186 protein-coding genes, 2 tRNA genes, 2 pseudogenes and 1 riboswitch (1 of these 191 running past the window's edge) are annotated in these 194155 nt (G+C 59.5%); of the genes and pseudogenes, 85 read left to right on the top strand and 105 right to left on the bottom strand.

Annotation, left to right across the window (positions count from 1 at the left end):
* A pseudogene (locus Q4481_RS02835) lies at window positions 1–2556 on the bottom strand (hypothetical protein); the annotation flags it as partial.
* A 258-nt stretch (window positions 2557–2814) separates the two neighbouring features.
* On the opposite strand from Q4481_RS02835, the gene pdxR reads away from it, so the two are divergent.
* The 5 genes from pdxR (at window position 2815) to sigJ (ending at window position 7929) form a co-directional block, all read left to right on the top strand.
* Entirely contained in the window at window positions 2815–4323 is a 1509-nt protein-coding gene (gene pdxR / locus Q4481_RS02830) for a MocR-like pyridoxine biosynthesis transcription factor PdxR (protein ID WP_304374742.1), read from the top strand.
* 159 nt (window positions 4324–4482) lie between these two features.
* Window positions 4483–5865, top strand: coding sequence for an aminotransferase family protein (locus Q4481_RS02825; RefSeq protein ID WP_304374741.1), 1383 nt, complete (start codon window positions 4483–4485; stop codon window positions 5863–5865).
* A gap of 311 nt (window positions 5866–6176) precedes the next feature.
* Window positions 6177–6554, top strand: a complete 378-nt coding sequence (locus tag Q4481_RS02820; protein ID WP_304374740.1) for a hypothetical protein — start codon at window positions 6177–6179, stop codon at window positions 6552–6554.
* Window positions 6551–7069 (top strand): carboxymuconolactone decarboxylase family protein, encoded by a 519-nt coding sequence (locus tag Q4481_RS02815; RefSeq protein ID WP_304374739.1) that lies wholly within the window; start codon window positions 6551–6553, stop codon window positions 7067–7069. Before Q4481_RS02820 ends, Q4481_RS02815 begins: the two co-directional genes overlap by 4 nt.
* On the top strand, window positions 7066–7929 hold the full coding sequence (gene sigJ / locus Q4481_RS02810) for an RNA polymerase sigma factor SigJ (protein ID WP_304374738.1): 864 nt from the start codon (window positions 7066–7068) through the stop codon (window positions 7927–7929). Before Q4481_RS02815 ends, sigJ begins: the two co-directional genes overlap by 4 nt.
* Before the next feature lie 73 nt (window positions 7930–8002).
* Here sigJ and Q4481_RS02805 read toward each other — a convergent pair whose 3' ends face one another.
* Complete coding sequence (locus Q4481_RS02805) at window positions 8003–8755, bottom strand: SDR family oxidoreductase (RefSeq protein ID WP_304374737.1); 753 nt, start codon at window positions 8753–8755, stop codon at window positions 8003–8005.
* Window positions 8756–8792: 37 nt separating this feature from the next.
* Window positions 8793–9533, bottom strand: a complete 741-nt coding sequence (locus tag Q4481_RS02800; protein WP_304374736.1) for a sulfite exporter TauE/SafE family protein — start codon at window positions 9531–9533, stop codon at window positions 8793–8795.
* Between the two features lie 422 nt (window positions 9534–9955).
* Here Q4481_RS02800 and Q4481_RS02795 point away from each other — a divergent pair, with 422 nt between their 5' ends.
* From Q4481_RS02795 to Q4481_RS02775, 5 genes are all read left to right on the top strand, one after another.
* Window positions 9956–10930 carry an agmatinase gene (locus Q4481_RS02795; protein WP_304374735.1) on the top strand — a complete coding sequence of 325 codons (975 nt, stop codon included), beginning with the start codon at window positions 9956–9958 and terminating at the stop codon, window positions 10928–10930.
* Window positions 10931–10993: 63 nt separating this feature from the next.
* Window positions 10994–12124 (top strand): extracellular solute-binding protein, encoded by a 1131-nt coding sequence (locus tag Q4481_RS02790; RefSeq protein ID WP_304374734.1) that lies wholly within the window; start codon window positions 10994–10996, stop codon window positions 12122–12124.
* Window positions 12125–12241: 117 nt separating this feature from the next.
* Window positions 12242–13333, top strand: coding sequence for an ABC transporter ATP-binding protein (locus Q4481_RS02785; protein WP_304374733.1), 1092 nt, complete (start codon window positions 12242–12244; stop codon window positions 13331–13333).
* Window positions 13330–14214, top strand: coding sequence for an ABC transporter permease (locus Q4481_RS02780; protein WP_304374732.1), 885 nt, complete (start codon window positions 13330–13332; stop codon window positions 14212–14214). Before Q4481_RS02785 ends, Q4481_RS02780 begins: the two co-directional genes overlap by 4 nt.
* A gap of 7 nt (window positions 14215–14221) precedes the next feature.
* Entirely contained in the window at window positions 14222–15022 is an 801-nt protein-coding gene (locus tag Q4481_RS02775; protein ID WP_304374731.1) for an ABC transporter permease, read from the top strand.
* Between the two features lie 187 nt (window positions 15023–15209).
* Here the strand turns inward: Q4481_RS02775 and Q4481_RS02770 are convergent.
* A tRNA-Gln gene (locus tag Q4481_RS02770) sits at window positions 15210–15284 on the bottom strand.
* Window positions 15285–15475: 191 nt separating this feature from the next.
* Here Q4481_RS02770 and Q4481_RS02765 point away from each other — a divergent pair.
* Window positions 15476–15772 carry a cupin domain-containing protein gene (locus Q4481_RS02765; protein WP_304374730.1) on the top strand — a complete coding sequence of 99 codons (297 nt, stop codon included), beginning with the start codon at window positions 15476–15478 and terminating at the stop codon, window positions 15770–15772.
* A complete protein-coding gene (locus tag Q4481_RS02760; RefSeq protein WP_304374729.1) occupies window positions 15769–16680 on the top strand; it encodes an MBL fold metallo-hydrolase in 912 nt (303 codons plus the stop codon). Before Q4481_RS02765 ends, Q4481_RS02760 begins: the two co-directional genes overlap by 4 nt.
* Window positions 16681–16703: 23 nt before the next feature.
* Here Q4481_RS02760 and Q4481_RS02755 read toward each other — a convergent pair whose 3' ends face one another.
* Window positions 16704–17606 (bottom strand): DUF1499 domain-containing protein, encoded by a 903-nt coding sequence (locus Q4481_RS02755; RefSeq protein WP_304374728.1) that lies wholly within the window; start codon window positions 17604–17606, stop codon window positions 16704–16706.
* 17 nt (window positions 17607–17623) lie between these two features.
* A complete protein-coding gene (locus tag Q4481_RS02750; protein WP_304374727.1) occupies window positions 17624–19903 on the bottom strand; it encodes a tetratricopeptide repeat protein in 2280 nt (759 codons plus the stop codon).
* A 161-nt stretch (window positions 19904–20064) separates the two neighbouring features.
* Between Q4481_RS02750 and Q4481_RS02745 the strand changes: the two genes are divergently transcribed.
* The 6 genes from Q4481_RS02745 to Q4481_RS02720 all read left to right on the top strand — a co-directional run bounded on the left by Q4481_RS02745 (window position 20065) and on the right by Q4481_RS02720 (window position 27552).
* Window positions 20065–20481, top strand: coding sequence for a hypothetical protein (locus Q4481_RS02745; RefSeq protein ID WP_304374726.1), 417 nt, complete (start codon window positions 20065–20067; stop codon window positions 20479–20481).
* 127 nt (window positions 20482–20608) lie between these two features.
* A complete protein-coding gene (locus Q4481_RS02740; protein WP_304374725.1) occupies window positions 20609–21499 on the top strand; it encodes a DMT family transporter in 891 nt (296 codons plus the stop codon).
* A 189-nt stretch (window positions 21500–21688) separates the two neighbouring features.
* Window positions 21689–23578, top strand: a complete 1890-nt coding sequence (locus Q4481_RS02735; RefSeq protein WP_304374724.1) for a calcium-binding protein — start codon at window positions 21689–21691, stop codon at window positions 23576–23578.
* Window positions 23579–24039: 461 nt separating this feature from the next.
* Window positions 24040–25926: a calcium-binding protein gene (locus Q4481_RS02730; protein WP_304374723.1), complete on the top strand. Its 1887-nt coding sequence runs from the start codon at window positions 24040–24042 to the stop codon at window positions 25924–25926.
* Between the two features lie 172 nt (window positions 25927–26098).
* Window positions 26099–26776 (top strand): alpha/beta fold hydrolase, encoded by a 678-nt coding sequence (locus Q4481_RS02725; RefSeq protein ID WP_304374722.1) that lies wholly within the window; start codon window positions 26099–26101, stop codon window positions 26774–26776.
* A gap of 230 nt (window positions 26777–27006) precedes the next feature.
* The gene (locus Q4481_RS02720; protein ID WP_304374721.1) at window positions 27007–27552 is read left to right on the top strand and encodes a tetratricopeptide repeat protein; all 546 of its coding nucleotides are present in this window, start codon (window positions 27007–27009) and stop codon (window positions 27550–27552) included.
* A 163-nt stretch (window positions 27553–27715) separates the two neighbouring features.
* Here the strand turns inward: Q4481_RS02720 and Q4481_RS02715 are convergent, their stop codons facing one another.
* The 7 genes from Q4481_RS02715 to mutY form a co-directional block, all read right to left on the bottom strand.
* Entirely contained in the window at window positions 27716–27955 is a 240-nt protein-coding gene (locus Q4481_RS02715; protein WP_304374720.1) for a hypothetical protein, read from the bottom strand.
* Window positions 27955–30627 (bottom strand): pyruvate, phosphate dikinase, encoded by a 2673-nt coding sequence (gene ppdK / locus Q4481_RS02710; RefSeq protein WP_304374767.1) that lies wholly within the window; start codon window positions 30625–30627, stop codon window positions 27955–27957. The genes Q4481_RS02715 and ppdK overlap by 1 nt, the downstream gene beginning before the upstream one ends.
* Window positions 30628–30824: 197 nt before the next feature.
* Window positions 30825–31019 (bottom strand): type II toxin-antitoxin system HicA family toxin, encoded by a 195-nt coding sequence (locus Q4481_RS02705; RefSeq protein WP_304374719.1) that lies wholly within the window; start codon window positions 31017–31019, stop codon window positions 30825–30827.
* A 6-nt stretch (window positions 31020–31025) separates the two neighbouring features.
* Window positions 31026–31268 carry a DUF1902 domain-containing protein gene (locus tag Q4481_RS02700; protein WP_304374718.1) on the bottom strand — a complete coding sequence of 81 codons (243 nt, stop codon included), beginning with the start codon at window positions 31266–31268 and terminating at the stop codon, window positions 31026–31028.
* Window positions 31269–31444: 176 nt separating this feature from the next.
* The gene (locus Q4481_RS02695) at window positions 31445–31807 is read right to left on the bottom strand and encodes a nuclear transport factor 2 family protein (RefSeq protein ID WP_304374717.1); all 363 of its coding nucleotides are present in this window, start codon (window positions 31805–31807) and stop codon (window positions 31445–31447) included.
* Between the two features lie 8 nt (window positions 31808–31815).
* Entirely contained in the window at window positions 31816–32427 is a 612-nt protein-coding gene (locus Q4481_RS02690; RefSeq protein WP_304374716.1) for an HAD family hydrolase, read from the bottom strand.
* 11 nt (window positions 32428–32438) lie between these two features.
* Window positions 32439–33527: an A/G-specific adenine glycosylase gene (gene mutY, locus Q4481_RS02685; protein ID WP_304374715.1), complete on the bottom strand. Its 1089-nt coding sequence runs from the start codon at window positions 33525–33527 to the stop codon at window positions 32439–32441.
* A 69-nt stretch (window positions 33528–33596) separates the two neighbouring features.
* On the opposite strand from mutY, the gene Q4481_RS02680 reads away from it, so the two are divergent.
* The 3 genes from Q4481_RS02680 to Q4481_RS02670 all read left to right on the top strand — a co-directional run bounded on the left by Q4481_RS02680 (window position 33597) and on the right by Q4481_RS02670 (window position 38761).
* The gene (locus tag Q4481_RS02680) at window positions 33597–34100 is read left to right on the top strand and encodes a DUF721 domain-containing protein (protein ID WP_304374714.1); all 504 of its coding nucleotides are present in this window, start codon (window positions 33597–33599) and stop codon (window positions 34098–34100) included.
* Between the two features lie 134 nt (window positions 34101–34234).
* Window positions 34235–34987: a DsbA family protein gene (locus Q4481_RS02675; RefSeq protein ID WP_304374713.1), complete on the top strand. Its 753-nt coding sequence runs from the start codon at window positions 34235–34237 to the stop codon at window positions 34985–34987.
* A 315-nt stretch (window positions 34988–35302) separates the two neighbouring features.
* Entirely contained in the window at window positions 35303–38761 is a 3459-nt protein-coding gene (locus Q4481_RS02670) for a chromosome segregation SMC family protein (RefSeq protein ID WP_304374712.1), read from the top strand.
* A gap of 24 nt (window positions 38762–38785) precedes the next feature.
* On the opposite strand, the gene Q4481_RS02665 is transcribed toward Q4481_RS02670, so the two are convergent.
* The gene (locus Q4481_RS02665; RefSeq protein WP_304374711.1) at window positions 38786–39685 is read right to left on the bottom strand and encodes a LysR substrate-binding domain-containing protein; all 900 of its coding nucleotides are present in this window, start codon (window positions 39683–39685) and stop codon (window positions 38786–38788) included.
* Between the two features lie 130 nt (window positions 39686–39815).
* Here Q4481_RS02665 and Q4481_RS02660 point away from each other — a divergent pair, with 130 nt between their 5' ends.
* Genes Q4481_RS02660 through Q4481_RS02650 form a run of 3 tightly spaced genes read left to right on the top strand, consistent with a single transcriptional unit; the run spans window position 39816 to window position 41883 of the window.
* On the top strand, window positions 39816–40952 hold the full coding sequence (locus Q4481_RS02660) for a TauD/TfdA family dioxygenase (RefSeq protein WP_304374710.1): 1137 nt from the start codon (window positions 39816–39818) through the stop codon (window positions 40950–40952).
* Window positions 40949–41695 (top strand): class II aldolase and adducin N-terminal domain-containing protein, encoded by a 747-nt coding sequence (locus Q4481_RS02655; protein WP_304374709.1) that lies wholly within the window; start codon window positions 40949–40951, stop codon window positions 41693–41695. The genes Q4481_RS02660 and Q4481_RS02655 overlap by 4 nt, the downstream gene beginning before the upstream one ends.
* A 5-nt stretch (window positions 41696–41700) precedes the next feature.
* The gene (locus tag Q4481_RS02650) at window positions 41701–41883 is read left to right on the top strand and encodes a hypothetical protein (protein WP_304374708.1); all 183 of its coding nucleotides are present in this window, start codon (window positions 41701–41703) and stop codon (window positions 41881–41883) included.
* A gap of 360 nt (window positions 41884–42243) precedes the next feature.
* Here Q4481_RS02650 and Q4481_RS02645 read toward each other — a convergent pair whose 3' ends face one another.
* The gene (locus Q4481_RS02645) at window positions 42244–43377 is read right to left on the bottom strand and encodes a site-specific DNA-methyltransferase (protein WP_304374707.1); all 1134 of its coding nucleotides are present in this window, start codon (window positions 43375–43377) and stop codon (window positions 42244–42246) included.
* A gap of 310 nt (window positions 43378–43687) precedes the next feature.
* On the opposite strand from Q4481_RS02645, the gene Q4481_RS02640 reads away from it, so the two are divergent.
* Entirely contained in the window at window positions 43688–45643 is a 1956-nt protein-coding gene (locus Q4481_RS02640) for a putative bifunctional diguanylate cyclase/phosphodiesterase (RefSeq protein WP_304374706.1), read from the top strand.
* 11 nt (window positions 45644–45654) lie between these two features.
* Here the strand turns inward: Q4481_RS02640 and Q4481_RS02635 are convergent, their stop codons facing one another.
* Window positions 45655–47622, bottom strand: coding sequence for a calcium-binding protein (locus Q4481_RS02635; RefSeq protein WP_304374705.1), 1968 nt, complete (start codon window positions 47620–47622; stop codon window positions 45655–45657).
* Window positions 47623–47847: 225 nt separating this feature from the next.
* Here Q4481_RS02635 and Q4481_RS02630 point away from each other — a divergent pair, with 225 nt between their 5' ends.
* Complete coding sequence (locus Q4481_RS02630; protein WP_304374704.1) at window positions 47848–48504, top strand: glutathione S-transferase family protein; 657 nt, start codon at window positions 47848–47850, stop codon at window positions 48502–48504.
* A gap of 278 nt (window positions 48505–48782) precedes the next feature.
* Window positions 48783–50825 (top strand): Ig-like domain-containing protein, encoded by a 2043-nt coding sequence (locus tag Q4481_RS02625; protein ID WP_304374703.1) that lies wholly within the window; start codon window positions 48783–48785, stop codon window positions 50823–50825.
* A 132-nt stretch (window positions 50826–50957) separates the two neighbouring features.
* Here the strand turns inward: Q4481_RS02625 and Q4481_RS02620 are convergent, their stop codons facing one another.
* On the bottom strand, window positions 50958–51317 hold the full coding sequence (locus tag Q4481_RS02620; protein ID WP_304374702.1) for a DUF4406 domain-containing protein: 360 nt from the start codon (window positions 51315–51317) through the stop codon (window positions 50958–50960).
* A gap of 203 nt (window positions 51318–51520) precedes the next feature.
* Here Q4481_RS02620 and Q4481_RS02615 point away from each other — a divergent pair, with 203 nt between their 5' ends.
* The gene (locus Q4481_RS02615; RefSeq protein WP_304374701.1) at window positions 51521–52609 is read left to right on the top strand and encodes a hypothetical protein; all 1089 of its coding nucleotides are present in this window, start codon (window positions 51521–51523) and stop codon (window positions 52607–52609) included.
* Between the two features lie 21 nt (window positions 52610–52630).
* Here Q4481_RS02615 and Q4481_RS02610 read toward each other — a convergent pair whose 3' ends face one another.
* A complete protein-coding gene (locus tag Q4481_RS02610; RefSeq protein WP_304374700.1) occupies window positions 52631–53185 on the bottom strand; it encodes a PIN domain-containing protein in 555 nt (184 codons plus the stop codon).
* Between the two features lie 7 nt (window positions 53186–53192).
* Window positions 53193–54842, bottom strand: coding sequence for a choline dehydrogenase (betA, locus tag Q4481_RS02605; RefSeq protein WP_304374766.1), 1650 nt, complete (start codon window positions 54840–54842; stop codon window positions 53193–53195).
* Window positions 54843–54935: 93 nt separating this feature from the next.
* On the opposite strand from betA, the gene Q4481_RS02600 reads away from it, so the two are divergent.
* From Q4481_RS02600 to Q4481_RS02590, 3 genes are read left to right on the top strand one after another with little or no spacing between them, the layout of a single operon-like run.
* Complete coding sequence (locus Q4481_RS02600) at window positions 54936–55181, top strand: type II toxin-antitoxin system RelE family toxin (RefSeq protein ID WP_304374699.1); 246 nt, start codon at window positions 54936–54938, stop codon at window positions 55179–55181.
* A 6-nt stretch (window positions 55182–55187) separates the two neighbouring features.
* A complete protein-coding gene (locus Q4481_RS02595) occupies window positions 55188–55559 on the top strand; it encodes a helix-turn-helix domain-containing protein (RefSeq protein ID WP_304374698.1) in 372 nt (123 codons plus the stop codon).
* The gene (locus Q4481_RS02590; protein WP_304374697.1) at window positions 55556–55879 is read left to right on the top strand and encodes a hypothetical protein; all 324 of its coding nucleotides are present in this window, start codon (window positions 55556–55558) and stop codon (window positions 55877–55879) included. The genes Q4481_RS02595 and Q4481_RS02590 overlap by 4 nt, the downstream gene beginning before the upstream one ends.
* 405 nt (window positions 55880–56284) lie before the next feature.
* On the opposite strand, the gene betB is transcribed toward Q4481_RS02590, so the two are convergent.
* Window positions 56285–57748 carry a betaine-aldehyde dehydrogenase gene (gene betB, locus Q4481_RS02585; protein ID WP_304374696.1) on the bottom strand — a complete coding sequence of 488 codons (1464 nt, stop codon included), beginning with the start codon at window positions 57746–57748 and terminating at the stop codon, window positions 56285–56287.
* Window positions 57749–57958: 210 nt separating this feature from the next.
* Between betB and Q4481_RS02580 the strand changes: the two genes are divergently transcribed.
* Window positions 57959–58435 carry a group III truncated hemoglobin gene (locus tag Q4481_RS02580; protein WP_304374695.1) on the top strand — a complete coding sequence of 159 codons (477 nt, stop codon included), beginning with the start codon at window positions 57959–57961 and terminating at the stop codon, window positions 58433–58435.
* 10 nt (window positions 58436–58445) lie between these two features.
* Here the strand turns inward: Q4481_RS02580 and Q4481_RS02575 are convergent, their stop codons facing one another.
* The 4 genes from Q4481_RS02575 to betC all read right to left on the bottom strand — a co-directional run bounded on the left by Q4481_RS02575 (window position 58446) and on the right by betC (window position 63037).
* Window positions 58446–59672: a calcium-binding protein gene (locus Q4481_RS02575; RefSeq protein ID WP_304374694.1), complete on the bottom strand. Its 1227-nt coding sequence runs from the start codon at window positions 59670–59672 to the stop codon at window positions 58446–58448.
* Window positions 59673–59732: 60 nt separating this feature from the next.
* Window positions 59733–60728 carry a helix-turn-helix transcriptional regulator gene (locus Q4481_RS02570; protein ID WP_304374693.1) on the bottom strand — a complete coding sequence of 332 codons (996 nt, stop codon included), beginning with the start codon at window positions 60726–60728 and terminating at the stop codon, window positions 59733–59735.
* A gap of 244 nt (window positions 60729–60972) precedes the next feature.
* Window positions 60973–61230, bottom strand: a complete 258-nt coding sequence (locus Q4481_RS02565; RefSeq protein ID WP_304374692.1) for a DUF1344 domain-containing protein — start codon at window positions 61228–61230, stop codon at window positions 60973–60975.
* A 289-nt stretch (window positions 61231–61519) separates the two neighbouring features.
* Window positions 61520–63037, bottom strand: a complete 1518-nt coding sequence (betC, locus tag Q4481_RS02560; protein ID WP_304374691.1) for a choline-sulfatase — start codon at window positions 63035–63037, stop codon at window positions 61520–61522.
* Window positions 63038–63210: 173 nt separating this feature from the next.
* Between betC and Q4481_RS02555 the strand changes: the two genes are divergently transcribed.
* The 4 genes from Q4481_RS02555 to Q4481_RS02540 all read left to right on the top strand — a co-directional run bounded on the left by Q4481_RS02555 (window position 63211) and on the right by Q4481_RS02540 (window position 67683).
* Entirely contained in the window at window positions 63211–64107 is an 897-nt protein-coding gene (locus Q4481_RS02555; protein WP_304374690.1) for a choline sulfate utilization transcriptional regulator, read from the top strand.
* Between the two features lie 118 nt (window positions 64108–64225).
* Window positions 64226–66040: a bifunctional diguanylate cyclase/phosphodiesterase gene (locus Q4481_RS02550; protein WP_304374689.1), complete on the top strand. Its 1815-nt coding sequence runs from the start codon at window positions 64226–64228 to the stop codon at window positions 66038–66040.
* An 82-nt stretch (window positions 66041–66122) separates the two neighbouring features.
* Window positions 66123–67124, top strand: a complete 1002-nt coding sequence (locus tag Q4481_RS02545; protein WP_304374688.1) for an NAD(P)H-quinone oxidoreductase — start codon at window positions 66123–66125, stop codon at window positions 67122–67124.
* A 52-nt stretch (window positions 67125–67176) separates the two neighbouring features.
* Window positions 67177–67683, top strand: coding sequence for an SRPBCC domain-containing protein (locus tag Q4481_RS02540; protein WP_304374687.1), 507 nt, complete (start codon window positions 67177–67179; stop codon window positions 67681–67683).
* A gap of 21 nt (window positions 67684–67704) precedes the next feature.
* Here Q4481_RS02540 and Q4481_RS02535 read toward each other — a convergent pair whose 3' ends face one another.
* From Q4481_RS02535 to Q4481_RS02515, 5 genes are all read right to left on the bottom strand, one after another.
* The gene (locus Q4481_RS02535; RefSeq protein WP_304374686.1) at window positions 67705–68394 is read right to left on the bottom strand and encodes a response regulator; all 690 of its coding nucleotides are present in this window, start codon (window positions 68392–68394) and stop codon (window positions 67705–67707) included.
* Window positions 68382–69875: an ATP-binding protein gene (locus Q4481_RS02530; protein WP_304374685.1), complete on the bottom strand. Its 1494-nt coding sequence runs from the start codon at window positions 69873–69875 to the stop codon at window positions 68382–68384. The genes Q4481_RS02535 and Q4481_RS02530 overlap by 13 nt, the downstream gene beginning before the upstream one ends.
* 39 nt (window positions 69876–69914) lie before the next feature.
* On the bottom strand, window positions 69915–71816 hold the full coding sequence (locus tag Q4481_RS02525) for a potassium transporter Kup (protein WP_304374684.1): 1902 nt from the start codon (window positions 71814–71816) through the stop codon (window positions 69915–69917).
* Between the two features lie 134 nt (window positions 71817–71950).
* Window positions 71951–72718 carry an enoyl-CoA hydratase gene (locus Q4481_RS02520; protein ID WP_304374683.1) on the bottom strand — a complete coding sequence of 256 codons (768 nt, stop codon included), beginning with the start codon at window positions 72716–72718 and terminating at the stop codon, window positions 71951–71953.
* Between the two features lies 1 nt (window position 72719).
* Window positions 72720–74348, bottom strand: a complete 1629-nt coding sequence (locus Q4481_RS02515; RefSeq protein WP_304374682.1) for an acyl-CoA synthetase — start codon at window positions 74346–74348, stop codon at window positions 72720–72722.
* Between the two features lie 236 nt (window positions 74349–74584).
* On the opposite strand from Q4481_RS02515, the gene Q4481_RS02510 reads away from it, so the two are divergent.
* Window positions 74585–75274: an HAD family hydrolase gene (locus Q4481_RS02510; RefSeq protein ID WP_304374681.1), complete on the top strand. Its 690-nt coding sequence runs from the start codon at window positions 74585–74587 to the stop codon at window positions 75272–75274.
* On the opposite strand, the gene Q4481_RS02505 is transcribed toward Q4481_RS02510, so the two are convergent.
* The 3 genes from Q4481_RS02505 to Q4481_RS02495 all read right to left on the bottom strand — a co-directional run bounded on the left by Q4481_RS02505 (window position 75258) and on the right by Q4481_RS02495 (window position 77793).
* Window positions 75258–76154 (bottom strand): YiiX/YebB-like N1pC/P60 family cysteine hydrolase, encoded by an 897-nt coding sequence (locus tag Q4481_RS02505; protein WP_304374680.1) that lies wholly within the window; start codon window positions 76152–76154, stop codon window positions 75258–75260. The genes Q4481_RS02510 and Q4481_RS02505 overlap by 17 nt on opposite strands.
* Window positions 76155–76267: 113 nt before the next feature.
* Window positions 76268–77191 (bottom strand): diacylglycerol/lipid kinase family protein, encoded by a 924-nt coding sequence (locus tag Q4481_RS02500; RefSeq protein ID WP_304374679.1) that lies wholly within the window; start codon window positions 77189–77191, stop codon window positions 76268–76270.
* Window positions 77192–77214: 23 nt separating this feature from the next.
* Window positions 77215–77793 carry a hypothetical protein gene (locus tag Q4481_RS02495; RefSeq protein WP_377352343.1) on the bottom strand — a complete coding sequence of 193 codons (579 nt, stop codon included), beginning with the start codon at window positions 77791–77793 and terminating at the stop codon, window positions 77215–77217.
* Between the two features lie 343 nt (window positions 77794–78136).
* Here Q4481_RS02495 and thrC point away from each other — a divergent pair, with 343 nt between their 5' ends.
* From thrC to Q4481_RS02475, 4 genes are read left to right on the top strand one after another with little or no spacing between them, the layout of a single operon-like run.
* Window positions 78137–79534: a threonine synthase gene (gene thrC / locus Q4481_RS02490; RefSeq protein ID WP_304374678.1), complete on the top strand. Its 1398-nt coding sequence runs from the start codon at window positions 78137–78139 to the stop codon at window positions 79532–79534.
* A gap of 20 nt (window positions 79535–79554) precedes the next feature.
* Entirely contained in the window at window positions 79555–80856 is a 1302-nt protein-coding gene (locus tag Q4481_RS02485) for a M16 family metallopeptidase (protein ID WP_304374677.1), read from the top strand.
* A 30-nt stretch (window positions 80857–80886) separates the two neighbouring features.
* Window positions 80887–81501 carry a GNAT family N-acetyltransferase gene (locus Q4481_RS02480; RefSeq protein ID WP_304374676.1) on the top strand — a complete coding sequence of 205 codons (615 nt, stop codon included), beginning with the start codon at window positions 80887–80889 and terminating at the stop codon, window positions 81499–81501.
* A 35-nt stretch (window positions 81502–81536) separates the two neighbouring features.
* On the top strand, window positions 81537–84413 hold the full coding sequence (locus Q4481_RS02475) for an EAL domain-containing protein (RefSeq protein ID WP_304374764.1): 2877 nt from the start codon (window positions 81537–81539) through the stop codon (window positions 84411–84413).
* Window positions 84414–84441: 28 nt separating this feature from the next.
* Here Q4481_RS02475 and Q4481_RS02470 read toward each other — a convergent pair whose 3' ends face one another.
* Window positions 84442–85050 (bottom strand): YqgE/AlgH family protein, encoded by a 609-nt coding sequence (locus tag Q4481_RS02470; RefSeq protein ID WP_304374675.1) that lies wholly within the window; start codon window positions 85048–85050, stop codon window positions 84442–84444.
* Window positions 85051–85170: 120 nt separating this feature from the next.
* On the opposite strand from Q4481_RS02470, the gene Q4481_RS02465 reads away from it, so the two are divergent.
* From Q4481_RS02465 to Q4481_RS02455, 3 genes are all read left to right on the top strand, one after another.
* A complete protein-coding gene (locus Q4481_RS02465) occupies window positions 85171–85971 on the top strand; it encodes a protein-disulfide reductase DsbD domain-containing protein (protein ID WP_304374674.1) in 801 nt (266 codons plus the stop codon).
* Between the two features lie 117 nt (window positions 85972–86088).
* The gene (locus Q4481_RS02460; protein ID WP_304374673.1) at window positions 86089–86574 is read left to right on the top strand and encodes a peroxiredoxin; all 486 of its coding nucleotides are present in this window, start codon (window positions 86089–86091) and stop codon (window positions 86572–86574) included.
* Window positions 86575–86643: 69 nt separating this feature from the next.
* Window positions 86644–87696 (top strand): hypothetical protein, encoded by a 1053-nt coding sequence (locus Q4481_RS02455; protein WP_304374672.1) that lies wholly within the window; start codon window positions 86644–86646, stop codon window positions 87694–87696.
* On the opposite strand, the gene Q4481_RS02450 is transcribed toward Q4481_RS02455, so the two are convergent.
* From Q4481_RS02450 to Q4481_RS02430, 5 genes are all read right to left on the bottom strand, one after another.
* A complete protein-coding gene (locus Q4481_RS02450) occupies window positions 87680–87898 on the bottom strand; it encodes a hypothetical protein (RefSeq protein ID WP_304374671.1) in 219 nt (72 codons plus the stop codon). The genes Q4481_RS02455 and Q4481_RS02450 overlap by 17 nt on opposite strands.
* A gap of 114 nt (window positions 87899–88012) precedes the next feature.
* Window positions 88013–88513, bottom strand: a complete 501-nt coding sequence (locus tag Q4481_RS02445) for a copper chaperone PCu(A)C (RefSeq protein ID WP_304374670.1) — start codon at window positions 88511–88513, stop codon at window positions 88013–88015.
* A gap of 52 nt (window positions 88514–88565) precedes the next feature.
* Entirely contained in the window at window positions 88566–89975 is a 1410-nt protein-coding gene (locus Q4481_RS02440; RefSeq protein WP_304374669.1) for a PepSY-associated TM helix domain-containing protein, read from the bottom strand.
* Window positions 89976–90003: 28 nt separating this feature from the next.
* The gene (locus Q4481_RS02435; RefSeq protein ID WP_304374668.1) at window positions 90004–90669 is read right to left on the bottom strand and encodes a helix-turn-helix domain-containing protein; all 666 of its coding nucleotides are present in this window, start codon (window positions 90667–90669) and stop codon (window positions 90004–90006) included.
* A gap of 92 nt (window positions 90670–90761) precedes the next feature.
* Window positions 90762–91148 (bottom strand): hypothetical protein, encoded by a 387-nt coding sequence (locus Q4481_RS02430; protein WP_304374667.1) that lies wholly within the window; start codon window positions 91146–91148, stop codon window positions 90762–90764.
* Window positions 91149–91446: 298 nt separating this feature from the next.
* Between Q4481_RS02430 and nadA the strand changes: the two genes are divergently transcribed.
* From nadA to Q4481_RS02410, 4 genes are all read left to right on the top strand, one after another.
* A complete protein-coding gene (gene nadA, locus Q4481_RS02425; protein ID WP_377352351.1) occupies window positions 91447–92520 on the top strand; it encodes a quinolinate synthase NadA in 1074 nt (357 codons plus the stop codon).
* A gap of 32 nt (window positions 92521–92552) precedes the next feature.
* Entirely contained in the window at window positions 92553–94148 is a 1596-nt protein-coding gene (locus Q4481_RS02420) for an L-aspartate oxidase (protein WP_304374666.1), read from the top strand.
* Between the two features lie 15 nt (window positions 94149–94163).
* Window positions 94164–95069 (top strand): carboxylating nicotinate-nucleotide diphosphorylase, encoded by a 906-nt coding sequence (nadC, locus tag Q4481_RS02415; RefSeq protein ID WP_304374665.1) that lies wholly within the window; start codon window positions 94164–94166, stop codon window positions 95067–95069.
* Window positions 95070–95287: 218 nt separating this feature from the next.
* Entirely contained in the window at window positions 95288–97402 is a 2115-nt protein-coding gene (locus tag Q4481_RS02410) for a putative bifunctional diguanylate cyclase/phosphodiesterase (RefSeq protein ID WP_304374664.1), read from the top strand.
* Here Q4481_RS02410 and Q4481_RS02405 read toward each other — a convergent pair.
* From Q4481_RS02405 to Q4481_RS02395, 3 genes are all read right to left on the bottom strand, one after another.
* On the bottom strand, window positions 97369–98319 hold the full coding sequence (locus Q4481_RS02405) for an endonuclease/exonuclease/phosphatase family protein (protein ID WP_304374663.1): 951 nt from the start codon (window positions 98317–98319) through the stop codon (window positions 97369–97371). The genes Q4481_RS02410 and Q4481_RS02405 overlap by 34 nt on opposite strands.
* An 87-nt stretch (window positions 98320–98406) precedes the next feature.
* The gene (gene rnhA, locus Q4481_RS02400; RefSeq protein ID WP_304374662.1) at window positions 98407–98847 is read right to left on the bottom strand and encodes a ribonuclease HI; all 441 of its coding nucleotides are present in this window, start codon (window positions 98845–98847) and stop codon (window positions 98407–98409) included.
* Window positions 98844–99821, bottom strand: a complete 978-nt coding sequence (locus Q4481_RS02395) for a homoserine kinase (protein ID WP_304374661.1) — start codon at window positions 99819–99821, stop codon at window positions 98844–98846. The genes rnhA and Q4481_RS02395 overlap by 4 nt, the downstream gene beginning before the upstream one ends.
* A 168-nt stretch (window positions 99822–99989) precedes the next feature.
* On the opposite strand from Q4481_RS02395, the gene Q4481_RS02390 reads away from it, so the two are divergent.
* Window positions 99990–100298, top strand: coding sequence for a type II toxin-antitoxin system TacA family antitoxin (locus Q4481_RS02390; protein WP_304374660.1), 309 nt, complete (start codon window positions 99990–99992; stop codon window positions 100296–100298).
* A complete protein-coding gene (locus tag Q4481_RS02385; protein ID WP_304374659.1) occupies window positions 100298–100852 on the top strand; it encodes a GNAT family N-acetyltransferase in 555 nt (184 codons plus the stop codon). Before Q4481_RS02390 ends, Q4481_RS02385 begins: the two co-directional genes overlap by 1 nt.
* 9 nt (window positions 100853–100861) lie before the next feature.
* Here Q4481_RS02385 and ispH read toward each other — a convergent pair whose 3' ends face one another.
* From ispH to coxB, 11 genes and pseudogenes are all read right to left on the bottom strand, one after another.
* Entirely contained in the window at window positions 100862–101854 is a 993-nt protein-coding gene (gene ispH / locus Q4481_RS02380; RefSeq protein WP_304374658.1) for a 4-hydroxy-3-methylbut-2-enyl diphosphate reductase, read from the bottom strand.
* 88 nt (window positions 101855–101942) lie between these two features.
* A pseudogene (locus tag Q4481_RS02375) lies at window positions 101943–102290 on the bottom strand (DUF1304 domain-containing protein); the annotation flags it as partial.
* A 43-nt stretch (window positions 102291–102333) separates the two neighbouring features.
* Window positions 102334–103092, bottom strand: coding sequence for an SURF1 family protein (locus Q4481_RS02370; protein ID WP_377352358.1), 759 nt, complete (start codon window positions 103090–103092; stop codon window positions 102334–102336).
* Window positions 103061–103444, bottom strand: a complete 384-nt coding sequence (locus Q4481_RS02365) for a DUF983 domain-containing protein (protein WP_304374656.1) — start codon at window positions 103442–103444, stop codon at window positions 103061–103063. Before Q4481_RS02365 ends, Q4481_RS02370 begins: the two co-directional genes overlap by 32 nt.
* 113 nt (window positions 103445–103557) lie before the next feature.
* A complete protein-coding gene (locus Q4481_RS02360; protein ID WP_304374655.1) occupies window positions 103558–103839 on the bottom strand; it encodes a GNAT family N-acetyltransferase in 282 nt (93 codons plus the stop codon).
* Between the two features lie 70 nt (window positions 103840–103909).
* Window positions 103910–104788 (bottom strand): cytochrome c oxidase subunit 3, encoded by an 879-nt coding sequence (locus Q4481_RS02355; RefSeq protein ID WP_304374654.1) that lies wholly within the window; start codon window positions 104786–104788, stop codon window positions 103910–103912.
* A 55-nt stretch (window positions 104789–104843) separates the two neighbouring features.
* Window positions 104844–105464, bottom strand: a complete 621-nt coding sequence (locus Q4481_RS02350; RefSeq protein ID WP_304374653.1) for a cytochrome c oxidase assembly protein — start codon at window positions 105462–105464, stop codon at window positions 104844–104846.
* Window positions 105461–105601: a cytochrome c oxidase system small membrane protein gene (locus Q4481_RS02345; RefSeq protein ID WP_304374652.1), complete on the bottom strand. Its 141-nt coding sequence runs from the start codon at window positions 105599–105601 to the stop codon at window positions 105461–105463. Before Q4481_RS02345 ends, Q4481_RS02350 begins: the two co-directional genes overlap by 4 nt.
* 2 nt (window positions 105602–105603) lie before the next feature.
* Window positions 105604–106560 carry a heme o synthase gene (locus Q4481_RS02340; RefSeq protein ID WP_304374651.1) on the bottom strand — a complete coding sequence of 319 codons (957 nt, stop codon included), beginning with the start codon at window positions 106558–106560 and terminating at the stop codon, window positions 105604–105606.
* Between the two features lie 62 nt (window positions 106561–106622).
* On the bottom strand, window positions 106623–108302 hold the full coding sequence (gene ctaD / locus Q4481_RS02335; RefSeq protein WP_304374650.1) for a cytochrome c oxidase subunit I: 1680 nt from the start codon (window positions 108300–108302) through the stop codon (window positions 106623–106625).
* Window positions 108303–108328: 26 nt separating this feature from the next.
* On the bottom strand, window positions 108329–109210 hold the full coding sequence (gene coxB, locus Q4481_RS02330) for a cytochrome c oxidase subunit II (RefSeq protein ID WP_304374649.1): 882 nt from the start codon (window positions 109208–109210) through the stop codon (window positions 108329–108331).
* A 308-nt stretch (window positions 109211–109518) separates the two neighbouring features.
* On the opposite strand from coxB, the gene Q4481_RS02325 reads away from it, so the two are divergent.
* Together Q4481_RS02325 and tldD are read left to right on the top strand one after the other, a co-directional pair.
* Complete coding sequence (locus tag Q4481_RS02325) at window positions 109519–110037, top strand: invasion associated locus B family protein (protein WP_304374648.1); 519 nt, start codon at window positions 109519–109521, stop codon at window positions 110035–110037.
* An 89-nt stretch (window positions 110038–110126) separates the two neighbouring features.
* Window positions 110127–111542: a metalloprotease TldD gene (tldD, locus tag Q4481_RS02320; protein ID WP_304374647.1), complete on the top strand. Its 1416-nt coding sequence runs from the start codon at window positions 110127–110129 to the stop codon at window positions 111540–111542.
* Window positions 111543–111840: 298 nt separating this feature from the next.
* Here tldD and Q4481_RS02315 read toward each other — a convergent pair whose 3' ends face one another.
* Genes Q4481_RS02315 through aroC form a run of 5 tightly spaced genes read right to left on the bottom strand, consistent with a single transcriptional unit; the run spans window position 111841 to window position 117215 of the window.
* Entirely contained in the window at window positions 111841–112785 is a 945-nt protein-coding gene (locus tag Q4481_RS02315) for a hypothetical protein (protein ID WP_304374646.1), read from the bottom strand.
* Window positions 112786–112811: 26 nt separating this feature from the next.
* On the bottom strand, window positions 112812–113891 hold the full coding sequence (locus Q4481_RS02310) for a hypothetical protein (RefSeq protein WP_304374645.1): 1080 nt from the start codon (window positions 113889–113891) through the stop codon (window positions 112812–112814).
* 22 nt (window positions 113892–113913) lie between these two features.
* Entirely contained in the window at window positions 113914–114999 is a 1086-nt protein-coding gene (locus Q4481_RS02305) for a sulfotransferase domain-containing protein (RefSeq protein ID WP_304374644.1), read from the bottom strand.
* Window positions 114999–116099 carry a 3,4-dihydroxy-2-butanone-4-phosphate synthase gene (ribB, locus tag Q4481_RS02300; RefSeq protein WP_304374643.1) on the bottom strand — a complete coding sequence of 367 codons (1101 nt, stop codon included), beginning with the start codon at window positions 116097–116099 and terminating at the stop codon, window positions 114999–115001. The genes Q4481_RS02305 and ribB overlap by 1 nt, the downstream gene beginning before the upstream one ends.
* Before the next feature lie 18 nt (window positions 116100–116117).
* The gene (gene aroC, locus Q4481_RS02295; RefSeq protein WP_304374642.1) at window positions 116118–117215 is read right to left on the bottom strand and encodes a chorismate synthase; all 1098 of its coding nucleotides are present in this window, start codon (window positions 117213–117215) and stop codon (window positions 116118–116120) included.
* Between the two features lie 317 nt (window positions 117216–117532).
* Here aroC and Q4481_RS02290 point away from each other — a divergent pair, with 317 nt between their 5' ends.
* On the top strand, window positions 117533–117793 hold the full coding sequence (locus tag Q4481_RS02290) for a DUF1344 domain-containing protein (RefSeq protein ID WP_304374762.1): 261 nt from the start codon (window positions 117533–117535) through the stop codon (window positions 117791–117793).
* Window positions 117794–117863: 70 nt separating this feature from the next.
* A complete protein-coding gene (locus Q4481_RS02285; protein WP_304374641.1) occupies window positions 117864–118916 on the top strand; it encodes a polysaccharide deacetylase family protein in 1053 nt (350 codons plus the stop codon).
* Here the strand turns inward: Q4481_RS02285 and pdxH are convergent, their stop codons facing one another.
* On the bottom strand, window positions 118917–119531 hold the full coding sequence (pdxH, locus tag Q4481_RS02280) for a pyridoxamine 5'-phosphate oxidase (RefSeq protein ID WP_304374640.1): 615 nt from the start codon (window positions 119529–119531) through the stop codon (window positions 118917–118919).
* Window positions 119532–119642: 111 nt separating this feature from the next.
* On the opposite strand from pdxH, the gene Q4481_RS02275 reads away from it, so the two are divergent.
* The 4 genes from Q4481_RS02275 (at window position 119643) to Q4481_RS02260 (ending at window position 122897) form a co-directional block, all read left to right on the top strand.
* Window positions 119643–120041, top strand: coding sequence for an RT0821/Lpp0805 family surface protein (locus Q4481_RS02275; RefSeq protein ID WP_304374639.1), 399 nt, complete (start codon window positions 119643–119645; stop codon window positions 120039–120041).
* 82 nt (window positions 120042–120123) lie between these two features.
* A complete protein-coding gene (locus Q4481_RS02270; RefSeq protein ID WP_304374638.1) occupies window positions 120124–121314 on the top strand; it encodes a DnaJ C-terminal domain-containing protein in 1191 nt (396 codons plus the stop codon).
* A gap of 166 nt (window positions 121315–121480) precedes the next feature.
* Window positions 121481–122299: an enoyl-ACP reductase FabI gene (gene fabI, locus Q4481_RS02265; protein WP_304374637.1), complete on the top strand. Its 819-nt coding sequence runs from the start codon at window positions 121481–121483 to the stop codon at window positions 122297–122299.
* A gap of 16 nt (window positions 122300–122315) precedes the next feature.
* A complete protein-coding gene (locus tag Q4481_RS02260; protein ID WP_304374761.1) occupies window positions 122316–122897 on the top strand; it encodes a histidine phosphatase family protein in 582 nt (193 codons plus the stop codon).
* 6 nt (window positions 122898–122903) lie between these two features.
* On the opposite strand, the gene Q4481_RS02255 is transcribed toward Q4481_RS02260, so the two are convergent.
* Window positions 122904–123311 (bottom strand): DUF1284 domain-containing protein, encoded by a 408-nt coding sequence (locus tag Q4481_RS02255; protein WP_304374636.1) that lies wholly within the window; start codon window positions 123309–123311, stop codon window positions 122904–122906.
* A 58-nt stretch (window positions 123312–123369) separates the two neighbouring features.
* Window positions 123370–123966, bottom strand: coding sequence for a biotin transporter BioY (locus Q4481_RS02250; RefSeq protein WP_304374635.1), 597 nt, complete (start codon window positions 123964–123966; stop codon window positions 123370–123372).
* A 150-nt stretch (window positions 123967–124116) separates the two neighbouring features.
* Here Q4481_RS02250 and Q4481_RS02245 point away from each other — a divergent pair, with 150 nt between their 5' ends.
* A complete protein-coding gene (locus Q4481_RS02245; protein ID WP_304374760.1) occupies window positions 124117–125043 on the top strand; it encodes a histone deacetylase family protein in 927 nt (308 codons plus the stop codon).
* 2 nt (window positions 125044–125045) lie between these two features.
* Window positions 125046–125300, top strand: a complete 255-nt coding sequence (locus Q4481_RS02240) for an exodeoxyribonuclease VII small subunit (RefSeq protein ID WP_304374634.1) — start codon at window positions 125046–125048, stop codon at window positions 125298–125300.
* 103 nt (window positions 125301–125403) lie between these two features.
* Here the strand turns inward: Q4481_RS02240 and Q4481_RS02235 are convergent, their stop codons facing one another.
* The 9 genes from Q4481_RS02235 to Q4481_RS02195 all read right to left on the bottom strand — a co-directional run bounded on the left by Q4481_RS02235 (window position 125404) and on the right by Q4481_RS02195 (window position 132946).
* Window positions 125404–125535 (bottom strand): hypothetical protein, encoded by a 132-nt coding sequence (locus tag Q4481_RS02235; protein WP_304374633.1) that lies wholly within the window; start codon window positions 125533–125535, stop codon window positions 125404–125406.
* Between the two features lie 525 nt (window positions 125536–126060).
* Window positions 126061–127248: a hypothetical protein gene (locus Q4481_RS02230; protein ID WP_304374632.1), complete on the bottom strand. Its 1188-nt coding sequence runs from the start codon at window positions 127246–127248 to the stop codon at window positions 126061–126063.
* A 258-nt stretch (window positions 127249–127506) separates the two neighbouring features.
* The gene (locus Q4481_RS02225; RefSeq protein ID WP_304374631.1) at window positions 127507–128679 is read right to left on the bottom strand and encodes a calcium-binding protein; all 1173 of its coding nucleotides are present in this window, start codon (window positions 128677–128679) and stop codon (window positions 127507–127509) included.
* 40 nt (window positions 128680–128719) lie between these two features.
* Window positions 128720–129157, bottom strand: a complete 438-nt coding sequence (locus Q4481_RS02220) for a hypothetical protein (protein ID WP_304374630.1) — start codon at window positions 129155–129157, stop codon at window positions 128720–128722.
* Between the two features lie 437 nt (window positions 129158–129594).
* Window positions 129595–130761, bottom strand: coding sequence for a calcium-binding protein (locus tag Q4481_RS02215; RefSeq protein WP_304374629.1), 1167 nt, complete (start codon window positions 130759–130761; stop codon window positions 129595–129597).
* 145 nt (window positions 130762–130906) lie between these two features.
* On the bottom strand, window positions 130907–131641 hold the full coding sequence (locus Q4481_RS02210) for a metallophosphoesterase family protein (RefSeq protein WP_304374759.1): 735 nt from the start codon (window positions 131639–131641) through the stop codon (window positions 130907–130909).
* A 14-nt stretch (window positions 131642–131655) separates the two neighbouring features.
* A complete protein-coding gene (gene uraH, locus Q4481_RS02205) occupies window positions 131656–132012 on the bottom strand; it encodes a hydroxyisourate hydrolase (protein WP_304374628.1) in 357 nt (118 codons plus the stop codon).
* Entirely contained in the window at window positions 132009–132509 is a 501-nt protein-coding gene (locus Q4481_RS02200; protein ID WP_304374627.1) for an ureidoglycolate lyase, read from the bottom strand. The genes uraH and Q4481_RS02200 overlap by 4 nt, the downstream gene beginning before the upstream one ends.
* Before the next feature lie 29 nt (window positions 132510–132538).
* The gene (locus tag Q4481_RS02195; protein WP_304374626.1) at window positions 132539–132946 is read right to left on the bottom strand and encodes a winged helix-turn-helix transcriptional regulator; all 408 of its coding nucleotides are present in this window, start codon (window positions 132944–132946) and stop codon (window positions 132539–132541) included.
* A gap of 119 nt (window positions 132947–133065) precedes the next feature.
* On the opposite strand from Q4481_RS02195, the gene Q4481_RS02190 reads away from it, so the two are divergent.
* On the top strand, window positions 133066–133629 hold the full coding sequence (locus Q4481_RS02190) for an NADPH-dependent FMN reductase (protein WP_304374625.1): 564 nt from the start codon (window positions 133066–133068) through the stop codon (window positions 133627–133629).
* A gap of 53 nt (window positions 133630–133682) precedes the next feature.
* On the opposite strand, the gene Q4481_RS02185 is transcribed toward Q4481_RS02190, so the two are convergent.
* Both Q4481_RS02185 and Q4481_RS02180 read right to left on the bottom strand, forming a co-directional pair.
* Complete coding sequence (locus tag Q4481_RS02185; RefSeq protein ID WP_304374624.1) at window positions 133683–134168, bottom strand: EF-hand domain-containing protein; 486 nt, start codon at window positions 134166–134168, stop codon at window positions 133683–133685.
* A gap of 127 nt (window positions 134169–134295) precedes the next feature.
* Window positions 134296–135330 (bottom strand): glutamine synthetase beta-grasp domain-containing protein, encoded by a 1035-nt coding sequence (locus tag Q4481_RS02180; RefSeq protein WP_304374623.1) that lies wholly within the window; start codon window positions 135328–135330, stop codon window positions 134296–134298.
* Between the two features lie 420 nt (window positions 135331–135750).
* Between Q4481_RS02180 and Q4481_RS02175 the strand changes: the two genes are divergently transcribed.
* The 4 genes from Q4481_RS02175 to Q4481_RS02160 all read left to right on the top strand — a co-directional run bounded on the left by Q4481_RS02175 (window position 135751) and on the right by Q4481_RS02160 (window position 140058).
* Window positions 135751–135948: a DUF2735 domain-containing protein gene (locus Q4481_RS02175; RefSeq protein ID WP_304374622.1), complete on the top strand. Its 198-nt coding sequence runs from the start codon at window positions 135751–135753 to the stop codon at window positions 135946–135948.
* Between the two features lie 385 nt (window positions 135949–136333).
* Window positions 136334–138169 carry a methyl-accepting chemotaxis protein gene (locus Q4481_RS02170; protein WP_304374621.1) on the top strand — a complete coding sequence of 612 codons (1836 nt, stop codon included), beginning with the start codon at window positions 136334–136336 and terminating at the stop codon, window positions 138167–138169.
* 306 nt (window positions 138170–138475) lie between these two features.
* Window positions 138476–139609 carry a serine hydrolase domain-containing protein gene (locus tag Q4481_RS02165; RefSeq protein ID WP_304374620.1) on the top strand — a complete coding sequence of 378 codons (1134 nt, stop codon included), beginning with the start codon at window positions 138476–138478 and terminating at the stop codon, window positions 139607–139609.
* A 218-nt stretch (window positions 139610–139827) separates the two neighbouring features.
* Window positions 139828–140058 (top strand): DUF2798 domain-containing protein, encoded by a 231-nt coding sequence (locus Q4481_RS02160; protein ID WP_304374619.1) that lies wholly within the window; start codon window positions 139828–139830, stop codon window positions 140056–140058.
* Window positions 140059–140098: 40 nt separating this feature from the next.
* On the opposite strand, the gene Q4481_RS02155 is transcribed toward Q4481_RS02160, so the two are convergent.
* Window positions 140099–140791, bottom strand: a complete 693-nt coding sequence (locus Q4481_RS02155; protein WP_304374618.1) for a helix-turn-helix transcriptional regulator — start codon at window positions 140789–140791, stop codon at window positions 140099–140101.
* A gap of 125 nt (window positions 140792–140916) precedes the next feature.
* Between Q4481_RS02155 and Q4481_RS02150 the strand changes: the two genes are divergently transcribed.
* Window positions 140917–141369 carry a YqfO family protein gene (locus Q4481_RS02150; protein WP_304374617.1) on the top strand — a complete coding sequence of 151 codons (453 nt, stop codon included), beginning with the start codon at window positions 140917–140919 and terminating at the stop codon, window positions 141367–141369.
* Window positions 141366–142247: a DMT family transporter gene (locus tag Q4481_RS02145; protein WP_304374616.1), complete on the top strand. Its 882-nt coding sequence runs from the start codon at window positions 141366–141368 to the stop codon at window positions 142245–142247. Before Q4481_RS02150 ends, Q4481_RS02145 begins: the two co-directional genes overlap by 4 nt.
* A gap of 75 nt (window positions 142248–142322) precedes the next feature.
* On the opposite strand, the gene alc is transcribed toward Q4481_RS02145, so the two are convergent.
* On the bottom strand, window positions 142323–143354 hold the full coding sequence (gene alc / locus Q4481_RS02140; protein WP_304374615.1) for an allantoicase: 1032 nt from the start codon (window positions 143352–143354) through the stop codon (window positions 142323–142325).
* A gap of 2 nt (window positions 143355–143356) precedes the next feature.
* A complete protein-coding gene (gene uraD / locus Q4481_RS02135) occupies window positions 143357–143845 on the bottom strand; it encodes a 2-oxo-4-hydroxy-4-carboxy-5-ureidoimidazoline decarboxylase (protein ID WP_304374614.1) in 489 nt (162 codons plus the stop codon).
* A 384-nt stretch (window positions 143846–144229) separates the two neighbouring features.
* Here uraD and Q4481_RS02130 point away from each other — a divergent pair, with 384 nt between their 5' ends.
* Window positions 144230–146044 carry a methyl-accepting chemotaxis protein gene (locus Q4481_RS02130; RefSeq protein WP_304374613.1) on the top strand — a complete coding sequence of 605 codons (1815 nt, stop codon included), beginning with the start codon at window positions 144230–144232 and terminating at the stop codon, window positions 146042–146044.
* 77 nt (window positions 146045–146121) lie between these two features.
* On the opposite strand, the gene Q4481_RS02125 is transcribed toward Q4481_RS02130, so the two are convergent.
* The 3 genes from Q4481_RS02125 to Q4481_RS02115 form a co-directional block, all read right to left on the bottom strand.
* Window positions 146122–146820 (bottom strand): calcium-binding protein, encoded by a 699-nt coding sequence (locus Q4481_RS02125; protein WP_304374612.1) that lies wholly within the window; start codon window positions 146818–146820, stop codon window positions 146122–146124.
* A gap of 257 nt (window positions 146821–147077) precedes the next feature.
* A complete protein-coding gene (gene puuE, locus Q4481_RS02120; protein WP_304374758.1) occupies window positions 147078–147995 on the bottom strand; it encodes an allantoinase PuuE in 918 nt (305 codons plus the stop codon).
* Between the two features lie 82 nt (window positions 147996–148077).
* Window positions 148078–149274, bottom strand: coding sequence for an NAD(P)/FAD-dependent oxidoreductase (locus tag Q4481_RS02115; RefSeq protein ID WP_377352602.1), 1197 nt, complete (start codon window positions 149272–149274; stop codon window positions 148078–148080).
* Here Q4481_RS02115 and mnmC2 point away from each other — a divergent pair.
* Window positions 149273–149977, top strand: a complete 705-nt coding sequence (gene mnmC2 / locus Q4481_RS02110) for a tRNA (5-methylaminomethyl-2-thiouridine)(34)-methyltransferase MnmC2 (protein ID WP_304374610.1) — start codon at window positions 149273–149275, stop codon at window positions 149975–149977. The genes Q4481_RS02115 and mnmC2 overlap by 2 nt on opposite strands.
* Before the next feature lie 23 nt (window positions 149978–150000).
* Here mnmC2 and Q4481_RS02105 read toward each other — a convergent pair whose 3' ends face one another.
* A complete protein-coding gene (locus Q4481_RS02105) occupies window positions 150001–151194 on the bottom strand; it encodes a calcium-binding protein (RefSeq protein WP_304374609.1) in 1194 nt (397 codons plus the stop codon).
* 221 nt (window positions 151195–151415) lie between these two features.
* On the bottom strand, window positions 151416–152684 hold the full coding sequence (locus Q4481_RS02100; RefSeq protein WP_304374608.1) for a calcium-binding protein: 1269 nt from the start codon (window positions 152682–152684) through the stop codon (window positions 151416–151418).
* Window positions 152685–153076: 392 nt separating this feature from the next.
* Between Q4481_RS02100 and Q4481_RS02095 the strand changes: the two genes are divergently transcribed.
* The 3 genes from Q4481_RS02095 (at window position 153077) to Q4481_RS02085 (ending at window position 156456) form a co-directional block, all read left to right on the top strand.
* Window positions 153077–153847, top strand: a complete 771-nt coding sequence (locus Q4481_RS02095) for a response regulator (RefSeq protein WP_354542192.1) — start codon at window positions 153077–153079, stop codon at window positions 153845–153847.
* Window positions 153847–155865: a PAS domain S-box protein gene (locus Q4481_RS02090; protein ID WP_304374607.1), complete on the top strand. Its 2019-nt coding sequence runs from the start codon at window positions 153847–153849 to the stop codon at window positions 155863–155865. Before Q4481_RS02095 ends, Q4481_RS02090 begins: the two co-directional genes overlap by 1 nt.
* 153 nt (window positions 155866–156018) lie before the next feature.
* Complete coding sequence (locus tag Q4481_RS02085) at window positions 156019–156456, top strand: globin domain-containing protein (protein WP_304374606.1); 438 nt, start codon at window positions 156019–156021, stop codon at window positions 156454–156456.
* A gap of 65 nt (window positions 156457–156521) precedes the next feature.
* Here Q4481_RS02085 and Q4481_RS02080 read toward each other — a convergent pair whose 3' ends face one another.
* From Q4481_RS02080 to Q4481_RS02065, 4 genes are all read right to left on the bottom strand, one after another.
* Window positions 156522–158135 carry a hypothetical protein gene (locus tag Q4481_RS02080; protein ID WP_304374605.1) on the bottom strand — a complete coding sequence of 538 codons (1614 nt, stop codon included), beginning with the start codon at window positions 158133–158135 and terminating at the stop codon, window positions 156522–156524.
* Window positions 158136–158207: 72 nt separating this feature from the next.
* Entirely contained in the window at window positions 158208–158555 is a 348-nt protein-coding gene (locus tag Q4481_RS02075) for a DUF1491 family protein (protein WP_304374604.1), read from the bottom strand.
* 56 nt (window positions 158556–158611) lie between these two features.
* Complete coding sequence (locus Q4481_RS02070) at window positions 158612–159511, bottom strand: peptidoglycan-binding domain-containing protein (RefSeq protein ID WP_304374603.1); 900 nt, start codon at window positions 159509–159511, stop codon at window positions 158612–158614.
* Window positions 159483–160979: a sensor histidine kinase gene (locus Q4481_RS02065; RefSeq protein ID WP_304374602.1), complete on the bottom strand. Its 1497-nt coding sequence runs from the start codon at window positions 160977–160979 to the stop codon at window positions 159483–159485. The genes Q4481_RS02070 and Q4481_RS02065 overlap by 29 nt, the downstream gene beginning before the upstream one ends.
* 473 nt (window positions 160980–161452) lie before the next feature.
* On the opposite strand from Q4481_RS02065, the gene Q4481_RS02060 reads away from it, so the two are divergent.
* The gene (locus Q4481_RS02060; protein ID WP_304374601.1) at window positions 161453–161833 is read left to right on the top strand and encodes a DUF5330 domain-containing protein; all 381 of its coding nucleotides are present in this window, start codon (window positions 161453–161455) and stop codon (window positions 161831–161833) included.
* Between the two features lie 165 nt (window positions 161834–161998).
* Window positions 161999–162412, top strand: coding sequence for a SufE family protein (locus tag Q4481_RS02055; RefSeq protein ID WP_304374600.1), 414 nt, complete (start codon window positions 161999–162001; stop codon window positions 162410–162412).
* Between the two features lie 25 nt (window positions 162413–162437).
* On the opposite strand, the gene Q4481_RS02050 is transcribed toward Q4481_RS02055, so the two are convergent.
* From Q4481_RS02050 to Q4481_RS02005, 10 genes are all read right to left on the bottom strand, one after another.
* Entirely contained in the window at window positions 162438–163247 is an 810-nt protein-coding gene (locus Q4481_RS02050) for a DUF6456 domain-containing protein (protein WP_304374599.1), read from the bottom strand.
* Complete coding sequence (locus Q4481_RS02045) at window positions 163244–163552, bottom strand: helix-turn-helix domain-containing protein (protein ID WP_304374598.1); 309 nt, start codon at window positions 163550–163552, stop codon at window positions 163244–163246. Before Q4481_RS02045 ends, Q4481_RS02050 begins: the two co-directional genes overlap by 4 nt.
* Before the next feature lie 398 nt (window positions 163553–163950).
* Window positions 163951–164379: a Ros/MucR family transcriptional regulator gene (locus Q4481_RS02040; protein WP_304374597.1), complete on the bottom strand. Its 429-nt coding sequence runs from the start codon at window positions 164377–164379 to the stop codon at window positions 163951–163953.
* Window positions 164380–164884: 505 nt separating this feature from the next.
* Window positions 164885–165208, bottom strand: a complete 324-nt coding sequence (mnhG, locus tag Q4481_RS02035) for a monovalent cation/H(+) antiporter subunit G (protein WP_304374596.1) — start codon at window positions 165206–165208, stop codon at window positions 164885–164887.
* A gap of 3 nt (window positions 165209–165211) precedes the next feature.
* Window positions 165212–165541, bottom strand: coding sequence for a cation:proton antiporter (locus Q4481_RS02030; RefSeq protein ID WP_304374595.1), 330 nt, complete (start codon window positions 165539–165541; stop codon window positions 165212–165214).
* Window positions 165538–166011: a Na+/H+ antiporter subunit E gene (locus Q4481_RS02025; protein WP_304374594.1), complete on the bottom strand. Its 474-nt coding sequence runs from the start codon at window positions 166009–166011 to the stop codon at window positions 165538–165540. Before Q4481_RS02025 ends, Q4481_RS02030 begins: the two co-directional genes overlap by 4 nt.
* A complete protein-coding gene (locus Q4481_RS02020) occupies window positions 166008–167579 on the bottom strand; it encodes a Na+/H+ antiporter subunit D (RefSeq protein WP_304374593.1) in 1572 nt (523 codons plus the stop codon). Before Q4481_RS02020 ends, Q4481_RS02025 begins: the two co-directional genes overlap by 4 nt.
* Window position 167580: 1 nt before the next feature.
* Window positions 167581–167955 carry a Na+/H+ antiporter subunit C gene (locus Q4481_RS02015; protein ID WP_304374592.1) on the bottom strand — a complete coding sequence of 125 codons (375 nt, stop codon included), beginning with the start codon at window positions 167953–167955 and terminating at the stop codon, window positions 167581–167583.
* Entirely contained in the window at window positions 167955–168374 is a 420-nt protein-coding gene (locus Q4481_RS02010; protein WP_304374591.1) for a Na+/H+ antiporter subunit B, read from the bottom strand. Before Q4481_RS02010 ends, Q4481_RS02015 begins: the two co-directional genes overlap by 1 nt.
* On the bottom strand, window positions 168371–170725 hold the full coding sequence (locus tag Q4481_RS02005; protein WP_377352604.1) for a putative monovalent cation/H+ antiporter subunit A: 2355 nt from the start codon (window positions 170723–170725) through the stop codon (window positions 168371–168373). The genes Q4481_RS02010 and Q4481_RS02005 overlap by 4 nt, the downstream gene beginning before the upstream one ends.
* A 218-nt stretch (window positions 170726–170943) precedes the next feature.
* Between Q4481_RS02005 and msrB the strand changes: the two genes are divergently transcribed.
* Complete coding sequence (gene msrB, locus Q4481_RS02000) at window positions 170944–171333, top strand: peptide-methionine (R)-S-oxide reductase MsrB (protein ID WP_304374590.1); 390 nt, start codon at window positions 170944–170946, stop codon at window positions 171331–171333.
* 14 nt (window positions 171334–171347) lie between these two features.
* On the opposite strand, the gene trhA is transcribed toward msrB, so the two are convergent.
* The 5 genes from trhA to Q4481_RS01975 all read right to left on the bottom strand — a co-directional run bounded on the left by trhA (window position 171348) and on the right by Q4481_RS01975 (window position 174223).
* Window positions 171348–172010 (bottom strand): PAQR family membrane homeostasis protein TrhA, encoded by a 663-nt coding sequence (gene trhA / locus Q4481_RS01995; protein WP_304374589.1) that lies wholly within the window; start codon window positions 172008–172010, stop codon window positions 171348–171350.
* A 112-nt stretch (window positions 172011–172122) separates the two neighbouring features.
* Entirely contained in the window at window positions 172123–172446 is a 324-nt protein-coding gene (locus tag Q4481_RS01990) for a TraR/DksA family transcriptional regulator (RefSeq protein WP_304374588.1), read from the bottom strand.
* Between the two features lie 53 nt (window positions 172447–172499).
* On the bottom strand, window positions 172500–172910 hold the full coding sequence (locus tag Q4481_RS01985; RefSeq protein WP_304374587.1) for a universal stress protein: 411 nt from the start codon (window positions 172908–172910) through the stop codon (window positions 172500–172502).
* 112 nt (window positions 172911–173022) lie between these two features.
* Entirely contained in the window at window positions 173023–173904 is an 882-nt protein-coding gene (locus tag Q4481_RS01980; protein WP_304374586.1) for a hypothetical protein, read from the bottom strand.
* A 151-nt stretch (window positions 173905–174055) separates the two neighbouring features.
* A complete protein-coding gene (locus Q4481_RS01975; RefSeq protein WP_304374585.1) occupies window positions 174056–174223 on the bottom strand; it encodes a hypothetical protein in 168 nt (55 codons plus the stop codon).
* A gap of 368 nt (window positions 174224–174591) precedes the next feature.
* On the opposite strand from Q4481_RS01975, the gene Q4481_RS01970 reads away from it, so the two are divergent.
* From Q4481_RS01970 to Q4481_RS01960, 3 genes are all read left to right on the top strand, one after another.
* Complete coding sequence (locus tag Q4481_RS01970; RefSeq protein ID WP_304374584.1) at window positions 174592–176379, top strand: beta-1,6-N-acetylglucosaminyltransferase; 1788 nt, start codon at window positions 174592–174594, stop codon at window positions 176377–176379.
* Window positions 176380–176424: 45 nt separating this feature from the next.
* Window positions 176425–177417 (top strand): glycosyltransferase family 2 protein, encoded by a 993-nt coding sequence (locus Q4481_RS01965; RefSeq protein ID WP_304374583.1) that lies wholly within the window; start codon window positions 176425–176427, stop codon window positions 177415–177417.
* A gap of 151 nt (window positions 177418–177568) precedes the next feature.
* Window positions 177569–178252: a hypothetical protein gene (locus Q4481_RS01960; RefSeq protein ID WP_304374582.1), complete on the top strand. Its 684-nt coding sequence runs from the start codon at window positions 177569–177571 to the stop codon at window positions 178250–178252.
* A 131-nt stretch (window positions 178253–178383) separates the two neighbouring features.
* On the opposite strand, the gene Q4481_RS01955 is transcribed toward Q4481_RS01960, so the two are convergent.
* The gene (locus Q4481_RS01955) at window positions 178384–178617 is read right to left on the bottom strand and encodes a hypothetical protein (RefSeq protein ID WP_304374769.1); all 234 of its coding nucleotides are present in this window, start codon (window positions 178615–178617) and stop codon (window positions 178384–178386) included.
* Here Q4481_RS01955 and Q4481_RS01950 point away from each other — a divergent pair.
* Complete coding sequence (locus tag Q4481_RS01950; protein ID WP_304374755.1) at window positions 178516–179325, top strand: sulfotransferase family protein; 810 nt, start codon at window positions 178516–178518, stop codon at window positions 179323–179325. The genes Q4481_RS01955 and Q4481_RS01950 overlap by 102 nt on opposite strands.
* A 61-nt stretch (window positions 179326–179386) precedes the next feature.
* On the opposite strand, the gene Q4481_RS01945 is transcribed toward Q4481_RS01950, so the two are convergent.
* Together Q4481_RS01945 and Q4481_RS01940 are read right to left on the bottom strand one after the other, a co-directional pair.
* Window positions 179387–180238, bottom strand: a complete 852-nt coding sequence (locus Q4481_RS01945; protein WP_304374581.1) for a hypothetical protein — start codon at window positions 180236–180238, stop codon at window positions 179387–179389.
* A gap of 92 nt (window positions 180239–180330) precedes the next feature.
* Complete coding sequence (locus Q4481_RS01940) at window positions 180331–181908, bottom strand: galactosyltransferase-related protein (RefSeq protein ID WP_304374580.1); 1578 nt, start codon at window positions 181906–181908, stop codon at window positions 180331–180333.
* Window positions 181909–182088: 180 nt separating this feature from the next.
* Here Q4481_RS01940 and Q4481_RS01935 point away from each other — a divergent pair, with 180 nt between their 5' ends.
* The 4 genes from Q4481_RS01935 to Q4481_RS01920 all read left to right on the top strand — a co-directional run bounded on the left by Q4481_RS01935 (window position 182089) and on the right by Q4481_RS01920 (window position 185221).
* Window positions 182089–183441 (top strand): KpsE/RkpR family capsule polysaccharide export protein, encoded by a 1353-nt coding sequence (locus Q4481_RS01935; protein WP_304374579.1) that lies wholly within the window; start codon window positions 182089–182091, stop codon window positions 183439–183441.
* A gap of 32 nt (window positions 183442–183473) precedes the next feature.
* The gene (locus tag Q4481_RS01930) at window positions 183474–184310 is read left to right on the top strand and encodes an ABC transporter permease (RefSeq protein WP_304374578.1); all 837 of its coding nucleotides are present in this window, start codon (window positions 183474–183476) and stop codon (window positions 184308–184310) included.
* On the top strand, window positions 184307–184972 hold the full coding sequence (locus tag Q4481_RS01925; protein WP_304374577.1) for an ATP-binding cassette domain-containing protein: 666 nt from the start codon (window positions 184307–184309) through the stop codon (window positions 184970–184972). The genes Q4481_RS01930 and Q4481_RS01925 overlap by 4 nt, the downstream gene beginning before the upstream one ends.
* A gap of 172 nt (window positions 184973–185144) precedes the next feature.
* Window positions 185145–185221: transfer RNA gene (locus tag Q4481_RS01920), tRNA-Pro, on the top strand.
* A gap of 200 nt (window positions 185222–185421) precedes the next feature.
* Here the strand turns inward: Q4481_RS01920 and Q4481_RS01915 are convergent.
* On the bottom strand, window positions 185422–186102 hold the full coding sequence (locus Q4481_RS01915) for an energy-coupling factor ABC transporter permease (protein WP_304374576.1): 681 nt from the start codon (window positions 186100–186102) through the stop codon (window positions 185422–185424).
* A 46-nt stretch (window positions 186103–186148) separates the two neighbouring features.
* Window positions 186149–186343: riboswitch (cobalamin riboswitch) on the bottom strand.
* 75 nt (window positions 186344–186418) lie between these two features.
* Window positions 186419–188041, bottom strand: a complete 1623-nt coding sequence (locus Q4481_RS01910) for an ABC-F family ATP-binding cassette domain-containing protein (RefSeq protein WP_304374575.1) — start codon at window positions 188039–188041, stop codon at window positions 186419–186421.
* A gap of 399 nt (window positions 188042–188440) precedes the next feature.
* On the opposite strand from Q4481_RS01910, the gene Q4481_RS01905 reads away from it, so the two are divergent.
* Both Q4481_RS01905 and Q4481_RS01900 read left to right on the top strand, forming a co-directional pair.
* Entirely contained in the window at window positions 188441–190387 is a 1947-nt protein-coding gene (locus Q4481_RS01905) for a HAMP domain-containing methyl-accepting chemotaxis protein (protein WP_304374574.1), read from the top strand.
* Window positions 190388–190508: 121 nt separating this feature from the next.
* Complete coding sequence (locus Q4481_RS01900; protein ID WP_304374573.1) at window positions 190509–191516, top strand: DUF4424 domain-containing protein; 1008 nt, start codon at window positions 190509–190511, stop codon at window positions 191514–191516.
* Window positions 191517–191551: 35 nt separating this feature from the next.
* Here Q4481_RS01900 and dxs read toward each other — a convergent pair whose 3' ends face one another.
* Together dxs and Q4481_RS01890 are read right to left on the bottom strand one after the other, a co-directional pair.
* Window positions 191552–193471: a 1-deoxy-D-xylulose-5-phosphate synthase gene (gene dxs / locus Q4481_RS01895; RefSeq protein ID WP_304374572.1), complete on the bottom strand. Its 1920-nt coding sequence runs from the start codon at window positions 193469–193471 to the stop codon at window positions 191552–191554.
* A gap of 160 nt (window positions 193472–193631) precedes the next feature.
* Window positions 193632–194155 carry the end of a serine hydrolase domain-containing protein gene (locus Q4481_RS01890; protein WP_304374571.1) on the bottom strand. The gene runs 664 nt beyond the window's last position, so 524 of the gene's 1188 nt are visible here — the last part of the coding sequence; its start codon lies beyond the right edge, outside the window; its stop codon occupies window positions 193632–193634.

Below are 194155 nucleotides of genomic sequence, written 5' to 3'. Positions count from 1 at the left end.
ATCGCCGGTCGTATAGCTGTTGACCAGTGTCTCGGCGCCGTTCTTCGAACCACTGGCATTGTAGCGCTGCTGATAGATGCCGAGGCCCGAACCATCCTGCCCCTTGCTTTGCCAGGTCACCAGCCAGCCGCCATCGTCGAGCGCTGTCACGCGCGCATTTGACTGATCGCCGGTCGTATAGCTGTTGACCAGTGTCTCGGCGCCGTTCTTCGAACCACTGGCATTGTAGCGCTGCTGATAGACGCCGAGGCCCGAACCATCCTGCCCCTTGCTTTGCCAGGTCACCAGCCAGCCGCCATCCTCGAGCGCGGCGATGGATGCATTTCGCTGATCGCCGGACGTATAGCTATTGACTTGCGTCTCGGCGCCACTTTTCGAGCCGTTGGCACGGTAGCGTTGCTGATAAATGCCATAGCCCGAACTATCCTGCCCGTAGCTTTGCCAGGTCACCAGCCAGCCGCCATCGTCGAGCGCTGTCACAGATGCATTTTGCTGCTCGCTGGTCGTGTAGCTGTTGACCTGCATTTCGGCGCCACTCTTCGAACCACTGGCACTGTAACGCTGCTGATAGATTCCATAGTCCTCACCATCCTGCCCGTAGCTTTGCCAGGTCACCACCCAGCCGCCATCCTCGAGCGCGGTAACGGATGCATAATGCTGATCGCTGGTCGTGTAGCTGTTGACCTGCATTTCGGCGCCACTCTTCGAGCCGTTGGCACTGTAGCGCTGCTGATAGATGCTAAAGTCCGAACCATCCTGCCCATAGCTTTGCCAGGTCACCACCCAGCCTCCGTCCGAGAGGGCGGTAACGGATGCATCAAACTGATCGCTGTTCGTGTAGCTATTGACCAGAGTCTCGGCGCCGCTTTTCGAACCATCGGCACTGTAACGTTGCTGGTAGATGCCATAGCTCGAACCGTCCTGCTCAAAACTCTGCCAGGTCACCACCCAGCCGCCATCGGCAAGTGCGGCGACGGGTGAACCACTCTGGTCGCTAGTCGTATAGCTGTTCACCCGCGTTTCGACATAATTGACATGGTTGCCGGGATCATCGACCGCAGTGACATCGAAAGTGATCGTGTTGGGCGATGTGGAATAGCTGCCGTAACTGTCCACGACATGGAATTCGAGACTGTCGAGCCCGGCGCCATTGTCATCGGCCTCCGGCGTCCAGACCAGTTTGGAAAGATCGCCGACCGCAATCGTGGCATCGGCTTCGACAGTCTCACCATCAAGCTTGAGGGTGCCGGTCTCCGGCAGGCGGGTGATGATGACCGAGGCGAGCGTATCGCCATCGCTGTCAGAAAAGCCGAAATCATCCGCCTCGAATGTGTAGCTCGTGTCCTCATCGAGCGTGACTGTGAGATCCTGAGCCGTCGGATCAATCATCGAACGGCGCTCGCCCTTGGCATTGAACCGCTGCTGGTAGATGCCGGAATCGCTGCCATCCTGGCCCAGGCTGGTCCAGCTCACCACCCAGCCGCCATCGGCAAGTGCAGTGATCGAAGGCGAGGTCTGGTGGGATGTCACCTGGGTCGTGACCAGCGTTTCCGGCCCGTAGGCCGTGCCGTCGTAATGATAGTGCTGCTGGTAGATGCCGTAACCATCGCCATCCTGATTGGCGCTGACCCAGACGACAATATACCCGTGAACACCGGTAAGCGAAGCAATGGCGGCGGCGCTCTGGTTGCCGGTTGTGGTGGTGTTGACCAATGTCTCCGCCCAGGCGACGCCGCCGTTGGCGTCAAACACGCTCCGGTAGATGCCGGTGCCGTCGCCATCCTGATTGGCGCTTTCCCATGTGACAGCCCAGCCGCCGCCATAGGATGTGACGGTCGGCGCGGACTGGAGATCGTCCGTCGTGCTGTTGACCTGCAATGGCGAGGTAAGAGCGGAGCCATCGGCCTTGTAGATCTGCAGATAGATGCCGCTTCCGTCGCCATCTTCGCCATAACTGGTCCAGGCGATCGCGAACTTTCCGTCCGCCATGGTTGTAACACTGGGCTGGTACTGGTCGCTGGCGGTGGTGCTGTTCACAAGCGTTTCATTGCCGACTTTGGCGCCATTCTCGTCATAGCGCTGCATATAGATGCCGGCGCCATCGCCATCCTGGCCGTCGCTGACCCAGGTGACGACCCAGCCGCCATCATCGAAGGCGGCAACCGAAACATCATGCTGGTTGTCCGCAGTCGCACTGTTGACACGCACTTCGCCATCCACCGCGACACCCAGAGAATTGTAGCGCTGCTGATAGATACCGGTCAGGTCGCCGTCCTGGCCCTCGCTCTCCCAGGTGACCAGCCAGCCGCCATCGGCAAGTGCCGTCGTCGATGGCAGATCCTGGAAACTGGCGGTAGTGCTGTTCACAAGCGTTTCGGAGCCGACGGTGGCGCCGAACTTGTCGTAACGCTGCTGGTAGATGCCGGTGCTCGAACCATCCTGATTGTCACTTGCCCAGGTCACTACCCAGCCGCCATCGGCAAGTGCGGTGACTGAGGATGCAGACTGGTTTGAGGCCGTATGCGTATTGACCAGCGTTTCGACAAAGGTTGCCATGAAGTTCCCCGGAATTTGCCAATGGTTAATCAGTCATGAAAATCGCATCGTTCGTTAGCCGAGCGTTCAAAATCCATCAACCAACCCTGATGTGCCAAAGATCATATTTTCTGCAACTCGGTCATCACCAAAACTGGGTATGCGGAGAGCGGGATCGCAAGGCGAAGTCAGGGTGCAGACCGGCCAATCGTCTCTCGCGCACGGTGAAGGCATTTCGCCTCGACGTCTAAATGGCCTGTTTTTTGCTTCATGTGACGCATGAAAATATCGCAACTGAACACACGGATCGAGCAGACCTGGGACCGGATTTTCGGCACCCTCGATCGCGACGGCCAGCCGCTCAACATCCAGATCCGCCGCATGATCGTCGAAGCCATCGAAACGGGTCTGCTGGCGCCAGATACGCGGCTTCCCTCGTCGCGGGAACTCGCCGTGCGCCTTGGCATCGGTCGCAACACGGTCACGGCTGCCTATCAGCAACTCATCGACGAGGGCTTCCTCGCAGCGCGCCAGCGTAGCGGCATTTTCGTCCAGAAGATCACCAGGCCGGCTCTGACACCACCGTCGCCGAAGCGGGCTGCAGACTGGTCCGGCCGGTTTGCAATCAAGCCATCCCGGCTCGCGCAGATCACAAAGCCGCGTGACTGGCGCAGCTATCCCTACCCGTTTCTGTCCGGCCAATACGATCCGGGCCTGTTTCCCACCAACAACTGGCGGGAGGCGGTGCGCGTCACATCGAGCGTCCAGGAAATCCAGGTCTGGGCGGCGGACATGATCGACGACGACGATCCCGATCTGATCGAGCAACTGCGGATGAAGGTGCTGCCGCGTCGAGGAATCCTCGCCCATCCCGGTGAAATCATCATCACCCTTGGCTCGCAGCAGGCTCTTTCGATGATCGTCCATCTGTTCATCGGGAGGGATACGACGGTCGGTCTCGAGGATCCCGGTTATCCCGATCTGCGCAACATGGTAAAACTGAGCACACGCAAGTCTGTCTTTCTTACCAGCGATGCCGACGGGCTGGTTCCGGACGAGGCCTTCGCACGCTGTGACATCGCCTTCCTGACCGCGGGCCATCAGTGCCCGACCACCACAGTCATGCCGCTCGAAAGACGGCGCGATCTCGTGGAAGCCGCCCGGCGGGACGACGTTCTGCTCGTTGAGGACGACTACGACGCCGATCTCTCGATCGAAGCGGACAGCGATATTCCCTCACTTCGGAGCCTTGGTGGCGGCGGCCACATTATCTACGTTGGCAGTTTCTCGAAGGTCCTCGCGCCCGGCCTCAGGATCGGCTACGTCGTCGCGCCAAAGCCTGTCATCGACGAATTGCGGGTGCTGCGCCGATTGATGCTCCGCCATCCGCCGACCAATAACCAGCGGTCGCTGGCGGCCTTCATCGCGCTTGGGCACTATCGCCAGCACCTGGCCCGCGCTGGAGAGGCGATCCGCGAACGCGCCACACTGATCGCGCGGCTCCTGCCTGTCGTTATGCCTTCTTGCGTTTTCCACCGCGGCGATGGTGCGACGAGTTTCTGGATTGAAGGACCGCCGCTGTTCGATGCACGTCCGGTTGTCGAGGCCGCCCGCGCGCAAGGAATCCTGATCGAGGCGGGCGACATCTTCTTTTCCGATCCCGCCCGAGGCCGGAACATGTTCCGGATCGGCTTCAGCTCCATCGCAACCAACCGCATCGAGAGCGGCATCGTCCGGCTGGGGGCGATCGTCGAGGATCATTGTCGCCGCGCCGCCGCTTCATATTGAGCGCAGCGGGGAACCAGAACACAGTATTGATAGGACCAGCCGGGATAACCGCTTCCTGGCGAACTAGGTCGTGTTACAACATCTGATCAGCCCCCGCGCAATCGGACATCAGACGACCCTTCCGTGCGGCGAACATTTCTCAAGGAAAGGCGAGGCCGAATGAACGTTGTTACACAGCCCAACGACATCCGCGACGTGATCGAGGCTGATCGCGCCCATGTCTGGCACCATCTCGTGCAGCACAAGCCGTTTGAAACCAACGATCCGCGCATCTTTGTCGAAGGCAAGGGCATGCGGCTCTGGGATGCGATGGGGCGCGAATATCTCGATGCCCTGTCGGGCGGCGTCTGGACAGTCAATGTCGGCTTCGGCCGGACGAGCATTGCGGATGCGGTGCGCGACCAGCTGGTGCAGCTCAATTATTTCGCCAACTCCGCGGGCTCGATCGCCGGAGCAAAATTCGCCGAACGGCTGATCTCGAAAATGCCGGGCCTCAGTCGCGTCTATTATTCCAATTCCGGCTCGGAGGCCAACGAGAAGGTCTTCAAGATGGTGCGGCAGATGTCGCATCGTCACCATGGCGGACGCAAGTCCAAGATCCTCTATCGCGAACGCGATTATCACGGCACCACGATCGGAACGCTGGCCGCCGCCGGCCAGCCGCAGCGGCGAGAGCAATATGGCCCGATGCCGCCCGGCTTCGTCGAAGTGCCGCATTGTCTCGAATATCGCGGCCAATATGGCGATATCGACAATTACGGCGAGCGGGCAGCACTTGCGATCGAGGAGGTGATCCTGCGGGAAGGTCCCGACACGATTGGGCTTCTGTGCCTTGAGCCGGTGACGGCCGGGGGCGGCGTCATCGTTCCTCCGGCGGGCTACTGGCCGAAGGTGCAGGAGATCTGCCGCAAGTACGACATCCTGCTGCATATCGACGAGGTGGTTTGCGGGGTCGGCCGCACCGGTCTCTGGTTCGGTTACCAGAATTTCGGCATCGAGCCGGATTTCGTTACCATGGCCAAGGGCGTGGCCTCCGGCTATGCCGCGATTTCCTGCACGGTGACCACCGAGAAGGTTTTCGAGATGTTCAAGGACGATCCCGAGGATCCGATGTCCTATTTCCGCGACATCTCCACCTTCGGCGGCTGCGTGGCAGGCCCGGCGGCGGCACTCGAGAACATGCGCATCATCGAGGAGGAAGGCCTGCTCGACAACACGATCGCGATGGGCGAACGGCTCAGGGCCAACCTCCGCACACTGATGGAAAAACATGCCGTCATCGGGGATGTGCGCGGCGCCGGCCTCTTCTGCGGCGCCGAACTGGTGGCAGACCGCAAGACCAAGGAGCCGGCGCCCGAAAAGATGGTGCAGGCGGTGATTGCCGATTGCGCCACGCAGGGCGTCATCATCGGCGCCACCAACCGCTCGCTGCCGGGATACAACAACACGCTCTGCCTCGCGCCGGCGCTGATTGCCAAAGAAGCCGAGATCGACACGATCACCGATGCGATCGGCAAGGCGCTGACGCGGGTGTTCGGCTAGGAACCACACCGCGACACCGGCCCCGTTCGGGGCCGGTGGCTTATGTTGGCAAGATGCCGCTCTGAATATGACGTCCTTTCCGATCGCGCACCAATCGCACGGAGAGCGGATCCTGCACAGACGGGCCCCAACGCGTTTCTTCCGTCAGAGCCCTGCCCTGCTTCAATGTCTTTGCGCATCCGACCTTCCGCGCATCCAACCTTCCGCGCGCGCTCTTTCATGCGCTCGCCTTTCGGCCAATCTTCAAAAAAAATCGTCCCTGCCTGTCACAAAGGCGCCGCCCGCTCGTCCTCATGTCAGGAGGTACGAACATGAAACCCATCTTGATTGCGCTTGCGGCTTTCAACGCTTTAAACGGTACCGCGATGCTATTGGCTCCCGATCTCTGGTACAGGCTCGTGCCGGGCGCAAGCGATACCGGGCCGTTTAACTACCATTTCATCGCTGATATCGGCATCGCATTTCTTGCGTCCGCTCTTGGTCTGGGCATGGCGGCCGTGCTGCAGGCGCCGGCGCGCAGAGCCGCATTGGCCCCGGCTGCTCTGTTCCTGGGTGGTCATGCCACCCTCCACCTGTCGGAATTCGCTCACCATCCAGATTCCATCCTGCGCGACATGCTGCTCGTGGTCATCCCGGGTCTGCTTCCGATACTGATACTGGCTCTCGACATGAAAGAGAAATCGCAATGATAAAGTGGCTTGTTGGACGCAATCTGCGCGCATTTTCAAACAGGTATGACTATGACACCGGCTACATGCATGAGGTGCTCGAAGTCGATGCCGGCGCCATTTTAAAATTGGCCCTTGCGCGAAGTTTTCTCGGCCACGCGGGTACCCTGCCAGCCGCGGTCTGGCACGCAGCCAGGCTCCGCGCTACACTCGCTGCTGATTGTGGCCCCTGTCTTGCCCTAGCAGTGAAGATGGCCGAGGAAGATGGCATGACCAAAAATACGATCGCCGCAATCTTGAAGGGCAATGTCGTCGACCCCGACCTGCAATTGGCCATAGTCTATGCGGATGCGGTTGTGGCCAACCGGCCCGAATATCTCGCTTCGATTCAAGAGGTCCGGGAGAGGTTCGGCATGGCAGGACTCAACGGCCTGTCCATCGCGGTTGTCGCCGGCATGTTCTATCCGCTTTACAAGCGCGGGCTTGGTCACGCGACCACCTGCCTGCCGGTCTTGATGGCGCTCGAGGCCCCATGATCGACAAGACGCAAATTGAAACCTTTGTTGCCCAGAGGCCACGGCTCATCCGGCTCGCCTACCGCTATCTCGGCTCCGTGACGGATGCCGAGGACGTGGTGCAGGATGCCTGGTTGCGCTTTACTGAGGCTAAGGACGTGCGGTCGCCGCCAGCCTTCCTGTCGACCATCGTTACACGGCTATGCCTCGACCGCCTGAAATCGGCCGCCTACAATCGCGAGGAATATTGGGGACCCTGGCTGCCTGAGCCGCTGGTTGACCCGTTCAGTCCCGGCGAGGAAGCCGCTCTCGACATCTCCTTTGCGGTCATGCGATCGCTCGAAACGCTGACGCCGGAAGAACGGGCGGCGTTCTTCTTGCACGACCTATTCGATATGCCATTCGTGGATATTGCCAAGGCTCTCGACAAGACTCCACAGGCCTGTCGCAAACTCGCACAGCGTGCCCGCGAGCGTGTTCAGGCCGGCCGGAGGCGCTTCCTGCCAGATGCTGCACGACTTCAGACCTTTCTGGACGCCTTCCAGACTGCCATGGAAACGAGCGACCACTCGCATCTTCGAGCCCTGCTGGCCAAGGATGCTGAATGCATATCCGATGGCGGCGGCAAAGTGCTTGCGGCGCGCAACATCGTGCGGGGCGCGGACCATGTCACGCAGTTGTTGGTCGGTCTCGGGCGCAAGGTTGCAGGCAGCAATCAGGCAGTGGATTTGCGGCCTGCGGTGATCAATGGCGGACCGGGAATGCTACTCATGCTCGACGGCAGGCTCGACATGTCTTTCAGCTTCGACCTGGATGAAACTGGCGCGATTGCGACCTTTTACATGGTCAGAAATCCCGAAAAACTCACCCATCTCCAGTAGCACGTTCGTCTAGTCACGTTGCGCTGCGGTCACTCGACTACAGGCGGCCTCATCGGAATTAACGTGTGTTGCCTCATGCTCGATGGATCTGGAACGGTGCCCAGGACTGGCTGACCGGCATCACTTCGAGACTGTTGATGTTGACATGGGGTGGCAGTGAAGCAACCCAATAGATCGTTTCGGCGATATCTTCGGGCTGCAGCGGATTGGCGCCGGCATAGATCCGATCATAGGCGGCCTGGTCGCCACCGGTCCGTACCAGTGAAAATTCGCTTTCCGACAGGCCGGGTTCGATCGAGGTCACGCGCACGCCCTTGCTCGACAGGTCGCTGCGCAGCCCGAGCGAAAACTGGCGTACGAAAGCCTTGGTACCGCCATAGACATTGCCGCCGGGATAGGGCCAGCTCGATGCAATGGAGGCGAGGTTCACCACCAGGCCGCGACGGGCGATCAGGCCGTCGAGCATCAGCCGGGTGATGGTTACGAGCCCGGTGATATTGGTATCGATCATCGTCTTCCACTCGTCGAGATCGCAGTCCTGGGCCGGGCCGGTGCCGAGCGCCAGTCCGGCATTGTTGACGAGAACATCGATTTCGGCAAAGGAGCCGGTCAGTCCGGCAATCGCAGCGGCTGTTTCGGCCCGGTCGCGAATATCGAAGCAGAGCGCTAACGCCCGTTCCGGTCCGCCCAGGTCGCTTGCCAACCGCTCGAGCCGGTCCCGGCGGCGGCCGGTCAGAACGACGTTCCAGCCTTCCCGCACGAACCGTTCGGCGGTTGCCTTGCCGAAGCCCGATGTGGCACCGGTGATGAGAGCGGTCTTCGGCATAAACTGTCCTTTCGTGGTCCAAAAAATTTGAAATCGGTCAGGCGGTCGCGATCGCGACGATGGTCTGGATGAAGCCGATCGCCGCGATCAGGACAAGCCCGATCGATGCAACCCGGTCCCAGACAGCGGGCGGCAGGCGGTGCGACAGAAAATAGCCGATCGCAAAGCCCGCCAGCGTCATCGGGCAATAGATCGCCAGCAACCGCAACAGTTCGGCATCCACTGCGCCCATATAGGCGCGGCTGCCGAGGGTGAAGATGTCGATGAGGCCAAAGAAGACGGCGAGCGTGCCACGAACCTCCTCGCGGCGAACGCCGCCTGCCAGCAGCCAGGCCGCGATCAGCGGCCCTCCGACGGCAAAGGCCGACAGAAGTCCGCCGGTGAGAAAACCGATCATCACGCCAAGGACCCGATGCGCCAGCCAGCCCGGCGGCTGCCGGACAAGCGCCGTGCAGGCCGCCAGCATGATGGTCGCCGAGACCAGGATGCGCGCCACATCGCCATCGAGATGGGAAATGAGCAGGCTGCCGCACAGCGCGCCGACAAGGCCGGAGATGATCAGGATCCGCGTCACCGGCCAGTTGATGGGACTGCGCCCCCGGTCGACGATGGTGAAGGCTGTCAGCATGATGTCATTAACGAGAATGAACGGCACCATGCCGGTGGGCGAGAAGAGGCTTGCAAGCCCGAGTGCGGCGACCAGCGCATAGCCGAACCCTGTGACGCCACGGAACATCGCCGCAACGATCGTGACCCCGCCGATGACGAATGCGTCCATCCCCGTCTCCTGTCACTGCCGGGGACGATGTCGCAACCCGTCTCAGTCACCAAGACATAACTTTGGCCGCTCCGGGTCGACAGGTCCAGAATCAGACTCTGATGGTGCCAGCCCGGTTTTGACCGCCGCCATGCTTCCGGATGTCGGAAAATCTCTGGAAAATCAGGAAATTCTTGGCCCGCGCCTCCTCTTGCGAGGAACGGACCGCTCTTTTCGACATCAATTCTGATCAATTGAAGATCAGTCTGCCGATTTTCAGATCGGGATAATGATGAAAAAATAGTCATTCGCAAAAGTAATATTGAATTTCTTTCCGGACACTTCCGATGAGGCAAGCATCCACGAAAATAGTCCGTTGTCAGACTTTGCCATCATGCTAGCCTCACTTCAGAAAAGTGGCGCCAAAGCCACAAGGGGAATAAATGGATCTTAAGAGTTTTCGCCCAGTTTCTGGTCTTGATCTTCCGCGTTTTGCCGGTATCGCCACCTTCATGCGCCTGCCCCATATCGGGCTTGACGATCCCAGACTTGTCGATGTCGACATCGGCCTTATCGGCGTTCCATGGGATGGCGGCACCACCAACCGGCCCGGCCCGCGCCATGCGCCACGCCAGTTGCGCGATCAATCGAGCATGATCCGGTTCGAAAATGCCGTAACCCGCATCGTTCCCTATGATCTGGCACGCTGCGCCGATCTTGGCGATGTTGGCCCCAATCCCGCCGATGTCGCCGATACCCTCGCCCGCATCACCGCTTTTTACGATCAGGTTCGCGACAGGGGCATCACGCCCTTGAGTGCGGGCGGCGATCATCTCTGCACACTGCCGATCCTGCGGGCGCTGGCCCGTCACAGGCCCCTCGGCATGGTCCATTTCGACAGCCATACCGATCTCTACAAGTCCTATTTCGGCGGCTTTCTCTTCACGCACGGCACGCCGTTCCGCCGCGCGGTGGAAGAAGGTCTTCTCGATCCGGCCCGCGTCTGCATGATCGGCATCCGAGGTTCGGCCTATGATTTCGAGGATCGCGATTTCGCGACTGCGGTTGGCATCCGGGTCATCCCGATCGACGAATTCCATGCACGCGGGGTGGAAGATGTGATGGCCGAGGCACGGTCGATCGCCGGAACCGGCGAGACCTATGTCAGCTACGATATCGATTTCATCGATCCGGCTTTCGCACCGGGAACCGGCACGCCGGAAGTCGGCGGCCCCAACAGCTACCAGGCCCTTCAGGTGGTGCGTGGGCTGCGTGGCCTCGATATCGTCGGCGCCGATCTCATGGAAGTGTCGCCGCCTTTCGATCCGACCGGTGCCACCGCTTATCTCGGCGCCAATGTCCTTTTTGAGCTGCTTTGTGTCCTTGCCGAATGCAGGGCACGGAAAACCGCGTCGTAGAGGCCGGCAACAAGGCCTCACGTACGAAAGACCAACCCCGACCAACGAACTGGGAGCATGACGATGACTATTTTCAAGGCGCCTCTGTCGAGACGCAGCCTTCTCAAGTCCACTGCCGCCGGTGCCGCCGTTCTGGCCGCGCCCGGGATCATTTCATCCTCCGCGCTGGCCTCCTCCGGCGAAGTGAACTTCACCGGCTGGGCCGGCTATCCCGGCATGGCCGAGAAGGTGTTCCCGGCCTTTGAAAAGGCCACCGGCATCAAGGTGAATTTCACCGAGCAGCCCGATCAGGACACGATGTTCGCGCAGGCGAAAATTTCGCTCGAGACCGGAACCACAGACGTGATCGAGCCGACGCTCGACCGCGTGTCGGCATGGGCTTCCAACGGGTTGCTGCAGGGCTGGGATGTCGGCAAGCTGGCGCTCGACAACTATGCGCCGGGCCTGGCCGACGGCTCTGCCGGCGAGCGCGCCACCATCGACGGAGCAAAGCTGTTCGTTCCCTCCGTCTGGGGTACCGAAGCACTCGTCTACAGCAAGGAAAGCTACAAGGGCGAATACGGAACCGCAAGCCTGGGCGACCTCTTCAGTGCCGGCAACCAGGTAACCGTGCGCGGCCATTCGGCAATCGCGGCCATGGGCCGCTGGCTCGACAGCCAGGGCAAGCTGCCGAAGCCGTGGATCGACGGCTACAAGGACGAGAAGACCATGGTCGAACTGTGGGACATCGCACTTGCCGAAGCCATCAAGGCGAAGGGCAATGTCGTGCAGTTCTGGAGCGGCGAGAACGAAGCCCAGGCCGCCTTCCGCACCAATGGGGCGGTGCTCGGCCTTTGCTGGGATTCCACCGGCTTCAACCTGGTGAAGGAAGGCTACGGCTATATCGCGCCGAAGGAAGGCGCTTTTGCCTGGAACCAGGGTCTCGTGCTGATGAAGAGCGCCAAGAACATCGAGCAGGCGCACGAATTTGCCAAGTGGGTTTCGACCGCAGAAGGATCGGCTCTCTGGGCGACCGCCTTCTCGTCCAACCCGGTCGGCAAGGGCGGCATCGATCTCATGGATAAGGCTGTCTCGGACTTCTACAAGGCCAGCTTCCCGGGCGACGCACTCTCCAAGCTCTACTGGTGGCCCGATCAGGCAGCATGGTTCCTCTCCAAGCGCGGCGAATATGCCGACAAGTACAAGGCAGCCTGAGCCACGCCCCCATCGCGCCGGACGCCTTCCGCGTCCGGCAAGCTGGTGGCCGGACCGGCCGCCGGCATCACCGGCCCGCATGGGCTCCGATGGGCGACAAGCAGACGAGTTTCTTGCATGAGTGCCAGTATCGAACTTCAGAATGTTTGTGCGGATTTCGGCAGTTTCCGCGCCGTCGACAATGTCTCCCTGTCGATTGGGGCGGGCGAGTTCTTTTCCTTCCTCGGCCCTTCCGGATGCGGCAAGACCACCATATTGCGAATGGTCTCGGGTTTCATTTCTCCAACCTCGGGCACGATCGCGATCGGCGGCAAGGACATGCGCGACCAGCGGCCGAACCAGCGGCCGACCGCACTCATTTTCCAGAATCTTGCGCTCTTTCCCCTGATGCCCGTCTGGGAAAACATTGCCTTCGGATTGGAAGCGCGCGGCGTCGACAAGGCAACACGCCGTAAGCGTGCCGAGGAACTTCTGGCGCTGGTGGACCTTCCTGGCGCTGCCGACAAGGCGGTGAGCAGCCTGTCCGGCGGGCAGAAGCAGCGCGTGGCGATTGCCCGCGCGCTTGCCGTCGAACCCTCGGTCATGCTGCTTGACGAACCGCTGTCGGCGCTCGATCTCAAGCTGCGCCAGCATATGCGCGCCGAACTGCGCGCGATCCAGAAGCGCACCAACGTCACCTTCATCTACATTACCCACGACCAGGGCGAAGCGCTCGCCATGTCCGACCGCATTGCGGTGATGTCGCATGGCAAATTGCAGCAGGTGGCGCCGCCTCGGGAGATCTACAATCATCCGGCGAACGGTTTCGTCGCTTCCTTTGTCGGCGAAAGCAACATTCTGCTCGGCAAGACAGTTGCGAGCGGAGATGGCGTTGGCGAATTCTCGACCGCAGTCGGCACGTTCCGGGCCCGGCTCGGATCCGAGGTCAGCGCGGATTCAAAGCTCTATGTCCGGCCCGAAAATCTGAGGCTGGAAGCGATATCAAAAGATCATAACTCAATTCCGGTGGAAGTGACCGATATCGCGTTTGAAGGCAATTTCATCTCGGTTCGCACGGTCGATGCGACCGGTCACATCCTTGTGTCGGAAATCCGCAACGATGGCGCCGATGCCGTGCCGGAGAAAGGCGCCAGACTGTTTGCGAATTTCGATCTCGACAAGGCCTTCATTCTCGTTGACGAGGCAAAAACCAGCGCGGTGGCCTCATGAAGGATCTCCTCGCCCGCTATGGCGCCGGCCTGACCTTCCTGATGTGCGCATTGGTGCTGTTCTGGCTTCTGGTGCTGGTGATCTTTCCCAATCTCTATCTGTTCGAGAATTCCTTCCGACCCTATCTGCCGGTGCAGGAGATCGGTGGCCCGAAGGATATCTACACGCTCAAGAACTACATGACCTTCTTTGAGAGCCCGATCCATATTTCGGTGTTCCTCTGGACGGTCCTCTATTCCTCCTTCACCACCGCCATCTGTTTTGCGATTGCCTATCCCCTCGCCTTTTACCTGTCGAAAAGAGCTTCGCCGCGCAGCGTGCCGACGATTTTCCTGCTGCTGACGATTCCGCTCTGGGTCAGCGAAATCATGCGCTCCTTTGCCTGGTTCATCATCCTGTCGCTCAAGGGTCCGCTCAACTTCACGCTCCTCAGCCTCGACCTGATCGAAAAACCGATCCGCTGGATGACCGGCTTCCGCTCGGTCATGATCGGCCTTGTCTATACCTACGTTCTCTTCATGCTGTTTCCGATCTACAATTCGATCCAGTCGCTCGACAGCAGCCAGATCGAGGCTGCGGAAGATCTCGGCGCGCCGGGCTGGCGCATTCATTGGCGCGTGATCCTGCCGCATGCCAAACCCGGCATTGCCTCGGGCTCGGTGATGGTCTTCATGCTCTGTGCCGGCTCCATTCTGGTGCCGACCCTGCTCGCCTCGACCAACTCGCGCTGGTTCACCGAGATCATCCAGCAATGGATGTTCGAGTCACTCGACTGGAACACAGGTGCGGCCTACGCCTTCCTGCTGCTCATTCTCTGCACTCTGTTCGTCACCCTCGTCATGCGGCTTTTCCGCGTCAAACTCTCCGATATCGCGAAGTGAGGCGGCCATGAAACATCGTTCCGACTGGCTCTTCCGTCTCTATCTGGGGGTCTTCCTCGCCTATCTTCTGTTGCCGCTGGTGGTAATGGGTGGCGCTGCCTTCAATGACACCCGGTTTCCCTCCGTGTTTCCCTGGGCAGGCTTTACCTCCCACTGGTTCGTCGAACTCTGGCAAGACACGCGGCTTCTGAACGCATTCAAGAATACGCTGCTGGTCGCGCTTGCCGTCGTCGCCATTTCGGTGCCGATCGGCACCGCAGCGGCGATCCTGGTCAACAGCATCGGCGGGACCCTGCGCTCGGCACTTTACGGGTTGATGGTGGCACCGATCCTGACACCCGGCGCCGTAATCGGCATTTCGACGCTTCTGTTCTGGAACCGGCTGTCGGTCCCACCCGGTCTGCATCTGTCGGTGTTTGGCCAGGTGTCCTATATCGCCGCCTTCGTGATGCTGCTTGTGCTGGCGCGGTTGCAGAGTTTTGACCGATCACTCGAAGAGGCCGCCCTCGATCTCGGCGCCAGCCACGCGATGGTGCTGCGCCGGGTGCTGTTGCCGCATCTCTATCCGGCACTCGGTGCCGGCGCGGTCATCGCCTTTTTCCAGTCGATCGAGAATTTCAACGTCACGCTTTTCACCCGCGGGCCCTATGACACATTGACGGTCTATGTGTTCTCGAAGGTGCGCAGCGGGATTACGCCGACCATCAATGCGCTGGCAGTCATCCTGATCGCCGCCACCTTAGCCGGCGCGCTTGCCGTCGAATGGCGTCGTCGCCTCGCCGCACGCAGCACCAAACGACTTGCCTGATTGCGCTCGTTTTCTATCGGTGTGTCAGGCTGTTCGGAGTTGTTCACCTCTCGCCTGTCTCATTGAGCGCGTTAAAGCCTGACCTGAAGCAAAGCTTCAAAGCGCCTCTCAACGATTCCGCCAAGAATAGCCATCGCCAGGAAATCAATCCCGCGTAACAAGTCTGTTTTATTTGATTTTAAAGCAATGGCTGGGGCGCCTGGATTCGAACCAGGGGATGGCGGTACCAAAAACCGCTGCCTTACCGCTTGGCTACGCCCCAACAGCTCAATCGGCGCAAGGGCCGGAGCAAATCGTGCGCCTGATTAGCAAAGCCGGGCCTAAGCTGCAATCGCCTCAAGGGATTTTTTTCCACAGGGCCAAACAGTCCGCGCCGTCTTTGCCGGCTCGATCGTTTTTCCTTTGCCTGCCGTGCTCTTGGGCGGTACGAAGTTGATGACAAGGGAGAAAAGCATGCCAGGATTTGCCGCCAGACCACCCGCCACCCCAACGCTCCTTCTCGATGATGCGGTCGTTCGCATCACGCGCTGGGATTTTCCGCCCGGTGCCGATACCGGTGTGCACACTCATGGCATGGGTTATGTGGTGGTGCCGATGACCGATTGCGCCATGCTGATCGAGGAAGACCAGGGCAACCGCGAGGTCGATATCGCCAAGGGTGCCGCCTATCGCCGCGAAGCCGGCGCCACCCACAATGTCGTCAATCGCGGCGATGCGCCGATGAGCTTCATCGAGATCGAATACAAGTGAGCGAAGAACCGGAATTCCGGCGCGATTTCGATCCCGCCCATGGCCGCGCCGTGCCGGTGGCGCCGGGGGTCGAACGGGTGACCGTCAACAACCCCTCGCCCTTCACCTTCCATGGCACCAACAGCTATATCGTCGGTGACCGGTCCGTCTGCGTCATCGATCCCGGCCCCGACAACGAGGCCCATCTTGATGCACTGATGACGGCACTCAAGGGCCGCGAGGTGACCCATATCGCCGTCTCGCACACCCACCGCGATCATTCCCCGCTTTCCCGCCGGCTGAAGGAACTGACTGGCGCGACAATCGTCGCCGAGGGGCCGCATCGGTCTGCCCGGCCGCTGCACAATGGCGAGGTTAACCCCTTTGCCGAAAGCGGCGACAGCGATTTCGTGCCCGATCTGGCACTCGGACACGGCGACCGGATCGAAGGCGACGGCTGGGTGCTCGAAACATTGCTGACGCCCGGCCACTGCGCCAACCACGCCGCCTTTGCGCTGGTCGGCCAGGATATCGTCTTTTCCGCCGATCATGTGATGGCCTGGGCTACCTCGATCGTCGCACCGCCGGATGGTGCCATGGCTGATTACATGGCGTCGCTCGACATGCTGCTCGAACGCGACGACCGGCTCTATCTGCCGGGCCATGGCGGGCCGGTGGAGGACCCGCGCAGCTTCTGCCGCGGCCTGCGCACCCATCGCCGCATGCGCGAACGCGCCGTGCTCGACCGGATCCAGAAGGGCGACCGCTTCATTGCCGACATAGTGAAGGTGATCTATCGCGACACCGATCCGCGCCTGCATGGCGCCGCCGCCCTTTCGGTGCTCGCGCATCTTGAGGATCTCGTGGGCCGCGGTGCCGTGCTCTGCGACGGACCGCCCGCGTTAGCAAGCCTCTACCTGCCAGGCTGACAAAGCGAACCGGGATCTCCCGGTCAATCGCCGGCAATGCCGAGCAGTTCGGCATCGAGCGCGCGCAGATAATCGCGGATGAAATCGGCACCGGTGCCGAGATCGTGGTGGCCGTAACGGGCCTCCACCCGGATATCGACCAAAGTTGTTTCGGCCTCCTCGCGCAGGCGGATGACGATATCCTGCCGGAAACCGAACAGAAACGTCCGCCGCTCGCCCTGGATATAGGCATCCCCCGGCGGCAGCGCATTGACCTCCGGTCCGACATCGTCCGGACGCGGCATCGGAATGGGGATCTTGTCGATCAGATCGGGCACGGCGCCGTCATCCGGCTTGGCGGCGGGTTGCTCAGGTTCGGCGGTCAATTCAGGTGCGCCCGCCTCTTCGGTGATCGTCATGCCATTGTCGATCGCCACCTTGCGCGCCGCCGTATAGACGCGATCGAGCGCGCCATCATAGCGGCGACCGGTGAGATCGCGATAGGCGCTCGCCTGGGCGGTGCGTTCGGCCGTGGTCACCGGCAGGCGCGCACCCATCCAGGACTGGTCGGCGCTCACGGGCTTCAGCCATTGCGGCGGATCGGCGATATCGCTCGTCACATCGTAAAGCGGCGGCAGCTTGAGGAACAGGCCCGCAGCGACCGCCGCCGGCACGAGCGCCACGAGCGATAGCGTGAGCGCCTTGATGGAGGCCATGCCGCCGCGCGCGCCACGGCGCCAGAGCGCGGCAATGCCGACAAGGGCGAGATAGGCGCCAACAGAGGCCAGCAGTGCGGCTACGGCAGCGATGGCGATATAATAGGGCGTGGACAGAAAGCCGAACCGGTGCGCACCCCAACTGAGAAGCGCGACGAAGAAGGATAGAAGCGCCATCTTCTGGCCGCGATAGGCGGCATGCGAGACGGGACGCTCGTAACGGACTGTCATGCCATGCTCTCCGGCGCTTAGCGATTCAGGCTCTCCGCGACCATTCCTGCATAGGCCGCTTCGAGATTGGCCGCAATGGCAGCGGTGGAGAAGAGCGCACAGCTCGGCAGGCCCTCGACCAGGCGGGTTCGGATGGCGGACAGGGCCTCACGATCTCCGGCGAGCGCGACGGCACGATCGATATAGTCCGTCATACTGTCGGTCACCATATCGGCAAGGCCTGCGGCCGTGACGATGGAGGCGCCGACGCGCCGCGCGAATGTGTCGCCTTTCAGCGTGAGAACCGGAAGGCCGGCCCAGAGCGCATCGCTGGCCGTCGTATGGGCGCCATAGGCGAAACTGTCGAGGAAGAGATCGGCCAGCCGATGGCGGGCGAGATGCTTCGGCTTTGCCAACCGGTCGGCGAAGATCACCCGCTCGCGTGCAATGCCGTTGCGAACGAAGGCATCGGCGATGTTCTCGGCGGCGGCGGCATCGGTGCGGAAGAGCCAGAGAACCGAACCCGGAACGCGGGCAAGAATGGCGCTCCAGGCATCGACGAGTGCTGCATCGATCTTGTAGTTCATCGAGAAGCAGCAGAAAACAAAGGCGTCGTCGGGCAGGCCGAAATCGGCGCGGCGCACAGGATCGGCGTCGATCGTCTGGCGATCGTCATTGGCCTGGTAGCAGCCCGGCAGACGATAGATCTTCTCCGAGAACAGCGGCTCGCTGCCCTTTGGCGCGATGATATCGTCAACGATGATCCAGTCCATGAATTCCGCCCCCATCGAGCCGGGGAAGCCGAGGTAATTCACCTGCACGGGGGCAACGCGCGCGGCCAGCAGTTCGCTGCGGGCATGGGCCGTGTAACCGGCGAGATCGATGACGATGTCGAGATTTGCCGCTCGCATGCGGCGGGCGGTCTCGGCAAGATCGAGCGTGCGCACATCCTCAAAGCGTTCGACGGCATCGATGATGCGGCTGCGGTAGGAACTCGCATCGTCGGGTCCGGTCGACCATGCGGAAATCTCGAACCGCTCGCGATCATGCGCCTCGAAGACGCCGGCCATCAGTTGCCCGATCGGATGTTCGCGCAGGTCCGGCGATAGATAGCCAATGCGCAGGCGGCGGCCTTCGATCGGCTGCCGCTCCGCATCGAACGGTCCAAGGGCACTTGCCCATCTCAGCGTTCTCTGCGCAATCGAGGCCGAATAGGTTCTGGCAACCCGCAACTGCCGTGCCGGATCGACTGTCATGCTGAGGAGCGAAAAGGGCGACGGCGCATCATTCGGGCGCTTCGGGAAATCGGGCGCGTCGATCATCGCTTCGAGCCTTGCCTGATCGGCTTCGAGGCCGGCCCAGTCGCAAAGCTTCCGGCGCAATGTAATCAGCGCGGCGAGCGTCCGGGCACTCTGCGGCCGCAGCGCGACGGAACGGCGAAACGCCAGGCGTGCTTTCAAAAGATCGCCGGACTTTTCCAGGCTGTTGCCGTAATTGAACCAGGCATCGCCATGATCGGGGCGCGCGTCGGTCGCCTGCTGGAAGAGCGCTCTTGCCTCCGCAAGTTGCCTACGCTCCTCGAGCAGGGTGCCGAGATTGTTGGCGGCATCGGCCTGGCGCGGGTCGAGCGAAAGCGCACGGCGAAACTCCGCTTCCGCCTCGGTTATCCGGTTGAGATCGAGCAGCACCCGGCCGCGGCTGGACACGAAACCCGCGTGATCGGGAAACGAACCGAGGGCAGCGTCGAGGGTCGCAAGCGCGCGCTCCGGCTGTCCGGTCTTGGAATAGGCCGATGCCAGTCCCTGCCAGGCCGGCTGCAGGGTCGGAGCGGCGCTGACGAGTGCTTCATAGAGGGTCAGCGCGTCGGCAAAACGGCCGGCTTCGTTATAGGCATGGGCGAGATTGTTGCGCGCCTCGATGGACCCGGGTGCCAGACGAACGGCCTTTTCCAGTGCCGATATGCCCTCGCCGGCCCGGCCGGACTGGCAGAGTGCCACGCCGAGATGATTGAGGATCATGCCGTTGGTCGGCGCCAGCATGACGGCCCGGTTGAAGGCTTCGATGCCCTTGGCGATATTTCCGACCTGCAGATGGCAGACCCCGAGCAAGTGGGCCGCTTCCGGGCTGGTGCGGCCCAGCCGGGCGGCTTCTTCGGCAATCGGCAGCGCCTCGGCGCCTCGGCCCTGAGAGAGCATCTGGCCGGCTTTTTCGAGCAGCGCGCGAAGATCGGGACCCGGCGCTGGCCGCATGTCCCTGTTCTGGGACCCCTTGCTCTGGGGAATGAACTTGCCGCCGTTTCCCCTGCCGTTCCCTGCCATCGTCTTCGCCTCGCAATGCCTGTCCTAATTGGCGGGAGGCAACATGGAACCGGTGGCCTTGTCAACGCGGTTGCTCCCCTCGCCTCAAAATCGCCCAGCTTATGCAGGACTTTGACGGATGGGTGGGGCGATCAGATCAGGATCTCAATGGAGTGTTGAGAATGCAAATCGACAAAGCCGTCGCCAAGGCACCAACCGAGGCAACACCCAAGGTCGCCGCCCAATCCGGCGCAGAGAACGTGCTGGATGTTGCGGAACTGGCGCTGGCGCTCGATCTGAGCCTCGAAACCCATCCGATCTTCGTTGAAGCCGTCAAGGCTGCCATTCGCCCTGCGCGCGGTGAATTTCTGTTTGAACTTCCACATGGCAAACCCGGCGCCAAGGGTCGCATTGCCGCCATGCGGTTTTCCCTCGCCAACAGCCACGAACCGCTGATCCTCTTTGCGACGCTGGGCGATGACGGGCTCGAAACAGCGCTTACGCGTTTCGAGGAGCAGCCGGAACATTTGCAGAGTTTCGCGCAATCCTTCGTCTCGGTGTTCGAGACGTTCGGAGCCGGCAAGACGCTGACCCACTGAGGACGCGAATTTCCGCCGGCACCCGCTTGCCTAGTGCCGACCCGCAGCGTAATGCGTCGTCATTTCCAACCAAGCCGCCCGGCTGAGAGACGACGCCCTTCCCATGACCGCTCCTTCGCAAGACAAGATGGCCGCAGCCCAATCCGCGCGGCCCGCTTCCGATATGACGCTCGGCATCATCGCCATGCTGGGGGCGGCGGCGGCCATGAGCATTTCGCCGATCCTGGTGCGGTTTGCCGATGTGGGACCTTTGGCGAGCGCCTTCTGGCGCGTGGCGCTGGCGATGCCGGTTCTCTATCTCTGGATGCGGGCAGAGGAAAGCCAGCCCGGCAAGGCGAAGGGCAAGAGCTGGTCACTGCCGATCATCCTCTCGGGCCTTTCTTTCGCGGGCGATCTCTTGCTCTGGCATCTGTCGATCATGAAGACGACAATTGCCAATGCCACCTTCTTCGCCACCATGGCGCCGCTCTGGGTGGTGATTTTCGGCTGGCTGCTGTTTCGGCACGGGGTGAACCGTCCAACCATGATCGGTCTGGCCCTCTGCCTTATCGGCGGCGGCGCGCTCGTCTCGCAGAGCCTGTCGATCAACCCGGCCCAGGCGCTTGGCGATGCGCTCGGCATTGGCACCGGTATCTTCTTCGGCCTCTATTTCCTCGCCGTGGGGGCTGCTCGCCGCGACACGGGGGCTGCGCGCGTGACCTTCGAGATGAGCGTCATCACCATCCTCATTCTGGGAGCCGCCGCTCTTGTGGTGGAAGGCGATATCCTGCCGAAGGGAATGGCGGGCTGGGCCGTGCTCCTGGCACTTGCCCTTATCAGCCATGCCGGCGGCCAGGGTCTTCTTTCGGTGGCGCTCGGCCGGCTTCCGGCAACCTTCTCCTCGCTCGTCATCTTCCTCGAAGCGGTGGGAGCTGCCATTCTCGCCTGGATCCTGCTCGACGAACCGATCTCACTCCTGCAGGCGATCGGCGGCGTGATCATTCTTTCCGGCATCTGGATTGCACGTCCAAGAAATTGAGCCAAATATAAAGTTACAACTGCTCTTGGCAGTAAGTCGCGCAAATCGCCCGGTCTCCGGCAATATTTGCGTCCTCTTGGTTTGACTTATGTTAATAATGTATTTACCAAAATAAAGCGGTCAGTTTGGCGCCCATTTCATGGAACGCCCCGAACAATCGCGTGGTTGAACACGGATTGGGAGGGGCAGATGGCGCTCTACGTCGGCAATGAAACTCAAGACAATACTGTCAGCACTTTCACGAATTTCACCCCATTGGTAGTCGGGCTCAAGGGCGGCGGGTTTGCGCTTACCTGGAACGTAAATGACTCAACCATTTACACCCGCACATTCGCCGCCGACGGAACAGCGAACAGCACAGACGAGACGATCGTTGTCACCAACGGTGGCAACTACTATGAGATGCTCAGTGGCGTGACGGCGCTGTCGAACGGCGGCTACCAGCTGGCCTGGACATCGCTGGGTGGCGATGGCCAATATTACGGTGTCCGCCAGCAGTCGTTGACCGACGAGGGAGATTTGTCCGGTTCGCTGAGCGTCGTCAACTCCTACGCGCCGGGTGGACAGACCGATGCAGATCTGGCTGGATTTTCGGGCGGCGGGTGGATCGCGGCCTACACTTGCTGGGGATATGGCGCCAACGGCAGTTATGCTATCACCTGGCGTGCATTCGACGCGGATGGCAATGCAAGAACGCTCAACGGCAGCAGTGAAGACACACCTGTCAACCAGACAGGCCTTGGCGGGGAGTCCGACGCGCATATTGCGGTGCTCGAATCTGGTGGCTGGGTCGTCACATGGACCACGGCTGCGGTATACAACGATCAGCGGCCGGGTGAACTCAATGCCGTCTGCCAGCGCGTCTACAATGACGACGGAACACCGCTGACCGACGAACTCCGCGTCAATGTCACTACCGAAAACCGGCAGGCAGGTTCGGATGTCGCAGCCCTTTCCGGTGGCGGTTATGTGGTGACCTGGCAGTCCGAAGGCGGGCAGGATGGCTCGGGTGCTGGTGTCTACCAGCAAATCTACAATGCCGCTGGCACCGCGCTGTTCGATCACGACCTTCTGGTCAATTCGACGGTGACGGGCGAGCAATGGGAAGCCTCGGTGGCAGCGCTGAACGATGGCGGCTGGGTGGTTGTCTGGAAATCCAATCACAACGGAACCTATGACATTTTCCAGAAGGTCTTCGCGGCCGATGGCACAGTTTTGGAAGACGAAATGCTCGTCAGTTCCACAACTGGCACACAACGCGAGGCCGCAGTGGCTGCACTCGAAGATGGCGGCTGGGTCGTGACCTGGCGCGGCGAAGGACAGGTCGAGGGAGAAACCAACTCAATCTTTCACCGCCAGTATGGTTTCACCTATGAAGCCCCCTCCGGTTTCGACAAGACACTGAAGATCAAGGAAGATGTGACCCAGACCCTCTCGGCCAACTATTTCGGCTTCTCCGACGATGACGGCAATGCGATGAAGGGCGTCATCATCTCCAGCCTGCCCACCAAGGGCGTCCTCAAGCTCAATGGCGTTGCCGTGACGACCGACCAGATGATCGATGCCGCCGATCTCGGCAACCTCACCTATACGCCGCCCGCCAACGCGTTCGGAACCGGACTGGCAAAGATCGGCTTCAAGGTGGTCGATGATGGCGGCACTGCCTATGACAGCGTCGATACCGATGCGAGCGAGAATTTCGTCACCTTCAACATCACCGATGTCGTCGATGTCTTTAACGGCACCAATGGCAACAATACGCTGACGGGCACGCAAGGTGCCGACCGTTTTCTCGGCATGGGCGGCAATGACACGCTCAAGGGCCTTGGCGGCATCGACACATTCACCTTCCGGACCGGTGATGACAAGGACAGGATCATCGGCTTCGACGCCGTCGGCTCTGACCATGACATCATCAATCTCGCCGGCTTGAACTCGGTCACCTCCTGGAACGACCTCAAGAACAACCACATGACCAGGTCCGGCGCCGATGTGGTGATCAATGGCCTCAATGGCGATACGATCACGCTTTCAGGCGTCAAGCTCACCGATCTCGACAAGGGCGATTTCGTGCTTTGAGTTGGGGTGGGCATTAGCGTTATCGCGTTGGCTCGCCCATCCCCGGCAGATTGCATGCGTCTTTCGCAACGAAGCCGCTTTGTGCCAGGAGCGGTCATGATCCAAGTCCTTCTGTCTTGACGGTGAATTTTGCAAATTTCACAATCAAGAATGCCATAGGGTAGCGGGATTGAACGATATTCTGCCGAAGGGAATGGCGGGCTGGGCCGTGCTTCTGGCACTTGCCCTCATCATTCTTTCCGGCATCTGGATCGCGCTTCCGAGAAATTGAGCCAAATATAAAATTACAACTGCTCTTGACGGAAAATCACGTGATTTGTCCGGTCTCGGGAAATATTTGCACTTGGCTACATTTGACATCTTTTAATATTGTATTTACCTAATTCTTGCGGTCAGTTTGGCGTCCATTTCATGGATCGTCCCGAACAATCGCGTGGTTGAACACGGATTGGGAGGGGCAGATGACGCTCTATGTCGGCAACGAAATTCATGACAACTCTCTCTACACATCCTACAATTCAAGCCCAAAGGTCATCGGGCTAGCCGATGGCGGTTATGCGCTTGCCTGGAGTCATTCGAGTAGGACAATCTACACCCGCGCCTACGACGAGAACGGTGTCGCCTATGGGGATAGTGAAGGTGTTGCGGTTGTGACGGCTGGCGGCAATGCCTTTGGTCTTCCGATCACCATTGCCGCCGTTTCCGGTGGCGGATACCAGCTCGGTTGGTCCACCTGGCTCGGTGACGGCGATCACTATGGCGTCAACCAGATATCGCTCGATAGCGAGGGAACGGTGACCGGCAGCAGCAGCGTGGTCAACAGCACCACCGCCAGCGCGCAGGACTATCCGGCCATGGTGGGCACGTCCAATGGCGGCTGGCTCGCAGCCTATACCAGCTGGGGCGCTGGCCCGAGCGGAGGCTATGCGCTGGCTGTGCGCGGCTTCGATGCGAATGGCGACGCCATAACGCTTGCCGGCAGCACGAACGAATTTCTTGCCAACGAGGATAGGACGATCTCGCCGTCGAACGCCAATATCGACGTTCTCGCCAGCGGCAGATTCGTGGTGACGTGGGACTCTTACTACAACGGTCCGGGCAGCGACGATCATTATGAGGTTCGCCAAAGGGTTTTTGAGGCAAACGGCGACGCGGTTACCGACGACTTGCAGGTCAATGTCTACACGACCGGCGTCCAGAGCAATTCCGATGTCACGGGCCTGAAAGGCGGCGGCTATGTTGTTTCGTGGCACGGGCCCGGCTCCGCGGATTCGGACTTTGGCGTCTACCAGCAGGTCTTTGATGCCGATGGCGTAGCCTTGTTCGAGACGGACCAGCTTATCAGCACGAGTACCGGTGGCCAGCAAAGCGAGACATCGATCGCGGCGCTCGATAACGGCGGCTGGGTTGCGGTATGGACCTCCAACCATGGCGGCGACTACGAGATCTACCAGAAGGTCTTTGCTTCAGATGGTTCAGTGCTCGTCGATGAAACCGTGATTGCATCGACAACGTCAGGGGAAAAGTCTCAGCCGAATGTCGCCGCCCTTGAAGATGGCGGATGGGTTGTCACCTGGAGCGCCTACCAGCAGTTCGGCGCCGAGAGTACGTCCATCGTCCACCGACGCTTCGGCCTGACCAACGAGGCACCGGAAGGTTTCGACAAGACGCTGAAGATCAAGGAAGATGTGCCCCAGACACTGTCGGCCAACTATTTCGGCTTCTCCGACGATGACGGCAATGCGATGAAGGGCGTCATCATCTCCAGCCTGCCCACCAAGGGCGTTCTCAAGCTGAATGGCGTTGCCGTGACGACCGACCAGATGATCGATGCCGCCGATCTCGGCAACCTCACCTATACGCCGCCCGCCAACGCGTTCGGAACCGGACTGGCAAAGATCGGCTTCAAGGTGGTCGATGATGGCGGCACTGCCTATGACAGCGTCGATACCGACGCGAGCGAGAATTACGTCACCTTCAACATCACCGATGTCGTCGATGTCTTTAACGGCACCAATGCCAACAATACGCTGACGGGCACGCAAGGTGCCGACCGTTTTCTCGGCATGGGCGGCAATGACACGCTCAAGGGCCTTGGCGGCATCGACACATTCACCTTCCGGACCGGCGATGACAAGGACAAGATCATCGGCTTCGACGCCGTCGGCGCTGACCATGACATTATCAATCTCGCCGGCTTGAACTCGGTCACCTCCTGGAACGATCTCAGGGCCAACCACATGAGCAGGTCCGGCGCCGATGTGGTGATCAATGGCCTCAATGGCGATACGATCACGCTTTCAGGCGTCAAGCTCACCGATCTCGACAAGGGCGATTTCGTGTTTTGAGTGGGGTGGTGCGCACGGCTATCGCGGCGCGATGGCGCAGCACTGTGCATGCGCTTTGCCGGATGTGATTGGTGTACGGCGACAAGAAGTCGCTGTTTCGTCCGGTATAGGGATCAGGTTGATCTTATGGTAGATGCTGGCCATAGGGAGTGATCCGGGGTCCTCAGCCGCAATGAACATTGTTATCCTGCCAGGACTGGATGGAACCGGCAAACTCTTGTCAGAGGCAGGAGAACTGCTCTCCCCGGCACATATGGTCTCGATCGTACGTTATCCGGCCGACCTGAGCCGATATGAAGACCTGCTGCCGTGGGTCGAAAACACTCTGCCCGAGGATGACTTCCTCATCGTTGCGGAGTCCTTTTCCGGCCCACTCGCAATCATGCTGGCCTCGAGAAAACCAATCGGCTTGAAAGGATTGGTATTTGTTGCGACGTTTGCGAGAACGCCCGTGGCATTGCCTGCATTCCTGACCTACGCGGTTGAAAGGATGCCCATCAAATCTCGGGCGTTGACGTGGTTGGCGCAGCCGTTTCTGATGGGAAGATGGTCCGGAAAGGAATTCACAGCGACGTTCCGACAGGCAATGACCTTCGTCCCGGCCGCGACAATTGCGCGACGGCTGAGGGAAGTTCTGAAGGTCGATACCCTCGAGAAACTGCACCAACTGGATGTTCCTTTCATTTATCTCCTGGCGACAAACGATCGGTTGGTGCCATCACGAATGTCGCTTGATTTTGACCGCGCCCCCGGCGCGATAATCGCGATTGAAGGCCCCCACTTTTTGTTGCAGGCGAACGCCCCGGACTGCGCGCGGCATATTTTGAGTTTCGCGGCTCGTTTCAACTAGATCGTGCAGCGCCGTATCAACCGTCCGGGCTTTGAGCTTTCATACGACCAGTTTGCTGGGGGGCTGAACACCGACCTCCCCATTCCTGATTGTGCCTGTGCGGCAGCGCGCTTTGTGACAGGGGTCAGCAACTCCACATAGAAATTGAAAATCGCCGCGTGACTTCCAAGGCCGAACGCCGCTAAGAATAGGCGATTACGGAAGAAATAAGTATTGAAGAGGAGTTTTCCATGGATTTGGATGAGGATTTGCAGCGTGCGAACGACTATCTGAAAAAAGGTCTTGTCGAGCAAGCCGTTGAAATTCTTCACCCCATTTTAGCAGAAGAGGGACGCAAAGCGATTGCCGCCTACTGTCTTGGTGTCTCCTATGCGCTCAACACCGAATACAAAAATCTCGAACTGGCGAAACACTACTACGCAATTGCGGAGAGTGAAGGCCATCGGATGGCCGGGTACAAAATTGCAGGTATCCTGCACAGAGAAGGAAGCCTGAAAGAGGCATTTCTGGCGTACAAGAGGATATATACTCTCAATCCTTCTGCGGCCTACTGGTGCTATCGATTGGCAAAGGAAAACAAATTTGAAGACTATCGCCTTTACCTCAAAGCGGTCGTCGATAGCGGTCATGTGCTCGCTATCAGGGACGACATCCTTGAGCAAATCAAAGGAAGAGATGGTTTGGGAGCTGTGTTTCGGGCGTTTCTGCGGATCTTTCCGATGTTGCGCTATGCGAAAGCTGCGGTTTCGAATGAGGCGGAAAGTCTCTATCGATAACAGGCACCGGTGGGATGATACCGGTCCAAGACCGTCCTTTCCCATCGCGAAAGCCATCGCCCAGCCAGCTTTTGCCTTGGCCTACCGTCGCCCACTCCTGATCGTTGCCTGCTCCAGCACGCTTGGCGTCGACAACAGCGCAGCGCGATGCGGCTGTCCCGCGTCAAATCCCGTCTGGAAACCAGATTCCCCGAGCGAGGATGTTGCCCATATTCGGGCGAACATGATTTTTCTCGATTTCATCAAAGGAAATCGCGCGGATACTGGCTATAGCACAGGGCTCCCTCGCCCATTCCGGAGAACCCATGACAATCACGCGCGCATCTGCTTCATCGATTGCCGTTACGCCCCAGCCCATCCTGCATAGCGGCGTCGGGTTTTCGAAATTGACCCAATAGGTCATCACGGATTTCTGCCACTCCTGATCGTCGCCTGCGCCGCCGCGAGTTTCGCGATCGGCACGCGGAAGGGCGAGCAGGAGACATAGTCCAGTCCCCACTGTTCGCAGAAATTGATCGAGACCGGGTCGCCGCCATGTTCGCCGCAGATGCCGAGTTTCAGGCCCGGACGGGTGCGGCGGCCGCGTTCGGCGGCGATCTGGATCAGTTCGCCGACGCCGTCGAAATCGAGATTGACGAAGGGATCGCGCTCGATGATGCCCTTCTGCATATAGGTCGGCAGGAAGCTCGACGCATCGTCGCGCGACATGCCGAAGGTGGTCTGGGTCAGGTCGTTGGTGCCGTAGGAGAAGAATTCCGCCACTTCGGCGATCACATGGGCGCGAAGCGCCGCACGCGGCAGTTCGATCATCGTGCCGACGAGATATTCGATCTTCATGCCGCTTTCATCCATCACAGACTTGGCAACGGCATCGATACGGGCCTTGACGTAGTCGAGCTCGGCCTTGAGGCCGACCACGGGCACCATGATTTCCGGCACCACGGCCGCACCGGTCCGGCGCGCCGCCTCGACGGCGGCCTCGAAGATGGCGCGCGCCTGCATCTCGACGATCTCCGGATGCGAGATATGCAGACGGCAACCGCGATGGCCGAGCATGGGATTGAATTCGTGCAGCGCATCGATGCGTTCTCTGAGATGCACGGCCTCCATGCCGATGCGGGCGGCGACCTCGTCGATCTCCTCTTCCGATTTCGGCAGGAATTCATGCAGCGGCGGATCGAGAAGGCGGATCGTGACCGGCGTGCCATGCATGATCTCGAACAGTTCGACGAAATCGGCGCGCTGCATCGGCAGAAGGACGTTGAGCGCCTCGCGGCGCTCCTCGATCGTCTCGGCGAGGATCATTTCGCGCATCTGGTTGATGCGGTCGCCTTCGAAGAACATATGTTCGGTGCGGCAAAGGCCGATGCCTTCCGCGCCGAAGGAGCGGGCGGCGCGCGCATCCGACGGGGTTTCGGCATTGGTGCGCACCCGCATGCGGCGGATCTTGTCGGCCCAGCCCATGATCTTCTCGAAATCCGGCGACAGTTCCGGCTGCAGCATCGGCTGCAGGCCCTTGAGCACCTGGCCAGACGAGCCATCGATGGAGATGATGTCGCCTTCGCTGAGCTTGAAGCCGTGGCCCACGAGTTCGTGATTGCGCATGTCGACACGCAGGTTGCCGGCGCCGCAGACGCAAGGAATGCCCATGCCGCGCGCAACCACCGCCGCATGGCTGGTCATGCCGCCGCGTGTGGTGAGAATGCCTTCTGCCGCATGCATGCCGTGGATATCTTCCGGGCTGGTTTCGGTGCGCACGAGGATGACCTTGCGGCCTTCCTTCTCGGCAATCAGGGCCGCCTCGGAGGTAAAGACGATCTCGCCTGCTGCCGCACCCGGCGAAGCCGGCAGGCCCGAACCGATGATTTCGCCGCGGGCATTGGGATCGATGGTCGGATGCAGCAGCTGGTCGAGGCTCGACGGATCGATGCGATCAACCGCTTCGGCCTCGCTGATCAGCCCTTCCGACACCATGTCGACGGCAATCCGCATGGCGGCGCGCGCCGTGCGCTTGCCGGGACGGACCTGCAGCATCCACAACTTGCCACGCTCGATGGTGAATTCGAGATCGAGCATATCCTTGTAATGCGCCTCGAGCCTGTCGCAGACGGCGGTGAATTCGGCGAATGCCTCCGGCATCAGCTTTTCGAGCGAGGGCTTTTCGGAACCGGTCTCGATGCGGGCCTGATCGGTGATCGATTGCGGCGTGCGGATGCCGGCCACCACATCTTCGCCCTGTGCATTGACGAGGAATTCGCCATAGAGCGCGCGGGCACCTGTGGAGGGATTGCGGGTAAAGGCGACGCCGGTGGCCGACGAATTGCCGAGATTGCCAAACACCATGGCCTGGACATTGACGGCCGTGCCCCAATCGTCCGGGATGTTGTGCAGCATGCGGTAGGTGATGGCGCGGTTGTTGGTCCAGCTCGAAAAGACCGCGCCGATGGCGCCCCAGAGCTGGGCCATCGGATCCATCGGGAAGGACTGGCCGAGTTCCTCGTCCAGCATATCCTTGTAGCGGGCCACGACACCCTGCCATTCGGCCGCCAGCATTTCGGTGTCGAGCGCGCGGCCAAGACGCGCCTTCTCGTCATCGAGGATCTCTTCGAAAATGTCATGGCCGAGCCCCATGACGACGCCGCCATACATTTCGATGAAGCGACGGTAGCTGTCCCAGGCAAAACGCTCGTCGCCGGTGTCGCGGGCGAGTGCCACGACCGTATCGTCGTTGAGGCCGAGATTGAGGACGGTATCCATCATGCCGGGCATGGAGACGCGGCTGCCCGAGCGAACGGAGAGCAACAGGGGCTGGTTGGCGGAACCGAACTTGCGGCCGGTCTGGATCTCGATCTTCTGCAGGCCTTCGACGACCGAGGCTTTCAGCCCATCGGGAAAATGGCGGCCTTCGACGAGAAAGTGATTGCAGGCATCGGCAACGATGGTCAGTCCCGGCGGAACCGGCAGGCCCATCAGGCACATTTCCGCGAGGTTTGCCCCCTTGCCGCCCAGCCTCTCGGCGAGATCGGCCCGCCCCTCGGCCTTGCCGGCACCAAAATTATAGACCCATTTCATGATTCCGGCCCTCACCCCGCGCGGAACAGCATTTCTCGTTGAGATCACTGCTATCTCATTCGCAGCATTTTGAAAACAGCATCGAACAAGAAAATGCTGCAATGCACAAAGGGCGTCGCATAGGCTAAGCAAGTCCCGAGGCATCCGGTTCGTGCAGTGCCGGTTGCGCAGCCAGCGCCAAGCAAAAATGTCCGATGAGATCAGAAGGCCTTTGGAAGCCCAGCCTGCTTCAGAGTCTCATTGGCCGTATGCCGTGACTTCACGCCATGATCGACGGTGAAATAGCGCTTGGTGATCGGACTATACCAGATGTCGTGGTCACCCTTCCCATGCCGATGGAAGGTGCAGCCTGCCTTGGACAGAAGCTCGAGCAGTTCCCTGAGATAGCCCGCCATGGGATTTCAAAAACAGGGGTTGGGGATCTTTGCCAGATGCTCTGCCATGAAATGAACGGGGATTTCCGGCAGATCGGATGTGACGCCGTTCAACTCGAGAAGGTCGGAAATCGCCGCCAGAGACTTCTGCTCTAGCAACTCCAGGGTCTCCGCCTCGACGGCCAACCCGTCAATATCTGCGCTCGAGGCGACCCACACGCGCGCATCCTCATCCCAGTAGGCACGAACCAGGATCGAATGATGCTTCATTTCCGTTTCTCCCGCTCATAGCAGATTGCAAAAGCCGACCGCCTGCCCGCGACCCAATACGGTTGGATTATGCACCGAATATAGGCGCTTTCAAACCGGAATTCATGATCCTGCGGCTCAAAGGTCTCTCCGCATCGAAAGGGCGCCTTCGTGGCCATGCCGCGACGGCAGGAAAGCTACCCCCGATCAAACACCGTCACCCGCACGATCCGGCCGGCATCGTCGAAGTCGGTCACTTCCTCGCCATTTCGGCGGATGACCTCTCCCGTTGTCCGGTCGGTGGCTTCAAGCCGCCAGACCGAGCGCACCGAACGATCGCCAAGCTGTTCGACGAGATCATCTTTGGCATGCTGATCGGGAAAGCGGGCGAAATAGTCGCGGAAGGCCTTGAGGATCGCCGCACGACCACGCGTCTCGCCGCCGAAGCCCGGCGAGACATAGAGCGCATCCTCGGCAAACATCGTCTCGATCGCCTCGAAATCCAGCCGGTTGATGGCGTCGTGATAGGCAATCAGGGCTGCAACAGGATCGAAACGCATGGCCTGCCTCACAGCAGGCCGTGGGCGGCCAGATCGGCCCTGAGCTTTTCGGCTCCGCTATAGTGGATTGCCTGCCAGCCAAAGGCGCGCGCAGCCTCGATATTGGGCAGGCTGTCATCGATGAAGAGCGTGCGCTCGGGCACCAGGCCGAAACGTTCGGTGTGAACGCGGTAGATTTCCGGATCCGGCTTGATCAGGCCGACGCGGGCCGAGACAGTGACACCCCGCGGCAGGGTCAGGAACGGAAAGATCTCCTGCGCCTGATCGAACGTATCGTCAGCGAAGTTGGTCAGCATCGTCACATCGCGGCCTTCATCGATGAAGCGCTTCAGGAGCGTAACACTGTCGTCATAGGCGTGACTGACCATCTCGTGCCAATGTTTGCGGAAGGCGCGAATGCGCTCGGCCTGGTCGGGATGGCTTGCAATGAGAAGCGCTTCGGCCTCGGCCCAGGTCCGGCCGCGATCCTGCTCGATGTTCCAGTCATGGGTGCAAACATTATCGAAGAACCATTTCCGATCGACCGGATCGGGAATGATCCGCGAGAACGGGATATCGGGATCATAGTGGATCAGCACGCGTCCGATATCGAAGACGATATGGTCGACCGGGAGGGGCATGGAAGGTCCTTTCATTTCTGTCTTTTCTCGCCGATAGCGACCGCAATTGCCTTTTTCATGACAGTTGGAAGCGCCTGGCCTTCAAGATTTGCGACCGGCTCCCACCAGCCGTGATCGTCTGAGGCCTCCATAACCTTGGCGAAATAGATGGTGAGGCGCAGTTGGAAATGGGTGAAGACATGCGTGACCATTCCCTTCTCCTGCCAGTCGGCCGCAAAGGGAGCGGCCTCCGGATCGGTGGCGCCATCCTGCCTTGCTGTCCAGTCCGTCGTCGGCACTTCGGTCATGCCGCCGAGCAGACCCTTTTCGCCCCGCTTTCGCAGAAGCACCCTGCCCGCGTCGTCAAGCGCCACGAAAGCGGCCCCCAGCCGGACGGGCTTCTCCTTCTTCGGAGCCTTGAACGGAAAGGGTTCTGGATCGCCCTGCGCAAAAGCGCGGCAATCGTTCCGCCAGGGACAGAAGACACAGGCCGGACGGCGCGGAGAACAGACGGTGGCGCCGAGATCCATCATCGCCTGGGCAAAATCGCCGGGCCGATCCTGCGGCGTGATCGCATCGAGACAGGCGCGCATCAACGGTTTGGCGGCAGGCAACGGCATCTCGATGGCAAAGACCCGCGAGATCACGCGCTCGACATTGCCATCCATGACGAGCGCCCGTCGATTGAAGGCGATGGCAGCGATGGCAGCTGAGGTATAGTCGCCGATGCCCGGCAGGCTCGCCAGTTCTTCGACCGTATCGGGGAACTTGCCGCCGAAACGGTCCACCACCTCTTCGGCGCATTTGATGAGATTGCGGGCGCGGGCATAGTAACCGAGCCCGGCCCAGGCTTTGAGGACTTCCTCCCTGTCGGCGGCGGCAAGATCGACCACTGTCGGCCAGACGCTGATGAATTTGAGGAAATAGGCCTTCACGGCCTGGACGGTGGTCTGCTGCAGCATGACCTCCGACAACCAGACGAAATAGGGATCGGGCCGGATACCGGCCGCATGCATCTTGGGATCGACGCGCCAGGGCAGTTCGCGGTGATGGCGATCATACCAGGCGAGCAGCAGCGAGGCTTCGGGGCGGGTCAATTGCGACCGAGGTGTCAGTGTCATGGTTGCCGTTTCGAGGGAACGCGATTATCTAGGGCGTAACAAGCTTGGCCTCGGTCCGGAAGTCCCTAAATGACATTTCACAGGAATGGAGCGATTCAGATCTCGGAAGCAGCCAACCGGCTGATGGATCCTGTGCTGGCGCGTAAGGCAGGCATCAACACGGCGCTGATCGGCTCGTGGGATGAAATCGTCGGCACCGACTTCGCCGATTGCACCCGCCCGGAAAAGATCACCTGGCCGCGACGCAATTCGGAAATGGCAGGGGAAGAAGCTCGCGTTGAACCCGGCGTGCTGACGATTGCCTGTGAAGGGGCCCGAGCGCTCTTTCTGGCCCATGCCCAGGGGGAACTCATCCAAAGGATCAATGGGTTCTTCGGCTATCCCGCGATCCGGCAGGTGCGGATCGTCCAGAAGCCCGTGGCAGTGCAGCAGAAGTATCGGCGCAAGCCAAAACCGCTCAATGCCGCCGAAAATGCCAAGCTCTCCTCGATGACAGGCGAGATCGAACATGAAGCCCTGAAGCAGGCGCTCGACCGGCTCGGCCGCGCGATCATCGGGCGCACCAAACGCTGAAGCGGTTCACGACAGCGACAGTGGAAGCCTTTGGCTCGTCACAATTGTTTGAACAGATGACCGGGCTGGGCGCTTGCAGCGCGACCGGGCAACGTATATCCAGAGGCGAAATTTCGCCCATTCGAGGACTTTCCATGTTGCTTACCCGTAAAGATCTTCTCAAGCGCCTCGGCGCCGGCGCCGCTGCCGTTGCATTCGCCTCCACGCTGGCCGCCTGCAGCGATTCCTCGGAAAAGGAAGCCAAGAAGGAACCGGCAGCCGAAACCAAGACGGAGGCTCCGGCCACAACGCCGGCTGAGACCAAGCCGGCATCCAAGGTCGAGCTGCCCAAAGCGGAAGGTTCGGTCGATGTCGCCAAGCTGATGGCGCCCGGCGCCCTGCCGGACGTTTCGATCGGCAAGGCCGACGCACCGGTGACGATCGTCGAATATATGTCGATGACCTGCCCGCATTGCGCCCGCTTCCATACCGGCACGTTCGAGGCGATCAAGACCAAATATGTCGATAGCGGCAAGGTCCGTTTCGTGCTCCGCGAATTCCCGCTCGACACCCGCGCGGCTGCGGCGATCATGCTGGCGCGCTGCGCGCCGGAAGGCCAGTATTTCCCGATGGTTTCGGCGCTCTTTGCCAGCCAGATGACCTGGGCGACCGCCGAAGACGGCAAGGCCGCCCTTCTGCAGATGTCCAAGCTCGCCGGTTTTACACAGGAGAGCTTCGAAGCCTGCTTGACGAACCAGAAGCTTCTGGATGATGTGAACAAGGTGCGGGATGCGGCGTCCAAGGAATTCGGCGTCAACTCCACACCCACCTTCTTCATCAACGGACAGCGTTATACTGGGGAAATGAGCGTTGAAGAAATGTCGGGTCTCATCGACGCCGCTCTTTGATCCACCGTTTGATTGCATGACGGGCGGCGCCTTCGGGCTGCCGCCTGTTTTGTTTTGCGGAAAGCTGATCACGCCCTCTTTCAACGTTCGTGGCGCAAACCCCTCCCCAACCCCTCCCCACAAGGGGGAGGGGCTTAGCTGGCTGCTCCAGCGCCACCCGAAATCATCCTTTCGCCTTGCTCAAAGGTCTGTTTGGGCCTGCGAGGGCAAAGCCGGGTTAGCCCCTCCCCCTTGTGGGGAGGGGTTGGGGAGGGGCATTGAACGCCGAAAGCATTTGGTGAATGGTCTAGCTATCACCAGCGATATGGTGGCCGCATGAAATTCACCAAACTGCGCCTGACCGGCTTCAAATCCTTCGTCGAACCTTCGGAGTTCCTGATCGAGCCCGGCCTGACCGGCGTCGTCGGGCCGAACGGTTGCGGCAAGTCGAACCTGGTCGAAGCGCTGCGCTGGGTGATGGGCGAGAATTCCTACAAGAACATGCGCGCCTCGGGCATGGATGACGTGATCTTCTCGGGCTCGGGTCAGCGTCCCGCCCGCAACACGGCGGAAGTGGGCCTCTTCATCGACAATGGCGAGCGCCGCGCACCGGCCGCCTTCAACGATGCCGACGAATTGCAGGTGAGCCGTCGCATCGAACGCGAACAGGGATCGGTCTATCGCATCAACGGCAAGGAAGCGCGTGCGCGTGACGTGCAGCTTCTGTTTGCCGATGCCTCCACGGGTGCTCGCTCGCCTGCCATGGTCGGCCAGGGCCGCATCGGCGAACTGATCCAGGCCAAGCCGCAGGCGCGCCGGCAGTTGCTCGAAGAGGCCGCCGGCATTTCCGGCCTGCATTCGCGCCGTCATGAAGCGGAACTCAGGATGCGGGCGGCCGAGACCAATCTCGAGCGGCTGGAAGATGTGACCGCGACGCTTTCGAGCCAGATCGAAAGCCTCAAGCGCCAGGCGCGCCAGGCCAACCGGTTCAAGCAGCTTTCGGCCTCCATCCGGGCCGAAGAAGCCAAGCTCCTGCATATCCGCTGGGCGCAGGCCAAGCAGGCCGAAGGCGAGGCCGAGAGCGCGCTCAACCAGGCGACCAACGATGTGGCCGAAAAGGCGCAGGAGCAGATGCAGGCCGCCAAGGACCAGGCGATCGAAGGCCTGCGCCTGCCGGACCTGCGCGATGCCGAAGCACGAGCCGCCGCCGCCCTGCAGCGCCTGACGATCGCCCGCACCCAGCTTGACGAGGATGCCAAGCGTCTCGACAGCCGCCGGCAGGATCTCGAACGCCGCATCGCCCAGCTTTCCGCCGATATTTCGCGCGAGCGCCAGCTGATCGCCGGCAACAGCCGCATGCTTTCTGCGCTTGACGAGGAAGAGGCAGAGCTGCGCCAGATGCTGGAAGATGCAGCCGAACGCGCCGAGACGTTGGCCGAAACATTGCGCGACGCCACCGCCGATGTTTCGGCGGAAGAGGCAGCGATGGAAGCGCTGACGGCCGAACGTGCCGAGGCTGCCGCCAGCCGCCAGCAGCTTGAACGGTTCCTCGCCGATCTCTCGCAACGCAAGCTCAGGCTCGAACGCCAGCGCGAGGAGGTTCGCGCCGAGCTCGACCAGATCGACATCAAACTCGCCGCCCTGCCCGATCCCGAAGAGAGGCGCAGCGATCTCGAAGGAGCGGAAATCGCCTATGAGGATGGCGAAGGGCGCCAGGCCGAGGCCGAACAGGCACTCGCCGATGCTCGGACACGCGAACTCGAAGCACGCAAGCCGGTCGAGCAGGCTCGCGCCCGGCTGCAGATGCTGGAAACCGAAGCCCGCACGATCGAAAAGATGTTGGCCGCCACCGGCAGCTCAGCCTTTGCCGCTGTCGCCGAACGGATCACTGCCGCCCGTGGCCTCGAAGCCGCCCTTGGCGCCGTGCTCGGCGAAGATCTCGATTCGGCGCTTGATCCGGAAGCGCCGGCCTTCTGGTCGATGCCGGGACCGGCCGATGCCGATCCTGCGCTGCCCTCCGGCGCCGAACCGTTCGGCAACCATGTGAAGGCACCGCCGGAACTCGCGCGCCGACTGGCGCAGATCGGTCTGGTCGACGATTCAACCGGCGAACGGCTGAAACCGTTTCTTTCGACAGGCCAGCGGCTGGTGACGCGCGAGGGCCGCGTCTTCCGCTGGGACGGACACGAGACCAAGGCGGGTGCCCCGAGTGCGGCAGCCCTTCGCCTGCAGCAACGCAACCGGCTCGCGGCTCTCGAGGCCGAGAGCGAAGAGGCACGCTATGTGCTCGAAGAGGCGAGCGAGCGGCAGGAAGCGGCTGCCCTAGCAACGCGCGATCGCGAGATGGCGCTCACCCATGCCCGCGACGGTCTGAGGCTGCTCTCCCGCAAACTTGCCGAAGCCCGCGAGGCGCTGGCGGAGGCGGAGAAGGCGAGTGCCGATCTCACCCGCCGCAAGGACGTGATCGTGCAACAGGCCGACACGATCGAAACCTCCCTCGAGGAACTGACCATTGCCGAGGAGGATGCGCGCATAGCCCTTGCCGAGGCGCCCGACCTGACCGGCCTCGAGTTCCGGCTGCGGCAGCAGGGTCTGCTGGTGGCGGAAAAGCGCATGGCACTGGCCGAAGCACGCGCCGCCCACGAGGCCGAAACGCGCGAGAACGAGGCGCGGCGCCGGCGGCTGACGGCAATCGCCTCGGAACGCCAGCTGTGGCATGAGCGCGAAGCCTCTGCCGCGCATCAGATCGAGACGCTGGTCGGCCGAGAGGAAGAAGCACGCATCGAGCTTGAGGATCTCATGGCCGCGCCGGAAGAGTTCGAGGAGCGCAGGCGCGCCCTCGTGGCCGAAATCGGCAAGGCGGACGCCGCCCGCAAGGCCGCTGCCGACCAGCTGGCGCTGCAGGAAAACAAGGAACGCGAAGCCGATCGCCGCGCATCCTCAGCGCTTGCTGCCCTTGCCGAAGCGCGCGAAAAGCGCGGCCGCATCGAGGAACGGCTGGTTTCGGCCCGCGAATGGCGGATTGCCCAGGAGGTCCGCATCCGCGAAGTGCTGAGTTGCGCGCCGCACGAAGTGTTGCGGCTGACGGGATTGGCGCCGGATGCTCCCCTGCCTGACATTCGCGGCATCGAGATCGATCTCGAACGGCTGAAGATGGAGCGCGAAAGGCTGGGTGCCGTCAACCTGCGCGCCGAAGAAGAACAGGCTGAACTCAGCGAACGGCTCGAGGCGCTGATCAAGGAACGCGATGATGTGATCGATGCGATCAAGAAGCTGCGTTCGGCGATCCAGAATCTCAATCGCGAGGGCCGTGAACGGTTGATGGCCGCCTTCGATGAGGTCAACAGCCAGTTCAAGCGGCTCTTCACCCACCTGTTCAACGGTGGAGAGGCGGAGTTGCAGCTGATCGAGAGCGACGATCCCTTGGAAGCGGGGCTTGAAATTCTCGCTCGCCCGCCCGGCAAGAAGCCGCAGACGATGACGCTGCTTTCCGGCGGCGAACAGGCGCTGACCGCCATGGCGCTGATCTTTGCCGTGTTTCTCACCAATCCGGCGCCGATCTGCGTCCTGGACGAAGTCGATGCGCCGCTCGACGACCATAATGTCGAACGCTATTGCAACCTGCTCGACGAGATGGCCTCCACCACCGAAACGCGCTTTCTGGTGATTACCCACAATCCGATCACCATGGCGCGCATGAACCGCCTCTATGGCGTGACCATGGCCGAACAGGGCGTTTCCACCCTCGTGAGCGTCGATCTGCAAACTGCTGAACGACTGATTGACGCGGCTTGAGGTGCTGTTTTCTTTTGCCTGACCCTATCCATGCCCGGCAGCGATCCGCCTGATCCAGGCTTCGAGGAGATCGCTTGCCGGTTTGCGGTCGCGCCGGTCCGGCACCACGAGATAGAACGCTTCCTTCGGCACCATGGGCGTGCCGCCCAGGGTCACCAGCCGGCCTTCGCGCACGAGATCGCCGGTGTTGGATTCCCAGCCCAGCATTACCCCCTGGCCCGAAAGGGCGGCCTGCGTGGCCTGGATATAGTTGGTGAAATAGCGGCCGAGCGTGCGGTTTTCCGGCAGGTTGTTGAGGTCGAAATAGTCCTTCCAGGTCAACCAGCTGCGGTCGCTGCTGCGGACATGGAGAAGTGTCGCCCGTAAGAGGCCGGCTTCGCCACCGATTTCGGCGGCGAGATCGGGACTGCAGACCGGCACCACCCGCTCGTCGAACAGCTTGACGATGCGGCCATCCTTCCAGTTGCCGGTGCCGTAGCGGATGGCGAGATCCATGCCCGGCTGGAATTCGGGCGAGCCGGGCGTGGTCATAACGTTGACGGCGATATCGGGCTGTTCGGTGTAAAAACCGGCCAGACGCGGCATCAGCCAATAGGTGGCGGTGCCGACCGAACAGGCGATGGTGACCGATTGCCCAGCCGCCCGGTCGAGATTGCGGACTTGTTCGACAGCTTCGGCGATGCGATCAAGCCCCTCTGTCACGCCGATCTGCAGGATGCGTCCCGCCTCGGTGAGTGTCGCCGGTCGCGTGCTGCGATCGAGTAGCCTGAGCCCGACATAATCCTCCAGCGCCTTCAGCGCCTGACTGACAGCCGGCTGGGTGACATTGAGCTCGGCTGCCGCCCGCTGGATGTTGCCGGCACGCAGCACCGTCTCGAACACGGTCAACAGCCGCAAGGGGGGCAACAGGCGATCTGGCATCATAACACCATGCTTATATTAAATTTAACATTTCCCATATTCTCCCTAACCGAAATCGGAATTATCGTCCAGATATCAGCAGGCGATTGGTAAGTGCGCCGCAACATTACATAAGTTGAAAAGGAATGAATTCATGGACGCTCGCGTCACCAACCCCTCGGCTCTCACGTTGAAGGAAAACGGCCTTGAGGTTGCCCTGCCCAACGGCAAGACCGGCTATTTCAATTATTACTGGCTGCGCGACAATTGCGCGAGTTCGTTCGACAGCCAGACGCGCGAACGCGTGTTCGACATTTTCCATCTCGATGCGGCGCCCAAGCCCGCGGAAGCAGCAATCGAAGACGGCGCGCTCGCGATCACCTGGGCCGGCGATGGCCACAAGAGCCGCTATGATCTCGCCTGGCTCGGCCAGTATAGCGAAGGCAAGGTGCGCCACGACCCGGCCGACCTGCCGCGCCGCGCCTGGTATTCAGACCATTATCCGGATATCGCCCGTTTCGACCATGCGACGCTGATGGCAGACAAGAAGGCGGTGGCCGCCTGGCTCGAGGCAATGATCGTCGAAGGTGTTGCGATCGTTACCGCGATGCCGGACAGCCATGAGGGCCTGACCGATCTCGTGCGCCTGATGGGCCATGTACGACCGACCTTCTTCGGCGAATATTTCGACGTCAAGACGCATATCAAGCCGACCAACCTCGCCTACACTGCCAAGGCGCTCGAAATGCATACCGATACGCCGGCGGAAGACGTGGCGCCGGGCGTGCAGTTCCTGCATGTGCGCGCCAACAGTGTCGAGGGCGGCCAGAACCTGTTCCTCGATGGCGTTGCTGTGGCCAATGATCTGCGCGAACAGTTCCCGGACGATTTCAAGCTGCTGTCGGAAACCGAGATCCCTTATTACTGCGAGCATGACACCTATGACATGCGCTCGCGCCAGCGGGTGATCGAACTCGACCAGCATGGCGAAGTCTCGGGCGTCACGATCAGCCAGCACATGGCCGACATTTTCGATCTCGACCAGGCCTTCCTCGACAAGTATTACCCGGCCTTCTGCCGCTTCGGCCGCATGCTGCAGTCCGACAAATATCTGATGCGCTTCCGGCTCGAAGCCACCGAATGCATCGTGTTCGACAATCACCGCATCGTGCATGGCCGTTCGGCCTACTCGGCCACCAGCGGCGACCGCTACCTGCGCGGCTGCTATGCCGACCGCGGCGAAATGCGCTCGACCTACCGCGCGCTGGTCTCGGAAGGCCGTTTCAAATGACGGGCGATCTTTCGGGCGACGACCTGATTCAGCTGCGCATCGATCTCGCCGCCGCCTTCCGGCTGGCGGTCGAGTTCGGCTGGCATGAATCGGTCGGAAACCATTTCAGCGCTGCTGTCTCAGCCGATGGCAAGACCTTCCTGATGAACCCGAAATGGAAACATTTCGGGTCGATCCGGGCCAGCGACCTGCTGCTCCTGAATGCCGACGATCCGGACGTGATGACGGGTCCCAATGCGCCGGATGCGTCGGCCTGGACCGTACATGGCACGATCCACCGAAAACGGCCTTCGGTGCGGGTGCTCCTTCATTGCCACCCGCCCTATTCGACGGCTTTGTCGACGCTGAAGGATCCGACGCTCAAGCCGCTCGACAACAACACGGCGCGTTTCTTCAACCGCACCGGTGTCGATCTCGGCTTCGGCGGCATTGCCGACGAGGATGCGGAAGGCATGCGGCTCGTGCAATCGCTCGGCAATCACAAGACGCTGATGATGGGCAATCACGGTGTGGCCTGCGCCGGCCAGACCGTCGCCGAAGCCTTCGAGGATCTCTATTTCTTCGAACGGGCGGCGCAGACCCAGATCCTGGCCTATTCGACCGGTCAGCCGCTCAATGTGCTCTCCGACGAGGTCGCCGAAAAGACCGCCGCCGGCTGGGACGATTATCGCGGCATGGCATTCGAGCATTTCGCCTATCTCAAATCGCGTCTCGACGCGACCGATCCCTCCTACAAGGATTGAATGCCATGACCCTCTTCGTTCGCGACTTGCCCCATTCGGATACTGTCAACGGTTCGGTTGTTTCGAGCTGCAGCGATTGCAACGCCTGTTCGGAGGGGGCCGGATGCCTCGATTGGAAAGCGCTCGCGGAAATCGAAGGCGTCACGCTTAAACGCCCGCAGGCGGAACGGCCCGGCGAACGCCGGTAACGGGCAGATAGATTTTGTCCGGCTTCGGGGACGCAATACGAGTTGAAGCGTGGTGAACTCTTCTCCCCAGCGGGGAGAAGGTGGCGCGATAGCGCCGGATGAGGGGGATTGCGGCGAAGTGACAGGTGTCTGGAGGGCTCCCCCCCTCATCTGTCCTTCGGACATCTTCTCCCCGAGGGGAGAAGAGCCATCCAACCGAATGCTTCTGCTAAACCAGTCCACCGCCCCGGTTTTGCGGCTTCCTGACAGATAGAAAACACGGCCCGGAGCGCTTTGGCGCGGTCCGGGCCGAGTGCCTTTCCGGGACTGGAGTACGAAACCGGATACGGCAGAATTGAGGATGGGGAGACGGCCTGGAGGTCAGCCGCCCGCCTCGCCCATGCCCTTACGGATGATGGCTCTGAGATCATCGATCGGGCGCAGGGAAGAGCCCTCCTCGAAATGCCAGAACGTCCATCCGTTGCAAGCGTCAAGTCCCTGGACCTTTGCCCCGAGACGATGAATGGAACCGGCCTCGCCGTTCGCCGTCAGCGTGCCATCGGCGCGCACGATTGCGGAATAGCGGCGACGGGCATCGGTCAGAACCTGACCCGGCTTGATGAGCCCGCCCTCGACCAGGGAATTGAAAGCAACACGCGGTTCGGCCTTCTTGCCGGTCATGACCGTCAGTTCGGCCTGGGCCAGCGGCTCGACCGCCTCGATACGGGCGCGTGCCGCATCGATGTAATCCTGTTCGCGCTCGATGCCGACAAAGTTGCGGCCAAGGCGTTTGGCCACCGCTCCGGTGGTGCCGGAGCCGAAGAACGGGTCGAGCACGACATCACCCGGCTTGGACGAGGCCAGCAGCACGCGGGCGATCAATGCTTCCGGCTTCTGTGTCGGATGCACCTTCTTGCCGTCACCGCCCTTCAAGCGTTCGCCACCCGAGCAGATCGGAAACAGCCAGTCCGAGCGCATCTGCACATCGTCGTTGGCCGCCTTCATGGCATCGTAGTTGAAGGTGTAGCTCTTGGCCTTGGAATCGCGGCTCGCCCAGATCATCGTCTCATGGGCGTTCTGGAACCGGCGACCCTTGAAATTCGGCATCGGATTGGTCTTGCGCCAGACGATATCGTTGAGGATCCAGAAATCGAGATCCTGCAGCGTCGCACCGACGCGGAAGATATTGTGATAGGAGCCGATGACCCAGATGGTGCCATGCGGCTTCAGCACCCGGCGGCAGGCGAGCAGCCAGGCACGGGTGAAGGCATCGTAGGCCTCAAAACTTGCAAACTGATCCCACTCGTCGTCGCAGGCATCAACCAGGCTCTGGTCCGGACGATGCAGCGCGCCACCGAGCTGTAGATTGTAAGGCGGGTCGGCAAAGATCACATCGACGCTCTTGTCGGGCAGCGCTTCGAGCGCTGCGACACAATCGCCCTTGATGATGGAGTTAAGCCAGGATTGGGCCGGAAGACCGGACAAGGCCTCGCGGAGCGATAGGACAGCCGCCATGTTCATACTCACCGTTACACTGGACGCATTTACTGGCTGTTATGGTTACCGATGTTGGTTACCAAAGGCTGAAGGATTTTCCCGGTTCGGGAAAAAAATCAAAATATGCAAGCGTAAGCGGTCTTCGATCCTTGCCTGGGTGACGTTCACGTTGGCGCTAGAAATGTTTCCTTAACCCTGATGACAGGTGTTGCGTTTCAGAACGATGCAAATTCATCGATTTCATCGTTATTTAACAACGACTTTGTTAGGTGGATTGAAATAACGACCGACATTTTTCGGCAAGAGACTGGCAATCAACGGCAGATCGATGAGCAAGTTGGCACCCCCGCTCCTGAACCCGCAGACCGGAGGAATTCCGGTCAAGCGTGCGCCTATCGACAGCTGGCTATCCATGCATGTTGTCGTCGGCGTGGCCCTGATCCTTTTGATCTCGTCAACGATCGCCAATTACTTTGTTTCCCGCGCAGTTCAACGCACGACAATGGAGACATTGATCTCCAGCACCACCATCATCGCGCGCAATATCGGCCTGCATCTCAACTCGGATCTTACAAAACCGCATCAGCCCAATCACCGCCGTTCACGGTCTCAGTTCGATATCGAGCTCTATGACATGTCGACCGCCCGCGATGCCTTCGCGCGATCGGCTGCCGAACAATTGCGGCAGGATCCGACCAGGGTCATCCACCGGGTCCTGAATGGTGAAAACGGGCGTCTCCTGCGCCTGATCATCTCCGTTCCATCCGCAACTGGCCATTCGCGCGCCATGCTCGAAATACGCCGTGATGTCGATCGTGACCTCGCGGCTGTCGACAAGATGCTGTCGCGCCTGATGTGGTTCCGCAACCTCTTTTCGCTGGTGATCGTGGCCGCGCTGGCCTGGTTGAGTTTTCAGACCCGAAAGCGCCAGAAAGACCAGAGGCGACTGTTCGACCATGTGACCACCATGGCCTATACGGACAGCATGACCGGGCTTCTCAACCGTGGTCGCTTCATGGAACTGGGCCACCGGCTGGCGGCGGGAAACGGTCGCTACTTCGTTCTCGTGATCGATGTCGACCATTTCAAGGAAATCAATGACGAGTTCGGCCATGGCGCCGGCGACGCCGTCATTTTCGAAGTCGGTCGACGTCTCTCCGGCCTCGTCGATGGCGCCCATCTTGTCGCACGTCTCGGCGGCGACGAGTTCATCATGGCCGGCCGTTTGCACATGCCAAATAGCAACCCGGTCGCACTGGGACGTTCCGTTGTCGAAACACTCGCGCAACCACTGCCCTATGGCAACCATAACCTCTCTTTCAGCGCCAGCGTCGGCTGCGCCATATCCGAAACAGGCGAAGATCTCGATTCCGTCATCCTGAAGGCGGATGAGGCGCTCTATCACGCCAAACAGCAGGGCCGGAACCGCTGCGAACTGTTCAGCGCCGAGTTGCAGCAATGCCGGCTCGAACGGCGCCGCATCGAGAAGGTGCTGCGGCAGGCGCTGGCGAACCGCAGTTTCGAACTGCATTATCAACCGGTTGTCGATGGAGTATCGGGAGAAATCCGTTCGTTCGAGGCACTTCTGCGGCTGAAGGATGGTGAAGGCAACCTGATTTCGCCGTCTCTCTTCATCCCGATGGCCGAAGACCAGAAGCTGATCTGCGCGATCGGCGAACAGGTGCTCCATGAGGCGATGCGCTTTGCCGCAACCTGGCCGGAACATGTTTCCGTCAACATCAACCTGTCGCCGCGCCAATTTGCGCCTCAGGAAAACAATGGCAGCCCGCTTTTGGCGATCCTCGAACAGGCTTTGAGGGAAACCGGCATCTCCCCGCGGCGGGTTGTGCTTGAGGTGACCGAAAATGTGCTTCTATCGGAAAGTCCCGACATCATGAGCCAGCTCGAGGCGATCCGCGCACTCGGCTTTCGCACCGCGCTCGATGATTTCGGCTCCGGCTATTCCAGCCTTTCCTATCTCTGGAAATTCAAGTTCGACAGTCTCAAGATCGACCAGTCCTTTGCCAAGGCGTTCAGCTCGCATTCCTGCAATCTGGGCGAGATCGTTCGCTCGATCACGACGCTCGCGCAATCGCTGCAGCTCGATGTCGTGGCAGAAGGCGTGGAGACGGAAGAGGCCGCCGAATTCTTCTGCCAGAATGGCTGCAATGCGCTGCAGGGCTACCTGATCAGCCGGCCGCTGCCAGCCACCGACGTCGCTGCCTTCATCCTCAGGAACGCCGAAAGGGCGCATGATGCGCCCCTCCTTGCCTTTGCCGGTTGAGTAGACCCCGTTCAGAGCAGGAAATCCGATCCCAGAAGCTCGGAGACACCATCAAGCTGGATGCGTGAATCCGCCTGGCGATCTCCATCGAGATCGATCGCCACCAGCATATTGCCGCCATTGTTGGCGGTTGCCCGGATCTCGCCGCCCGAACCGGTGAAGCGGCCCTCGCCGAGGAAGACGAAGATCTGATCGCCATCGATTTCCGGAACCGTATCGATCGCAGTCAGGTCGAGCCGGTCGCCTGCGGTAAAATCGGTGATGACATCACGTTCGCCGCGTTCCAGGCCGCTGTCGGTGATGGACGTGAAAACGAACGTATCATTGCCGGCCAGACCGGACATGATATCGACGCCACCGCCCGCCTCGATCCGGTTGTCGGTGAAGGAGCCCGTAATCGTGTCGTTGAAGCTGCCGGTCAAGATGTTCTCGATGTCGCGCACAAAGCCCTGGTCAAGCGTGATGGCGGTGGTGAAGGAGCCGCCGAGTGTTGCCGTGACGCCGACTTTCAGGCCTGACATATCGAGCGTATCGATACCGCCGTCCCCATCGATCGTATCACCGCCGATGCTGTAATGGAACGTATCGGCACCTTCGCCGCCATTGAATGTGTTGCGTTCGCTGTTGCCAAAGAATTCGTCGTCAAAAGCGGTGCCGATGACTTTTTCGATCGAGCGGAGCGTATCAGTGACCGCAACCCGAAACGGCGTCCCAGGTTCGGTGGAGATCGCCCGGCCATCGCTGCCACGCTCCTTGAGTTCGACGAAAAGCCGGGCGCTGAGATCAGCAAAGCTCGCGGTGTCGATCCCTTCGCCGCCATCCAAGAGATCGGAGCCGGTGCCGCCAATCAGAAAGTCGTCATTATCGCCGCCCGAGAGCGTATCGTTGCCTTCCCAGCCTTCCAGATGATCGCGCCCCGCTTCGCCGCGCAATTCGTCATTGCCGGAAAATCCCAAAAAGCGATTGTCGCTGCTGTTGCCGACCAGGCGATCGCCAAAGCTGGTGCCGGAGAGGTTCTCGATCGAAATCAGCACATCGCCCTGCGCATCACCGCCGCGACCGATCGCGCCGGTTGACGATGTCGAGGATGCGAGAGCGACATCGACACCGGCACGCGAACCGAAATAGGCAACGGTATCGGTTCCTGCACTGCCATCGAGGATATCGGCGCCGGCCGCGCCAAGCAAAACATCGTTGCCAAGGCCGCCCCAGAGATCGTTGACGCCGCTCGTTCCGCTGATCACATCATCAAAGCGCGATCCGTCGACATTTTCGATGCTTTCGAGACTGTCGCCGATCACATCGGAAAACCGCGGCGTATCGAGGGCGTAAGTGCCGTACTGCAGATTGACATGGACGCCGGCGAGCGAATTGTCATAGGCGGCCGTATCGATGCCATCGCCGCCGATCAGCCGGTCGCCACCCTTGCCACCTTCCAGCCGGTCATTTCCGAAACCGCCATTCAGCAAATCGTTGCCGTCGCCGCCCTGTAGCGTATCGTTGCCGATGTTGCCGGCAAGAATGTCATCGCCTTCGCCGCCGGCGAGAAAATCCTGACCGGTTCCGCCGAGCAGCACATCGAGATCGTCGCCGCCATCGAGCCGGTCGTCACCGCCGAAGCCAAGCAGGTAATCATCGCCATCGCCGCCGAAGAAGCGATCGTTGCCACCGTGAAAAAGCTGGGTTCCGAAGGACGGGAAGCTGACTTCGAGATTGTCGGGAACGGAATTGCTGATCAACAGGCGACCACTGTCCGTGAAGCGCGACGCCGTGAAGATCGCGCCGAAATTCGGTTTGAAGCCGACCCAGGTCACATCCATGATGACGTCATCGCCAGCATTGCCCTCGATCGTGTCGTTGCCCTGCGCGCCCTTGAGCTCATCACCAAACCGCGAACCCAAAATCCTGTCGTTGCCCTCATGGCCCCATTCGTCGACGGGACCGCTTGCATTGCGCTTGTCTATGAAAAGATTGGCCATTTCGATCTCCATCCGATTGGTGCGACACATATGCGTGTCCGATGAAGTGACCATAGCTTCGGTCTGCCGGCACGCCTGTTCCGCGGGAAACAGGGCGATCGAATAAATTGGCCGGCTCATACGTCCGCGCGAATTCGATCAATTCGGCTGATTTCAGATCAGGCGTTTATTGATTGGACGATCGAAAATGAGCGCGGCATCCTGCAACCGAACAGGAGACGGAATATGCTGAAAATCTATGGCGTCTATCAATCGCGTGCATCGCGGAACTACTGGATGGCACTTGAGCTCGGGCTCGCATTCGAGAGCATCCCGGTCATCCAGGCGCGTCGGCTGGATGAGCCTTTGGCCGAAGATGCGCCGATCAATACGCGCTCACCGGATTTCCTCGCCATCAATCCCAACGGCCATATCCCGACCATCGACGATGACGGGCTGGTTCTGTGGGAATCGATTGCCATCAACCTCTATCTCGCCCGCAAACATGGTGGGCCGGTCGGCGCGCAATCGATCGCCGAAGAGGGGCAGATGCTCAATTGGTCCTTCTGGGCTGTCAACGAAATCGAGCCGCATTCGGTCGAGATCGTGCTCACATTCGACAACGGCCTCCAAGAGACGCCGGGCGGCCGCGAAAAGATTGCAGTCGCCAGCCGCCTGCTCAGAAAACCGCTCGCCATTCTCGAACAGCATCTCGGAAACCGGGACTGGCTGGTCGGCGACCGCTTCACCGTTGCCGATCTCAACGTCGCGGAAATCATCCGCTATGCCTGGGAAGTACCAACGTTGTTCGAGCCCTGCCCGCGTGTTCGCGACTGGTACCTGCGCTGCCATGAACGTCCGGCCTTCAAGGCCATGTGGGAGACGCGCAGCCGCGAGGGGTGAGGTGCAGGTCAAGCTTCACTGAAGTCTGTGGACCCTCTCTACGAGACACAAGACATCGATCATAGCTACCTAGCAAATGAACATAAGTCAAAAGCAAGACTAAAACGATTTTCCCTACCATCAGGGATTGAAGATTGCTTTTCTCTGCAATATGACTCCGCATTAGATAGGGATTCTGATGCGATCAGCTGATCGACCGGCAAGCAATGCCAGTTGGCTGTAGTCTTTTGAATCTGGTCTCATTTCAGTATATCTCAATTGCCTTAAGAGCGATCTTCATGACGGCACCAACTGCAAACAACATTATTGTGACACTCAATCCCGACGACGGAGATCCCAATAACCTTCCGGAATATGCAAGCTTTACCTTGTCGGAGGAGTTGATTGGCTTTGCCGACGCGGATGGCGATTATCTCAAATGGGTTTTCTTTGGCGACAACATCCTCACCCCCTTCGAAAGGCTGCTCGTCTCCGGGGACCAGTTGAAGAGCGCCGGCTACATCCGGGTGGTTTTCTACGACTCTTCTAACGAGGCCGGTTTCTTTGACATCATTACGGACTATCTGAACATCGCTCCAGAAGGTATCGACGGCAACGTTAGCCTGTTTGAAGATCAAGGCTACACGTTCAGCGTCTCCGATTTCGGCTTTTCCGACGCCAACGGTGAGGATCTGAAGGAAATCATCATCACGTCGCTGCCAACTGGCGGCCTGACGCTCGACGGAGGTGCGGTATCTGCCGGACAACATATCGCCGCCGATAATATCTCCAAGCTGGTCTGGACTCCCAACACCAACGAAAACGGCGATGAACTTGCCTCCTTCACTTTCCAGGTTGTCGATGACGGCGGCACCTGGAATGGCGGCGTCGATACCGATCAGACCGCCAACAGGTTGGTGCTGAATGTTACGGCCGTCAACGATGCGCCGACCGGCTATGATCAGACTTTTTCGATTGCGGAATCCGGCACTTATACGTTCAGTGTGGCCGATTTTCCGATCGACGATCTGGAAGGTAATGCGCTCCTCGGCATCAGCATCACCGGCATCAGCGACAAGGGCTATCTGACACTCGACGGGAATGCGGTTTCGGCCGGTCAGTTTGTCGATGTCGACCAGCTTGATCTGCTTGTCTGGCATGGCGACGCAAATACTTTCGGCGACAATATCGCGGCTTTCGATTTCAAGGTCATCGATGACGGCAGCACCGACAACAATGGCTCCAACACATCTGCCAACCTATATTCTGTCAACTTCGATGTCGCGGGCACTCCCGACAAGCCGTTGACTTCTGACAGGAGCATTGACCTCGTCGAAGACCAGACCTTTCGTCTTTATCAAGGTCTCTTTCCTTTTGGCGATCGAGATGGAGACAGTCTCTCAGCCGTCATCTTCACCGACATTCCGACCGGCGCGCGTATGTTCCTTGATGGGGTTCGCGTTGAGGAAGGCGAAACTGTCGACATCGATGACATACGCGCCGGCAAGGTGACCTTCGTCGGTCCGGCCAATTTCAGCGGCTCGGATCCGGCTGTTCTGAAGTTCCGGGTGGTCGATAATTCTGCTTCCGAGCTTCAGTCCGACGAAGCATCGATCTCCATCACCTATGCCCCGATGGAAGACCGGCCCATCGCCGCCAGTGACAAGTTCGCGATCAACGAGGGCGCCGCAGCACTGCTCGACGTGCTCGCCAATGACGGCGACCCTGACGGCGACACGCTGTCGATCGACAGTGCCGAGGTCTTTGCGGGCGATGCAGCGGTATCCATCGTCGATGGAAAACTGCAGGTGAATTGGACCGGCCGCGACCTCAAGGCTGGCGAAAAGGAAACGGTGATCGTCAATTACAGCGCTTCGGACGGCAGCAACCTCGACGAGGCGCTGGCTGTGATCACCGTCCAGGGCGTGACCACCATGGGCGCGGAGATCAAGGGCAATGCCAAGGGCAATACGCTCAATGGCACTGCGCTCGGTGAACAGATCCTGGGGCTTGGCGGCGCCGACAAGCTATCGGCCGGCGGCGGCGATGATTTTCTGTTCGGCGGCACCGGCGGAGACCGGCTGACGGGCGGCACTGGCATCGATACCTTCGTGTTCGAGGCGAAGTGCAGCAAGGACCTCATCACGGATTTCGGCTCTACAGGCGAGGCCGACGTCATCGACCTGAGCGCCATCGACGAAATCGCCAACTACCGGGACCTGATCCGCAACCATCTCACCTACAAGGATGGCGATGCGATCATCACGATCAGCAAGACCGATGTGATCACGCTCGATGATGTGCAGAAGGGCGAGCTTTTCGCCGCCAACTTCCTGCTCTGACGGGCATCTCCATCCTGCCACTGCCTGCACGCGGCCCGAAAATTCCGGGCCGCGCAAACGGGTCCCTGCCCGCTCCATCCATGCCAGGGTCAAGACAGCGACGGTTGACGATCGCTGCACGAACCTGCACGTTCAGGCGGCGACGCCCGGAACATCCTTGAGATCATACCAGACCGGGATGCCACGTTCGTTGGCGATCTTCACGTCATTGTCGGCGCCTTTCGAGGCACCTGGCAGGCGCAGCACGCCCTCGCAGAGCTGCAGCAGGCGATGCGCCGTCGGGTGGAAGATTTCCTCATAAAGCGCATCGCCAATGGTCTTGCCGCCCGCTGCATGCCAGACCGGCAGCGCCACCCATTCCCCGATCATCGGCACATGACCGGCCTTGAAGAGCGCGTGCGAAGGCGCTTCGAGCCGTCTGAGATTGTCCGCCATTTTCTCCGGATCATCCCCGGTGCCGGAACGGTAGGGTCCTGCAATCAAAATCAGCATGCTTTTCTCCTGTCAGTGTTGCACGATACTGCATGAATTGCACGTTAATTCACGTATTGCAATACTGATTTAAATTTTCGTGTATTTTCGTGCAGAAACGGATGACTTGATTTCAGATCGGGATCGCCGCCTAATGCAGCGGACGCGAATAAACCGGTGCTTACGACCGTGATGCTGTCGACAGATTTTTTGAGGAAAGACACGTGAACGAGACCGATCTGAGCCGCCTGCGTGATGCCGGGATCATCGATGACGCCAAGCTCGCCGAAATCCGCGCCTTTCTTTCAGGCGCAGCCGGGGCCTCTACTCCTGCCAAGGCTCAGGCTTCGCCGCCGGTGCGGTTCGATCTCACCCATGTCCTCTGGTATGCCGGTGCGCTCATCATCATGGGGGCGATGGGGCTCTTCACCACCGCCGCCTTCGGTGCCATGGGCGGCTGGGCGCTCTTTGCCTGCGGGCTCGCCTACGGCATCGTGTTCGGCTTCGCCGGCGACCGCATGTGGAAGAAGCCGGGCATGCGGACGCCCGCCGGCCTGATGATCGCGATTGCTGTGTCGATGGTGCCGCTTGCGATCTATGGATTGCAGGATGCGTTGGGGCTCTGGGCGACGGAATTCGGCGATCCCGGCCAATATCGCGATTTCTTCAATTGGGTGAATGGCAGCTGGCTTTATATGGAGATCGCCACGATCATCGTGGCGGCGCTGGCCGTGTGGCGCTATCCGTTCTCCTTCATTTTGCTGGTCGCGGGCATTGCGCTCTGGTTCATGTCGATGGACCTCGCCATGTGGTTCACAGCCAAGCCGGACGGTTTCGATGAATTCGAGATGCGCCGGCAGATTTCGCTGTTCTTCGGCATTGCGATGATCTTCGCTGCCTGGGCAATCGACATCATGTCACGCCGCGACGGGCCGGATCTCGCCTTCTGGATCCATATTTTCGGCGCCATGGCCTTCTGGGGTGGCCTGTCGATGACATCGGGCGGCACCGCCTTCACCAAGTTCCTCTATCTGCTCATCAATGTCGGGCTCGTCGGCCTGTCGGTCTTCCTCGGTCGCCGTGTCTATGCCGTGTTCGGTGCGCTCGGCATTTCCTTCTATCTCGGCGACCTCGCCTACAATGTCTTCAACGATGTGATTCTTTTCTCTTTCGCGCTTTCGGCGATCGGGCTCGGCATCATCGGCATCGGCCTGTTGGTTCACCGCCATAGCGCCTCCATTGCACGGACCATGGACGGGCTGGTGCCCGAAGCCCTGCGCTGGGCACGGCCCGAGCGCGCGCGGACGAGTTGAGTTAGGCTGGTGTGAAAGTACCTACGGGTCGTTGATGATCTGCAGACAGCGTTTCACGGTCCGGGGAATGCCGGCGCGGCGCAGCATGGCGAAATGTTCCTCCTGCGGCAGGTCCGGCGCAATCGTCGCCCTTGCCTTCTCCACGGCATCAAGGAAACTATCCGACCGATCACCGAGGAGCCCGAGGAAGAAGCTATCCGGCATTTCCGCCCTCACCCCAAGCGGTTTGAGGCGACGGACGGGGAAATCCTTCAGATTGAAACTGAGGATAAGGCCCGCACCCGCATGAACGGCTGCGGCCAGCACATGCTCGTCATCGGGATCCGGAAGCCCGAACGTTCCCTCAAGCGCCTCGTGGCCCGAGGCGATATAGGCCGGAGCAGACAGGCTTGTGATAAACCCCTCCCGCGCCGCGCCATCGAGCGCACCGTTGCGCACGAGACCGGACGCGCATTCCTCGATGATCCGCACACTCCAGAGCGGACGGACAAGCCCGGTTGAGGCTTGCGCCAGCAGCAGTTCGCGCAGGCGGGTGCGGTAAAGCACATTGGCATCGATGAGGATGCGCGGCGGCACGGAAACCTCAGCGATCGGAGGTTTCCCAGCGCGGATTGATCCACGGCACCTGGTTGGAGCGCGGCAGGCGCGGCTTGCCGAGAATATGGTCGGCCGCCTTCTCGCCGGTCATGATCGAGGGGCCGTTGAGATTGCCATAGGTGAGGCGCGGGAAGATCGAACTGTCGGCGACGCGCAGCCCGTCGATGCCGATGACCCTGGTATCGGGATCGACAACCGCCATCGGATCGTCCTTCGACCCCATCTTGCAGGTGCCACAGGGATGATAGGCGCTTTCGAGATGCTCGCGGAGGAAAGCATCGATCTCGGCGTCGGTCTGCACCTTTTCGCCCGGCTGGATTTCCGGCCCACGGAAATCATCAAACGCCTTCTGCGAGAAGATTTCGCGGGTCAGGCGCACGCAATGGCGGAACTTGATCCAGTCTTCCTCATGGCTCATGTAGTTGAAGCGGATGACCGGATCATCCATCGGATTGGGCGAACGCAGCGTAACGCTGCCGCGCGATTTCGAATGGTTGTAGCCGACATGGACCTGGAAGCCATGGCTCTTGGCGGCCGCCTTGCCATCATAGGAAATCGCCACCGGCAGGAAGTGGAACTGGATATCCGGCTGCTTGACGCCGGGAGCCGAGCGCACGAAGGCGCAGCTTTCGAACTGGTTCGACGTGCCGAGGCCCGTCTTGGTGAAGAGCCACTGCGCGCCGGCCACCCCCTGCCAGAACCAGGGCAGCCAGGAATAGAGCGAGACCGGCTTGGTGGAGACCTGCTGGAAATAGAATTCCATATGATCCATCAGGTTGGCGCCGACGCCCGGACGGTCGAGCTTGACCTCGATGCCCATTTCCTTGAGATGCGCCGCCGGGCCGATGCCGGACAGCAGGAGAAGCTTGGGCGAATTGAAGGACGATGCCGAGACGATGACCTCGCGGTTGGCCTTGACCACCTCGATCTTGCCGCCGCGTTCGATCTCGACGCCGATGGCGCGGCCATTCTCAATCACCACCCGGCGGGCAAAGCAGCGCAGAAGCTCGACGTTCGGACGCTTCAAGGCTGGCTTCAGATAGGCGGAGGCAGCCGACCAGCGATGACCCTTGTGGATCGTCTGCTCCATCAGGCCGAAGCCTTCCTGCTTTTCGCCGTTATAATCTTCGGTGGTTTCGAAACCCGCCTGGCGACCGGCTTCGACGAAGGCGCGCACGAGCGGATTTTTCGCCGGGCCACGCTGGACATGCAGCGGACCATCGGTGCCGCGCCAGCCATCCTGTCCGCCCTTGGAATTCTCCTGCCGCTTGAAATAGGGCAGCACATCGGCATAGGACCAGCCGGTAGCGCCCGCCTCCGACCAACTGTCGAAATCCTCGGCCGAACCGCGGACATAGACCATGCCGTTGATCGAGGACGAACCGCCGATGACCTTACCGCGTGGTGCCGTGATGCGGCGGTTGTTGAGGTTCGGCTCGGGCTCGGAGAGATAGCCCCAATTATACATCTTCATGCTCATCGGCCAGGCAAGCGCGGCCGGCATCTGGATGAAGGGCCCGACATCCGAACCGCCATATTCGAGCACCAGAACGGTATTCTTGCCATCCTCCGACAGTCTCGACGCCAGCGCGGAGCCGGCGGAGCCTGAGCCTACGATGATGAAATCAGCTTGCATGGTCATGTACGGTTCCTTGTCGCCCTGTCAGTGGAGGGTATCGCTAACAGTTATATCATTGCGTGAATTATTGCCCGGAGCTATACTCCGGTCATGAAACGCGTCACCTACTCCAAGGCCGCCGAACGAAGTCTCAGCCGGATGCAGCCAAAACGGCGACAAGCGATCCGAGACAAGGTCGATGCCTATGCGAGGGGAGAGGCGGTCGATATCAAGAAGTTGGTTGGTTCCGATAACTACAGAATCCGGGTTGGACAGGACCGTGTCATCATTAACGACCAAGGGCTTGTCGTCATGGTCATCGATGCCGGTCCACGCGGCGGAATCTACAAGGAGTGACACAGAATGGGTAATATTCAGCGCCTCACGCTCGACGGTAAAAACTATGTTCTTTTGAGCGAGGATGATTTCGAGGACCTGATCGATGGTCTGAAGGCGGATGCAATCAAAGCCCGTATCGCTGCTGGCGAAGAGACTTGGCCGGCAGAACTTGTCTATGAACTGTTTGAAACCGACAGCCGCATCAGGACTTTCCGCAAATATCGCGGTATGACCGCGAGCCAACTGGCCACCGCTGCCGGTATTTCCCAACCCTATCTGTCGGACATCGAAACCGGCAAGAAGACTGGCTCTGTCGATGTGCTCAAGCGTATTGCGATAGCGCTCAAGGTCGATCTCGTTGATCTGGTGGCTTCGGAGCAGGACGATCAAGCATGAGCGATCCGAAGACGCGCGAGCGCCGGTCGCCACCGGGCGATAAACAGCTCTCTCTGGAGAGAGACTGCCGCAATGGCTATGGCGAGAACAGCAAGGCATCCCGGAAAAACATTCCTCTTTTCAAAGCTCAGTCGAACCGGCGCGGAAGACATGGCGCCAGGATTGCTGTGAATGCGATGCTGGACGACGATGCTTTGCAGGCCGAACGAATGCTTCTGCTTGCCGATCACAAGGCGTTGAAACCGGCCAAACGCAAAGATCCTGACCGCCCACTTGGTGAAACGCTCGCCCGGAAAGAAAAGGCCTTGCGGCGTGAATGAGCCAAGCTGCCGACGGTCTCGACGCCAGCGCGGAGCCTGAGCCTACGATGATGAAATCAGCTTGCATGTTCATACCCTGCCTGCCTTTTGTGTGGCCGCCTAATGTGGGGTTTTACCCCTCACCAACTTCGGCCAAAGGTTCGCTGCGCTTCACCTGGCCTTTTTGCCCTCGCACGGTTCGCGCTCCGGCCTTGTTCGCTCAAAACAACATTGTTGTTTTGTCCGGCTTCGCCGGCCTCTGCCAAGCCTCTCCCGCAAGGGGAGAGGTAAATCCGCGGTACCGCCTCAACCAACTCGAAGCCGCACTTGCGGCACCCTACCTCTCCCCTTGCGGGAGAGGATAGCAAGTCCGCAAGAGGCAAAGCCGATTGCATGGACGCGCTTGGTGAGGGGTGCTCTACCTAATCAATACGGCGCCTCGCACTTGCCCATGGCGACATAGACCGTCTTCAGTTCCGAATAATGTTCGATGGCAGCGAGCGAATTTTCGCGACCGAAACCGGACTGCTTGACGCCGCCGAAGGGAATTTCGACCGGGCAGAGATTGTAGGTGTTGATCCAGAAGGTACCGGCCTCGATCTGGTCGGCCATGCGGTGGGCGCGGGCCAGATCGGCGGTAAAGACGCCGCCAGCGAGACCGAATTCCGACGCATTGGCGCGTTCGACGACTTCCGCTTCATTCGCGAAATCCAGGACGCACATGACCGGCCCGAAGATTTCCTCGCGCGCAATCGTCATGTCGTCCGTGACATCGGCAAACACGGTTGGCTGGACATAGCAGCCTTCAGCCGAAACCGAATTGGGAATCGAGCCACCGGTGACGAGTGTGGCGCCTTCGGCCTTGCCCTTTTCGATATAGGCGAGGATCTTTTCCTGCTGGGCGCGGTTGATGACCGGACCCATCTGGGTCGCCTCATCTTCCGGATCGCCGATCAGGATCGCTTCGGTGCGGGCTTTGAGCCGGGTCAGGAACTTGTCCTTGATGCCCTTCTGAACGAAGACGCGGGTGCCGTTGGAGCAAACCTGGCCGGTCGAATAGAAATTGCCCAGCATGGCGCCGGAAATCGCGCTTTCGACATCGGCATCGTCAAAAACGATCATCGGCGACTTGCCGCCGAGTTCCATCGTCACATGCTTGAGATGGCCTGCAGCGGCTTCCGCCACCTTGCGGCCGGTCGGCACCGAGCCCGTGAGCGACACTTTATTGACATCGGGATGATTGACCAGCTGCGGGCCGGTGGAGCGATCTCCCTGGATGACGTTGTATAGCCCCTTAGGCAGACCGGCCTCGATGAGGATCTCGGCGATCTTGAGCGCACCGAGCGGCGTGTTTTCCGAAGGCTTGAACACCATGGCATTGCCGCAGATCAGCGCCGGCGCGCCCTTCCAGCAGGCGATCTGCTGGGGATAGTTCCAGGCGCCGATGCCGACGCAGACGCCGAGCGGAATACGTTTTGTGTAGGCCCAGTCGCCGCCGAGCGGAATATGCTCGCCATTGAGGGCGGAGGCCGCGACGCCACCGAAATATTCGAACGCATCGGCACCCGAGGTCGGATCGGCGACGATCGTTTCCTGGATCGGCTTGCCGGTATCGAGCGTCTCGAGTTCGGAGAGCTCACGGTTGCGTTCGCGCATGATCTGGGCAGCGCGCTTGAGGATGCGACCGCGCGCCGTCGGGCTCATCGCCGCCCATTCCACCTGCGCACGCTTGGCAGAGGCGATGGCGCGTTCAATGATCGCCGGCGTGGCGGCATGGAGACGCGCGATCACCTCACCGGTTGCGGGATAGACGCTGTCGAAAGGGGTGCCGGCAGTATCCTCGACATACTCCCCATCGATGAAATGGCTGGCTTTGGGCTGTGCGCGCATCGTCTACCTCGGTCTGGAATGGTTTCGGGATGGTCCCCTCAGCCTAGCATATAGCCGTGACATTGCGACGATACCGTTTTTGCCGGGGCCAGATTCCGTTCCGTTTGCGACACGAAGGCTTCGCTAGCGAAACGATGTCGCTTTGCCGCATCGAAATCCGGGCGAGAAGGGTCTAAAATCCGCGCCGGATCAGAACGGATTGGATTCGACATGCAGATTGCCGAGAGCCGCACAGGCAAGACGATCGTGATCGATGGCGTCGCGCTGCCCGACATGCTGGACGAGGCGATGATCCGGGCGGTTGTGCATGGTTTCTACGATGCCATCCGCAAGGATGACCTTATCGGGCCGATCTTCGCCGCCCATATTCCGGATGCGGACTGGCCGCGCCATCTCGACAAGATGAGCGATTTCTGGTCGGCAACGCTGCTTCGCACCGATCGCTACGATGGAAGGCCGCTGCCGCCGCATCTTAGCCTTGATGGTCTGGGGGAAGCGCATTTCCGTCGCTGGCTCCTCCTGTTCCGACAGGCCGTGCGCCGGCTTTGCCCGCCGGAAGTGGCGCAGCTGTTCGTCAACCGCGCCCTCAGGATCGCCCACAGTTTCCGGCTCGCGATCGCCTTCCATCATGGCGAGGATACGATTTCGATCGCACCGATTTCGGAAGAAGAGATCCGGGTCGATTGACCCGGTTCAGTCAGAACAGAAAATCGCTTCTGTCGAGTTCGTTGCGGTCGACATCGACCAGGCGCAGGCTATCGGAGCCGGCGCGGATGACGAGATCGTCGCCATCGACGGTGAGATGCGCCTTTACGTCGAAGAGATTGGAGGTGTTGGCCCAGCCCGAGAGATCGATACGGTCCCTGCCATTCTCGAAATCCAGGATCTGGTCACGCCCATCGCCATCGCCGAAAATGAAGATGTCGGCATTAGCGCCGCCGCGCATCTTGTCGGCACCGGCATGGCCCCAGAGATGATCGTTGCCATCGCCGCCCCTGAGAATGTTGTTGGCGACATTGCCTTCGAGGCGGTTGTCGAGCCCATTACCGTTGCCATCGATATTCTTGTTTCCGATCAGGAAAAGCTGTTCGACATTGGCGTTCAGATCATAGCTGACGGTTGAGAAGACACTGTCGCGCCCGGCCCCGAACCCTTCGATCAGCTGCAGGCCGGCTTTCGAGGTGAGAAGCGTATCACCACCGCCACCGCCATAGATATTGCCGAACATCTTGCCGCCGCGGCCATCAAAGCTGTCGCTGCCAAGGCCAAGCCTTACATCGCCCTGGATCTCGCCGGAATTGACGAGAACATCCGAGCCATCACCACCGGTATAGGCCATATCGTCACCATCGAGCAGGCCGCGATTGACGATACGGATATACTCATTGTCGGCGGTCGAGGCGTTTATGGCATCGCCCGTCGACGAGATCACGCCGCCATCCCGATTGACAAGGGCTGTGACACCCGATGGACCCGAGAGCAGATTGCCGCCAAAAATGAAGACGGCCGTATCGCCGCCGATCGAGCCGAAATTGGAGATGGTGGAACCGACATTGCCATCCATATAGACGCCATAGCCATTGGCGATGGCGCCAAAAATGGCGCCGTGATTGACCAGCGACTGCGACGTGCCGAACAGTTCCACGCCGTAAAACCCTTCAACGACACCAGACGTAGCGATGCCGATATCGGTGTTCGAGCCTTCCGCCAGGATGCCGGCGGCCTGATCATCCATCGCACTGCTGGCTTTGACGAAACCGGCAATGTCGATCAGGTTGGAGGCCGCGCCGCTCGTTTCGTGTATCCCATCGGCTGCGCCGGAATTGATCACGCCGCTGGAGCGGACCATCCAGGTGTCGGCCGTCGTCGAAATAGTCCAAGTGGTGGTGATGGTGGTGGTGAGCTGATGCAACTGAAGGGTCATGTCGTCTCTCCTCTTGGGGTGACGGCATGTTCATCGCGGGGCTCTGGTTCCGCAATTACCCTAAAAGGGTCCTGTTCCCCGGGGAACAGCACGATCGGCAATCGGACGCAACTCCTGCGGATGCTGTTTGAGATAGCTGATCAGGTGGCGGCGTTTCTCGGTGCCGCGTCCCGGAGAGGATCCGTGCCCGAGCGCGCGACCCATCATGACCTGAGGCGCGCGATCGGCGACGCGGTCATAGATCAGCTTCCAGGTGCGCTTGACGGTATTGATCGAGAGGCCGAGCGTTTCGGCAATGTCATCATCGGTCATGGCATCGCAGGCGAGTTCGAGCAGCGCGCGTTGTGCGGCGGAGAAACGGATGATCGGCGGGCTGTGGGCCATCAGTTGGGCGGTGATCGAATCGGGAAACAGCGGTAGATCGTCATCGCGGCGGCGGTGCGTCACCACAAATTCGACACCCGGCAACGGATAACGCGCCACTTCCCGCATGCCGGAACTGATGAGAACACTGGCGACCGGCTCGGGATCCTCCCGGACGATCTGTCGAAGATTGAAGCCGGAATGGGCCTCGACGAAATGCGCGATGGCCCGCGCAAGCAGCGCGCGGCAGTTGGGATCATCCGGATTTTCATAGCGATGGGCGAAGCCGAGAACCATGAGGTTCAATCCCTCGCCCCCATTGGCGGCGGCGATCTCGGCTTCCTTGAGCAGAAGTCCGTCTTCACCGGAGCAGACGCGGCCAAGCATGTCGAGCGCGCCCTCGGGCCGACCGGCCTCCATCAGCGCGGCGACGGCACGATCCGTGACAAAGGCACTGAAGCCGACAGCCGACAGCAAGATAGAGCCGTTATCCTGGCCGTGAATTTCCTCGATCATGCCACCGCGCAATGAACCCGCGCGGAGGTGACGGGCAACCGGTTCCGCCCATAAAGTGGCCCCCACATCGCGACGCCAGAGGAAACATTCGAGAAAGCCCAGAAGCGCCAGGGCATCTTCGGGTCGCGCCATTCGCCCGCGGATGGCAACCGGGCCCTGCATCCGCTCAAACGCCAATCGACACCTCCAGAGCCGCCGGAAAACCAACGCAAGCAAGACCTTTCGCCGCTCTATTGTCAACTCATACCAAGCGTCAAGAAAGCAGTCGGGAAGAAAAACTAAAGTCGAAAGGGATTTAACTGTGCATACGCATGAAAAGTGAGAGGAAATTCGAAACAGACCTATCGTTTTTTCTGTTTATACAAGGTGGCGATGGCGCCACACATGGTGAGAACCACGTGTGGCGCCCCGGGATCAGAACTCAGTGGACGATGGTCACCATCTCGGCCTGGAGCTTCTTTCCTGCCTTCTCATAGGCCACCTTGACCTTCTCGCCGGTCTTGATGCCCGGATCCTTGAAGTTCACCGGCAGGACGAACTGGTCGCCGTTCTTGAGCGTGAGCGACTTGCCCGCGACATAGGACTTGACGGTACCGGTCATCGACTGCGTCGCAGCATAGGCGGCAGGAATGGCAGCAACGGTGGAGAGAACAACAACAGATGCAAAAAGAGCGCGCATGGCACTATCCTCTTTGATATCTACCGCACGAAAGGTTTCGATGGCCGTGCGGGGTCGACTGGAAACGTCTGAAACTGTCGCGTCGCACGTTCTGTTTTTCGTGCCGGCTGCTTCCGTTTCCGAGGATGATTTCTATTCGGTTTCTCTATTTTCTCAACTTAATTATTTTTAACATGTTCTTATTTTGTATTCATCTATATTTAATATTTACTATTCCTATCCTTGCCGCAATTGACCAAATTCGCCGCGATTGCGGCGAATTATTGACAGATGGCAGATTGCGACAAATTCACTCGCCGCGCGGATAACGCTTCTCGCCCTCGAGATTGTCGAGATTCATGTGGTTGCGCATGTAGCGCTCGGAAGCCTTCTGCAGCGGCTGGTAATCCCAGGGGAAATAAGCGCCGTTGCGCAGCGCTTCATAGACGATCCAGCGGCGCGCCTGGCTTTCGCGCACCTCGGCATCGAAACGGGCCATGTCCCAGCGGGCCGCGCGTTTGGCCCGGAAGGTGGCCAGAATGTCGGCGTGGGCCGGATCGTTGGCGAGATTGTTGAGCTCGTGCGGATCGTTGGCGAGATCGTAAAGCTGCTCGGGGTCGAGTGCGCAATAGACATATTTCCATTTGCCTTCGCGAATGCCGACCAGCGGCGCGTAGGAGGCTTCGGCGGCATATTCCATAAGCACCGGCTCGGTGCGTCCCCTGCCCTCGAGCATGCCCTTGAGGCTGACACCATCGGTCCAGGGCATGATATCGGCAATGTCGATGCCGGCGAGATCGCAGAGCGTGGGGGCGACATCGAGATTGGAGGTCGGGGTTTCATGCCGGCCGGCGGTGACACCGGGACCGGCGATCATCAGCGGTACGCGCGCCGAGCCCTCGAAGAAGTTCATCTTGAACCAGAGACCACGCTCGCCCAGCATATCGCCATGGTCGGAGCAGAAGAAGATCAGCGTCTCATCGAGCATGCGGGTGCGCGTGAGCGTATCGACAAGTTCGCCGACCTTGTCGTCGAGATAGCTGATATTGGCGAAATAGGCGCGGCGTGAGCGGCGGATATCTTCCTCGGTGATGTCGAAGCTCGCATAGTCGCAGGATTTCAGGATCCGTTCGGAATGGGGATCCTGAAAATCGAGCATGCCGACCTCCGGCAGCAGATGCGGGCAATCCTCGTAGAGATCCCAGTATTTGCGGCGCGCGACATAGGGATCATGCGGATGGGTGAAGGAAACGGTGAGGCACCAGGGACGGCGGTCGGCGTCATCGTTTTCACGCGAAAGCTGGTAGATCTTCTGGTTGGCGAAAAAGGCGACCTCGTCGTCATATTCCATCTGGTTGGTGATTTCGGCCACGCCGGCGCCGGTGACAGAGCCCATATTGTGATACCACCAGTCGATCCGCTCGCCGGGCTTGCGATAGTCCGGCGTCCAGCCGAAATCGGCCGGATAGATATCGGTGGTCAGCCGTTCCTCGAAACCGTGCAGCTGGTCGGGACCGACGAAATGCATCTTGCCGGAAAGGGCGGTGTAATAGCCGGCGCGGCGGAGATGATGGGCGAAGGTGGGAATGGCCGAAACATATTCGGCGGCATTATCATAGACCCGGGTGCGCGAGGGCAGCTGGCCAGCCATGAAGGAGGCACGCGCCGGCGCGCACAGCGGCGAAGATGTGTAATTGTTGGCAAAACGCGCAGACCGGGCCGCAAGCACCTTCATGTGCGGCGCATGGAGAAACTCGGCCGGCCCATCGGGAAAGAAGGTGCCGTTCAGCTGATCGACCATGATGATGAGAATGTTGGGACGAGCCATTGGAGACCTCCTGCCGCTTTTGCATTTCCGTTTCGGTTCAAAGACTGGCTTTCGTTGGGTCGGAAACCGATCCTTCGATCTTGCCATTCGAAACCACCTCAAGCAACCTATTGACTATGCATCCGCCCGGCTGTGAAGCGGCAGATTTTCAATGGCGGACCAAAGGATTTCTTATGGCTGAACATCCACTCGATCTTGGCTGGCTGCGCATCTTCGCCGAAGTGGGCAAAAGTGGAAACCTGACGGTTGCCGCGGAACGGCTGAAGCTGACGCAACCGGGCGTGAGCTATCAGATCCGGCGGATCGAGGAACAGCTCGGCGTTCCGCTTCTCATCCGCCATCATCGCGGCATCGATCTCACGCAGGAGGGCAAGCGGCTGCATGCCCTGGCACTCCGACAGGTCGAGGAAATCGACGCGCTCGCCCGCGAGATCCGCGGCACCCGGAACCGTCCGACGGTCAGGCTTCACACCGATTATGCCTTCGCGTCCCTGTGGATGATGCCGCGCATGCAGTCCTTCCGCGATCGCCATCCCGAAATCAACCTGCAGATCATCGCCACCCAGAACCCGGCCGTGCAGGTGAAGGAGACCGATGATGTCTCCGTCACCTTCGGAAGCCGGGCGGAAGCGGGTCCCGGTGCGATCCTGCTTCTCAGCGAACAGGTGACGCCGGTCTGCGCACCGGGATTTGCGGCCCGGCTCACGGAAAATCCCACTATGGCGGATCTCGCACGCACGCGGCTGATCCATCTCGACAATGCCGCCGCCTCCTGGTTCGACTGGAGCCATTATTTCCTGCAACTCGGACACCAGCGGGCGGGAAATCGTGACGAGGGAGACCTGAGCTTCAATACCTATTCGCTGGTGATCCAGGCGGCGATCGGCGAACAGGGTGTGGCGCTCGGCTGGGCGGGTCTCGTCGATCCGCTGATCGAAAGCGGCGTTCTCGTGACTGCCGGACCGACGATTTCGGCAGAGGATCGCGGCTATTGGCTCGTCGCTTCGCCCCGCAAACAGGCTTCGGCCGAAAAGCTTGTCACCTGGCTTCTCGATCACCAATCGCATTGATTGCAGGCTTGAAAACGACACACTCCGTCACAAAAGTTTCATATGCGAGAAACGTTTTATTGAAGATTATCAAACAGTTTTGGCGGCAAACGCTTTATGAATTTTCTTTGGAGCATTCATGCAGACCGCTTCCGAACGCATTGCCTTCCCGATCCGCTATGCCGGTGAGAAGATCCTCACCCTCGGAAAGGCGGTACTCGATTGCGCTTTCCAGCCGATCGTCGAGGTCAATACCGGCGCGGTTTTCGGTTATGAATCGCTGTTGCGCGGCCATGACCGGCTCGATTTTTCCTCGCCGCTCGAGCTGATCGACCGGGTGGCGGAAGGCGGTTTTCTGCTGCAGCTCGACCAGATGATGCTGTCGCGGGCGCTCGCCAAGTTCGCCTCGCTGCCGCATCACCGCTCCACGACCCTGTTCATCAATCTCGATGCGCGGCTGATCCCGGACGGGCTGCAGATGGTCGAGACCCTGCTCAAGCATCTGCGCAACCACGCAATCCCGCCCTCCTCCATCTGTTTCGAACTGTCCGAACGGTTCGACAATACCGCCATCCCGCAGTTCGAAGCGCTGATGCTTCGCCTGCGCCAGTCCGGCTTCAAGATCGCCATCGATGATTTCGGCGTCGGGCGTGCCGAGTTCAAGCTGCTGTGCGATTTCCCCATCGACTATCTGAAGATCGACCGCCATTTCATCGCCGCCATCGATGAATCGCCGAAACGGCAGCATCTCGTCCGCAACATCGTCTCGATCGCGCACACGCTCGGCATCAAGGTCATTGCCGAAGGGGTGGAGACCGAGGGCGAGTTTCTTGCGGCCCGCGAATTCGGCATCGACATGGTGCAGGGCTATTACATCGCCCGCCCCTCGGTGAATATCGACGACCAGAAGCCCTGCTATCCGCATCTCAAGGACCAGTCGAAGCGACGCGTTTCCGGTCGCTCGCTCGACGAACTGCTGATCCTCAAGCAGATCGAAAACCTGCCGACCGTCTTTGAGAACGATCCGGTCGAGAATGTCTTCGAGATGTTTCGCCAGAATCCGGGCCTGAGCTATTTCCCGGTGCTGAATGTCAATGGCGAGCCGCGGGGCATTATCCAGGAAAACCAGCTCAAGGAATATATCTACCACCCGTTTGGCCGCGATCTATTAAAGAACCGCGACTATCTCAGGCCAGTCTCCTATTTCGCGAAGGCAGCACCGATCATTTCGGTCGATTCCGATACCGACGACCTGATCACCGCCTTTGCCAACATGGAAGGCTGCCACTGCGTGATCCTGACCGAGAACATGCGCTACAAGGGCATCATCTCGGCGGCATCGCTGATCAAGGTGCTGAACGAAAAGCAGCTCAAGACGGCGCTCGACCAGAACCCGCTGACCGGCCTGCCCGGCAATCTCGCCATTCTCGATTTCCTGCGTAATGCCTGCAAGGATGGCGACCAGCCGCGCTATCTCTGCTATTGCGATTTCGACAGTTTCAAGCCGTTCAACGATCTTTACGGCTTCCATGCCGGCGACCATGCCATTTCACTGTTTGCCGCCCTGCTGCGTCGCTATTTCTTCCATGACAGCGAGTTCATTGGCCATGTCGGCGGCGACGATTTCTTCATCGGGCTCGATGGCCATTCAGAGGAAGAGATGCTGCATCCGCTCGGCCGGCTGCTCAACGATTTTGCGACCGATGTGCGGGAACTCTATTCGGACGAAGACCGGGCCAACGGTTATGTTCTCGGCCATGACCGCGAAGGCAACGAACGGCGGCTGCCGCTGATGCGCTGCTCGATCGGCGTGCTCGAAATTCCCGAAGGCGTGGTGATCTCCGATCTCGACCGGATCAGTGCCGAGATCGCGCAAGTGAAGGCAGGCGCGAAATCGAGCCCGTCGGGCCTGTGCATTTCCCGCTTCGGCGGACCGGTCTGCATCAACTGCTGAGGTCCGGCGCGACAGATCGATTGGCAAGGCAGCAAGCAGGCTCTATACCGGTCGAACCGAAAGCCGACCGCACGGAGTTTTCATGATGCTGCCCGCCGACATGCGCTTTGTCGATCTTCCCCAACCCGGCCCAGCCGAAAACATGCGGATCGCACGCGGACCGCTGCCGGTGCCGAAAGCCGGGGAATTGCTGCTGCGGGTGGAGGCCGCCGGCGTCAACCGTCCCGATATTGCCCAGCGCCTGGGCACCTACCCGCCACCGGCCGATGCGAGCCCGATCATGGGGCTGGAAGTGGCCGGTGAAGTGGTGGCGATGGGCGCGGATGTGACCGGCTTCAAGCTTGGCGACAAGGTCTGCGCGCTCGCCAATGGCGGTGGCTATGCCGACTATTGCACGGTGCCGGCCGGACAGGCCTTGTTCTGGCCAAAAGGCTATGACGCGATCCGCGCCGCCGCCCTGCCCGAGACCTTCTTCACCGTCTGGGCCAATCTCTTCATGATGGCGGGGCTGAAAGACGGCGAAAGCGTGCTTATCCATGGCGGTTCAAGCGGCATCGGCACGACGGCGATCCAGCTCGCCCATGCGATCGGGGCCAAGGTGTTCACCACCGTCGGCAACGAGGAGAAGGCCGAAGCCTGCCGTGCGCTCGGCGCCGATCGCGCCATCAATTACAAAACTGAGGATTTTGCCGCCATCATCCGCGAGGAAACCCAGAAGCGCGGCGTCGATGTGGTGCTCGACATGATCGGTGCTGCCTATTTCGACCGCAACCTCGCCTCGCTCACCCGCGACGGGCGGCTGTCGATCATCGCATTTCTCGGCGGTGCCGTGGCGGACAAGGCCAACCTCACCCCGATCATGGTCAAACGGCTGAGGGTGATGGGCTCCACCATGCGACCGCGCACCGCAGACGAGAAACGCGAGATCCGCGACGAACTTCTTGCAAAGGTCTGGCCGCTGATCGAAGCCGGTACTGTGGCGCCGGTGATCAACCAGGTGTTCGATTTCACCGAGATCGTCAAAGCCCACCAGCTGATGGAATCCTCCGCCCATGTCGGCAAGATCGTGCTCAAGGTGGGGTGACGAGGCGGCATAAGCAATGCCAGTCGCAAGTTCGATCGAATGGGAGAGGACGATGAACGAGCAACTTGATGGCATGCCGAACCCGATCAGCGTCGAACGCATCGGTGATCGGGAACTCGCGATCACACAGATATTCGATGCGGTTCCAGAGATTGTCTATGAAGCCTGGAGCCAGGCGGAATTGTTTCGGCGCTGGTGGTTTCCGCGATCGGCTACCGGCATTTCCCTGGAAAGTTGCGAATTGGATGTTCGCTCAGGGGGAACCTATCGGCTTGAGTTCCGGTTCGGCCCTTCAGACACCATGGCCTTCCATGGCAGATATCTCGAAGTGGTTCCAAATGAACGGATCGTCTGGACCAATGACGAGGAAGAAGGCGGTGCGGTAACGACGGTGACCTTCGCGGCACAGGACACGAAGACGCGTCTGAACTTCCATGAGATCTATCCTTCCCTGCAGGCGCGAGAAGAGGCAATGGAGGGCTCGGCAGCGGCCTTGCCGGAGCAGCTCATGCAACTGAACGAACTGCTTGCAGGCCTCGGAAGCCAACCCCGGACCTGAATTCGTTGCGGACAGCCTCCCTCACCCTCCCGACCGGAACCGGTAGCCGATGCCGGGTTCGGTGATGATGAAGCGCGGGGCGAGCGGATCATCCTTGAGCTTTTCGCGCAGATGCTGGGTATGGATACGCAGGCTCTGATGACTTTCGACAGCGCGGCGGCCCCAGACATCCTTCATCAGCTGGCCATGGGTGAGCACCTTGCCGGCATGGCGGGTAAGCGCGATCAGCAGCTTGTATTCGATCGGCGTCAGCCGAACTTCCTCGCCGGCCAATGTCACGCGGCGGGCGGCATAATCGATGGAGAGATCGTCCAGAACGAAGCTAGAAACCGGGGGTGAACCGGTATCCGGCCTGCGCCTGAGCGCCACCTTGATGCGGGCGGCCAGTTCGGCGACTGAAAATGGCTTGGTCAGGTAATCGTCGGCGCCGTTTTCCAGTGCCTCGACTTTCTGCGCCTCGGCGTCGCGGGCCGACAGCACGATCACCGGCACCTCGCTCCATTCCCTGAGATCGCGGATGAAATCCTGGCCGTCCTGGTCCGGCAGGCCGAGATCGAGAATGACGAGATCGGGCTTGCGATCGACGATGAGCCGGCGGCCGCTGGCCGCATCGGCTGCCTGCAGCACCGTATGGCCATGATCGCCAAGGGAGATCTCGAGAAAGCGGCGGATCTCCTTCTCGTCCTCGATGACCAGGATCAACTGTCCCATGAGGCTTCCTCCTTCCAGACCGGCAGCGTGAAGAGGAAGGTCGCACCCGGCAGTTCGCCGCCATTGCGGGCCCTTATCGTGCCGCCATGCGCCTCGACAATGCCGCGGCAGATCGCAAGGCCAAGGCCGGTGCCCTTGCGGCTATGGCGATCGCCGGTGCCGGAGCCGATGCGGAAACGTTCGAACACGGTCTCGATCTCGCCTTCCGGCACGCCCGGACCATCATCGCTGACACCAACTTCGACCATCTCGCCCACCCGTTTCAACGACACCACGATGCGCCCCTCGTTTGCCGTATGGGCAATCGCATTTTCGATCAGGTTGACGACCACCTGCTCGACCAGCGCGCCATCGATATCGACGAGCGGAATGGTGCCGACCACCACGGTGCCGATATGGCGGTCGCCGCGGGTTTCGGCAAGCCGACCGATGGCGGCGCCGAGAATTTCCTGCAGCATATAGGCGTCGCGGTTGAGTTTCAGGCCACCTGAGGCAATGGCCGCCACCTTGAGAAGATTGGCAGTGAATGTCTGGAGCTGGCTCACCTGCAGCGACAGGCTGGTGACCTCGTCGAGCGCTTCGCGCGGCAATTTCCGTCGCATGCGCATGAGATTGGACACTGTGCCGCCAAGCACGGTCAGCGGGGTTCTCAGATCATGCGAAAGCGAACTGATGAGCACATTGCGCAGCTTCTCGTTTTCGCTTTCGGCCCGGCTCTTAGCCGCCTCGTCGGCCTGTTTCACCCGGATGACGGCGCCAGCGACGAGCGTGGCGGCCATATCGAGCCAGAGCGGATCGAGTGCGGCAAAGGCAGGGGCTGCAACCCGGTCGGCTGCCAGAAAGCCATGATTATCACCATCGACCTCAAGCCTCTGCAGAAGAATTCCGTCCGAGACAGCGCCTTCGATCGCCATCGTCGCCGCGATGATGGCATCGCGATGGCGTTCGCCGCCCTGCCAGAACCGCTCCCATCCCCCCTCCTTCGGCAGATGCAGGCTGATGTCGCAGCCGAGCGGACCGGAGAGATGGCGCACCATCGACTGGTGGATTTCGGCGAGCGTCCGGGTCGCGGTGAGGTCACGCGAGAGCGCAAGCAGCCTGCGCGTTTCGGCTTGTTCGCGACGCGCGAGCGCGATCGAACTGACCACCGGCCGGGCGATGCCGGCGGCGGCAAGCGAGGTGAGGAAGAGGAAACTCAAGGTGAAATAGCCCGAAGGCCGGAACACTTCGAGCGTGTAATAGGGTTCGACGAACAGGAGATTGTAGGCAAGCGTGCCGACAAGCGTCGAGAAGAGCCCCGGCCCGAGGCCGAGGCGCAATGTCGAGAATACGGTCGCCGTCAGATAAAACAGCGCCACATTGTCGGGATCGACATGATCGCGGAATGGCAGGCCGACGAGCGAGGCGACGAGCGTCGCCAGTCCCGCATAGAGATAGTTGCCGAACCGGTGGCTGCCGCCATCGCGCATGCGATCTGTCATTCCCAGGCTTCCCGTGGCGGAGAGGTCCGCCGCTTCGGACTAAATTGCCACATGCGCCCCCAGTTCCACAACCCGGTTGGAGGGCAGCCGGAAGTAGTCCGACGGATCGGAGGCAATGCCGGACAGCGCGATGAAGAGCTTGTCCTGCCAGGCAGGCATTTCCGAACGCGCGCTCGGAACCAGCTTGCGATGGCCGAGATAGAAGGAGGTGGTCATGATGTCGAACTTCAGGTTCGCGCGCCGGACATGCCCGAGCGCCTGCGAGACGTTCGGCGTATCCATGAAGCCGAAGAACAGGGTGACGACGCTGAAACGATCCGTCAGCCGTTCCACCTCGACCCGCTCTGCGACCGGTACGGTCGGCCGGTTTTCGGTGCGGATGGTGAGGATGATGTTGCGCTCATGCAGAACATGGTTGTGCTTGATGTTGTGCAGCATGGCGCTCGGCACGATCGTGGGATCGGCGGTCAGGAAGACGGCAGTGCCGGCGGCATCGTTGGGCGCGTGGCCGCTGGTTTCCAGCGCGGCGATGAAATCCTTGAGCGGAATGGCATTCGCCCGCACCTTTTCGGTGAGCATGGCCGAACCGCGCCGCCAGGTCCACATGATGACCACGGCGAGGCCGGCAATCAGCACCGGCACATAGCCGCCATCGTGGATCTTCAGGAGATTGGCGGCAAGGAAGGTGAGTTCGAAGGCGGCCAGCGGTACGATGAGGGCAAGTGCTGCCGGCAACGACCAGCGCCAGCCGACACGCAGGAAATCGAAGAACATCAGGGTCGTGACGACCATCGCACCGGTGACCGAGATCCCGTAGGCCGTGGCGAGCGCATCTGACGACTGGAAGATCAGCACCAGAAGCATGACGCCGAACAGCAGCACGCCATTGACCATCGGCAGATAGATCTGGCCGGTATCGGAAGCCGACGTATGGGTGATTTCGAGCCGCGGCAGGAAGCCGAGATGGATGGCCTGAGAGACCAGCGAGAAGGCACCGGTAATCACGGCCTGGCTGGCAATGATGGTGGCGGCGGTGGCAAGCACGATGGCCGGAACCAGCGCCCATTCAGGGAACATCAGGTAGAAGGGGTTTTCGATCGTCGCCGCATCCTGCATGACGAGCGCGCCCTGGCCGAGATAATTGAGGATGAGGGCCGGATAGACGATCGCCAGCCAGGCGAGCTGGATCGGCTTGCGGCCGAAATGGCCAAGATCGGCATAGAGCGCTTCCGCACCGGTCACGGTCAGGAACACCGCACCCAGCACGACGAAACCGGCATAACCGCTATGGGCGAAGAAGATCACGGCTTCAATCGGGTTCAGCGCCTTGAGGATGGCGGGCGCCTCGATGATATGGGAGAGGCCCGCCACCGCCAGCACGAGGAACCAGACGAGCGTGATGGGCCCGAAAGCCTTTGAGACCGCCCCGGTGCCACGCGATTGAACCGCAAAGAGCGCAACAAGAATGACGATCGACAGTGGCAGCACATAGGGCGACAGCGCCGGGGTTACGAGCTTCAAACCTTCGACGGCCGAAAGCACCGAGAGTGCCGGCGTGATCATTGCATCGCCGAGAAAGAGGGCGGCGCCGATGAGGCCCATCAGGAACAGAAACCTCGCCCTTCCAGCCGACAGGCGATGCGCCAGAAGCGCCAGCAGAGACAGGGTTCCGCCCTCGCCATTGTTGTCGGCCTTGAGCAGGAAGAAGACATATTTGAGCGTGACGATGATCGTCAGCGTCCAGATCATCAGTGAGATGATGCCGGTGATTTCCTGCATGGAAACGCCATCGCCGGCGACAGGCCGGATGGCCTCGCGGAAAGCATAGAGCGGACTGGTGCCGATATCGCCGTAGACAACGCCGATGGAACCGAGGGAGAGAACGAGCAGGCGCTTGACCGGAAGATCGGCCGTTGCTGCCGTTGGTGTCGAACTGGACATGATGAACCCATGCTGAAAACGGACTGGCAGTTTACTGCCAGCCTCATTGCCATAGGCTCATCCGCATCTCGGCGGCATAAAGGTTCGCGGCGGGCGTATAAAGATTCCGTAAAGAGACGGATCGCCCTGCCCGTTCAGTGCTTGTCGACGAAGCCCCTGATGCCGGCCCGGGTTTCTGCAAAATCCATATTGTCGGCCATGCGGCCAGCTGCCAGCTGATAGGCGCTGTCGATATCGAGTTCGGCCTGGCGATAGAACAGATCCTTGCCGAGACCGATGGCCTGCGGCTCCTTGGCAGCAATGGCGCGGGCGGCATCCATGACCGCCTGGTCGAGATCTTCCGAGGCGAGTGCCGCATTGATGAGGCCGATTTCCTCGGCGCGTGGCGCCAGGATGAGCCGACCGGTGAGCGCCATGTCGAGCGCCTGCTTGGGGTGGATGGCGCGCGATAGCGCCACCGAAGGGGTGGAGCAGAACAGGCCGAGATTGATGCCGTTGATGCCGAATTTGGCAGAGCGGACGGCATAGGCGAGATCGCAGGTGGCGACGAGCTGGCAGCCGGCGGCAACCGCCGCCCCCTGAACGCGGGCGATCACCGGTTTCGGCAGATGGCGAACCGTTGCCATCAGGCGGGCGCAGCGCTCGAAATGCGCCTTTTGCCAGGCATGTTCCTCATGGCCGAGCATTTCCTCGAGATCATGGCCGCCCGAAAAGATCTTGCCGTTGGCGGTGAGGATGACGACGCGGACCGCATCGTCGTCGGCCGCCGAACGGAGTGCGGCTTCCAGCGCATCCATCATCGCGGCCGAGAGCGCATTGCCCTTGTCGGGCCGGTTCAGCGTGATGGTAGCGATGTGATCGGCCACCGAATAGAGGACGATGTCCTGATTGGTCTCTGTCATGTCAGCCTGCCTTGAACTGGTCGCGCAGCTTGAATTTCTGGATCTTGCCGGTCGAGGTGCGCGGCAATTCGGAGAAGACGAAGGCGCGCGGCACCTTGTAATGCGCCAGATGCTGGCGGCACCAGTCTTTTAGCTCCTCTTCGGTCACCGTCATGCCGGGCCGGAGCTCGATAAAGGCGCACGGTGTTTCGCCCCACTTCTCATCCGGCTTGGCGACGACGGCAGCATTGGCAACCGCGGGATGCTTGTAGAGCGCATCCTCGACCTCGATCGAGGAAATGTTTTCGCCACCGGAGATGATGATATCCTTGGAACGGTCCTTGAGCTGGATATAACCGTCGGGATGCATGACACCGAGATCGCCGGAATGGAACCAGCCGCCGGCAAAGGCCTCATCGGTGGCCTTCTTGTTCTTGAGATAGCCTTTCATCACCACATTGCCGGCAAACATCACCTCGCCGATCGTCTTGCCGTCGCGCGGCACCGGCTGCATGGTTTCCGGATCGATGACATCGAGCCGGTCGAGCGCCGAATAGCGCACGCCCTGGCGCGACTTCTTCTGCGCCCAGGCCGACTGGTCGAGCGCATCCCACTCGCCCTGCCATTCGTTGACGACGGCGGGACCGTAGGTCTCGGTGAGGCCGTAGAGATGGATGACATCGAAACCGGCCTGTTTCATGGCGGCAAGCACGGCTTCCGGCGGCGGGGCGGCCGCTGTCATGAAGGTGATCTGGCGGTCGATCGCACGCTTCTCCTCGGACGAGGCATTGAGGATGATCGACATGACGATCGGCGCACCGCACATATGGGTCACGCCATGCTTTTCGATCGCTTCATAGATGGCGCTCGCGCGCACCTGCCTCAGGCAGACATGGGTGCCGCCAACCACCGAAAGCGACCAGGGGAAACACCAGCCATTGCAATGGAACATCGGCAGCGTCCAGAGATAGACCGCACCGTTCGGCATACCGGATGTCAGGATGTTGCCCTGGGCGAGCAGATGGGCGCCGCGATGGTGATAGACCACGCCCTTGGGGTTGGAGGTGGTGCCTGACGTGTAATTGAGCGAGATCGCATCCCATTCGTCATCGGGTCCGCGATAGGGATGGTCTTCCCGGCCTTCGGCGAGTAACGCCTCGTAATCGAGCGTTCCCAACCGTTCTCCGGTCTGCGGATAGACCGGATCGTCATAATCGATCACCAGCGGCTTGACCGTGCAAAGCGACAGCGCCTCGCGGATGGCCGGCGCAAACTCGCGATCGGTGATCAGCACCTTCGCCTCGCCGTGATCGAGGATGAAGGCGAGCGTCGCCGCATCAAGACGGGTATTGAGCGTGTTGAGCACGCCGCCGGTCAGCGGAACGCCATAGTGACATTCGATCATCGCCGGTGTGTTAGCGAGCATGACGGCAACCGTATCGCCGCGCGCCACGCCACGGGCCGCAAGCGCAGAAGCAAGCCTGCGAGACCGCAGCCTCAGTTCGCGATAGGTTTCGCGGTAGCTGCCATGGACGATCGCCACACGATCGGGGAAGACATCGGCGGCACGCTCGAGAAAGGTGAGCGGCGTCAGTTGGGCAAAATTGGCTTCATTGCGATCGAGATCGCGATCATAGATCGTGCTTGGCATGCTGGCTCCTCCCAGTTCGCGCCGTTTATACAACCGTGAACCGCTTTCTGGAAAGGGAACTAAGGTCGAAAGAGCCAGATCCCTGCAGAGGACCTATGCGGGTTTGACGATTGCGAAAAGCGGGCCGATCGTGTAGGCAGCCCGCAAGTTCAAGAGGCGGCGTGGTCGCATGGCGAGGTATTCGTCCAGCCACACGGCCCAAAGCGCTCTCGGCAGTCCGATTTCCAGGAAAACAAATGTCCGGCTTTGACCTCATTCTTTTTGATTGCGACGGCGTGCTCGTCGATTCCGAAATCATCGCGGCAGAAGTGGAATCCAAGCTGTTGCGGGAAGCCGGCTTCGAGATTTCGGCCGAAGACATGTGCATCCGTTTCGCCGGCATGGACTGGAAGAACATTCTGCTGACAGTCGAGCAGGAAGCGGAACTGCCGCTGTCGGCAACCTTGATCGACAAGTCGGAAAAGCTGCTCGACCGCACGCTCGGCCAGCGCGTGAAGATGATTGATGGCGTGCGCTATGCGCTCTCGAAGATCACCGAACAGCGCTGCATCTGCTCGAACTCCTCCAGCCACCGGCTGGACCTGATGCTGACCAAGGTCGGTCTCAAGCCCTATTTCGAGGGCCATATCTATTCGGCCAAGGATCTCGGCCCGGACCGCACCAAGCCGAAGCCGGATATCTATCTGCATGGCGCCAAAGCGTTCGGGGCAGAGCCGTCACGTTGCCTGGTGATCGAGGATTCCGTCCATGGCGTCACTGCAGCGCGTGCGGCCGGAATGCGGGTGATCGGCTTCACCGGCGGATCGCACACCTATCCCACCCATGCCGACCGGCTCACTGATGCCGGCGCCGAAACGGTGATTTCCCGCATGGTAGAACTGCCGCAGATGGTGGAAGCGCTCAAAAGCTTTACCGAGCTCGCCTAACCTTCTTGCGTCTCATCCAATAGTCATCGATGTCGGTCCGAAGGCTGCGGGCGTCAGCCTTTTCCCACCCATGCGGTCCGGCGCGATAATAGGCGATCACATCGAGTGGCAAGATCCGGTTGCTGACGCCAATCATGATATCATCCGGGACGATGGTCTGGCGGCGATAGATTTCGCGCTGGGGGAACTGGATCGCGCCGAGCACATGATCGATCAGCTCGACGCAGTAGAGCTTGCGGTCATCGTCCGAGTTGAAATGGAAGTCGAACTTGGTTCCGAGATGTTCGAAGAAGGCGCGCCCCACCTTCTGGCGGGCAGCCCGGCAGCTGTAGCGCGGCCTTAAGATGACGACCCGGTCAGAGCCGAGCACATCGATGGGTCTCGACAGATGCACGCCCTTCTGGTCGGACTCGATCATCGTCTTGCCGTCACGGATCGCCTGGTGGAAGGGCACGACGGCCTTGTCGTTCCAGATGCCGAGGCGCTTGAGATCGGCCTCGCCGCCGAGATAGGCGGCACCATGACTGAAAAGCCCGGGAATCGTATAGCCGCTCAGCCGTCCCTTGTTGGCAACGACGATGATGTCGAGGGGCCTCAGCCTCGACTGCATCTCAGCAAGCGCCTGCGGTTCTTTCTCCATGTAGCCCTTGCGCCATTCGACGAGGGCGACCGTGCGCCCGACCAGAGGCGCTGCGGGCTCCAGCACCCGGACCAGCCATTTCGGATAGGGTTCGAGCTTGCGGCAGCAGGGTGGCTCGGTCTTGACGATTTCCGGTCTGGCGGCGGACTGCCTGGAAGCGGTCTGGCTGCAGGCAGACAGAAGCGCAGGCAAGAGGATCGCGATCGCCAGGATATGCAAAATCAACAGGAAACGTCGCATTCGCCCCACATCCTCCGGCCCTGTCCGGGCCCGATCCCCCACCGTATCGCCATCATAACACCGAGGCGGAAAATTCCCATTGCGCCAAGGTTGTATTGACCACTCACCTTTGCCTACATCGCTAGCGTCAGAGCGGCCGGCTGCAGGTTCAAGGCGACCGAACGGATCTCGATCGCTTCGCCATCGATTTCCGCCGAAAGGCTCATCATACCGTCAGCACATTCGATCGTCATGCTGCGGCCCCTGACATGGATGACATCCGGATTGCGGAAATGGGTGCCGCGATAGATCCGCCCGAACTGCAAAAGGATCTTCCAGCGCGCCATGGCCGGAATGATGACGATATCGAAGAGCCCGTCGTCGGTCATTGCCATCGGCGCAATCTTCATGCCGCCGCCGAAACGCGGACCGTTGGCAACCACCGCAAGCGTGACCTCGTAGAGGCTTGCCTCGCGCCCTTCGACCGAAAGCCGCATGGCAACGGGCTTGTAGGTCGCAAGACCGATCAGCGAATGGACGAAGAACAGGGCCCGCGCCGGCAGGAAAGGAATGCGGCGGGCGCGATTGACGCGGCGGGCGATATGGCCGGATACGCCGAAAGAAGCGATGTTGTTGAAATAGCGCGGTGGTTCGTTGCCTATTTCACCATCGAACCGGATTTCCCCGGCATCGATTTTGCGCGTTTGCGGCCATTTTATCCGTTCGACCCAGGCTTCGGGCGAGCCGGCGGAACCGAACTGGCTGGCAAAATCGCAACCGCGACCGGTGGAAACGAAAGCCAGAGGCATATCCGGCCGAGCCGACGACAGAATTCCGCTCACGCATTCGCTGATGGTGCCGTCACCGCCCATGGCGACCACAAGTTCGTAACCCTCGCCGGCCGCAGCGCGAGCGCGATCGGACGCGTCGCCCGGCGCCCGCGTCCGATAGAGATCGACGGTCCCGAAGCGGCGCCTTAGCGCATCAACAACACGATTTTCGCTGCGTGCACCCCGTCCCCCTCCAGACACGGGATTCACGATCAAGATCACTGCCACTCGCCCTCCCCCCGAGGTGAGCCTTACTTTGTATTGTAGGGACCCTCGTCAATGCCGGCGAACAGACGCGTGAGACCGGTGGCCGGTCCGCTCAGCACGACATTTTCCTTGGTGAAGATGAACTGCGTCGCCGCATTCTGGCTTGGCGGAATGGTGACTTCGAACTTGCTCAGCTCCGAGTAGAGCGTGGCGCTGCCATCGGTGGCGGCAACGCGAATCGGCAGCGTGTAGGTTCCCGGTCCGCCGGCGGGTCCCGGAACGATGCGACCATGAACGACGACGGTGACGACGAGACCTTGATCGGTCTGGCGGCATTGACGGGTGGTCTGGTCGAGCGTCGCCTGGACGACGAGCTTTTCCGGATCGGCAAGACCATCCGGGCCTTTCTTGGTGCCCTTGGCATATTGACGGTAGATCGCGGTGCCTTCGCGAAGATAGACGAACGGGCAGGCGCCCTGAACGATCACCGGCTTGTTGGGATCTTCCTCAACCTTCTTCTTGCCGCCGAGACCGAGATTCATGCCATCGGTGGCACTGCAACCGGCAATCAGCGACACAGCCGCCATGGAAGAGAGAAACCGGATAAAATTTCGCGACACCATAACGCTCCACTCTTGAATACGGCACTGCACGGAACCGTCGAAAGACCCTTCCGAGACGACAATTCGGGCCTTTTCACGACCGCTGAAATCGGTCTATACCAGCGACCGGATAAAAAATCGATTGGAAAGCGGAAAGTTTGCGCCGAAATCCTCCGGCTTTGACAATGGCCGCAGAGACCGGGCGGGCGAAGCGGACCCGATGGCGCGATGAAGATCGGCAAGGGAGAATGAAATGCCCCGGGCGACACCGGCCACCGCTGCCCGGACGCTTTCTGAACACCCTTTCACACCATTGAATGCTAGAGGTTTTTGAAGAGAAAACCTGAAGAACTGAGGTTTGCAAGTGCAGTATGTTTCTACGCGGGGCGAGGCTCCGAACCTGGGTTTCATCGATACGCTGCTGACGGGTCTGGCGCGCGACGGTGGGCTTTATGTGCCGAAATCCTGGCCGCATTTCAGCAAGAAGGAAATCCGGGCGCTGCGGGGCAAATCCTATGAGGAGATCGCCTTTGCCGTGCTTTCGCCTTTCGTGGATGGCGAAATCGACGATGCCGATCTCAAGCGCATGATCGGCGAGGCCTATGCGACCTTCCGGCATCCGGCGGTGGCACCGCTTGTGCAGACCGGGGCCAATGCCTTCATTCTCGAACTGTTCCATGGCACCACGCTCGCCTTCAAGGACGTGGCGATGCAATTGCTCGCCCGCCTGATGGACCATGCACTGGAAGTGCGCGGCGAACGCTCGACCATCGTCGGTGCGACCTCGGGCGATACGGGCGGCGCTGCCATCGACGCTTTCGGCGGTCGCGACCGGACCGACATCTTCATCCTCTTCCCGCATGGCAAGGTTTCGCCGGTGCAGCAGCGCCAGATGACCACCTCGGCGCATGCCAATGTGCATGCGATTGCCGTGCGCGGCACGTTCGACGACTGCCAGGACCTCGTGAAAGCGATGTTCAACGATGTGAAGTTCCGCGACCGGATGCAGCTTGCCGGCGTCAACTCGATCAACTGGGCCCGCATCATGGCCCAGATCGTCTATTATTTCACCGCCGCGATCTCGCTCGGCGGACCCGACCGCAAGATCTCCTTCACCGTTCCGACCGGCAATTTCGGCGATATTTTCGCCGGTTACGTGGCCAAGCGCATGGGCCTGCCGATCGGAAAGCTGGTGATTGCCACCAACGACAACGACATTCTCGCCCGCACGCTGAAGACCGGCCGGTACGAGATGCGCGGCGTTGCCGCCACCACCTCGCCTTCGATGGATATCCAGATCTCCTCGAATTTCGAGCGGCTCCTGTTTGAGGTCCATGACCGCGACGCCGGCAAGGTGCGGCGGCTGATGGAAAGCCTCAAGCAATCGCAGGCCTTCGAGATCGAGAAGGATGCGCTTGCCGCCATCACGCGTGATTTCAAGGCCGGCAAGGTCACCGAAAAGCAGGTCGCCAAGACCATCAAGGAAACGCTCGAAGCAACCGGCTATCTCCTTGATCCGCATACGGCTGTCGGTGTTCACGTCGCGGCAAAACATGAAAAGCCGAATGCGCCGATGGTAACGCTTGCCACCGCGCATCCGGCCAAGTTCCCCGCTGCGGTAAAAAGCGCTTGCGGTATTGATCCGGCGCTGCCATCGTGGTTAGCTGATCTGATGCAAAGGGAGGAACGCTACGAAGTGCTGGATGCGGACATCGAGACGGTGGAATCCTTCATCGCCCGGCATGCCCGGATTTCAAGCTGATGCGGGCGTCTTGATTGGTGATGAAAGTTGAGTTGACGAAGCTGCCCTCCGGGCTGACGGTCGTAACCGAGAATATGCCGCATCTCGAAAGCGTTGCACTCGGTGCCTGGGTCAAATCCGGATCGCGCAATGAAGCCGCCGATGAGCATGGGATCGCCCATCTGCTCGAACATATGGCCTTCAAAGGCACGGCGCGGCGCACAGCCCGCCAGATTGCCGAGGAAATCGAAAATGTCGGCGGCGAAGTCAACGCCGCCACATCGACCGAGTCGACCTCCTACTATGCACGCGTCCTGAAGGACGACATGCCGCTGGCTGTCGATATCCTCGCTGACATTCTCACCGAGAGCGCCTTCGACGAGGAAGAGCTTGAGCGCGAGAAGAATGTCATCCTACAGGAAATCGGTGCCGCCAACGATACGCCCGACGATATCGTCTTCGACCGTTTCTCTGCCGTCGCCTTTGCCGATCAGACGATCGGGCGCCCGATTCTCGGCTCGCCGGAATCGGTCCTGTCCTTCACGCCGGAACAGATCCGCGGCTATCTCGATCGCAACTACCTGACCGACCGCATGTTCGTGGTCGCGGCCGGAGCCGTCAAGCATGACGAATTCGTCCGTGAGGTCGAGCGCCGTTTCTCCGGCCTGCCGACGAGCGCCTCCAACTCGATCATTTCCGAGACGGCCCGCTATACCGGCGGCGATGTGCGCGAGACCCGCGACCTCATGGATGCCCAGGTGCTGCTCGGCTTCGAGGGCAAGGCCTATCATGCCCGCGATTTCTACTGTTCGCAGATCCTTGCCAACATTCTCGGTGGTGGCATGTCCTCGCGCCTCTTCCAGGAGGTGCGCGAATTCCGCGGCCTCTGCTATTCGGTCTATGCATTCCATTGGGGCTTTTCCGACACCGGCGTCTTCGGCGTTCATGCGGCAACCGGCGGTGAGAACCTGCCGGAACTGATGCCGGTGATCATCGAGGAACTGCGCAAATCCTCCGAGAACATCCGCCAGGAAGAGATCGACCGCGCCCGCGCCCAGATCCGTGCCCAGCTCTTGATGGGCCAGGAAAGCCCCGGTGCCCGCGCTGGCCAGATCGCCCGCCAGATGATGCTCTACGGTCGCCCGATACCGAACGGCGAGCTGATGGAGCGTCTGGCCGGCATTACGGTGGAGCGTCTGACGGATCTCGCCGGACGCCTGTTCTTCAATACGGTGCCGACGGTCTCGGCCATTGGGCCGGTCGATGGACTGGCTTCTATGGACGAGGTGGTGAAATCTCTCTCCAGCACAACGCCGCCGGTCCACCGGACGGCAGCCGAGTAAATCGGCCCGTAAAGGCGCGGAACGAACGGAATGGCAAGATCGGTGTTCGGTTTCCTGTCCGCCAGGAACAGTCCGGCAGAAGTGATTGCCGGGCCCGATCATTATTTCCGGCTGCCGCGCAATACCGATTACCGCGCCTGGTATCGCCAGCGCAGCGAAAGCCGTGCTTTCCTTGAGCCATGGGAACCGGCCTGGAGCAGCGATGCCCTGACCGAAAGCCATTTTCGCACGCGCGTCATCCGTGCCCGCCAGGAGTTTGAATCCGGCCTTGCGATGCCGCTTCTCCTGTTTGCCAAGGACAGCGACGAGTTGCTGGGCGGCCTGACGATCGGCCATATTCGCCGAGGTGCGGCCCAAAGCTGCATGATCGGCTACTGGATGGGAATCCGTCATGCCGGCAAGGGCCACATGTCGCAGGCGATCGGCATCGCGATCCAACATATCTTTTCCGGGCTTGGCTTGCACCGGATCGAAGCTGCCTGTATTCCGGACAACGTGCGATCGATCCGGGTACTTGAAAAAGCCGGATTCCGCCGCGAAGGTTATATGACCGACTATCTGAAAATCCGGGGCGAATGGCGTGACCATCTGCTCTACGCCCGGATCGACAAGAAGAACGACAACGCCGGGGCCGGAAGCACTTGACCTTTTGCCTATCAGACCATGGCTTTCGCCGGACGATGTTGCTCGGCGCCCGCCACGTCCTGTTGATCCTGCTTGCTCTTTTCTGCCTGTTCGGCGTTGGACATGCGCTCGAACCCGTGAAGATTTCGCGGGACGACAAGGCGCTCGACCTGACGGCCATTGCCGATATCTACGCCAACCAGGGACCCGCCATGCAGGTGTCCACAGCGGCCGGTGCCGATGGTATCGTGCGCCGGATCGAGGTGCGCGCCCAGAGCGAGGGGCATAGCGGCGACTGGGCCGTCTTCGCGCTCGCCAACGTTTCGGACGAGCAGCTGGAACGGCTGATCGTGGCGCCGCACTACCGGCTGGTGAAATCCGGCCTGTTCTGGCCCGATCTCGGTTCCGAACGCATTCTGTCGATCACGCCATCGGAAGGCTTTGCGCTCGACCGCGTCGAGAGCAACGATGCCGATGTGTTCTCGATCACGCTCAATCCGGGCACCGTGATCACCTTCGTCGCCGAGATCACCTCGCCGAACCTGCCGCAGCTCTATCTCTGGGAGCCGGAGGCCTACAAGGATACGGTCAACGCCTTTACGCTCTATCGCGGCATCGTTCTCGGCATTGCCGGCCTGCTGGCGGTGTTTCTGACCAATCTCTTCGTCATCAAGGGTACCTCGATGCTGCCGGCGACGGCGGCTCTGGCCTGGGCCGTGCTCGGCTATGTCTGCGTCGATTTCGGCTTTCTCGAGCAGCTGTTCGGCGACAATACGCTCGACGAGCGAATATGGCGCGCGGGTGCGGAAGTGGCGCTCGCCGCAGGCCTGGTGATCTTTCTTTTCACCTATCTCAATCTCAGCCGATGGCACGCCAACCTCGCCTATGCGACGCTGGCCTGGGTGCTGGGACTGGTAACGCTTTTCGGCGTTGCAATCTACGATCCATCGATCGCCTCGGGCATTGCGCGGCTTTCCTTCGCGCTGACGGCGGTGGCCGGTATCTTCCTGATCGTCTTTCTCGGCTTCAACCGCTATGACCGGGCAATCCTGCTGATCCCGTCCTGGCTGGTCATTCTCGCCTGGCTGTTTGCTGCCTGGCTGACTGTCACCGGTCAGCTCGACAATGACATCGTGCAGCCGGCGCTCGCTTTCGGGCTGGTGCTGATCGTGCTGCTGATCGGCTTTACGGTGATGCAACACGCCTTTGCCGGCGGCGCCTACCAGCAGGGCCTGTTCTCCGATCTCGAACGGCAATCGCTGGCACTTACCGGCGCCGGCGACACGATCTGGGACTGGGACGTCTCGCGCGATCGCGTGACGACGATCCCCGATATCTCGCTCAAGCTCGGCACCGTTCCCGGCGCCCTGCACGGGCCGGCGCGCAACTGGCTGCCGCGCCTGCATCCCGACGATCGTGACCGTTTCCGGGCCACGCTCGACATTCTGCTCGCGCAGAAGAAGGGCCGCCTCTGCCATGATTTCCGTCTGCGCGCCGAAGACGGCCAGTACCACTGGCTGGCCATCCGGGCACGGCCGGTGCTGGGCGGCAATGGCGAGATCACCCGCTGCGTCGGCATTGTCGAAGACGTGACCGAACAGAAGAACATGATCAACCGGTTGATGAACGATGCGTTGAGCGACAACTTGACCGGATTGCCGAACCGGCAGCTGTTTCTCGATCGTCTTCAGTCGCTTCTGTCACTTGCTTCGACCGATGATGACCTGCGGCCGACTGTGCTGGCGATCGATATCGACCGATACAAACAGGTCAACGATTCGCTCGGCATCGCGGCCGGCGACAATATCCTGATCGCGCTGACGCGACGGCTTCGCCGCCTTCTCAAGCCGCAGGATACGCTCGGTCGTCTCGCGGGCGACGAGTTCGGCATCATCCTCGTCTCCGAAACGGCGCCGCATCGCGTGGCGGATTTTGCCGATGCGGTTGCCAAGGCGATTTCGGTGCCGCTGAATTTCGCCAATCACGAAATCATTCTCACCGCATCCGTCGGGGTCGCCACCTGGAGCGAACAGGCCACGAACGGCGAAGGCCTGCTCAACGATGCGGAACTGGCGATGTACCGGGCCAAGAAATCCGGCGGCAACCGCGTGGAACCGTTCCAGCCTGCCTTCCGCATGGCCGTTTCCGACCGGCTGCAGCTCGAAAGCGATCTGCGCCGCGCCATCGAGCGCAGGGAACTGTCAATGGTCTATCAGCCGATCGTGCGGCTGGACGATGCCGAAATCGCAGGATTCGAGGCGCTCATGCGCTGGGACCACCCCAAGCGCGGTAACGTCCCGCCATCGGAATTCATCCAGCTGGCAGAGAACTCCAATTTCATCAGCGAGCTTGGACTGTTTGCCCTGGAGCGCGCGACCTCGGACCTGTCGAACTGGCTGATCCAGACCGGCGACATTCCCTTCTTCGTGTCCATCAATGTCTCGAGCGCCCAGCTGGTGAATTCCAACCTTGCCGACGATGTGCGGCGGGTGCTGAACCAGGCCGGGTGCCCGGCAAGCCGGATCAAGCTGGAACTGACCGAAACGGTGGTGATGGACAATCCGGAACAGTCGCGCCTCGTGCTCGACAAGTTGCACGATATCGGCGTCAGCCTGGCGCTCGACGATTTCGGCGCCGGCTATTCCTCGCTCGGCTACCTGACCCGCTATCCGTTCGATACGATCAAGATCGACAAGATGCTGGTCAACGACCAGTCCGACAAGCGCGACGTGCTGCTGCGCTCGGTCATTTCCATGGCCGCTGAAATGGGCATGACGCTGGTGGCGGAAGGGATCGAAACCGAAGACGATGCCGAAATGCTCGGCCAGATGGGCTGCCATTACGGGCAGAGCTACCATTTCGGCCCGCCGATCGGCACCGATGCGGTGCTGAAAATCCTCAAGGAACGTTTCCCGCTCACCCGAACCGGCTGATTCCGGATAGGGTGCAGCAGCTGAGGCTTCAGCTGTGGCCGACTTCCATCGACAGCATGGCAGGGTGAATGCCCATGAGGGCCAGTGCCCGATTGTATTTGCCGTCGAGATCGCGATCGAATATCAGGCTCTCGTCCGCCGGGCAGGATAGCCAGCCATTGGCGGCGATTTCGCTTTCCAGCTGACCGGCCGACCAGCCGGCATAGCCGAGCAACAATGTCGCCCGGCTCGGTCCGCGTCCGCGCGAAATGGCACGGATGATATCGACGGTCGCCGTCAGGCAAAGCTCGTCGCTGACCGGGATTGAGGATTGCGTGAGATAATCGTCCGAATGGAGCACGAAGCCGCGACCGGTTTCGACCGGCCCCCCCTTCTGGATCGGGAAGGAGCGCGTCGTCTCTGGCACCATGATCGCATCATCCTCGCCGATCAGCTTCAGATGCAAAAGGATATCGACGAAGGAGAGCCGTTGCGGCTGGTTGATGATGAAGCCCATGGCGCCATCGGTCGAATGGGCACAGATATAGACCACCGCACGGGCAAAATTGCTATCGGCCATCCCCGGCATGGCGATCAGGAACTGACCGTCAAGGAAGCCTCGCTCGCCTTTGCTTTTCAACGACTGAAGATCCACCATGGTTCACAGCCTATCAATTCATGGTGAAATGAAAAGAGCCAGATGCGGATTGCCCGGTTTTTTCATAGAAGAGCCGTAATCTCTGCGCGCTCTGCAGATCCCGTTTGAATGGAAAGTCCGATGAAGTCCAGTTTGATCCGCCTGCTCGCGCTGCTGCCCCTTGCCACCGCCCCTTCCGTTCCGGCGCTTGCTGCCGACAGTGATTGGGTGGTCTCGGACGGCGGCCGCATGCGCATCGCCGCCTTGAGCCAGAGCAACGAGGGGCAGGTTCAGGCCCTTCTCGATATCGAGCCGGCACCGGGCTGGAAGACCTACTGGCGCAATCCCGGTGACGCCGGCATGCCGCCGGAAATCGATGGCGCGGCATCCAAGAACCTCAAGATCCGGTCGCTAGCCTTCCCGGTGCCGGAATTTGCCGAGGACGCCGATGGTCGTTTCATCGGCTATCATGGTCCGGTGCGTATCCTGATCGATTTCGATCAACCCGCGTCGGCACCCTCGACCCTCGATGCCAAGATCCTGATCGGCCTCTGCAAGGATATCTGCCTGCCGGTTCAGGGCGAATTCCGTCTGCCGGTGACGTCGCGAACCGAGACCGAACAGGAGAGCCTGACTGCGGCAGCCGCCCTGCTGCCGGCTGCACCGGCAGCGGATTTTTTAGTGACCGCAACCACGCCGTCCGCCGATCGCACATCGGTGACGTTCGACATCGCGCTACCATCCGAGGCCAAGCCCGAATTTGCGCTGGTGCCGGAACCGGGCCTCAGGTTCAGCCACAAGGTTGCCGTGCAGCAAACCGGGACTGCGTTGCAACTCACGGTACCGGTGAAGAAATGGCCGAAGGACGGCAAACCGGCGGAGCTGACGCTGCTGGTGAAATCCGGCGAGCGCGCCATCGAGACGAAGATCGCCCTGCCCTGATCCGAACATCCGGCGGCAACGTAAAAATTCGCGGCGAGATAGAAGTGGATGACTGCAAATGTCGCAAAGCCGCACTATATTGACCTTCGTCAAGACATTTCGAGGAAAGGACATCACGTGACGATTGCCATTGGAGACAAGATCCCGGCCGCCAAGCTCAAGGAAAAGACCGCCGACGGCGCGGTCGATCTCGAGATCGGCGATCTGCTCAAGGGCCGCAAGGTCGTTCTTTTTGCCGTTCCCGGTGCATTCACGCCCACCTGCTCGCTCAATCATTTGCCCGGTTATCTCGACAATCTCGATACCTTCAAGGCGAAGGGTGTCGAAGAAATCATGGTCGTGTCGGTCAATGACGTGCATGTGATGGGCGCCTGGGCGAAGGCAAGCGGTGGCGAAGGCAAGATCCGCTTCCTCGCCGACGGCAACGCCGAATTCGCCAAGGCTCTCGGTCTCGAAATGGACCTGTCAGCCGGCGGGCTCGGCCTGCGTTCCAAGCGCTATTCGATGCTGATCGAGGATGGCGTGGTCAAGCAGCTCAATATCGAGGATCAGCCCGGCAAGGCCGTGACCTCTGGCGCCGAAACGCTGCTCGGCCAGCTCTAATCGCCAAAGCCCCGCCAAACAACCTTGCCCGGAAGTGTACTTCCGGGCATTTTGCATTGCGGAGGCCCCATGGTGATCGAAGACCATCCGGAGCGACGGATCAGTGCCGAGTTCCAGCAGCTTGCGCTGGAGTTCATCCGGGCTGATTCCGAACAATCCGCACCGAAGGCACTCGTCGACAGATTGGTCGGGCTGATCGCAGACTGTCGCGCCGACGATGTGACTTCGATCCAGTATGGCTTTCGACGGCATTATTGGCCGGCCCCGCGGCCAAAGCGTTTCGGAATGGCCCTGAGACAGCTCCTGCGCCATGCAACCGCACAAGCAGGTGACGAGAGCGATGTTCAGAACCTCGCCTGGCTCCGCATCTTTTCCGGCAATGGCTATCGGCGGGAAGAGGCGCTCAAGCAGATCGACAGCGCGCCACCGGGCGCGGCCTTTCTCGCCGGTCTTTTTCTCCGATTGCATGATCATGTCGGAGAGGTGCGGTTGGCGGCAGAGGCCTGTTTCGAGCGGGTCGAGCCAGTCATTTCCGACCAAATGGTGCTTGCGAGCCTGCCCTTCTATCTGAGGCGCCGGGCCCAGTGGCAAAGTCAGCCGAGCGTGGCTCTGCCTTCGTGGCTCAAGGCTCGGAAGGCCGTTCGAGCGGAGCTTGTGACGTGGCTCAAGCAAGGCCGGGAGGGGTTCCTGCCGCGCTTCTTCCGTTCGATCCTCGCGACCGATCTGGTCGATGATCACCTGGAAGAGATTGCACTTGAAGCCTTTCATCCGGCATTGCGGGCGCGTGCGGCCGGGGTGCTGATGACCGGCCGCGTCGACAATATCTGGGGCTGGGAGACCTATTCCATCAGCGATAGGCTCGGGGCGACCCGGACTCGCTTTTCGACGAACCTGACCCGCCCCTATGAGCATCCGGTCGATCGCGAGGCGCTCATCCGGCAACTGTCGCGGGATCGGTCCCTCACCGTTCGCAAGGTGGCGCTTGACGGGTTCATCCAGAATATCGACCGGATCGTGGAGCCGGCCGGAATTTTGGCTCTCTATTCCGGCGAGACGAAAGGCGCGCTCATCGAGCGGCTCGACTATATCCGGCGTAGGCTTGGCCCTACTTGCCCGCCGTGATCAGGATCAGGACCGTGAACATGGACGGGACGGCAATGAGTGCCGGAATGATGATGGCCGGATAGCCGAAGGTGGCGATGGCGAGCAGCCAGACGAGCACCATGTTGATGAGGAAAAGCACCTTCGTATTGGCGCTGCCGAGCGCGGCTTCCTTGATCATCCAGCCGAGCACGGGAATTCTGTAAACGACAGCGGCGACCATTTTCTCTCCTTTATCAGTGTTTTAATGGTCGATTGAAAATCATCAAATATGACGGGCGTCAAAATGACAGAAGCGCGCAGGGCGAAAATGTCGCAGCCCTGCGCGCCGCCGTGATCAGTTCTGGTGATGCTTGTGGGCGTCGTGTTCGCTCTTGGCGGCTTCGCCATTGGCTGGACCGACAGCGAATTCGACGGCAATGTCGCCGGCCTTTTCGAAGGTGAGCACAGCCTTGATCTTGTCGCCTTCCTTGAAGGGAGTGGAGACGCCCATGAACATGACATGCAGGCCGCCACGCTTGAGTTCGACGGTGCCGCCGGCCGGAATGACGATACCGCCGGGCACTTCGCCCATTTTCATGACGTCGTTTTCGACCTTCATTTCATGAAGCTGGATCATCTTGGCCGCGTCGGAACTGACCTTGATCAACCGGTCATCCGTCTTGCTGTGGTTGGTGATGGTCATGAAGCCACCCGCCACTTCGGCCCCTTCGATCATGGCGCGCGACGCCGGATGATGGATGTCGAGATCGCCGAGCTTGTAGTCATGGGCAAAAGCGGCAACGGCGCTGAAGGCAACGAGGAGCGAGGCGAACAGGGTCTGCGTGAGTTTCATCATGGATGTTTCCTTTCAAGTCTATGATTTTGCCCCATAAGGGAGTTTGCGGAGATCAGTTGAGTACGCGGCGAACGAAACCGACGCGGGTGAAGAGGATGAGATCGAGCGCGAAGATGGCCAGGAGCGTCAGACCAACGAGCGGAAAGGCCAGCGACAGGAACAGCATCAGGAACACCGCCCCCTTCCATTGCGGCATGTCAGCCGGCATCGGCGGCGGTGCGAGACGGAAGGCACCGGCCGGACGCCGCATCCACCACATGACGACGCCACTGACGGCAATGAACAGAATGGCGGCACAGAAGACCGTGTTCAGCACCAGGTTCCACAATCCCATGCGGCCCATATGCAGCGGAATGCCGACGGCCATCGCCTTTGCGGCCACCGAATAGTCCGGATAGCCGACTTCGGCAAGGATCTTGCCGGTGTAGCGGTCGACATGGGTGGTGCGGTCTGCGGTCGGGCTCACGGTATCGCCATCCATGGAATCGGCGGAGATCGTATAGACCCCATCCTCGCCCGACGGGAGATTGATCCGATATTGTTCGTTGAAGCCGATTTCGCGGGCGAGTGCGGCGACCGTATCGAGATTGACCGGCAACCCGTCGGCAATGCCCTTCTTGCCAGCGTCGCTACCCGAGACCGGCATCTTCGTCTGCTCGAGGCCCCACGGCACTTCTTCGAGCGCACCATGGTTCATCGAGGCATGGGTCTTGTCCGACAGCGGAACATTGTCCCACTTCTCGGCTGGAAAAGTGCTCCAGGCCTGGACGAACTTGCCGCCCCAGATGCCGGCCCAGGACAGGCCCGACACGAGAAACAGCATCAGGATGATCGAGGAATAGAAGCTGACCGAACCGTGCATTTCCTTCCACCACTGGCGGCGGCGGGCAAAGATGTTCGGCACCAGCATGGCGCGGAGCGACTTGCCGTTGCGCGGCCACCAGAGATAGAGGCCGCTGGCGAGCAGGATGAAGCCGAGACCGGCGGCAATCTCGATCAGCCGGTCGCCCAGATCGCCGAGAAGCAGGGTGCCATGGACATCGTCCGCCCAATAATACCAGGTATCATCCTTGACAACGGAGGCGAGAACCTTGCCGCTATAGGGATCGACGGCGACAAGATGCGCCTTGCCATCGACATTGACCTGGAACATTGCCGCGGCTTCCGGCGTGCGTGGCGCGACATACATCTTCACCTCGCCGCCGGGCAGCGTTTCCTGCGCGGCCTTGGCCTGGGCGATGACGCTGATCGGGCTGTCGGTCGCCACGACCGGGTGGGCCATGCCGAGACGGCTCTCGATGTTGTTGTCATAGAGCATGATGATGCCGGTGATCGCCAGCACGATGACGAACGGAATGACATAGAGGCCGGCATAGAAATGCCAGCGCCATGCGGCGAAATAGAATTTCTGGGAAGCGCCGCGATCTGCTGCCGCTGCCCTGTTTTCTTCGATCGTGACCAAGCTAGTCCCTCCTTGCTGGTCTGGTTGTTCAGGCTGTCTTGGCGACAGCTGTGGCGCCGGACGCCTCGAGAAGGCGCGGCATGTCGCGGATGGTCACCAGTTCTGGCCGCGTGAAGTCGATCAGACGATCGCGCTTCATCGCGTTCAGGCAGCGGCTGACCGTTTCCACCGTCAGGCCCAGCCAGTCGGCGAGGTCTGCGCGGGTGGGATAGAGTGTGAACGCCATCTGCAGGCGGGCGCGGCCGGGCCGGGCAAATTGCCGCGACAGATCGAGCATCGCGGATGCGACGCGCTCCATTGCCGTCTTGCGACCCAAGAGCAGCGCATGGTTCTGCATGCGCCAGAGCATGGTCGACAGCTCGTCCTGCAGGTTCTCGCTGCTATCGGCCGCGATGCGTTCGAAGGTCGAGATCGTCAGCGATTCGGCGATGGTGCCGTTCGGGCCAAAGGCGCAGAAACCGAACAGGCGGCCCGGACCGACAAAATCAACAATCTGTCGGCGGCCATCGGGGAGATACTGGCTGAGCGCCAGACAACCGCTCGTCAGGCGGTAAAAGCCGCCCGCTTCCTGCTTGTCGAAGCAGAAACTCTGCCGTGCGGAGAGCGTCTGCTGGAAGCGGGCGCGGGGTGCCGGGGCGGCCGGCAAGGGAAGTGCGGGCGCTACAAAGGCCTCATTGTGGGCAAGTAACAACATGGATCTGTCCCGGTAGCGGGTACCGGAGGACGGACATGCCGTTCACGGTCCCGAAATCGATGTCAGGTCTGGCCGAGAGGGCACAGGCCGGTTCAAGCGATTGCGGGAGCGACAGGTGGTGCGCGCGGGGCGGCGCTGGGCGGGAAAATCAGGCGGTGGAACTGTTCCGGCGCAACGATCGCCAGCCGGCCGAGCTCGATCCGGACGATCTCGCCATCCGTTTCCGACGGAAGCGGCATGGCGATGGAGGAGGAAAGCCGACAGGCTTCGCAGCCGTGATCGACCATCTTCTTGGCCGCTCCGTCTTCCTCGGCACCGTAACAGATGACCGGCGCAGTGCCATCCGGCAGCGTATAGGCTGCCACATCCGTGGGTTCGACCACGGCGGCGTAAGGCGCATGGGAGAATCCGAGCGACAGCAGAAGTGCCACGCACATCATGCGCAGCCAGAAATGCCATGTTTTGGCTTTTCTCATCATGCCGGACGGAATTCCCCTTGGTCGATCCGCAATCCCTAGCGCCGCGCGCGATAAAAAACAATGCGACATTTCGCAGGTTGTCAGCCTTTCAACGGCGCTTCCGCGGACAAGGCTGGAAGGATTCTTCCAAACCATGTGGAGAACCTATCAGTGTTTGAACGATTTTTATCAATATTATCAATTGCTTTGCAAACGGCTTTTGTTGATTGCCACCTTGTATTCGGCGGCCAATCTTCATACATAGTCGCTTCGTTGATGACGGCCCGCGAGGTTGGCCGTCGCCCCCGTCCCGAGGAGGATGCGCGTGGACATGTCCTTGAACCTTTCCCCAAAACACCAGGGTCACAGCGCTGCCGAGCGGTTCGGCATCATCGAGCGACCGGACCTGACCTGCACGCCGGCCCTGCTCAAGGAGACCGCGCATCTTTACGAACGGGTGAAGGATGTGATCCCGGCGATCGAATGGCCGGTGCATGCGCCTTACGTGTTCCACATCAACCGGCTCAAGAAAGAGCGCAATGCGGTGATCCTGGCGCACAATTACCAGACGGCGCAGATCTATAATTGCGTGGCCGATATTGTCGGCGACAGCCTGCAGCTTGCGCGTGACGCGACGCGCGTCGATGCCGAGGTGATCATCCAGGGTGGCGTGCATTTCATGGCCGAGACCTCAAAGCTGCTCAATCCCGAAAAGACGGTGCTGATTCCTGATTCGAAGGCCGGCTGTTCGCTGTCGGAATCGATCACGGGTGCCGATGTGCGGCTTCTCAAGCAGCGCTATCCGGGCGTACCGGTCGTCACCTACGTCAACACCTCTGCCGAAGTGAAGGCGGAAACCGACATCTGCTGCACCTCCGCCAACGCGGTGAAGGTGGTAGAGAGCGTCGATAGCGATACCGTTCTCTGCATTCCGGACGAATATCTGGCGATGAATGTCGCCAACCAGACGAAGAAGAAGATCCTGACCTGGAAGGGCCGCTGCGAGGTGCATGAGCGCTTCACGGCGGAGGAACTGCTGGCCGTGAAGGCCGCCGACCCATCCGTGGAAATCATCGCTCATCCGGAATGCCATCCGGATGTGATCGCGGTCTCGGACTTTGCCGGTTCGACATCCGGCATGATCGACTATGTGAAGAGCCATCATCCGGCCAGGGTGCTTCTGGTCACCGAATGTTCGATGGCGTCGAATATCCAGGCGTCACTGCCGGATGTCGAATTCATGAAGCCCTGCAATCTCTGTCCGCACATGCAGCGGATCACGCTCCCGACGATCCTCGACAGCCTTCTCATGATGACTGAAGAGGTTCTGGTGGATCCGGCGATCGCCGATCGTGCCCGGCTCGCCGTGGAGCTGATGATCAACCTGAAATAGGGCCCTGCCCTTCCCGCCGGAGGCGGGCCGACATGACGAGATCGCAATCGGTACCGGAAACCGCAACCGGAATCCTGATCGTGGGCGGCGGGCTGGCCGGGTTGTTTGCAGCGCTCAAGCTTGCGCCGCTCCCCGTGACGGTTCTGACCACCGCTCCCCTGGGCGAAGGTGCCTCTTCGGCCTGGGCGCAGGGCGGCATTGCCGCGGCCATGAGCGTCGACGACACGTTCGACAAGCATGTCGCCGACACGATCGAGGCCGGCGCCGGCATCGTCGACGAGGACGTGGCGCGTGCCGTCGTCAGCCAGGGGCCGGACCGTATCCACGATCTCCTGGCGCTCGGCGTTCCGTTCGATCGCGATCTCGCCGGCAAGCTGATGCTGTCGCGCGAGGCTGCCCATTCCGAGCATCGCGTCGTGCGCGTAAAGGGCGACATGGCCGGCCGCGCGATCATGGCCGCTCTCGTTGCCGCCGTGCGCCGCACGCCATCCATCACGCTGATGGAAGAGTTCGAGGCAGAAGAACTGATCGTGACCGACGGCAAGGTGCGCGGCGTCGTGGCCCGCCCGGCAATAGGATCTGGCCGCGAGCGCATCGCCTTGCATGCCGCAGCCACCGTGCTCTGTACCGGCGGTATCGGCCATCTCTATGCCGTCACCACCAATCCGGAACAGGCCTGCGGCGAAGGGATCGGCATGGCGGCGCGGGCCGGCGCCCTGATCGCCGATCCGGAATTCGTGCAATATCACCCGACCGCGATCGATATCGGCCGCGATCCGGCACCGCTCGCGACCGAAGCCCTGCGCGGCGAAGGCGCCCATCTCGTCAATCGCGCCGGCGAGCGGTTCATGCTGGCGCTGCATCCGGATGGCGAACTGGCGCCGCGCGATATTGTCGCCCGCGGCGTCTTTGCCGAAGTGATGAGCAATCGCGGCGCCTTTCTCGATTGCCGGACGGCGATCGGTAGCCATTTCGCCGAAGAGTTTCCCTCGGTCTATGCTTCCTGCATGTCGGCCGGCATCGATCCCGTGACGGCGCCGATCCCGGTCGTGCCGGCGGTTCACTACCATATGGGCGGCATCGCGGTGGATCTGAATGGCCGCACCAGCCTGCCCGGCCTCTGGGCTGCCGGCGAGGTGACCGCCACCGGCATTCACGGCGCCAACCGGCTCGCCTCCAATTCGCTGCTCGAAGCCGCCGTCTTCGCCGCCCAGATCGCCAGCGACATTGCCGCTTCCCTCTCCGACAAGGCCGGACCGATCGCGACCAGCGCCCTGCCGGACAATGTAGCGGACCCCACGATCACCGGTGAAGCGGATCGCATTGCGCTTTTGCGCCAGACCATGAGCGCCGATGTCGGCGTCATCCGCAATGCGGAAGGGCTGAAACATGCGCTGAGCGTGGTCGCCGCACTGGAAAAGGAACCGGCAAGCGCGAGCTTTGCCAATATGCTGGTGGCGGCAAAGCTGATTACCGCGGCAGCCTGGCTGCGACGGGAAAGCCGCGGCGGCCATTTCCGTTCCGATTTTCCCAAACCGCTCGGCGAGTGGAAGCACCGGACCTTTCTGACGCTTGCCGAAGCGGATGCCGCGCGCGAGAAGGCGCTTGCGCCGCGCAACGCTGCCTGAACCAAGGAGACGATGATGAGCGACCTGCTGCTGCCGAGCCTTCCCGATATTCTGGTCGAAGGCATGGTTCGCAATGCCCTGCTGGAAGATTTCGGTCGTGCCGGCGACATTACCAGCCAGGCGACGCTTTCGCCTGCCATGCGCGCGAGCGCCGAAATGAACAGCCGCGAGGATGGCTATCTTTCGGGCATGGGATTTGCGGCAATGGCGTTCCGGCTGGCCGGCAGTGATATAGCCTTTACACCGCTTGCTGCAGATGGCGAACGGGTGTCAAAAGGCCAGGCCATTGCGCGCATCGAAGGCCCGGCGCGTGCCGTTCTGGGCGGCGAACGGGTGGCCCTGAATTTTCTTATGCACATGTCGGGCATCGCCACCTATACGGCCCGCTTCGCACGGGAACTCGAGGGCACGCATGCGAAGGTGACCTGCACACGCAAGACGCTGCCGGGGCTCCGGATCGCCGCCAAATATGCCGTGCGCTGCGGTGGCGGTTCCTCGCACCGACTCGGGCTCGACGATGCGATCCTGATCAAGGACAACCATATCGCCGTCAATGGTTCGGTCAGCGAAACCATTCGCAGGGCGCGCGCCTTTGCCGGCCATCTCGTCAAGGTCGAGGTCGAAGTGGATGGGCTCGAGCAGATGCGCGAGGCCCTGACCGCTGGACCAGACGTGATCCTGCTCGACAATATGGGGCCGGACCTTTTGGCCGAAGCCGTCGAGATCAATCGCCTGCATGCCGGACTTTCGGAGAAGGACTATCGGGGTTCGCAAAGCCGCATCAAGCTCGAGGCATCCGGCAACGTCAATCTGCAGACGATTCGCGCGATCGGTCTTTCGGGCGTCGATTATATCTCGACCTCGAAAATCACCATGGCCGCTCCGACGCTCGATATCGGCCTCGATATCGGAATCGGGTGACCAATCGAACGGCGCGGTATCCGGTTGCAGCGAAGTAAAACTTCGCTGAATAAATGATTGCGGAACAATAAGATCTCTAGACCATTGAAGTTTTAATACTTCAGGTTGAATATGCACATATTCGATTCATCAAATGATTGGGTAAAGTCTGCTAATTAAGAATTTGGCAATAGTCAGAATTCTAGGTCTGTCGCATATCGAATTGCCGCGGCTGACCCATGTCTTATATCATCTCCTGCATTACGACCTCTCACAATCCCTGGCTCGTGCTTGTGGCGGCGCTGATCTGCTTTGCCGGCAGTTGGGCAACGGTGGGGCTTTTCAGGCGGGGGCGGCTGGCGCGTGGCAGTGAAGCGATCGGCTGGCATTTTCTGACGGCGACAGCCGCGGGTGCTGCGGTCTGGTGCACGCATTTCATCGCCATGCTAGCTTACCAGCCGAGCGTGAATGTCACTTTCGATCCGGTTTTGACGATCGTGTCCCTGCTGGTCGTCATGCCGGGTGGATTTGCCGGCTTCATGATTGGCGGCGCCCTGCCCTATCGCTGGGCCCCCTCCCTCGGCGGTGTCGTCGTGGGCCTCTCTGTGGCCGCCATGCATTACACCGGCATGGAAGCTTATAAGATCAACGGCATCGTCGAATGGGACAGCCGCGTCGTCATCGCTTCGGTGGTGCTCGCTGTCATACTCGGCGGGATTGCGCTGCATGTCGCCTCGCTTGACCACCATCTAAAGACCAAGCTTGCGGCGACCGTTATCTTCCTTCTCTCCGTTGTTGGCCTGCATTTCACCGGCATGGCCGCGCTCCGGATTACCCCGATGGCCGTGGGGCTGCATTTCGTTGATCCCGATGCCATGCGGGCCATGGCGATTGCTGTGGCACTCGCCGGCTTCATCATCGTCGGCGCCGCAATTTCGAGCTATCTGATCGACGGAAAGACGCGGGCGAAATCGATTACCGATCTCAGGAAGATGGCGCTCAGCGATGGTTTGACCGGCCTCTCCAACCGCGCGCATTTCCACGAAATTCTCGACCATTCGATCGACGAGACAGCCAGAACCGGACGAAAGTTCGTCCTTGCCGCGATCGATCTCGACCGCTTCAAGGAAATCAACGACGTTCGCGGCCATTCGATCGGCGACCTGACATTGGTGCTGCTTGCCGAAAGAATGCGTGAATTTGCCGGACCCGGTGTTCTCGTCGCCCGGGTCGGCGGCGACGAGTTCATGCTGCTTTTGCCGTCTGGCAATCGCGCCGACGCCATGAAGCGCCTTTCCAGTCTTCGATCCGAACTCGTTAAGCCCTTTGACATCGACGATTTCGAACTCTCCGTCGGTGCCAGTATCGGTGCCTGCCTCTATCCGGACGATGCCTCCACCAAAGACCTCCTGATCAACAATACCGACCTTGCGCTCTATCGCGCCAAGGCAGAACCGACAGAGAAGATCTGTTTCTTCGACCAGGAGATGGATGAGGCCGTCCGCAAACGGCGGGCGCTGGCAAACGATCTCAGACAGGCCATCGCCAACGACGAACTCGAACTCCACTATCAGGTCCAGAGTTCGGTGCTGACCGGTGAAATCACCGGCTACGAAGCGCTGCTGCGCTGGCGCCACCCGCAGCGCGGCCTTGTGCCGCCGATGGAATTCATCCCGCTTGCCGAGGAAAACGGCCTCATCCTCAAGCTCGGCGAATGGGCGCTACGCGAAGCCTGCCAGCAGTTCGCCCGCCGCGACCCGCCGGTCAAGGTTGCCGTCAACCTGTCGCCGATCCAGTTCCTGCATCCGAACCTTGCCAAACTGGTGAGCGATATTCTCGATGAAACCGGGATGCCGCCGCACTATCTCGAACTGGAACTCACGGAATCGGCCATCATCGCCGACAAGGCGCGAACGCTTGCCATTCTCGAGCAGATCCGCAAACTCGGCGTGACCTTTGCGCTGGATGATTTCGGCACCGGCTATTCGTCGCTGGAAACGCTGCGTGCCTTCCCCTTCGACAAGATCAAGCTGGACAAATCCTTCATGGATGAGGCTGCCGAAAGCCTGCAGGCGCGCTCGATCATCCGGGCCGTGCTTGCGCTCGGCAAGAGCCTGGGCATTCCGGTTCTGGCCGAAGGGATCGAAACCTACGATCAGATGAACATCCTGCGGGAAGAGGGTTGCGACAATGCCCAGGGCTACCTGCTCGGCAAGCCGGCACCCTATTCGGTAATTTCTGATGATCCGGCCAATTATGCGACCAGGCTGCGGGCCATCGCCCGTCAGTCCGCAGCCTCAGAAGCGGGACGGACGAGGGATCAGAAAGACACCTTCGCCATCGTCGCCCGGTGATCGGCCGGCCAGGGCGTAACGACGATATCGGCCTCGGGTTTCTTTTCGCCGACGATGCCGGCGGAGAGAACCTTGAGGTTCTTCGCGCGACCGAAGGTGAAATCGATCCGGTCGTGATGGTCATCCTTGGCGGTCGGTTCTGACGTCGGTGTCCAGGTCAAGGCCGGCTTGGCGGCGACATCCGGCCAGGCCGTGCGGAAAAGATCGTGAAATCCCCAGCTCTCGATCCGCAGTGTGGACGGATAGGCAACGACCATCGGCTGCAGCCCGGCCTTGACGGCAGCTTCCGTCCAGTCGAGATGCGATGGCTCGTTGAAATCGCCGAAAATGAAGGCGGCATCCGAACCCGAAACAGCCTTGAGATCTGCCTCAAGGAGGTCGAGCGCCGGGCCACGCGCCTTTTTCGCCGCCTCGACGGCCTCCGCCGCCGTTTTCAGGAACGGGGCCGGGCCGTACTCGATGTTGAGCAGCTGATAGGGCTGATAGGGAAAATCCGTCAGATGGATATTACAGGCTGCGACCCTACGCCCATCCACTGCGATTTCGACACAGAGATCGTTTTTGGTAGCCTTGCCGATCGGATAGCGGCTCAGAATGGCATTCGCCCAGACGGCTGGGTTGGACGCCGACTGGTCGTAATAATGATAGCCGAGCGCCTTGGCGATATCGGCGGCGACCGATTTTCCGGTCGGCACGCAATTGTCGGCGTCGCAGGGATCGGGTTCCGGCTTGGTTTCCTGAATGCCGATGATATCCGGATTGACCGCCTTGATGACAGCGACGGTTTCATCGACCGGTTTGTCGGCATTGGCACCGCCGCCCCAGATATTGAAACTCATGACCGTGAGATCGGTCGCTGCCGCCGGAAGTGCGACTGATGCGAGAAAAAGCGAAAGAAGAATGGACTTGCTGTTCATGGACCTGCCCCCAAATGCACGCCTATGAAGGCACAGGTCCATGACAGTCGCAAGACGCCGCTTGTGCAAAGCTATACGCTCGCCCAATTATTTCCGCTTGTAGGGTTCCATCGCCAGGCGCGCGAGTTCGTCGCAGCGTTCGTTTTCCGGATGTCCGGCATGGCCCTTGACCCAGTGCAGCGTCACCTTGTGCACCTGGCGGGCCTCATCCAGCGCCTGCCAGAGTTCGGCATTCTTGACCGGCTTCTTGTCGGCGGTCTTCCAGCCGTTTTTCTTCCAGCCGAAGATCCATTTCGACAGACCATCCTTCACATAGGCGCTGTCGGTATAAAGATCGATCTCGCACGGGCTCTTGAGCGCCCTCAGCGCCTCGATCGCCGCCATCAGTTCCATGCGGTTGTTGGTCGTGTCCGGCTCGCCGCCCGACAGTTCCTTCTCTATCTCGCCATAACGGAGAATAGCGCCCCATCCGCCCGGCCCGGGATTGCCAGAACAGGCGCCATCGGTGAAGATATCTATATGCTTCATGCGCCCTCTCCAGCCATCAGGCCATATTCGGCCGGAGACACCACCGCCTGATGGAAGCGGAGCTTGCGCAGATATTCGAGCGGATCCTTCTTCGTCACCATGGCACCCGGCGGCGTCATCAGCCAGTCATAGAGGCGGGTGAGGAAGAAGCGCATTGCAGAACCGCGGCAGAGCAGCGGCAGCGCCTGTGTTTCAGCGGCCGAAAGCGGACGCACCGACTGATAGCCCTCGATCATCGCCATGCCCTTGGTGATGTTATAGGACCAGTCCTTCTCGAAGCACCAGGCGTTGAGGCAGATCGACAGGTCGTAGGCGAGGAAATCGTTGCAGGCGAAATAGAAGTCGATCAGGCCAGACAGCTTGTCATCGAGGAAGAAGACATTGTCCGGGAACAGATCGGCATGGATCACACCCGCCGGCAGATCCTGCGGCCAATGAGCTTCGAGATGGGCAAGCTCAGTGGCAATTTCCGCCTTCAGGCCCGTCTCGACCTCATCGGCACGATCTTCCGACCGGTCCCAGAGTGGCCGCCAGCCGGAAACCGACAGGGCATTGCGCCGTTTGAGCGCAAAACCTTCGCCGGCCAGGTGCATGCGCGCCAGGGCCTCGCCGACATCACGGCAATGGCGGGCTTCCGGCTTGCGCAGCCACATGCCTTCCAGAAAGGAAATCAGCGCGGCAGGGCGGCCGGCAAGCTCGCCCAGCTGGGCACCATCCTTGCGGGCAACCGGCAGAGGGCAGGACAGGCCGCGGTCGGCCAGATGCTGCATCAGGCCGAGAAAGAACGGCAGATCATTGCGATCCACCCGCTTCTCATAAAGCGTCAGGATATAGGGCGCCTTGTCAGTATGGAGCAGGAAATTGGAATTCTCGACGCCCTCGGCGATGCCCTTGTAGGACATCAGGTTGCCGGCATCATACTCGGCCAGGAACGCCTTGAGTTCGTCTTCTGTAATATCGGTATAGACTGCCACGAGGAGAATCCCTGTTATTCCGGTTGCGGCAACGACTAGCGCGACCAGCGACGAAGTGCCAGTCCCTCCACGACACGAAGCCCGGATTTCATGCGCACGTGGATATTCCTGCTCGCGTTTTGTTTCGTACGGCAATTGAGCGTACATATGAAAAAAGAGGTGACGACCATGCGAAGCTTCGATGACATTTGTGCTGCGATTGACGAGCCCAATGATGCGCGCATGAATTTCAGGACAAAGGCCCGGATCAAGGCAACGATACAACGCGCGGCGGCCCTGTCCGGCGTCGATGACACGGCCTTTACGATCAATGCCGCCTATCGGTCTGCGCTTGAGACCATTGCCGCCCATGAACGGACTTTTCTCGAAACATCGGACCATGAGGCCTTCTTCAGCGCGCTAGACAATCCGCCAGTGCCATCCGACAGATTGAAGGCCGGGTTCGCGCGGCACACCAAGACCATCGTTTCGCGCTGATGTCGAACGAAGGCGAGAGGCGCTACACGGTTGAGGCGCTGGACCCCTCTCGGCATGACAGGACCGGTTTTGCCTCCGGGGTCGACAAGGTCGACAATTTCCTCCAGAAGACGGCCAACAAGCTGACGCGGGCGGACAATCTGCGGGTCTATGTGATGACCGATGATAGCCGGACCATCATGGGCTTCGACGCCATCAACAGCCATTCGGTGGATTATCGCGACCTGCCGGCGAAATTCGCCCGCACCCGGCCCGGGCATGGGCTCATTCCAGCTGCTTTCATTTCCATGATAGGAAGGGACGTGCGCTACCGCGGCCAAGGCTTTGGCGGCGACCTTCTGATCGATTGCCTGCAGCGCATCGCGCGGATCGCAGATCAGATCGGGATCGCGGTTGTGATGCTCGATGTGCTGGATTGTGGGGATGAGGCCCGAACGGCGCGGCGTAAGGCGCTTTGCGCCAGCTACGGGTTCATGCCGCTGCCATCAAACCCGTTGCGAATGTTCCTGCCGGTGGCGACGATCAGGGCTGCGATGGATGGCAACAGCCCATAGGGCGCACTTTCACCCGTTCACCCAGGCCATGTCCTCGTGGGTGAGTTCGATATGGCGGAGTTCGCGGTTGACCGGGAAATGCTCGTTTTCCTCGGCCATTTCGGCGAGCTCGACGGTCGCATCATAGCGGTCGCGGAAGGCATCGATGATCTCGTTGACGATCACTTCCGGTGCCGATGCTCCGGCAGACAGGCCAACGGTCCGGAGCGGGCCTACGGCATCCCAGTCGATCTCGGCGGCGCGCTGGACAAGCACAGCCTGTCGGGCACCGGATTTGAGCGCCACTTCGACCAGACGTTTGGAATTGGAGGAGTTGGGCGCGCCGACGATCAGGAAGAGATCGCAACCGGGGGCTGCCAGTTTGACCGCCTCCTGGCGATTGGTCGTCGCATAGCAGATCGATTCGGCTGCCGGATCCTGCAAGTTGGGAAAACGCTCCTTGAGCTTGGCGATCACCCCTTCGCTATCCTCGACCGACAGCGTCGTCTGGGTGACATAACCGAGCTTGTCCGGGTCGGGCGGCATGTAGCGAGCCGCATCCTCGACCGTGTCGACAAGCGAGACGGCGCCTTCGGGCAGCTGGCCCATGGTGCCGATGACCTCGGGATGGCCTTCGTGGCCGATGAGGATGACATGGCGACCCAGCCGCTGGTGACGGAGCGCCTGCTTATGCACCTTGGACACCAGCGGGCAAGTGGCATCGAGATAGAAGAGATTGCGCGCAATCGCATCGGCGGGAACCGATTTCGGCACGCCATGCGCGGAAAAGACGACCGGCTGGGCGCGATGTTCTTCCGGAATCTCGTCGAGCTCCTCGACAAAGATCGCGCCCTTGGCCTCAAGCCCCTCGACCACATAGCGGTTATGCACGATCTCGTGGCGAACATAGACCGGCGCGCCATAGGCCTTGAGCGCCAGAACGACGATCTGGATGGCGCGATCAACCCCGGCGCAGAAGCCGCGCGGAGCGCAAAGACGGATGGCGAGCGGCGATTTGGTCATCATATCCTCATGAATTCGTCGTCACCTGCGGCGAAGGTGCTGTGCCGCAGCAATCGAGATCCAGATAGGGATTGGCGAAGGCGACAGTAAGGCCGAGCGCGATGATTGCCGGCAGACCCTGGATCATCAGGATGCGTCGGGAGACGCTGTAGGCGCCATAAAGTGCGGCAACGATGACGCAGGAGAGGAAGAACAGCTTGAGATCGAAGGCGAAGAAACTGCGGCTTTCGATGAGCGCCCAGACGAGGCCGGCGACGAGAAAACCGTTATAGAGCCCCTGATTGGCAGCGAGGACCTTGGTCAGTTCCGCCTTCTCCGGCGTGTTGCGGAACGCCTTGAGCCCTGCCGGCTTGGTCCAGGCGAACATTTCGAGATAGAGGAAATAGGCATGCAGGAGAGCGACCAGTGCGATCAACACTGACGAGACGATATACATGCGAATTTCCTCCTGCGGGTCGAATTGATTTTCGACAATTGCTCTATCGCGCTTTGCGGCGGATTGCCAGCACCGAGACGACCAGAAGGGTTGCAGCCAACCCGTACCAGGTGACGGCATAGCTCAGATGATTGTTCGGCAGCTCGACCTGGGTGACGCCGCCCTTCGGCCAGCCACCCGGGTTGGGCGTCGCATCGGCATCAAGAAAGAAATGCTCGAGACGCCCTTCCGGAACATTGGCCGCCTTGGCCATGGCGGCAAGATCCTTCCAGAAATAGAGCCGCTTCTGCGGTTCGTTCTCCGGCACCAGCCAGGACGGTTTTTCCGCGAGTTCGCGTCGATAAAGCCCCTTCACATCCACCTCGCCCGCAATCTGACCTTCGGCACGCTTGGCGGGATCTTTCCGATCTTCAGGCACGAAGCCGCGATTGACGAAGAGAACGCGGCCTTCCGCCATGATCAGCGGCGTATAGACATGGTAGCCCACCTGCCCGTCATGGGTGGCATAGAAATATTGCTCGCCGGCATGATCGAACCGCCCTCTGACCGTCAGCGGGCGATATTCGGCTTCCAGATCCGGCTTCGGCATCTGCGAGAGGGCATGGAGCGAGATCGGCGCGGCATGCCGCATCGCCTCCATCTTAGTAATCAACGCCTCCTTCCACTGCAGGCGCTCGACCTGCCAGGTGCCAAGCGAGACAAGGATGAGGAAGGCGATGGCCAGCACGAGATAGGTGCCGATGCCGACCTTGCGTTTTGTCGAACCGGAATCAGCCACGATCGATCTCGCCCTGCCGGGCATTGTTTCTATACTGGAGGGCGATCAGCAGCGCCTTGAGCACACGCAGCAGCCAGAGGCTGAGACCGACCGCAAGCGGAATCCACAGAATGAGATGGAGCCAGAGCGGCGGATTGAGGTTGATCTCGGTCCAGAGCGCCAGACCAACGACGATGAAGCCGATGATCATGATGACGAAGACGGCGGGACCATCGCCCGAATCGGCGAAGGAATAATCGAGCCCGCAGGCGGAACAGCGCGGCTTGATCGTCAACAACCCGTCGAACAGTTTGCCCTGGCCGCAGCGCGGGCAGCAACCGGTAATGCCGGCCTTGACCGGGTCGACGGGCGGATAAAGCGCCTTGTCATCTGTCATGTCATTCCTCGCATCCGACCTCTTCCTGTCGTTCGGCCGGTTTCCTTGTCACCCTCGCATGACAGGCCGGGCGATCGCAACCCGGCGGACTGTCGCACAAGTCAACTCAGCATTCAGCCGCTGATGACCTCGCGCCATTCGGGGTGACGACCCACTTGCGCCTTGAAAAAAGGGCAGAGCGGAATGATCTTCCAGCCACCCGCGCGCGCCGCCTCGACAGCATGCTGAGCAAGCGCCTGACCGACGCCCTGGCCGCGATAGATATCGGGAACGGCTGTATGATCGATGATGATCAGCTTGGCAGACGCACGCGAAAAGGTCATCTCCGCTTCCTGACCGGGATTGCCGGTGAAATAGCGCCCGCCCGTCGGGCCGTCTTCGCTCTGAATATCCATTGCTCTCCCTTCCGGAAACGAAAAAGGGCGATCGCTGGCGATCGCCCCCTCTATAGTCATGCCACGGAAATCAGCCGTGGGCCAGCGGCGCGCCCCAGCCACCCCAGATATAGATGGAGAAGAACAGGAACAGCCAGACGACGTCGACAAAGTGCCAGTACCAGGCGGCAGCTTCGAAGCCGAAATGGGCCTTCGGCGAGAAATCGCCCGCGGCAGCCCGGATCAGGCAGACCAGCAGGAAGATGGTGCCGACTAGCACGTGGAAGCCGTGGAAGCCGGTGGCCATGAAGAAGGTGGCGCCGTAGATCGATTCCGAGAAGGCGAACGGTGCATGCATATATTCGTAGGCCTGAACGAAGGAGAACAGGACGCCGAGCAGCACGGTCAGAACCAGACCCTGGATCATGCCCTTGCGGTCATTGTGCAGAAGCGCATGGTGCGCCCAGGTGACCGTGGTGCCAGAGAGCAGCAGGATCACGGTGTTGTAAAGCGGCAGATGCCAGGGATCGAGAACCTCGAGGCCCTTCGGCGGCCACTGGCCACCGGTGAACTCGACGCGGCTGGCCTGGATGGCTTCGGCCGAGAAAAGCGAAGCGTCGAAGAAGGCCCAGAACCAGGCAACGAAGAACATCACTTCCGAAGCGATGAACATGATCATGCCATAACGCAGGTGCAGCGACACCACGCGGGTATGATGGCCCTCATGCCCTTCCTTGATCGTATCGGCCCACCAGGCGCCCATTGCGTAGAGCGTGACAACCAGGCCGACCACGAAGATCCACGGGGTTGAAAAATTGGCGCCGAACAACATGAATTCCGCACCGTGGACCCAACGGAACAGGCTGACAAGCCCGAACATCAGCACGAAGGCGCCGAGCGAGGTCAGGACCGGCCATGGGCTGGGATCGATGATGTGATAATCGTGTTGCTTTCCGTGTGCACTCGCCATGTCTAATTCCCCGGCTATTGACCCCTGCGGGACCGCCTCCCCGGCGGTCCGGATGTTAAAGTTGATTGCCCTTGTCCTTGCGGATTGCGGCATTTTCCGCGACCGGCTTCTGCTTGTCGCGGCTATAGAATGTGTAGGACAGCGTCATGACCTTGATGTCCTTCGTTTCCGGCGTATTGACGATTTCCGGATCGACGAAGAAGGTCACGGGCATATCCCGCGTTTCGCCCGGCTTCAGCGTCACATCGGTGAAGCAGAAACATTCGAGCTTGTTGAAATAGGCGCCAGCCGACATCGGCGTCACATTGAACACGGCCTGGCCGGTTTCCTCGGTCGCCGAATTGTTGGTGACGCGGAAATTCACCTGGATCGTCTCGCCGATGCGCGGCTCGACCGCACGCTCGACCGAGCGGAATGTCCAGTTGAGATCGCCTGCGGTGTTGGAATCGAATTCGACGCGGATCGTCTCATTGAGGATCGTATTCGATGCCTGTTCGACACGCTGCGTGGTGCCGTTGTAACCGGTAACCTTGCAATAGAGTTCATAGAGCGGCACGGCGGCATAGCTCATGCCCACCATTGCGGCAACGAATGCCACGCAGGAAGCCACGATGACGCCATTGCTGCGCGCCTTGCCCTGTTCGACCTTGCCGCTCTCGATGTTGCTATCGCTCAATGCAAAGCTCCCGGAGCCATCTTGATGATGGTAATCGCATAGAAGATCACCACCAGAACGCCGAGCGTCACACCAATGGCAATGTTGCGGTTGCGGCGCGAGCGCCGCTGCAATTCGTTCAACTGCACTCTATCCATACTCATACCTCCCAGAGAATATTGGACCAAAGGCTCGCTGCGAAATGATCAATCATCAGCAGCGAGAAGATCGCGAACAGGTACAGGATGGAGTAGCCGAAAAGCTTCTTGGCCGGAATCATGGCCTTGTCCCCCTCCGGCATGCGGCGACAGAGCAGCGCAAACCAGACAAGGCCGAGACCGAGAAGCGTTGCGACGACGCCATAGACCGGCGACGCGAAACCGAGAATAGTCGGTGCTGCGCCGCAAAGGGCGGTCAGCACGGCATAGATGAGGATCTGGTCCTTGGTCACCTTCTCGCCGGCGAAATTCGGCAGCATCGGCACGCCGACGGAACCGTAATCGCGCATCTTGAAGAGGGCGAGCGCCCAGAAATGGGCCGGCGTCCAGAGGAAGATGATCAGGAAGAGAACGATGCTCTCAACCGAAACGCCACCGGTTACGGCTGCCCAGCCGACCATGGGCGGGAAGGCACCGGCCGCACCACCGATAACGATGTTCTGCGGCGTCCAGCGCTTGAGCCACATCGTATAGACGACGGCGTAGAAGAAGATCGTGAATGCGAGCAGACCGGCGGCGACCGCATTGGCGACGATACCGAGGATGCCGACCGAAAAGCCCGACAGCGTGATGCCGAAGGCTAGCGCTTCGCCCGGCAGGATACGGCCGGCCGGAATCGGACGTGACGCCGTGCGGGTCATGACCGCATCGATATCGGCATCGTACCACATGTTGAGCGCACCGGACGCACCGGCGCCGACAGCGATACAGAGGATCGATACGAAGGCGATGAAGGGATGGATATCGCCGGGCGCCAACACGACACCGGCAACCGCGGTGAAGACGACGAGCGACATGACGCGGGGCTTGAGAAGCGCAAAATAGTCCCTGAACGTCGCCTCGGAAATCCGCGGGGCGTCGTTTGCCGTTCCTACCTGTTCGCTTTCGATCAATGCCATGTTGCTGGTACTCTTCAACGTCCGGAATGGAAGCCGCCCGGTGGGCGGCTTCCGAATTCAAATCACTTGATGCGCGGGAGCTGTTCCCACTGGTGGAACGGCGGCGGCGAAGACAGCTGCCATTCCAGCGTGTCGGCACCTTCGCCCCACGGGTTGTTGCCAGCCACGCGCTTCTTGATGAAGGCTTCGATGATGCAGATGAAGAAGATCGCAACGCCGACGACCGAGATGTAGGAGCCGATGGAGGAAACATAGTTCCAGCCGGCGTAAGCATCCGGATAGTCGATATAGCGGCGCGGCATGCCGGCGAGGCCGAGGAAGTGCTGCGGGAAGAACACGAGGTTCACGCCGATGAACATAACCCAGAAATGCAGCTTGCCGAGGAATTCGGAATACATGTAGCCGAACATCTTCGGGAACCAGTAGTACCAGGCCGCGAAGATGGCGAACACGGCACCGAGCGACAGAACGTAGTGGAAGTGGGCAACCACATAGTAGGTGTCATGGATGACGCGGTCGAGACCGGCATTGGCCAGCTGCACGCCCGTCACACCGCCAACGGTGAACAGGAAGATGAAGCCGATGGCCCAGACCATGGGCGTGCGGAACTCGATGGAGCCGCCCCACATGGTGGCGATCCAGGAGAAGATCTTCACGCCGGTCGGAACCGCGATGACCATGGTGGCGAACACGAAGTAGCGCTGGGCGCCGAGCGACAGGCCGACCGTGTACATGTGGTGGGCCCAGACGATAAAGCCGACGGCACCGATGGCAGCCATGGCATAAGCCATGCCGAGGTAACCGAACACCGGCTTCTTCGAGAAGGTCGACACGATGTGGCTGATGATGCCGAAGCCCGGCAGGATCAGAATGTAGACTTCCGGGTGACCGAAGAACCAGAACAGATGCTGGAACAGGATCGGGTCGCCGCCGCCTTCCGGAGCGAAGAAGGTGGTGCCGAAGTTACGGTCGGTCAGAAGCATGGTGATGCCGCCAGCGAGAACCGGGAGCGACAGCAGAAGAAGGAAGGCGGTGATCAGCACGGCCCAGGCGAACAGCGGCATCTTGTGGATGGTCATGCCGGGTGCGCGCATGTTGAGGATCGTGGTGATGAAGTTGATCGCACCAAGGATCGAGGAGACACCGGCGATATGAAGCGCGAAGATCGCCAGATCAACGGCCGGTCCCGGCGTGCCCGAGGTGGAGAAAGGCGGATAGAGCGTCCAGCCACCGCCGACGCCATGGCCGCCGGGCGAACCTTCGGCAAACATCGACAGGACCAGCAGCAGGAAAGCCGGCGGGACGAGCCAGAAGGAGATGTTGTTCATGCGCGGGAACGCCATGTCCGGCGCACCGATCATGATCGGGATCATCCAGTTGGCGAAACCGCCGATCAGCGCCGGCATGACCATGAAGAAGATCATGATGAGCGCATGCGCGGTGGTGAACATGTTGAACATCTGCTTGCCGGCATCGAGCGCATTGCCCTCGGAAACGCCGTACACCATCTGGGCGAAGCCGTGGAAATACTGGATGCCCGGATCCTGAAGCTCAAGACGCATCATCACCGACAAGAAGCCGCCGATGACGCCCGCGAAGATCGCGAAGATCAGATAGAGAGTGCCGATATCCTTGTGGTTGGTCGAGAAGAACCAGCGCGCAAAGAAACCGGGCTTGTGGTCATGATGCGCATCGTGCGCGTGATCATGACCGGCTGCGGTATGTTCGGAATGTCCAGCCATTGTGGTCACTTTCCTTGAATGTAATTTCAGTTCGCGCTGTCGGCGACGTCCACCGTGCGCGGCGCGTCGACTTCAGCCATCAGGCCCTTGTTGGCCGCATCGAGATCGGTCCCAGCGGCAGCGAGCCACTTGGCATACTGCTCGTCGGACACGACACGGATGGCGATCGGCATGAACGCATGGTCCTTGCCGCACAATTCCGAACACTGGCCGTAGTAGATGCCTTCGCGCTCAGCCTTGAACCAGGTTTCGTTCATGCGACCGGGAACAGCATCGACCTTGATGCCGAAAGCCTGCAGGGCGAACGAATGGATCACGTCGGTCGGATCGGCGGTAACGATCATGCGCACGGTCTTGCCGACAGGAACGACCATGTCGTTGTCGACCGCGAGAAGACGCGGATACTTCGCCATGTCTTCCTTGCCGTACTTTGCCCGCTCGGTTTCGGCCAGCATGACCGAATCAAAGCTGACCGGCGTCTCGGTCGGATATTCGTAGGACCACTTCCACTGGGTCGCGATCGCCTTGATCGTGACATCCGGCTTTTCCGGAATGGTCAACTGCGCCGTCAGAAGCTGGAAGGACGGAATTGCGAAGAACAGCAGGATGATGACCGGCCCAACCGTCCAGATCACTTCGATCAGGGTGTTGTGGCTCGTCTTGGACGGAACCGGATTGGCACCGGCGCGGAACCGCACCATCACGATGACGAGCAGCGCCAGAACGAGCAGAGTGATCGGGATGATGAACCACAATGTATAGTGGTTAAACCAACGAATCTGCTCCATGATCGGCGATGCCGCAGCCTGCAAATCGACCTGCCATTCTCTCGGCTGGTCGGCAAGAGCGCCCGAGGCGGTCAAGATCCCGACCGATGCCGCGAGCGCTGCAAGAACTTTGTTCTTCACGAATGAATCTCCCCAAGTGTTTGATCAGGATCAAACGAAACCGCAGAATCCCTGCTATGGTCTTCACTTAAAACCACAGTTTCGACCATGCCGCAACAGCCTCAGGGGCCGTTTCATGCGGCATTTTTGCGCATTGTCAAACTGCGCCACAAAAAAATCACAAGCATTTATAACGCACTGCACAATGATTCCGGTCGTGCTTTCGCCGCACTCGCGCTCTAGAAACATCAACAGATTGCGTTCCCGCGGTTCCATTTCCGGCCCCGGTGATGATATCTCTAGGCCAACGATTCGATCCCGAGGTATTTATGGGCACATGTGTCCCCCTGCGCTGGCTCGCACTTCCCGTTCTTGCCGGACTTCTCCTTTCCACTCCGGCCGGAGCGCAGGAGAAGCCGGGCACAGTCAAATCCAACCATGGCGCATGGTCGATTGTCTGTGACAAGCCGGTCGGTTCTTCGACGGACCAATGCGCGCTGATGCAGAATGTGATCGCCGACGACCGTCCGGAAGTCGGCCTTTCGGTGGTTATTCTGAAGACGGCGGATCGCAAGGCGCGCATCCTGCGCGTTCTGGCACCCCTCGGCACTTTGCTCTTTAACGGGCTGGGCCTGAATGTCGACGGCAACAATCTCGGCCGCATCTATTTCATCCGCTGCTTCTCGGACGGCTGCTATGCCGAAGTCGAAATCGACGACAATCTGATGAAGGTTCTGCGGGCCGGCAAGATCGCGACCTTCATCATCTATGTCTCGCGCGACGAGGACGGGATCGGCATCCCGATCGACCTCACAGGTTTCGGTGAAGGCTACGACGCCCTGCCCTAAGCGTCTGGCCTTGCCTTGTGGTGACCGCCCGCCTAAATGAAACAAACCGAGTTTCACCAGCGGGCGCCTGGCGCCCTGAAAGCGCATCCATGAAGACCGATCTCCTCTCCAAATTCGACATCAGCGCCGCGAATGTCGAAACGCTCGTATCGGAAACGCTGCGGGGCGCCGAGGATGGAGAGCTTTATCTCGAATATTCCGAGTCCGAATCCCTGACCTTCGACAATGGTCGGTTGAAGGGTGGCAGCTTCGGCACCGACCAGGGTTTCGGCCTGCGGGCCGTGTCAGGCGAAACGGTTGGTTACGCCCATTCGGGCGAGATGAGCGAAGCGGCACTGAAACGCGCCGCCGATGCGGTTTCGGTTGTGGTGTCCGGTCGCGGCGGCACCTATGCGGCAGCCCCTTCCGGCACCAACCGGCAGCGCTACGGCTCCGACAATCCGATCGGCGCCCCGACATTCGAGGAGAAGGCGGCGCTGCTCGCCGATATCGATTCCTATCTGCGGGCCAAGGACAGCAAGGTCCGTCAAGTCACGGCCTCGATCACCGCTGCCTGGAAGGTTGTTGAAATCCTGCGTGCCGATGGCCAGCGCTATCGCGATGTGCGGCCGATGACGCGCTTCAACATTTCGGTGGTTGCCGGCGATGGCGATCGCCAGGAAAGCGGCAGCTATGGCATTGGCGGCCGCAAGCCCTTCGCCGATTTCCTGATTGGCGACAGCTGGAAGACGGGCGCCGATGAAGCGCTCCGACAGGCGCTCGTCAATCTCGAAGCCATCGATGCGCCGGCGGGCACCATGGATGTCGTTCTCGGTTCCGGCTGGCCGGGCGTCATGCTACATGAGGCGGTCGGCCACGGTCTCGAGGGCGATTTCAACCGCAAGAAGACGTCGGCCTTCGCCGGCCTGATGGGGGAAATGGTCGCCGCGCCCGGCGTGACGGTGGTCGATGACGGAACGATCGATCTCGCGCGCGGCTCGCTGACCATCGACGACGAAGGCACGCCATCGGCCTATAATGTGCTGATCGAAAACGGCAGGCTTGTCGGTTATATGCAGGATCGCCAGAATGCCCGGCTAATGGGCATGAAGCCGACCGGCAACGGTCGCCGCGAATCCTATGAGCATCAACCGATGCCGCGCATGACCAACACCTACATGCTTTCCGGTAGCCAGACGCCGGAGGAAATCATCGCCTCGGTGAAGCGCGGCCTCTATGCCGTTGCCTTCGGCGGTGGCCAGGTCGACATTACCTCCGGCAAGTTCGTGTTCGGCTGCACGGAAGCCTATATGATCGAGGATGGCAAGATCACCGTACCGGTGAAGGGCGCCATGCTGATCGGCAACGGTCCGGAAGCCATGCGGCGCATCACGATGGTCGGCAACGATTCCCGTCTCGATACCGGCGTCGGCAATTGCGGCAAGGCCGGCCAATGGGTGCCGGTCGGCGTCGGCCAGCCGCATCTGCGCATGAACGAAGTGACCGTTGGCGGCACCAAGGCGTAAGGGTTCCAACGGCCCTTCATCTTCCCAGCTCACCTCCCCACCCTCATTTCTGGCTGTTCCCCTCCCCAACCTCATTTCTGACTGTTCCCCTCCCCAACCCCTCCCCACAAGGGGGAGGGGCTTAACCTCGCCGACCCGTTTCGAACCAACCGATCTGTCCGGTCAATGGCTTCATGAAACAGACGGTCCAGCATCCAGAACGCGAGGAGTTGGGCAGGGGCGTCGCGGCTTCTTAGCCCCTCCCCCTTGTGGGGAGGGGAAAGCTCTGAACTCGAAAAGAATGACGGAGACGCCGGCCTCAGGCTGGCTGAGTGCCCAATGCCTTGTCCTTGATCTCGCGGAATTTTGCCGAGGCTTCGGCGAGCTTGCGATCCCAATCCGGGTTCGGCACCTGGCCTTCGATGGTCTTGAAATAGACATCCATTAGCGCAGCAATCGCGAAAGGCTCGAGAACCGCCGCCTTGAAAGCCCAGGCAAAGAGGATGGCGCCGATGAAGGACCAGCCCGCCATGTCGCCGGGCATGACGTAGAAGAGGGCCGCTGCCGGACCGAGGAACAGGATAAAGACGGCAATCGCCAGCACCCAGAGCATGATCGCCAGCCAGATGGCATTCTTGATCATGACCTTGCCGTTCTGGGCATAGAGGACGAGCCCCTGTCGGGCGCTTTCCCACGGATTGCCGCCGCGGCGAATGTTATAGGCAAGAATGATTTCATCGACATAGGTCAGCGACAGGCGGATGACGGTGTTGATGAAGCGCACAAGACCATCAAGGCCGGGGATTGGCAGGATCATGGCAATGCCGCCCAGCAATCCGGTGATCGCGCCGATGACACCCTTGATCAGCTGGTCGAGCGCGAAAAGCAGATTGGCTTCGCCGAAGCGCGCCGTCACAACTTCGCGGGCATGGGCGATCTGGCCCTTGCCGTCCGGCAGGTCGCGACCGTCTAGCAGTTCCACCATCACGGCGATATGGCCGGCCTTGAGGATGTAGAGCAGGTATTCGCGGATCCAGTAGACCCCGAAGGAGACAAAGCCGAAGCCGATGATCCCGCCCCAGACCGAAAAGGCTGCCGGATCATCCGAAATATGACCGACACCATAGCCGATCCCCGCGCCCGCACCGGTGGCGATCAGATAGGCCAGTGTGATGCCGAAATAGACCACCATTCGCATGAGGATGAAAGGCAGGGTACGGACCATCAGCCCGATGGTGTTGCCGATCGAAAAGTCCCAACCCATGCGCGCAGTCTCCGGTTGTTCGGTTGTCAGATCCAGAATCGTCGCTTGATGTGGCGCCAGGCGCGCATGATGCCGCTTTTCTTCCAAGGCGTCGAGGCGTTGCGCATGCGTTCCGCAGACCGATCGCGCCAGGTTGCTATTGCGGCGATATCTTCGAGACGATCGATGTCATAACAGGCATAGAAGGTCACCCCCTGCGGAAAAAGCCTGCCCTCGGGGTGGGTTGGCCGGAGATACGATCGCAGGGCACGGCTAGCCGCTCTTTCAAGCGCCAGGAACCAGGGTTCCGACCGGTCGAGTGCCACCTGCCCGCGCGCGTCTGCGCCGCTGTCGCGAACCAGCGCCTCGATCTCGGCGATTTCGGCCGGGCTGTGGCAATGTTCGAAACGGCGGGCGAACATCAGTGACTTGTCCTCGGTATAGTCACCGAGATGACGCGCCAGGAGACGGATATATTCGGTCAGTTCGACCGAATAGCTGCTGTTGGCCGGACGGGTCCGCTGCGGCTGCATGCCATCCAGACCGAGAGCATGAAGACAGAAGCTCGTGTAGAGATCGGCACCGCTTGAACGGAGCGCCTCATAATCCAGCACAATGAGATCGAGCTCGGGACGATCGATGATAGGCTTGAGCTGCACCATCGCATTGAGGTTGGCGGAACGCAGAGCCTTGTCGCAATTGGCGGCGACGAATTCCGGCAGCGAATGGGTTCGACCTGTCTTGACGGTTTCACCCCAGACCGAATGCAGCAGGCTCACCGGATCCCGCAAAGTATAGACGATCATGGCACGGCTTTCTCCGAAAGTGCGGGCCAGGAAGCCGTAATCTTCGGCCTCCCAGGTACGGAAGGCTTCCGACGAGAGAAAGATGTTCGTGCCAAGCTTTGCGGCCTTGCGGGCAGCCCGCCTTAGCCGATCCACCATAGGCCCCTGCCCTTTTCGGATCTCGTCGCGTGACGCCGCAACATCGTGATGGGCGCTCTGCACGCCGAGCGATACCTGCGGATAGAACCAGCCACGCCGGATCAGTTCGGCACGGTTACGGTGGAAGTTGTTCTGCAGATAGGTGGTTCCGGTTTTGCGCGGACCGACATGGATCACGAGCATCTCTTCTCCCCCAAGAAAGCGTTCAGCGGAAAAGCTTGAGGAAACGGCGCCAGACGATGAGCCAGAAACGGGTCATCGCAGCTGTCATCACATGCAGACCGCTTGGCCTGAACTTCCAGGCAATCGTGCCGACGAGGCGACTGACCTCCGACGTTTTTAAGAGCTCTTCCTCATCGTAATAAGCGAATTCGACCTTGCCATGCAGGAACAGGCCCTCGTCTCCCGGCGCCGGATGGATCTTTGCACGATAGCGCCTGAGAAGCTGCTCTTCGATGCGCTGCAGCTTTGGCGAATCGCGATCGATGACGAGTGTCCGCCGCGCAGCTGGAACGGCAGCGATGGTCGAGATGATCTTCTGCTTCATCTCCGTACCCAGCATATACTTGAACAGCTGGCCGATCTTGACGGATGAAGTTTTGCCTTTTCCGTCCATGCGCTTGAGGACAAGCCGCATGAATTCGGTCAGTTCGAGCGGTTCGCGCTCGTTGACTGCAGCACGATCGACCATCTCGAGCGACGGCACGCCAAGAACATCCTGCGCAAAAACGTCGAAGATATCGCGTTCGCCCTTTCGGATCCGATCATAGGCGAGCAGAGTCAGTCGCGCCTTGCGCATTCGGGCGAAGCGGGCGATTTCCTTTCGCGGATCGAGAAGGCGCACACGCCCCGGACGCTTCCGCTGGCGCTGGACAAACTGCGGGAATGTGAGGGTCGTCCCCGACTTCACCTGTTGCGCCCAGAAGGAATAGAGCAGCGAAACGGGATCGCGCAGACCATAGACGATGTGCAGATCAGGTTGTTGCAGGTGTTTCTGCAGCAACCTGATCTGGCTGGGCGTCCAATGACGAAACCCCTCGGACGACAGGAGGATGTTGAGGTTCCTCGCCTTGGCCCGTTTGCCGATGCGGATCAATTCCTGCACCTTGCGACTGTCCGGCTGTTCGATCTCGCGCGGATTGTCCGACAGGTCATGATGGGCGATGCGGACACGCTCGCCGGTCAGCGGATAGAGCCAGCCGGCGCCTTCGAGCGCCGTGACATTATGGTGGAAATTGGTCTGCAACCAGGTCGTCGCCGTCTTGTGCGGACCGACATGCAGAAGAAGCATCAGAAGAGCTCCGTCTTGGCAATCCTGATCCCAAAACCTTCCAGACCGACATAGTGGCGTTCACGCGACGACAAGAGCCGGATCGAGGCGATACCGAGATCCTTGAGGATCTGTGCACCGAGGCCGATTTCCAGCCATTCGTTTTCGCGCGCCTGCGCCTGCTCGTGGTTTTCGCGACCATGGCCGATCTTGCGATTGTGCTCGACCGAACCGACGCCGACCGAACCTTCGCGCAGATAGACGATCACACCGCGCCCCTCTTCGGCAATCCGGGCGAGGAAACGATCGACCGGACGGGTGCCGCCGAACACATCGTCGGCAACATTTTCCATATGCAGGCGGACCATGACGTCCTCGCCGTCACGGATGTCGCCGAAGACGACCGCCATATGCTGCATCGGATCCCAGGGCAGCGAGTAGCTGATCGCCTGCGCCTTGCCATGCGCCGTCGTGATGGCAAATTCGCTCTGCCGCACGATCAGGGTTTCCTTGCGCTGGCGGTAAGCGATGAGATCGGCGACGGATACCTGCTTCAGACCATGCTTTTCAGCGAAAGCCGTCACCTGCGGACCGCGGGTCACGGTGCCGTCGTCATTGACGAGTTCGCAGATCACGCCGACCGGCGGCAGACCGGCAAGCCGGCAGAGATCGACAGCGGCTTCGGTATGGCCCGAGCGCATGAGTACGCCGCCTTCGCGGGCGACGAGCGGGAAGATATGGCCGGGGCGAACGAAATCGCCGGCCGAGACATTCGGATTGGCGAGGTTTCGCACCGTCAGGGTACGATCATCGGCCGAAATGCCAGTGGTGGTTCCGTGCTTGAAGTCAACCGACACGGTGAAGGCGGTGGTGTGCGCCGAATCGTTTTCCGCCACCATGGCGGTGAGGTTGAGGCGCTTGGCCTCCTCGCGCGGCATCGGGGTGCAGACGATGCCGGACGTATGGCGAACGATGAAGGCCATCTTTTCCGGCGTGCAATGGACGGCAGCGACGATCAGGTCGCCTTCGTTCTCGCGGTCATCGTCGTCGGTGACGACGACGATTTCGCCTTTCTCGAAGGCACGGATCGCGTCTACGACGCGCTTCTGATCATAGGCCATGTAATCGTCTCCCAGATTTCAATCGAGACGGCCGGTCTGGCCGCGGTCTCGCAGATAATGATCGGCAATGGTGCAGGCAACCATGGCCTCACCGACAGGAACCGCCCGAATTCCGACACAGGGATCGTGCCGACCCTTGGTCCGCAGCATGACCTCGTGCATGTCGGCGTCGATCGAGCGCCGCTCGGTCAGGATCGAGGAGGTCGGCTTGACGGCAAAGCGGGCGACGATCGGCTGGCCGGTGGAAATGCCACCGAGGATGCCGCCGGCATGGTTGGAGAGGAAGACCGGCTTACCATCAGCGCCGATCCGCATTTCGTCGGCATTTTCCTCGCCGGTAATTTCAGCAGCAGCAAAGCCGTTGCCGATCTCGACGCCCTTTACGGCGTTGATCGACATCAGGTTGGAAGCGATATCCTGGTCGAGCTTGGCATAGATCGGCGCACCGATGCCGGCCGGCACGCCCTCGGCGACGACCTCGATCACGGCGCCGATGGAAGAGCCCTTCTTGCGGATGTCCGAAAGATACTCTTCCCAGACCGGAACGATTTCCGGATCGGGCGCGAAGAACGGATTGCGGGTGGTTTCGGCCCAGTCCCAGTTGGCGCGGTTGATCTTGTGAATGCCGATCTGCACGAGGGCGGCGCGGACGGTCACGCCCGGAACAACCTTGCGGGCAAGACCGCCGGCGGCCACACGCGCAGCGGTTTCGCGCGCCGAAGAACGGCCGCCACCGCGATAGTCGCGAATGCCGTATTTGACGTCATAGGTATAATCGGCATGGCCCGGACGATACTGGCGGGCGATTTCGCCGTAATCCTTCGAGCGCTGGTCGGTATTCTCGATCAGCATCGAGATCGGCGTTCCGGTCGTCACATAGGTCTCGCCATCCGCCTCGGGCATGACGCCCGACAGAATCTTCACCTGATCATCCTCGCGGCGCTGGGTCACGAAGCTCGACTGGCCCGGCTTGCGCAGGTCCAGCCAATGCTGGATCTCCGATCGCGTAAAGCGAATGCCGGGAGGGCAACCATCCACCACGCAGCCGAGAGCCGGGCCGTGGCTTTCTCCCCAGGTGGTCACGCGAAACAGATGGCCGAATGTATTGTGCGACATAGGTGGCTTCCAGCGGGCCGGCTTGGTTTCCCGGCAATGACGGTTGGCGGCACTCATAGTGCCTGTCGTCATAAAAATGAAGCGAGAATTGTGTTTTTGGCTGGCATCGAAGGGACAGCCGCCCACCGGAGGTTCGGCGCACCGCGTCGGAACCCGATCAAGGGCAACCGGCGATCGCAATGCGACCTTGCCAACGGATCTGTTCCTGTTAACACTTTGGGACTGCAAAATCTCTTTTCGAGAAAAATTTCGCCACATTCGGGGATGACAAGGTGACCAACAAGAAAATTACGAAACGTCAGGTCAAGGGAACAAAAATGCGCTTTCTGGTCGCTCTATTTCTGGGTGCCGCATTCCTGATGCAGCCATTCAATTCCTTCGCCGAGAGCGGAGATACCGAAGGTGTGATCCAGGGTGTCGACGAGGACAGCCTCAGCCTCGTGCTCGATGATGGCAAGAAGTACCAGGCGCCGGAGGAATTCAACTTCGACGGACTGAAGAAGGGCGTGAAAGTCGTGGTTTTCTACACGGAAACCGACGGCAAGCGCGTGATCAACGACCTCCAGATCGTGGAATAAAATTTCAACCAAGGCTTAACGCGCACGCCATAGGATTATCTCCTCACGATGCGATCGCGGAAAGTGACCCATGTTGAAATCCATCAAGGCGCTCGCGCGTCCGCTCGTCAAACGCAGCATCATCACGGCAGGGCTGGAAGCCGCGAGCCTTCTCAATCTCGCAGGCCTCTTCGAAGGGATGCGTGGCCGCGGCGTGATTTTCACGCTGCATCAGGTCAGGCCGGCGCCATCGGGTGATTTTCAGCCGAATGACATTCTGAGCGTAACGCCGGAATTTCTCGATACCGCCATCCGGACGCTTGCCGCACAGGGCTACGAATTCATCGCGCTGTCCGATTTGCGCACGCGGCTGGCCTCGGACAATATGCGCCCCTTTGCCTGTTTCACGCTCGATGATGGCTACTGCAACAATCGCGACCATGCGGCACCGGTCTTCCGGCGACATGGCGTGCCCTATACGATCTTCATCACCCGCGGCTTTGTGGAAGCAACGCATTCCATGTGGTGGGAAACGCTCGAAGCGCTCCTGAGACAGAGCGACAAGCTCGCCATCGACTTCAGCGACGGTCCGGTGCGATTGCCAACGGTGAGCACTGCCGACAAGCGGCTGGCCTTCGAGCAGGTCGCCGGCATCGTCAATCGTTCGAATGAAGCAGAGGCGGTTGCGGCACTTGATCGCGCGGCCCTCGCCACCGGTCTTGATCCGTTGCAATTGACCCGCGACCTGACGATGCGGGCCGATGCGCTTCAGTCGCTGCTTGCCGACGGGCTTTGCAGCTATGGAGCCCATACGATCAGCCATCGCGGCCTTGCCCGGCTCGATGCCGACGAAGCCAAGGAAGAAATCCGCAGCTCGGCAGCGCTGGTGCGTGAGATCAGCGGCAGGGAGGCGATCGCATTTGCCTATCCCTACGGTGACCAGCGTTCGGTATCGCCACGCGAACGGGCGATGATTTCAGCCTCCGGGCTGGCGATGGCCGTGACGACAAGGCCGGGCGTCCTGACACCTGACATGATGGCGGACATGACGGCCCTGCCCCGGATTTCGCTTAACGGACTTTACCAGAAGGCGCGCTATGTGCGCGCGCTTGCCTCCGGCATTCCCTTCCGCCTGATGGGCTGATCAGGGATATTTGCGCACCTTTTCCCAGCCTTCGCCGGCGCGGATGAATTCGATCCGGTCATGCAGGCGGAAAGGCCGGTCATGCCAGAATTCGATCGAAACCGGATCGAGCCGGAAGCCAGACCAGTGTGGCGGGCGCGGAATGGAGCCGATGCCGAATTTCATCGTATATTCAGCCACCGCCTTTTCAAGCGCAAAGCGGCTTTCGAGCGGGCGCGACTGTTTGGAAGCCCAGGCGCCGATGCGGCTGCCGCGCGCCCGGCTATCGAAATACTCATCGGCTTCGGCATCGCTGACCGGTGCGATGGCGCCGCGGATGCGCACCTGACGTCGCAGCGATTTCCAGTGAAACACCATGGCGGCCTTGCCCTGGCCCAGAATCTCCTGCCCCTTGGTGCTTTCGTAATTGGTGTAGAACACGAAGCCCTGCATATCGAAGCCCTTCAGCAGCACCATGCGGACATTGGGCATGCCATGCTCGTCCACCGTTGCCAGCGCCAACGCATTGGGATCGTTGATTTCCGAGGTTTCCGCGTCCTTGAGCCATGTGCCAAAAAGAGAAAATGGTTCGTTCTCGTCGGTAAAGTCACCGGTTCTTAACTCATTTTCGCTCATGATCTGCCAAATGCCCTTTTCTGTTCGAGTATCGTCAGGCGTTAACCGTTGCGAGACATAGCAAAGCAAAGACCCGGCCAAAAGCGATTTGTTGCCCCTGCATGCGGTTGGATGCTGGTGGTGGCCGGCGGGGTTGCGCTTTCTGGATGCATGGGCGGCGGCATGGATATTGCCGGCATGGATTCGACGGACAAGAATCTCGTCACCAATGCGATCGCGACGAATCCGGCAACCGCATCCGACAGCACGTCGGATGAGAATACGATCCGCAATGCGGTGAGTTCGGCAGATCTTTCGAAGAATGCCGGAACGCCCATTCCCTGGGCCAATCGCTCGACCGGCAGTGCCGGCGTGATCAATTCGATCCGGGAAGAGAATAACGGCAGCTATGTCTGCAGACTGTTTGAAACCACGCGCCATTCCTACCGTGGCATTTCCAAATTCTCCGGTCGGGCCTGCCTGGTCGGAAGCGGCGAATGGCAGATCGTGGAATTTCGTGAAATTGGCTGAAGCCGGGATGATCCCGCACCGCTTTTTGAGCGGTCACTTGATTGAAACCTGTTGGACTATTTGACGTGTTCCGGTGAGTTTGATGCGGGATCCCTATTACATTCTTGGTGTGAGCCGGTCTGCCGACCAGCAGGAGATCAAGGCTGCCTGGCGTTCGGCTGCCAAGGAACTGCATCCTGACCAGAATCCCGACGACCCGCTGGCGGCCCAAAAATTCGCTGAAATCGGCCAGGCCTATGATCTTTTGAAAGATCCGGACAAGCGCCGGCGTTACGACGAGGCCCATGCCAAGGCACAAGCCGCTGCCGCCTCCGGCAAGCCCCAGCGTGAACAGACCTTCATGGAACGTCGCGCCGAAAAGGCGCGGGAGGAAGCCGAAGCCCGCGCAGCCGAGGCGCGCGCCGCTGCCGCTGCCGCTGCTGCGGCGGCTGCCATGCATCCCGATGCCGGCGAAGCCGAACTGCAACAGGCAGAAGATGTCGTCGCCCGCATTTTCGGCACCCGTAAAAGCAGCTGGCAATCGGCACAATCCTCCTATGGCCAGGCGCAATATGCCCAGGCGCAAGCGGGCCGGGCACAGGCTGGCGCCCAGTCGCAAGCCCAGGCCAGCGCAGCCCGTCAGGAGACGTACCAGAGCCAGCGCGACCATGCGCACGGATTTAACGACCGCGGCCCGGATGATTCCGGCGAGCCGCGTCCCTCGCCTGCCCGCGATCTTCTTTCCTATCTCGTCAAGCGCCTGACGCGTCAGGTGCCGCCGCCGGACAAGGCGCCGGACATGCATGTCGACGCCTGGGTGTCGATCGAGGACCTGATCAACCGCATCAATCCGAGCGTCACGCTACCCGATGGCAAGATGGTATCGGTTCCGCTGCCGGAGGATGCGACCGAAGGATCGATCGTCCGTATCGAAGGCTATGGCCACAAGCTTCCCAACATGAAGCGTGGCGATGTGGTCGCGCGGCTTCGTGTGAAGAGCCACAGCTGGTATCGGGTGGATGGAAACGACCTGCGCACGGTGCAACGGGTCGATATCGAAAATGCCGTGCTCGGTTGCCAGACCGTAGTCGAGACGCCGAAAGGCGAGGTCAAGGTCGATGTGCCGCCCTGGACCGGTTCCGACCATACGATCCGCATTGCAGGCCATGGATTGCCGCGCGGCGGCGGCGGATTCGGCGATATGATCGTGGAAATCCGCGTCATGCTGTGGGATCATCCGGATCAGAAAGTCATCGATCTGATGCGCTCGCTTCGCGAAGGTCTCTTTCTGTGACAGAGCGGTTAAAGTGCCTGTGAATAATCGCTCAGGGCACCCTATTCTGCATCTCCACGAAACACCAAATCTTGCTTTTGCTAACATTTGATGATGTGAGCGGCGCTTGAACCGCCGCGCGCCCTGTGCCATAGGCGGACGTTGTTCTAGTTCCAGGAGGGTTTCCATGGTGCAATCTGGCGGATTGATGGCTGGCAAGCGCGGCGTCATCATGGGCGTGGCCAACAACCGGTCCATCGCCTGGGGAATCGCGAAAGCCATTCATGCCCAGGGCGGCGAAATCGCCTTCACATACCAGGGTGAAGCTCTGAAAAAGCGCGTCGAGCCGCTGGCGGCCGAGATTGGCGCCATCGTGGCCGGCGACTGCGACGTCTCCGACGAAGCCTCGATCGATGCGGCTTTCGCCGAGATCGAAAAGATCTGGGGCAAGATCGATTTTCTCGTTCATGCGATCGGCTTTTCCGACAAGGACGAGCTGACGGGTCGTTATGTCGATACGACGCCCGACAATTTCGACAAGACCATGCGCATTTCGGTCTATTCCTTCACCTCCGTTGCCCGTCGCGCCGAAAAGCTGATGACCGATGGCGGTTCGATGCTGACGCTGACCTATTACGGCGCCGAAAAGGTGATGCCGAACTATAACGTCATGGGCGTAGCCAAGGCCGCGCTTGAAGCGAGCGTGAAATATCTCGCCGTTGATCTCGGCCCGAAGAACATCCGCGTCAATGCGATTTCGGCCGGCCCGATCAAGACGCTTGCCGCCTCGGGTATCGGCGATTTCCGCTATATCCTGAAGTGGAACGAGTATAATGCGCCGCTGCGTCGCACCGTCAGCATCGAGGAAGTCGGCGATGTCGGCCTCTACATGCTGTCGGACCTGTCGCGTTCGGTGACCGGTGAGGTCCACCACGCCGATTCCGGCTACCATGTGGTCGGCATGAAGGCCGTCGATGCTCCGGACATTTCGGTGGTCAAGGAGTAACAGTCCGGCGATGCCCCTGACACATTTCATCATCCGTCACGGGCAGACAGACTGGAATGCCGAATATCGCCTGCAAGGTCAGCATGATATTCCGCTCAACGATCTCGGTCGCCGGCAGGCGACCGGCAACGGCGAAAAACTCGCCGACCTTGCTGGCGATCTTTCCCGCTACGACTATGTTTCGAGCCCGCTTGGCCGGGCGCGCGAAACGATGGAACGGCTGCGCGAAGCGGCTGGGCTTGATCCTTCCACCTACCGGCTTGAGCCACGGCTGGTCGAAATCTGCTTCGGCGACTGGGAAGGCAAGACGACACGCGAACTTGCCACTACCGATGCCGACAAGCTCGCGGAACGCGAAGCGAACAAATGGGATTTCGTACCGCCCGGGCGTCTGGCCGAAAGCTACGAGATCCTGTCCTGGCGAGTGGGATCCTGGTTCCGCTCCATCGAGCGCGATACGGTCTGCGTCTGCCATGGCGGCGTGGTTCGCTGCCTGCTCAAACTGACGGGTGCCTATTCAGCCGAGGATGCCGCCAAGCTCGACATTCCGCAGGACCGCATTCTGAAGATCGAAGGCACAAACGCGACCTGGATGTGATTTCGGCTATCTGGCAGGCGAAAGCCTGACGCCGGAAAAACCGTCAGCGGCAATCTCGGTACAGAAATCACGCCAGGAACAATCCGCACAGGCGGCTCTGAGCGAGCCATCGGCGAAGGCGGCACGCAAGGCCGCGATCCGCACCGCATCAAGCGTGACAGGCTCATTCAAAGCCAGTTCCGGCAACAGTTCGAGGACCGAAAGCAAAGCCACGCGGTCCATCGTGCGCGTGCTTTCAAGCGAACAATCGTGATCGGAAATCGCCCGGCAGGCTTCGGTGAAGCCGTTGCAGATATCGTCCGGACCTTCTGACAGTTCAACCGGGCGACCATTGGAAATCGCCGCGACGATTTCGCTCATATTGGCAACGAAAGCGGGCGTATAGCCATAGCCGCGATAGGTGAGGATGCACAAAAAATGATGCCCGCGCAAACGCACGGGCACCCTCGTTTCATCGGTGTTGGCTGGACGATCAGCCACGGACCAGATGTGCAATGCCGGAGAGCGCACCGCGGGCGATCACGATCGCAAGGGCTGCCTTGACGAGATCGATCGCGATGAACGGGACGACGCCGACGGTAAAGGCAGCCGAAAGGTTTTCAACCAGCGTCGGCTGGCCCATGAAGGTCGAAAGCCAGGCAACACCGCAGGAAAACATGACAACTTCGCCAATCACGACCGCGATGGCGGCGCCGATGAAACCGCGCGCAAAACCGCGATCCACCAGATAGCCGATGATGGCGGCCTGGAAGAAGAAGCCAACCAGATAGCCGGCGGACGGGCCAAGCGGCATCAGGGACTTGAACTGGGCGAACACCGGCAGGCCGAGCGCGCCTTCGATCAAGTAGAGACCGACGGTGGCCATGGCGAGGCGGAAGCCGCAGGTGAGGCCGATCAGTATCACCGCGAGCGTCTGCAGGGTGGTCGGAACCGGCCAGCCAATCGCGATCTGCGACAGGGCGGCGAGGAACAGGCTGCCGCCGACGGCAATTGCCGCCTTACGAGCAAGGGTCGAGCCCAGCATTGTGTCGAGCGTCTGCGCGCCCTGGTTCAGCGTGAGGTTTGCCATCGGATATCTCCCCTTCCAAAGCATTAACCATGGCTCTCTGTCACAAACGCATGCCAACTTGTCAATCGCACTTATTAGAGCTTTCCGATTTACGAGGCGCGAGGGTCGGTCCAGATGGACCTTGGCGAGGTGACAGGCTATATCCTCACCATGACGACACGGCTTTACGAACATCCGATCTTTCTCGAACATCTCGTGCCGGAGGGGCATCCGGAACGACCGGACCGGCTGCGCGCGCTCAATGCGGCGCTGGAACATGAAAATTTCTCCAAGCTTGAGCGGATCGAGGCGCCTGTCGCCAATGAGGATGCCGTTCTTCTGGCCCATCCCGAATCGCATCTGTTTTCGGTGATGCGATCGATGCCGGAAGAAGGTTTGTCCCAGGTCGAAGCCGATACCTATGCCTCGCCGGCCAGCCTCAAGGCCGCGCTGACCGCCATCGGCGGTGCGATGGCTGCGGTCGACGATGTGTTTGCCAAACGGGCCGACAATGCCTTCATCGCCTGCCGCCCGCCGGGGCATCATGCCGAGCATGACAAGGCAATGGGCTTCTGCTTCTTCAATACGATCGCCATAGCCGCCCGCCATGCGCAGAAGGCACATGGAGCTGAACGGGTCGCGATCGTCGATTTCGATGTCCATCACGGCAACGGTACCCAGGATATTTTCGAGCGCGACAAATCCGTGCTGTTCTGCTCGACTCACCAGATGCCGCTTTATCCCGGCACCGGTGCCCGCGACGAGACCGGCGTCGGTAACATCGTCAATGCACCGCTTAGGCCCTATTCGGATGGTGCAAGCTTCCGGGAAGCAATGCGCGACCGCGTGTTTCCCGCACTTCACAATTTCCGACCAGATATCCTGCTGATTTCCGCCGGTTTCGACGCGCATCACCGCGATCCGCTTGCCCAGCTGAATTTTACCGGTGACGATTTCGACTGGGTGACGGCCGAACTGATGGAAATCGCGGGGAAATATGCCTCCGACCGGGTCGTCAGCCTGCTTGAGGGCGGCTATGATCTCGAAGGGCTGGCCGAATCGGCGGGCCTGCATATTTGCCGATTGATGAAGGGTTGAAGATGGTGGACGCGACCGCAAAGAACGATGTCAGCGCACTGACTTTCGAACAGGCCGTGGCTGAACTCGAAACCATCGTCTCGAGCCTGGAACGTGGTGACGTGGCGCTCGACAAGTCGATCGAGATCTACGAACGCGGCGAAGCGCTGAAGAAACATTGCGAAGCGCTGCTCAATGCCGCCGAAGCAAGGATCGAGAAGATCCGTCTCGACCGCAGCGGCAAGCCGACCGGAGCCGAAGCGCTCGACCGGGAATAACAGATCCAAAGCCGCTGCCGGTTCGGTGTGTTCCACACATAAAAACCGGGAGTGGCAGGGGAACCACTCCCGGTGCTGGGGGCATGCTGAACAGATGCGTCGATCAGAAGACGCTGAGGCGGCGGCTCTCCTGGTCATCGCGAGCCTCGCGGCTTGCAACGATGATCGAGGAGGCGAAGGTCGCCACGAACATTCCGCTGATCAGGACGGCAAAAAGGCCAAGCGCGAAATCCATGCTCTTCTCCTGATCCGGTTGAGCCGCGTAAGCGGCGTTTACTCTCAGCCCTTCTAACGGGCGAGGACTTTCATTTATTCGGTGAGGCTAAACCACTTCGGCAACCCGATGAGTGGATCATGCCAGCAACTCGTTTCACCCCTGTTGCCAAACATGGTGAAGAAAAAATCAATCGGTAGAAAACTTCGGCCGGCAAATAATACCAAGCGTCGATGATAGAAACCGATTGCGTGGGACCGCACACCTTCAACCGACGCGGAGCATACCGGAGAGCGATGCAAAGGCATCGGTCGAGGATTGCGACAAAGTCGGGGAAGGATGTCCGGCCCATCCGAAGGACCGGACGTTTTTGCCCTCCGGACTTCGTCGAAAATCCGCGCCGGACCTTCTGGTCCGACTGTGGTTTTCTCCTCGCCGGAAACCAAAATCGCTCCGGCGCAATCGGTTTCTATCATCGACGCTTGGTATAAATGCCAGGCGCAGCATCTGCCGCACCTGGCATAATCTGTTCATTGAATTGTGGGCTCAGACGAAAAAGTCGGCGTCTGTGATCTGGTTCTTGTGGACGTTCTCGATAATCATGGTCGTCCCGTCATAGGTGATGACGAGATCGTCGCCGACATTGACCCCATGCTGCTTGACGAACTGCAGATTGGTCAATTCGGTATCGACAGCGAGAATAAGTCCATCGACACCGTCCTTGAAATCGCGAACGATTTCCTTGTCGCCATTGGACTTGAAGTAGAAGCCGTCCGCGCCAATACCACCGCGAAGAATATCGTTGCCGGCGCCTCCCCAGAGCGCATCGGCCTGACCGCCGCCGTTGAGCTTGTTGTTTCCGCCGTTCCCGAAAAGGACGTTGGCATCGCCATTGCCTTCGCCGTTGATATTGGCGTTGCCGGTCAGGTAGAGCTCTTCGAAATTGGCACGCAATGTCCAGCTGGCACTCGAATAGACACTGTCACGGCCTTCGTTTGCGAATTCATCGATTGCAACTTCGGTTGCGCTGTCGACATAATAGTCATCGTTGCCATCTCCTCCATAGACGGTTGCGCTGACCGTACCGCCACGATTGACGAAAATGTCATCGGCATCGCTGAGAATAGCGCCGTAGCTGATCTCACCGAAATTCTTGAACGTGACGCCACTCTTGGCGGCAGACATATCGACTGCTTCGTTGCCGGTGATCGTGCCGTAGTTGATGACCGTGCCACTATCCGATCCGAGATAGATACCTGCATTGTTGGTGCCGCCGGAAATTGTTCCACGGTTGATGAAGGTGGTGTTTTCCCCCATGATGTTGACGCCATACTGCGCCCCCGAAATATCACCGCGGTTGACGAAGCGGCTTTCGTCGCCGCCGAGATAGAGACCGCTCAGCGTCGTCCCCTCGATGGTCCCGGAATTGGTCGCCTTTTGGCCGTCGCCATAAAGAACCAGGCCGGCGGAGCCTGTAATGCTTCCGGTTTTGGAAATCGTAAAGCTGTCTGCCGCGCCACCGCCAGTGCTGTAATCGCCGACAATCATTCCGGTGCCGGCGGAAACAACGTCGCCCGCAATGGAGAAGGTACGGCCGGTCACAGATGCGGCGGCAAAGATTCCAGCATTGGAACCGCCGACATTAACGATGACGCCGTCATCCAGGAGGTAATCGGTATTTGCGGTATTGGCCGTGACAGTAGAGGATGAATTGGTGATGTGAACTTGCGCCATGATGGAACCTCTCTTCGTGTCGCAGAATGTGTGATGTTCTTTTCACAGCAGGACGCTTCAATCGTGTTTCGTATTCTTCGCATTTTTGTTTCATTTGTTTCAGAAAACCCCGGCGGGGAGGCTCATCCCGCCGGGGTCGCTTTCTGACCGTCTGGTTGCAAAGGGGATGGTCAGAAACTGAAATCGGAGCGGACTGCTCCCTTAAGCGGGGCTTTCTTCATTGGCACATGAGCCTCAAAGCAACGCTGGAGCAACGATCTAACCGAACAGGAAATCGCCGGCGTCGAGTTCGCCCTTGGTGACGCCTCGAAGGATGATCCAGTCGTCACCGGCATGGATTTTCACGCCATCGTCCAGCACCTCGAGATGGTGGCTTTTCAGGTCGTTGATCCCGGTGATCGCCTTCCAGCCACTGAGATCGAGCTTGTCGAGATCATTCTCGAAATCGAGAATCACGTCATGCCCATGGCCGGTGGCGAATTCGAACAGATCCGCGGCCTCGCCACCGGAGATCTTGTCGCTGCCGCGATTGCCGGCAATGGTATCCGCGCCGCCCTCCCCCTTGAGAAGGTTGTTACCGCCATTGCCCGTGATCTCATTGTCCTGATCATTGCCGACAGCGCGATTGTTCTTTTTGCCCACGAGCACAAGATCTTCGAAATTGTCAGCCAGCGTCCAGGAGATCGCGCTCCGGACCGTATCGTCACCGCCACCGAAAGACTCTCGCAGCGTCGTTCCGGTAGCCGAGATGACGAACGTATCATTGCCGACGCCGCCATCAACCAGACCCGAATGCTTGCCGCCCTTGAAGACGAACGTGTCGTTGCCGCCCGAAAGCCAGACATCGCCCAGAAGATTGCCGCTATTGGTGACACGGTCGCCGGCATTGGTGAGATACATGGCCGAGTACTGGCCCGCGATAACGCCCCGGTTGACGATCACGGCCCCCTCGGCCGCATCGCCGGTCAGGTAGATACCGTGGATACCTGCGATAAAGCCATCATTCGTGACATTCACATCCGGCCGTCCGTTGATTCCGACGCCGGTTGCCGTGATCTGGCCTTCGTTTTCAATGGTCGCGGCATCATTGGCAATGATGCCAGTCTGGCCAGAAATCACACCGGCATTGTGGATCTGATGGCTCTCGCCATAGGCAACCAGAGCCGTGCCCTTTTCGGATCGAACATAGCCGGTTTCACCGATCTCGAAGCTGCAGGCTTCGACGGGCGCATTGTACTGGCCACCCATGATGGCCGCTTTCGCACCCTCGACATATCCATTGATCAGAAAGGACCGGCCGGTGAGCGTGCCGCTCAGCGTGATGCCATAATCGACGCCGTCCACCTTTTCATCGGAACGGAGGATGTATCTTGTGTTGGCCGTATTTGCCTGAAACTCGGCGCTTCTGTTGCCGATGAAATAGTTCGCCATGGATATATACCCTTTATCTGGTCCTGGGCATTTCGATGCGCTAATGTTGCGGCCGCGGGCTTGATGGCGGCGGCGCGACCAGACCTGAGGTGAACAGATCGGGTGACAGCGACCGGAGACGAGCAGCCTTCTCATCAAGTCCGTTGCGTTGGATAACGGGAGGCTCGAACCCGGGCTCAGAGCGATGCGCCGCCTCGCTCCGCGCATGCCAGAGCAGCAGCACGAAAAGAGCGAGTGCCAGGATGGAAACCGCAAGCGACATGAAGGCGATGAGAGCCAGCAAGCTCGCCACACGCACGGCCGATTGCGCATTCGCAATTTCGATCATCGACTGTGGCATCGACACCAGTAGCGGTTGCTCGGGCCTCGATTGGGCTGCGCTGCGAACCGCATAGGTCCTCAAATTGCTGTTGGCGGCCACGCGGACCGCACAATCGGGTTTGGCAATCACCCGCGTCATGGCTGATAACATGTTCATTTTCGTTCCCCTTGCATTGAAGTCAGCATAGGTTCGCTTTGTTTCACCTCAATTTCGAATTTTGGGGAGTTTGTTTCAATTGTTTCAGCGGTGACCGGTTTTCGCCAATAAGCTGTCAGGTTCCATTCCGTATTTGCGAGGAGCCTGGGGAGATGGCCAGAGCCTGGTCGGTCGTCGGCGCGGGAACCAGGCGCGGTTTCCACCGCATCAATGGCATGGCGCCACGACTGTCATGTTCCTGATACAAAGTGCGGCTAATCCGGTAGCAGAACGTACCGGTCGCCCAGGCTCCCGGTACGGCAAAGTCTTGAGCCGGTCATCCGGCCTCATGAACCTGCGAAGCGCCTGTCTCCCTGCCAGGTGCCACAGCTGGCATCCGGCCTGCAGCTGCGGGCCGGAATTGCCGCTTTAATACACTACCGCTTCACACTCGGGGATCAGACTACGAAATCACTCGAGGTCAGATCCGCCTTCTTCATATCTTCGATCGTCAGCGTGTTGGCACCAAAGGTAATGACGAGATCGTCACCGCTGACGCTGACATGGTCCTGCTTGAAGGTTGCGAAGTTGGACAGATCGACACCCTGCAGCAGAATATGGTCGATCCCGTCTTCGAAGCCGCGGACGCGGTCATCGCCCCCGGTCTTGCTGAAAACGAATATGTCGGCGTCCGTGCCTCCGATCAGCAGATCGTCACCGGCGCCGCCATTCAGCCGATCCGATCCGGCCTTGCCGACAAGACGGTTGTCTCCCGCATTGCCGATGATCGTGTTGTTAAGTGCATTGCCGGTTCCATCCGTATCGCTGTTGCCGAGAAGCGCCAGTTTTTCGAAATGTTCCTTGAGCGTATAGTCGACCGTCGACTTGACGAGATCGTCGCCCTGCCCGGCATTTTCGAAGATGCGGGTCGCGGCGCGGTCGACAATATAGACGTCATTGCCATCATCGCCGTAAACATCGGCCTTGAGTGTGCCGCCACGATTGTCGAACTGGTCCTTGCCGCTTCCCAGGAAGACCGTGCCCTTGATCGTACCATGGTTGATCAGGATTTCCCGGCCTGAATCACCATGGAAGGAGACGCTGGCCGACTGGATCAGACCGTCATTGACGAAACGACTCGACTGGCCATCCACCGACGTGATGCTGATGGCCTCATAGGTGCCGTTGATGATGCCGCTTTCGGCATTGTGAAGTTTCAGGTGGTTGCCTTCATAGACAAGACCATATCCGGCTGCAATGACACCGGAATTCTCGACGGTTGCGAAATCGGCCTTGACCACGAGCGCATTGGCGGCGGCGGCAAGCCGGCCGGCATTGGAGAAGGTGGCATTGTCGCCAAACAGGCCGACACCGTTGTTGCCGTCGACAATACCTGTCTTGCCAACCGTGATATCGGCATTGGCGCCGTTTGAATTGATACCATAGGACGCTTCGCCATCGACGAAACCGTTCACGACGATTTTCGAATTGTTATAGGCGTTGCTTTCGTAGATGCCGTTTGACGCAGCGTGGATGCTGCCGAAACGCGAGATGATCCAGCTATCGCCAGAGGCATCAACCGAAATCGTGGAATTCGTGGATCCGCTGAACACATGTTTTGCCATTGTCTATTCTCTCTCCAAGCGGGTTGAGCGCTGACCGGCAGAGGCCGGGATGCGCGGGCTTGGCGCTGATCTAGAACAAATGGCAGATGTTTGTGGTCACCCGGGGAACAGGAGCGGAAGGCGCATCAGCATAAGCGCGCCAGTCTCAAACGCGCCCGGAGGCGAGCACACGGGCCCAATCCGGGCGACCGCGTTGCTCCGCAAGCCTCGCCATTGCCGCATGGTCGTAGCGGATCTTGCGGAAAGATGGCAGCCAGTCGCCATCGACCCTCTCGATCACCGCATAAGCGGCATGCGGGGCTCCGGCCTCGACCTTGTGATAGTTCGAGCGGCCATCATCATAACCGGGACAACCGACACTGCCGGGATTGACGATCAGCCGACCACCGGAAATCTCGATCAGGCGCGGCACATGCGAATGACCGCAGAGAATGAGCGATTGCGGAATACCCTCGGCAATGGCTTCGATCTCGTCCTGTTCCTTGAGGTGCACGATGCCGTTCGTCACCGTTTCCAGCCAGTAATAGGTGTCGCGCTGAGGCGTGGCATGGCAGAGGAACACGTCATCGTTCCAGACCCGGCTCATCGGCTGGTCGCGCAGCCAGTCGAGATGGTGGGGCTGAAGCGTCAGCATCGCATCGGCTTCCCAATCGCCCATCGCCTCGGGGGACTGTTCGAGCAGATAGCGATCGTGATTGCCGAGAACGCAGGTCATGGCGCGTGCCATCAAAAGCTCGGCCGTGCGGCCGGCTTCGAGCGGACCGGAAAAGTGATCGCCCAGATTGATGATCTCGGTAATGCCGAGCCGATCGATATCGGCAAGCACCGCTTCAAGGGCAGCCGCATTGCCATGAATGTCGGCGATGACGGCGAAACGCAAACCAGGCACCGCCTTCAGCTGCCACGATAGGTGGAATAGCCATAGGGCGAGATCAGCAGGGGCACATGGTAATGGCCCGCCACTTCGGAAATGCCGAAACGGATTGGAATGAGATCGAGGAACAGCGGATCGGAAAGCTTGAGCCCGGTCATCCGCAGATAGGCGCCGGCATGGAAGAGCAGTTCGTATGTGCCCTTGCGGAAATCCTCGCCGGAAAGAATGGGGCCACCATCAATACGCCCGTCGGCGTTGGTGCGCACGGTCCTGATATACTCCTTCACTTCCTCATTGATGCGGAAAAGATCGATCATCATGCCTTTGGCGGGAATGCCGAGAGCCGTATCGAGAACATGCGTGGTCAGACCTGTCACAGCTGGAACTCCGGGATCACATAGGGTTCAGAGAAGAAATGCTCCTCGAGATTATGGCCGGGGCCGGCACGGTCCACAACAAGAAAATCGCTGACACCACCGATCGCCATCAACGGATGATGCCAGACATTGGCGCGATAATTGACGCCCTGATCACCCCGCGCCAGAAAGACGACCGGCTGGCCCGGCTTTCCACCTTCGTCTTCGGCAACAACCACCAGCCAGGGCCGGTATTGCAGCGGATGAAAGCTCTGGCTGCCGAACGGGTGCCGTTCCATCATATCCACAGAATAGGGGAAGCGGCGTGGCTGACCGCGGAAGATATTGAGGATGACCGATGCCCCCTCGCCCAGCGTTTCGGCAGTTCCCAGCGCATGAAACCGCTCGGTGGTGCCGCCATTGATCAGCCGCATGGTGGCAGGATCGGCCTCAATGACCTGACCGAAGGGCTTGAAGGCGTCCTGCGTGAGCGGGCGTATGGAAAGTTCCTGCGACATGGTGTTCCTTGCTGATACGGATGAGGTGATCATCCATTGCCCCGGTCAAAACGAATCCGGGCGTCCTCGATTTCATCCTGATGCGAAAAGGCCCATTTTCCAAGAGCCGTCACGGGTTCGCGGAGGGAATGGCCAAGCGGCGAGAGCGCATAGACGACCTTGGGCGGAACGCTGTCGAAGACCGTGCGCGTAACCAGCCCATCGCGCTCGAGACCGCGGAGCGTGAAGGTCAGCATACGCTGCGAAATGCCGTGGACGGCACGCTTGATTTCGCCGAACCGGTGCGGACCCGATGCGAGGATCAGCACCACCATGACGCTCCACTTGTCGCCGATGCGGGAAAGGATGGAGCCCGCCAATCGACAATTGTCCGAACCAATATGGCGGCGGATGGCATCCTGTCCCTCCCCATCTTCGCGTTCGGATGATGGTAACATCAATGTGCCGTCTTGCATGGATCGGTCGTGCCTTTAAATAGGTATCGGTATCAAATTTATACCATTGTTCGGCAGCCAACAAGGATGCCCAAAACCCATCTTCTGAAGAGGATAAAAGAGTGACCCTCAAGCTCAACATCATCATCGGCAGCACCAGACCCGGTCGCGTCGGCCCCAAGATCGCCAGCTGGTTCAAGGACTTCGCAGCCTCGCACGGCAAGTTCGATGTCGAACTGGTCGACCTGGCCGATTTCAACCTGCCGCTTCTCGATGAGGCTGCGCACCCCCGTATGCAGAAATACGAGCATGAGGCGACCAAGCGCTGGAGCCAAAGTGTTTCGGCTGCCGATGCCTTCATTTTCGTCACACCGGAATATGATTTCTTCCCGCCGGCCTCGCTGGTCAATGCCGTGCAATGCCTGCTTGTCGAATGGGGCTATAAGCCGGCCAGCGTGGTCAGCTATGGCGGCGTTTCCGCCGGTCTTCGTGCGACCCAGGGCCTGCGTCAGTTGCTCAACAACGTCAACATGATGCCGATTCCGCAGACGGTTCCGCTGCCCTTCTTCCCGAATTTCCTCAAGGAAGACGGTTTCCAGCCCAACGACCAGGTGATCGAGGGTACGACGCTGATGCTGAACGAACTCCACAAGTGGGCCGGCGCCCTGAAACCGCTGCGCGGTTAACCTCCTGGAGCCAAAGGCGCCGGATCATCCGGCGCCCCTGCCTTTTGCCAGGTTTATTGCCAACCGCGACGCTGGGCCCGGAATTCCCATGGCGTGACCTGCCCATCCTTGTCGGTGTCGGCTGCCTCGAAGCGAGCCTTGCCGGCTGCGATGAATTCGGCCTTGGAGACCTTGCCGCTCTTGTCGACATCCATTTCACCAAAGCGGGCCTTCTTGCGATCCTGCATCATTTTCTGGCGGGCTTCGTTCTGCCCGAGCTGCGGCCCCATGCGAACGGCCATGAATTCTTCCATGGTCAGTTCGCCATCGTCATCAGCATCCATGGCCGCATAGACGGATTCGACCTGGTCGGCTGCCTCATCGGCGCTGATGATACCATCATCGTTGCTGTCGATGGCGCCGATCCGGTCCATCATCGCCTGACGACCGGGACCGTTTCCGCCGCCCCAGGGGCGCCAGTTCTGATTATCCTCCGCCATCGCCGGTGCGGCAACGAAGGCGGACAGGATCATGGCTGCGAACAGTCTTTTATGTTTCATGGCTAAATCCTCCTTGTGGATGAATTCAGCTTATACATATTATTTTTTCTATGTATGATTCAGATCAAGCAACGAAAACGGCGCCGGGTTGCCCCGGCGCCGCTCAAGATCAATTGGTCGGATCCGATCAGGCCGCAGCAGAAGCGGCGGTCGGGACTTCCGAAATGGTCTTCAGAACCTGCGAAGCGATCTGGTATGGGTCGCCCTGGGAGTTCGGACGACGATCTTCCAGATAGCCCTTGTAATCGTTCTTCACGAAGGAATGCGGGACGCGGATCGAGGCACCACGGTCAGCAACACCATAGGAGAACTGGTTCCACGGAGCGGTCTCGTGCTTGCCGGTCAAACGCATGTGGTTGTCCGGACCGTAAACGTCGATATGCTCTTTCCAGTTCTTGGCGAAAGCAGCCATGAGAGCTTCAAAATAGGCCTTACCGCCGACTTCGCGCATGAACTTGGTGGAGAAGTTGCAGTGCATGCCCGAACCGTTCCAGTCGGTGTCGCCGAGCGGCTTGCAATGCCATTCGATGTCGATGCCGTACTTTTCGCACAGCCGCATCAGCAGGTAGCGTGCCATCCAGATTTCGTCGGCAGCCTTCTTGGAGCCCTTGCCGAACACCTGGAATTCCCACTGACCCTTGGCCACTTCGGCATTGATGCCTTCGTGGTTGATTCCGGCAGCGAGGCAGAGATCAAGATGCTCTTCAACGATCTGACGGGCGATATCGCCAACGTTCTTGTAGCCGACGCCGGTGTAGTACGGGCCCTGCGGAGCGGGATAACCTGCATCCGGGAAGCCGAGCGGACGGCCGTTCTTGTAGAAGAAATATTCCTGTTCGAAACCGAACCAGGTGTCCGGATCGTCGAGAATGGTGGCACGGCTGTTGGACGGATGCGGGGTAACGCCATCCGGCATCATCACTTCGCACATGACCAGAATGCCGTTCGAGCGGGCCGGATCCGGATAAAGCGCAACCGGCTTCAGCACGCAATCGGAGCTGCGGCCTTCTGCCTGATTGGTCGACGAGCCGTCGAAGCCCCAGTAGGGAAGCTCGGCAAGCGACGGGAAGACATCGAATTCTTTGATCTGCGTCTTGCCGCGAAGGTTGGGAACCGGGGTGTAACCGTCGAGCCAGATATACTCGAGTTTATACTTCGTCATTGATCGTCTTTCGTCGTTATCACGTTGAACACAACCCGTCGGAATGCGGCAGCAGGACCAGCGATCAAGACCGCCGCAGACAGATGCCTCCTTCGATGCATATAGCGTGCCAGATTCAAAATAGGCCTCGCGCATCTACAGGAAACCGACAGAATCTCTCGCGGCTGCGACCAACCGCCACGGGATTCACAGGCGGACCGCAAGGATTCCGTCTCACACCGTCCGAGTCTCGCAAAAACGACAGCCTAAAAAACGCTCACCTGGCAATTAGCAGGTCCGAATGCGACTGCGCTGCCTATTATTTAATCTGCCACTGAACTTTTTTCAGGCATTCAGAATATTCCCCATGCAATCAATCTTGAAGTGTGCTACAAAGATACCATCTTTCGAAAATCAGAGAAAAAACGAGGAAACAGAGCTATGAAAGCCAATACGCACCAAGGTTCAGCCCAGATAATTCCTTTTCCTGGTCGATTTCGTGACGGAAATCGCGAAAACCGCGAATTTTCGAATTTTTCCGACGCGAAATCTACAACCCAGATTTGCGCGGAAGCCCTCGACGGAAACTGGTATCACAATGATGCGATCAAGGACGCAGCCAAGCCGCTGAACTCCTGATGACACGTGAATACCAATCCGCTTCAGTCCGAAGGCAAAGGCAGCGCCAAGGCGCAACTTCTGGCACGATATTCGTTCTGCCCGACCGGGCCCTGAGCATTCGGGCAGAACAGTAAGAATTCACTTTCCGTCATTTTGCTAATATTTCGGAAAGGTTTCCCGCTTACATTCCAAATTCGTGATTTACGCGGTTTGCGTTTGAAAAATCCGCAAATCTATTATTTTTGAATCACAAGAACTCGTTATTCCATTATCAACCAATCCTTAGCCACCAGCCGCGATTGTCGGAGCACCCTGGTTCGGCATGAGGCCTGTTCATCATCGAGAATTCCGTCTCGACAGCAGAAAGATGAACGGAACCGGCGACACTGTTTGCCGAGGACAAATGAAAAACCTAAAAATTTCCAGACAGCTTTTCCTGCTGGTCGGCGCGATGATGCTCGCATTCGCCGCCGCCATTTTCTTCCAGATCCGCTCTTCGTCGAATGCGATCTATTCCGAACGGTTCGACATGCTGCGCACGCAGGTTGAATCCGGCCTGTCGGTACTCAAGGCATTCCACGACCGCGAGGTTGCCGGCGAAATGACCCGCGAACAGGCGCAAAAGGCCGCCTACGCACTGTTGAGCAAGGTGAAATTCGAGCCCAACGGCTACCTGTTCGGCATGGACTACGATGTCGTGCAGGTTTTCCATCCCAATCCCAAGAATGTCGGCACCAAGCAGAAGGGCCTGCCGGACAAGATGGGCAACATGTTCCGCGACCAGATGGTTGACAAGGGACGCAATGGCGGTGGCATTACCGAATATTACTGGGAAAAGCCCACCAACCCTGATGGCGACGTCTATCTGAAGGCCGCCTATACGAAATCGTTCGAGCCCTGGGGCATCATCGTCGGCACCGGTGTCTATATCGATGACCTAGAGGTGCAGGTGAACGCCATGGCCAACGAAGCGATCGGTATCGGCCTGGTCATTGCCGTGCTGGCGCTTGCCTCGGCCTGGTACGTTATCCGCGGCATTTCCAAACCGCTTGCCGATATCCACCATGCCCTCACCCGCGTTGCCGATGAGGATGTTGCGATTGCCATTCCCCATACCGGTCTCGGCAACGAAGTCGGCATGATGGCACGCGCCACGGAATCGCTGCAGCAGAAGGTGCGCGAACGCCATGCGATGGAACGGCGCCAGGAAGAGCAGCAGCAGCAGCTCGATCGCGAACGCCAGGCCAATGTCGACATGCAGAAGGATGAGACCGAACAGCAGGCGCTGGTCGTCTCGACCATCGGCCGCGCTCTCGAACAGCTGGCACGCGGCGACCTGACCGTCCGATGCGACGATCTCGGCCGTAAATATGCGACGCTGCGCGACAATTTCAACGAAGCGCTCGGCCATCTCGAAGCGGCCATGGGCCGTGTCTCCGCCAAGGGTGTCGATATTGCCGGCTCCAAGGACGAGATCCGGCGCGCCTCCGGCGAACTGTCGCAGCGCACCGAACGCCAGGCGGCCAATCTCGAAGAGACGTCGGCGGCTCTCGACGAACTGGCCGTGGCCGTCCGCCACACGGCGGAAGGCGCTCAGGAAGCCGCGAACCGGGTGAACACCATCTCCGGCGAAGCCAACCGCTCCGACCAGGTGGTGGCGCAGGCCATCGGCGCCATGAGCGGCATCGAGAAATCCTCTTCGGAAATCTCGAAGATCATCGGCGTCATCGATGAAATCGCCTTCCAGACCAACCTTCTGGCGCTCAATGCCGGCGTCGAGGCCGCCCGCGCCGGCGAAAGCGGCAAGGGTTTTGCCGTCGTCGCCCAGGAAGTGCGCGAACTGGCTCAGCGCTCCGCCGCTGCCGCCAAGGAGATCAAGGAACAGATCTCCAATTCCTCGAGCCAGGTGCAGAATGGCGTCCAGCTGGTCGGCGAGGCCGGGGAAGCGCTCAAGCGTATCTCCGACCAGATCAAGGCTGCGAGCGATATCGTCACCAAGATCGCCCATTCGGCGAGCGAGCAGGATACGACCCTGCGTTCGATCTCCTCGTCGATGAACCAGCTCGATGCCGCCACCCAGCAGAATGCCGCCATGGCAGAGGAAACCACCGCCTCCGCCGAGACGCTGGCCAACGATACCGAAGAACTGCTCAACCTCATCCGCAGTTTCAAGGTCTCGTCGAGCTCGCAGGGCAGCCAGCTCGGCCATATGGCGCAGCGCATGCGCATGGCGGGATAAGCCCGGCACTTTAAAAATCAGCACCACTCAACCGCCGGCGGAAACGTCGGCGGTTTTTTGTTGCAGGCTGCCGGCATCGCGGGCGTTGGAAGTGCCTCGCTCTTTTATGACGACCCCTCCCCCTTGTGGGGAGGGGTTTATTCTTAGCCCATGGAGGAGTTAATCCTCAGGCAACAGCTTGCGCCCGGAAACACACGGACGTGCCGCACTACATAAAACTTTTTCCTGAACGATCGTATAGAATCGCTTGCCAGAGGTGCGTCCGATTTGCCAGTCTGGTCCCATAATCACACTCTGGGGGACAGAATGGACCGCGCGACATTTACTGCAAATCTTTTCAGGGGCGCCGATCAGCGCCAGAATTTTCAGACGATGAAGGACATCTTTCCGACCTCGACGATGACGCCATCGCCGACACCGGCCCCCTTTGCCGAGGGCGACAGGATCACCCTGCCCGACCAGCATCTGTTCGAAGGAAGCGCGCGCAATTCTGCCGATTTTCTCGCCGCCACCGATACGATGGCGCTTCTGGTTTTGAAGGATGGCAAGGTCGTCTATGAAAACTATGCCGACTGGGGTGGTGCCGACAGGCACTGGATGTCGATGTCAGTGGCGAAAAGCTTCATTTCCGCCACCATGGGCATTGCGGTCGATGAGGGCCTGATCGGGTCGATCGAGGAGAAGGTTACGGACTATCGGCCGGAATTTGCGGGTTCTGCCTATGACGGCGTGCGCATCAAGGATGTGTTGCAGATGTCGTCCGGCGCCCAGTGGAACGAGGATTATTCCGATCCGGAATCCGATATCGTGCGCTTTGCCACCGTCATGGCCTCGGGTTCAAGTTTCGATGGCTTTGCGCCGACCTTGCCGCGGGCGCGCGAACCGGGCAGCTTCAATCTCTACAATTCCACCGACACCCAGGTTCTTGGCATGGTGCTGACCAAGGCGGTCGGTCGGTCGATCACGTCCTACATGCAGGAAAAGCTCTGGCACCCGCTCGGCATGGAAAATCCGGGCTACTGGATCACTGACGATTTCGGCATGGAAATGGCCTTCGGCGGCCTTAATGCAACGGCGCGCGACTATGCCAAGATCGGCGAACTGTTCCGCAACAAGGGGATCGCCAATGGTCGCCGCATCGTTTCAGAAGACTGGGTCACGGCATCGGTGACGCCGGATGCGCCGCATCTCATGCCGGGCGACACCGGCCTTTCGGATTCCCTGCTCGGTTACGGCTATCAATGGTGGGTGCCGGAAGGCGATGAGGGCGAGTATTCCGCCATCGGCGTCTATAACCAGTTCGTCTATGTCAATCCGACGCGCAATGTTACGATCGTCAAGCTGTCCGCCAACCAGAATTACGGCGCCAGCAACGACGAGAAGAGCTACCGCGAATTCGAGACCTTCGCGCTTCTGAAGACAATTGCGCACAGAACCTGAGCGACCTGCGGCGTGCCGCAGGACTTGACTTTGGTCAGGTGGCTGGACTAGGACCGGACTTGCCGAAAAAATTTCAGGCTGGTCCGGTTATTCCAGTCCTTGCATCCGCAAGATCTAGTCGCTCGACGCGAACCCACGGCGCCTCCTTCATTTCGAAACCGGGAGGCGCTTCGGATGCTCCCAATCCCTGGCGTCTCCCCAAAAAATGGAAAGACACCATGGTACAGAAACGCACAATGATTATCGCGCAGATCCTCATCACCGGCATGATGGCTCTTATCATGTCCGGCATCATGAGCATGATTGCAATCGGCCCCAACGAAATCTGGCTCAAGGCCTGGCCGCACCAGTTCATCATCGCCTGGCCGATTGCCTTTATCGTCACCCAGTTCGTCGGCCGCTTCGGCTTTTTCCTTGCGGGCAAGATGACGGGTGCGCAGGCGCATTGACCAAAGACCGGGCCCGCAGCAACCACGCCCGCGGACCCGATTAACCGATCGAGGACCACGGGTTTCTGGATTGCCATTCGGCATGCAGCCTTTCGCGCTGACCGCGGAAGGTTTCATCCAGTAGATCGCATTCCGATATCCGATCTGTGCGGAAATGGCGGAAATCTCCACGCAACTCGCACCATGCGACGAGAATGACGCTTTCGACATAATAGACGAGCGCGATCGGCCAGACGATGCGCTCAGTGCGGCTGGCTTCGGCGTCTTTGTAGGCAAGAGAGAGTTTGGTTTCCCGCCGGATCGCCTTTCGCAACAGCGAAACATCGATGGTCGATGCTGGTACGGCATTCCAGCGCGACACATGCAGATCCGCCCGGTCAAGCCGCCCACCGAGCCTTTCGGCCAACATGTCGTCGATCTTCACGCGGGCGCTGGCAGCGGCGGTGCTCAGTCCCGTATCGCCTGTCCGGCCCAGCAAGGAAAGGCCGACCATGATCGACTCCACCTCATCCGGCGTGAACATGAGGGGAGGCAATTCATAGCCTTCGCGCATGATATAGCCAATGCCCGCCTCGCCTTCGACGGGAACCTTCATGGCCTGCAGGCTGACAAAATCCCGGTAGACAGTTCGTGTGCTGACTTCCAGCAACCGCGCGATCTCCGCAGCCGTCAGCGGGCGGGAGGCACGCTTCAGCAGCCGGATGATTTCAAACAGTCGCGTCGACCGACCCATCTTATACGTCCTGTACAGCCACCCGCCCGAAAAGCGTTTCCGTTTCAACATAGGACTGCTGACAGGCCGTGTCAGCAACCGCATTCTATCCTGCCCCTCACACAAATATTGAAAGAGGAGCCGCAATGCAGGAATTTGAAACCAGATCGGTCCGGATGGAAACCATGCAGCTTCTCAGGGTGCAGGCGCCCTGCGAAGATGTCGAACGGATCATGCGGGGCGTGGTGGCGATCACGCCGCTCGTCATCGGGCATTATGACAGCAATGCCTTTCAATCCAGCGCAGGCACGGAACGCTACCGCCCCCTGGATGGCGCTGCAGCAGGTGCCGAACCCGGCGTGCGGCTGCGGCCAGGCGTGGTGGAACTCTCGTTCGAGCTTCCTTGCGACCGGCTGCTCGTCGAGCAGGTGGTCGAAACGATCTTCCAGCTCCATTCCTATCAGGAGCCGGTCATCCGGCTTGAAACGATTCTGGCGAGCCGCTCGAAAAATCTCGATGACAGCGCAAACCCGAACCGCTGGTGGAACACAACCGGCGACTGGATGCAAAGGCGGCCAGATCGGACGGCCGGCACATGAGCTCTTCCCGCTACCAGATTGGCCTTTTACTCGTCTTTGCGTCGGCCGTCGCCTGGAGCCTGGCCGGCTATTTCACCCGGCTGATTGAACTCGACAGCGGAACCATGCTGGCATGGCGAGGCATTTTCGGCGCCTTGGGCATCATGACCGTCATCGCCATTGGTCAGGGTCGTGACCTCTGGCAGCAATTCGCCGGCCTTCAAATGTCGGGCTGGCTGTTTGCCATGATTTCCGCCGCCGGTATGATCCTGTTCATCACATCACTTGAACGAACAACCGTCGCCCATGTTTCGATCATCTATGCGACGGTTCCTTTCCTCGCTGCAGCATTGGGATGGATCGTTCTGCGGGAGCGTCCGTCGCGGGAGGCGATCTTCACCAGTCTGGCCGCCCTGGCCGGTGTTGTGATCATGGTCGGGGCCAGCGGCGAAGGCAGTGTTGCGGGGGATATCCTGGCATTCGGGATGACGCTTTCAATGGCGGCGATGATGGTGATCGCCCGTCGCATGGACGCGGCGCCTGTGCTGCCGGCGGCATGCCTGTCCGCGCTCCTCAGTGGTCTCGCCTGTTGGCCATTCGGCGCCCCCATGGCTGTGACGAGCCAGGACTTGCTGCTCCTGGCCCTGTTCGGCCTCGTGAATTCGGCGGCAGGCCTTATCCTCTTCACGCTCGGAGCACAGCGTCTACCGGCCATCGAGACCGCTCTGATCGGTGCGCTCGACGCTCCTCTCGCCCCCTTCTGGGTCTGGCTCGCTTTCGGCGAAACACCAGGTCCTGCCAGCATCACCGGCGGCCTGCTCGTCTTTTGTGCCGTCGGCATTCACGTCACGCGCGAAGCCAGCCGAAAGAAGGGCCTTGCAACCGATCGGAGCCACTGAGCGGGCACGCCGGAAGTGAATTTTTCTGATATCATTCTGTTCGGGCTCAAATCCACGACTTGAGCCCGACAGTCGTCAGGCTTGTTTTGTTCCAATCAGTCGCAGGCGCATCGTACCGCCATCCGGATGCATGGCATAACGGACATGGGTGACGGGGCCGATTTCGGCGACATCAGCTCCCTCGAAATTATGGATCGTGTCGGCAGCGAGTTTCTTGCGGCCGAGAATCGGCTTCCACTGTTCGGAGGCAGCAATTTCGGCGTCACTTAGCGTATCGCCGAGATCGGGCAGATAGGCGCCGAGCAGTTCGCAGGTGTCGGGGAAATTGCCCTTGTAGAAATGGGTGTCGACCGTGACCTTGCGGATGATACCGGCATGGCCGAGGCGGATGATCGCCCAGTCGTGTCCCGGCCCGCGGCGGCGCTTGGTTTCCCAGCCATCGCCCATATTGTTGCCGCGACCCGGCTCAAGCATCTTGTCGGGATGGCCGTAATGGGCATCCGACCAGGCGAGCGACTTGCCGCCATGGAAGATGTAGCCAAGATCGATTTCTTCACCAGCGCCCACACGTGACCAGTCGAAGGCGGCAGTGCCATAGACCCTCAGACGTGCGACACCGCCATCGGGATAGATATGCAGGCGGATATGGGTCCAGACCCGGTCGCGATCGGCATTTTCGAAAAAATGGTGCGACGAGGCGCCGAGCGGCGCCTTGGCGACCAGTTCGGTCCAGAGGGCATCGTCGTTCGGGTCGGGATCACCATCCGGGCTATAGGCGGCCTCGACCGAGGCGAAGGGCGGATAGTTGCCTGTGAACCAGTGGGTGTCGATATCGAAACCGGCGATGCGCCCTGCCATGGCAAGACGGATGACGGCGTGGTCATGGCCAGCGACGCGCTTGCGGCGGCTTTCCCAGCCATCCATGTATTTGCCATTGTCATCATAAAGGGCCGGATCGAATTCCGGCAACGCATCGGACAACATCCGCGACAGGGGCGCAAAAAACTCGTCGGTCGCAAACAGGGCACGGGCGCCGAGGCGCGCGGATGCAAGGTTGACGGCGCCGGCTGCGAAAGCCGGCAACTCTTCGGTGCCGATCATGATCATTGTCAGAATTCCATGGCGTTGAGGCGGAGCGTGGCGATTTTTTCCACCTGATGGCAGGCAGTTTCGAACTCCACCGCGTGAGAATGATGGATGCGATTTTCGAAGGCATGCAGGATCTCATGCCGGTCGAGCCCTTTCACCGCGATGATGAAGGGAAAACCAAAACGGGCGTGGTAACGGGTATTGAGATCGGTGAAGCGGGCAAATTCGGCCTCCGTCAGCCGATCGAGCCCCGCACCGGCCTGCTCCGCCTTGCTGTCGGCGGTCAACTGATCTGCGACTGCGAGTTTGCCCGCAAGATCGGGATGGGCCTTCAGGACAGTCAGACGCTCTGCTTCGCTTGCGGCGCGAAACTGTTCGCAGAGCATTCCTGCGACCGTTTCGGCATCGAGCTTTTCCGGCAGTGGCCCCTTGTCGAAAGCACGTTCGGCGATCCAGGGCGAATGTTCGAAAACGCCGCCAAAACGCGCGACGAACTTTTCCCGATCCATGCCGGCCTCCCTGGATGCAATGCTGAATACCCGCAAAGTTATAGGACAATGGCACGAAAGAACAAGGGGCACGTGAGGCGTCAGCACTGTGCCAAGGTTAAATGGGATGGCTTTGCGTAAGTTTCAACATACATTTCATCCCGCACCGGGCTCCGAAAATCCTTATCTATATTACTTTTACGAAATCTGACCCCGCTTAAATATTGATCGTTGGAAAGATTTGAAAATGCTGACAAAATCGATTTTTATAGATCTATAACTTAGAAATTGCCCAACAAATAAGCAGATTCACTACGATATATCACCCCTCAGAATCCACAGTTCAAATTTACGGCTTGTTTAAATTCGAATATTCAAATTTTAAGGGAAATGTAGAGAGGCCACATGAAAAATCTAACTGTTTCGCAAAAGATCTTCCTCCTTGCCGCGATGGCCATCACCATCATGGCAAGCGCGATGGTTTACCGCACTTTCGAGGCAACGGAAGCCATTGTTGCCGAGCGAAAGACCATGCTGGTCGGAATGAACGATGTGGCCGTCTCCATTCTTGAACAATATCACAAGCAGGAAGTGGCGGGCACGATGACGCGGGAGGCGGCCCAGAAGGCAGCAATCACCGAAGTCATGGCCCTGCGGTATGGCAAGGAAGGTTACTTCTGGATCAATGACCTCGATGGCATCATGGTTGCCCATGCGATGAAGCCGGCGATGAATGGCAAGAGCCAGCTCGACCTCAAGGATCCGAACGGGGTCTATATTTTCCGCGAAATGATCAAGGTGGCCAGGGAAAGCGGCGAAGGTTATGTCGATTACTGGTGGCCGAAACCGGGCAACGAGGATCCGGTACAGAAATATTCCCACATCAAGGCCTATGCGCCGTGGAATTACATCGTCGGCAATGGCGTCTATGGCGACGATATTGCCGCTATCCAACGCCAGGCCATGATCCAGACGGGGCTGATCATTCTGTTTGCCGTGATTGCCAATATCGGCTGCGCATTCGGTATCGGTCGGTCGATTTCCCTCCCCCTCAACAGGCTCAAGGATGTAATGGCTCGCGTCGCCCACAATGACACGAGCGAAGCGGTCCCGCATGTCGATCGCGGCGACGAGATCGGCAAGATCGCCGGTGCATTGGTTCTCCTGCGCAATTCGATGATCGAGCGCCAGGAACTCGAACGCAACAAGGATGCCCAGCAGGCAGCGATCGACGAAAGCCGTCGCCGTACCGAGGACGTCACGCGCGCCAGCCACGAAAAGCAGCAGGCTGTGGTGGCGCGCTTTGCCAAGGCATTCGAACAGCTTTCGGGTGGCGACTTGACCGTGCGCATCGACGAACTGCCGGGCGAATATCGCAAGCTCGGCGACGATTTCAACATGGCAATCGGCAATCTCAGCGAAACGATGGCCCGGATTTCCTCCTCAACCGGCACGCTGACGCGCTCGATCGACGAGATCAATGTCGCAGTCGGGCAGCTCTCGACCCGCACCGAAAGCCAGGCCGCCAATCTCGAGGAAACCGCCGCGGCGATTGCGGAAATCAGCAAGACCGTTCGGGACTCCGACACCAACATCAAGACGGCCCGCACGATGGCAAGCGAAGCCAAGACCGATGCAGCCACCTCCGGCGGCATCGTCAACCAGGCGATCGAGGCGATGGGGCGGATCGAGAATTCCTCGTCGCGCATCGGCGAAATTATCGGTGTGATCGACGAAATCGCCTTCCAGACCAACCTGCTGGCGCTGAATGCCGGTGTCGAGGCAGCGCGCGCCGGTGAAGCCGGCAAAGGCTTTGCGGTCGTTGCCCAGGAGGTGCGTGAACTCGCCCAGCGTTCGGCAACCGCTGCCCGCGAAATCAAGGCGCTGATCAACGAATCCTCAAGCCAGGTCGGCGCCGGCGTCGAACTGGTCGAAGCCACCGGCAAGGCCCTTTCCGGCATCGACCATCACGTCATCGGCATCAATGACGCCATCCTGCGCGTCGCAGCCCTCGCGCAGGAACAGTCGGCCGGCATCAGCGAGATCAATACCGCAATCAACCAGATCGACCAGATGACCCAGCACAATGCGGCGATGGTGGAAGAAACAACGGCAGCGACCATGACGCTCGCCGCGGAAGCGCAATCCTTGCAGGAGCTTCTCGCCGCCTTCCGGATTGGGATGCCCTCGCAACAACAGGCCCATCGCAGGGTTGCCTGAAGAACCGGATAGCACCAACTCAAACGGCCCCTCGCGGGGCCGCTTTCATTTCAGCAAAAGCGAGATTGCGTTCTTGTTCAGACTTGGAAATCCGCGCTCGTCACCTGCGTGGAAATGACGCCAACCAACGTGATCGTATGGCCGCCGCCGAAATCGACGAGCGTATCGGCACCGCCGTTAGCGGACTTGATCGTGTAACTCATCGATGCATCGATATCGATATAATCCTGGGCAAGGTTGCCGCCAACAGCATCGAAATCCTTGATCACATCCTTGCCATCGCCGGCATGGAAGACGAAATGGTCGGAGCCCGCCTGGCCATAGAGGATGTCGTTGCCCTTGCCGCCTTCGATATGGTCGTTGCCGGAGCCGGCCTTGACAGTATCCTTACCGGCACCGCCATAGATCTCATCTGAGATTAGGGAGCCGATGAATGTGTCGTTACCCTTGAGCGAGAATTCGTAGGCCGCTTCCACGCCACCCGATTTCAATACCGAAGCAAATGCCTTCGCGTCAACGCTTGCATTTTCCAGCTTGAGCAACGGCTGCGTATTGCTGGCCGAAAAGGTAACATCTGTGATAGTGCCGGCTGTAATGACGCCGAGCTTGTTGACGGCCAACTGCGAGCCTTCAATCTTTATCTTCTCCCCGCCATCCGCATCTGCATAAACGACGACATTCGACTTTGCGCGCTCGAGGGTAAGCGCGGTCGAATTGTAGAAATTGTCGAGATCGCCGTACATTCCGATACGGCTATAGAAGGTGATCTTGGCCATTGACTTCTCCCAGAAACAGCAGATTTGACACTCGAAGGGGCGCCCGCTGAAAGGATCGCCATTCTTGAAAGGAAGAGGTAGTTCAAGATTTATTCATGGTCAAATCAAATAAAAGACCCGAATAAACTCCTGCGGACTGTTTGATCGCCACACAAATATCAATTGCATGAAAAGTTGGCGCCCCAATATCAAGTATCGATGCACCTCGCCTGCCGTCGTTCGATATCGGATGCCAAGTGAATTCGTAGAGCACTTTGTCACCCTGGCTTGTGAAACTGGTGCCAGTGACGGGCGATATCGATCCTCCTCGGGATCCAGACCTTGTCATGCGACAGGACATAATCGAGAAACCGCTTCAGGCTTGCCGCACGACCCGGCCGCCCGACAAGGCGGCAGTGCAGGCCTACCGACATCATCTTCGGCGCGCCTTCCTCCCCCTCCTGCCAGAGCGTGTCGAACGTGTCCTTGAGATAGGTGTAGAACTGGTCGCCGGAGTTGAAGCCCTGCGGGGTGGCAAAGCGCATATCGTTGGTTTCGAGCGTATAGGGAATGATCAGGAACGGCTTGTTGTTCGGCCCCGGCACCCAGAAAGGCAGGTCGTCGGAATAGTTGTCCGATGAGTAGAGGAAGCCGCCCTCCTCCATCACCAGCCTCAGCGTATTGTCGGACGGCTTGCCCTGATACATGCCATAGGGGCGCTCGCCCGCAATTTCGGTATGCAGCCGTACCGCCTCGAGAATGTGCTGGCGTTCGATCTCTTCCGGATAATCCTTGTATTCATGCCAGCGATAGCCGTGCGATGCGATCTCCCAGCCGGCTTCTTTCATGGCCGCCACCGCTTCGGGATTGCGCGCCATGGCCAGCGTCACGCCGTAGACCGTTACCGGAACCTTGAGCCCGGTGAACATGCGGTGGAGGCGCCAGAAGCCGGCGCGGGAGCCATATTCGTAGATTGATTCCATGTTGAGATTGCGCTGGCCCGGCCAGGCTGCGGCGCCAACGATTTCGCTCAGAAGATTCTCGGAGGCGGGATCGCCATCGAGAATACAGCTTTCTCCGCCCTCCTCATAGTTGATCACGAACTGGACCGCGACATTGGCGCCGCCCGGCCATTTCGGATCGGGACTGTTGCGGCCATAGCCAACGAGGTCGCGGGGCGTGGAAATATCAACGATCATGGGAGCCTTCCTTCACTGCTGCAGTGCGAAAGCTAGAAAATGGCGGCACGTTTGTCGAGGCCGTTCATGGATAGGCAAGCTACAGGTCTTTCTCCATCTCCACGAGATGACCTTCCATTGTGAAGCTTTCCGGCAGGTCGCCCAGCCCGCGACCGCAAAGACTGTCGATCACACGCTCGGCCAGCCGGTGCGCGACGCCGAAGGAAATCTTGAAGCCGCCTGTCATGGCATGAATGTTGGAATGTCCGGGCACCGGGCCGATCATCGGATCGCGGCCGATCGCCTTGGGACGGATGCCGGCCCAGCGCTCGACCACAGGCGCTCCCCGCAGCGCCGGGATCAATTGCCTTGCCCGCTCGACAACCCGGTCCAGACCGGTATCGGTCGTTTCCGGATCGTCATAGCTGTTCTCCGAGGTCGAGCCGACGGCCACGCGTCCGCCCGTATGCGGCACAATATAGACGCCATCGAGAAAGACGACCGGAAGCGCCGGATCGAGATCGGCCGCCAGAAGGGCCGCCTGACCCTTGACGCCCTGCCCGAGCGGCTTCGGAAGCGGGGGCAGCAGTGTTTCCAGGATCGGGAAGCTTTCGACCCCGGCGGCCAGAACCGCTTGCGCAAAAAGAAGGGTCGTCTCCTTGCCGTCGCTATTCTTAAGGAGCGCAGAGCCCGCTTTGGCATCGATCCGGATCAATTCGCACTGTTCGAGAATACTGGCCTGGCGTTGCGCCTGAAGCCATGTTCTGAGCAATCCGGTCAACGCGCGCGGGTTTGCGCGGGCGGCAAGCGTATCCTCCACATAGCCGGCGGTTGCCAGGTCAGGCGCAACATAGTCCGCAATTGGCGGAACGTCTCCAACATGCCAGAAGAACCGACCCGATGGCTGGTTCCAGTTCACGAGCGCATCCTGTTGATGCCGTTCGGCGATCGTCCGCAAATGCGGCTTGGGAAGCGGAATGATGCGGCCCGATTGACGGTAGCGCGCACTCAGGCCCGTTTCGGCTTCCAGCGGCGCCAGTTCCTCTGCGAGCGCGGTCAGCGCATCGAACTGAAACTGTTTCTTCTTGTCCCAATTGTTCGGCATCCATGGAAAAAGCGCCCCGAGCAGGCCGCCGGATGCGCCCGAGCCAATCCTATGCCGATCGACAATCGTTACCGTCAAGCCCGTCTGCACCGCCTTGACCGCGGCCCACAGCCCCATGATGCCACCACCGACGACCAGCACATCCGCAGTCGATTGACCGATCGAGAAAAGCGCACTATCGGCTGGAGGCATGGACGAGGACATTGAAAAACCGCAGGGACTGGCGCTGGAATGGATCGAGGGCGATATGCCCTATTCGACCACATTTGGCGACCATTTTTATTGCCGCAGCGATGGACGCGCCGAATGCGGTCATGTGTTTCTAGCCGGCAACGGCTTGCCGGACCGTTGGCAGAATGGCGAACCTTTCCGGATCGGCGAACTGGGTTTCGGAACCGGGCTGAATTTCTGCGAGACTTTTAGGCAGTGGCGCGATGCAGGATCGCCCTGCCCGCTTCACTTCACCTCCTTCGAACTCTTTCCGATGGATAGTGCGACGATCGACAAGGCGTTGTCGCGCTGGCCGGAGATAGAGGCCGAACATCGCGCACTTGTCGCCGCCTGGCCCGATCGACGCGAAGGTTTGATCCGGATCGATTTTGACGACAGGCTTCGCCTCGATGTGGTGGTCGGCGATGCTGGCGCCAATCTTGGCGAAAGCGATAGCCTGTTCGATGCCTGGTATCTCGATGGATTTGCGCCCTCGCGCAACCCCGCCATGTGGTCGGCCGAACTGATGCAGGCCGTCCATGATCATACCGCGCCGGGCGGCACATTTGCGACCTATGCGGCGGCGGGATTTGTCCGTCGCAATCTGCAGGCGGCCGGCTTTGCGGTGGAGCGCCCGCCCGGCTTTGCGGGCAAGCGCGAAATGCTCAAGGGCCGGCGTGCCTGACGCGCGCAACCGGCCCAAAGGCATCAGAAGCTGAAGTCGAAGAAACTCAGTTCCGTCTTGTCGGTGTCTTCGAGGATCAGCTTGAAGGCACCCGAGGTGATGACGAGATCATCGCCCGACACCGTCATGTGATTGCGCTTGAGATCGGTGAAGGAATTGATGCCGCTCACATCGGCGATATCGATATGATCGATGCCAGCCGTGAAATCCAGAATCCGGTCCTGACCATCCCCTGATGCGAACACGAACTTGTCGGCGCCATAGCCGCCGGTGAGCCGATCGTTGCCTGTCCCACCTTCAAGCGTATCGGCGCCGCCGTTGCCGAACAGCCTGTTGGCGCCGGAATTGCCGGTAATGACATTGTCCTTGACCGTGCCCTTGCCGGTGAGGCCCGAAGAGCCGATCAGCGTCAGGTTCTCGAAATCGGTTTTCAGCGTGTAGTTGACCGAGGATTTCACCTCATCGATACCTTCGCCAGCCTTTTCAAACAGGACCACATCGGCGGAGGAGATGATATAGGTATCGTCGCCGTTTCCGCCCATGACGGAACCGGTGATCGAACCATTTTCACCATCGAACGTATCCTTGCCGGCGCCCATGGAAACATCGCCGAACGCCAGGCCGCGGTTCTTGAAGGTTTCGTTGCCGCTCCAGCCGTAGAAAACGAGATTGTCGGCGGTAATCGAGCCGAAATTCGTCACCTCGGTGACCTCATCGGTGTAGCTCTTCACCGTGATGCCATTGCCGGTGACGGTGATGCTGCCGGAACCATTGTTGATGATCGTGGTTTCGCCGATCGCGACGATACCATCGACATCCGATTGCGCCGACGGATGGGCCTTGATCATGCCATCGTTGAGAATGGCGTTGTTGTCGCCGTCGGAATAAATGCCGGTGCCATAGACATTCATGATGCCGGCATTGGAAACGGACTGGTCGTCGCCGAACAGCTCGACGCCATACCAGCCATTGATCGAGGCATTGCCGCCGACCGTGACCTCAGACCCGGTTCCCTGGATCGCAACACCGGCGGAGCCGTAGGAGATCGCGGTGATCGAGCCGTTCACCTCAACGAGATTGTCATGATAGCTGCCGCCCTCATGGATACCATGGCCATCAGGATTGTTGATGCTCGACCCTTCGGCGAGCGTCCAGGTTTCATTGTTGAGATAGACCTCGTACTGGTCATTGTAATTGTTCGGAATGGTCTTACCCATCGGAGCAGCCTCTGAAAGTTTGGTTCGTTGGCATTCTTTTCACGCGCGACTGTTTCAGCGCGATTTCGCGAAAACGGGATTTTTGTTTCAAACGTTTCAGCGACGGCGGTGGCCAGAATATCTTCCAACTGGAACGTCATGCCGACCCGATCAATAAGCCCGACGGGGAGGCTCATCCCGCCGGGCTTTCAACATGACACCCGGAGACGGGGCGCCATAACTTATCCGAACAGGAAATCGTCCGAACCGATATCGGCCAGTTGCTCGTTGTCGATAAAAAGCACATCGCCATGACCGAAGCGGATCACGACGTTGCTGCCTTCCTGCTTCATATGGCCGGAGACATCATCGTAGCTGTCGATGCCATCGAAGGTCCGAAGATCGATCTGGTCGAGCCCATCGGTAAAGTCAGTGATATGATCCTTGTCGAAATTCTGCCGGAACACAAACAGGTCCATCTGGGCGCCGCCGGTCAGCTTGTCGTTTCCAGCGCCCCCGATCAGCACATCCATGCCGTCCATGCCAAAAAGCTTGTTGGCACCGATATTGCCGGACAGTTTGTTGGCGAGCGCATTTCCGGTCGCGGAAAGATCGTTCTTGCCGATCAGCGCAAGATTTTCAAAATTGTCGCCCAACGTCCAGGAGACAGCGGAGCGAACGGTATCAAGGCCGCCATTTGCGGTCTCGTAGAGCGTCGTCAGACCGTTATCGATGATGTAGGTATCGTTGTTGTCCCCGCCGGCCACCTGATCACCGACGGTACCGCCGCGACCGTCAAACACATCGTTGCCGCCACCGAGATAGACGCCGCCCGACAGTTCGCCACGGTTGCGAACGATCTGCGTCGTCAGGCCTTCGAAGACATGAATGGCGGATGTCGTACCGGTGATCTTGCCGGTATTGATGATTTCGAGCCTTGTGCCGGTTTCTCCGCCGGACATGATGCCCATCTCGCCACCGGTGATCTCGCCATGATTGACGATAACGGCGCGCTCACTCGAATAGCCTGCCGCGCTGATCCCAAATTCGCCGCCGGTAATTTTACCATCGTTGACGACACGCTGTGCACCACCAAGGCTGATGCCGTAGCCGACGACGGAGATTGTGCCGTCATTGATAACGCGCCCGCGATCGCTCATCGTCGCAATCCCGACCATACCGGAAATCGCGCCATGATTGGTGATGGTCTGGCCGTTGGCGTAGTTGGTAATGCCATAATAGCCAGAAATGTTGGCACTCTTCTGGATGACTGCGTTCCCACCGCCGAGACCCGAAGGGTTGCCGATGGCGATGGCGATACCCTCGCTCAGGCTGGCATTGATGTTGCCTCGAATATCGAGGTTTCTATTTTCATGATCCGAGGTGGCATTGATGCCGTAGTCTTTCCCGGCAACCACAATATCTACATTTTCAGCCAGAACGAAATCGGTGTTGGCTTTGTACGCCTTGAAAGTCGTTTCACGGTCTTCGGATATAATAATCTTGGCCATCTGAGCCTCCGGGCAATCGAATTGGCGGCAAGCTATGAAGCGATTGTTTCATTTCTATTTCTGAAAATTGTTATCTTGTTTCCAGCAATACAATGTCGAAAACCGGATGATCCGCACACGAAAAACGCGTTTTTTTGTTGCGAAACACGCTTCGTCGATGCAATCAATACAGCGATTGACTGCGACCATCCCGAACTGGTGGGCTGAGCTTTGCGACCGAGAAACCCTGTTTCAATTGTTTCAGTTGTTTCGGTGAAGCCCCGGCAGGAAATAGAATTGACCGGCCAGCCGTGTTTTTCGCAAACAGGATGAGACGTGAAGCACTCCGGGATCAAGACGGTGTCCAAGGACAGCTCCCAACCGTCTATGCCAGGGTGCAAGGAGAAGTGAACTTGGCCGAACTGACAGACAAACCATGCATCATCATTGTCGATGACGAAGAGCATATTCGCGAAATGGTGGCCGATTATCTGAGCGGCCAGGGATTTGCCACCCACACCGCCAATGGCGGCACTGAACTTGACCATAAAATGGCGCAACTCTCGCCAGCGCTGGTGCTGCTCGACGTCAACATGCCCGGAGAGGATGGGCTTTCGATTGCGCGGCGCCTGCGCGCTGCCAGCGACGTGGCCGTGATCATGGTAACGGCGGCAGGCGATGTGATCGACAAGGTCGTCGGACTTGAGATCGGTGCCGACGACTATGTGACAAAACCCTTCGACCTTCGGGAACTGAAGGCCCGCATCCGCGCCGTGCTGCGCCGTTTCGAAAGCGGACGCCGACCGATGGCTTCGGCGCAGCCGGAACAGGCTGCCGCCGAGCCAGCCGCGGCATTTGCGCCCGGCACCGAACTCGTCTCGTTCGGCAAGCTCTATGTCGACCGCAGCGGTCGTCGGCTGATCAATGCCCTGGGCGGCGAGGAGCCCGTGACGGCGATGGAATTCGATCTCATCGAGGTCTTCCTGCAGAACCCTTACCGGGTCCTGTCGCGCGACCGGCTGCTCGATCTGGCCCATCGCAAGAATGATGATCCGTTTGACCGGTCGATCGACATTCGTGTAACGAGATTGCGCAAGAAGATCGAAGAAGATCCATCCAAGCCGCAGACGATCAAGACGGTCCGTGGCGCAGGATATATGTATTCGCCCGGGAAAAAGAACTGATGGCCACGCCTTTTGACCAGCACGCTCAGGCCGCAAGCGGCGAAGCGGACCGCGACGATCTCGGCGCGGCTTCCGATGCCGATCTTCTGCTCGTGCTGTTCAACAGCCTGCCCAATCGTGCCGTGTTTCTCGATACCAATCTGGTGTACCGGCTCGCCAACCAGGAATTTCTCGATTTCGTCGGCCTTCCGGCGGAAAAAGTGATCGGCAAGACTGTGGCCGAAATTCTTGGACCCGAGATCGCAGCCGATTATCTGCCGGATCTGGAACGCCTGAGGCATGGCCAGGTCGTTCGTTGGGAAGGCTGGGTCGACTTTGGAGGGCAAGGCGCCCGGTACATCCAGGAAGTCCTGACACCGTACAAACGAGGCGCCGATGGGCCGGTGATCGGCTTCGTGACATTCGGACGGGATATTACGGAACTGAAACGGCGCGAAGCCGATCTTGCCGAACAAGTGCGGATTCGCACCGAGAGTGACGCGCTGCAGAAGGCGATCGTGCAGACATCGCTCGACTGTATCATCATCGTCGATGGCGATGGCAAGGTAGTTGATTTCAATCCGGCCTCGGAAAAACTGTTCGGTTTCGATCGGTCACAGGCAATCGGCCGCGAGATCAGCGAGCTGATCATTCCGGAGCGCTATCGCAAGCAGCATCTTGAAGGCATGAGCCGCTACATGGCGTCGGGCCAATCGCGCGTTATCGGCAAGCGGGTGGAGCTTGAAGCCATTTCCGCCGATGGCCGTACCATTCCTGTCGAACTGGCGCTGTCGGACGTATCGATTGGCGAAACCCGCTATTTCACAGCCCATATCCGCGATCTTTCCGCCGTCAAGGCAGCCCAATACGAGATCGAACGCCAGCGCGAAGCCCTTTATCAGAAGGAGAAGCTTGCGGCACTCGGGTCGCTGCTCTCCGGCGTCGCGCACGAACTCAACAATCCGCTTTCGATTGTCATCGGCCAGGCGATGATGTTGCGCGAAAAGCTGGGACGCGAAGCGGACCTTTTGCCGGAGGCGGCCGATTTTGCCAACCGCGCCTTCAAGATCGAGAATGCGGCCAATCGCTGCGCCCGCATCGTCAAGACCTTCCTCGCCATGGCGCGCCAGCGCAAGGCCGAGAGAACCGATATCTCGGTCACCAAGGTGATCGAGGATGCGATCGAGCTTCTGTCCTACAGCCTGAAATCGAGCGGCGTCGAGGTGAGCGTCGAGACGCAGCAGGGAGTTCCCGAAACCCGTGCCGATGGCGATCTCATCCATCAGGTGCTGGTCAATCTGATCGTCAATGCGCGCCAGGCGCTTGAGGAAAAATCGTCAAGCAAGCGGTTCATCCGGATTTCGGTCGACCATGATGGCGATACGATCGTGGTCAGGCTGCGCGACAATGGCCCCGGCATTCCGGCAGGCATCCGCAGCCGGGTCTTCGATCCTTTCTTCACCACCAAGCCGCAGGAACACGGCACCGGCATCGGCCTTGCCGTCTCACGCGGGCTGATGGAAGCCCATGGCGGCACGCTCGAACTGGCCGTGCCGCAGCCGGAAGAAGGCGCCGAGTTCGTCATTCGTCTGCCTGTGACCCAGAGCGACGACCCAGTGGGCGATTTCGGCGTCGGATCCGATCTCAGCAAGAAGAAGCCGGCACGCGGCGCCGTTCTCATTGTCGATGACGAGCCTGAGCTAGCGGAACTGATCTCCGACATGGTTTCGGCGAGCGGGTTTCCGACGATATGCGCCCAGAGCGGCACCGCCGCACAGACGATCCTGTCCAATCCGGACCAGCCGATCGAAGCGATCCTGTGCGACATCCGCATGCCCGACGGCGATGGACCGAGCCTTTATGACTGGCTTTCGGCCAACCGTCCCGAACTGACGATGCGGATCGGGTTCATTACCGGCGACACGCTCGGCCCATCGGCCGGACGGTTTCTGGCCCGCACGGGTTGCCCGGTCATCGAAAAGCCGTTCACACCAGATGATATCGCCCGCGTTCTCGAAAGCCTTCAGGCGCATTCCTGACCAAACTCCTATGGTCAGGCCGCTTGCAATTGACGTTTGCAAAATCCGCTGTTCCCCGGGAAACAATTGAAACAATTCCCCTTCTTTTCAGAAGCATGGAAGAAACAAGCGCCCCTCATAACGGTCTCACGCACCGACAACGAGGAACGCATCATGAATGAAGAAACGATCACCCTCCTGCAGAAGAGCTTCCTGGAGTTTTCCAAGGGCAAGGAAGAATCTGCGGCTCTTTTCTACGAGCGGCTCTTTGCCCTCGATCCCTCACTCCGCAAACTGTTCGTTCATGTGGAGATGAAATCGCAGCAGACAAAGCTCATGGCCGCGCTGGCATTGGTGATCAACAATCTGCGCGATTTGTCCGGCGTCGTTCCGGTACTGGAATCGCTTGCTTTGCGCCACATCAATTACGGCGTCGAGGATCAGCATTACAAGACAGTCGGAACGGCACTCATTCAATCGATGGCGCTGTTTTTCGGGCCTCGCTTCGATGTGGCGACCCGGGAAGCCTGGGTGACAGCCTATGGTGCGGTCAGCCAGGTCATGATCGATGCGGTTCATCGCAGCAAGATGGCGGGCCAGGCTGCCGAGTGAACCAACTGCTCTATGATTTGCGGGCGGGGACGGAGGGCCGGTGCGAAAGCGCCGGCCTTTTCCGTTCAGGCAAACAGAAAATCAGTCGCCTCGAGCGCCGCCGGGCGCACATCCTCGATCATGATGGTAGCGCCATCATCAAACGTGATCAGACTGTTGCCGCCATCCCGTGACAGATGGGTCTCGAGATCGGCAAAATCCGTTATCCCGGCGCTTTTGGCGATCGAGATCCGATCCTCGCCAATGCCGAAATCGGCAATCACATCATGGCCTTGGTTTCGCGAAAAGATGAAAAGGTCGGCGCCGCCGCCACCGGTGAGGTGGTCGTCACCGCGTCCGCCGGTCAGGCGATTGGCCGCGATATTGCCGGTGATCTCGTTATCGCCCGCATTGCCGGTTCCGCCGATTGCCTTGCCGCCCTTCAGCTCCAGCACTTCGAAATTGGCGCCAAGTGTCCAGGATATCGTCGACTGCACGGTATCGCGACCGGCATTTACCGCCTCACGAAGATCGACCGCGATTCCGACGACATAGATATCATTGCCCGCCCCCCCTTCGACACGGCCCGAGACCTTCCCCTTGAGCGAAGAAAACCAATCGTCGCCACCGCCCAATCGCACATCGCCGAGAATGCTGCCGGTGTTGAGAATATGTTCCGAGCCGGATTTCCCCGTGATCGCCAGGCCGGATGAGGCCGAAACCATGCTGCGATTGGTGAAGGCCGTTTCGCCAGTGGCGCTAATCTGGATTGCGGCCGCCGTCTCCGAACGACCGATGATCTCGTTGGTGTTGGTCACCGTGGCATCATTGCCTGAGATCACCAGCGCCACCTTGCCCTGAAGCAGAGCCTTGGTGGTCACGATCGCATCATCGCCCGAAACCTTGAGCGCGGTGTTGCCCCTGATCGTTGCATAGTTGGTCAAGGTCAGGCCGTCGCCGCTTGCCTCGATGCCATATCGGCTACCCGAGATCCTGGTCGTGTTGGTGAGGATCGCTTCGTCGCCCGTGAGCACGACCGCCGTGGCTTTGTCCGATGAAAGCGTTCCCGTGTTGGTGAGGATGGCGCCGGATCCGCTCAAGGTCACAGCATTGCCCGCCGCCCGCAGGCTGGCATTGTTGGTGATGTGGGCATCGGCACCGGAGGCGATCAACCCGCGTCCGGAGAGCGATTGCAGGCTGGCATTGTTATTGAAGACGAAATCCGCCCCCGATGCGACGATGACGTCCAGCCTTGCGCGCATCGAGCCCTCATTGTTGTCGATCCGGTCGCCCGGCCCGCTCGACTGGATGAGGGTGCCGGCGCTTGAGCGCAGAATGCCGTCATTTTCGATCGTGTTGCTGCCGCCTTTGAGCATGAGGGCCGTCGAGCTCGTCGTGATCTGCCCGAGATTGAGGAGATCGACACCACCGTCGAGCGCTTTCAGACCGATGCCTGCGCTCCTGATTTCACCGGTGGCCTCAATGCGGATCGTTGTGTTGCTGTCATCCAGGCTGCCATTCCCCAGCACGAAGCCCGTGCCGGATGTCGCCTGAAGCAGACCCTTGAGATAGAAGCTGCGACCGCTCACGGATGCCGAAGCATCGATGACCGGTCCGGATGCCGAGACGGTCACGCCGGGATCGAGGATGTAACGACCCTTGCGGTCGGCAATGATTGCACTGGTGATGAGAACGGTCATGGTCTCTCCTGTTGGAGATTCCATAGACCAATTTGGCTGCGTCGAGGTTAATGACGCCTCTCAACCGACCGATCAGGCATTGCCGGAAGCGAGCGCAAACAGGCCCGCAATCGTTTCTGTCTCGAGCTCGACGAGCCAGAGATCGGAATCGAAACGGCCTTCGCGTGCGATCAGCGCATCGACCTCCTCGCCGGGCACCCGTTCAAGGCGCAGCTCGAACCGGCGGTCATCGCCATCTTCTTCGCTCACGAGGCTTTGCGGGGCCGGGCCATAAAGATCCTCAAGCCCGTCCCGATAGCGATGGCGGATGAAGATTGCCCCGGCTTCCGGCGACCCGTGCCGTTCGATGGCAGCAAAACCTCCGTTGGAGAACACGCGGCGCACGAGCGCGGAGACGAAGAATTCGGATGTGACACGCATGGTCTAACGGATAGGTGGAAGGCGGCCGCCTGTCAATTTGCGGCACTGTCGCAGGGTCAGACGGCGCCGATCGATTTCAGCTTGTCGAGCAGCTTCTGCGAAGGTTCGCCGGTCACCGGCATCCGGTAGCTCTTCTCGAACGAGCGGATGGCCGCGCGCGTCGCCTCGCCCGCGATCCCGTCGACCTTGACGCCCTTGTAAGCCATATCCGCCAAGGCCTGCTGGATCTTCATCACCAGAGCCGGAGAAACAGGCTTCGGCTGCGGAATGGCGACCGCGGGCATGTCGTTCGACTCGTTGATGAGTGCGGCGACATCATCCCCGGCGGGCTTGGTGCTCGCGGTCTTGTCATAGGCGGGGCGATCTTCCGGCAGCACGGCGACATTCTTCGACGGTTTCGACAGACGATCGAGCAATGCTTGCGAAACCTTGCCAGTCGGCTTCAAGCCTTCGGTTTCCTCATAAAAGGCAATCGCGGCCGTGGTGTGCGCACCTTCCAGCCCATCTGCCGGACCATTGTAGAGGCCGAGATTGGCCAGTTCGCGCTGGATGGACCGGACCAGTTCGGATGGCTTGGCTGCCGGAGCGGCCGGCTTCGTTACCGCCGTTGACGGATCGTCCTGGCGCTCGATGCGGAATGTGGTCACACCCGGCTCGTCCTCGACATCCGATTCGGCGGGAGCAGCGTTCATGGCTACGTCGTTCGGCGCGGTTTCCTGCTCGTCGATCATGCGGGTCGCCAGAAGCGGTGCCGGATGGTGGCGCGGCTGATACCAGAGCGCATTGGCGGCAACGAAGGAGAACACCACCACGAAGGTTCCCACACCCGCAAGAAGACGTGGATGGCGGCCCATCAGCCCGAGCAAGGCCTCGCCCAGCACGACAATGCGCGCGGGCTTCTTCACCGGCTTGCGGCTATTGGGCCGTTCAGGCGATTTTCGCTTCGGCTGTGCCATGGCGATCCTCTCCCGCGGGGTTGGACGAAACGGGTTCAGTGGTGAGACGCGGCGGGAAATCGAAACTCTCGGAAGCCTCATCGGCTTCGCCATCGCTCGGTACCGTCACAGTGATGACCGTTCCCTTACCCTCTTCGCTCTCGATACGGAAGGTGCCGCCATGCAGACCCACAAGTCCTTTGACGAGCGCGAGCCCGAGACCGGTCCCTTCATATTGACGGGTATAGTCGTTCTGCACCTGCATGAACGGTTTGCCGATATGGACGAGCTTTTCCGGCGAGATGCCGATGCCGGTATCGGAAACCGACAGGACCAGATTGCGCCCCTCGATCCTGGCATCGACGGTGACGACGCCGCCGGATTCGGTGAATTTGATGGCATTGTTGACCAGATTGATCAGCACCTGCTGAATGGCGCGACGGTCGCCCACCACCTCATCCAGTCCGCGCGCGACGCGAGCGGCCAGCGTGACGTTTTTCTTGCGGGCCTGCAGGCCCAGCATTTCGTCAACCGTGTGGATGGCCGCAGCGATCGAGAAGTGTTCCTTGATCAGTTCGTAACGCCCAGCCTCGATCTTGCTCATGTCGAGCATGGTGTTGACGACGGCAAGAAGGTGGTTGCCGGACTGGTTTATCAGTTCGACATATTCCTTCTGGCGTTCGTTTTCGAACTTGCCGAAATATTCCCCGATCAGGATATCGGAAAAGCCGAGGATCGCATTGAGCGGCGTGCGCAGTTCGTGGCTTACGGCTGCCAGAAAACGTGTCTTGGCATCATTGGCCGAACGGGCTTCGAGCATCCAGTGGCGCACTTCTTCGTCCAGCGCCTGCTGTGCGGTCAGATCGATCGTATGGGCGAGGAATCCGGAAAGGTTGCCGTCGCCATCGCGTTCCGACACCAGCCGGCAATGCACGGGCGTGAGAATGCCGTCGCGTCCCGGCAGCGTCATCCGGAAATGGGCTTCGGACCGGTTGGCGCCCTGACGTAGCGAATCGATCGCCTGCAGCCAGGAAAGCCGGCCGGTCACATGGATGCAATCGAGAAAGGCAGACGGCGCCAGATGGCCCGCAAGGCCGAAGCCTGCGCAACCGGCTCCGGTCGCCGACAGGATCTGTCCGGACGCATCGTGGCGGCTGACAAGCCCGTCGAGCCCATCAAGCAGAAGCTGTTCCGAAGCCGGCCGCACCGGAGGTGCAACCGAACTGACAGCCAGGGGCTGGCTCTGTTTCGGATTGAGCATGGAGAAGCCGGCACAGCCGATGAGGCAGGAAGCGAAGGAAACGAAGGAGGCAGGCAGGACCAGAGACCAATCGGCGCCCAAAGCCAGGGCGATCGGGAGCGTGGCAACAGCAGCCGTCGCAGACAGCGCAAAATGGCGCTGACGAAACATGGCCCGGTCCCGCTTCGGGGTCTGCCGTTCGTCCGCGCGCATCAGCATCATGCCAGCGATTTTACTCTTTACACTCAACGCAACCAGCCTTTGTCTCAGGCGTAACTTATCCTCTGCAAAATCGCATTCCCCGCTTAAGGAAAGGATAAAATTGGACCGCCGAGCCGGCCAATGACGCCCGGTTTTTCCAGAAATCAGACAGTTTCGGCGAACTTCGTTATTCGTGGTTAACACCGTGTAACTGCTTGCCAAAACGGAATTTTCCGTTCTCCGTTAACATCCGTGGCAGCGGCTTTCGCTGCAAGTTCCGGGCTTTCCGGCAAAGCGGTTGCCGCAATGATTAACGACAACCGGAACAGTTTGAATCAAACCTCATTCGAATTTGTCGAAAATGCCGAAAACTAGAATTTGATGTGTATTTGAGTCGGATTGCATGAATTACCGGAAGGAGACATTTGCAGATCACCGCTAGCTTGGCATCAACGACGGGCAAATGACCGCCGAGACCAACGAGAGCCCCCAAGGGCCGCTAAGACAGGCTAGGCAAGACAATGTGGTTTCTCATTCGTGCTGCATTCTGGTTTTCTCTTGTGCTGGTGATGCTTCCGATCTTCGACAAGGAAGCCGCCAGCCGGCTGGAACAGGAAAAAGGCGTTGAACTGACCGATGCTCTCGGCGCTGCCGCCGGTGCGATCTCCTATGTATCCGATCTCTGCGCCGAGAAACCGGATGTCTGCGTGAAGGGCGCTGAAACCGTTTCCAGCCTTGGCAGCAGGGCCCGCGAAGGCGCCCGCATTGCCTACACCTATCTCGACACCCAGTTTTCCGAGGACAAGGAACAGCCGCGAACCGATGACGTGACGACCGGCACCGTTGCCGCCGACCAGAACCAGGTCTTCGTTCCGATACCGAGCCCCCGCCCTCGCCCCTGATTTTACAGTTTACCCTGCCTGCCCTCCCGTCATTTTGACGCGCCGGAAAGCCCCGCTTTCCGGCGAATTTTTTATTTTTGCCGGGATCGATGCTTCTCCCCAGTCGCGAAACGGTTGCTCTTGTCGCAAAGAGCCCCTATCTGTTGCCGCAACAGGACCCGGACCATGACAGACCTCACCCAGATACTCGACGACTTTGAATTCCTTGAAGAATGGGAAGATCGCTATCGTTATGTGATCGAACTCGGAAAGGCGTTGCCTGACTTGCCCGCGAGCGACCGGACCGATGACAACAAGGTGCGAGGCTGTGCAAGCCAGGTCTGGCTCGTCAGCGAAACGGGCGACGGCCCCGATCCGGTCATGACTTTCCGCGGGGATAGCGACGCCCATATCGTGCGCGGTCTGGTGGCCATCGTTCTTGCAATCTATTCCGGCCATCATGCCTCGGAAATCGTCAAGCTCGATGCGCTCGAAACATTCGGCAAGATCGGGCTCGTCGAACATCTCTCGGCACAGCGGGCCAACGGGCTGCGGTCGATGGTCAAGCGCATCCAGTCGGAAGCTGCCAACCGACTCTGATTATCCTATCGTCGCTTGGTATGGATCACCGATTGCCGAGATCAGGCCGATAGCCCTCCCCACCCCAGGTGTGGCTGCGCCGTGCCGGCTTCGCCGGCGGGCAATAATGCCGGTGCAACTGCATCAGCGCCGTCCGCAGCATCAGCTTTGCCGATCGAGCGGGCCATTGCCGTTCGCGTTCCACGGTTTCCAGCCCCTTTTCGAAACAGCAGATATCGAGTGCCACGCCGGCAAGGTCCGGACCCATCGCCTCGACGGCACCGTTGACGCGGATTCGCGCGGCAACGATATCATCCGAAAGCGGGCTCGCCATCCTCTGGCCCGCCGGTGGCCGCCCGGCCAGCCGTGGCGCATAGGTCATCGTCATCTTGGGCTGCAGCCCAGCAAACTGGAAATCGCGCGCCAGCCGCTCTCCGGCACGGATCGCATCCGGATCGAACCAGGGCGTGCCGGCTTTGTTCTTGAGACGCGCGAGCTGGGCAAGCGGCGATTCCGCGAGATTGACCGTCACATGCAGGCTTTCGCCATCGTCGGAAAGCGTGCGCTGTTCGGACTGGCGATGCTGGTCAAGAAAGGCTTCCTCGCGCGTCGCCATCCAGCGGCGCAGGAAGGTTCTGGCTTCAGCTGTGGCCACAAGCCCTGTCTCGTCGGATCGAACCAGCCCGTCGGTCATCGCCAGATCGATGAGAGCGCGCGAAAAGATCTGGCTGCGGCTGCCGACCTCCACCAGAACACGATCCGGCCGATCGGCCGAGCGATGGGTGCCACTTGCATTTCCGAGAAACCGCAGCAAACGCGCCAGGTCACCCTTTTGAGAATTGCGGGGTTCCTTCATCGACCCACCCCCTGCCATTCGGAATTGGTCGCTGACAACATGCCCTCGACAATTCGCTCGATAACGGCGACAAGCGCATCGTAGCCGGCGCTGTCTCGACGGTCCTCCACCCGTGCGCAGGCATGGCCGACTGTCGTTCGGTCGCGATGGAAGCACAGTCCGATATCGGTGAGCGTCAATTGTAGAACGACATGGCAGACATACATGGCGATCTGCTGAATGTGCGCATGGGCAAAGCGCCGGTCTCGCCCCTCTGCCGGTCCCATCAGCAGCCCGCAAATCTCCCCGGTCAGAACCGCGACCATGCGGGCAGCCGCCCGCCGTTCAAATTCGGCGGCCCGGATTGGGGAGGCCGCAATCCCGTGGCGACTTGATCCGCCGCGCCGCTTGCCCGTGGATGCAGGCGCGCTTTGGTCTGGACGCCTTTCTTGCGAATAGGTTGCCACTACGTCCCAGGGGGCTTGTCTTTTTCGGGCGGACAGGAAAGGCTGGACGAATAGACCGGATCGCGACGACATTAATGCCTCCATCAACTAATAGGTATATATTCCTATGATAGCGCGCTTGTTTGCGCGAATGAAGCAACTTTCAGCAACCTTAAACTGTATTTTCGAATGAAACGTTAATTCTGAAATTATTTAGGATTATTTTCTCAAACAAAAATGGCGGCCGAAGCCGCCATTTTTCATCCAGCAGATCTGTTTCAGGCGCGCTTCTTGCGGCCCTGACCGAGACCCATTTCCTTTGCGAGGCGCGAGCGCGCTTCGGCATAGGCCGGGGCAACCATCGGATAATCCGGCGGCAAATCCCACTTCTCGCGATATTCTTCCGGGGTCATGCCATAATGGGTCATGAGGTGGCGCTTGAGCGACTTGAACTTCATGCCATCTTCAAGGCAGATCAGGTAGTCGTTATGAACCGACTTCTTGACCGGAACCGGCGGCTTCGGCTTTTCGACGACCGGCGCCACGGCTTCCGGCGACGAGGTGTTCGACAAAGCCGTATGTACATCGGCGATCAATGCCGGAAGATCTGCGGCCGGAACGACGTGGTTGCCGACATAGGCAGAAACAATTTCCGCGGTCAGTTCGACAAGCAACTCCTTGTTGCCTGCGACAGTGGTTTCGATCATCTATTCTCTCCTGATTGATCTACTTGCCCTGCTCCGGATGCAATCCGAAGCGATCAATGCAGAGCGCCGACACAAGACCTGCCCGTTGAGCTACCCCTAGCCTCCCGGACATGCCTGGCCTCGAACCGACCACCTGAAACGTTACATTTGCCAACAACTTTGCCCGGAAATCTTGGATTTCCACCGCAAAGAACCCCACGGCATAACATATACATTCCAAATCTGAATCAACATTCAGGCTCTACTGTGAAGGAATTATCACCTTTGCCCAAATTGTCCAAGAATAATTTTTAACCCGTAAGATTTCCGGAAATGTCATAAAGGAAATAGAGGCGCCAAGGCGGCTCGTTCCCGGGAATTTGAACATTTGCTTGTATAAGTTTATGAGAATTACAGCCGAATTTCGTCTTGAAATCTGCCGACAACAGGCAATCCGGCAAAAGCTGGTGTAGACGGAATGGTGCACGACTTAGAGTATTCGCAAATAGAATCTTTCTGGAATTGATCACTCCGTGCCGTTTTCATCCAGATTCCTTGTCCGGGCACCCGACTTCAGCGCGGCCTTGGCAAGCAGATGGGCCGACACCGGCGCTGTCAGGACCAGAAACAGAATGGTGCCCAGGCATTTGATCCAGATCGTCGCGTCCCCGGACTGGATCGCAACCGCGATCAGCGCCAGACCGGACCCAGCTGTGCCCGCCTTGGAGGCGGCATGCATACGTGTGAAGAGATCCGGCAACCGTACGATGCCGATGGCTGCGACGAGCGCGATAAGCGCTCCGGATATGACGAGAACCACGACCAGGATGGAAAGAACGGTTTCCAGCATCGGCTACCTCTGCTCGGGCTCGTTATTGTCGGGATCGCTATCATCCTCGGCGCTCGGCTTTGCGATCGAAAGGTAGCGGGCCAGCGCAACCGTGGCGAGAAAGCCGACAAGGCCCAGTGCGAGAGCGATGTCGATATAGAGTTCATATCCCGTCTTCACCGCCTGAAGCGCGATCAGACCGATTGCGATCGCCACCAGCTGGTCGAGTGCCAGGGTCCGGTCGGCGAGCGTCGGACCGATGATGACGCGAATGCAGGTAACGATGAGCGCAAGGATGAGGATGACCAACGCCACCGTCAGGCCATGCTGCAGGATCGGATCGCTGATGATCATTCGAATGCCTCCCGGATCAGCCGTTCGAACCCTTCGGAAATGTCGCGCCGTGCGGCATCCGGATCCGGACAATCGATCGCATGCACGAGAAGCGACTTGCGATCATCGGCAACATCGACCGTCAAGGTGCCGGGTGTGAGCGTGATGAGATTGGCCAGAAGCGTGATTTCGAAATCTGTCTTCAGGTTCACCGGATGGGTGAAGATGCCGGGATAAAATTTCAGGCTTGGCGACAGGACCAGCCGTATGACGCGATAGACCGAAATGGCGAATTCTCGCAGGAAGACGACGAACAGCTTCAAGATCCGCCACAGACGGCGACCATAGCGGAGTTTGCCGCGCCCAACCGGAAAAAGGCTGACGACGATGGCGCCGAGGACCAGACCGACCACAAGACCGGTGGCCGACCATTGTCCACTGACCAGCATCCAGAGAATGGCAAGGCCGAGATGTGCAAACAGCATCGTCATGCGCCGGCTCCCGGAAAGACCGAACGCATGTATCCGGAAGGATCGACAAGCCCCTCCGCTGCCTGCCGGGCAAGGACCATCAAAGGCTCGGGCCAGAGGCCGAAGCCTATTGTCAGTGCAACCAGAAAAACAAGCGCCGGGATCGTGCCTGCGGGAGGCGCGAAGGGTTCGAGCGCAGTCTCTGCCGGGCGCCAGAAGCCGAGGATGAAGATGCGGCCGGCGGCAAAGGTGGTGAGGAAGCCAGAGAGCAGGATTGCTCCGGCAAGCCAGCCATGGCCGGTTCCAATAGCCGCCGAGACGAGCTCGGCCTTCGGCCAGAAGCCGCTGAAGGGCGGCAGGCCCGCGACCGACAGAAACAGCATCAGTGCCATGGCCGAAAAGCCGGGAGCCGCAGCATAAATCCCTCCCATGCGGGCGAGATCGAATCCGGCGAGACGGCCGGCCATTCCCGCCATGAAATAGAGTGCGGCCATCACCACCATCGAATGCAGTCCGTAGAAAATCACGGCTGACAGCGCCTTTTCACCGCCGATCGCCAGCCCGGCCAGCATGATGCCGATGCCGCTGATCACCATGTAGCCGAGCGCCCGCCTCATATCCGCCTGGGCGATCGCCCCGAGGCCGCCCACCACGAGCGTGGAAATCGCCACGAAGGCGACCAGACCGTTGAGGCTGGCGCCGTTCGCCGGCAGCAGCATGACGAGGACTCGCAGCAAGGCATACACGCCGACCTTGGTCAAAAGGCCGCCGAACAGCGCCGACACCACAATCTTCGGCGTGTGATAGGAGGCAGGCAGCCAGAAATTGACCGGAAAGGCCGCGGCCTTCATCGAAAAGGCGAGGAGATAGAGCGTCGCCAACGTCCCCAGTGGCAGGTTTGCGTGATCGACGCTCGCGCGGCTGGCGATATCGGCCATGTTGAGCGTGCCGAAGATCGCATAGAGATAGCCGGTCGCAATCAGGAACAGGGTGGTGCCGACGAGATTGAGCAGCCCATATTTAACCGCACCATCGATCTGTTCGCGGCTGCCGCCGAGAATGAGCAGGCCAAAGGACGAAATCAGCAACACTTCGAACCAGACATAGAGGTTGAAGATATCGCCGGTCAGAAAGGCCCCCGAGACACCCGCCATAAGGAACAGCACAAACGGATAGAAGCCGTGGCGCTGCCCTTCCGGCCCGACACTGCGGGCGCCGTAAAGGGCTGCAGCCAGCGCCACGAGTGCGGCCACCAGGGCAAAGCTGGCACCCAGAAGGTCGACGGTAAAGGCGATGCCGAACGGTGGCAACCAGCGGCCAAGCACCATCGTGGCCGGCCCTTCGGAAAGGACCCGGACAAGCAGCAGCGCATCGATGACAACAAGTGCGGCAAGGGCAAGGAGCGCGATCGGCGCATGTAGCCCGATCCGCTTGCGAACCATCGCCAGAAGCGCACCGGTGAGCAGGCAGAAAACGACCGGCAGGATGACAAGCCAATCTGCGAGCGCCGGCTGTGGCACATAGACGGCGGCCAGATCGATATCGGTCGCGGCCGCAGCCAGCGGATGGAACAAGGACATCATGGCCATATCAGTAATCCACCGGCGGCAGATTGCTTTCGGCCGGTTCCGCAAAACGCATCGTGTTGGTGTCGTCGGTCCGGAGCGACTGCCAGCCGCGATAGGCAAGCACCATCAGGAAGGCGAAGAAGGAGAAGGAGATGACGATCGCGGTCAGGATCAGCGCCTGCGGCAGCGGATTGGCCGCCGTTGCAGGAAGCGTCTCGCCAAGCGTGATCACCGGCGGCACTTCGCGGGTCAGACGACCCGAGGTGAAGAGCAGCAGGTTGACGCCGTTGCCGAGCAGCACGACACCGATCAGCACTCGAATGATGTGAGCCGACAGCATGAGATAGACGGCCGCGGCAAAGAACAGTCCGGTGAGGAGGACGAAATTGAATTCCATCAGTCCTGCTCCCTTTCCTCAAGCGCCAGAAGAATGGCCGAAAAGGCGCCGAGAACCACCAGATAGACGCCGATATCGAACGACATGACCGTCGAAACATCGAGCCCACCACCCGGAAGCGGCAGATGAAACCAGAGGCCGGTCATGAAGGGCACGCCGTAGAAAAGCGAGACCATGCCTGACAGGGCCGAGAGCATCAGGCCGGCAACGGCAATCGACATCGGGTGGAAACGGATCAGGCGGCGTCCGGCAGCCGGCCCGGATGCAAGCGCATAGAGGGCAACGGCCGAAGCGGCGATCAGACCACCGATGAAGCCGCCGCCCGGCGCATTGTGGCCACGCAGCAGGATGAAGATCGAAAAGATCATCATGAGTGCCGTGATGAAGGGCGTCAATGTTCTCAGGATGACGGATTTCATCGGCTGCCCTCCCCGTTCCGACCGATCGTCGGCGCCGGTTTGCGCAGGCGGATGAGCGCCAGGATCGACAGACCGGTGATCACCACGACCGCGATTTCGCCCAGCGTATCGGAGCCACGGAAATCGACGATGATCACATTGACGACATTGGCGCCATGCGCGAGCAGTTTCGAATAGTGGCTGAAGAACTCGGTGAGCGCGGAATTGAACGGCACTTGCACGGCCCGCAGCAGGTAGAGCGCAAACCCGAGGCCGCAGGCAATCGCAATCGTTCCATCGAGCAGTTTCTGCCCCGTCGGGCGGTGATCGGTGGTTTCAAGCCTGAGCCGGGTCATGATCAGAGCCAGGATGACAACCGACAAGGTCTCGACCATGAACTGGGTGAAGGAGAGATCCGGCGCGCCGAACATCAGATAGAGAACGGCGACGGCAAATCCCTGGATACCGAGCGAGACGATCGCCGTCAGGCGCGTGCGGGCAACGAGCACAGCGACAAGGCCGATTACCGCAATCAGCATCATGCCGGCCTCATGCAGTTGCGGCCACGCCAAGGGTTCGGGAAAGGAAGGCCATTCCCCGAAGGCAGCCATCGGCACGAGAAGTGCGGCGGCGATGATGATGAAGGTCGCCGTGAGATATAGTTCCAGCCGCCCCGGCTGCAGGATCCGGGTGATGCGGACGCTGAGATGGACGAGAGCCGAGACGAACTGATCGAAGCCGCGATCCGGACCCCAGCCGATGGCCCGCACGATACGGTCCGCAAAGGCTCGCACGGCATCCCTAGTGTAATAGATGAGAGCGCCGGCTGCGATGGTGAGAAGCGACAGGATCAGCGCCAGGCCCCAGTGCGGCACCACGGAAATTTCTACCGCCAGCGGCGCACCGAAGACGGCTGACGCCATGGGCGAAGAAAGGAAATGGTGCTGAAATGTTGAGAAGAGGCCGAACAGAAGGCCCGCTACAGCGAGAATGACCGGGCCGGCCATCAACAGTAACGGTCCGTCATGGGCATGTTTCGGTGTTTCGCGCCGGGCTCCGAGGAACGGTCGCAGGGCAACGGTGAATCCGGCCGCGAACATCATCGCATTGCCGGCGAATGCCGCCAGAAGCGCCAGAGCGATCGCGGGCCGTCCCTCGATGAGCGCGGCATAGATTTCTTCCTTGGCGAGGAAGCCGGTGAAAGGCGGCAGGCCACCCATGGACAGAGCTGCAAGCAAAGCTGCGGCAAAGGTGAGCGGCATTGCGCCTCTTAGACCGCCAAGCCCGGAAAGCTCGCGCGTTCCTGCTTCATGATCGATCACGCCAGCCAACATGAACATCGCGCCTTTAAACAGCGCATGTGCGATCAGATAGAGGACCGCCGCCTCGACCGCCTTTTCACTTCCGATGCCGACAAGCATGACCAGAAGGCCGAGCGATGCAACGGTCGTATAGGCCAGAATGAGTTTGAGATCGGTCTGCCGGAGCGAAAGAAAGGCGCCGATGACAAACGTGACACCGCCAAAGAGTGGCAGGGCCCATTGCCAGAGTGCCATGGTTCCGAACAGCGGGAAAAGCCGCATCAGGAGATAGACGCCCGCCTTGACCATGGTTGCCGAATGCAGGAAGGCCGAAACCGGTGTCGGCGCCTCCATGGCGTTCGGAAGCCAGAAATGGAACGGAAACTGGGCCGACTTGGTGAAGGCGCCGACCAGGATCAGCGCAAGCGCCACGACCGCCTCGGGTCGGGCGAGAATGGCGGGCCCGTTTGCAATCAGCGCCGAGAGCGTCGAGGCACCACCGATCTGGCCAAGCAACAAGAGGCCCGCGAGCAGGAACAGACCGCCGCCGCCGGTAACCAGCAGCGCCTGCAAGGCCCCACGACGCGAGGCCGCCCGCTGGTGGTCGAAGCCGATCAGCAGGAACGAGGTGATCGATGTCAGTTCCCAATAGACGAACAGCATCAGGAGATGATCGGACGCCACCACGCCAAGCATCGAGGCCGAAAACAGGAAGATGAAGGAGAGAAACCGCCCCTGTTGCGGATGCCCCTTCAAATAGGCTCCGGCATAGAGAATGATCAAGGTTCCGATACCTGAGATCAGGAGCAGGAACGTCAAAGACAGTCCATCGAGCCGCCATTGGTAATTCAGCCCGAGCGAAGGAGCCCAGGCAAACCCGCCCGAGAGCACCGTTCCAGCGCCATTCTCGATCATGGTTGAGAAATAGAGTGCGAAAGGCAGGGCCAGAAAACCCGCGAGCAACCAGGCGGCGCGATGACCCAGAATGCGGACCAGCAGCGGTGCAAAACCGGCCCCCGCCACAGGCAGGAAGAGGCTCACAATCATTGCAACGTTGAAATCAACCAATATGTCTTCCTTTCAATCCTGCACCCCATGGATAGGGTCTTGAGCGATTGAACGCCAGCAAAAACGGCCACCCGAGCCTGAACAGAGCCTGTATTTCCACGATTTTCGGTGCGTTTTCCGGCCTCGTTCGCTCAGGATCGCAGTGGTTTTTGCGCCTTTCAGAATTGACGGATTGCCAAAACGGGCTGGCAGCACCATTTATAGGACCAAAGGAGAAAGCCATGACCAAGACCAGCCATGAAGACGAATGGACGCATTGTCTGACGCCGGAACAATACCGTGTAACTCGTGAAGGCGGGACCGAACGTCCCTTTACCGGTCCCTATTGGGACAATCATGAGACGGGCATCTATCGCTGCGTCTGCTGCAAGACGCCGCTTTTCTCATCTGACACCAAATTCGATTCCGGTACCGGCTGGCCGAGCTATTTCCAGCCCGTGAATGCAGGCGCGGTGAAGGAAGTGCGCGACACGTCCCATTTCATGATCCGAACGGAAATCCGTTGCGCGGAATGCGATGCCCACCTTGGCCATGTGTTCCCTGATGGCCCGCCACCCACCGGGCTGCGCTATTGCATCAATGGACATGCGCTGGATTTCGAAAAGAGCTGAGCCTTGAGCCGTCGTCACGCAGGGGCGGAGACGACGGCAGTCAGCACGGCGACGTAGTGGACGCCGGCTGCGGTCACCACGAAACTGTGCCAGATCGCATTCTGGTACCGCAATTTGTCCCAGACGTGGAAGATGACGCCAGCCGAATAGATGATGCCGCCGATCAGGATCAGCACGAGGGTCGACACCGACAGGATCGTGTAGAGCTTCGAGACCAGCATCAACCCGCTCCAGCCCATGGCAAGATAAAGCAGGATCGACAGGCGATCGAACCGCCCGGGATAGACGCATTTCAGAAAGACGCCGAAAAACGCGACGGCCCAGATGCCGATGAGGTTTGCCAGGATCAGCGGATCGGGCAAACCTGCCTGCAGGAACGGTGTGTAGGTGGCGGCAATCAATACGAAAATCGCGGAATGATCAAAACGCCGCAGGATCCATTTGACAGGAGATACCGGCCAGATGTTGTAGGCGAACGAGATTCCAAGCGACGCCAGCAGTCCGAGACCATAGATCCAGGCGGACGCCAGCGCACCTGCCGTTCCCCAGACCGTCGCATAGAAGATCAGCGCCGTAACGGCAATAAGTGCGGCAACAACGCCAATGCCGTGGACAATGCCATCGGCAATAATCTCATATTTGTCGTAGCGCCAAGGGATGCCGTGAAAGCGAGTCATACGTAGTTCCGGATAATCTGATTGTTGCTCAGGAAACCACGGGATTATGATCGCATCAAGACAAGAATCGGTAAATGGCGGTGGGAAAATCCGTCGCTGCTGCGACGGATCGTCACTGAGCCCGAATGCATTGCTCGCAAATCGCGGCATGCGGCACGAGCTTCAAGCGAGCTTCGGCAATCGGACCACCGCAACGGGCACAGGTTCCGAACGTGCCCTTCTCGATCCGGCCCAATGCAGCTTCGACGGCGCGCAATTCGGCAAGACCCGCCTGCCCCATGCTCTCCAGCACCTCATCATCTTCCAGCTCGACGGCGCGCTCCTCGCTGTCGGCACTCGTTGGCTCATCGAGATCGGTTTCGATCTGGCGCAGCCGGCCCTGAAGCTCTGCCTTGCGGGCGATCAATATGGACTTGTAGTGGTCGGTATCCGGCATCATCAATCTCCTGCAATGGTTCCGGCAGTGACCGGAACCATGGGCTCCATCTCTCAGCGATCCACGAGGACCGAGCATTTCGCGTGGCGGACGACACGATCGGCGGTCGCGCCCAGGAGATAGTTGCTGAAGTCCGGGCGATGCGAAGCGATGATGATCAGATCCGCGCCGAGATCTTCAGCCGCGGCCAGAATTTCGCGCGCTGACGAGCCGACCCGCACCTGGATCTTGGCTTCGGTCCCGCAGGTCTGGTTGAGTTCCTTCAGCTTGACATCGGCATCCTTGACGGCGTTTTCGATGAAATCGACCGGAAGATCGATCGCCAGATAGCCCGGCACGGCTTCTGCGATGTTGAGAAGAATGATTTCGCCGCCTTCATCGAGCAGGGCTTTGGCCTTGCTCAGGATCTTGGCCCCCTTCTCGAGCTGCCCCATATCCACCGGCACGATGATTTTCTTGTACATGATCTGTCTCCCACTGCTGCCGACAACCGGCTTCGCAACATTTGACCCAATCTAGGGTTCAGTTGCCCGTCCCCGCATTGATTGAAATCAATTCGGCGGCCGGTTGTAGACATCAGGCATGGAGTTGGACACCGGCTGCGGCGATCCGTTCGAGATCCGTCCGGTATTTTGCCTCATAGGCCGCCAAAAGGGCGCTGTCTGTAATCTCAAGCCTCGGATTCGGTTCATCGAACTCGAAATTGCGCAGGAGACGCGCCATACGCTCGCGCTCCCCTGCAGAGAGGAGATCCTCAAGGGCGGCCATGACCTTGAGTCCCTTGGTCGTCAGGGACGGCAGAACATCGCGCCGCAACTCATCTTCCGGAATGTCGAAGGTCATGCCCGGCGCCAGGAGTGAGACGACCCGTGCCGGGTCATCGCGAAACCAGTCATAGGTCCAGACCGTGACATTTTCGGGCCCGCAGGCCTTTGCAATGGACATGATGATTTCCGCCCAGCCGGGGCCGGACGGAGGAAACTTGGCGAGATAGCGTTCGAAACTCGGCGCCTTGCCCTTGGAGGCCATCTGCAGCCAGGACGAGGTCAGATAGTCCGGATAGCGGCGGATGCAGAAAAAGAAATGCGCTTTTCGCGGCGCCACCAGTTCGGCAAGCAGCTTGGCGCGGGCGCCAGCGAAACCATAAAGACGGCCGGTCCAGTAGTTGGCCGAAATGAGACCGGCTAGATTCTCATCCGAAAGGATGAAGGTTTCCCCTTGCTGGCGCTCGGCGATCACAGCCTGCAGGCGCCGGCGCAGATAGGGTCGGACAATGAAGGAAAACAACCGGTCGAAATAACTCAGATGATCGAACCGGCGCGTGAACTGCTTGCGCAGGATCCAGATACCGACAAAATCCACACCACCTTTCGCCAACCGCTGCCGGTTGTCGTAGAGCAGGCTCTGTATGAAGGTCGTCGCCGTCTTGTGCGCGCCGAGATGGATGTGAAACGTCATTTTCGCAAATTCTGACGGGTTCAACGCCGTCGCAGCTAATATTCTGCCGGCGCCCGGCACCTCCGCCCTGGATATGGCGAGCCACACCCTTCAAGAGCATTTCACATCACATGGGGACCGGATTTATAGATCCGGTCCGGTCAATAGTCCATTAGGCCTTGGGTTCGGTCGCATTCGCCGCCTTGGCAGCCATCGCGGCCTTAACCTTGGCACGCAACTCTTCCCGCTCTGCCTTCAACGCCACCAGCTTGGCCTTGAGATCGGCAACTTCCTGTTTGATTTCCTTCAACCGCTTGCGGGGGGCTACGCTCTTTGCCACGAGACTGACTCCTTGGTGTTTGGTTTTCGTTGCGCAATATGTCAGCACATTCCGATATTGCAATTGCGCAGCAGCATCGCTAAACGCTCTATAGAAAAGAGTGCCGAGGAGCAAGTGGAACAAGCTCTCGCACGGCCGGGAACGGAATAGGTGTCAGCTTGCAGGCTATGATCTTTAGCAACTATTCTTAGTTGAAATACATAGTATTGCACAGGTATTGACATTACAGGCAGGTGGAAATGTGCATATTGGTATTCTGTGCATGCACTGAGAAACAGCTAGGGACAGCAAACCGCCTCAATCGCCTGGGATAATTGTAAGCGATTAGTCCCACGATCATTATCGCGTTCGAAAGACTTTGGGAATCCATGGCTAAAATCACCTTCGTAATCCTTGCCCATGAAAATGCCGATCAGGTTGCGGAATCCGCTGAATTATTGACGAGCTGGAACCCGGACGCCAATGTGGTTATCCATTACGATCTCAACTCGTCTTCCGAACAGTTTAACCGTCTGACCGAGCGTTTCGCAGGCTCCGGTCAGGTGCATTTCGTCAAGAAACGGATCAAATGCGGCTGGGGTGATTTCAGCCTTGTCGATGCTGTCGTCCGTGCGCTAAGGGTTATCCGGGAAAAGAACATCGCCTGCGACAGGGTCATGCTGGTATCGGGTGCCTGCATGCCGGTCCGCCCACTCGCCGAACTGTCCAGTTTTCTCGACCAGCACCCGAACACCGAGTTCATCGAAGCCTTCACATCAGACTGGATCGTCGGAGGGCTCCGCAAGGAGCGCTACCAGTATTGGCATTTTTTCAATTTCCAGAAGAACCACAAGCTGTTTAACGCCCACTACAACATTCAGAGGAAGATCTGGCCGAAGCGTAAATTTCCCCGCGGCCTGGAGCCACGGTTTGGCTCGCAATGGTGGTGCCTGAGCTGGGAGCTCTGCGAAAAAATCCTGAAATATGTCCAGAAGCATCCTCTGGTTTACTTCTTCTTCTCGACGACTTGGATTCCGGACGAAATGTTCTTCCAGACCATGGCGCACAAATTCTCCGGTTCGCACCATATCGCCAACCGGAACCTGACTTTTTTCTATTTCAACGAATGCGGACGACCCTATACATTCCTCGATGATCACATCGAGTATCTCAAGGATCTGCCTTTCTTCTTCGCCCGCAAGATCTCGCCGCATGCGAAAAAGCTGAAGGCCAATCTGAAACAGGTCGCCCTGCAGCCGGCTCCGGAAAAGACGGTCGAGATCGCTCTTGGCGAACGTTATGTCTTTCCACTGAAAAAGCTTCTGGCGGAGCAAACCCCGCAGGCAAGCTACTTTTCCCGCAGGCTTTTCCAGCCAAAGGGAAAATCACCGTGGGACGATATGCTGGCAGCCTGCCCTGACAGTTTCGTCATCCTGCACGGGCCGCCGCAACTGACCCGCAAGGCCGCGCAGGTGCTTGCTTCGAATTCGCAGCTCGAAGTGCTCGGAAGGCTGTTTGGTCCCGGCCATGTCGAATTCGGATCGGGCCGGACCAGGTTCAAAGGCCTCAACAGCCAGGATCATCTGATCCGCGATTATGACCCGCCGACCTATTTCCGTCGCGTGCTCGATCGTTGCGGAGGCCTGCCTGTGTTCGAGCTCGCTCCCGGTGACAATCCGGCTGCTGAGCGGGCTTTGCTCCAGAGCCAGAATGCCATCGTGCTGCCCATCGTTCCCGTCGTCCCGGATGATGTCGCTTGGAAATTCTACTGGATCCTCTCCAGCGATCCGACGATTGCCTATCGCAAGAACAAGGATCTGGCCTACAAGATGAAGGGCTTCACTTCCCGTATCAGCCAGTTCAAGAGTCTCGTCGAGGTAGCCTACTCCTGCCATTGGTCGGAGTATCGTACACCGATTGAGACGTACCTGAAGAAGGCGCAGGAAGTGGAAGCACCCACGCAGGAGGATTGGTCTTCGCGGCTTATTCTTCAGCATGGCACAGTCGCCGGCAGTCTGGCAGCAAGCCACCCAGCCATGACTGACGCTTTTCATTCAGTCGACTACAGCGAGCATACACCATCGGTTGACGACTGGAACCGTTCTGTCGCGGAAATCGGCAATGAATTTGCGCCGCGATGGAAGATCCTGCGCCTCAGCCATCGTGTCCATTTCTAACTCGGCGTCATCGACCCGCAAGGCACCCAACAAGGTCTATAGACAATGAGCGACTTGAGAAAATATTACAGCGTACTTTTTAAGCGCTATCTGGTTATGCGTCGGCACAGGAAGGAACTGCGGATCAGCGTCGACAAGACGAAGAAGATCCGTTCGAGCGATATCCTGCTCGTCATGTGCCTGCGCAACGAACTGACGCGCCTGCCCTTCTTCTGCGATTACTATCGCAAGCTCGGCGTAAACCATTTCCTGATCGTCGACAACGATTCCACCGACGGACTGACTGACTGGGCCAATGAACAACCGGACATTTCCGTGTGGCACACGAAGGCAAGCTACAAGGCTTCAAAGTTTGGTATGGAATGGTGCAACTACCTTCTGACGCGCTATGGGATGGGGCATCTTTGCGTCACGGTCGACCCGGACGAGTTCCTGGTCTATCCGAAAATGGAAACACGCTCCCTCCGCGACCTGGGCGATTTCATGAAAATGGAAAAGCGGGAGGCTCTCCAGTGCGTCATGCTGGATGCCTATAGCGACAAACCGCTTCAGGAAACCATCTACCGCAGCGGACAGAATCCGTTCGAGGTCTGCCCGTTCTTCGACAAGGACGGCTACATCCAGACCGTCAACTACAATGGCGGCATGTTTACTCAGGGCGGTCCGCGCATGCGGGTTCACAATGCCAAACATCCGCAGAAGTCACCGGCTTTGAACAAGACACCCGTCGTCTGGTGGGGGCAGAATTTCCGCTATACGAGTTCGATGCACGATCTTATGCCGGCGAGACTTGTGCGCCCGGACGGTGTGCAGCCGGCGATAACCGGCGCCCTTTTCCACTTCAAGTTTTTCGCCAGCCTGACCGAAAAGGCGGCAGAGGAAATGGCGCGCAAGCAGCACTATGCTGGCGGCCAGGAATATCGAACCTATCTGGATGCCGACAATCCCGTGCTCTACGAACCGGGTATTAGCGTGCGGTACGAAAACCCGGAACAGTTGATCAGCCTGGCGCTGATCTCGCGCGGCAATTGGCTTTGATGTCTCGGGTCCCGCCACTTGAACTGGGCAAACCGCTCAAAGCGGTGCTTTTCCAGTCAGCCTATCGTGACAAGCCCTGCTCAGCGCGTTAAAGGCCTGTCCCTATGAAACAGGCACGAGTTTGTGCCGACGATTGCTAAGGAGAATTCCGTTGCTTTACTTTCACAAGCAAAAGCTCGTGATCCTGACCCAGCCCAAGACCGGAACAACGGCCTTGCATGAGGCCATTGCCTCGGAAGCGTCGATCGCCTTCAATACACCTCCGCACATGAAGCACATGACCTATGCAAAATTCATGCGCATGCTCTCCGAATGGATCAGCCAGGGCGATCATTTCCCGCGCAAGAAATACACGTTCGTTTCGGTGATGCGCGAGCCTGTCGAATGGTTCGGCAGCTGGTATCGATACAATCGCCGGGATTCGCTCGCTTCCGAAAATTCGAACGGTAACGCCCGTTACACAGGCAATATCAGTTTTAATGAATATCTGGAGGCTCTGCTCCTGCCGAAAGACGAAGCACCGGCCTATGCCAAACTTGGCGGCCCTTGCTCCATCGCACTCGACAAATCCGGGGCAATCGGCGTCGACAGACTGTTCCGCTACTCGGATCTCGACCAGATGGTCGATTTCGTCGCTGAAAAACTTGGTCGCTCCATCACCCTTGAAAAGGCGAATGTTTCCGAAAAAATGGCTCTCGAAGCGGAGGAAGCGACACTTGCCCGAATCAAGGAAAAGTTCGCCTTCGAATTCTCGGTCTATGAAGGACTGAAGCCGGACGGTACGGTCGGCAAGGAGATCAAGGCGCTTCGATCCGAAGGCAAACAGGGGCGTTGAGCTTTTGGCTTCGGCTGGAGATACCTGCCGTAGCCATACCGAAAGATCTTCCGGCATCTCGTGTTGTCAACAGCCTGCATTGCCTGCTCCCTGTACAACAGACCCGGGTTCGTGCATTAGTGCGCTTCCCGTTACGACAGTCCGGAACCGCCGCCCAACCGGCGGAATTGCGTTTGCAGAGAAAGCCGCAGACCGGGTCTGGCAACCGGATTGTGTGGTGCGTTATTGAGGTGAATGGAATGGGATTGCCGCATTTTCTTTGTATTGGCGCTCAAAAGGCCGCGACTTCGTGGCTCTTCGTCAATCTGCAGCGACACCATCAGATCTGGATGCCGCCGGTCAAGGAACTGCATTTTTTCAATCATCTGTTCGTACCTGAAAACAGATCCTGGACCGGTTACCACATGCGCCAGGGAGCGGCGAACGCGCTCAAGCATCATGTGAAAAACTCCGAGAATATCGATTTCCAGTTCGTGCGCTATCTGGCGCGGATGATGGAAGATACGTTCACCGAGGAATGGTACCGCGCGACCTTCGATCGGCCTGGCGCACGTGGCAAGGTCCTCGGCGATATTACACCGGAATACTCGACTCTGCCGGAGGAGGGTATCGATTATGTCCGCCGTCTGCTCGGCACGCCGAAGATCATCTACATCATCCGCGACCCGGTCGGCCGTGCGCTTTCGCAGCTTCGCATGAATCTCAGCCGCCATCCTCAAGACAATATGCAGGAGGCGGATTGGCGCGAAGCTGCCCAGAACTGGGACATTCTCAACCGCGGCGATTACAAGTCCTACATTCCGCGCTGGAAGAGTCGTTTTGCGGAGGCCGATATGCTGTTCCTGCCCTATGGCGATGTCGCCAGCGATCCGGTGGGCGTGCTCAAGCGGGTGCAGGAGTTCCTCGGGCTCGAACCCTTCAAGTCATTCGAGCGTACCGACGAGAAGGTTCACAAGACCAAGAGCGTGTCAGTTCCGGCCTATGTGCCTTCGCTCTATTCTGAGATTTTTGCCGATCAGGTGAAGTTTATCGAGAAGGAATTCGGCACCGATTTCCTTGCACGCACCAAATAACGCCCAGTCGACGATTTCAACAGATTGGTCATCCATTATGCGCCGCGATCATCGCGGCGTTTTATTTGATGAAAACGACGTTCGGGAAACGGACTGAAATCTCTTCCAGATCCTTTCGGTAGGCGTCCTTAAGCGACGCAGTCATATCGGCCGAAAGCGGGTCGAATGCCTTGTAGAGATCGCCCTTCGGCAGGATACGCGATACCGGGCCGATTGTTTTTCGCACTTCCTCTGCCGGCAGGATTTCAGCAAGCGTCTCGAACACGTCCATGGCTGGCGCAGAAAAGGATTCGCGCACTGGGCCGTCCGGCGTCTGCAGCTCGGATGCATCAAAGCCGATCATCTGTGAGAAAATGGTGTTTTCAAGTGTTCTGAAGCTCGAGAAATCCCAAAGAAACAGGCGAGCCGTCGGTGCTGCCTCAACAACGTCGGAAATTACAGTCAGCCAGGAAAACTCTGATTTCTGATAAAGCTCGAGAAAATCGGCGAATTTCATGAATTCCCGGTGCCGGATATATTCCGAATACATGGAGACGACAAAGCCGGCGTAATCGCGCAGCGCCAGAAAGATCTCGGGATTGACGACGCCCGTCAGCCGGCAGACCTTGCGGATACGGGTTTTGGCCTGTGCATAGAAGACACCGGACCGGACGAGATTGCCGGGAGAACCCAGCATGTTCTCGTCGGACATGATAACATCCTGGCTGGAGATCGAAGCGCGCAGCCGCTTTAAATAGGCTTTCTCGCGCAGTTCGGGATCATTGAGAATAGAGGTGAAGTTCTTGCGGAACTTCGCGAGGGGATCGTAGCGAATGCCCCTTTCCGCCAGAAGATCGACATTCAGCGCAAGTTTTGCCTGCATGTAGGTGGTGGCGGTCTTGTGCGCACCGATATGCAATACACTCCTGGTCATGCAATCTCCGAAGCCTCATCATTTGCCCTACGCTCTAATACGGGCAAACCCTTCGATCAAGCGCTTATGCCAAAGGCCATCGATCAGAACGATCAGCGCCCCGTCAGCCGCCGCCAGGCACGAAGCCAAATGGGTGATTTTGCCCTTCTTTTCGGACTGGAATGGCGTTTGCGATCCGCGATTGCCGCACCAAAACTGGCAAATAGCGGCTCGGAAAACAGCCGCGGCGCTGCGGGCGCCGGCGCCCCGACCTCACCGAGGCCTGGCACCAGTACCGGCGACCACCGATAAGCGACGACGGTATCTGTCGGAGAGCGAATGGGCGTGACCGTCACCGTCTGGAATTCGCTGCTGCCTGACATCCTAAGTTCCAATTGCCCTGCCCCGTAAAGAAGAGGGCCACACAGGCAAAGTAGTTGCAGATCGACCGGCAACGTCGTTCCTGGGTCGTAGGGTTCCGTGCAGAGAGATGGCCCCAAAACGATATAGTCTGCGCCATGCGACCGCGCGAGCTTCTCCAATTGAGGTCCGTCCGGCAACCCACTCATTTCAAGTTGGACATGCTGCGAGGCCAGCGACAGCAGCGGCCGCAGCAGCAGACGATCTTCCGTTGTCGCACCGATGGCAAGCACATGTCTCGTGCCTCGACCTATATCCGTCAAGGGCGCCGGCTGTCGCGCACGCCGGTCGAAGCCCACCATCAACTTTCGCAGATGCTTGAAATTCTGCGCTGCTCGGAAATAGCCCCTTTCCTGCCGCCGCGGATGCCAGAGATGAACCAGATGCAGGCCCCGTGCGAATGCCTCCAAGCCGTAAAGCGCGAAGAAAGGTCGGAACCCCCAATAGTGTCGGACGCCATTGTTGCGAAAGTCTTTGAAATAATCATGCGGTCGCGGTCCGAGCGGTGCCAGTGTCGAAAGACGGTGGAGGATATCGTAATCCTCGGCGCCATGGCCGGAAAAGGCCTTGTCGTGACCACCGACCTCAAGATAATGGCGCCGATTGATGACCATTGCCGAACTGCCATAAGCCGTCGACTGGATGGCATCTGTTGCCTGTTCCGCGGCGTCAACATCAATCCCTTCGAAGAGGTCTTTTCCCTTGGTGGCCGTTTCAAGCCAGCGGGACGTTGCTTCCTCGGTCAGAAAGAGAACCGGGACACAGAAGAACTCCCAGCCTTTGCGAGCCAGTTGCCTGCGCACGACTTCTGCGTGGATGGCACGGTACATTGCTTCGGTGCCGCAGAAATCGATATCGTTGAACATGATGACAGGCTGTCTGGCATTCTGGACGCCGAAATCCCGGGCATGACCGATGGAGAAAAGCGGATGCGGTGCCGGATGGCGACACACCGATACTCCTGCCTTTTCGAGCGAATGCAACGGGCCCGCATGCGCATCCTCCGTGCCATAATCGGAAATCAGGATATCATAGAGGTCACGTGGCACAATGTCGCAAAGACGGGTGAGCCTCTGCTCACCCTCGTAGGTTCGCCCGGTCAGGCGCAGAGGAACAATCAGCGTTATACGCGTATCAACATCCATGAAACGATCGACCCGAGCAAGATTTCCCGTCTCTATCCAACTTGCAGCACTGGTGCAATGTCCCGCAATGCGACAGCGCTGCGACCGATCAAACGATAGAGGTCGAAAATCATATTGTTGGCGCAATCGAAATGTACTAACTTGGCTTAATAGGGACCGCGCTGCACTGGGAGCGGAGATCGCTTGGGGAAGAGAACATTCCTTCCTGAAAGGTCCTTACGGTCTCATGTACGCCAATTCCGCGAACACGTGATCTTTGGTCTAATTAAAGGACTGCCGGTCAGCCGGCACAAATGGATTCATCGAATGACGGTTTTTGAACCCACCTCGTCGGGCAATGACAGCAGCAACGAACCTATCAAATTCACAGCCAGCAAGGACGAGCGTCGGGCCGAACGGCAGCGGCGGCGGCTCGAAAAAGCGATGCTGGCAAGCGCTGCTCCAACCGCATCGACGGCTGAACCGGAGCCGCCACTTTTGGATCCTGAACTGAGCGTCGCGGGCGAACCGAACTTCCAGAAGCGCGAACGGCTGACAAGCAAAATTTCCTGGACGTCGGTCTCCTTCATTCTGCTTGTTATCCTGCCGACCATCCTGACCGGTCTTTATTACACAGTCATTGCCAGCCCCCAATATGAGGTCGAGGCGCAGTTTTCCGTCCGAGGGTCGAACCAGTCGTCAATTGCGACGCTGGGACTGGGCGCCATTCTCGGCAACAGCGTGCAATCTGGCGATTCCTATATCGTTGCCAGCTACGTGCAGTCCCTGCAGCTCATTCGCGATGTGAAATCCGAGCTCAATATTGATCTCAGGTCCTTCTACGCGCGCCCGGGAATCGACTGGCTCTATCGCATTGATCCGAACATGCCTCTCGAGAAGTTCGCTGACTATTGGGCTGACATGACGGAGGTGAGCTTCAACTCGACCACCGGCAACACGACCCTACTTGTCTACGGCTTCACGGCAGACGATACCAAGAAGATCGCCGATGCTGTGCTGAAAGTGTCGGAAAAGCTAGTCAACGATCTGTCGGAAAGCTCGCGCCAGCAATTGACAGTCGTGGCTTCCAAGCAGGTCGACCGGGCCGAAGATCGGCTTCGCAAGGTGCGCGAACAGATCCGCCGGTTGCGCACGCAGGAAAAGGCTTTTGATCCGGCCCAGATTGCCGCGCTCGAAGGAACACTGACTTCCTCGCTGGAAAGCCAGTTGTCCGGTCTCCGCTCGCGTCTGTCGGCCCTCCTCAAGTCGGTATCGAAGGATTCGCCATCGGCCGTCGTTCTGCAGCGCCAGATTGATGCCCTGGAGCAGCAGTTAGAAGAGCAGAAATCAAAACTCGGCACGCCCGATCCGAAGTCCAAGGCAACTGACCTGGCAGGCGATTCCAATCTGGCGGAGGTGCTGAACAAGTTCGAGGAACTGACCGTCGAACAGGGATTCGCGACGCAGGCCTATACGACCGCTCTCGCCGCATTCGAAACGTCCCTGGCAGAAGCGCAAAAGCAGGAACGCTATTTCGCGACTTTCGTCGCGCCGACCAAGCCGGAAATCGCGCTCTATCCGATGCGGCTTCTCGACAGCTTCATCGCCTTTCTCGTCTATGTAGCGCTCTGGCTCGTGTGCCAGTTCCTCTACCGGTCCTTCCGAGACCACGCAATCTAAGCGTCGGGCAATCGATAGGCTCTGATATGGCAATGGATTCAGTAGGACGCCACGCAATCGGCCTGTGGGATGGTGCCCGGATGAATGGCCGGGTACTTGTTGCATTGATTTTCAGGGACTCGGCGCAACGTTTCGGCGATGGCCCTGCTGGTTATATCTGGACGCTCGTTGAACCTTCCATGCTGATTGCAATCATGCTGGTCATGCGTGTCTCGATCAAGAATTACACGCCGGCATTCGGCGAGAGCTCTATCATGTTCCTGCTGACCGGGTTGCTCGCCTATCGCATCTGCCGCAACACGATCAACAAGGCTAGCCGCGCGATCATCGCCAATCGGCCGCTTTTGGCCTTTGGGCCGGTCAAGCCGATCGATGTCGTGTTCGCCAAGACGATTGTGGAATTCACGATCTGGCTGATCGTGCTGACGATTTTCTTCTCTGCCGTGCGGCGCATTCTCCAGCAGGAAGTCATCACCAGCTTCCAGGGCTTCGTTTTGGCTCTTTTGGCAATGTTCTATTTCTGCCTGGCAATGAGCACCTTCAATGCCACGATTGGCGCACTCTTGCCGATCTGGAAGAGCATCTGGAGAATCATGTCAGTGCCGTTGCTGCTGACTTCAGGCGTGCTCTATGTGCCAAGCACGATGCCACCCGAAATGTTGTCCGTGATCCAGTGGAACCCGGTGCTCCATTGTGTTGAAGCGCTTCGTTCCGCCTCCTATCTCGACTATCTGTCGATTTATGACCCGGTCTATCTGTTCTCCTTTTCGACAATCACCTTGCTGCTGTCGCTGATTATCGAGATGCTGTTCCGCAAGGAAATCATAAGGTCACGCGATGACGGCGAAGAAGATGAGGAAGAGCTGTGATCGATATCGAGAATGTCGGTAAAGCCTTTCGCAAAAAGAGCGGCGAGATCACCTGGGTCTTCCGTCATCTGGATGCACGTTTCCAATACAATACCAATATCGGCATTCTCGGAGCATCGGGATCGGGCAAGACTACGCTCATCAATCTCATTACCGGCAATGAGACGCCCAGCGAAGGGCGGATCGTCAAGCGCGCCAGCTTTTCGTGGCCCTACAGTTTCCGCGGCAATGTTTCGGCAAAGCTTTCCGGTATCCAGAACACACGCTTTCTCGCCGAAGTGTACGGACGCGATTTTGGACAGGTGCATGAGTTCATCTGCGACTTTGGCGAGCTCGGCCGTGTCATCGAATTGCCGATGCGGCGCTGGACCCAGGAACAACGCAATCGCTATTCGGTTTCTGCGCTGCTTGGAATGGGCTTTGACTGCATCGTGATCGATGACGATATCGCTATTGGTGATGGAGCCTTCCGGCGGCGCGTGGTCCAGTTCTTTGCCGACAATCGTGATGAAATGTGCATGATCATTGCGACCGCAGACCCCAGCTTTCTGCCACGCTTCTGCGATGTCGGCGTCGTGCTCGATCATCGTGGGCTGACCGTGGCACCTTCGATCGATGCCGCAATCGAGCAATATAATCTCGGCAAGCGCGCGATCGCCTGAGGAGCTCTTCTGACGTCAAACGTCAGCCTTTCCCAAGCTGCGCGCAGACCGCCGAGATGAAATTTCCCCTTTGTTTTCAGATTGTTGAAGTTTTTTCTGTCGCCATCACATTTTTTTTACACAAGAGGCTTGTGCTTGGGTGGGGGCTGGTCTATAGAGCCCTCGCTGGTCACGGAGTGTAGCGCAGCCTGGTAGCGCACCTCGTTCGGGACGAGGGGGTCGAGTGTTCGAATCACTCCACTCCGACCAGCTAAAATCTCCCGAAAATCTGTTTTCCCTACATGGACGTCGGTGTCGTTTCTGACCTCACCGAACAGGCAAACGCTTTGCGTCCTGTTGCTTCAACTCATCCATATCGGCAAAAAAATAGACGCGTTCACACGCGCCTCAAGATCAATTTGATTTGATGGAACCGGCCGCCATCGTAACAGCGGCCGGGAAGATTACAATCAGGCTGCCTGATGCAGACGATTGTTGAATAGCGGACCGCTGCTGGCCTGGTTGAGTGCCTTGGCAACAGCGAGCACGGCCAGATCGGCCAGCGGCTCGATGATGATCACGCTCATATAGGCAAGGCCGAAGCTGCCGATCGATGCGAGATTGGCAACCGTGAAGCCGTGACCATAGAGCGCCCAGAAGGCGACCCAGGCAACGATGCCGCCCTGATAGGCGGTCGACAGCGCCAGTGCCTGCGAGTATTTCAGATCGACATAGGCAGTCTTGGCCGGAATGATCCGCTTGGCCAGTGCGCTGATGGCCCAGAGCGGAACGAGCAGTGTCGTGACGTTCATGCCATATTGCGGCAGATCGAACGGCGCGAAGAACACACCCTGGATCAGCAGGCCAAGCGCCAAACCGATGGCCGCAGCACCGGAGCCAAACAGCAACAGCAGGGTAGAGCCGAGAATCAGGTGCACTTCCGATACGCCGACCGGCTGGTGCGGGAAAATTTCAAAAAAGCTGAAAACGAGTGCAGTGGTAATGACGCTGCGCATGACGAGAGCGGAAACACCGCCGTTGGTCTTGATATTGTCATAGGCCATCTTGCCGACAAGACCAAAGGAAGCCACCGCCGTGGCATAGCTCAGAGCGATTTTTGCGCCATCAACGACGCCAGGTTCGATATGCATGAGATCTCCTTTCCGCGCCCTCCGCGCGGGATGTGAGCATGGGCAAAGCCCGGTTCCGGCGATGACAGGTCTCCTGGCTCACGTATTCCCGGCATCCTGGCCTTGCGGCCGCCTGGCGAAATCCGTTCACAGTTGCGGGGGCAGCCGCGGTTTCGGTCCCCTGAGGGTCGTCCTCACCGCGTTCCCTTTTTCATCCTTCCGAGTCTTCGGCACGGAAGGAACCATCGTCGGTTACAAAATAGACCAGAGCCGCTTTCAAAGTACATCGAAAAGCGACGTCGAACGGGACTTTTCAACCAAGGTCGCGCCCAGTGCCTCAGCCATGAAGGCCCGGCGCCTCATGCCCCGTGCGGGCGACATATTCGGTATAGCCGCCTTCATAACGGTGAATGCCATCCGGCGTCAGTTCGAGAACGCGGTTGGACAGTTCGCCGAGGAAGTGACGATCGTGGCTGACGAAGAGCATGGTGCCTTCATAATCGGCGAGCGCCTTGATCAGCATTTCCTTGGTGTCGAGATCGAGGTGGTTGGTCGGCTCGTCGAGCACCAGGAGATTCGGCGGATCGAACAGCATGATCGCCATCACCAGACGCGCCTTCTCGCCACCGGAGAGCACCCGGCATTTCTTTTCAATGTCGTCGCCGGAGAAGCCGAAACATCCGGCAAGTGCCCTGAGCGGGGCCTGGCCGGCGCGCGGGAAATCATGTTCCAGCTGTTCGAGCACGGTCAGGTCGCCATCGAGCAGATCCATGGCATGCTGGGCGAAATAGCCCATCTTCACGCTCGCGCCGAGGCTGACAGTTCCCTGGTCCGGTTCGGTAGAGCCTGCCACCAGCTTCAATAGCGTCGATTTGCCAGCCCCGTTGACGCCCATGATGCACCAGCGCTCGCGTCGGCGGATCTGGAAATCGAAACCGTCATAGATGACGCGGCTGCCATACTGTTTGTGAACGTTTTTAAGCGTGACGACGTCTTCGCCCGACCGCGGGGCCGGCAGGAATTCGAAGGCGACGGTCTGGCGGCGGCGCGGCGGTTCAACGCGTTCGATCTTGTCGAGTTTCTTGACGCGGCTCTGAACCTGCGCTGCATGGCTGGCACGTGCCTTGAAGCGTTCGATGAACTTGATTTCCTTGGCGAGCATGGCCTGCTGGCGCTCGAACTGCGCCTGCTGCTGTTTCTCGTTCTGGGCGCGCTGGCCTTCGTAGAATTCGTAATTGCCGGAAAAGGTGGTGAGATTGCCGCCATCGATTTCGATGATCTTGTTGACGATGCGGTTCATGAATTCGCGGTCATGCGAAGTCATCAACAACGCACCATCATAACCACGCAGGAATTGTTCGAGCCAGATGAGACTTTCGAGATCGAGATGGTTCGACGGTTCGTCGAGCAGCATCACGTCGGGTCGCATCAACAGAATACGGGCAAGCGCAACGCGCATTTTCCAGCCGCCGGACAGCTTGCCGACATCATTGTCCATCATCTCCTGCGAGAAGGAGAGACCGTCGAGCACTTCACGCGCCCTGCCCTCGAGACCGTAGCCATCCAGTTCCTCGTATCGGGCCTGGACTTCGCCGTAACGTTCGATGATTTCGTCCATCCGGTCCATCTGGTCGGGATCGGACATCGCGGCTTCGAGTTCGCGCATTTCCGCTGCGACTTCACTGACCGGTCCGGCGCCCGCCATGACTTCCGAAACCGCGCTTCGGCCGGCCATTTCGCCAACATCCTGATTGAAGTAGCCGATCGTCACGCCCTTATCGACCGAGATCTGGCCTTCATCCGGCTGTTCGTCGCCAGTGATCATGCGGAAAAGCGTCGTCTTGCCGGCGCCATTGGGTCCGACAAGACCGATCTTTTCGCCCCGGTTAAGGGCGGCACTGGCTTCGATATAGAGAAGACGGTGGCTGTTTTGCTTGGAAATATTCTCGATGCGGATCATCAGCGGCGGTCCAGATGTTGTGCAGTGCGACAGGCTCGCGCCTCTGGTAACCGTTCGGTCGATTTTGGGCAAGCTGCCAACCGATGACAAGTATCGGAGTGACAATGTTGGCCAGACATCGGATAGAAGATCGCCGATCGCTGAAGCGTTCGATAAGAAGAAGCGAAAGCGGGCTGATACAGATAGATGTCGCCGTATATTTTTTGCCTATTGTCATTTACATCGTTTGTTTTGCGGTATTTATCAGCTTATAAAACAATTTAGCCGCCAAATGTGACATCTCGCAACAAACATTCATATTCTGGTAACGCATAATTTAGTTTTCGCGCACATAATGGGTTATCTCAAAATCCGTCCCCTGATGCCGCACGACACAGGATCGATACCAGAGGAACATCCATGCGCAGACCATCAATCAAGACGACCCTGGTTGGAATTGCCGCCGGCATTGGTGTCATTTTCTTCCTGTTCACCACCTTCGCCATGAATGGCATGAACAAGCTGAACGGCAGCACGGAGGAAATCGCCCAAAACTGGCTGCCGAGCGTCGCGACCGTGAGCAAGATCGACTCGGAGTTCCTCAACTATCGACTGTCCCTCACCAAGCATGTGCTTTCAACGACCGAAGAAGAGATGCGCAAGCAGGAGGTGGAAATTGCAAACCATGGTGAGGGAACGGACAAGGCCATCGAAGCCTACGTCCCTCTGATTTCGTCCGACCGCGAGCGCGAGATCATAAACGTGCTCAAAGCCGACAAAGCCAGATACAGCGAAATGGCTGCGCAGATGCTTGATCTGTCAAAGCAGAACAAGAATGACGAGGCCAAACAGTTTCTGAACCTGCAGCTGGCACCGCTCGGCGTGGAAATGGGCAAACGCGTAGCGGAACTTATCGAGATCAATATGCGTGGCGCCGCAAATGCCAAGTCTGCAGCTTCAGCTACGTTCGAATCGATCTGGTTCGCATCGATCGTGATCAGTCTGGTCGTCGCTGTAGTGCTTGTCGCGACCATTCTCTTTATCATCCGGGGCGTTGCCAATCCGATCAACCGCATCACGCAATCGATGAAAACATTGGCCGGCGGCAATACGGACGACGCAATTCCCTTTGCCGGGCGTGCAGACGAGATCGGCGCCATGGCCGGTGCAGTCGAGATCTTCCGCCAGGCGGCACTCTCCAACAAGCGGCTTGAGCAGGAAGCGGAAGGCAACCGCAGCCGCGCAGAAGCCGAACGCATCGCCACCCAGGAGCGTGCCGAGGCGGAAGCTGCCGAGCGCCTGCGGATCGCAACAGCCGGGCTCGCTTCGGGCCTGAAGCGCCTTGCCGCCGGCGATCTCGCCTTCCAGCTCAACGAAGCTTTCGCGCCTGATTTCGAAGCGCTGCGACACGACTTCAACAGCTCGGTCCGTCAGCTCAGCGACGCTCTGGGCTCGATTTCGACCGGGATCTCGACGATCGACAACGGGACCCGCGAGATCTCGTCCGGTGCGCAGGATCTGTCCAAACGCACAGAACAGCAGGCTGCTGCCCTTGAGGAAACGGCTGCGGCTCTCGATGAGATCACCGCCAATGTGACGAATTCGTCCAAGCGCACCGAAGAAGCCCGCTCGGTTGCCAACCAGGCCAACCTCAGCGCGGCCCAATCGGCGGAAGTCGTCAGCAAGGCCGAAGTTGCCATGGGCCGCATCGAAGCCTCGTCGCAGCAGATTTCCAACATCATCGGCGTGATCGACGAAATCGCCTTCCAGACCAACCTGCTGGCGCTGAATGCCGGCGTCGAGGCGGCACGCGCCGGTGAAGCCGGCAAGGGCTTCGCGGTCGTCGCCCAGGAAGTGCGCGAACTGGCCCAGCGCTCGGCGAACGCCGCCAAGGAAATCAAGGGGCTGATCCAGAACTCCTCGCAGGAAGTCGGCACCGGCGTGAAGCTGGTTCGCGATGCCGGCGAGGCCCTGAAGACGATCGGTGGCTATATCACCGAGATCAACCAGCATATGGAATCGATCGCACTGTCCGCACGCGAACAGTCGACCGGCCTTGCCGAAGTCAATGGCGCGGTCAACCAGATGGACCAGACCACGCAGCAGAACGCCGCCATGGTGGAGCAATCCACGGCAGCATCTGCAAGCCTTGCCATGGAATCGGAGCGGCTTCGCGATCTCGTCGGCCAGTTCAAGCTCGATATGACGGCGAGCAGCAGTGCCGCGGCTTTGCGCCAGACAGCCCGGGCCATGGCGCAGCCTGTCCGCCAGTCGACCCCGGTCGCATCGTCACGCACTTCGCGACCGCTGAAAGTGGCATCGGCTGCAGCTTCGCATCAGGGCGGCGACAGCTGGGAAGAATTCTGAGAAATCAATCCTCCCGACTGATACTCCCCCCGGTCCTAAAGGCCGGGGGTTTTGTTTTGAGAAACCGTTTGACGTCGGTATGAGCGGCAAAATAGCGTGCGGGCAATCAAGGAGATTATCGATGATCCGCACTGCTCTTTTGTCAGCCCTTGCCCTGTCCGCCAGCCTGCCGGCCTATGCCAATGACACGACCGCCGAATTGAAAGCGGGAGGGCTCGTTTTTACCCGCAGCGATTCGGTGACCATGGAGGAGGAAAGCCTGTTCCTGTCGCCCACCGAAGTGCGGGTCGATTATGTTTTCCGCAATGCATCTGACAAGGCAGTCGATACGATCGTTGCCTTCCCGATGCCGGCGATCGAAGGCGGGCCGGAGATGAATGTCGATGCCGGCAACGTGGAGGACGACAATTTCATGGGCTTCTCCGTCGTCCAGGACGGCACACCCATCTCGCCCGAGATCCAGCAGCGTGTCTATTCGGCCGATATCGACATGACCGGCGTTCTGGCGGATGCCGGTGTTCCGATGAACCCGATGGCCGAGCGCACCCATGCGGCCATTCTCAAGCTGCCGAAGGAAACGATCACCGACTGGTTGACCCGCGGCCTCATCATCGACAGCAGCTACGATGACGGGACCGGCATGAAGCTCGATTATTCACCAATGTGGACGCTGAAGACAGTCTATTGGTGGAAAACCACATTCCCGGCCGGCAAAACCGTGAAGGTTACGCATCGCTACACGCCGAGTGTCGGCGGCACCGTTGCGACGACCTTTCTGGACGGAGACGGCAAGCCCGAGGGCGAACGGTACGAGGAATACAAGACGAAATATTGTATCGATGATGCGTTCGTGAAGCTCGCGCAGAACTCCCACGACGCGATGATGAACAACAAGCCGTTCCTGATCGAAAACTGGATGTCCTACGTGCTGACGACCGGCGCCAACTGGTTTGGTCCGATCGGCAAATTCACCCTGACCGTCGACAAGGGATCGCCGAAAAACTACATCAGCTTCTGCGGCACCGGCGTCAAGAAGATCGGGCCGACCACCTTCCAGATGACGGCGACCGATTTCTATCCGGAGCGGGATATCGATCTTCTGATCCTGAAGCCGACCGATGCTCCCTGAGGGGAGCATCATGCGTCTTAAGAGCGGATATCGCTCTATTCGGCGGCGCCGACATTAAGGCTTTTCTGGCCGAGCGCACCGAAGACCGTTGAAACGATGCCCTTGTGATCAAGCCCGGCCATGGCATTCATGGCCTCGGGCTTGGCCTGATCCATGAACGTATCCGGCATCACGAGCGGCCGCACCTTGAGACCATGATCGAGCAGGCCTTCGGTGGCGAGATAGTGCAGAACATGGCTCGCAAAACCGCCGACGGCGCCCTCCTCGACTGTCACCAGCACCTCGTGAGTGGTCGCGAGCTGGCGGATCAGATCGTGATCGAGCGGCTTGGCGAAACGAGCATCGGCCACTGTGGTAGACAGGCCCGCGGCATCCAGTTCCTCGGCAGCAGCCAGGCTGTCGGCCAGCCGCGTTCCGAAAGACAGGATCGCCACCTTCGAACCCTGCTTGACGATACGACCCTTGCCAATCTCGAGGATCTCGCCGCGTTCGGGCATTTCCACGCCCACACCCTCGCCGCGCGGATAGCGGAAGGAAATCGGGCCCGCGTCATAAGCCGCGGCCGTGCGCACCATATGCTTGAGCTCTGCCTCATCGGCAGCCGCCATCACCACGAAACCCGGCAGGGTCGCGAGATAGGTCGTATCATATGAGCCCGCATGGGTCGGCCCGTCGGCCCCGACATATCCCGCACGATCGATGGGGAAACGGACCGGCAGACCCTGGATCGCCACATCATGCACGACCTGATCGTAGGCACGCTGCAAAAAGGTGGAATAGATCGCCACGAAGGGCTTGTAGCCTTCCGCCGCAAGACCGGCCGCAAAGGTCACGGCATGCTGCTCGGCAATACCGACATCGAAACAGCGATCGGGAAAGATGCCGGAGAACTTGTCGAGGCCGGTGCCAGTCGGCATCGCCGCCGTGATCCCGACGATCTTCTCATCGTGGCGGGCTTCCTCGATCAGCGCATCGGCAAAGACCGAAGTATAGGCAGGCGCATTCGGCTTGGCCTTGGCCTGGGCGCCTGTGATGACATCGAACCGGTTGACGCCGTGATACTTGTCGGCAGCAGCTTCGGCCGGGGCATAGCCTTTGCCCTTCTGGGTCACGACATGAATGAGCACAGGGCCATTGCCATTGTCGCGCACGTTGCGCAGCACCGGCAAGAGATGTTCGAAGGAATGACCGTCGATCGGGCCGATATGGTAGAAGCCGAGTTCTTCGAAGAGCGTGCCGCCGGTCACATAGCCGCGGGCATGCTCGACAGCGCGCGTGATGGCACGGTCGACCTTCTTGCCGAGATAGGCGGTGAGCTTCTTGCCGATCTCGCGGAAGCCAAGATAGGTGCGGCCCGAGGCGAGACGCGCCAGATAGGCGCTCATTGCACCAGTCGGCTGGGCGATCGACATGTCGTTGTCGTTGAGGATCACGATCAGCCGTGCATCGAGTGAGCCGGCATTGTTGAGTGCCTCATAGGCCATGCCGCCCGACATGGCGCCATCGCCGATGATGGCGATGACATTGCGCTTGGAACCATCCATTTCAGCGGCAACGGCCATGCCGAGCCCGGCCGATATCGAGGTCGAGGAATGGGCAGCCCCGAACGGGTCATATTCGCTTTCGGCCCGTTTGGTAAAACCTGAAAGGCCGCCTTCCTGCCTGAGCGTGCGGATACGATCGCGCCGGCCGGTCAGGATCTTGTGCGGATAACATTGATGCCCGACATCGAAGATCACGCGGTCACGCGGCGTATCGAACACCTTGTGGATCGCGATCGTCAATTCGACCACACCGAGGCCGGCGCCGAGATGGCCACCGGTCTGGGACACCGCATCGATCATTTCGGCGCGGAGTTCCGCAGCCAGCTGCGGCATATCGCGATCTTCGAGCTTACGCAGATCCTCGGGGTACTTCACCTGGTCGAGAAGCGGCGTTTCGGGCAGTTTTGTCACTTTTAGGCCTGTCTACCGGACTGTCGGGATTTGCCGGCGTTTTATCCACTCATCAGCCTTTTTCAACCGCAAAGAACGCGAAAATTAAGGCGATACTGTTTAGAGTACCGCTTTTGCCCCGACAGGCCAAGTCACAATCCATTTATACCCAGCCTCTGCTTCAGGCGATGGCCGTGCGGATCGCGCGGACTGCGGCGAAGGTCAGGCGCGTGCGGGCAATGTTGAGGAAGTCCGGCCAGCTCGACAGTTTGACGGCGGCGAACTGCGACTCCTGGTCCATATAGAGCAACTGGCCAAACACGCCGCGCGCCATCAGCGCCGGCCGGTCGACATCATCGATCCAGAACTGGTTGTGATAGGCACCCTTCGGCAATGCCACCCGGTAATCGGGCCCGAAGATCGCATTGTTGCCGCCCTTGCGCGTTCTTTCGATAAAGGACGCCGGCACGATCTGACGGCCATTGAAGCTGCCGTTGTTGGTGATCATCTGGGCGAACCGGCCATAGTCCCGCAATGTCGCATTGAAACCACCATCGGCCAGCGCATAGCCGCCGCGATCGACGGTAAAATAGGCATCCTCTTCCGCTCCCAGCGGGATCCAGAGATTTTCGCTGACGATATCAGCGAGCGCCTTGCCGGTTGCCCGCTGCATGGCAAAGGCGAGCACATCGGTCTCGATCGAGC

Source organism: Fluviirhizobium alvei (assembly GCF_030551875.1).
GTDB classification, from domain to species: Bacteria; Pseudomonadota; Alphaproteobacteria; order Rhizobiales; family Rhizobiaceae; genus Rhizobium_E; species Rhizobium_E alvei.
The sequence above is the reverse complement of the archived record's forward strand: the minus strand, read 5'-3'. Positions and strand labels throughout refer to the sequence as shown.

What these genes read in the sequence shown, in the direction of transcription:
- pdxR (WP_304374742.1), top strand. Translation starts at nt 2,815, where the DNA reads ATGAAAATATCGCAACTGAACACACGGATCGAGCAGACCTGGGACCGG.
- Q4481_RS02825 (WP_304374741.1), top strand. Translation starts at nt 4,483, where the DNA reads ATGAACGTTGTTACACAGCCCAACGACATCCGCGACGTGATCGAGGCT.
- Q4481_RS02820 (WP_304374740.1), top strand. Translation starts at nt 6,177, where the DNA reads ATGAAACCCATCTTGATTGCGCTTGCGGCTTTCAACGCTTTAAACGGT.
- Q4481_RS02815 (WP_304374739.1), top strand. Translation starts at nt 6,551, where the DNA reads ATGATAAAGTGGCTTGTTGGACGCAATCTGCGCGCATTTTCAAACAGG.
- sigJ (WP_304374738.1), top strand. Translation starts at nt 7,066, where the DNA reads ATGATCGACAAGACGCAAATTGAAACCTTTGTTGCCCAGAGGCCACGG.
- Q4481_RS02805 (WP_304374737.1), bottom strand. Translation starts at nt 8,755, where the DNA reads ATGCCGAAGACCGCTCTCATCACCGGTGCCACATCGGGCTTCGGCAAG.
- Q4481_RS02800 (WP_304374736.1), bottom strand. Translation starts at nt 9,533, where the DNA reads ATGGACGCATTCGTCATCGGCGGGGTCACGATCGTTGCGGCGATGTTC.
- Q4481_RS02795 (WP_304374735.1), top strand. Translation starts at nt 9,956, where the DNA reads ATGGATCTTAAGAGTTTTCGCCCAGTTTCTGGTCTTGATCTTCCGCGT.
- Q4481_RS02790 (WP_304374734.1), top strand. Translation starts at nt 10,994, where the DNA reads ATGACTATTTTCAAGGCGCCTCTGTCGAGACGCAGCCTTCTCAAGTCC.
- Q4481_RS02785 (WP_304374733.1), top strand. Translation starts at nt 12,242, where the DNA reads ATGAGTGCCAGTATCGAACTTCAGAATGTTTGTGCGGATTTCGGCAGT.
- Q4481_RS02780 (WP_304374732.1), top strand. Translation starts at nt 13,330, where the DNA reads ATGAAGGATCTCCTCGCCCGCTATGGCGCCGGCCTGACCTTCCTGATG.
- Q4481_RS02775 (WP_304374731.1), top strand. Translation starts at nt 14,222, where the DNA reads ATGAAACATCGTTCCGACTGGCTCTTCCGTCTCTATCTGGGGGTCTTC.
- Q4481_RS02765 (WP_304374730.1), top strand. Translation starts at nt 15,476, where the DNA reads ATGCCAGGATTTGCCGCCAGACCACCCGCCACCCCAACGCTCCTTCTC.
- Q4481_RS02755 (WP_304374728.1), bottom strand. Translation starts at nt 17,606, where the DNA reads ATGACAGTCCGTTACGAGCGTCCCGTCTCGCATGCCGCCTATCGCGGC.
- Q4481_RS02750 (WP_304374727.1), bottom strand. Translation starts at nt 19,903, where the DNA reads ATGGCAGGGAACGGCAGGGGAAACGGCGGCAAGTTCATTCCCCAGAGC.
- Q4481_RS02745 (WP_304374726.1), top strand. Translation starts at nt 20,065, where the DNA reads ATGCAAATCGACAAAGCCGTCGCCAAGGCACCAACCGAGGCAACACCC.
- Q4481_RS02740 (WP_304374725.1), top strand. Translation starts at nt 20,609, where the DNA reads ATGGCCGCAGCCCAATCCGCGCGGCCCGCTTCCGATATGACGCTCGGC.
- Q4481_RS02735 (WP_304374724.1), top strand. Translation starts at nt 21,689, where the DNA reads ATGGCGCTCTACGTCGGCAATGAAACTCAAGACAATACTGTCAGCACT.
- Q4481_RS02730 (WP_304374723.1), top strand. Translation starts at nt 24,040, where the DNA reads ATGACGCTCTATGTCGGCAACGAAATTCATGACAACTCTCTCTACACA.
- Q4481_RS02725 (WP_304374722.1), top strand. Translation starts at nt 26,099, where the DNA reads ATGAACATTGTTATCCTGCCAGGACTGGATGGAACCGGCAAACTCTTG.
- Q4481_RS02720 (WP_304374721.1), top strand. Translation starts at nt 27,007, where the DNA reads ATGGATTTGGATGAGGATTTGCAGCGTGCGAACGACTATCTGAAAAAA.
- Q4481_RS02715 (WP_304374720.1), bottom strand. Translation starts at nt 27,955, where the DNA reads ATGACCTATTGGGTCAATTTCGAAAACCCGACGCCGCTATGCAGGATG.
- Q4481_RS02705 (WP_304374719.1), bottom strand. Translation starts at nt 31,019, where the DNA reads ATGGCGGGCTATCTCAGGGAACTGCTCGAGCTTCTGTCCAAGGCAGGC.
- Q4481_RS02700 (WP_304374718.1), bottom strand. Translation starts at nt 31,268, where the DNA reads ATGAAGCATCATTCGATCCTGGTTCGTGCCTACTGGGATGAGGATGCG.
- Q4481_RS02695 (WP_304374717.1), bottom strand. Translation starts at nt 31,807, where the DNA reads ATGCGTTTCGATCCTGTTGCAGCCCTGATTGCCTATCACGACGCCATC.
- Q4481_RS02690 (WP_304374716.1), bottom strand. Translation starts at nt 32,427, where the DNA reads ATGCCCCTCCCGGTCGACCATATCGTCTTCGATATCGGACGCGTGCTG.
- mutY (WP_304374715.1), bottom strand. Translation starts at nt 33,527, where the DNA reads ATGACACTGACACCTCGGTCGCAATTGACCCGCCCCGAAGCCTCGCTG.
- Q4481_RS02680 (WP_304374714.1), top strand. Translation starts at nt 33,597, where the DNA reads ATGACATTTCACAGGAATGGAGCGATTCAGATCTCGGAAGCAGCCAAC.
- Q4481_RS02675 (WP_304374713.1), top strand. Translation starts at nt 34,235, where the DNA reads ATGTTGCTTACCCGTAAAGATCTTCTCAAGCGCCTCGGCGCCGGCGCC.
- Q4481_RS02670 (WP_304374712.1), top strand. Translation starts at nt 35,303, where the DNA reads ATGAAATTCACCAAACTGCGCCTGACCGGCTTCAAATCCTTCGTCGAA.
- Q4481_RS02665 (WP_304374711.1), bottom strand. Translation starts at nt 39,685, where the DNA reads ATGATGCCAGATCGCCTGTTGCCCCCCTTGCGGCTGTTGACCGTGTTC.
- Q4481_RS02660 (WP_304374710.1), top strand. Translation starts at nt 39,816, where the DNA reads ATGGACGCTCGCGTCACCAACCCCTCGGCTCTCACGTTGAAGGAAAAC.
- Q4481_RS02655 (WP_304374709.1), top strand. Translation starts at nt 40,949, where the DNA reads ATGACGGGCGATCTTTCGGGCGACGACCTGATTCAGCTGCGCATCGAT.
- Q4481_RS02650 (WP_304374708.1), top strand. Translation starts at nt 41,701, where the DNA reads ATGACCCTCTTCGTTCGCGACTTGCCCCATTCGGATACTGTCAACGGT.
- Q4481_RS02645 (WP_304374707.1), bottom strand. Translation starts at nt 43,377, where the DNA reads ATGGCGGCTGTCCTATCGCTCCGCGAGGCCTTGTCCGGTCTTCCGGCC.
- Q4481_RS02640 (WP_304374706.1), top strand. Translation starts at nt 43,688, where the DNA reads ATGAGCAAGTTGGCACCCCCGCTCCTGAACCCGCAGACCGGAGGAATT.
- Q4481_RS02635 (WP_304374705.1), bottom strand. Translation starts at nt 47,622, where the DNA reads ATGGCCAATCTTTTCATAGACAAGCGCAATGCAAGCGGTCCCGTCGAC.
- Q4481_RS02630 (WP_304374704.1), top strand. Translation starts at nt 47,848, where the DNA reads ATGCTGAAAATCTATGGCGTCTATCAATCGCGTGCATCGCGGAACTAC.
- Q4481_RS02625 (WP_304374703.1), top strand. Translation starts at nt 48,783, where the DNA reads ATGACGGCACCAACTGCAAACAACATTATTGTGACACTCAATCCCGAC.
- Q4481_RS02620 (WP_304374702.1), bottom strand. Translation starts at nt 51,317, where the DNA reads ATGCTGATTTTGATTGCAGGACCCTACCGTTCCGGCACCGGGGATGAT.
- betA (WP_304374766.1), bottom strand. Translation starts at nt 54,842, where the DNA reads ATGCAAGCTGATTTCATCATCGTAGGCTCAGGCTCCGCCGGCTCCGCG.
- Q4481_RS02600 (WP_304374699.1), top strand. Translation starts at nt 54,936, where the DNA reads ATGAAACGCGTCACCTACTCCAAGGCCGCCGAACGAAGTCTCAGCCGG.
- Q4481_RS02595 (WP_304374698.1), top strand. Translation starts at nt 55,188, where the DNA reads ATGGGTAATATTCAGCGCCTCACGCTCGACGGTAAAAACTATGTTCTT.
- Q4481_RS02590 (WP_304374697.1), top strand. Translation starts at nt 55,556, where the DNA reads ATGAGCGATCCGAAGACGCGCGAGCGCCGGTCGCCACCGGGCGATAAA.
- betB (WP_304374696.1), bottom strand. Translation starts at nt 57,748, where the DNA reads ATGCGCGCACAGCCCAAAGCCAGCCATTTCATCGATGGGGAGTATGTC.
- Q4481_RS02580 (WP_304374695.1), top strand. Translation starts at nt 57,959, where the DNA reads ATGCAGATTGCCGAGAGCCGCACAGGCAAGACGATCGTGATCGATGGC.
- Q4481_RS02575 (WP_304374694.1), bottom strand. Translation starts at nt 59,672, where the DNA reads ATGACCCTTCAGTTGCATCAGCTCACCACCACCATCACCACCACTTGG.
- Q4481_RS02565 (WP_304374692.1), bottom strand. Translation starts at nt 61,230, where the DNA reads ATGCGCGCTCTTTTTGCATCTGTTGTTGTTCTCTCCACCGTTGCTGCC.
- betC (WP_304374691.1), bottom strand. Translation starts at nt 63,037, where the DNA reads ATGGCTCGTCCCAACATTCTCATCATCATGGTCGATCAGCTGAACGGC.
- Q4481_RS02555 (WP_304374690.1), top strand. Translation starts at nt 63,211, where the DNA reads ATGGCTGAACATCCACTCGATCTTGGCTGGCTGCGCATCTTCGCCGAA.
- Q4481_RS02550 (WP_304374689.1), top strand. Translation starts at nt 64,226, where the DNA reads ATGCAGACCGCTTCCGAACGCATTGCCTTCCCGATCCGCTATGCCGGT.
- Q4481_RS02545 (WP_304374688.1), top strand. Translation starts at nt 66,123, where the DNA reads ATGATGCTGCCCGCCGACATGCGCTTTGTCGATCTTCCCCAACCCGGC.
- Q4481_RS02540 (WP_304374687.1), top strand. Translation starts at nt 67,177, where the DNA reads ATGAACGAGCAACTTGATGGCATGCCGAACCCGATCAGCGTCGAACGC.
- Q4481_RS02535 (WP_304374686.1), bottom strand. Translation starts at nt 68,394, where the DNA reads ATGGGACAGTTGATCCTGGTCATCGAGGACGAGAAGGAGATCCGCCGC.
- Q4481_RS02530 (WP_304374685.1), bottom strand. Translation starts at nt 69,875, where the DNA reads ATGACAGATCGCATGCGCGATGGCGGCAGCCACCGGTTCGGCAACTAT.
- Q4481_RS02525 (WP_304374684.1), bottom strand. Translation starts at nt 71,816, where the DNA reads ATGTCCAGTTCGACACCAACGGCAGCAACGGCCGATCTTCCGGTCAAG.
- Q4481_RS02520 (WP_304374683.1), bottom strand. Translation starts at nt 72,718, where the DNA reads ATGACAGAGACCAATCAGGACATCGTCCTCTATTCGGTGGCCGATCAC.
- Q4481_RS02515 (WP_304374682.1), bottom strand. Translation starts at nt 74,348, where the DNA reads ATGCCAAGCACGATCTATGATCGCGATCTCGATCGCAATGAAGCCAAT.
- Q4481_RS02510 (WP_304374681.1), top strand. Translation starts at nt 74,585, where the DNA reads ATGTCCGGCTTTGACCTCATTCTTTTTGATTGCGACGGCGTGCTCGTC.
- Q4481_RS02505 (WP_304374680.1), bottom strand. Translation starts at nt 76,154, where the DNA reads ATGCGACGTTTCCTGTTGATTTTGCATATCCTGGCGATCGCGATCCTC.
- Q4481_RS02495 (WP_377352343.1), bottom strand. Translation starts at nt 77,793, where the DNA reads ATGGTGTCGCGAAATTTTATCCGGTTTCTCTCTTCCATGGCGGCTGTG.
- Q4481_RS02485 (WP_304374677.1), top strand. Translation starts at nt 79,555, where the DNA reads ATGAAAGTTGAGTTGACGAAGCTGCCCTCCGGGCTGACGGTCGTAACC.
- Q4481_RS02480 (WP_304374676.1), top strand. Translation starts at nt 80,887, where the DNA reads ATGGCAAGATCGGTGTTCGGTTTCCTGTCCGCCAGGAACAGTCCGGCA.
- Q4481_RS02475 (WP_304374764.1), top strand. Translation starts at nt 81,537, where the DNA reads ATGTTGCTCGGCGCCCGCCACGTCCTGTTGATCCTGCTTGCTCTTTTC.
- Q4481_RS02470 (WP_304374675.1), bottom strand. Translation starts at nt 85,050, where the DNA reads ATGGTGGATCTTCAGTCGTTGAAAAGCAAAGGCGAGCGAGGCTTCCTT.
- Q4481_RS02465 (WP_304374674.1), top strand. Translation starts at nt 85,171, where the DNA reads ATGAAGTCCAGTTTGATCCGCCTGCTCGCGCTGCTGCCCCTTGCCACC.
- Q4481_RS02455 (WP_304374672.1), top strand. Translation starts at nt 86,644, where the DNA reads ATGGTGATCGAAGACCATCCGGAGCGACGGATCAGTGCCGAGTTCCAG.
- Q4481_RS02450 (WP_304374671.1), bottom strand. Translation starts at nt 87,898, where the DNA reads ATGGTCGCCGCTGTCGTTTACAGAATTCCCGTGCTCGGCTGGATGATC.
- Q4481_RS02445 (WP_304374670.1), bottom strand. Translation starts at nt 88,513, where the DNA reads ATGATGAAACTCACGCAGACCCTGTTCGCCTCGCTCCTCGTTGCCTTC.
- Q4481_RS02435 (WP_304374668.1), bottom strand. Translation starts at nt 90,669, where the DNA reads ATGTTGTTACTTGCCCACAATGAGGCCTTTGTAGCGCCCGCACTTCCC.
- Q4481_RS02430 (WP_304374667.1), bottom strand. Translation starts at nt 91,148, where the DNA reads ATGATGAGAAAAGCCAAAACATGGCATTTCTGGCTGCGCATGATGTGC.
- nadA (WP_377352351.1), top strand. Translation starts at nt 91,447, where the DNA reads ATGCGCGTGGACATGTCCTTGAACCTTTCCCCAAAACACCAGGGTCAC.
- Q4481_RS02420 (WP_304374666.1), top strand. Translation starts at nt 92,553, where the DNA reads ATGACGAGATCGCAATCGGTACCGGAAACCGCAACCGGAATCCTGATC.
- nadC (WP_304374665.1), top strand. Translation starts at nt 94,164, where the DNA reads ATGAGCGACCTGCTGCTGCCGAGCCTTCCCGATATTCTGGTCGAAGGC.
- Q4481_RS02410 (WP_304374664.1), top strand. Translation starts at nt 95,288, where the DNA reads ATGTCTTATATCATCTCCTGCATTACGACCTCTCACAATCCCTGGCTC.
- Q4481_RS02405 (WP_304374663.1), bottom strand. Translation starts at nt 98,319, where the DNA reads ATGAACAGCAAGTCCATTCTTCTTTCGCTTTTTCTCGCATCAGTCGCA.
- rnhA (WP_304374662.1), bottom strand. Translation starts at nt 98,847, where the DNA reads ATGAAGCATATAGATATCTTCACCGATGGCGCCTGTTCTGGCAATCCC.
- Q4481_RS02390 (WP_304374660.1), top strand. Translation starts at nt 99,990, where the DNA reads ATGCGAAGCTTCGATGACATTTGTGCTGCGATTGACGAGCCCAATGAT.
- Q4481_RS02385 (WP_304374659.1), top strand. Translation starts at nt 100,298, where the DNA reads ATGTCGAACGAAGGCGAGAGGCGCTACACGGTTGAGGCGCTGGACCCC.
- ispH (WP_304374658.1), bottom strand. Translation starts at nt 101,854, where the DNA reads ATGACCAAATCGCCGCTCGCCATCCGTCTTTGCGCTCCGCGCGGCTTC.
- Q4481_RS02370 (WP_377352358.1), bottom strand. Translation starts at nt 103,092, where the DNA reads ATGCCCGGCAGGGCGAGATCGATCGTGGCTGATTCCGGTTCGACAAAA.
- Q4481_RS02365 (WP_304374656.1), bottom strand. Translation starts at nt 103,444, where the DNA reads ATGACAGATGACAAGGCGCTTTATCCGCCCGTCGACCCGGTCAAGGCC.
- Q4481_RS02360 (WP_304374655.1), bottom strand. Translation starts at nt 103,839, where the DNA reads ATGGATATTCAGAGCGAAGACGGCCCGACGGGCGGGCGCTATTTCACC.
- Q4481_RS02355 (WP_304374654.1), bottom strand. Translation starts at nt 104,788, where the DNA reads ATGGCGAGTGCACACGGAAAGCAACACGATTATCACATCATCGATCCC.
- Q4481_RS02345 (WP_304374652.1), bottom strand. Translation starts at nt 105,601, where the DNA reads ATGGATAGAGTGCAGTTGAACGAATTGCAGCGGCGCTCGCGCCGCAAC.
- Q4481_RS02340 (WP_304374651.1), bottom strand. Translation starts at nt 106,560, where the DNA reads ATGGCATTGATCGAAAGCGAACAGGTAGGAACGGCAAACGACGCCCCG.
- ctaD (WP_304374650.1), bottom strand. Translation starts at nt 108,302, where the DNA reads ATGGCTGGACATTCCGAACATACCGCAGCCGGTCATGATCACGCGCAC.
- Q4481_RS02325 (WP_304374648.1), top strand. Translation starts at nt 109,519, where the DNA reads ATGGGCACATGTGTCCCCCTGCGCTGGCTCGCACTTCCCGTTCTTGCC.
- tldD (WP_304374647.1), top strand. Translation starts at nt 110,127, where the DNA reads ATGAAGACCGATCTCCTCTCCAAATTCGACATCAGCGCCGCGAATGTC.
- Q4481_RS02315 (WP_304374646.1), bottom strand. Translation starts at nt 112,785, where the DNA reads ATGGGTTGGGACTTTTCGATCGGCAACACCATCGGGCTGATGGTCCGT.
- Q4481_RS02310 (WP_304374645.1), bottom strand. Translation starts at nt 113,891, where the DNA reads ATGCTCGTGATCCATGTCGGTCCGCGCAAAACCGGAACCACCTATCTG.
- Q4481_RS02305 (WP_304374644.1), bottom strand. Translation starts at nt 114,999, where the DNA reads ATGCTTCTTCTGCATGTCGGTCCGCACAAGACGGCGACGACCTGGTTG.
- ribB (WP_304374643.1), bottom strand. Translation starts at nt 116,099, where the DNA reads ATGGCCTATGATCAGAAGCGCGTCGTAGACGCGATCCGTGCCTTCGAG.
- aroC (WP_304374642.1), bottom strand. Translation starts at nt 117,215, where the DNA reads ATGTCGCACAATACATTCGGCCATCTGTTTCGCGTGACCACCTGGGGA.
- Q4481_RS02290 (WP_304374762.1), top strand. Translation starts at nt 117,533, where the DNA reads ATGCGCTTTCTGGTCGCTCTATTTCTGGGTGCCGCATTCCTGATGCAG.
- Q4481_RS02285 (WP_304374641.1), top strand. Translation starts at nt 117,864, where the DNA reads ATGTTGAAATCCATCAAGGCGCTCGCGCGTCCGCTCGTCAAACGCAGC.
- pdxH (WP_304374640.1), bottom strand. Translation starts at nt 119,531, where the DNA reads ATGAGCGAAAATGAGTTAAGAACCGGTGACTTTACCGACGAGAACGAA.
- Q4481_RS02275 (WP_304374639.1), top strand. Translation starts at nt 119,643, where the DNA reads ATGCTGGTGGTGGCCGGCGGGGTTGCGCTTTCTGGATGCATGGGCGGC.
- Q4481_RS02270 (WP_304374638.1), top strand. Translation starts at nt 120,124, where the DNA reads ATGCGGGATCCCTATTACATTCTTGGTGTGAGCCGGTCTGCCGACCAG.
- fabI (WP_304374637.1), top strand. Translation starts at nt 121,481, where the DNA reads ATGGTGCAATCTGGCGGATTGATGGCTGGCAAGCGCGGCGTCATCATG.
- Q4481_RS02250 (WP_304374635.1), bottom strand. Translation starts at nt 123,966, where the DNA reads ATGGCAAACCTCACGCTGAACCAGGGCGCGCAGACGCTCGACACAATG.
- Q4481_RS02245 (WP_304374760.1), top strand. Translation starts at nt 124,117, where the DNA reads ATGACGACACGGCTTTACGAACATCCGATCTTTCTCGAACATCTCGTG.
- Q4481_RS02240 (WP_304374634.1), top strand. Translation starts at nt 125,046, where the DNA reads ATGGTGGACGCGACCGCAAAGAACGATGTCAGCGCACTGACTTTCGAA.
- Q4481_RS02235 (WP_304374633.1), bottom strand. Translation starts at nt 125,535, where the DNA reads ATGGATTTCGCGCTTGGCCTTTTTGCCGTCCTGATCAGCGGAATGTTC.
- Q4481_RS02230 (WP_304374632.1), bottom strand. Translation starts at nt 127,248, where the DNA reads ATGGCGCAAGTTCACATCACCAATTCATCCTCTACTGTCACGGCCAAT.
- Q4481_RS02225 (WP_304374631.1), bottom strand. Translation starts at nt 128,679, where the DNA reads ATGGCGAACTATTTCATCGGCAACAGAAGCGCCGAGTTTCAGGCAAAT.
- Q4481_RS02220 (WP_304374630.1), bottom strand. Translation starts at nt 129,157, where the DNA reads ATGAACATGTTATCAGCCATGACGCGGGTGATTGCCAAACCCGATTGT.
- Q4481_RS02215 (WP_304374629.1), bottom strand. Translation starts at nt 130,761, where the DNA reads ATGGCAAAACATGTGTTCAGCGGATCCACGAATTCCACGATTTCGGTT.
- Q4481_RS02200 (WP_304374627.1), bottom strand. Translation starts at nt 132,509, where the DNA reads ATGTCGCAGGAACTTTCCATACGCCCGCTCACGCAGGACGCCTTCAAG.
- Q4481_RS02195 (WP_304374626.1), bottom strand. Translation starts at nt 132,946, where the DNA reads ATGTTACCATCATCCGAACGCGAAGATGGGGAGGGACAGGATGCCATC.
- Q4481_RS02185 (WP_304374624.1), bottom strand. Translation starts at nt 134,168, where the DNA reads ATGAAACATAAAAGACTGTTCGCAGCCATGATCCTGTCCGCCTTCGTT.
- Q4481_RS02180 (WP_304374623.1), bottom strand. Translation starts at nt 135,330, where the DNA reads ATGACGAAGTATAAACTCGAGTATATCTGGCTCGACGGTTACACCCCG.
- Q4481_RS02175 (WP_304374622.1), top strand. Translation starts at nt 135,751, where the DNA reads ATGAAAGCCAATACGCACCAAGGTTCAGCCCAGATAATTCCTTTTCCT.
- Q4481_RS02170 (WP_304374621.1), top strand. Translation starts at nt 136,334, where the DNA reads ATGAAAAACCTAAAAATTTCCAGACAGCTTTTCCTGCTGGTCGGCGCG.
- Q4481_RS02165 (WP_304374620.1), top strand. Translation starts at nt 138,476, where the DNA reads ATGGACCGCGCGACATTTACTGCAAATCTTTTCAGGGGCGCCGATCAG.
- Q4481_RS02160 (WP_304374619.1), top strand. Translation starts at nt 139,828, where the DNA reads ATGGTACAGAAACGCACAATGATTATCGCGCAGATCCTCATCACCGGC.
- Q4481_RS02155 (WP_304374618.1), bottom strand. Translation starts at nt 140,791, where the DNA reads ATGGGTCGGTCGACGCGACTGTTTGAAATCATCCGGCTGCTGAAGCGT.
- Q4481_RS02150 (WP_304374617.1), top strand. Translation starts at nt 140,917, where the DNA reads ATGCAGGAATTTGAAACCAGATCGGTCCGGATGGAAACCATGCAGCTT.
- Q4481_RS02145 (WP_304374616.1), top strand. Translation starts at nt 141,366, where the DNA reads ATGAGCTCTTCCCGCTACCAGATTGGCCTTTTACTCGTCTTTGCGTCG.
- alc (WP_304374615.1), bottom strand. Translation starts at nt 143,354, where the DNA reads ATGATCATGATCGGCACCGAAGAGTTGCCGGCTTTCGCAGCCGGCGCC.
- uraD (WP_304374614.1), bottom strand. Translation starts at nt 143,845, where the DNA reads ATGGATCGGGAAAAGTTCGTCGCGCGTTTTGGCGGCGTTTTCGAACAT.
- Q4481_RS02130 (WP_304374613.1), top strand. Translation starts at nt 144,230, where the DNA reads ATGAAAAATCTAACTGTTTCGCAAAAGATCTTCCTCCTTGCCGCGATG.
- Q4481_RS02125 (WP_304374612.1), bottom strand. Translation starts at nt 146,820, where the DNA reads ATGGCCAAGATCACCTTCTATAGCCGTATCGGAATGTACGGCGATCTC.
- mnmC2 (WP_304374610.1), top strand. Translation starts at nt 149,273, where the DNA reads ATGGACGAGGACATTGAAAAACCGCAGGGACTGGCGCTGGAATGGATC.
- Q4481_RS02115 (WP_377352602.1), bottom strand. Translation starts at nt 149,274, where the DNA reads ATGCCTCCAGCCGATAGTGCGCTTTTCTCGATCGGTCAATCGACTGCG.
- Q4481_RS02105 (WP_304374609.1), bottom strand. Translation starts at nt 151,194, where the DNA reads ATGGGTAAGACCATTCCGAACAATTACAATGACCAGTACGAGGTCTAT.
- Q4481_RS02100 (WP_304374608.1), bottom strand. Translation starts at nt 152,684, where the DNA reads ATGGCCAAGATTATTATATCCGAAGACCGTGAAACGACTTTCAAGGCG.
- Q4481_RS02090 (WP_304374607.1), top strand. Translation starts at nt 153,847, where the DNA reads ATGGCCACGCCTTTTGACCAGCACGCTCAGGCCGCAAGCGGCGAAGCG.
- Q4481_RS02085 (WP_304374606.1), top strand. Translation starts at nt 156,019, where the DNA reads ATGAATGAAGAAACGATCACCCTCCTGCAGAAGAGCTTCCTGGAGTTT.
- Q4481_RS02080 (WP_304374605.1), bottom strand. Translation starts at nt 158,135, where the DNA reads ATGACCGTTCTCATCACCAGTGCAATCATTGCCGACCGCAAGGGTCGT.
- Q4481_RS02075 (WP_304374604.1), bottom strand. Translation starts at nt 158,555, where the DNA reads ATGCGTGTCACATCCGAATTCTTCGTCTCCGCGCTCGTGCGCCGCGTG.
- Q4481_RS02070 (WP_304374603.1), bottom strand. Translation starts at nt 159,511, where the DNA reads ATGGCACAGCCGAAGCGAAAATCGCCTGAACGGCCCAATAGCCGCAAG.
- Q4481_RS02060 (WP_304374601.1), top strand. Translation starts at nt 161,453, where the DNA reads ATGTGGTTTCTCATTCGTGCTGCATTCTGGTTTTCTCTTGTGCTGGTG.
- Q4481_RS02055 (WP_304374600.1), top strand. Translation starts at nt 161,999, where the DNA reads ATGACAGACCTCACCCAGATACTCGACGACTTTGAATTCCTTGAAGAA.
- Q4481_RS02050 (WP_304374599.1), bottom strand. Translation starts at nt 163,247, where the DNA reads ATGAAGGAACCCCGCAATTCTCAAAAGGGTGACCTGGCGCGTTTGCTG.
- Q4481_RS02045 (WP_304374598.1), bottom strand. Translation starts at nt 163,552, where the DNA reads ATGGTCGCGGTTCTGACCGGGGAGATTTGCGGGCTGCTGATGGGACCG.
- Q4481_RS02040 (WP_304374597.1), bottom strand. Translation starts at nt 164,379, where the DNA reads ATGATCGAAACCACTGTCGCAGGCAACAAGGAGTTGCTTGTCGAACTG.
- mnhG (WP_304374596.1), bottom strand. Translation starts at nt 165,208, where the DNA reads ATGCTGGAAACCGTTCTTTCCATCCTGGTCGTGGTTCTCGTCATATCC.
- Q4481_RS02030 (WP_304374595.1), bottom strand. Translation starts at nt 165,541, where the DNA reads ATGATCATCAGCGATCCGATCCTGCAGCATGGCCTGACGGTGGCGTTG.
- Q4481_RS02025 (WP_304374594.1), bottom strand. Translation starts at nt 166,011, where the DNA reads ATGACGATGCTGTTTGCACATCTCGGCCTTGCCATTCTCTGGATGCTG.
- Q4481_RS02020 (WP_304374593.1), bottom strand. Translation starts at nt 167,579, where the DNA reads ATGGCCATGATGTCCTTGTTCCATCCGCTGGCTGCGGCCGCGACCGAT.
- Q4481_RS02015 (WP_304374592.1), bottom strand. Translation starts at nt 167,955, where the DNA reads ATGGAATTCAATTTCGTCCTCCTCACCGGACTGTTCTTTGCCGCGGCC.
- Q4481_RS02010 (WP_304374591.1), bottom strand. Translation starts at nt 168,374, where the DNA reads ATGAAATCCGTCATCCTGAGAACATTGACGCCCTTCATCACGGCACTC.
- msrB (WP_304374590.1), top strand. Translation starts at nt 170,944, where the DNA reads ATGACCAAGACCAGCCATGAAGACGAATGGACGCATTGTCTGACGCCG.
- trhA (WP_304374589.1), bottom strand. Translation starts at nt 172,010, where the DNA reads ATGACTCGCTTTCACGGCATCCCTTGGCGCTACGACAAATATGAGATT.
- Q4481_RS01990 (WP_304374588.1), bottom strand. Translation starts at nt 172,446, where the DNA reads ATGCCGGATACCGACCACTACAAGTCCATATTGATCGCCCGCAAGGCA.
- Q4481_RS01985 (WP_304374587.1), bottom strand. Translation starts at nt 172,910, where the DNA reads ATGTACAAGAAAATCATCGTGCCGGTGGATATGGGGCAGCTCGAGAAG.
- Q4481_RS01980 (WP_304374586.1), bottom strand. Translation starts at nt 173,904, where the DNA reads ATGACGTTTCACATCCATCTCGGCGCGCACAAGACGGCGACGACCTTC.
- Q4481_RS01970 (WP_304374584.1), top strand. Translation starts at nt 174,592, where the DNA reads ATGGCTAAAATCACCTTCGTAATCCTTGCCCATGAAAATGCCGATCAG.
- Q4481_RS01965 (WP_304374583.1), top strand. Translation starts at nt 176,425, where the DNA reads ATGAGCGACTTGAGAAAATATTACAGCGTACTTTTTAAGCGCTATCTG.
- Q4481_RS01955 (WP_304374769.1), bottom strand. Translation starts at nt 178,617, where the DNA reads ATGATTGAAAAAATGCAGTTCCTTGACCGGCGGCATCCAGATCTGATG.
- Q4481_RS01945 (WP_304374581.1), bottom strand. Translation starts at nt 180,238, where the DNA reads ATGACCAGGAGTGTATTGCATATCGGTGCGCACAAGACCGCCACCACC.
- Q4481_RS01935 (WP_304374579.1), top strand. Translation starts at nt 182,089, where the DNA reads ATGACGGTTTTTGAACCCACCTCGTCGGGCAATGACAGCAGCAACGAA.
- Q4481_RS01930 (WP_304374578.1), top strand. Translation starts at nt 183,474, where the DNA reads ATGGATTCAGTAGGACGCCACGCAATCGGCCTGTGGGATGGTGCCCGG.
- Q4481_RS01915 (WP_304374576.1), bottom strand. Translation starts at nt 186,102, where the DNA reads ATGCATATCGAACCTGGCGTCGTTGATGGCGCAAAAATCGCTCTGAGC.
- Q4481_RS01910 (WP_304374575.1), bottom strand. Translation starts at nt 188,041, where the DNA reads ATGATCCGCATCGAGAATATTTCCAAGCAAAACAGCCACCGTCTTCTC.
- Q4481_RS01905 (WP_304374574.1), top strand. Translation starts at nt 188,441, where the DNA reads ATGCGCAGACCATCAATCAAGACGACCCTGGTTGGAATTGCCGCCGGC.
- Q4481_RS01900 (WP_304374573.1), top strand. Translation starts at nt 190,509, where the DNA reads ATGATCCGCACTGCTCTTTTGTCAGCCCTTGCCCTGTCCGCCAGCCTG.